Source organism: Microbacterium sp. LMI12-1-1.1, from assembly GCF_040676455.1.
Taxonomy (GTDB): domain Bacteria; phylum Actinomycetota; class Actinomycetes; order Actinomycetales; family Microbacteriaceae; genus Microbacterium.
This window is the reverse complement of sequence record NZ_JBEGIA010000012.1, coordinates 624,610-851,173: the sequence shown is the minus strand read 5'-3', so window position 1 is coordinate 851,173 and position 226,564 is coordinate 624,610. Positions and strand designations below refer to the sequence as shown.

The window sequence follows — 226,564 nt, the reverse complement described above, 5'->3', positions numbered from 1 at the left end:
GCCGAATGCCGCGCTGGCTTAAGCGTGGCATCCAGGCTTCACCGTGTCTGGCGATCGTGTAGCGCGACGCACCCGATCGTCAGGTGGCCGACTGGGTGCGGATGAGCTCCGTGATGTCGATCGGCTCCGTGGGAGGCAGTTGGAGGTCGGCGGGCCCGATGACCGCCGGGACGGGGATCGTGGGAGCAGAAGCGTTCATGATGATCCTTGGGCGAGGGTGACGAGATGCGGGAACACCCTCCACCGTGCACCGAGCGATGAAGCCGGACAGGGTCGAAAGTCCTGCCGCCGCGTCATTCACCGATACCTAAACCGGCGCCTTTGGTACGGCCGTTTCGGCCACGTTGGCGAGTAGTTGGAGGCGTTCCTGGGTGGCAGATCCGGGTTCGGCGGAGAAGACGATCATCTGGAGTCCGCGGTCGGACGCGAGATCCATCGCCTGAAAGGTGAGGTCGAGGTCGCCGACCACGGGATGGTGGACGAGTTTGAGGCCGGCCCGGTGTTCGCGGACGTCGTGGGCTCCCCAGAGCTTTCGGAACAGATCGCTGCGGGTGGAGAGCTCGCCGACAAGGTCGGTCAGCTGACGGTCGTACGGCGAGCGGCCGGCTTCGGCGCGAAGGACGGCCACGATCTGGCGGGTCTGCGCTTCCCATTCCCGGTAGAAGGTCTGGGCTCGCGGCTCGAGGAAGATGAATCGGGCGGCATTCGCTGGCGGCCGGGCGCCGTCGAGCATCTCGGAGAAGAGAGCTGCCCCGAGACGGTTGGTGGCGACCGCGTCAAGACGGCCGTTCTGTATGTAGACCGGCACCGTCGACATCGCGTCGATGGTCTGTCTCATGCCCGAAGTGAGCTGCGTCCTGCGTGGGGTCCGTGCTCGTTGCTGCGGGTGAGCGCCGGCATTGGCGGTGCGGACCAGGTCGTACAGATGGGCGTGTTCAGCTTCATCCAGTTGCAGGGCGCGGCTGACACCGTCGATGACTGCCTCGGAGACGCCTGTCGCGTTGCCCCGTTCGAGGCGTTTGTAGTACTCCGCGCTCATCCCCGCCACTAGCGCAACTTCCTCCCGGCGCAGCCCCGGGACCCGGCGGCGACCGCCGAAGTCCGGGAGCCCCACCTGCGACGGCGTGAGCTTCGCGCGCCGCGTGGTGAGGAACTCGCTGATCGCGTCCGAGGTGTCCATGCCATCGAAACTACGCCGACGTGGAGGCGCGTCGGGGGTCCCTGTCGGGGCACCTATAGGTAGGGCCACGCTCATCGCGGCGAAGAGGCGTTGACTCGAACCATCAGCCGCGGAACGAGCGGTGAAACTGGAGCGGAGAACACCTTTGAAGAACGCACACCTCGGGAGCCTCGAGGTCTCCCGCATCGGCCTGGGTGCCATGACCATGGCCGGTACGTATACGACCGGAGGCGGTCTCGACAACGACGAGTCCATCCGCACCATCCACCGTGCCCTCGACCTCGGTGTCACCCACATCGATACCGCCGAGATCTACGGCCCCTACCTCAGCGAGGAGATCGTCGGTCAAGCCATCCGCGGCCGCCGCGATCGGGTGAAGATCGCTACCAAGTTCGGACTCGTCTCCCACTCCGGCGGCGGGCCGGGCGTTATCGACAGCGCATCTGCGAACGTGAAAGCCGCCGTAGAGGGCAGCCTGCGCCGTCTCGGTACCGACCACATCGACCTGTACTACCAGCACCGCGTCGATCCGAACACGCCGATCGAGGAGACCGCGGGCGCGGTCGCCGACCTGATCGCCGAAGGCAAAGTGCTCCACTTCGGTCTCTCCGAAGCATCCGTACAGACCATTCGCCGGGCGCACGCCGTGCAGCCGGTTTCGGCCCTGCAGACCGAGTACTCGTTGTGGACACGCGACGTCGAAGCGGAGATCCTGCCCGTGCTCCGCGAGCTCGGCATCGGCTTCGTCCCCTACTCACCCCTCGGTCACGGCCTCCTCACCGGGCAGATCCGTTCCGCGGCCGACATCCCCGAAGATGACTGGCGCAAGACCAACCCGCGGTTCGTGGGCGAGAACTTCACCCGCAACCTCCGCCTCGTGGATGAGGTCCGTGCGATCGGTGCCGAGATCGGCGCAACCCCCGCGCAGACGGCGCTGGCGTGGATCCTCACCCGCGGCGACGACATCGCCCCGATCCCGGGCACCCGCCGAGTGGCGCGAGTGGAGGAGAACACCGCCGCCGACGCGGTCGAGCTCACCGCAGACCAGGCCGACCGCCTGACCGCGCTCGAACCAGCGGCGGGCGAACGACACGACGAAGCCAACATGGTCTCCATCGACCGGTGACGTCGGCTTCGGTGGCGCGGTCCTGACGCGCCACACCGCCGCATCGTCCTCCATGACACGGGCCCGCTCGATGATGAGCGGGCTTGGGCTCCGCCGATGCGAGGTTCTTCGAGCTTTCGTCTTGACCTTGACCTTGACCTTGGGTCAGGGTTCACACTCGCGACTGCGACGCCGGAACGGGCTCGCGGAACGAAGGATTCGAAGGAGCACAGACATGACCCTCCCCACCCAGCAGCACGCCACCGCCGCGGCTCAGGACCGCCCCGAGCTTCAAGCGATCCTCGACGACATCGTCGACTCGGGCATCACCGGCATTACCCTGCGGGTCCGCGACGAGCACGGCGAGTGGACCGGTGCGGCCGGCCGCAGCGAGATCGACGGCGACGCGAAGCCGCCGATCGACGGGCATGTCCGCATCGGCAGCAACACCAAGACGTTCACCGCCGCCCTCACGCTGCGGCTCGTCGCCGAGGGCCGGATCGCACTCGACACGCCGGCGTCCGAGTACCTTCCCGAGTTCGACCTGGACCCCCGCATCACGGTCCGAATGCTGCTGCAGCACACCAGCGGCGTCTTCAACTTCACCGGTGAGTACTACCCCGACGGCACCGTGGTCTCCGGCATCCCGGCGACCCCCGCCGGCAGGGAATGGGTCGACAACCGTTTCGTCACGTATGCCCCGGAGGACCTCGTCCGTCTTGCGCTGGCGAAGCCCGCTCGCTTCGAGCCGGGCACGGATTGGAGCTACTCCAACACCAACTACGTGATCGTGCGACTGATCGTCGAACGCGTCACCGGACGCTCAGTGGCCGAAGAGACGGACCGCCTGATCTTCCAGCCGCTGGGGCTCTCGGGCACAGCGCAGCCGAGCGCCGAGACCGACATCGCCGAGCCCCACGCCCACGCGTACTACCGATACGAGGAGGACGGCGAGGCGCACACGACCGACGTCACCGAGCACAACCCGTCCTGGATCTCCAGCGGCGGCGACATGATCTCCACGTCGCAGGACCTGCAGACGTTCATCTCGTCGATCGCGAGCGGGACGCTGCTTCCCGCTGAACTCCACGCCGAGATGTGTGCGACACGCGAGACGCCGATTCCTGGCATGGGCTACGGCCTGGGTGTGTTCGTCCAGGACCTCGGCGCGCACGGAAGGGTGATCACTCACAACGGCGGTGCGGCCGGGTTTGCGGCGCTGATGTACGCGACTCCCGACGGTCGCCGGACGATGACCGCGACCCTGAACTACGTCGACGACGCGGCGATGTCGCTGGCTATCCCGTTCCAGCAGGGTTCCCAGCGGCTGGTGGATGCCGTCTTCCGTACCGGCCAGGTCGCGACGCCGGCCGCATAGACAGATGACGCGTTCGACTGTTCCGGCGGCGTGGATCACGCCGCCGGAAGGTCGTACACAGGAGGCTGGCCGGATGAGCAGCGGAGTCACGATCGGCCAGGCGGCCGCGTTCGTCGGCGTCACTGTGAAGACAGTGCGGCACTACCACAAGCTCGGCCTCATCGCCGAGCCGGAGCGCGACGTCTCGGGGTACCGGCGCTACAGCGCGGACGACCTGCTGCGTCTGGTGCATGTGCGCACGCTGGCGGGAGCCGGCGTGCCCTTGGCCGAGATCGCTCCGCTGCTCGCCGCCGATGGCGAGGAGTTCGCCGCGAAGATAGGCGACGTTGAGAGAAAGCTCGCGCACCAGATCGAGGAACTCATCGCGCGCCGGGACACCCTGCGCCAGTTGACCGATGGCGACCGCGCGCTCCTTCCCGAGCGCGCAGTGGCACTGCTCGAGCGGATGCCGGACCTCGACTTCAGCCCGCAGGAGATCGAGTCCTCCCGTGAAGGTCTGATCCTCGCGAAGGCGCTCGTGCCCGACCGCTTCGATGATCACCTCGCCGCCGTCGAGCACGCCCTGCAGGACCCTGAGTTCATCGCCCTGAGCAGACTCAGCGCGGACTCCGCGAACTGGGGTGCGGATGACCCCCGCATCCCCGAACTGGCCGCCGCCATGGCGGACCACTATCTCGCCCATCCCGAGCACCTGCGCATCATCACCGGGATGCAAGCGCGGACCGACACCGCCGCGCGCTACCGAATGGTGCGCGACTTCGGCTCCGACGAGGGAACCGCCGCGGAGCGGCTCGTCGCGCGCGTCGAGGCCCGGCTCCGCGAAGCCGGCATCCGCATCCCGAGGCCCGAAGCGGGCTGACGCCGGACGAAATCGCGCGAGCGGCGCCGACCCGGATCGTGGTCGCGGTCGGTGAGGGGCGAGCAGGAGGTTGATGTGCCGGCGGGTCTCTGCGACGGTGCTTGCATGACGGATCTCACATCCTCCGCTCCCCCGACCGAGACCGGCTATGTCGAGCTCGGTCAGCTTCGCATGTACTACGAGGTCTATGGCGATGCCGCCGACCGCACACCGCTGGTGCTGCTGCACGGCGGTTTGTTCGACATCGAGCAGCAGTTCGGCGCGCTCATCCCGGACCTCGCCGCGGGACGGAGAGTTGTCGCGGTGGACTTCCAGGGGCACGGTCGTACGAACGACATCGACCGACCGTTCTCTGCTGCGGCGTTCGCCGATGATGTGCTGGAGGTGCTCGACCACCTCGGCATCGGGAGCGCTGACATCTTCGGTTTCAGCGTCGGCGGCGCCGTCGCACTCGACCTCGCCATTGACCACCCGGAACGGGTCAGGCGGGTCATCGTCTCGTCGACGTCGTTCGCCGCATCGGGGATGCGCGGGTCCGAGAACGCGGAGGCGGTCGGCGCGATGAACGTCGACATGATCGCCGGCACGCCGATGGAAGCCGCTTATCTCGCGAAGTCGCCGCACCCCGACCTGCAACATCTCCAAGTGCTTCTCGACAAGCTCGGTGCGACCTACGAAGGCGGGTTCCCTGATCGCACGGATGCCGAGATCCGCGCGATCGCGGCGCCGACGCTCATCACCGTGGGCGACGCCGACATGGTCTCTCTCGAGCATGCGGTTGAGTTTCTGCGCCTCCGCGGCGGCGACGTGAATGGCGATTTCGTCGGTGTCCCGGCATCCCAGCTCGCGGTCTTTCCGGGCACGACCCATTTCTTCGGGCTGGCGCGAACCGACCTGGTTCGTGACGTGGTCATCGGATTCCTGGACGACGCCTCGGCTTAGGAGTCAGGTCATCCCCAGTCAACCAAGCGAGATGACGGACTGCGTAGGCGGTATCAAGATTCGCCCAGATGCATCTTCCTTGTGAGGGGTGTACTCGAGCCGAGGGCTTTCTCAACGCGAACGGGAGTGGAACCATGACTAGCGGAGAACGGATCCGCAGCCGGGAGCCAGTCCATGGGCATCGCGTCGGCTTTGCATACAGACGGTCTGGTCGCCTCGAATGTCCGTAGTTGGGAGGAGCGATCATCGTGGATCCGATAACCATCGCAGCATTGCTTGGACTCGGTGGTAAGGCGCTGGAGGTCGGCGTCGGTGCATGGAAGGCCTGGCTGGAAAATGGGCGCGGCGGCGTCGCGGTTTCGGCAGATGGTTCGCAGTACGCACTGCCGTACGACGGGCGTCAGCTGACATACGTGCCTGGCGACGGACGTCGCGCGGCAATGCGGGGGCAGGTGCCGTTCGAGGTGAACCTCGTTGCCGGGGATCTATGGGCACATACGTACCTCAGCGCAGACCACCCGGCGCTCGTAGTTCTAGAGAATCGGAGCGCGCAATCACAGAATGATTCGATCGTCGCCATCGGCAAACTCGGCGAGGGCTTCGATGGCACGCTGCCGCCCGGGCACTATATGCTCGGCGTCTACGTGTTCTTGAACGCGAATCCTGAAACGTGGGACGACGTGGATGCCGGTGGCTTCCTCGAATTCTCGGTGAGCGGCCGGGAGAAGGCGCTTTCGCTCGAGGTTCCCGTCGGGGCGATCTCGGAGTCCGCGCCCATCCGCGGCGGCCATGAGACGATCGATTTTGAATCCGGCGTCCTCGAGGCTGGAACGCACCACGCCTACTCGATCTCATTGGTCGCGGCGGTCACCTACAGCATCTTCGTCCATTCCGCCGACTCATCGGCCGACTTCGACCTCGCTGTTTACGACGAGAACGGGGTCCTCGTCGGTCTGGACGATCATCCTGCGAGTGATGCTCTATGCCAGGTGACGCCGCGGTGGACGGGGCCCTTCATTCTGGCTGTCATGTGCCATCAGGGCAGTAGCGAGTACGAACTGCTCGTACTCGCCTAGGCTCCGCGGGCAGAATTGACTCGACCGATTGGATAGCCGGCGCGGAGGTCGCAGGCGCCGGCATTCCGGACGTCCGGCGTACGCTGTCAATGCGGCCGACGGAAGGATTCCCCGTGTCCCCCTACGACGAGCACGCCGCTCCGCATCACGTCCCTGCTCCTGGCGAGTCGAGCATCCCGGAACTCGAGGTCGACGAGACCGTCGCCCCGCGGCCAGAGGAGGAACTCGCAGACCTCATGCGTGCGCAACCTGACGTCGAAGACCACTCCCGCCCGGAATGACCGACTTCTCGGCCAAGCGACGATCGCCGGTCCCGTTCAGAGCGTTGCAGCGGCAGGCGGTATCCGCTGTCGCCCGCTTCCAGTAGCACCCCTGGGTGACCGCCCGACCAGCCCGGATCTGATCGCGCGCAATGGCTACTGGCGGCGAGCTGGTGCTGTGGGGATTCCGATCTCATCGAGCCAGTCGGAGAGGAGTGCCGCCACGAGACCGGGGCGCTCGTGGGGAAGTGCATGTCCGGCGTCGCCCGCGGTGACAACGGTGGCACGCGGGTACCGATCACCGAGGCGCTGTTGCCGCTCCCAGCCGACCCAGTGATCGTGTCGGCCAGAGATCACCAGCACCGGAGCGTCGACAGCCACCGTGTCGGGATCCGCGGTGTGTGGTCCCGCGGTGATCGCGCTCTCCAGCGTCTGCTCGTCGACCTCCCCGACGACCGGGACCACCGCGCGACGGAATCGCTCGAGGGTCTCAACCGTTCGAACGACGAAGTAACCCTCGTACTCGGCGCGCTGATCGGGATCGAGTGCGGTGGACACGTGATCGTCGCGAACCACTGCCGGCGCAGGGATGCGCTGTTCCCCGGCAAGGGCCGGGCAGATCAGTGCGATCCCGGCGATCCGGTCAGGATGCCGGGCTGCGATCGCGCGCGCGAAGTGTCCGCCGAACGAGTGCCCGAGTACCAGGAATCTGCCGGTCGGTGCCTCCTTGTCAAGGAGGAGGTCGACGAGGTCCAGCACGTCATCGGGTTGCCGAATTCCCGATGAGGGGCGCGAGTCGCCGTGGCCGGGCAAGTCGATGTACAGCCGACGCACCGGCCGCGCATCGATCATCGGATCGAGGAAGTCGCGCACCTCCCCCCTTGCGGAGTACGCGCCGTGCAGAGCGAGGAGCGGGATGCCGGCGCCGACGGCGTCGTAAGCCAGTAAAGCCGCATCGCTCAGCCCAACAGTCGTCGTCATGTCCCCATGATCGTTCAGGCGACGCAGCCGACCCAAGCCTCCAGTCCGGGCGAATTCGACGCTCCGGGCGCAGGAGGCCACGAGAGAGTCTCCGTCAGGAGCCTTGACCCTGACGCAGCGTCAACGCGGCACGCTGGACCACATGTTGCAGCACGGGCCGGAGACACCATGATCGACACGAGCTCGACCCCGACCTGGAAGGGCATGGTGCCCGTCGACGACACGGCTCTCGCTGTCGCCGACTTGGGTGGCTCGGGGACGCCGGTGATCTACCTCAATGGGCAGTTCGCGACGCAGGGTTACTGGCGGCGGGTCATCGCCGAGCTCGGGCCGCGCTGGCGGCACATCACCTACGACGAGCGGGCTCGGGGGCGCACGTCGGGACGTTCGGTGGATTACTCGTTCGAGGCCGCCGTCCGCGATGTCGATGCCGTGCTCGACGCGCGAGGTGTCGGCCGAGCGCTGGTGGTCGGCTGGTCGTACGGCGCGTTCGTCGCCGCACATTGGGCGAGCCGCAATCCTGACCGGACGATCGGCGCGGTACTGGTCGATGGGGCGCAGCCGCACGACTGGCTCACGGACGACATGGAGCGAGGCATCCGAACGGCCTTCCGTCGCCTGCGATGGCTGATGGTGCCGCTGCGCGTGACGGGGCTCACGCCGCGGATGACCGCTCTGGAGATGGCCGAATGCAACATCGAGGTCGGCAGGCTCGCGCGTGAACGGGAGCTCGGTCCGGTGATGGACAGGATCACCGTCCCGACCCGGTATGTCCTCGCGTCCGGAACGTCGTTCGGTAGTAAGGGGGATGGGCAGGAGAAGATCCGGGCCAGCGTGCCCGCGGTGGCCGAACGCAACTCGCACATCAAGATTCACGCCAAGGTCGCGAGCAATCACGCCGCGATCCTCCGCAAGGACTTCCGTGCGATCGCCGAGGCGGTCCGCGGCGTCGCCGGTTGAGGCAGTCTGGAGCCCATGCTCACGATCAGCCAACTGGCCTCCTACGCCGGGGTGACAGTGCGGACAGTTCGGCACTATCACCAGATCGGCCTGCTCGCCGAGCCCGAGCGCGACCACTCCGGCTACCGCAGCTACGACACCGCCGCCGTGGTGCGGCTGATCCGGATCCGCGTGCTTGCCGATGCCGGCGTCCCCCTCGCGCGCGTGCAGGAACTGCTCGTCGCCGCCCCCGACGAATTCGCCCAGGCCGTCGGAGAGATCGACAAGGCGTTGAGCGCCGACATCCGTCGCCTGCAGAGCAACCGCAAGCGGATCGCCAAGCTCGCCGCCGGCGATCACCTGGCCCTTCCCCAGATCGTCTTGGACTACCTGGACCGGCTGCGCGGGCTCGGCGTCGGCGAGGCCTACATCGAGCTCGAGCGCGACGCCTGGATCATGCTCGCCGCGCAGGATCCGCTCGGCATCGACGCCGTGATCGCCGAGAAGAACCGCCAACTTGACGACGACCCGGACATGACACGCCTCTATCGCCTCCTCGGCTCCGCGCCGCAATGGCCGCCGGACGATCCCCGAGTCGTCGAACTCGCCGACCTCGTCGAGCACCTCCGCATCCGCGCAATCCAGAGCGGTGAGGTGGAGATCGGCGGCGCTGATCAGACGGACCCTCTTCTGGCCCTACTGGACGCGGCCATGACCGAGTCGGCACCGGTCGCTCGACAGCTGCTGGCGATCCTCGAGCAACGCGGGTGGCGTGGCTGGAATCGACTCGAACGGATCCCCGAAGGGCGCATCCCCCGCGATCGCTGATGCCGAATCGCATGTCAAGTGAACTTGACACGCCGGCTTCCAATCACCTACTTTGTCAAGTGAACTTGACACGCCGCGCGGCGGCGCGCAACAGAAGGGACGACCGTGAAGGCAGACACTCCTACCGGCGGATACCGGCAAGAGATCAGGGCTACCGCCAACCTCTTCGGGTGGGGACTCGCCTGGATCGCGACGCTGGCCCTGGCCAGATTCGGCCCCGAGTTGCTGTGGGGACCCACCCAGCAGGTGGCGAGCTGGGCCGCCGTCATCCTCAATCTCGCCGCCGGCATCGGATGGATCGTCGCTTTCACGCGCTTCCTCCGAGCTGTCGACGAACTGCAGCGACAGATCATCCTGGGTGCCCTCGCGATCACACTCGGCGCTGGGTGGGTTGCCGGCCTCGGCTACGTGGTTGCCGATGCCGCAGGTCTCCTCAGCTTCGATGTCGACATCGCCGCCTTCTCCGTGTTCCTCGGCATCGTCTTCCTGATTACCTTCCTCGTCGGAAGGATCCGCTATCGATGAAGAATCGCATCTCGGACCTTCGCGCCGAGCGCTCCTGGACGCAGGCCGACCTGGCCGCACAGGCGAGCGTCTCGCGACAGACCATCAACGCGATCGAGACGGGCAAGTTCGACCCGAGCCTTCCCCTCGCGTTCCGCATCGCCAAGCTGTTCGACCTCCGGATCGAGGACATCTTCACGGACGATCAGGCCTAGGTGAACCGCGGCGCCCAGTGAAGGTTGAGACCCGTGAAGCGAAAACGTCACGCAGCTGGTGGGGCAGGCTCATCGCGATCGGCTCGGCCTGGTTGCTCGCGCGTCATATCGCCGTTTGGCGGTCTCTTGGGGAGTGAGGGCTCCATCCAGTGGGTGGCGTTGGCTGCCGTCTGGCTCTTCCTGCTGGACGGGGCCGCACTGCTAGCTCGCGGCAGCTTCGCCGTCCCGGCATGCCAGGACCAGAGCAGCCCCACGGATTCGTCCGCTTGACGGTCGGTGTCCGCGCCGAGTGGCGGGCGTCGACTATCTTGATCGCATGGCATGCGGGCGCGACGAGGCGGGTGGGTCGTTCTTCGGTGCCTGGGCAGCGGCTATCGCGATTCTCGCGTTTGGACTAGGCATGTGGTGGATCGCTACATTCCTGTACTCATCCGTGGGTGGTGACCTATTCGCCCCGGTCGAAGACGGCCGGTGGGTGGGAGCGCCGATGATGGTGCTTCTCGCGCTCTTCACGTTCGTCGGGCTCGCCGCGGTGGGCGTTGCCATCTTCCTGATTTGGCTGTTGGTGTCGACTGCGTGGGAAGCCAGACGCCCGCGCTAGTGAGGCGTGTCGGTGACGCCGTTCCGTCCTTCGAGTCGGCTCTCCGGTCTCCTTGTCGGCAATGCGCTCCAGCTCGGCCGCCACCGCTGCTCGCCGGAACGGAGCGCACGGACGCCGGCCCTTGTGCGGGCGCAGGCCCGCGTGACTCGGAAGTCAGGCTGGGATCAGGCGCTCGACGCGTGCGAGGTCGGCGTCATGCTCGTCGTGCTCGAGCTCGATGTCGTAGTCGTTCTGGATGTTGAGCCAGAAGCGCTCCGAGAGGCCGAACGCGCGAGAAAGCCGTAGGGCGGTGTCGGTGGTGATCCGCCGCTTGCCGCGGATGATCTCGCTGAGCCTGGTCTGCGGCAGGCCGGTCGCCTGCGCAAGGCGGTAGGCCGTGATCCCCAGCGGCTCGAGGAACTCGGTCTGGAGAATCTCACCCGGGGTGATCGGGTTGTGTGCCTTCGTCATCGGTGGTCCCTCCTCAGTGGTAGTCGACGATCTGGACGTCGGTTGGACCGGCGGATGTCCAGACGAAGCAGATGCGGTACTGGTCGTTGATGCGAATCGAGTGCTGTCCGTCGCGGTCGCCGGCCAGCTTCTCGAGCCGGTTGCCCGGCGGGATCCGCAGGTCGTTGATCGTCTCGGCTGCGTTGAGCAGGCGAAGCTTCTTCTGTGCGGCGCGTTGCAGTTCCGGCCCGAATTGCCGGACATGCTCGCGCGCCCAGACCTTGCGCGTCGGCTCGTCCGCGAAAGACTGGATCACCCCGCCATGCTAACGCTAGTCGATAGTATTGGCAAACGTGAGCAGATGAACGAGTGCGCGATCGCCGCTCCCTCAGCGCGCCGATCGTGAAGCCTCAGCCGTGAAGGTCAGTTCGTGTGTGGGCCTCGTGCGCGGTGTTAGCCTCTGACTGGATCGGGCGACGTCGTCTCGGATCGTGAGGTGCCTATGGCGCGGTGGACCATGAGTCGCCTCGTCCGCAGCAGTGCGCGGTCACCTGCTGGGCGATTCGCGTTGCGAGTCACCCGCGATCTGGCCGACCTGGGCCTTATCGATCGCGGCATGACCCTCGCGGCGCATACATTCACGTCAGTCCTGCCGATCTTGATCGTCGTGGGCGCGTTGCAGTCCAGGCTCGACAGTCGGACGGCCGCGATCTTCGCGGAGCACATGGGATTCGATGCGGCCACGGCCGAGACTCTGGAGAAGTCGCTGCCGGGAGGCGCTCAGGAGCTTCGCGCGACAGGTGTCATCGGCGTGGTCCTCCTCGTCATCGCCGCGACCTCTTTCGCGCGGGCTCTGGAACGGAGCCTTCGCAGGATCTGGCGTGCGCCCGCCGTCAGCCTGAAGTTCGCCTGGCGGTGGCTCGCGGCGATCGCAGCGGTCGTGGTCGGAATCGCGGTGGTCGTCGCGACGCGCATCATCATTAGCGATGATGGACCGCTGCGCGTGATCGAGTTCATCGCCGAGGTCGTGCTGTGGGGCGTGCTGTGGTGGGTCGCTTCGTGGATCGTCGTCAATCGCCGGGTCAGCCTTCGACAGCTGCTGCCGGGCTCCGTTCTCGCGGGGATCGGATTCGCCGTGGCCGGAAGGTTCGGCAGAGTTTTCCTGCCACCGCTGCTCGCAGACTCGGCACAGCGATTCGGCGTCTTGGGCATGGCGTTCACCTATATCGGATGGCTGCTCGTGCTGGCTTGCATTCTTCTCATCGCGGCGACGGTCGGTCGAGTCGTGTATCTCACCTACTCGGGGCGAGCATGGCGTCACTCCGCTTCGAGGTTCCGAGTCGATGTGCGAGCAGCTCGGTTGTAGGAGCTGGACCCGATGCGCTCCGCTGAAGCACGCCACCACGGATCCGGCGCAGCTTCAGAGAACCGCCGACCGTAGGACACTCCGCCGGCGCGCATTTTGGCGTTGCGCTACCTGCTGGCCGAGAGACGTCGGTTGTGGATCCGGATGCCGATGAGACCCGGCGCGAGTGCGATTGCTGCGACGGCGACCGACCAGAATCCGATCGTCGGAACGAGGAAACTCGCGGAGAGTGCGACAAGACTCCGACCACTGTCTACGCGGTGAGCGCAACCGAGTCCTCGAAGCGGACGATGTTCGTCGGCCGCGCCGTCGGCGTACGCCAGGCCTCCCGCCGACGGGTCCTTGAACGGGCTGCGGCAACAACTTGAGAGAATTTCCCGTCCCGATGTAGAGATGGGCGGTTCGGTTCCGTCTCCTATCCGAAGCGGCCAGAATGGGCCGCACCGAACGGAAGGTCGTCATGGCCAAGTACCTGATGCTGAAGCACTACCGGGGCGGGCGTCCCTCGACGAACGCGGTTCCGATGGACCAGCTCACGGCGGAAGAGTGGACGGCGCACGTGCAGTACATGCAGGACATGGAGCGGCGCCTCATCGACTCCGGCGAGCTGATCTCGTCGGAGGCGCTCTCGATGGGCGGCGCGTGGGTGCGCTTCGACGGCGAGGGGCGTCCGCCGGTCGTCGATGGTCCGTTCGCCGAGACGAAGGACCTCATCGCCGGCTGGATGCTCATCGAGGTCGACTCGTACGAGCGCGCGCTGGAGCTCGCGTCCGAGCTCTCGGCTGCGCCGTGGGCCGGCGGCGCGGCTCTTGGCGAGTGGCTCGAACTGCGTGAGGTGATGAGCGCGGTGCCCGCCGACGTCGGATGACGCCGGTGGATGCCACGGCACTGCGCCGAGCGATCCCTGAGGTCGTCGGCATCCTCGTCCGGCGCGGCGCGGACTTCGCGTCGGCCGAGGATGCCGTGCAGACCGCCCTCGTGCGCGCCCTCGAGCGACCAGTGCTCGAGGGCGTGCGCGACATCCGTGCGTGGCTCGTCACGGTCGCCTGGCGTGCGTTCCTCGATCAGGTGCGCAGCGATACGGCCCGCGCCGCGCGGGAGGAGCGGCTCGCACAGGAGCGCGAACCCGGCCCGGTACCGCAGCATGACGACACCCTCGGGCTCTACTTCCTTTGCACGCATCAGGTCCTCACCTCCACGTCGGCGATCGCACTCACGCTGCGTGCGGTCGCGGGCCTGACCACGCGGCAGATCGCGGAGGCCTTCCTCGTGCCGGAGGCGACGATGGCGCAGCGCATCAGTCGCGCGAAACAGCGGCTCGCCGGCATCCCGCTCGATCAGCCGGGTGATCTGTCCCGTGTGCTGCGCGTGCTCTATCTGCTGTTCAACGAGGGTTACTCGGGCGAGATCGACATCGCGGCCGAGGCGATCCGCGTGACGCGGCAGCTCGCCGCGCTCAACGACGAGCCCGAGGTCTCAGGGCTCCTCGCGCTCATGCTGCTGCACCATGCGAGGCGGCCGGCCCGGGTGGTGGGTGGGCGGCTCGTGCCGCTCGCCCAGCAGGATCGCTCGCTGTGGGACGTGGATGCGATCACCGAGGGCGTCGCGATCCTGCAGTCGGCGCTCGCACGGGACCGGCTGGGACAGTACCAGGCGCAAGCTGCGATCGCGGCGCTGCACGCGGATGCGCCGACGGCGGCCGAGACCGACTGGGTGCAGATCGTGGAATGGTACGACGAGCTTCTCGCCTTCGGGGAGTCGCCCGTCATAAGACTCGGCCGGGCGGTCGCTGTCGGCGAGGCTGACGGGCCGCGCGCGGGCCTCGCGGCCCTCGACCTCGTCGCCGATGATGTGCCGCGATACCACGCCGCCCTCGCCTACCTTCGTGAACGGGCCGGAGAGGTGGATGCCGCTGCCGACGAGTACGCGGAGGCCGCGCGCCGCGCGACCAGCACTCTCGAACAACAGCACCTTCTGCGTCAGGCGGAGCGCCTCGGCGCGAATCAGGATCCCTACTGAGCATGAGGATCCCTCAGTCGCACGTGGCCGGAGAGCGCCGATTCCAGCTCGGGCACGATGTAGCAGCCAAGCGCTTCCCTCGGTTTCCGAAACATCCAGATCAGGCGCCTCCCAGGTCGTGCGTACGTATCACTGCGGGCCCGCGGGATGCGCGAGATCGTAGGCGCGGGAGACCTTCGCCGGGACGACCATGCGCCAGGCATCAACGACGAGCTCACGGGCCTCGGCAGGCTCCAGCGCGGCAAGCTCGGCGTGGACCCAGTTGAAGCGCAGGTCTGAGTCCGAGGGCATCTGGAACTTGCGCGGATTCCCCCCGACGAGCGCTGCCCGCTCCTCCCTCGGGAAGGCGAACCCCATCACGCTCTCGTCGAGAGAGAACGCGACATAGACCATCTGACCGACGCGGAACTTCAATCGCCCGCGCACGTAGGCATGGTAGGAGCGCTCCAACTCTGCGCCCAGCGCCCGAACGTCGTCGATGACCGCCATGTCCACAGCCTCTCAGGCGTGTCTGACTCGGAGCTATCCCCTCTCCGCAGGCAGAGCATCGTGCGGTCAAGCTTCACGCCCGCCGCTCCTTACGTCTTCAGGTAACCGCGCGCCTCGACGATGCGGCCGTCACGGACGCGGATCAGGTTCATGCCCCTGACCCAGTCGTTTTCACCCGTTCCCCAGCGCAGGTTCCACGGTGCCATGACATGTACCGAGGAAGCAGAAGCGTCTGCGCGCACACGCTATGTTGAGCGCACGGATGTCTGGGTGGCTCCGTGAGACGAGGACGAGAATGACGGATACTCCTCCCATGCCTCCAGCAGGCTGGTACGACGTGCCTGCAGGCGGCAAGCGGTTCTGGAACGGACGCGAGTGGTCCACAGACGTCCTCGGTGCCCCCAACGCGCAGGCTGATTACGCGACGCTCGACCCCTACCTGCCAGCGCCGCGCACGGAAGTCATTCCGGCGGCGCCGCAGGCTCGCGCTCACTCCGCAGCCCAGCTTCAGCCCGCCGGCTGGTACCCCGGTCCGACCGGGGCACTTCAGTGGTGGGATGGTCGGCAATGGGGGCCGTTCGCGCCGCCGACCGCCGCCATCTCGCGCCCGGCGAAAGAGGTCGGGATCGCGTACTTGTTCTTGTTCCTTCTCGGCGGTTTCTCGGCACAGCGGTTCTACCTCGGGCTTGTCGGATCCGCGATCGTGTTCAACGTGCTGTGGTGGGGCGGCTGGATTCTCGCTGGTCTCGCGATCGGGATCCCGATGATGGTCGCTGCTGGCATTTGGTGGTTCGTAGACCTGTTCCTCTTGCCCTCGCTCGTGCGCAACGCCAACGCCCGAGCGCTGGCACCCACGCCGATGACACCCTTCCCGCCGATTCGCCGACTCTGAAGACAGCGAGTAGCACTTCGCGACGCGCGAGCCCGCGGTAGCCTGCCCGCATGGGCATCGGCGAGCGACGGTCATCCGCGAACGAAGCCGGACGCCAGGTGCGCAAGCGTCTGCCGCGACGAGGCTTGGCCGAGCTGGTCCTCCCCGTCGACCGGGATCCCATCGGCATCCTCGAGGAACAGCACGCGTCGAGATTGCAGGATCTCGTCCCGGTGCGGGTGGGACGGATGCTGCAATCGCCGTTCTCGTTCTATCGGGGCACGGCGGCGGTCATGGCGGCCGACCTGCGCGATGCACCCACCACCGACCTCGAGGTCGTCTCCTGCGGCGACGCCCACATCTCGAACTTCGGTTTCTTCGCCTCGCCCGAACGCGCGCTCGTCTTCGACCTCAACGACTTCGACGAGGGCGGCGTCGCGCCGTGGGAGTGGGACGTGCGCCGGCTCACCGCGAGCGTGCACATCAGCGGGCGCGACATCGGCTTGAGCGAGGACGCATGCCGCGACGCGGCATTCGTCGCGGCCGACGCATACCGCGAGACGTTGCGGGGCTATTGCCGCCTCTCCACGCGAGAGCGCTACTACACCCGGGTCGACACGTCCGCGGTCGCACGTCACCTCGGGGAGAAGGGTGAGCGGACGGTTCGCAAGGCGGCGAAGAAGGCCCGCGCACGCACGTCCGAGCGGCTCCTGCAGCGCCTGACGACGTTCTCGGTCGACGGCGGCATCCGCATCGTCGATCAACCTCCCATCCTGCGCCACGTCGACCACGCGACCTTGGGCGAGGTCACCGACCTCTTCACCCAGTACCGCGCGACTCTGCGCGAGGACATCGCGTTCCTGCTGGAGCAGTACCGCGTGGTCGACTTCGCCCTGCGGGTGGTCGGTGTCGGCAGCGTCGGTACCCGCTGCTATCTGCTTGCCGTCGAGGGGCCCACCGGCGACATGCTGTTCCTCCAGGCGAAGGAGGCTCCGCCGTCCGTCTTGACGACGTACGGAGGCCGGCGGTCGATCATCCCCGGTCGCCCCGGCGTGACGGACTTCATCGAAGGCCACCGCGTCGTCGCCGCCCAGCGGATCCTGCAGGCGAACTCCGACCTCTTCGTCGGATGGATCCGCGGCTGGGCCGGTGACTCCGCAGAACGTCACCGGGTGGACTACTACTGGCGGCAGTTCCGCGACATGAAGGGTTCGATCGAACCGGCCACGCTCGACGCCGACCAATTCCGCTCGTACGGGGCACTGTGCGCCGCGCTCCTGGCCCGGGCGCACGGACAGTCCCCCGCCTCGGCCGCGATCGTGGGCTACCTCGGCCGGTCCGAGCAATTCGCCGAGGCGACCGCGGCATGGTCCGCCGCCTACGCCGATGTGGCCGAAGCCGACTTCGAGCTGCTGAGCCGAGCCGTCGCATCCGGACGCCTCCCGGCCGAGACCGGCGTCTGAGCCGGGTCCGGGCGCCTCTCAGCCCCGAGGGCGGGCTCTGCCTCACATCCGCCCTCGGATGCCGCCATCGGTGCCCTCAGGCCGGTCCTCAAGCGGACGATTCGCCGCTTGATCACCGAGGTTGCGTGCGGGCGTGGTTCTTCTCACTCCGGGCCGACACGGACGAGAGGGTGTTCTTGACCGGTTGTTCAGGTGGCCTTAGAGGCGAGCTGGGTCGTCCGTATGCTGAGCCGATGAGGAAGTGGGTGGTGCTGGCGACCGCGGTGTTGGGGCTCGCCGTGCTTGTGGCCTGGCGCGGGCCGCGCTTGCCGCCCGGCACGGATCGAACGATCGCGCGCATCCGGTCTGGCCCCGTGACAGGCGTTGTCATCGGCGAGTCGGGGTACGCGCAGTCCGGCGAGGTCCGGATCTGGTTCGAGTCCATTGCCCCGGTGGATGTGGAGAAGGGTGTCGTGCTGCTCAACATCGCCCTCGGTGCGAGCTCGCTGTACTGGCCGCCCGCGTTCCTGCGCGCCTTGTCTGCGGCAGGATACCGAGTGGTCAGGTACGACCAGCGCGGCACCGGTGCGTCGAGCCGGATGCCGGACTGGATGCGACAGCATCCGTACTCGCTGATCGACATGGCAAGTGACGCGATCGCCGTCCTCGATGAGCTTCGCATCGCCCGCGCCCACATGCTCGGGCTGTCTCTCGGAGGTTTCATCGCCCAGGAGATCGCGATCGGCTACCCTGAGCGTGTTCAGTCGCTCACCCTGTTGTCGACATCCGCCGACCCCACCGACGCCTCCATGCCCGGCCCACGGGCCTGGCCGCTGATCAAATCCGCGATCGCCGGCCTTCCGCTGTTGCGGTACCGCCTGCTCGGCGGCGAGACGAATCTCGTGAGGGAGCTGCTCGCTGGCCTGGTCGCGCAAGGCGGAGATGATCCTGTCGACGTGGAGGAGTGGACCAGGATCGTGCTCTACGACCGCCGCGAACGAGGCGGGTTCAACCTCCGCGCGCTGCGGCAGCATCAGGTTGCGGTCGCTGTGACCCGATCCCGATATCCGCTGCTGGGCACGATCACCGCACCCACCCTCGTGATACACGGCGCGGAGGACACCTTCTTGCCGATCGAGCACGGCCGACGGCTCGCTGCGGCCATCCCGTCCGCCTCCGGAATGTGGCTGGAAGACGCTGGGCACACGTTCCCGTACCCCGACATGCGCGCGGTGACCAGCGCGATCACGGACCACCTCGACGCCTCCGATCCCGGTGTGCCCGACTCGGCACACGGACGACCCGACTAAGCGACCCACGCTGGCCGCAAGCCGGTCCCTTGGCGCGCGCGAGTGTGATCGGCTATTCACGTCTCACGGCAGCGGGCACTATGACCCCGGCGCAATAGCCTGGACGGATGAGTACCGGGAATTGGGAACGCCGCGTCGCCGCACTCTGGGCTGACGAGACCATTGGCGACCAGCGCCGAATCGAGCTCATGCGCAGCCTTGCCGGTGCCGCACCGCACCCGGCACTCGGTTGGTTCGAGCTCGGCGGCGCCTTCGACTCCGCCGGCTACGAGGCCGAGGCCGACGTGCACTACGCAGCCGCCACTGCCGCCGGCCTGGACACTGTAGACGCCGGCCGGGCGGCGCAGATGGTGGTTCAGCACGCCTCGACCCTGCGGAACCTCGGTCGGGTGGACGAGGCACTCGCAATGCTCCAAGACGCACCTGAGCACCCGGCCACCGGTGCCGCACCAAGAGTCTTCCTTGCACTAGCCCTTCACAGCGCCGGCCGACAGGATGAGGCACTCCGCGTCGCGATTGAGGCCGTCGAACCGACCCTGCCCCGTTACCGCCGCTCGGTGAGGGCCTATGCCAAGGCTCTCACCGAGCGCTAAGTGGTCCGCGACCCACGTCCCGAAAGCCGGTCAGCCTGCGGGCGGTGCGCTTCCGCTCCCCCGCTACGCGCGCAATACTGCCCACCGTGCGTGGTCGCAGGCCCGATTGCCGATCTCGCTGCACGGCGGCGTGTGGAGGGGCGGGACCAATGGTCACTCGCGTCGTTGGCAGAGGCTGTGGCCGACGGAGGCACCTAGCACTCGTCCGCGACGCTGGCAACCCCACCTTGATTTCATGCTCGCTCACGGCTGGCGCGCATACGATTGCGCGACCGCACGACGAAGGGAGACGAGAATGACCGACATCCAGGGAAACTCCGAAGCCACCCAGGCGGCGCGAGACGCCGCCGAGCGAGTGCGCAAATCGGCCGCCGACGGCGCAGAATCGTTCGGCGCGACGGCGGAGCAGATCGCTGACGAGGTCTCGGCCGGCGCGGAAGCCGCGAGGAGCGATGTCGCAGGAACCGTGAGCGACATCGCAGACAAGGTGAGCGAGAAGGTCGGCGACGTCGTCGATGGAGCCAAGAGCGCTGCATCCGAAGCGAGGGGCGCGGCCGGAAGAGCCGCGGATGCCGCCGTCGATGCCGCGAAGGCCGCAAGCACGAGTATCAAGGATGTCGCCGACAACGTAGATCTCGACAGCCTTGTCGCCCACACCAAGACGGTCGCGGGAGACTGGACTGACAAGCTGAAGCAGACCTATCGCGAGCGTCCCGGCGTCGTGATCGCCGCAGCCGTGGGCGCTGTAGTGGTGCTGGGCGCGATCGTGCGCTCGATCAGTCGTCGCTGACACTGACGCTTCCTGTATCAAAGCCCCGGAGGGGTGGAGGCAATGCACTGAGCGCATCACGCCGCTCAGCAATGACTGTCAGTGCTCGAGACCCATCCGCAACCGCGCTGCGCGCGGAGGTGGCGCCTTCATCGTGCGATCGACCGTTCTGGTGTTCCCGCAACCGTCAAGAACCGGCGGTTGCCCCGCCCTCGACCGCAACGATGCGATGGTCGTCGTTGTGCGTGAGTTCGGTGTTGAGAAAGCGACTGTCCGTCGGCAAGCGCAGATCGAAGCGCGAATACGATGCGATCTGCAAGCTGGCACTTTCGATCGTGACATCCAGAATGTGACCACCGACACTCCGATCGTCGGCGAGGAAATGCAGGTGCAGCCCTGCAACGGTGATGCCCTGATAGATCGCAGGCGCCCAGAATCCGATGAGCGTGCCTCGCACGTCGACGAGATCTGTCTCGATCTGTTGATTGACGACCTCGGCGAGCGGCCGGAACGGGTGTTCTTGGCGCTGCGTGACTCGAACGCGCGCTGACCGCAGCACGCCGTCGACGCGCACGGCGTGGAAGAGATTGCGGCTGACCAGCGCCCGTTCGATGTGCTCCGTCAAAGCCGCCAGCGCAAGCCCGGTGATGGGTTCGGGGGTCGCCGTGGGGAACCGGCAGACGACGACAAAGGGGAGAATCTCGCTATCAGCCATCCGCGCCGGCGGTTTCTCGACGGTGCATTCGAAGACCTCACCCTCGTTGATGATCACTTCGCCGCCAAGACTCTCGCAGCACCCGATGCCGAAGTCGCCGACCTCCTTCGCGGTCTTCACCGACATCCCCGAGTCGTAGGTACCCGCGAGGAGCGCGTCGAGCACCGCGAACTGGGTCACCGCAGCGTCTGCGAATTGTCGACCTGCCACGTCGCGAGGCTACCGCGACCGGCGCCAGATCCATCCGACCAAACTCCCCGCTGCTTCAATGGCGGGATCCTGAACCGGGCGCCTGCACGGTTAAGCTCCGCTGTCGCACTATCGACTCAGCCGCGGGGCTGAGCGGGGTGGCAGCCGTGGTCGGGTGTTGTCGGGTCGGATGTCAGCTGGTTCTTGTGGCCATGAGTTCGACAGCGCAGTCTCGCGTGCACTCGAAGAGTTCGTCCAGTCCGGTGGTGAGGTGGCCGAGGAAGCGCACCACCAGATGCGGTGTCCGCTTCGTCGTCCTCCCCTGCGCACCTCGTGTGTTCGGGTTTGTCAATGCAGATGCCTCAGCCGCATACGTTCCTGAGCGCCCCGTCACGGGTTGACACCTCCTGTCCATCTCGTTGCCGATCCTCAAGTGTGAGTTCGTCCGAGCCGCGACTGGTCGGCCCACCGGGGCGCATCCACCAAACCACCGTTGCGCACGTCTCAGGCTGCAACCACCGAGTCGCCGACCGTGATCAGAGCCTGCGCCGGTGACGCCGCGAGATCGGGAACAGGCCAGACGCCAAACCAGGTCTTCCCATCCCACTTGCGGTAGTTCGCCCGGGCAAGCGCGCCTTCCGCCGGGCCCAACGCGCAGCGAGTTCGTCGCCGTCCCACACCTGCACGACGCCCCAGGCTGCCGCAGTGAGCGGGACGGCGATCAGGGCGCCGACGATTCCGCCGACGGCCGTCCCACCGGCGATGACCACGAGCACGACGAGCGCGTGGAGACTGACCGTCTTGCCCATCAGGATCGGTTTCAGGACGTTCGACTCCACTTGATTGACGACGATGACGACGAGCACGACGAGTGCTGCGTTGAGCGGTCCATTGCTGACGAGTGCGACCAGTGCGGCGACTGCGCCGGCGGTCACGGCGCCGACGATCGGAATGAAGGCGAGCAGGAAGGTAAGGATCGCGAGCGGCACAGAGAGGGGCACCTGCAGGATGAGGAGGCCGATGAACACCCCCACCGCGTCGAAGAGTGCCGCTGCGGCGGTGCTTGAGATGTAGCCACCGAACACGTTGACGGTCTTGCGTCTGATGCGCTCCGCGCGGTCGTAGGCGGCTCCCTCCAATGGCCGGACCAGGAACTCCCACATCTGGGGGCCGTCCTTGAGGATGAAGAAGAGAATGATGGCCATCATCCCGACACAGGTGGCGATCTCGGTGATGGCGCCGATCCCGTCCAGCGCGCCCGATCCGAATTCGGCGCTCGTGACGAAGCTGCTGATCTGTTCGCCGAGGTCGTTGAGTTGTCGCATGTCCAGTGAGAACGGCAGGGTCTGCAGCCAGCCCAGGATCCGCTCGAGACCCTCGTGAGCCTTGATCGCGAGCTTGCTCCATTCCTGGCTGACCGAACCCACGACGAACAGGAGGGAGCCGACGATGACCGCGAGCAGGAACACGAGTGCCAGCGCCGCGCCGGCGGCGGGGCGCAGACGGCGGCGTGCTGACCACCGCATCCACGGTTCGAATGCCGCTGCGAAGATCAGTGCGAGCACGAGGGGGATTGTGACGATGGACAGGCGGCTGAGCAGCCAGACCAGCACCACGACGACCGCGGCGACGAGGAGCATCTGCGCACTGCGTGTAGCGGCGCGCCCGATTCCGCTGCTCCAGAGCCGCGTCAGGTTGCTGACTTGATTTCGCATGTTCGTTGTTCTTTCCCCAGAGGCATCTGGGCTAATGGACGAGCACCTTGAGCAGCACGACCCCGCCGACGGCAGCCAGCTGGAGCAGCAGGTAGCCCACTTTCTGCCACGTGGTGGTGGCGCTCCCGCGCAACCCCCAGAGAACGAGGACGAGTTGCGTGACAGCAAGAGCTGCGATCGCGAGCATCAGCCCGGTCCGAAGACTCCAGAGGCCGGTTTCGCTCAGGAGCAGAAGAACGATCGGGACCACGGTGATTTCGAGGGTGCGAAGAGAAGCGTGAAGGATGCTGCGCATGGTGTTGCGTCGTGCGGCTCCGCCGTGCTCGCCGGCGTGCGCGATCGTCTCGGCGACGAGGCTGGCGGCGAAGAGCCCGCCCATGGTGCCGAGAAGGCTGCCCGCGGCCGCTCGTCCGCTGAATGCCTCCGACGTGGGGACCATCACCAGCAGGGTGGCGATGCCGGTGATCGATGCGTACAGCGCCTCGCGGACGTGCTGCGTGATCCCCTGTTTTGTCTTCATGATTTCCGCACCGTGGCATGAGGGCCGAGCGGGGCACCGGCGCGCGGTATGCGCCGATGCCCCGACGTCCGAGACTTAGGCGAACTCGAGCTTCTCCTTGAGGTCTGCGAGGCGCTCCTGGGCGTTCTGGCGGCGCTCAGCCTTGCGCTGCTCGCGCACGATGCGGTCCGCTTCCTTCTGCGCCGTGCGGTAGGCGTCCTCTGCCGCCTCGATCTCGGCGAGCACCAGTTCGGTGGGGCGCCGGTACACGGTCCCGCCCAGCTCGAGCATCAGAGTGTCCACGACCTCGAACGCGTATTCCTCGACCTCCGCGACGACGGCGGTGCCGCCCAGCGGAATGGCGCGGCTGATCTCGCCGAGGACGCTGTCGGTGCGGTCCGCGCGGCGGATGTCGAAGGCGCCGCCGACCGCCAGGCCGCCGGTCCAGCCGAACAGCATCCCGATCGGGCCACCGATGACGCCGATCATGAGACCGATCAGGCTTCCGCCCACGGTGGCAGCGCCAGCGACGACGTCGCCGCCCTCGGGGCTGCTGAGGCGACCGTACTCGTCACGGGTGACGATCGTCGCCGAGAGCACATCCACGCGCCCCTCGAGCGCTGCGCCCTTGAGTTCGCTGAGCGCTTCGTAGGCCTTGCTGCGGTCCTCGAATGAGACTGCGATGACATTGTGTGCCGACATGTTGTGACCTCCAGATCACGTTGATTCCTTTGGGGTTGCGCGGATTTTCCGCGACATGTCAACGGTCCTCGGGATCGGTCACCAGGTCATCGTGCGCTGTGCCGCCTCCCGCGACGAGCACATGTGCACTGTGCACTTCCTCGGCTAGGCTGACCGCGTGTCGACCGCAGCCGTAATGGCGAAGGTCATCTCCTCGCTCGATTGGAAGGGTGACCTCGGACCGGCCCCGCTCCCGGCGGAGGAGGCCGAGCGGCTGCGGTTCCGCATCGGGGAGGGCGCCACCCAGTGGGTGGCCGGGGCGGTGGAACAGGCTCTCGCCGCTCTCAAGACGCACATTGACGATTCGCTCGCACCGTGGCACATCTTTCGCGCCTTCGGCAGGCACGTGCTCACTGCGGTCCTGCTCCGGCTCGCCGGCGAGGATGAGCTGCCGGCCGAAAAGGAGGCGATCGATCGCGTCCTCGCCGAAGACTCCGTCGCGCGGGACATCCCCTTGTCGGTGGTCACTCGAGCCCTGCGCACCGCGCAGCGCGAGTGGCTGTCGCTCCTGATCGATGCCGCCATCGCGCTCGGTCCGGACGGCATCAGGGTCATTCCGGCATTGGCCACCTCACTGACCGAGACGATGGATGCCTGGATCGGTGCGGCGACCGAGGCGGTCGCCGAAGAGCGCCGGCGTGTCTACCTCGTGGAGCAGGTGCGCGTGAGGAGTGCGATCGAGTCATTGGTCACGCCAGCGCCAGTGGATGTCGAGGCGGCCACGCGACTGCTGGGCGTGCCGCTGGCCGCCTGGCACCTGGGCTGCGCCATCGGAGCAGCGCCGGGCGTCGCCGTCGAGCGGCGAGTACTGGACGGCATCGTCTATGTGTTCGGCCGGGAGGTCGGCGAGCGGATGCTGCGTTACGAGACGAGCGCCGGAACGGTCCACCTCTGGGTGACGACCGATCGGCGGTCTCGGGTACCGCGGGTGGAGGATCTCCGCGTGCCGGCGCCGCTTCTCGTCGGCATCGGCGAACCACACCCCGGCGTGGAGGGATTCCGGCGGACGTTCCTCGAAGCATCCGATTCTCTGGGGCTGGCGGCGAGTCTGGGTGGCAGCGGCGGCGTCTCCTACATCGACGCGGCGTTGGCGATCCTCCTCAGCCGGGACGAGGAGCGCGCTCGCTGGTTCGTCGAGCACGAGCTGCGAGGCCTGGCCGCCGACAGCTCCGAGATGGCCGACATGCGCAACACCCTCCGGACGTTCTTCGACACGCGCATGCGCATCGCGCCGGCGGCCGAACGCCTCTTCCTGCACCGAAACACCCTTATCAACCGGCTCGAGCGGATTCAGTCGCTGCTCGGACACAGCGTCACCCAGCGGACCGCCGAGACCCAAGCAGCGCTCGTGCTCGCGGAGCTGTTCGCCGCGCGTGACTACGCCCGCCCGAGCACGTAACCAGACGCGGCTAGGGATCTGCATGCGGGGACCGGCGCGACTAAGGACGCTCGTCGCGCATGCGGGGCCTTCATGAGGTTTGACTCGATCTAGCCTGAGGCTGCCGCGCGACTGGAGCCGCCTGTGAGCAGCGGAGTCGGGCGCCTCGGGCTGACTAGTTGTAGTGCCGAGTAGTCAGTCCGGGGACCGTCTCCGGCTTGTGGCTGACTCAGCCGCACTCCGAGGGCCCGCGTGAGGCCCAGCCACTGCGCGCGATCGATGGTGAGTCGCACAGTCCCGGACCCAGGTAGGCCTGCTGGTAGAGGTCCTCGACAGAGTCTGGCTCGATGCCCATCGTGCGGATGGTGTGGGGAACGGCCACTGTCAGCTCTTCGCCTTCCTTCAGGAGGCGGAGAGAAAGGTGCACATCGCAGACACGCACCCTGTCCGGATCCTCCAGTCCGTCGAAGCTCGGCTCGAGATCGACGACCACGACGACCTCTTCATCCTTCGCAAGTTCGATTGTCCGATCGGGGAAGTACGGGCTTGCGTTCCCGGAAGCGTCGTAGACCAGCGGGCGCGCATCCGCGTCCTCGCTCTTGATCGTCATTCTCTCGGAGGCGACACCGGCGCCGCGGCCCGAGACCATCCGCACCAGTGTGCCGCGGTCCGGCTCCTTGCAATCACTCACGGTGTCGACGCCGGTGATTCGAATCGGATCGGCCTCACGGCCGGTCAGTGTAAGCGTCAACGTCCGGGTACTGGTGATGGTGCCATCCTTGTGCTCGGACAGCCATGTCGTTGCAGCCTGGGGTGTCATCTCGTACAGGTCGGCCAGTTCGTCGTCCGACAGCTCCTCGCTGCTCGGAATGCTGACGTCGTCTTGCGACGGCTCAGCGACCACATGGATGCCGACATACTCGCCGTCGGCCAACACGTCGTCGAGGAGATCGTTGGCCGGCTCGCTGAGCCGCGGAACGAGGACAGCTGTCACGACGCCGACGGTGACGGCTGTCACGACCGCGGTGACTATCGTTATCCACCAGACGGCGACGCCCCGACGTCGACCACTCTCACCGGCGGCAGGCTCATGAGATGACTGGTCCGCCATTGCGCGCCTCCTGCCGACACTTGCCGGCACTTGCCGTGCCCGGCTTTCTAGATCAGAGACAGCCAGAGACCACTCAGATACTGCTCATCGCAGACTTGTGACTGCCCCCGACTTGCGCATGTCTCGCGGGCGAATCAGGGATCCCTGTGGGAACGCTCTCTACCTGAGATGCACGTAGCGGCGGGTGAATCTAACGCCGGGAGACGAGCATCGAGGATGCCACTTGCAGCCGTAGCGCATGTGTCACGCCGAAGACCGAGGTTGCGAGGCGGTCGACACCCGACATTTGCGTCTGCTCGATGGGAACGAGCTGAGGCGTGGTCGCTTGGATCTCGTGGCCGTCGTGGAGCACTGTCGCACCGCCGGCGGCGCGGACGTTGCGAAGCCACTGGGTCCCGTCGCCGTAGGGGAGGGAGATGTACAGCTCGTTGCCCACGCGCTGTACCCCGACCGGCGTGTCGTAGACCTTGCCGCTGACCCGGCCGGGAGCACGGACGACGGCCCAGGGCGAGCCGGTGGTACCGGCATCCCGCAACGTCCCGGGGTTCACCAGGTCCCGCTGCACGGCACGCGCGAAGCTCAGCACCTGGGGGTTCCGAGTGCGGACCCCCACGACGAACACCATCGCAGCGACGATCGCGGCGCCGACCAGAAATGCGAGGAAGGAGGAGAGCATGCGCACAATGGCCATTCGACCACTCTCGCCAGACCGTGGGGCCGCCGCAAGGGGATCGTCACTCGATGGCCTCTCAGTCGCATCGGTGCTCGCTTCTCGTCATCGGGAGCTGGCTCGAAGGCGGGTCCTCCAGCGAGACGCTGGAGCCGGGCACGCTATCGATCGTCCCGTTCCATCAGGCGGTCAGTCGCGACGCGTGAGCTGCTCCCGTGCGTGATCGGCGAGCCAGGTCGGCGGATCCCGCTGCGGTGACCGGGCGTCGTTGACGGCCGGGAAGCTAGTCTCGTCGTGTGGACGCCTTGGATCGTGCGTCCCAGTTGCGTCGGGGCATCGATCGGATGATGGTGGCCCTCGCGGGGCGAGGGGTGGCTCCCGGCGGGGTCTGCAACCTCCGGGCCGCGCGCACCGCCACGATTCGCCGAGGTCGTCGGGTCGAGCGTATCGAGGCGGAGCAATTGGACGCGGTCGGTGCGGCGCCCATCCTCAAACAGTATCTCCGAGAGAATGCGCTGGTGCGCCCGCAGGTAGCCGCGGGGGTGGACGACCCGGTCTCGGCATTCGAGGCCACCGCTGACCGGTATCCCGTGTTCCTCATCCGCCCGGTGCTCGCATATCACCGTGTTGCTCGACGGACCGAGCCCGTAGTCTGCTTGCACATGGGGACTGGACTCGTCTGGGGCACGGTGAGGATGGCTGCCGTCACGGGCGTCCTCGCCCTGGTACTTGTCGGAGCAGGGTGCGCTGCAAGCGAGGTTCCCCGGGAATCGCCGGCGGCGGTCACACCCTCATCCACGGCTGCGGAAGCCGAGGTGAAGCTCGTGGATGTCGGCAACGGCCGATCTGTGAGCGCGACATGCTGGGGATCAGGATCCCCAGCAGTCATCTTTCTGCACGGCCTGATCATGCAAGGCGACTCCGACGGATGGGCTCACTCCCCTGAGCTGCAGCAGCGCATCGCACCTGAGACGACCTACTGCGAGTACGAGCGGGTGAACGTCGGTGCCAGCTCGAAGGTCGACGGGCCCTTTGCTGTGACGGACACGGTCGCCGACCTCAAGGGGCTGATCCAGGGGCTGGGTCTCGCATCTCCTGTGGTACTCGTCGGCGGCTCGTTCGGGGGACTTGTGGCATACACGTACGCGGGAACCCATCCGGCCGATGTGGCCGGGGCAGTCCTCCTCGATCCGACCCTCCAGTCCGAGGACGAGATCGAGAAGTCACTCCTCCCCGAGAGCATGTGGCTCCCCTACGAGGCGTGGGAGGACACGCGCGAGCAGATCGATGTGCTCGGCGCCTACCCCGTCGCCCGCGAGGCACTTGCCGGAATTCCATCGGTGCCGGGCACGATCTTCGTGACGGAATCCCTGGAGGCGCCCGACCCGGCGAGCGCTGAGGCGTTCCGGGCCGGCATCCGGCAGATGCAGGCAGACCTCATCGCACACTTCGATCCGTCGGCGACGATCACAGTCGACGCGCCGCATGCGATGCTGCCGATCGTGCCCGATGAGATCGCAGCTGCAGTGATCGGGATGGTAGATGCTGCCGGCTGATCGTCAAAGCCCCCGCAGACTCCCAAAAAGGGCGGCCCGTTCAACGGGTCGTTGAGCGCGCCGACCGTCACCGTGTAGCTGTCGGGATGCCACGCCGGTGCGGCAGGATGACGAGGTGGCCTCCTACTCGCGTCCGTCGATTGACGCGCCGGAGTTTCGCGACTCAATCGGTGAGGTAGTCGACTACGGACACCGATGGGACGGGTCGCCTCCGGAGAACACCTACTCGGTCGACACGCATCCCGAGCGGTTCGCTCCCCTTCACGCTGTCGCCGATGCCCTTATCGCGCACCTGCGTGACACCTACGACGTCGACATCGACGAGGGCGCGGAGCTGGCCGCGGATCTGCTGCACCCCAGCTATCACGACGTGGTGCGCGCCATAAGGATACGACCGAATGATCCGGCGTGCGCGTCGCTGACACTGGTCTTCACCGCCTACCCCGGCATCTACATGCACGCGGGGCTGCTCAATGACTTCCACTATCCGGTCTGTGGTTGCGACGCCTGCGACTCGAACTGGGAGGGCGAAGCCGACGACCTCGAGCGACAAGTACTCGCAGTCGTCGCTGGACGCTACCGAGAGACCGTTGAGCTCCGCGAACTCGACCCCTGGATCGGGTACGCATTCACGTACCCGGACGGCGCGCGCTCAGGCGGATCCCGCGAGCAAGGTATGTCACCCGAGCGTCTCAGAGCGGCGAAGTCGATCCTGGGGAGGCTCTCCGCAGAGTGGTCACCGTGGCCACGAGTCGATCCATCCTCTTGACCACCACGACGTAGGACGCGTCTGACGAAGAGCTGACCCTCCGCCACCGTCCGTAAGCCAGTCCCTCACAGGGCGCGACGACGTCCCGCCCCTGCCGCCACCAGCATGCCGCTCGAGACGAGCGTGGCGACGCCGATGCCAGGCTGAAGTGTCGTGCCTAGGAGCATCATGCTGACTCCGGCCCACAGCGCAAGCGGCGACCAGCGGCGCGACGTCAGGGCGCCCACCGCTCCGACCAGCAACCCGAGTGCGCTTAGGGCGAGACCGGGGAGGACGGTCGCGACCCACAGTCCTTGCCCACCCTCACCAACGGGTCGGGGACCGGTGTACGCGATCGCAGCGTAGAACGTCCAGCATCCGATCCATACCAGTGAGAGCGCCGCGAGCACGAGGTACACAGCGGAGCGGCCGGACCACGGCCGGGCGAGTGAGGTGCCGAGCCCGACGAGCAGTAACAGCCCCGACATTCCGCCAAGCACAACCGCCACTCCGACATATCCGATGCCGTCCGCGCATAGCCACGTCCCGTCCGGGCCCCACTCCCCGCCTATGCCCCACGAGCAATTGAAGTGGAGCGTCTCGCGTACGAGGCCGAGCGAAACCGGCGCCAGGAGAACGGCTAAGACTCCGCTGAGCACGACCGCTACCGCTGCCTCTGGGCTTCGTTGAGCCCCGTCCGACGTCGTGCTGGACATCGCGGCATCCATCGACGGGGAAGTCACAATGCCGACGCTACCGGGCCTGTCCACATCCTGTCCCTTGCTCTCCGGGCGTCCGTTGAGCGGTCCGCTTGCGGGCGAGGAACGAAGGCCGGACCATGTCCGCGCAACTCGGCTCGATCATGCCGATCGACGATTAACCGTGGTACCGGAAGCCAAAGGTCGATACTCGATCCTCAAGGCACGCAGGTGCACCCGTGCACGCCCACCGGCCCACGGCGCCCCACGCTCACGGGCGCGGCCGTCGGGCTCCGGGCCGTGATCGTGGAGCACCGGAGGTTCGGAGGGTGGCGGAGGGAAAGCAGGGTCGCACAATCGCGGCACGGAGCGTGGCGGAGTTGAGATGAGAACCGCAGCGACTCCGGCCGCGCGCCGCTATGGCGTCCACCACGGTCGCAGCGGAAGGTCGGCATCGTCGCTGTTCCCCCGGGAGTTGACGGCCAGAACGTGGTGCAGCTCGATCCCGCCCGATTCGAAGGCGAGCCTTGATCCGGCCATGTAGAGGCCCCACACCTTCGCAGCGGGCAGTCCGATCTCGGTGACCGCTTCGTCCCAGTGCTCGACGAGGTTCGCGCACCAGTCACGGAGCGTCAGTGCGTAGTGGGGGCGCAGGTTCTCCTCGTGCAGCACTTCGAGCCCGGCATCCTGTGCCTCGGTGACGATGCGACCGGAACCGGTCAGCTCGCCGTCCGGGAAGACGTAACGGTCGATGAACCCCCGCGCCGCGGGCTCGGTCTTGTTGTCACTGCGGGTGATGCAGTGGTTGAGCAGCAGGCCTCCTGGGCGTATCCGCGAGCACAGGAAGCGGAAGTACGCCGGGTAGTTGCGCACCCCGATGTGCTCGAGCAGCCCGATCGACGACACCGCGTCGAAACCGGTCTCGGCGATGTCGCGATAGTCGCCATACCGCACCTCAGCGTGCTCCAGCCCTTCGTCGGCGATGGCGCGCTGCGCCCACCCGGCCTGCTCCTGCGACAGCGTCACTCCGAGGGCGTGGACGCCCCGACGAGCGGCGTAGCGCACCATGCCGCCCCAGCCGCAGCCGACGTCGAGCAGCCGGTCGCCCGGCTTCAGCCGCAGCTTCTCGAACACGAGCCGGTACTTGTTCTCCTGTGCCTCCTCCAGCGAAGCGTCGAGGTGCAGGTAGCACGCGCACGTGTAGGTCATCGACGGGCCGAGCACCCACTCGTAGAAGATGTTCGAGACGTCGTAGTGGTGGTGGATCGCCTCGGCATCGCGCGACTTGCTGTGCCGCAGGCCACCGGCGATGCGCCTCCAGCGCGGGGGCACCTCCTGCGGCGGCGGTGCGACCGGGCGCAGATGCTCGACGCCGATCGAGCGGACGATCCGGGCCATGAGCCGCGGCGATGCTCGCGTGAACTCGAGGCTCTCGAGCGTCTTGAGCAGCTCGTATGGGTCGCCGGGGTGCACACCTCGGATGTCGAGATCGCCGGCGATGTAGGCGCGCGCGAGCCCGAGATCGCCGAACCCGGTGACAAGATACGTCGTGCCGCGGGGTGTCTTCAGGTCAAGGGCGAAGGGCGCGTCGGGAGGGCCGGCCGTGCTGCCGTCATACGCGGTGAAGCGGAGCGGCAGCCGGCCCGACGTGAATATCTCAAGCACCTCGGCGAGCGTGAGTTTTCCGGACTCCGCGTCGGCCGTGCCGGCAGCGTCGCCATCGGCCGAGGCATCCGTCCGATCCTTGGATGTGGTCATCGTCGTTGCACAGCCTTCTGATAGAGGTCGAGCAGTCGCCCGTCGGGGTCGTACCGCCTTTTCGCCGCTCGATAGTCCGCCCCGCCGTAGAGCGAGTCGAAGTCCTCCCGCGAATAGAACGCGTCGGAGTACAGCGATTTATGCCCGTCGAGCTCGCGCACCTTCCGCTCGATCAGCCGGTTCGTCTCGCCTTCAGTCGCCCCGACCGGAACGGTCGACCAGAAGCCGACGTTGACGTAGGTCTCGGCTGGATGCAGCGGGTAAAGCGACCACGCGTGATGGTCGCGCAATCGCAGCGGACAGAGCCAGATGGGCGTGATCGGCACGTTCCCGAGGAACCATTCGACGAATTCGGCGCACCGGGCGATCGGCACTTCGACGTCCTGGATCACGCGCTCGCGCGCGGGGCGCCTGTGCAGCTTCTCGAGGCGATCGCCGATGTCGAATCGGCGTTCCAGCCGCATGAGCCTGCTGTACGTGGCGCTGCTGAGGTAGCGTCGGGGCCACACGCGACGGACGAAGGGATGCTGCGCCCCGAACGCCGCCGAGCACCAGAACCAGTCGGTGTCCCACCGCCAGAGGTAGTCGTGGATGGTGAGCCGGTCGGCTTTCCCGGCGTCGTCGTGCCGGATGGACCGGTAGTAGATGTGTCGCCCCGTGTAGTCGCTGACCGGGCCGGGCGCGGAGCTCTGGGTCCCGACGCACAGATAGCTCTCGTCGGCGCTGAACACCACGCCGTCGAGATAGTCCACCGGCACGTCGTCCAGCCGACGCGTTGCGACGATGCGGTCCATCGCCGCCATCAGATCGGCGATCGTGTGAAAGCGCACCTGCCGGAGGGTCACGAACGGCTGGACCGTCTCGAGTTCGATGCGCAGACGCACCGCGTAGCCGAGAGTGCCGTAGGAATTGGGAAACGCCCGGTACAGGTCGGCGTGCTCGCTCGGGGATGCAGTGATCACCTCCCCCGCGCCGGTGAGGATATCCATCTCGAGCACTGATTCATGCGGCAGCCCGCTTCGGAACGACGTCGACTCGATGCCGAGGCCCGTGACCGCGCCGCCGAGCGTGATCGTCTTCAGTTGCGGCACGACGAGGGGTGCCAGCCCGTGCGGCAGTGTCGCGGCGACGAGATCCTCGTAGGTGCACATGCCCGCGACGTCCGCCGTGCGACCCTCAGGATCGACGCGGATGACTCCCGTCAACCCCGACGTGTCCAGGCCGGGGGCGGCAGTTACCGAACGCGAACGGAACAGGTTCGAGGTGCGCTTGGCGAGCCGGACCTGCGCGTCCGGCGGCAGCGCCCAGTAGCTCTCGAGCAGCCGCCGCACGCCGGCGGCGTGCGCAGTGCGGGCTTCGGTCGCGGGTGCGGACACGACCCCCACGCTAGTCCGCGGCGGGGTTCGGGTGAAGGATCCCGCTCCCTGCCGGTCTGGTCGTTTCACAGCCACCCCCGCGCTCGTGTCGAATTCGTTGCCGAGGTGGGCAAGTGTGGGCCCGAAGCACGACGTCGCGTGCACCAGGGGGTCGATCAGCGAGCGGGTTCCCGCGGCCGTATCAGGAGCACGGATCCGAGGAGGACAAGTCCTACGAGCGTGGACCACATCGAGATTGCCATGACCACAGCGTCGCCCGGCAGCATCGCGCACCCGGCGGAGGTGTCCTCGTAGGAACAACTGCGCCACGGCTGGAAGAAGTAGATGACCGTGATGATCCCTGCTACGACCGTGATGCCGGTGCTGACGAGGATGGCGATCTTCCGCGTCCGAGCGTCCATGGCCTCACGTACTGTCTTCCCGCTGGCCCGCCCGCTGGTCGGTCCTCGAGCGTGCGCAGACCGGTCGGTTCGTAGTCAGCCCTCGTCAGTGTGGTGCAAGACGAGAGTAGATCTCGTCGACAATCCATGTGGCCCGCTCAACGGGAGTTCCGCCAGGGCCCTCGCGATGTCGGCTTCCACGAAACCCCGACGCCGGTGAACTGACGTGATCAAACTGTTCGATCACAACATCCGACTCGCGGAGTCCGGGGATCCGCACTCTCATTTGCCAGATCACGTCGGCGACAACCTCCCGGTCGACCTGCGTCGACGGATTCCGACCGACTAGTAGCGCCACGACGGCGTCGGCAACCTCTGTGGTCTCTGCCAGCACCGAGCGGGCGCGGTCGGCCTCGGCATCTTCGTTCACAGAAGTAGCTTCACACGGCTCGGGCGCGCAAGGCGGTCCTCAACCGAGCGACTGCTGCTCTCACCGCGAGTCCGTAGTGGGTCTGTCGTCACGCAACCGGAGTCATTGCGGTCCGGCGGTGACCGACGAGCTTGCTGCTCGCTACCTCGGGTAGCTGACGTAGAACGAGCCCGGCGCGCATGAGTACGTCGCATTGCCGATGGTGTGAACGCCGTCGCCGAGGCGAGCACAGGTTTGGGCGGCGTCAACGAGCGCGCCGCCCGCGATAGCAACGATGATCAGGGTCACCAGCACGCCGAGGCCGGCGAGCACAACGCCCGCGAGCGCGAACCGATTCCGGAATCCAGCTCGCTCCGAGCGGACCAGGGCGATGATGCTGATGACCAAACCGGCGAGGTTGAGGATCGCGAAGAGCGACAGCACAAACCCGACGATGCCGAACACTCGGAACGGATCGACCCGATCAGCAACCGGGACGATGTCGTTGCTCGACGAAACACCCGTGTTGACAGTGTCATCTCCAGCAAGCGTCGACATAGCCAAGACCCTAGCGGGCACCCTCCTGGCCACAATTATTGTCCACAGGCTGGCGGTGATGGCCCTTCGAGGGTCCCTCCACGTGCCGCACGATACGGCGTGGGCAGGGTTCTCGCGACGACTCACCCACTGTCACTGTGGCCGCCGCCGCCGTCCTTGTCATCTCCACCTGTGGAAGCCTGGAGGGCGACCATGAGAAGCGCTCGGGTTCTTCGGGCTCATTGCCCGGGAATTCAGCGAGTCCATCAACCGGCGGGACACGGACCGTACCGGGGCCAGCGGCTCACGCGCCTCAAACGCTGACGTCGCCGGCGACGCGTGCGGTCTCAGCCAACCCCGAAAGCTCCGCTCCACTGATCGGGACCGGCTCGACCCTTTCGTACACGATTCGAAGCGCGACCGCGGGGTGCAACCAGATCGCAACCTTGGACCCGCCGTGCGCAGCTTGCCGGAAGTTTACGAAGAACGCTTCGCCGTTCGTGCGAGCCAGATCACGCAAGGCCGCGATGCGCACGAGTACGCGGTCGTCGACGATCGTCGGCGCCCCCATGCCGTACTGCATGAGACCCACCAGTCCAATGTGGCCTTGTCGGGCGGCAACGGGCACGGGGGTTGACATGCAACCCCGTCGGGCGTCCAGAGGACGCTGTGCGCTTATCCGGGTGGTAGTCGGGCATCGTGCGAATTTCCGCCGCTGCGAAGTGTGGGGGGCCTATTCCGTTGCCTGGGACCTTGACGCCGCCAACCCCGGACCTCATCCTGGCGCTATGACACGCGAGCTCATCAACGAAGACGAGGCCGCTCAGGACATCATCGACCGCCTCGCCACCAGGTTCCCGCACGTCCCGGCCCAGCGGATCGTCGACGCTGTGAGCGAGGCGCGCCGGCACTTCGAGCGCGCCCGGGTGCGCGACTTCGTTCCAGTGCTGGTCGAGCGCGAGGCCCGCGCGCGCCTCGAGCATCCGATCTAGAGTCGGGCATGCCACTGCCAGTCCGCTCGTGGCCTGGAGGGGTTATCCCCGGCGGGCCGCAGGCGCATCAAATAAGCCAGCGAGGGTGCGGTTCCTCCGTCACGGCCGCCGCGCTCGTGGCGTGACGGCCTCGGTGCTGGTGACCTCGCCCGTGGCGTCCTTGACGACGAGTTCACCGCCGCCGCTGGCGGCCAGCAGCGAACGGGCGGCGTCAACTGCTTCAGTGCGGGTCCCGTACGCGGTGATCGCCTGGCGAGCATCGGACTTCACCGTCCACAGTGCACCCATCGGGTTCACCCATGCTTGCTGAAAAGCCATCGCAGCTCCCTGATCGGACGAGGCGAACCTACGGGACAGCCTAGGAAGGATGATGGTCCGGCGCCATCGAATCGGGAGCCGAGAGTGGACGCGCGGCTATCACGCCCGCCGATGTTCACCGGCAGCCGGCGGGTATTGGTTTCACGCGCGGGCTCCTCCCGATCTGAAGCCGCGGAATCCACCCAGGCGGAGTCCTCCCCAGCAGGCGCGATCGCTTCGTTGTCACTGAATCTCGAGCCGTGAGTACATGCACACGTTGCGGCGGACCTTTGGCGCTCGCGTCCCGTTTGAGCCCGATCGACGGGTTGCACGGGCGACGAGACGCCGACTTCCCGTGGGCAGGAGTGATTGGAGGCAGGCACGAACTGCACCCGCAAGCGGGTCGGCCAGCGGGCGGGCTGCGAGTGCTCAGCAACATTCGCAGAGCGTGGTGTAGCTAGATCGCCGCGCGGTGGCGGTGCAGTTCGTCTAACCGGTGGTGAAGCTGTGTCGCGTTGCCTGGGCGGAGCTGGTGGAGCGTCGAGTTGTAGATGGCCTCAGCCGCCGCTTCGCCCAGGTTGAGCAGCTCGCCCAGTCGGGCAACGGCATCCTCATCCGTGTTCGATGCGGCGATTGCGGCAGTGACTTCAGTGAATGCCCCGGCGGCGGCGAGAACGCCCCGAACGCGAGCAACCTCCTCATCGACAGCCCGGCGGCGATCGTCGAGTGTGAGCTGTGACCCCTGCTGCTGTCGGTGAGAGCCAAGCACCTCCCGCGAGAGATGCACGTTGAGTGCCGTCTCGGTACGCACACCGAGGCTGACAAACACGGCGTGCAGATCGTGGGCGCCGGGCTCGAGGCGTTCCCAGACATTCGGCATGATCGCAACGCTCACGCGTGCGTACTCTCCCGGATCCAGCGGGACCGCCGTGCGCTGAGCGGAGTCCGCCCAGCCAAAGTGAAACGCCGTCTCGCCGGGTTCGGTGAACACGCCGACGACGTGAAACCCGTCACCGTTGGGGATCCAGCGGTGCGAGCCGGTGTTGACGATGTCGACGGCGAATCCGTCGGCGCCGGAAGCACCTTGCATGAACGTCGGCCAGCGCAACGCGAGGCCCTGTCTGCGTTGCGCCCGGCTCGGGCGCAGCGTCATGGTCTCCGGATGCACACGGACCGTGGCGTCGGATGAAACCGGCTGGACATGGGCGACGCGCCACACAGTCGCCTCGGCGTCAACAGGCGCGCCAATGAGGACTTGGCCGGACTGGTGTCGCTTGAGGACTCGCCAACCGTCGGGTGGTGCACCCTCAGCGGAGGCCTCGTCCACCCGCGCGCCGATCTCGGTTGCGAGCGTGTGCAAGACGACGCCCGGCTGTTGAAGCGCCGCGCGATCGACGTCAGCGGGACCGAGCTGGGGATCATCGTCAGACACGTCCATACCCAGATCCTCACACCTGAGGCGCGTTGCGCGCCCGCGGGCCGGTCGCTGATCGTGCACGGAGGGCACGCAGCGCCGCATTGTGCGCCTTCGCGTCTGAGCAGGTCACCGCCGGATTCGCGACCGAAGCTACCCCTCGAGCAGCGCCGCGAGCGCAGCTAGGTCGCGCTCGAGGCTGTGCTGAACTTCGGCAGACATGCGCGTCGCCGACTGCACTTCGCGTGGCCCATCCAGCCATGCGGACAGTTCCACCTCTGTACCATCGAGCCCTTCGACGGCCTGGTGGTGCACGGTTAACTCCACCCCATCCAGTTCGGTAGTGTCGGCATAGACGAAACCCGGACCGACCGTCGTGATGCGGAACGGCGACTCTTCACCACCGACCGCCTTGAGAATGCCGCGTGCCCCTACATCGAAGGGCTCGAGCAGCCGGAAGTACTCCATGCTCGGCGCCCATTCGGGATGCGTCTCAATGGCGCACCAGCGCTCGAAGAACAATGCGGCCGAGGCGGTAGACGTGCGATGGGTACGTGCGATCTCGATCACGCAATCGACGCTAGCGGCATCCTCCGACAGTGGAGCAACCCCAGTGTCTGAGCGCTCTTATACCGCTCGCGGCTCTCGGTTGACGGGCTAGCGCGCACGAAACCGTGCGACGCAGCCTCACGCCTTCCGAAGGGCCGAAAGACTGAGTCGTGCTTGATCGACCTGAGATTGTCTGTATCTGCGGTTCCGCCCGGTTCGCCGACGAGATGCGGGCGGCGAACCGGAATCTAACCTTCGCGGGTGTCATCGTGGTCGCGCCAGGCGAAGCGGATGGGGCTATCTCGGACGAGCAGAAGACCGTGCTGGACGCCCTCCATCTCCGGAAGATCGACCTGGCCGATCGGATTCTGGTTGTCAACCCGGCGGGTACATCGGCGAGTCCACGAGCAGGGAAATCGACTATGCCCACGCCACCGCCGTTCACAGATCCCGCCTGACCCGCCGACGCTTCGCGGTGCGGGCGGGCTGGGTGGGGTCCCGCAAGACGGTAGTTAAACGAACGCCAGCGGCGGCGACTTCGGATATCGTCACGCCAACCGGTGTTCGAGAAGGGAATCCGTAGTGGGTGAGCGCGCGCGACGTTCAGAACGCAGACCATGGGCCGATCTTGCGGCTTTGCTTCTCCTGGTGCTCGCGTCTTTGGCTGGGATAGGCATGCTTGCGACCCTGTGGATCGGAGCGCACGGCGACCTGAGCGCTCCGATCGACCTCGGCGGTCGATGGGGGGAAGGTTCGCTGGGGGCGGTGGCAGCAGCGTTTGCTGCGATGCTCGTCGTGTTCGCAGTGGCCGCCCTCTTGGCGGCTCGGTCTTTAGCGCGCAAGTGGTCAGGTCGTGAGCGTCGGCGCTGAGCCTTTCCACACTGCACGCATCCGGTCGGTCAGCGGGCACCCGCGCCGTGGTGGATCCGCGCCCCTGACACGGCACGGCCGGGGGGCGTCGGTCAGCTTTGGCGGGCTCGTATGCTCGGCGAGTGAGCTCCATTCGTCTCGATGCCGTCCTGAGGCGCAGTGACACTGATGCCGTTGTCTCGGCGGTGAAGGAACTCGAGAATCAGCGGCGGTTATCCGGGCAAGGTATTACCCAATCGCGAGATGGCATTCGTCAGTTCCAGTTCGCCGCAGACGAGCTGAACCAGTGGTGGGTCATCGTCTTCGACAACGGCGAGCGACAGGAATACCGCGACGGGAAATACACGTATCGCGGCCGGCGACCAGATGAATCGCAGCCGGCCGAGTTCTTCCGCCCGATGCCGCAGGCGCTGCAGCTGCTGTGGCCCACGCGATTGCTCACCTGGGCTAACCCGCATGGAAGCTTCTACCCGGTGCTGGCGCAGCACGTCGGTGAGCGGTCGATCCTGTTCACGTTCGAGCACGTCGACGATCCAGCCTTCCGCCAGACCCTTGTACTGGACGAGCGCTCGGGCATCGCAAAACGACTGATCGGATACGACTACGGATTGGTAATCACCGGCCTCGAGACGCTTGAGCACTGGAATCCCGAGGATCTACCCGCGTTCGAGCCGATCACCGGTCCGATCCCGACCGACTACTGATACTCGGCAGGAGGCCGCCCGAAGCGCGGTCAGTGAGCGAGTCGAGCGGGAGTGCTCGGGCGTCGGCTGGGGCTGGCGCCCGAGGACCGGTCGGGTCAGCGCTCTGATGCAACCCGACGGTGGATCTCGCGGTAGATCGTTGCGCGCGAGACATTGAACAGCTCTGCGATCTCGGTCTGCGAGTACGCGCCACTGTCGAGGACTTCGTAGAGGTGTGCTCGCTGGGTGCGCGTGAGTTTCGGCTGCTTCCCCTTCAGCTTGCCTTTCGCTGGGGCGATCGCCATTCCCTCGCGGGTGCGCATCCGGATGAGATCTCCTTCGCATTCGGCGACCATTCCGAGGATGTTGAAGAGCAAGCGACCGACGGGATCCGTCGGGTCACATGTGCTCCCGTCCAGGCTCAGGACGACCCTTTGAGGGTGAGCTCATCGGCGATGTCTCGCGCGTCCTTCAGCGACCGCGCGAGGCGATCGAGCTTTGTGACGACGAGCGTGTCGCCACGTCGCACCGCCGCAAGCGCCTCCCGCAGGCCGGCCGAGCCCGGTTCGCGCCTGTAATCCCGTGGTCCACAAAGATGCCGGCTTCATCTACTCCCAGTCGCACGAGCGCATCCCGTTGAGCAGACACATCCTGCTCGATCGTTGACACCCGCGCGTAGCCGACTTTGATTTCATTCATGGCGACAGCCTCTGCTCGTGATCCGGCGGCCGAGAGGCTCAGAAAACGCGGCCGTGCCACCACGCAGTCGATGAGCGATGGAGCCGCCCGCCGATCAGCTTGGAGTGCGCTAAAGGGTCCCTCTGCGCGCGTGGCCTGCCGACGGTTCAGGTCGGTCCTGGCAGCTGGGAGGGACCGGCACCATCACTGACGGCGTGCCTGATTGACGGCGGTGATGAGGAACGAACTCTTGATAGCGAGTGCGTACCTCTTGTCGAGTGGAACGGCATGCGGGTCATTCAGTGCCAGCTCGACATCCTCGACGCCGACACCTGCCAGTCGCGCAATGTTGCCGGGTGTGAGCCGGCACTCGATCGTCAATGACTCAAGGATTCCCTTGAGTCGCTCGTCGTTATCGATCTGCATCCCGTCCGCCAAGCAAGCGGCGAGTAGGGACACTCGGACACTGTCGTTTCCCGTGAGTACCGGCGGGTTCGTGGAGAGGCCCGGAGATTCCGCCGCTCCGGCGCTCAGGAAGTGTGCCAGGGTCTCGGACGCAATCCCGGTCATCGCGTGCAGAGCGTCTTCTGAGACGCCGCCGGCAGCGATGACACTACGAAGTTGATCGGCTGGGTCTGCGGTCGTCGTCATGGCTCTTGTTCCCTTCGGGGTAATGGCGGTGGGATGGGTAGGCGTAGTGAACACGAGGAAGCTCGGACAGCTTCTCACCCCAGAGTCTGACGGCGGGCACGCACGCCGTCGTTGAGGGGCCGCGCAGTGGACACTGACTTCCGAGCGCCTACCGCGTAGCGTCGGTCTCATGTGGGAACACGTAGGTGACCCAATTAGCGTGCCGAACGTCGTCGGAATGCCCTTCCATCTCGCTGACGCTCTTGCAGCCAGCCATGGCGTCAAGCTTGCCAACCCGGATCCTGATGGCCCACCCATTGGCGCCATCGCATGGCGGCGCTTGGCCTACATCACGAGCCAACATCCCTCGGCCGGCAGCATCGTGTGCCGACACTCCTCTGTCGCTGTCCAAATCGTTGAGCATGGCGACGCCGACGATATGGCCGTCCAGGGCCAGCCCGACGCTCCGCCAGCGGACGCCGCCCACGTCCGCCTCGAACGCGCGCAAGTCATGCAGCTCAGCCAAGAAGACGAGCGGAGCACGTAGGCCGGTCCCTGGCCGTGCACCTGCCCGCGCTGAATTAGCGATCTTCGACATCGACCAGCCAGCCAGCGAGCGAGCGCGACGCCCGCTCAATGGGTGGGTCGCCCTGGTGGCTGCCCGCCGGCGGCGCAGGAGTCTCGGATTCTTCCGCGGGTAGCCGGACGCCGCCGGCCGGCTGGAGCGTGGCGGTCCCGGGCACAAGCACCATCTCAATCACGTACCGTGACGGTCGCGTGCCCGCGAACATGCCGCCTCCGAGGTCACGGCGCACGATCGGCCACTCCTCCCCGTCAGCCGGCATGGTCGCGTCCGGCGGTGCACCATGACCAGGACGACGCAACGATTGACGTTCCACGACTTCATGCACGACCACCTGCACGGCCGTCACGCGACCGCGCACTCGATCGACGAATTCCTCTTCGTGGTGCGACTCGACCGCGTCCACCGTTGCGACCAGCGCCGGACCGAGCAGTTCAACGAGCGACCGATCCGGGCTGCGTGTCGCGATGCCAAAGTCGACCTCGTCGCCGACCGCGAACCCGTCACCGCAGCACGACCACTCCCATTGCGTCAGCCATACGCGCGTCACGCTGCCCACCGTAGCGAGTGCCGCGGAATCCCCATCCACTATCGGCCCGCAGACGGGTCCTCGAGCGGGCTGCCACGGAGAGGACTGGTGGGAGCGGGCCTTTGCCGCCTCAGGCTTGATGGCCGAGGCGATAGACCGATACGTGACTTCGGGACTCGGCGGTAAATGCACTGCGATCCCAGTCAGCCCATCTGGACTCGAGTTCGAACCCTGCGAGACGCGCCATGAGATCCAGTTCACTCGGCCAGATGTAGCGGTGCGGGGACCGCCCGATCCGGGCTTCGTGACTGCCAGTAATCTGCGGGTCGAAGGACACGTGATGGGAGATGACCAGCTGCTGGAGGGGGTCGTATGTGTCGACCAATAGGTAGCCCGGCTCGCTGACCTCGAGTGTTCCGCCGTGCCCGGGCGCCAGTGAGCGCAATTGCGGCACCCACAGCTCGATGACGAAACGACCCCCGTGTCGCAGGTGGCGCGCGGCGTTGCGGAAGCACTCGACTTGCTCGTCTTGGGTGAGAAGGTTCGAGATGGTGTTGAACACGAGGTAGGCGAGTGCGAATTCGTCGCCCGCGCTGGCTGTGGTCATGTCGCCCTCGACGACAGGCAGCGTATCCGGCCCGATCTTCTCCCGCAGCCGCGCGAGCATAGCGGTCGACAGCTCGATGCCGCTCACCCCGACACCCGCCTCGGAGAGCGGGATCGCCACACGGCCGGTACCGATGGCGAATTCCACAGCCCGGCCGCCATCGGCGAAATCGACCAGAACGTCGATCGTCGGCCCGAGGACGTCATCGGCGAACATGCCTTCGCCCGGTGTGTCGTAGTTCTGGGCGGCGACGTCGTCCCAGAGCTTCTGCTGATCAACCATCACGCCATCCTCTTCGGGTGCCGTCAACCGGTCAATGCCGTAGTGGACGGCCGGGCGCCCAAAGCATCCGAACGCCCGTGCAGACGGCAGACGACCCGCTGCGCTGACAAGTGCTGCGTCCCGAGCGCCCGAACCGCCCTCAGCGTTCGAATGCCGGTCCTTCATCGGACGGGTCGAATGCGGTCAGGACTCGGAAATGGCCGTCGCAGCCGTGCCCCCGACTTGAGCCCCATAGAGGACGAATCCGAGCGCGGCAACCGCGGCAAGAAGCACCCCGATAGTCACCACGGGCATCGGAACGGGAACGAGAGCGAACGCCCCGCCCAGGATGCTGATGACTCCGGCGCAGACCGTCGCTCCCCGCGCTCGAACATGTGCGGCCAGCCAGGCTTCTTCACTCGCCATCGTGCTGGGAATCCGAATGCCCGCGAGCTGATTCCGCTTCAGCCGCCCAGACGCTGCCGCATTCGCCATCCAGATGAGGAGGATGCCCGCGCCAACCATCACGACGAACAAGACGGCCCTCGCTATCCACTCGTTCTCCACAGCTCCGACGCTATCTCGCTCCCGATCAGCCGCGGCTCGCATAAGCCAGCTTGCGCGATTGGCTTGCGCCCCTAGCCGGTCCCTGATCGAGCGGCTGTGCTGGTCGGGGCCGGCGACCCCTGCAGTGCCGAAGGTCCCCGCCTCGTGGGCGCTCACCCCGTCAGCGCGGCTGGCGGGGACGCCGCCACGCTGGGTTCACCCACCGCGCTCCCACGTGCGGTAGGAGCGGACGGGCTGACAGACCCCCCTGCATGCCCGCTTACCCGGCCCGCTGATTTTGCCCGCGCGGGCCCGCTAACAGATGCACGCCGCCGCGCTCTCGGTGGGTGGCGGATCCGCAATCTCCGGTGCCCGGCTTTCGGCCCCGTACCGAGGATCGCATAACCACCGGGCTCAGCCGACGCGGAGTTCCTCGGGCTCGACCACCACATCGACGAGGGCGCCGTTGCGCCAGACCGTCATCTCCATCCGCCGCCCGATGGCTCCCGCGACCATGCGGCGCTGCAGCGCGGTGGGGTCGGCGATCGCGACGCCGTCCAATGAGAGCACGATGTCGCCGGTGCGGGCACCGGCTGCGGCGGCCGGGCTGTTCGCCACGACCGAGACCACCTGCATCCCGACCCGCGCCCCGGCCTTGACTGCCACGTCGGGGCCGAGCGGCACCGTCGCACCGGCGATCCCGAGCCAGGCGCGCCGCACCCGGCCGGTCGTGCGCAAGGCCTCGATGATCTCGCGCGTCGTGGCGTTGATGGGCACGGCGAGTCCCAGTCCGATGCCGGCGACGGCGGTGTTCACGCCGACCATCCGGCCGGCGCTGTCGGCCAGCACGCCGCCGCTGTTGCCGGGGTTGAGTGCGGCGTCGGTCTGGATGACCTCGTCGATCACCCGCCCTGAGCGGGTCGGCAGCGATCGTCCGAGTGCCGACACGATGCCGGCCGTCACGCTCCCCGAAAAGCCGCGCGGGTTGCCCAGCGCGACCACGAGCTGCCCGACTCCCAAGGCGGCGGCATCCCCCATCCGCACCGGCGGCGGCGTCGGTCCGTCGGCGTGCAGCACGGCCAGGTCTGAGAGCGGGTCGGCGCCGATGACGGATGCCGCCGCCACCGTGCCGTCGGGGAAGGCCAGCTCGACACCCACCGCCCCTTCGACGACGTGAGCGCTGGTGAGGAGGTGTCCCCCATCAGTGATGACCGAGGCGCTGCCCGCGCCCATCCCCTGACGGGTGCGCACGCTCACCGCGGCGACCGACGGCAGCACCGTCTGCGCGACGCGCATCACCGTCGACGAGTACGCGTCGAGCGCCTCCCTGTCGTCCATGCGACCAGTGTCGACCTCTCACGGCTCACACGGCGCGAGTTCGCGCACGGCGGAAGCCTGGGGCCGACGTCAGTCCTCGGAATCCGCCACCGGCGAGGAGCTCGCCGACGAGTCCCACCAGTCGAGCACGCGGGTGCCCATCAGGGTGAGCCAGGGCGAGGGCTCCCCCTCGCGCGCGTCGACGTCGAACCAGGTCCGCCCCGGCAGCGGCGTCGTCTGCAGCCAGGTGCCGTCGGGCTGCCGGGCCGCCCTCACGACGTCGATCGCCTCGGCGAGCCGCGGGTCGGGCGTCGTGCCTTCGAACAGCGCGACGTCGCGGAAGTGGTCGACCGCGGCGAGTGCGCTGTACCGGTGCCGGTTCGGGTAGACGAAGCGGGTCACGAAGTCGCCGACGACCTCGCCCGTGCTGGCGCGGAACATGAGCCGCCGCGAGAGCAGGTACTCCTCGCCACCGTGACGGGCTTCGCGCATGCTCGTGTCGCCGGTGATCCGCTCGTACGCGAGCATGCCCCGCACGGCATTCAACGTCGAGTGGAACGACGAGCGGACGGAATCGCCCTCCTCGGCCTCGCAGTTCCAGCCACCGTCGGCGAGGCGATGCTCGGGGAACCACGCGACGAGCTGCGACACGTGAGCGCCGAGCCAGGCACCGCTCGCGAGCGTGTAGGAGTTGATGCAGACGTCGACCTCGCCGCCCCAGTAGGGCAGGTCCTCGTACTCCCACCGGCTGTTCGCCGCGAGCTTCTCAGCGGTGCCTTCGAGCACGGCAGCGTCCACGCCCCACTCCCGCAGGTCTTTGAGCACCCATGTCGTCGCGACCCAGGGCTGACCCGGCGCCTCCGCCTCGGCGCTGCCGAAGAAGCCCGCCGGGAAGAAGGCGCCCCCGGCCCACTGACCGTCGGCGTCCTGCTCCGCGAGGAGCCGCGCGCCGAAACCTTCGGTCGCGACGCGCGCTCGTGTCGCCTCCCACACGGCGGGCGGAGCGCCGACGAGGTCCCGCTCGACCTGCCAGCGCAGCGACGGGTCGGAGTCGAGCAGCCAGTCGAGCACGGGTCGGGGCGTGGACATGAGGGCAGAGTACCCAGGGCCGCCGACGTGGCGCAGCGTCCGGCATCCGCTCGTCTGGATACTGTGAGGATCGTTGCCGGGTGCCCGGCGGCGAGGGAGGATTGCCCGATGCCCATCGTCGACAACGGCGTGTACGTCGCCGGACAGCGGATCAAGAATCCTACGAGCCTGGCCGAGACGTTCGAGTACACGCGCGCGCAGCATGGAATGGCCTGGATCGGGCTGTTCCGCCCCACCGCCGAGGAGATCGCGCAGGTCGCCGACGAGTTCTCACTGCATTCCCTCGCCGTCGAGGACGCCCTGACGGGGCACCAGCGGTCGAAGCTCGAGCGGTACGGCGACATCCTCTTCATCGTGCTGCGCCCCGCGCGGTACGTCGACGAGACCGAGACGGTCGAGTTCGGCGAGCTTCACGTGTTCGTCGGCCCGGACTTCATCGTGACGATCCGCCACGCCGAGTCTCCCGATCTGAGCCGCGTGCGCCACCGCATGGAGCGCGACCCGCAGCTGCTCGCCCTCGGTCCGGAGGCCGTGCTCTACGCGATCCTCGACGAGGTCGTGGACGAGTACACGCCCGTGATCGAGGGCGTCGAGAACGACATCGACGAGATCGAGGACGCTCTGTTCGAGAGTGGCGGGGTCACCCTCTCCAAGCGCATCTACGACCTGTCGCGCGAGGTGATCACCCTGCAGCGCGCGGTCGCGCCGCTCGCCGACATGCTCGAGGCCCTCCAGCGCGGGGCGCCCAAGTACGAGGTCGACCTCGAGCTGCAGCGGTCGCTGCGCGACGTGCATGACCACGCGCTGCGGATCATCGACAAGGCCGCCGCGTTCCGCTCGATCCTCGACAACGCGCTCACCGTGAACGCCACGATCGTGACGCAGCGCCAGACAGACACCGCGCTGCTGCAGAACGAGCAGGTGAAGAAGATCTCGGGCTGGGCCGCGATCCTGTTCGGTCCCACGCTCGTCGGCACGATCTACGGCATGAACTTCGTGTACATGCCCGAACTGGAATGGCCGCTCGGCTATCCGATGGCGCTCGCCCTCATGGCAGCGACGAGTCTCACGCTGTACTGGGTCTTCCGCAAGCGGCACTGGCTCTGAAAAGCTCCTCGAGCTTCTTGGTGAGCTCCTCGCTGGTGGGCCACTGTCGTCCGTCCGACGCTACGCGGGGCAGCGGATGGGGGCGGGCCGACCGAAGTCGACCCGCCCCGTTCCCCCCGTTCCCCCAGGAGTGCGAGCGTGCGCAGGTCAGCCGGCGGTCGCGTTCTCGTACGCCCGCATGGCCGCGGCCTGCGCGTCGGCGAGCGCCTCTTCCGGCGTCTTGTCTCCGAGAAGAGCGGCCGTGACGGCGTTGTTCAGTTCGTTCTGGATGTCTTGACCCGCGGGCGAAGATCCGAACGACCGGCCGTAGTCCAGCACGTCGTAGTACGTCGAGATGGTCTGGTCGAAGCCGGCATTGCCCGACTCCACGACGTATTCGTCGCGGATCGACCGGTCAGGACCCGGCGCGCCGGTGAACAGTCCGGTGTTGATGCCGCCGTCCTCTTCGCGCGTCGCGGCGCGAGCCGCGCCCGCCGCCGCCCAGGCCTCCTCGTTCGTCAGCGCGATCATCCAGGCGCAGGCCGCGGTGGGATTCTCCGCGCCGGCGGGAATCACGAACGCCTGTCCGCCCGCCACCGAGAACGGGTTGCCCTCGCTGTCTTTGAACGGCACCGCCTCGATCTGGATCTGGTCGACATACGGCGACAGCACGTTCGGGTACCACTGCGCGTTCACCTGCGCACCCACCTGGTCGGCGACGAACTGGTTGTTCTCTCCGAAGGTGTCGAACGAGTCGGTGAAGCTCTTGACGGAGGCGTAGCCGCCCTGCGCGTCGTTGATCTGCGTGAGCATGTCGATGCCGGCGATGTTGCTCGGGTCATCGAGCGTCGGGGTGCCGTCCTCGTCGGTGAGCTGGCCACCCATGCCGAGGATCCACAGGGGCGCCTGGCCGGTGGACACCGGGTCCAGGCCCAGGCGCGTCGGAACGCCGCCCGACTCCTGGTACATCTTGCCGATCGCGCCGAGGAGGGCGTCCGGGTTGGACGTGTCGATCTCCTCGGCGGTGACGCCCGCCTCGTCCATCACCCTCTTGTTCAGGATGATCGCCGGCGGCTGGTAGAACTGCGGCACCGCCCAGACCTCGTCGTCGTAGCGCACGTCGTCCACGACGAACGGGTACCAGTAGTCGTCGGGCGTGACGTCGTGCGCTTCGAAGCACGCATCCAACGGGATGATCAGGTCCTGCGCCGCGTACTGCGTCACGTAGCGCCGGTCCATCTGCACGACGTCGGGCACGTCGCCGCTCGCGATGCGGGTGGTGAACTTCTGGGCGTCGAAGGCGGTCGCGTCGAGCTCGACATCGACGTCGCTCAGCTGCTCCTCCGCGTAGTCCAGCCGCGCCTGGCCGACGTCGTCGGCGTTCTCGAAGCCCCATGCCGTGAGCGACCCGGTCGGTTCGGCATCGAAGTCGACGTCACCGCCCGTACCGCCGCCGCCGTTGCCGCCGCCTCCGCAGCCGGCGAGGAGGACAGCGGATGCCGCGAGTGCGGCGATTCCGATCATGCGCTTGCGCATCTGTTTCCCTTTCGATCCGGTGTTGTGTGTACGTCGTGGAATCGATGTCAGCCGCATCACGGCATCCGTCTCATCCCTTCCTGCCCTGAGTCGCCACGCCTTCGATGAAGTAGCGCTGCCCGAAGGCGAAGATGATCAGCATCGGCAGGGTGACGAGGAACGACGCCACCATGACGTACTGGTAGTCGCCCTGGCCGCCGGCCGTCGGGCTGTACTTGGTCATGGCGTACGCGATCCCCAGCGGCGCGGTGAACTCGTCGACCGAGCCGGCGTTGAGGTAGATGAGGGCGGCCTGCAGGTTGTTCCAGCTGGCCTGGAACTCGAAGAGGAACACGATGATGAAAGACGGGATCGACAGCGGCATCGCGATGCGCCAGAACAGGCCCCAGTAGCTGGCGCCGTCCAGGCGTGCCGCCTCGAACAGCTCCTTGGGAAGCCCCAGGTAGAACTGGCGCTGAAGGAAGATGTAGAAGGCCGAGCCGAAGAGGTTCATGCCCCACAGCGGCACCCACGTCCCGAGGAACCCGGTCTCCTTCCAGATCAGGTAGATCGGGATCATGGTGACGGCGCCGGGGAGCATCATCGTGGCGAGGACCAGGCCGAACAGAAGGCCGCGACCCGGGAACGTGAAGTACGCGAACCCGAATGCGACGATCGAGCTCGAGATCGCCACGGTCCCGGCCGCCAGTACCGCGATGGCGACGCTGTTCCACATCCAGCTCAGGAGGGGCAGCTGGGTCCACACTTCGACGTAGTTCTCGGGCATCCATGTCTTGGGGATGAGCGCGTTGTCGAACACTTCGCCGCGCGGCTTCAGGCTCGCCGAGAGCAGCCACACGAACGGGTAGAGGAACAGCAGTCCGAAGCCGATGAGGACGGTGGTCAGGACGATGCGGCCGACCAAGGTCTTGGGCCGCGCGATGTGCCGGCGCCAGCGCGAGCGCTTCGGGACGCTGACCGCGACGGTCGCCGCCTCGGGCACCGCTCGGGTGACGCCCGGGGTCTGCAGCGACGCCGACATCAGCGGTCTCCCTCGTAGTAGACGAAACGGTTCCCGAACTTCACCTGGACGACGGTGATGATCATGATGATCACGAACAGCAGCCAGGCCATCGCCGCGGCGAAGCCGAAGTTGAACTGACGGAACGCCTGCTGGAACAGATAGATCGCATAGAAGAGGGATGCCTCGGGGGAGGCGTTGCTCTGATCTCGCCAGAACAGCAGGAAGGCCTGGTCGAACACCTGGAACGCCGCGATCGAGAGCACGATGACGTTGAATAACATCGCGCCGGAGATCATCGGCAGCGTGATCGAGAAGAACTTGCGGACCGCGCCGGCGCCGTCCAGAGAAGCCACCTCGTAGAGTTCCACGGGCACGTTCTTGAGGGCCGCGAGGAAGATCACCATGGTGCCGGCGACCGTCCACAGCGTCATGATCACGATGCTCGGCTTCACCCATGCGGGGTCCACCAGCCATTGCGGGCCTTCGATGCCGAAGACTCGCAGGAACTGGTTGATCGCTCCGGTGTTGCCGTTGAGCATCAGGAAGAAGACGGCGGCCGTGGCGACGGCGGGAGTCATCTTCGGCAGGTAGTAGAGCGTGCGCCAGAAGCCGGCCGCGCGTGCGGCGCGGTTGAGGAGCATGGCGAGGGTGAGGGCGAAGATGATCTCCAGCGGCACCGCCATCACGACGTAGAAGAGCGTGTTCGCGAGGGACACCCCGACGCGGGGGTCCTCGAAGAGGTTGGCGTAGTTCTCGAAGCCCACCGGCTTCGCCGTGTTGGTGGCGAGGTTGTAGTTGCTGAACGAGATGTACAGGCTGTAGACCATCGCACCCGCCGTGAACACGAGGAAGCCGATGATCCAGGGCGAGATGAACAGGTAGCCGGCCAGCGCCTCGCGCTTGTTGTAGTGCACCTTGACCTTGCGGGCACGCTCCCTGCGGCGGGAACGGCCGGCGCGGCCGCGACCGTCCCTCTCGTCGGACGCCTCGTGCAGCGCCTCGACGACGGCGTCGTTCTGCGGCGTCGTGATGCTCATCGCGGGTCCTCCCCCAGCGGGGCCTCCGCGTCGGGCTCACCAGGAGCCCGACGCCCAGTGTCAGGGGCCGTCATGCGCGTGATGCTAGACACGCCGTGTCGCGCCGATCACGGGGCTTGCGCGAGAGCCGTCTCGTGTGCTTCTGATCGAGGACCTGCGACACCGGGGCTGACGTTATCCACAGCTCGGCATCGAGCGATGCGCCCTCGCGCCGCGCATGAGAGTGTGGCCTCATGTATGGTCTCGGCGACTCGCATCCGATGATCTCGCCGGCCCTCCTCCGCACCGGTCACGTCCCGGTGTTCCTGCGATGACGACCGACCAGCAGACGCCCGACGAGCTGTCGGAGTTCGCGGACCTCATGCGGCGCGAGGAGGAGTTCCCCGGTCGCGGCTACGGGGTCGACCCGAGGGTGCGACGGGCCCGTCGCCGCCGTGGCTGGATCATCACGGCCGTCGTGTTCGCCCTCCTGCTCGGCGGGTCGGGCGCCTACATCGGCTGGGCGTTGACCGCTCCCCTCGCCGCGCCCGACGCCGTGGTGTCGAGCACGCCCGTGGGGGCGGCGCCTGCTGCCGCCACCCTCGCCTTTCCGTCCCAGGGCGCGGCGGCCATCAGCGTCTCGGGAGGCGACGCCTACCTCGGTCCGACCGCGAGCGGGATCTGGGCGACGTCCGGTACCGATGAGGCGCGCGCCATGGCCAGCCTCACGAAACTGATCACCGCGATGGTCATCCTGGATGCGAAGCCGCTCGCCGACGCGAACGACCCCGGGCCGACGATCACCTTCGATAAGGCCGATCACGACCTCTATGACAAGTACTACGTGATGGGCGCGACGATCGCCCGCATGCCCACCGGCAGCACGATGTCGTTGCGCGACGCGCTGGCCACCATGCTGATCCCGTCGGCCAGCAACTACGCCGAGGCGGTGTCGACCTGGGCATTCGGCTCCCAGGGCGCCTTCCTCGATGCGGCGCGGAGGTGGCTCTCCGCCCACGGACTCACCGGCACCACGATCGTCGAACCGACCGGCATCAGCTCCCGCAACACCAGCACGCCCGCCGACCTCCTTATGATCGGCAAGCTCGCCATCGCCCATCCGGCGATCGCGAGCATCGCCGCGACGCCTTCACTGTCACTGCCCGGTCCCGGTGGGATGTCCAACACGAACACGCTTCTCGGGGTCAATGGGATCACTGGGCTGAAGACCGGCAACCTGGGCGAGGACAGCTACAACCTGCTGTACTCAGCGACCCTCGATGTGGGCGCGGCCGAGCCGCTCACCGTCGTCGGAGTCACCCTCGGCGGAGCGACGCGCGAGTCGGTGAACCGCGACGTCATCCGCACGCTCGACAGCATCCGGGCGGGCTTCCAGCACGTGCCGCTGGTGTCGGAGGGCCGGGAAGTCGGGTCCTTCTCGACGCCGTGGGGGTCGACCGCCCGGATGGTCGTCGCCGAAGACGCGTCGATCTTCACCTGGTCCGACACCCCGATCACGGCGACGATGACGACTACGACGCCGCAGACCTATGAGGACGGCGAGATCGTCGGCAGCATCACGTGGACGGCGGGTCCGAACACGACGACGGTCCCGCTCGAGATCGACGGAACCATCATCCCGCCGACCGAGTGGTGGCGCCTGACGCACCCGTCCGAGCTCGGCGAGGGGTAGGCCGCGATACGGGCCGTCATGCGACCCTAATGTGCTCGGCCGATAGCGCTCCTATGATGTCGGCGTGGAGACGCTGAAGGCGGACGTCGTGCAGGACATCCGCTTCGCGCGCTCCGCTGACGGCGTCGGGATCGCGTATGCGATGCATGGCTCTGGCCCGCCGTTGCTCATCGACGCGTGCTGGCTCAGTCATCTTCAATTCGATTGGGAGAGCCCGGTATGGCGCCATTACCTGGTCGAGCTTGGAAAGATCGCGACCGTCATCCGCTACGACGAGCGCGGCCACGGCCTCTCCGACCGAGGCGTGACCGACCACGGTCTGGAAGCCCGCGTGGGTGATCTGGAAGCGGTCGTGGCGGATGCCGGACTGGATCGGTTCGCACTCATGGCCATGGCGCAGGGCGGCCCGGTGGCGATCGAGTACGCGGCACGACATCCGGAGCGACTGACCCGCCTCATGTTCTACGGAAGCTACTCGGGCGCCCGGGCAGGGTCGAGTGCAGAGGAGCTGGAACTTCTCGCCGCGTTCGAGGCACTGATCAGAGTCGGCTGGGCACGTCCGACGTCCGAGTTTCGTCGCGTGTTCAGCAGCATGATGATCCCGGGTGGCACCGAGGAGCAGATGCGCTGGCTCGATGATCTGCAGAAGCAGGCGTGCGACAGCGAGACGGCGGTCATGTCGTGGTCCCAGCGACAGAGCACGGACTCCACCTGGCGTCTGCCGCAGCTGGATCTCCCGACGCTCGTCCTGCACAGCCGCAGCGATCAGATGAACGAGTTCCACCACGCGCGGGAACTGGCCGCCGGCATCCGGGGCGCACGCCTCGTGGCACTCGAGAGCAGCAATCACATCGTGCTTGCCGACGAGCCCGCCTGGCCGGCGCTCCTGCGCGAGATCACCGACTTCATGGAACCTGACCGGCGGCACGCACCCGACGTCATCGCCGACGACGTCGCTGCTCTCGTCTCGCGCCGGGAGCTCGAGATCCTGCGACTGGCAGCCGCAGGCCACGACAACGACGCGATCGCGGCGGAGCTGTTCCTCTCCGTGCGCACGGTCGAGCGCCACCTGCAGAACGCTTACGCGAAGCTCGGGCTGAGCGGCCGGACGGCGCGCACCGCCGCCGTCGCGCGGCTGCTCTCCCACGCATGACGCGTACGCGTCAGCCGCCAACAGCAGTACGCCCGTCGGCCCTTGCCTGCGCGTCAGCGCCGATGTGGCGGGCGGTGCGCGATTCTTACCGTGGTGACATCACCCCATCCACAGGAGGAAAACCAGATGTCATCCTTTACCCGCACCGCCGACACCGTGACCGCAACCGACGAAGACCGCGCGCTCAAGGCGAAGCACGCTGCGATGTGGGCCAGCGGTAGCTACCGCACGGTCGTCGAACACGTCGTGCACCCCCTCGGCGGAATCCTCGTCGAGACGATCGACGTGCAGCCCGGGCAGCGCGTCCTCGACGTGGCCGCCGGGACCGGCACCTCCGCGATCCCGTCCGCCCGGCGCGGCGCGGAGGTCGTCGCCACCGACCTGACGCCCGAGCTCCTCGCGGTCGGACGCGACGCCGCCGAAGCGGAAGGACTCGACCTGACGTGGCAGACCGCCGACGCCGAGGCCCTGCCGTTCGCCGACGCCGACTTCGACGTCGTCCTGTCGAGCATCGGCGTGATGTTCGCTCCGCACCACGAGCTGGCGGCGGACGAGCTCGTCCGCGTCTGCCGTCCCGGTGGGAGCATCGGCGTCCTCAGCTGGACGCCGAACGGCTTCATCGGGGAGCTCTTCGCGACGATGAAGCCTTTCGCACCGCCGCCTCCCGCCGGGGCGTCGCCGGCGCCGCTCTGGGGCGACGTCGACCACGTCCGCACGTTGTTCGGCGATCGTGTGGAGGGTTTCGTCGCGCACCAGCAGGGGCTGCGGGTCGACCGATTCGACGACGGAGCCCAGCTGCGCGACTTCTTCAAGGCGAACTACGGCCCGACGATCGCGGTCTACCGCTTCATCGCCGACGACCCGACGCGGGTCGCCGCCCTCGATGCGGACATCGCCGCGCTCGCCGACCGCTTCTGCCACGACGGCATCATGTCCTGGGAGTACGTCATCGTCACCGCGAAACGTCGTTAGGCGCGGCCATGTTGCATCCGCTGATGTACGAGGGCCTGCTCCCCGACAGTCGCGAGGTGAGCCGTGATGCCGCGGCACGCTACGCGTTCATCACCGCCCGCAAGGAAGCCGGACTGACGGGACGAGCTCGCCTCCGGGCGTGGCGTCTTCGCCTCGGGGCGTTGCGTCTTCGCCTGCGCGCGTGGCCCGTTCGTCTGGAGACTGGGCAGGTTCGCCCGGTCGCGAAGAGCTGAGGCTGGACATGGTTCTCGTCCTCGCGCTCGCCGCCCTCTGCCTCGCCGGCGCGATCAGCGCCATCGTCGCGTGGGCTCGGGACCCGCGACCGCCCCATCCGACCGCGTGGGACTACGACACCCGTCATCCGATGCTGTAACCCGCCGTGGAAGCCCGCGTCCTCTCACCGAGGACGCGGGCTTCTCGCACGGCGGCACGGCGGCACGGCGCACGCCCGACCTGCTCCCGGGGGTCGTCAGTCCTCTTCGACGGCGGCGAAGAAGTCGGCGCCGCCGAAGGTGCCGGACTCGCAGCACAGGTCAAGGGCGCGACCCGCAGCACTCGTGTTCCAGGCGCGCTGGGTGCGCGAGGTGAGCGATACGCACGCCGGCTTCCCCGCGACGCCATCGCCGTGCTCGGTTCGCTCGCCGCCGGAATCCCGCGTGGATCCCCTCACCGCGCTGTCGCGCTGAGCGTCTCCTCGCTGCTGACCTGCGGCGACCGCCTCGCCGGCTCTTCGCATCGGCAAGCGTGAGACGTCGCGCCGCGCCTACGATCGGTGCATGACCGACTCCTCACTCGTTCTCGTGGCCAACGCGGGCGACGGCAGCATCAGCACCTTCCGGCTCTCGGGCGACTCGATCGAGCGACTCGCTGTGAGCGGGGGCCTTCCTGGCTGCTCGTCCTTCGTCGCGGACTCGGCCCGGGACCTGGTCTACGCGGCGGTGAAGGGCGGGTCGGATGCCGAGCCGGCGGGCATCGTGACGCTGCGCCTCGACCGCGAGACCGGGCGGCTCGACCCCGTGTCGCGGCTCGATCTCCCGGACGGCGGCATGAACTATCTCGCGCTGTGCAGGGACGGCGCGGGTCTCCTGGGCGCCTCCTACGGCGGCGGCTACGGGATCAGCTGCGCGGTCGCCGATGGTGTCGTCGGCGCCCCCGTGTCACGTATCGAGTTCCCCAACCTGCACGCGGTGCTGCCGAGTGCGGACGGCCGGTTCGCATACTTCGTGTCGCTCGGTGCCGATCTGGTCGCGCAGTACGCGCTGACCGACGACCTGCGGCTCGTGGCGCTGGAGCCGGCGACGGTAGCCGCGCCCGAGGGCAGCGGTCCCCGGCATCTCGTGATCAATGACGCGCAGGACGCTGTCTACGTGCTCACCGAGTTCTCCGGGCAGGTGCTCCACTTCGCACGCGACGCCGAGGCGGGGACCCTCGAGCTGCGGGACGCCGCAGACGCCTTCGACCCGTCGAAGGGCCTTCACCACAGCCGCTTCGGGGCCGATCCGCGCGCAGAGCACCTCATCTGGGGCGCCGACCTGCACTTCGGGGCCGGCGGCCGCCGGCTGTGGTGCTCGGAGCGGACGGAGAGCACGCTCGGTGCCGTGTCGGTCGCGGACGATGGCTCGGTGTCGGCGCCCGAGCGCTTCGTGGAGACCGAGCCGCAGCCGCGCGGCTTCGCCCTCAGTCCGGACGGCGCACACCTGATCGCTGCGGGCGAGCGGTCGACGACGATCTCCCTCTACGCCGTAGACGGTGACCGCCTCGAGCTGCTCCGGCGAGCCGAGACCGGTCGCGGTGCGAACTGGGTGCGCTTCGTGTGACGTTGAGCGCCGCGGAGGTGGGCGGGAAGTCGACCCGCCTCGGGCGGCCCGCGGCTGAGACGCCGCCGGCCGTGCGCGACGGCCGGCCTGCGACGTGAGGCGCCGCCGGCCGTGCGCGACGGCCGGCAGCGCGGGATCACACCGTCAGGAGCACCTTCGTCGCGCGCCGTTCGTCCATCGCCCGATAGCCCTCGGCCGCGTCCTCGAGGGGCAGGGTGAGATCGAAGACCTTGCCCGGGTCGATCCGGCGGTCCCAGATCAGCTGGATGAGCTCGGGCAGGAAGCGCCGCACCGGTGCCGGCCCGCCGTGCAGGTGCACGCCCGAGAAGAACAGCTCGAGGCCGTCGAGCGACACGTCGTGCGAGACCCCGACGTAGCCGATGTGACCCCCGGGCCGTGTCGCGCGGATCGCCTGCATCATGGACTCCTGCGTGCCGACGGCCTCGATGACGCTGTGCGCGCCGTAGCCGCCGGTGAGCTCCTTGATCCTCGCGACGCCGGCGTCGCCGCGCTCCTCGACGATGTCGGTGGCGCCGAACTCACGGGCCAGGGCCTGGCGGTCGGCGTGACGGCTCATCGCGATGATCCGCTCGGCTCCGAGCTGCCGGGCGGCCAGGATGCCGAGCAGTCCGACGGCGCCGTCGCCCACGACGGCGACGGTCTTGCCGGGGCCCGCCTCTGCGGCGACGGCGGCGAACCAGCCGGTGCCGAGGACGTCGGATGCCGCGAGCAGCGACGGGACGAGGTCGGCGTCGGGCATGCCCGGCGTGGCGACCAGGGTGCCGTCGGCGAGCGGGACGCGCGCGTACTCGGCCTGCGTGCCGAGGGCACCCATCGGGTACGCGTGGATGCAGCGCGACTGGTATCCGGCCTGGCAGATCTCGCAGGTGTTGTCGGAGGCGAAGAACGACCCGACGACGAAGTCGCCCACCCGGAGCGTCTTCACCTCGTCGCCGATCTCGGTGACCACGCCGACGTACTCGTGCCCCATCGGGGTGTGATCGACGTCGTCGTCACCACGGTAGGGCCACAGGTCCGACCCGCAGATACAGGTGGCCGCGAGGCGGATGATCGCGTCGGTGGGCTCGACGATGGCCGGGTCCTCCCGCTCCTCGACGCGGATGTCACCGGGTGCGTACATGACGACGGCGCGCATGTGGTTCTCCTTCGTGTGGGTCGCACCCAGTGAACCCCGTCGGCAGCGCCTCAGCCAGGTGCGGCTCTGACCGGTACCAGGAGGACCCCCTTCGCGCCGCTGTCGGCCGTTCTTCTCCTCACGATTCAGGGGTTGCTTTGTTCGAAACTATGTTCTAAACTCGACTCATGCTTGAACCGCCCTCTCCCCCCGACATCGAGGGTGGGGCGTGGCCGATCGGGAGCGGCGATGAGTTCATCCCGCCGGTTCCGGATGCCGTGGACCTGGTCGTCGAGACCGCGGTGATGATGTCGGTGTTCGCGGCAGAGCGGCTGACTCGTATCGACTCCATGCGTCGCGAGCTGCTGCAGGAGGCGATCGATCGCGGCGAGGGCGTGCGCGACATCGTCGAACGGTCCATCCGGCTCGAGCTGACGGCGGCGATGCGGGTCACCGAGTATGCCGCCGGCCGCCTGCTCGCACGTGCCGAAGCGCTCGCACGACGCTACCCTTCCGCTCTCGATGCCCTGAGTGCGGCCCGCATCACCGAGACGCACGCCGAGATCATCGCGGATCTGCTCGACGAGGCGCCGGCCGAGCTGCGGGAACAGCTCCTGCGGCGCGCGGTGCCGCTGGCCGAGTCCGAGCCGGTGGGCACATTCCGGCGAGCGCTGCGCACCCTGATCGAGGCCGCACAGGCGACGACACTGGAAGAGCGACACCATCGAGCGGTCGCGCAGCGCCGGATCATGGTCGAGCGCGGGCCGGACGCCATGGCGGGCCTCTGGATCTTCGGCCCCGAAGTCGAGATCCATGCGATCCATAACCGCATGACCCAGATCGCGAAGGCGATCGGACGAGTCGACGGCGAGACCCGCACTCTCGATCAGCTGCGCGCCGACGTCGCCGCCGACCTCCTGATCGACGGCACCACCGACCACCTCCCGTCCGAGGCGTCGGGCATCCGCGCACAGGTCGTCGTCACCGTTCCGGTCCTCGCCCTTCTCGACGACGAGTACGCAGATGCCGGCGAATCGCCGGCCGTCGAGGGCATCGGCCCGATCCCGCTGTCGAAGGCACGCGAACTGTGCGGCGGCGACGCTCGGTGGATGCGGGTGCTCACTCACCCCGAGACCGGAATGGTGCTCTCCGTCGGTCGAGACAGCTATCGCCCACCCGCCGCCCTGCAACGGCTCGTCAGATGGCGCGCCGACCGGTGCATGGGCCCCGGCTGTGCGATGCCGGCATCTCGCTGCGAGATAGATCATCAGATCCGGTGGGCCGACGACGGCGAGACAGGCCTCGACAACAATCTGCCGTTCTGCAAGGGCCATCACCTCGTGAAGGACAACACCGACTGGAGCGTCCGCCAACTCGAAGGCTCGGGGGGAGCTGTGGCGTGGACCTCCCCCACCGGACGCCGGTATGTCGTGCGTCCGGAACGCAAGGTCCCCGTGTTCACCGCTTCAGACTCCGCCTCCTCCCGCCTCGCCGGCGATGGCGCGGACGCGCCCTTCTGAGGGCGAGCGACCCACGCCCGGAAGGTCATCGGTCGCTGAGGTCACCGGTCGCTGAGGTCGACGGCCCGCATCGCTTCCGCGAGTGCGGCGTTGTGCGCGTCGAGGTGGGCGGCGATGCCGTCGCGCACTTCGGCGGGCTTGTTCTGGCTCAGCTTCGCCCGGGCATCGAACCGCGTGACGCGCAGGCGCAGGCCGACGGTCCCCTTCGCGATGCGGCGGGTGCCGGTCTCGTCCTCGGCGAGGCTGCGACCGTGCGGATGCCCCTGCTCGAAGTGGTCGGTGAGCTGCGCGAGCATGGCGTAGTTCGCCTCGTCGGAGAGGATCTCCGGCGTGCCGTAGAGGTGGGCGGTCACGTGGTTCCACGTCGGAACGAGGTCGCCCGGCGCGTACCAGCTCGACGACACATAGTCGTGCGGCCCCTGGATGATGACGAGCATCTCGTGCTGTCCGAGCTCGTGGAGCTCGTCGTCGGGTCGCCCGAAGTGACTGAGCACGACGATGTCGTCGGCCTGCTCGTCGAGGAGCACGGGATAGTGCGAGGCCACCAGCCCGTCGGGGGTGTGCGAGACGAACGTGGCCCACGGGTGGTGGCGGATGAGCTCCTTCACCTGCTCGGGGTCGGTCATGAGGTAGCGCGGCGTGTGACGCATCAGGGGGTGTCCTTTCGGGTGAGTCGGGTGCGGACGGCGAGGCCCGCGCAGGCGATGACGGCGAGCCCCCCGAGCAGGGTGGGCATGCCGATCCGCTCGTGCAGGAGGACGGCGGACCAGAGGATGCCGAGCACGGGCTGAACGAGCTGCACCTGGCTCACCTGGGCGATCGGGCCGATCGCGAGACCGCGGTACCAGGCGAAGAATCCCAGGAACATGCTGACGACCGCGAGATAGGCGAACGCCGCCCACTCGACCGGTGCGGCAGCGGGCGGCTGCTGGACGACCGCCACGATCGTCGCGACGATCATCGGCGGCGCGGCCAGCACGAGCGCCCACGACACGGTCTGCCAGGCACCGAGCTCGCGCGCGAGCAGACCGCCTTCCGCGTAGCCCATCGCGCACAGCACCACCGCGAGGAACAGCAGCAGATCGGCTTCGTGCAGTTCTCCGAGCCCGCCGTTCTGCAGCGATGCGAAGGTCATGGCCGCCACCGCCCCGAGGCTCGCGAACACCCAGAACGACACGGCCGGTCGCTCCTTGCCGCGCAGCACCGCCAACACGGCCGTCGCCGCGGGAAGGAGACCGATCACGACGACCGCATGGCTGGCGGGCACCGACGTGAGCGCGAACGACGTCAGCAGCGGGAACCCGACGACGACGCCCGCGGCGACGATCGCCAGACGCGCCCGCTGCCTCGGGGACGGCACGGGAACGGTGGCCGGCCGCCGTCGGCGGGCGATCGAGAGAGCGATCACCGCGAGCGCCGCGGCGACCACGGCGCGACCGGATCCGATGAACAGCGGTGACAGCCCGCCGACCGCGACGCGCGTGAAGGGAAGCGTGAACGAGAAGGCGACGATGCCGAGCAGCCCCCACCCCAGGCCAGCAAGTCGGGGTAGCACTGTCGCTTCGCGGAGAGTAGCGCTACTCTGTTCTGTCATGGGTCAGGATAGCACCGCACGGATGACCGCGGAACTGCGCGCCTGGATCGCCGCGGCGCCGCCGGGAGCCCAGCTGCCCTCGAACCGCGCGCTGGTCGCCCGGTACGGCGCGAGCCCCGTCACCGTGCAGAAGGCCATGCGCCACCTGATCGGCGCCGGTCTCGTCGAGAGCCGCCCCGGGGTCGGGACGTTCGTGCGCGCGGTGCGGACCGCACGTCCGGCGGAATACGGGTGGCAGACCGCAGCCCTCGGCTCTCCCCCGGCGCGCGTGTCGATGCTGTCGTCGACGCAGCGCTCGGTGGCACCCGACGCCATCGGGCTGCACTCCGGGTATCCGGCATCCGATCTGCTTCCGGAGCGCGCGGTACGGGCTGCGATCGCCCGCGCGGCACGCACCCACGCCGCCATCGCCCGCTCACCGGTCGCCGGGATGCCGGAGCTTCAGGAGTGGTTCGCCCACGAGCTCGCCGGGGCCGCGCCGGCGGGCGTCACGCCACCCACCGCCCGGGACGTGCTCATCATCTCGGGCAGTCAGAGCGGGCTGTCGTCGATCTTCCGCGCCGTGGTGGGTCCCGGGCAGCCGCTCGTCATCGAGTCGCCCACGTACTGGGGCGCGATGCTCGCCGCCGAGCAGGCCGGCGTCACCCTGGTGCCCGTCCCGTCCGGCGCCTTCGGCCCCGACCCCGACGAGGTCGATCGCGCGCTGGAGCGCAGCGGTGCGCGTGCGTTCTACGCCCAGCCCACGTTCGCCAACCCGACGGGCGGGCAGTGGCCGGCCTCGACCTCCGAAGCCGTGCTCGAGATCTGCCGCCGGCGCGGCGCGTTCCTCATCGAGGACGACTGGGCGCACGATCTCGCGATCGACGCCGACCCGCGCCCGATCGCGGCGCACGACGACGACGGGCACGTGATCTACGTGCGCTCCCTCACCAAGAGCGTCTCTCCCGCACTGCGCGTGGCAGCCGGGATCGCCCGCGGACCGGCACGCGAGCGCGTCCTCACCGACCGCGCCGCAGAGTCCATGTACGTCAGCGGGCTGCTGCAGGCGGCAGCGCTCGACGTGGTGACCCAGCCGTCGTGGCGCAGTCACCTGCGCGCCCTGCGCCCGCAGCTGCGCAGCCGCCGCGACCTCCTGCTCGACGGCCTTCGCGAGCACGCGCCGACGGCTCACATCGACACCGTCCCCGCCGGCGGCCTCAACCTGTGGGCGCGCCTGCCCGACGGCGTGGACGCCGCGCGGGTCGTCCGCGAGTCCGAGGCGCGGGGGCTCATCATCGCGGCGGGCGACGAGTGGTTCCCCGCGGAGCCCTCAGGACCCTACGTGCGCCTCAACTACTCCAGCGAAGCCCCGGCCCGCTTCGGAGAGGCCGCGCAGATCCTCGGCGAGGTGCTCGACATCATCACCGGCTGACGCTGTCACGCGGTCGTCGAGCGCGTTTCGTCTCGCTTCGCTCGCTCAACGACCGACATGCGGGCATCACCCGGTCCGATGAGCGAGCGAGGAACGAGCGAGACGAAACGCGCCGAGGCTCCCGCAGGGCCCGACGCGTTTCGTCTCGCTTCGCTCGCTCAACGACCGGAGAGCGGCATCCGTCAGGGACTTGCTACTTCGACACGGTCACCTTGAGCGGTGCGCTCACCGTCGTCCCCGCCGCGTTGGTGAACTCGACGGTGTAGGTGTACGTGCCCTTCGCCTTGCCCGTGACCGGGAGCGTCGCGCGCTGCGCCTCCGGCGAGGCCGCGGTCAGCGGGCCCGAGGCGACCTCGGCGCCGTTCTCGAGGAACCGGTACGAGGTGGCGTTCGTGCCCCACCACAGGTCGGCCGTGACCGTGTACCTGCCGTCGCCGTCCTTGTTGTCGGCCGAGAGGACCGGCTTGCCCGGTGCGGCGTCGGTGACCTTCACGGTGAGCGGCTGGCTCGCGGTCGCGCCCTTCGAGTTCAGCAGCTCGCCGGTGAAGACGTAGGTGCCGTTCGGAAGGCCGGCGATGTCGACGACGGCGCGCTGCGCACCCGGCGTCATCATCGTGAGCGGCACCTTGGCGACGAGCTCGCCGTCGCGGTAGAGCTTGAACAGCGAGCCGTTCTCGCCCCACCACAGGTTCATCGTGACCTGGAACGTGCCGTCCTCGAGGCCGGTGTCCCAGCCGTCGTTCGACGAGAGCACGCCCTTGCCCGGAGCCGTCTTCGCGCCGTCGTCGGAAGCGACCTCGGGGAGGGTGACGGATGCCGTGGCCACCGACCGCGCGCCCTCGCCGAGGACGTTCACACCAGCCACCTCGTACGCGTGCGTCGTGCCGAGCTCCAGCGCCTTCGCGGTGCAGGTCGTGCCGCTCGTCTCGCACACGGCGTCGGTCCCACCGGCCTCGTAGACCCGATAGCCGGTGAATCCCGGTCCGGTGAGGGCCGAGGCATCCCACGAGACGGCGATCGAGGTGTCGCCCGCGAGAGCGGCCGTCGCGTTCTGCGGCGCCCCCGGAAGCGTCTGGTCGGCGACGGCGAGCCACGAGATGACCGGCTTCTCGCCGCCGGCGCCCTCGTTGGTGACGAGGTAGTCGACGACGGCCGGGGCGCTCAGCGTGAAGGTGAGCGGAGCGGCGATCGGCGTGCTCGAGCCCGACAGCGGCACGGTGCCCTTGGCGAGCTCGGTTCCCGCGACCGACACCGTCTGGTACATCGCGCGGTTCACGCCCCACCATTCGGTGAAACCGCCCGTCAGCGTGTACGTGCCTGCGTCGAGCGGCAGCCGGTAGACGAGCTTCGTCGTGTCCTGGTAGAGACCCGTCGAGTACTTGTCGTTGATGTCGGTGGTGCCCTTCGTCTTCATCCCGTCGGCGACGTAACCCCACTGGTCGGCGGCCGTCGAGACCTGGTCGACCTTGTCGTTGCGCAGAGCCACCGCGTCGGCGACCGCCGCGTACTGCGGGGACGGTGCGCCGTTCGTTCCCGCGTCGATGTAGTACACCAGCGCCGGAGGAACGATCTCGAAGCCCGCGATGACGGCCTGATCGGTATCGGTCAGGCGACCGGTCACGGTGAGCTTGGCGTACTCGGTGCGGGGCTGCGCGGCGGACGCGGCATCCCACTGGACGGCCCGCTCGGTGCCCGCGACGTCGACCGTCTCGGGCAGGTCGTCCTCGACGCCGAGAGCACCCTGCAGACCGAGGTCGCGCGGCAGGCTCTGCACGTAGACCAGCGCGAGGCGGGCGTTGTAGCCGCTCGTGCCGTTGGTGCCGAACTCCACGTCGACCACGGCGTCCTCGTCGATCGTCAGCGTCTGCACGACCGGCGTCGCCGATCCCGTCGACACCGCGGTCTTCGTGGTCTCGGCGCCGGCGACCTTCAGCTTGGAGTAGACGTTGGTCGTGAGGCCCGGACGCGGCGCCTGGACGCCCACGATGTTGTACGAGCCCGCAGGCAGCGTCAGGTGATAGGTGACGGGTTTGTTGTAGTCGGCGCCGACGTACGACGAGCCCCAGTCCTGCGGCGTGCCGGCCGCCAGGGTCGTCGCGGTCGTGGAGTAGCCCCACGTCTCGCCGGCCGTCGTGCCGTCCCACTTCTGGTCGCTCGTGTCGTTGCGCAGATCCGGGAAGGATGCCAGAGCGGCGGCGTACACCGATCCGTCCGGCGCACCGGAGGAGCCCGAGTCGATGAAGTACTCGAGGTCGGCCGGCACGACGAGGACCGTGGCGCTGAAGCGCTGGTACACACCCGACGACAGCTTCTCGGTCGAACGGCCCGTCGCGGCGAACGTGCCGAGCTCGGCCGTGGTCTTCGCGGCGGCGACGGAGCCGAGGCTCCAGGTCACCTTCGCCTCGGCACCCGCAAGGGTGAGCTCGGCCGGCAGCGTGCGATCGGCCGACGTGATCGACACCACGCCGAGGTTGATCACATCGGCGCTGACGTCCTTGGGCGTCAGGCCGTCGGCTGCCGCCGCGAGCCGGGCGGCGAGCGCCGCCGCGCCCTCGGCGTCGAGGCCGTACGCCCCCGCGTCGGCGACAGCGGAGGTCGCGTCGGCGAGCACGGCCGCGAACACGGCCCACGTCTCGGCGCTGTACTCGCCCTCGTCCAGGCCATCCACGGCGTCGATCGCGGCGGCGAGCGCCGTGGTGTCCACCGCGGCGGAGTCCGCGGTCGCCGTGATGACGCCCACGGCGTCGACGTTGATCGAGGCGTCGTTCGCGGTCTTGATGACGACCGTGTGCGCGGCATCCTTCAGACCGCGGAGGATGAACGTCGTCCGCTCGCTGCCGGCCGCGAAGGTCGGCGCGGCGGCCACGATCGGGACGCCGTCCACGCTCACATCGAGTGTCGTGGCCCCGCCGTTGGTGCCGATGATGTCGAGGCCCGTGCCGGTGAACGAGTACGTCATCGCGGCGCCCTTGGCCGTGCTCTTGGAGGCGGTCCGCTGCCACTCGAACATGCCCTGGCCGTTGACGTGGCTCCAGCTCGCATCGAAGGTCAGCACCGGGACGGAGCGGTCCTCCCAGCTGGTCTGGTGCATGCCGTCGATGATCGTCGCGTAGTACGGCGTGTAGCCCGGTACGGTCTCGATCTTCAGGTTGTCGAACTGCACGAAGGTGAAGCTCGAGCCCAGCTGGATCCGGCCGGCTGCCTGCGGAGCGGCATCCGTGTAGGTCGCCACCTGCACGCCGTTGACGTAGGCGGTGTACACGGATCCGGCGACCTTCACCGCGATGTTGTTCCAGACGCCCGCGCCGGTCTTGAAGGCGACGTCCGGCGTGCTCGCGACCGAGCCGGTCGACAGCGTGGCGCCGAAGCGCATGAAGGTCCAGGCGCCGGTCGGGTCGATCTTCAGCTCCGCGGCCGAGACGCTCTGGCCGTTGGCCGTGCCGCCCTGCTCGCGCGCGCCGATGGTCGCGTACTGCGATCCGGTCGCCTCGAACAGCACGTCCGACGAGACGGTGTAGTTGGTCCACCGGGCGTCGCCGATCGTGGTCTTGGGGTCACCGGCGTTCCATGCTCCGCCCGCCATGCCGGGACCCACCTGCTGGCGGAGCACCCGGTCGTGTGCGGCATCCGCGGTCGCGACCGACTCGAACGCGCCGTTCGTGTCGTTCGTGTAGCGGGGCGTCGCGCCGTAGTCCTCGCTCTGGACCGCCGGCGTTCCCGCGGGCTTCGCCTCGGCGCCGCGGCTGTCGAGGTACGACTGGCCCGAATCGATCAGCTGGCCGGTCGCCGGGTCGTAGCCCTTGATCGCGCCCTCTTCGCTGTAGTCGAAGTCGTCGGCGTAGATGACCGCGTCGTCGGTGACGCCGTTGACGTTTCCGCTCGCGTCGGTGTCGAGCACATCGCGGCCCCCGGTGTACTGACCATCGCCGTCGGCGTCGGTGTACTCCTCGGACGTGGGCAGCGCGCTGCCGTAGCCGTCCTTGGCGGTGAGAGCGCCGCCCGCTCCCGCCGTCGCGTGATCGAGCGTGGTGACGGTGAGCGCCGACCACGGCTTGACCGTGACGGTGTACGCGCCGTCGGCGGCGGGCGCGAGCTCGCCGACCGGCTTCAGGTAGTTCGCGTCGTACGCCTGTCCGGCGTCGGCGGCGCGGGTCTCCCAGAGTTCGGCCGTCTGGTCGGATCCGAGGTCGAGGTCGCTCGCGACGATGCGGTAGGTCTTCGTGAACTTCGAGTCGTTGATGATGACCGTCGAGAAGTCCGACGCGTCGGGGGCCGCGAGCGTCGTGTACGACGCGCCGCCCGCGCGTGCACCGCTCGGCGGGTTGCCGGTGCCGAGCTCGCTCTTCGAGGCCTGCGGGATGGCCCGCCAGATGCCGGCCGTGTTGTCGGCGTTCTCCCACCCGAGCTTCGCGAACTGGGTGAACTGCTCGATCACGGCGAGGCCGCCGTCGTAGTACATCCAGCCCGACCACGGGTCGCGGGCGTTGACGAGCTCCTTCGACGAGTACTGGAACCCGTCGTAGAACGAGCCGATGGCGGGCTGGAAGATGTTCAGCGTCCGGCGCGAGGCGGAGAAGCCGGTGGTGACCCAGTTGCCCATCTCGAGCGCGCTGTTGGTGCCGCCGAACTGGGTGCCGAAGCCCCCCTGCTCGTCACTGGCGTTGTTGTTGGGACGGTCGGCCGAACTCGAGAACGTCGACTGGCCCTCCGAGTTCCAGACCTCCTTGTCGAGCTGCTCGGCGATCTTCTTCATGTTGCCGGCGCTGTCATCGGCGCTGGAGTAGTGGAATCCGACGACGTCGACGGCGTCGCGCAGCGACGAGTCGGTGGCCGACGTCATGGCATTCCCGAACGACACCGGCGGCGTGCCGACCGTGTCGGCGGCGACGGTCTGGATCGCGTGGAAAAGGTTCTTCTCCTCGTCCGAGGCGAAGCCGTTGTTGGGGTCGGCGGCATCGGCGCCCTCGTATCCCGCGCTGTCGGCGGCGACCCAGGCGGAGAAGTTCTTGTACAGCTGGATGTTCGGGCTGCTGGTCTCGTTCGTGTCGGGGTTGATCGAGTCGACCATCACCCCGTACTCGCGGTACGCGGCCAGCACGGTGTTCTTGAACCAGATGTACTGGTCGGCGTCGTTCTGGACCCACGCCGGGCGGTTCCAGCGCAGCAGGCTGAGGTGCACGTCGCCGTGGGCGACCAGCTGCGCGTCCGCCGCGAGCTGGAAGCCGGGCTCGCGCTGCACGTTGGGGTATTCATCGCGGCTGCGCATCGTCGACGCGTTGGGGCCGGTCGAGGTGTTGCGGTCGTTGCCCATCTCGATCTTGACGGTGGTCATGATCGGGTGGTCGCCGCCGAAGAGCGTCTCGATCAGCTCCCAGTACTTGTCGGGATGCTGCGACTTGTAGTCGAGGAGGAGCGCGCTGGTCGAGTTGGCCGACAGCACCCCGAAGCCCTTGAAGGTGAGGCCGTTCTTGTTCAGCGCGGCCGCTGCGACGTCGGCGCCGGTGACGTTCACGACGACCGGGTCGGTCACCGCCGCCTGCGCCATGGCCGGCACGGCGAGCGGGGCTGCGATCACCGCAGCGGTCACCGCTGCCGCCAGTGCGATCCTCAGTCTCCGCGGTGGCTTCTGAGCGTCCTTCGGACGAGGCGTCCCTGCCTGCGACATCGCAGTCTCCGTTCCCTGGGCTTCTCACGTGCGCTCGCGAACCCGGGCCGGCTTCGACGCACGAAAGGGCACGACCGCGTGCCCGCAGCGAAATCCTGCAACGAGAGGGACGCACGCCGGAACCAAACCGAACACACTTGATCACTCTTGAACCGACTCGAACACACTTGTACGCTGAGGCGATCATGGAGCCACCCCTCGACCCGCCCGCCTTCGGCCTTTCGCGCCGCGAGCACATCCTCGACGAACTGCGCCGGACCGGGTCGGTCCGCGTCGCCGAGCTCGCGCGCGAGCTGCGCGTGTCGGAGCTCACCATCCGCCGCGACATCGGTCACCTGGCCGACCGCGGCCTCGTCACCCGCGTCCACGGCGGCGCGACGCTGCGCAGCCGGCTGGATACGAGTGTGCCGGCGTCGTCCGGCGGGGCACCCATCCGCTTCCGGGTCGGCATGGTGGTGCCGTCGCTCAGCTACTACTGGCCGCACATCATCATCGGGGCCCGCGCGGCCGCCACCGACCTCGGGGTCCAGCTCATCCTGCGCGGCGCGAGCTACTCGGTCGACGACCAGCGCCGACAGATCTCCTCGCTCGTCGAATCCGGCAGCCTCCACGGCCTGATCGTGGCGCCCGAGACGCTCGGAGCCGACGGGCGCGCGCTGCTGCACTGGCTCGAGGCGCTGCCGATCCCGGTCGTGCTCGCCGAGCGCCGCGTGCCGTCGACGCTCGCGCTCACCAGCCTCGAGTGGGTCACGACCGACCACGTCTTCGGCGGCTCGCTGGCCGCCGATCACCTCGCCGCGCTCGGCCACCGCCGCGTCGGCATCCTCACCTCCGCCGGCTCCCCCACCTCGTGGCAGCTCCGCCGCGGCTGGGACCGTGCCGTGGAAGACCTCGGCCTGGAATGCCTCGTCGACGTCGACGCGACGCTCGACGCGCTGGACGGCGTGACCCGCGAAGCCCTCATCGCCGAGCTGCTCGGACGCTGTCGGGAGACATCCACCACCGCCCTGCTGATCCACAACGACCCGCAGGCGGTGCTGCTGGAGCAGTACGCCCGCGACCACGGCTGGTCGATCCCCGACGACCTGGCGATCGTCGCCTATGACGACGAGGTCGCCGAGAGCGCCGAACCCCCGATCACCGCTCTGCGCCCGCCGAAGCAGCACATCGGGCGGCTCGCCGTCGAGACGATGGTCGATCGCCTGGTGGACGGTCCTCGGCGGCCGGTGCAGCGGACCTCCGTGCTGCCGGAGCTTCACCCTCGCGCATCCAGCGCCGTGGCTCGCTGACCGCCGTCAGGCGAGTTTTTTGCACTTCGCATCATGAAGTGCAAAAATGCATGATGTGACTGATAGTGCAGATGGACTTCGTGAGCGCCGGCGCGCTGAGACCACCCGCACTCTGATTCGCGCCGCGCGGCGCTTCACGGCCGAGCACGGCCTCGCCGGTTTCACGGTCGAGGACCTCTGCGCCGAGGCGGACGTGTCGCGCCGCACCTTCTTCAACTACTTCGCGTCGAAGGACGACGCGGTGCTGGGCGTGCCGCTGGAGCGTTCGGATGCCGCGGCCATCGCCCGCTTCGTCACCGGCGGCTGCGGCGGCCCGGGTCTCTCGCCGGACCTGCTGACCGAGCTGGCGCGGCTCGCCGAGGAGCGCTGGCGCGCCCTCGACATCGCCCCCGACACGGTGCAGGACCTCTTCCGCGCCGTGGAGAAGGAGCCCCGCCTGCTCGCGCGCATGCTCGAGCTCGGCGCCGAGGGCGAGCAGTTCGACGCGCGACTGATCGAGCAGCGCGAGAACCTGCCCTCCGGCGATCTGCGGGCGCAGGTCGCCTCCCAGGTCGTCGGCGCGCTGGTGCGATCCGCCGCCGGAGAGTTCCTCAAGCCCGGCAACGACGACACCTTCATCGAGATCTTCGAACGACGCATCGCCGCGGCGCGCGACCTCTTCGCCAGTCAGAACGCATTGATGGGAACCTCCGAATGACCACCGCCACCGTCCCGACCGTCAGACCCGACGGCGACGCGCCCTTCCTGCTCACGCAGCGGCGCATCTGGATCATCTTCTCCGCCCTGATCGCGGGCATGCTCCTGTCGAGCCTCGACCAGACGATCGTCTCCACCGCGATGCCGACGATCGTGGGCGAACTGGGCGGGGTCTCGCACCAGGTGTGGATCACGACCGCGTACATCCTCGCCACGACCATCGTCATGCCGATCTACGGCAAGTTCGGCGACGTGCTCGGCCGACGCCGGCTGTTCATGGTGGCCATCGCGATCTTCACGCTCGCCTCGGTGGGTTGCGCCTTCGCGACCGACTTCTGGATGTTCGTGATCTTCCGCGCCATCCAGGGCCTCGGCGGCGGCGGCCTGATGATCCTGTCGCAGGCGATCATCGCCGACATCGTGCCCGCCGACCAGCGCGGCAAGTACCTCGGCCCCATCGGCGGCATCTTCGGCCTCGCCGCTGTCGCCGGCCCCCTTCTCGGCGGCTTCTTCGTCGACCACATGACGTGGCAGTGGGCGTTCTACATCAACATCCCGATCGGCATCGCCGCCTTCTTCGTCGCCGTGTTCGCGCTGAAGCTGCCCGACAAGAAGGCCGAGAAGCCCATCGACTGGCTGGGCGTGCTGTTCCTGTCGGCGGCGACGACCTGCCTGATCTTCTTCACCGACTTCGGCGGCTCGGCCGACCACGGCTGGGACTCGACCGCGACCTGGGCGTGGGGCGCCGGTCTCGTCGCCGCTGCCGGGCTGTTCATCTTCACCGAATCGCGGGCGGCCGACCCCATCATGCCGCTGTCGATGTTCCGCAACCCGATCTTCGTCAACGCGACCGCGATCGGCATGGCGATCGGCATCGGGATGTTCGCCGCGCTCGGCTTCGTGCCGACGTTCCTCCAGATGTCGTCGGGCACCTCGGCTGCGGCATCCGGTCTCCTCATGCTGCCGATGATGGTCGGCGTCATGGGCACGTCGATCGCCGCGGGTCTGCTCATCACGAAGACGGGCAAGTACAAGGTGTTCCCCATCATCGGCACGATCGTCGTCGGCGTCGCGATGATCCTGATGACGACGCTGACGGCCTCGACCCCGATCTGGCTCATCTGCACCTACCTGTTCCTGTTCGGCGTCGGACTCGGCTGCATCATGCAGGTCGTCGTGCTCGTCGTGCAGAACGCCGTGCCCGCATCCGATCTCGGCACCGCCACGTCGACGAACAACTACTTCCGCGAGATGGGCGCCGCGCTCGGCATCGCCGTGTTCGGCACGCTGTTCACCACGCGTCTCACCGAGAACCTGACGACAGTGTTCACGGATGCCGGAGCCAGCCCCGAGCAGGCCGGCGAGGCGACGTCGACCATCGATCCGTCGGTGCTGAGCACGCTCCCCGACAGCGTCCGGACCGGGGTCGTCGACGCCTACGCCGACGCGCTGGCGCCGGTGTTCTGGTACCTCGTGCCGTTCATCGCCGTGGCGCTGATCCTGGCGCTGTTCCTCAAGGAGATCCCGCTGTCGGATGTCGCCGGGCTCGTCGCCCGCGGCGAGGCCATCGGCGGCGAGGAGGCCGAGCGCCTCGAAGCCGAGCAGAACCGGATGTCGGACCAGGACGGCGCAGCGGCGCCGACCCGCGGGGCTCGGCGGTCCCGGCAGCGGGACCGCGCCGGACAGTAGTCGCGCGCTCAGGCCCCGAAGCGGCGCTGCATCTCGGCATAGCCGAGCGCGCCGTCGAGGAAGCCCAGCGTGCCGGACTCCTTGAGCTCCCGTCCGGCGCGCTCGACGAGACTGAGCGCGGCACGGGCGAGGCTGCCGCCCACGCTGACCCGTGACACGCCGAGCCCGAACAGGGTGTGTGCCGGGATGACGTTCGCGGCGAGCCCGGCGACGATGTTGAGGGGTGCGGGGATGGCGTCCGCGAGGCGCCGGATGGTCTCCTCGTCGTTGACTCCCGGCACGAAGATGCAATCGGCACCGGCACTGACGTAGCGGCGGGCGCGCTCGACGGTCTCGTCGAACGGGTCGCCGGCGACACCGCCGAGGTAGGTGTCGGTGCGGGCGTTCAGCACGAAGGTGCCGGACGGCGCCGCGGCCCGCGCCGCGACCAGCCGTTCCACCGCCTCCTCGATGCCGAAGAGCCGGCCTTCCTGAGCATCCTCGATGTTCGCCCCCGCGATGCCCAGCCCCACGGCCCGCGCCACGGTGCGGCCGACCTCGGCCGGCGAGTCGCCGTATCCCGCTTCGAGATCGGCGCTGACCGGCACACCCACCGCCGCCACGATCTCGGCCAGGCGCTCGAACATGGTGTCGGGATCCAGCGCGTTCCCGTCGGGGACGCCGCACGCCCACGCGATCCCCGCGCTCGTGGTCGCGATCGCCGAGAACCCCACCTGCTCGAGGATGCGGGCGGATCCGGCGTCCCACGCGTTGGGGATGATGAACCCGGGGCCGGCGTGCAGCACGAGCAGCGCCCTCGCCCGGCTGGTGAACCTGAGGTCGTCGGCCATGGCATCCCCTGTCCTCGGGTCTGCGCCTCAGCCGGCGGCGGCCCGTCCGTGTCTACGCAACGTATCAGCGGGCCGGTGCGGCGGCGGGCCGGTTCGCGTCGAGGTGGCGGCGCGCGGCGGCGATCGCGAGGCGGGCGTGCTCCTTCCCGCCGACCTGCGCGACGAGCGTCGCTCGCGGAATCTCGAGCGCGAACGGGAGACCCGCAGGGAGGGCATCGAGGATGCCGAGCATGTCGATGCCCCCTTCGCCCGGGAAGAGCCGCTCGAAGCGTGCGGTGTGGATCAGGCCGGCGGTGGTCGCCGGGATCTCGGCGGGGGCGTCGCACACGTGCGCGTAGTGGAACCACTCGGGCGGAAGCTCTCGCAGATCCCCCACACTCGACCGTGAGCGGGCGAAGTGCAGCAGGTCGATGAGCAGACCCGCATTCGGCTTATCCGCCGCTCGGAGGACCCGCGTCGCTTCCCGGAGGTCGGGCGTCTCCGTCCATGAGGGGAACTCGAGGTCGATCGTGAGGCCGAGAGGAAGCGCCAGCTCGCAGAGCTCCGAGAAGCGGTCCGTCTTGCGGGCGAAGTCCGAGTCGGGCAGCTGCGCGATGACGTGGCGCGCTCCGAGTTCAGCACCCGCCTCGAGGAAGCGCAGGTAGTCGCTGGGGCTGTCGCCCGAGGTGATGCGCGCCAGTTCGATGTCGAGCACCTCGACCCCGGTCGCCGCGAGATGCGTCTTCGTCCTGCGCATCAGCGCTGGGTCGTACGCCAGCGGGTAGTGGGGTTCCTGCGGGGTCACCTTGGTCATGCGCAGGCCGACGTAGCGGTACCCGGCGGCGGCCGCGGCATCCACCAGTTCCGGCGGCGACAGACTCAGCGCCGTGAGATGGGCCAGCGAGTAGTCGTGACGGTGCCCGACGGCGGACTCGGCCGGGTCGCTCGCCAGTGTGCGCATACGCTGCCGGCGATGAGCGGCCATGCGCAGAGCGACACTGCGCGGGTCGCCGAAGCCGTCGTAGCCGTGGATCCGCTGCACCACCTGGAAGAAGACCCGCGAGCCGAGCATCTCTGTGAAGAAGTGCAGGAACTCCCCCTGCGCGTCTCGGTCGTAGAGGATCGAGTTCTCGCGCAGCGCCGCGACGAACTCGGCGGGCAGCGCCAGCCGCGCTTCGAGGTCGTCGTAGTAGTTCGCAGGCATCTCGAGGATGGGCGCCCGGCGCTCGCGGGCCGCCCTCGCGCAGGCGATGGCGTCATCGGTGGCGAAGGCCACCAGCTGCGGGCTCGTGACACCCGGCGACCAGTCGCCCCGCCGGAGCGGGTTGGTGCTGAGAGCCACGCGGACGCAGCCGTCGGGAGCGCTGGCGGACCACGTGCGGATGAGGCCGAAGGGTGCCGTGATCTCGGTCAGCTCCCGGGGAACGAGGCCGAGCACGGAGTGGAAGAAGAGTGCGGACTGGTCGAAGTCGTCGATCGACTCGGTGACCGATACGTGGTCGATGCGGGTCAGGAGCGGTGGGGCGTCGGCCCGGGCCGCATCGGCCGGGGCCGCGTCGGCAGGGGCGAAGTCGTCGATCCAGGGCGTGCCGCCGGTGGCATCGCAGAAGAACAGCGCGGTGCCGTCCGGCGTCGCCACCGACGCGAGGTCGGTCTCGTCCGGTGACCGGCGACGCGCGAGCTTCGGCGCCAGCAGGCTCTCGGCCCGCCGCATCGACGCGGCGGCATCGGCCGTCTGCACCGCCAGGGCGCAGATCGCCGCGGTGGCGGGGTCGATCGATCGCTCCGGGGCCGAGTTGAGGAGCACGCGGGCATCGCCCTGCTGCCACAGCTGCACCGGCTTGGAGCGGTGCTGCCCGACGTGCGCGAAGCCGAGGCCGGCGAGGGCCCGCGAGACGAGCGGCCCCGAGACCTGGTCGACCGCGAGCTCGGCGAACGCGAAGCCATCCAGTCTCGGAGCCGGGGGCAGCTCGCCACCGGCGAGCGGAGCGGGCGCATCGTCGAGGTCGCGCGCGGCCACCGCCTCGGCCAGCGCCCGCATCGAGCGCATGGCATCGATGGCGGCGTGCCGAGGATCCTCCTGCTGATAGATGTCGTTGAAGACCTCGATCGCGAGGGGCCCGGAGTAGCCCATCGACAGCAGACTGCCGAGGAAGCCGGCGACATCGAGGGCTCCCTGGCCGGGGAACATCCGGTAGTGGAGGCTCCACTCCCGCACGTCCATGTCGAGACGGGGGGCGTCCGCCAGCTGGACATGGAAGATCTTGTCGCCGGTCACGCGCGAGACGGCGTTCGCGTCGTTGGCGGCCGAGAGCACGTGGAAACTGTCGAGGCAGAGCCCGAGCGCGGAGTGGTCGACCTGCTCGATGAGACGCCACGCGTGCTCGTACGTGCGAACCCGGCCCCACGGCACGGCCTCATACGCCAGGCGCACGCCGCTCTGCGCGGCCCGCTCAGCCAGGGCGTGCAGCTGCTCCGCCGTCAGACCGTCGTCATCGACGCCGTCGTCCGTCCTCGACGAGCAGCACACCAGCACGCCGGCCCCGAGTTCGGAGAGCAGCTCGAACTTGCGCTCGGCGCGGCGGAGGGTGGCGCCGAAGCGGTCCGGCGGGACCGTTTCGATATGGAACGGCTGATAGACCTCGAGGGAGAGTCCGAGGTTCGCGGCCTCCCGGGCCACCCGCCCGGGAGACCACGTCGACATGATGAGGCCGTACTCCAGCAGCTCGATACCCGAGAACCCGGCCGCGGCCGCGGCACGGAGCTTGTCCTCGAGCGTGCCCGACAGGCATACGGTCGAGATCGACACGTCCAGCACGCGCTGTGCCCCGCTCATGATCGACGTGCGGTGCACATCATCGGACCGCCTCACGAATCGGTTCGTCGCCGAGGGCGACGGGTCAGGGGATGGCGACGTGCTCCACGGTCTCGCCGGGCGAGTAGATGTCGAGGATGTTCCAGTGACCCGTGGTCGGCGTCGGCACGTTGACCATCGACACGTCGATCACGACGGGTCGCTCGAGCGCGATCGCCCGCTCGAGCGCGGGCTTGAACTCCACCGCCGCCTCGACCTTGATGCCGGTGATGCCATAGGCCTCGGCGATCGCGGCGAAGTCGGTGTACAGGGGGTCGTCGGCGCTGCCGAACACGGTGCCGTAGGTCGTGTCGAAGGCCGCCTTCTCGAGGCCGGCGATCGTGCCGAAGGCGTTGTTGTTCATCACGACCCAGACCACCGCGACACCCTGCTCGCGGGCGGTCGAGAGCACCGCCGGATTCTGCCCGAAGCCGCCATCGCCCACGAGCGAGACCACGACGCGGTCGGGGCAGGCGATCTTGGCGCCGACCGCGGCCGGCCCGCCGAAGCCCATGGTCGCGAAGCCCCCGGGGGTGAGGAAGCTGCCGGGCGTGAGGATGTCGAACTGCTGACCGACCCCGTTCTTGTTCCAGCCGACGTCGGTGGTGATGATCGCGTCGGCCGGGAGCACCTCCCTCGTCTCGGAGAGGATCCGCTCGGGACGCATCGGCCACGCATCGGATGCCTGCGCCGGCGCGTTCTGGAGCTTCAGCGTCGCGCGGTTCGCCGCGATCTGCGAGAGCAGCTCGGTGCGCCGCACCCCGTCGGCGGCGAGGCGGCGGGCCACCCGCAGCAGCACGGTGAGAGCGGACTTGAGGTCGGCCAGGGCGCCGATCTCGAGCGGGTAGTTGCGGCCGAGCTCGGCCGGATCGACGTCGATCTGCATGAGCTTGGTGCCCGGGATGTCGAAGGTGTACTCGGCGTACCAGGAGCTCGAGTCGGCTTCCGCGAACCGCGTTCCGAGCGCGAGGATCCAGTCCGCCGTCCGGGTGGTCTCATTCGTGAACGCCGTTCCCCAGAACCCTGTCATGCCGAGGACCAGCGGGCTGTCGTCCGGCACCGCGCCCTTGCCCATCAGACTGTGGGCGACGGGGAGCGAGAGCAGCTCGGCGAATTCGGCGAGCTCGGCTGCCGCGTCCGCGGCGACGATGCCGCCGCCGACGTACAGCACCGGCCGCTCGGCATCCAGCAGATTCTGCACGATCCTCTCGGCGACGGCCTCGTCGAGGCCCGGCTTCACGAGCGCGCGGGTGTTGCCGATCACCCTGTCGAACAGCGCGACGTCGATCTCGGCCGAGAAGACGTCCATCGGCACGTCGACGAGGACGGGACCGGGACGCCCGCTCTCGGCCAGCATGAACGCCTTGTCGAGCACCTCGGCGATCAGGTGCGGCCGGTCCACCCGCCACGCGCGCTTGACGAAAGGCCGGTAGATCTCGTACTGCGCGGCATCGGCGTGGAGGTTGATCTCCTGGTGCGGATGCTTGCCGAAGTAGTGCGTGGGAATGTCGCCGGCGATGACGACCATCGGGATCGAGTCCAGGGCCGCGTTCGCGACACCGGTCGTGGCGTTGGTCAGACCGGGACCCAGATGGGTGAGGACGACTCCGGTCCGGTGGGCCGCCCGCGCATAGCCGTCCGCCGCATGCGCGGCGATCTGCTCGTGCCGCACGTTCACGAAGGAGATCCGTTCGCTCTTCTCGAGCGCTGCCAGCAGCGCGATGTTCGTGTGGCCGCAGAGGCCGAAGACATGCTCGACCTCACGTGCTTCCAGATAGCGAACGATCTGGTTCGAGACCAGGTCCCTCATGAGGTGCTCCTTCTTTCGTCGCCGTCGATCGGGACTGATCGGCGCGCCGGCCCCGTGTAGGTGTATCCGATGGATTTCGGCATCGGTCCCTTGATCCGGCCGCCCTGCGTCATCTGCTCGGCGGCGTGAGCGAGAATCCCCACCGAGCGCGCGAGGATGAACACCCCGCGGCCGAGCTCCGGCGTGAACCCCAGCTCGCAGTAGATGACGGCTGTCACGCCGTCGACGTTCATGGGGATCCGCTGGGGTCGCCCGGCGCTGATGGCGTCCTCGACGGCACGGCCGATCGCCGCGAAGCGACCGTCGATCACGCCGGCGGCGGCCGCGGCGTCGACCAGCGACAGCAGACGCGGCGTCCGGGGGTCGAGCGGATGGAACCGATGACCGAAGCCGGGGATGTAGACGACGCCGGCGTCGCGCTGACGCTGCAGCACGACGCGCGTCGCCTCCTCGAGGTCGCCCGTCCGCTGGAGCTCCTCGTCGATCGCGAGGTACACCTCCATGCACTGCTGGCCAGGACCGCCGTGCACGTCACCCAGCACGTTGATCGCGGAGGCCATCGCCCCGTTGATCGGCACGCCGCAGGTCGTCGCCATGCGGGCGATCGCGATCGACGGCGCCTGGGGCCCGTGGTCGACGGAGGCGACGAGCGCCGCCTCGAACAGAGCCGCCTCCTCGGACGAGGGAAGCTCCCCGCGCAGCATGAGCCAGATGGTGTCGACGAAGCCGACCCTGCCGAGGAGCTCCTGGATCGGATAGCCGCGCAGCGCGATCTCGCCGGGATGGACGTCGATGATGTCCGTCCGCCACCACTGCCGCGCCTCGTCGACGATGTCCTCGGCGGCGCTCACGATGCGGCCTTTACAGGATCCGCCGACTCGAGCGCGGCGTCGTAGAAGTCGCCGAACAGCTCCTCGTCGGAGGGCCGGTCCTCAGCGATCGTGCGCGAGACCCACGTCGTGTTCAGGTAGTGGCGCAGCGAGACGTTCTCGGATGTGATGTTGCCGCCCCACGTGCCGCATCCCATCGACGAGGTCATCGGCATCCCGTTCGTGAACGACCCGGCGTTCGCCTTCGAATTCGGCTGGCGCACCATGATGCGCGAGACCGGCATGTGCCGGGCGAAGTAGTCGATGTGCGCGTCGTCGGTCGACGCGATGCCGCAGGAGTGGCCCTTGCCGCCGATGTCGTAGAGCCGCTTGGCGAGCTCGACGCCGTCTTCGAAGCCGCCCTCGTAGGCGTGGACCGCCATCAGGGTGGTGAGCTTCTCTTTGCAGAACTGCCGGTCCTCGGCGATGCCGTCGCCTTCGACCACGATGAACCGGCTGTCCGGCGGGATGTCGAAGCCCGCGGCTCGCGCGAGCGCCTGCGGGGAGATGGCGACGGTGTCGGGCAGCCGATGCCCCTCGTCGTCCCACATCACCGCCTGCAGCGCGGCGCGCTGCTCCGGACTCGTGAGATGACCGCCTTCGGCCTGGAGCGCCTCGAGCATCTCGCGGTATCGCGCGGCCGGCACGAGCACGTTGCCGTCGGCCGAGCAGCCCGAGCCGAAGTCCGACGTCTTCGACAGCATGCAGTTGCGTGCCGTCTCGCGGAGGTCGGCGGTCTCGTCGACGAACTCCGTCGCATTTCCGGCGCCGACGCCGTACGCCGGTGTCCCCGAGCTGTACGCCGCGCGCACCAGTCCCTGGCCGCCGGTGGCGATGACAAGGTCGGCGCGCCGCATGATCTCCTGCGATGCCGCGAGGCTCGGAAGGGTGATGCACTGCAGGATGTCGGCGGGGGCGCCCTCCGCCTCGAGCGCATCGCGCATCCGCCGGACGGTCTCGAGGGTCGTGTGCCTCGAACGCGGGTGCGGCGAGAACACCACGACGTCGCGCGCCTTGATCGCGTAGATGGCGTTGCCGGCGGGCGTGAGGTCGGGGTTCGTCGTCGGCACGACGCAGCCGATCACCCCGACCGGCTTGCCGTACTTGACGAGGCCCTTCTCGGCATCCTCTTCGATGATCCCCACCGAGGGGCTGCGCAGGGCATCGCGGAGGACGCCGCGGATCTTCATCCGCTTGTTCATGCGGCTGTCGAAGTCGCCGAGGCCGGACTCCTCGATACCCATCTCAACCAGGCGATGGAACGACGAGCGGTTGGCCACCGCCCACGCGACCGCGCGGATCAGCCGGTCGACACGCGCCTGGTCGTACGTCTCGATGACGGCGAGTGCCGCCTGCGCCCGGGCGAAGACGTCGTCGAGCTCCTGCTGCTGCTCGGGCGACAGGGATTTTGATGCTGAACCAGCCATGACAACTCCGTCCATGGGGGTGGGTGCCGATCGCCGCATGCTACGCAGACGCTGCCGTCGACGACAACGCGTGTCCCACTGGGCGAACAGGACGGGAGCCACGGGTGCTCGGCCGTCCCGCAGCCGCACGCGCTGTACCACTCGATGGGTCGCGAGGTTGCCGCCTCCTCCGGCCGGGGTTAGCGTCCGAGCGCCGGCCGGTATGGCCGATCCCCAGGTCGGAGCCGGACGGCATTCCCCACAGCGGCGACGGGGAGGTGCGAGCCCATCCGTCGCCGGATCGAAGACGATCAAGGAGCAAGGGATGCGCAAAAGACTGACCACGAGGTTGGGAACTGCGGGAATCGGGGCGCTGGTGGCGGTGCTCGCCATCGCAGCCTCACCCGCGTACGGACTGACCACTCCGGCTGAGCCGGTTCCGCCCGCAGGATTGACGGGCCTCGAGCCGACCGGCGCCGACATGCCGACGGTCGGAGGCAATCTCGGCAACCAGCACTACTCCGCTCTCACGCAGATCACGCAGGAGAACCTCGACGAGCTGGCGCCCACCTGGCGCACTCACGTGTCCTCCGTCGCGCCGGCGACCGACGACACCGGGCAGCAGACGACGCCCATCGTCGTCGACGGCGTCATCTATCTCGACACCCCGAGCGGCGGCGTGATCGCGGTCGACGGCGTCTCGGGTGCCCCCGTCTGGAAATGGGAGAACACGGTCTACGGTCTCTCCGGCACGCGACGGGGAGTGTCGGCCGGCGACGGCAAGATCTTCACCCTGGCCGGCGGCAACCGCGTGGTCGCGCTCGACCAGGCGACCGGTGCCGAGGTCTGGGCCGCACAGCCGACCGGCGCGAACGGCGAGGACCTGGGGCGCGTCGGCAAAGTCGCCACCGTCTACTACAACGGGATCGTCTACGCGCACGCCGCCGACGGGGACCGCGGCGCGGTCGTCGCGCTGGATGCGAGCGATGGATCGTATCTGTGGCACTTCTTCGGCGGCCCGCGGCGCGGTGAGCAGTTCACCGGGGTCGACGGTGTCACCTTCGACGCGTCGGCCACGTGGGGTCCCGTGCTCCCGGACGGCACCGACTGCTCCGAAGAGGGCGGCGCGACGTCCTGGATGCAGGGCGCGGTGGATCCCGAGCAGGGCTCGTACTACATGACCTTCGGCAACGCCCGGAGCTGCACCTCGTCGCAGGATGGATCGCTCCGGCCCGGCGACAACCTGTTCTCGAGCACGATGGTCGCGGTGGATGCCATGACCGGCGCCTACAAGTGGCACTACCAGTCGATCCATCACGACGTCTGGGACATGGACAACGTCCACCCGCCGACACTGGCGGACATCGTCGTGGGCGGCGAGGAGAAGAAGGTCGTCTTCTACGGCAGCAAGTCGGGCCACCAGTTCGTACTCGATCGCACGAACGGCGAGCCGGTGCTTCCCGTCACCGAGAAGCCGATGATCACCGACTCCCGCCAGAGCCACGCCGAGACCCAGCCGTTCCCCGCCACCCGGCTGCTGCCGGAGTGCGTCGTCTGGGAGAAGCTCGACCCCGAGAACATCCCCGGGGACCCGTGGCGCGCCGTGCCCAACTACAACGGCTACCAGCCGGATGCCGAGGGCAACCTGGTCTTCAACCCCGACAGCTACGTCGCAGCCGACGAGCCCTACCTGACGTACCCGGACGGCTACCCGTCCGACCACCGCCAGGGCTGCATGTACGACCCGCAGTGGGACGTGCCGATCCTGTCGACCACCAGCCAGAACGGCGGCGCCGACTGGTCGAACCACTCGTACAGCCACAGCACGAACCTCGTGTACTACCCGTACGGCACGAACCCGGTCGCGCACTACAACGGCGCTTCGGCGAACGGCCTGCGGGCGATCGGGCAGTACCAGACGGGCGGCATCCTGGCGTACGACGCGTCGACCGGCGAGGTCGCGTGGCAGAACCACCTGGGCACCGACATGTCGCACGGTCAGGGACCGCTGACGACGGCATCCGATCTGCTGTTCGTCGGCCAGATCGACGGTCGGGTGCTGGCAATGGATGCCGTCACCGGCGACGTGCTCTGGGACTTCCAGACGGGCTCCGGCATCGCGGCGGCACCTGTCACCTACGAGGTCGACGGCGAGCAGTACGTCGCGGTGTTCGCCGCCGGGTCGACCAACCCCTACGGCGGATCGGTGACGCAGGGCGACTCGCTCTGGGCGTTCAAGCTCGGCGGCACCTACACGACGGAATCGGGGAGCCAGGAGGGGCCCGACACGGCGCCGCTGACCATCCGCCGGCCCGTGGGCGGCGCGGCCGTCGAGGGCTCGACGGTGGACGACACGGTGCTGCTGGCACGGTCCAGCCGCACCGCCGACACCGCTGCGGCACGTGACAGCGTGGCGACGAACGGCATGCAGCCGACCCACCTACGGGTCCCGGTCGGTACGACCGTGACCTTCCGCAACCCCGGGGCCGAGACGTTCCCGAACTTCCCCAACCAGAAGCCGCACTGCGCGACGCAGTTCTTCGAGGGCGAGTTCAACGCGAAGCTGCAGCCCGGAGAGACCTACCAGCACACGTTCGACCGTGCCGGTGAGTACTTCTTCAACGACTGCACCGACCCGCGCCCGACCGGCAAGATCGAGGTGTACCTCGTACCGCAGGATCAGCCCGGTGCGCTGAAGTTCACGCCGGGCACGCTGCAGCTCGGCTCGGAGACCGGGCTGTTCACCGGGGTCGAGGGACGGGTCTCGGCGCACTTCGAGCTGCCGGCCGGCTACCGCTATGACGGCGGTGCGGTGCTGATCGCCCCGCTGACGTCGTCGCCGATCGAGGCGTCCGACGTCACGGCGAACAAGAACCGGATCATCGTCCGGTTCGACGCCGACGCGGTCGACCACAACGTGCCCGCAGGGGAGGTGACACTGACCGTGAGGGCGAACGTCCTCAACGCCGCGGGGGTCCAGGAGCAGCTCTCCTCCACCGCGACGGTCACCGTCGTCAAATAGCGGCTGACCCGCCCTCGCCGACCCGGCACCCGATCCGCCCCCGTCGCCCACGACGGGGGCGGATCGGCGCGTGCGGCCGGTGTCCCATTCGGCGAAACTCTACTTTGCACGCCCCCGCCCGCAGACCAGAGTCACAGGGGCGGCGATGCGCGCGCTCGGTCCTGCATCAACAGAGAGGTTGGCAATGCACCCTGACACCCTGGCGGTGGCGCCATGACCGACAAGGACCCGGGGCCCGAACCCGAGGAAGGCGGCAGCACCGAGCCCGAGAAGGCTGCGGAAGCCGCGCACGAGCCGGGGGTGGGCGAGTCGATCTACCCGCACACCAACACCTACTACACGACGCCGAAGCTCAATCAGGGCGTTCCGCCCGACCCGGTGTTCATCAGGGTGCTCTCGGGCATCGAGATCACGATCGGCGTCACGCTGTTCGCCTTCATCATCTTCGGCGTCATGTACCAGGTGCTCGGCCGGTACTTCCCCGCCGTCAGCTGGGTGGGCGCCGGTGAGCTCGCTCTGCTGTCGATGATCGCGCTGACCTTCATCACCACCGGCTACCTCGTCGGACGCAACGGCCACATCGTGCTCGAGATGTTCGACGAGATGCTGGCCGGCTCCCGGCTGTTCGTGGCCCTGCGCGTCATCTCGGCGGTCATCATGGTCGTCACCAGCCTCGCCCTCGCCTACGAGGCCTGGGTGAAGATCGACATCGAATGGGGCCGGCTCAGTGCCGCGATGCACGTGCCGCTCGGCGTGCTGTACATCTTCGCGCTCGTCGGCTTCGTCTCCGCAGCGATCCACTCGTCGTTCAAGATCCCCTACGCGAACCGCCCCGAGCGCAAGCTCGACATCGGCGAGATGGAGGGCTGATCGTGGACCTCTGGCTCTACATCCTGCTGTTCGTCGTCTTCCTGCTGCTGCGGGTGCCGGTCGCCTTCGCGATGATCGCGTCGAGCATGCTCTACTTCTACAGCCAGGGGCTGTCTGCCGGGTACGCGATCTCGTCGATCGTCAACGGCATCAACAGCTTCCCGCTCCTCGCCGTGCCGCTGTTCATCTTCGTCGGCACGGTCGCCAACAACCTCGGCATCGCCACGCGCCTCTACGACCTCGCGCGCGCTCTCCTGCCCCGGCTTCCCGGCAACCTCGCCTACGTCAACCTCGGCACCGCGATCGGCTTCTCGTGGATCAGCGGCTCGGCCCTCGCCGACGCCGCCTCGACGAGCAAGGTGCAGATCCCCCAGATGCTCAAGGCCGGCTATCCATACGGATTCTCCGCCGGGCTCACGGCGTCGGGCTCGCTGATGAGCACCGTCATGCCGCCGAGCATCCCGGCCGTCCTCTTCGCGGCGACCGCGTCGATCTCCACGGGCGCGCTGTTCGCGGGCTCCATCATCCCCGCCATGCTCATGGCGGTCGGCCTGGCGGCGTACATCTTCTTCTGGGTGCGCAGGCATCCGGATGTCGCCGTGGGGCGCCCGTTCGACGGGGGGATGCTCGGCAAGGCCGCCGTGCGCGTCATCGGCCCGGCACTGCTCCCGGTGATCATCCTCGGCGGCATCTTCAGCGGACTGTTCACCGCGACCGAGAGCGCCGGCATCGCCGCGGTGTACATGCTGCTCCTCGGCGTGATCTACCGCACGCTGACGTGGCGGGTGTTCTGGAAGTCGGCCAAGGAGACGGTCGTCATCTCCGGCGGGATCCTGCTCATCCTGGGCGCGTCCAACCTCATGGGCCAGGTGCTGGCACGGGAGCAGGTGTCGCGGGCGCTCGGCGAGTGGCTCACCGGCCTCACGGACAACCCGATCGTGTTCCTGCTGATGCTGAATGTGCTGCTGATCCTGCTCGGCATCCCACTCGAGGCTCCGCCGGTGATCCTGGTCCTGGTGCCGATCCTGATGCCCATCGCGACCCAGTTCGGGATCGATCCGGTGCAGCTGGGCGTGCTGATGATCCTGAACCTGATGATCGGATCGCTGACCCCACCCGTCGGCGCGGTGCTGTTCGTCGTCGGCTCGATCACGCGCAGGCCCATGGGAGAGCTGTTCCGCGGCATCCTGCCGTTCCTGATCCCGCTGGGAGCGGTCCTGCTGCTGCTGACGCTCTTCCCTGTCATCGTCACGTTCCTGCCGACGCTGCTCGGCCTGTAGAACGGAGTCATCCATGACGAGAAAGCTCTTCGTGCTGAACGGCCCGAACCTCAACATGCTCGGCGTGCGCGAGCCGGAGCTCTACGGCACCACGAGCCTCGACGAGGTGCGCGCCGACTGCGAGCGGGTCGCCGGTGAGCTCGGGTTCGAGCTCTTCTTCGCGCAGTCGAACGCCGAGCACGAGCTCATCGAGTGGGTGCACGACGCCTTCCGGCAGCAGGCGACCGTCGTGATCAATCCGGCGGGCCTGAGCTTCGGCTCGGTGTCGCTGCTCGACGCCCTGCACATGCTCTCGACTCCCGTCGTCGAAGTGCACATCACGAACATCCACGCCCGCGACGCCGACCACCGTCACTCGATCACGTCGAAGGTCGCGCGCACGGTGATCGCCGGTGCGGGCGTGTACGGCTACGAGCTGGCGATCCGCGCCGCCGACCGGCTGACCGGCTGACCGCGTCGGGCGTCAGGCGCGCGCTCCGCCCGTGATCCGGTCGGCGGCCACGATGCCGAATACGAGCGCCTTCGTGAGCGCCGTCCCCGTCATGTACGACGCGCCGTGGAATCCGCCGACGATCTCGCCGGCGGCGTAGAGGCCCTCGATCCGGCTGCCGTCGATCCGTGTCACCGACGTATCGGGTGCGACGCTCAGGCCCCCGTAAGTCGAGGTCATGGCCGTCACCGCGGGATAGGCGTAGAACGGCCCGGTCGCAACCGGTGCGAGCGCGCCGACCCCGTTCACCAGACCGGCCCTGCCGAAGGGGTCGGCCGCGCGGCCGGCCACGCTGTCGTTGTACTGCCCCACGGTGCGTTCGAGCACGCCGGGAGGCATGCCGACACGGTGCCCGAGCTCGGACAGGGTCGGCGCGCTCGCCAGATGGCCGAGCTCTTCGATGCGCTCCATGTCCGACAGCGGCACGCCCGGCCTCGAACGTGCCCGCACGCCGGAGTCGAAGACCTGGAAGGCCATCCCGCCGGGCTGGCTCAGCACCGCCGTGCCGAGCACCTTGTACGACTCGGACTCGTCGGCGAACCGCTCGCCGCGGGCGTTCACGAGGATCGCGCCGAGGTAGTTGGCGGTCAGCAGCTCGTGCTCGTCGTCCGTCGCGTCGGCGTGCTGGCCGTAGGTGCCCGCCACGTGACCGATGTCGGCGAGGCCCGCGCCCAGCATCCATGCCATGCGGAGCCCATCGCCGGTGTTGCCGACGCCGCCGTACGGCATTGCCGCGGCCTGGTCCGGTACGAACAGGTCAAGGAGCTCGCGAGAGCGCGAGAAGCCGCCGGTGGTGAGCACGACGCCCGCGTCGGCGGCGATGACGGCACGTCCTGAGCGGATGCCGGCCACCCGTCGCCCCTCGGTGATCAGTTCGTCGGCGGGGTGATCCCGGAGGATGACGGCGCCGGCGGCGAGCGCCTCGTTCTCGAGGTGCGCCAGCAGACGTCGGATGCGCACCAGGTGAGCGCGCGCGATCGTCATGCCGGCACTGACCTTGAGCTCATCCGTCCACGCGTCCGCGCGATCGATCGCCGCGACCGCGTGGGCCTGACCGGCGACGAGGGCTTCGAGCAGCGACGGGTCGGCGAAGCCACCGCCGGCGTCGACCATGTCCGAGAGGAAGACGTCGTCGGCGTCCTCGACTCCCGCCCGGCGCTGGACGGCGGTGCCCGACAGCGCGAACCACCCGCCGCTCATCGCCGAGCTGCCGCCGAGCCGGTCGCGCTTCTCGACGAGGGCGACGCCCAGCCCCCTCGCGGCCAGGCGCTCGGTGGCCGCCAGACCCGCGAGGCCTCCTCCGACGACGATCGCGTCGAACCGCCGCGTACGCGCTGCCGTCATCGGCCTTCCTCCGCCTCCGCTTGCGCGCCGGAGCGGAAGCGCGCGACGTCCACGGTCCGGCCGGTGCGCGCAGCGAGCGACGCCGCTTCGACGAGGGCGAGGGTCCGCGACGCGTCGTCCGCCGACACCACGGGCTCCGCCGTGCCCCGCGCGACCTCGACGAAGTGGTCGAGCTGAGCGGGGAAGGATCCCCGTGGCGCGTAGGGCAGGTAGGTGCGCGAGAGCGGCGAGTGCCAGTCCGCCGGCACCGACGGCGCGTAGGCGTACATCGCGAGATTCGGCACGGACAGCGCGGCACGTGTGCCGACGACGCGGTAGGCGACCTCGTCGGGCAGGAACGGGAAGGCGAGGGTCTCCTCGGTCGCCTGATCCCAGCCCCACGGCGAGACGCCGGCGTCGGAGGCGATCAGGCTTCCCAGGGCACCGCTCTCGAACCTGAGGCTCATCGAGACGGTGTCCTCGACGTCGAGGCCGCGGACATGCGAACTCCGCATCGCCTGGATCTCGGCGACCTCCCCGCACAGGTGCCGGAGGAGGTCCAGATCGTGCACGGCGTTGATGAGCGTGACGCCCGCCCCCGGCTCGCTGTGCCACCGTGCCTCGGTGAAGTACTCGGGCTCTTTGCGCGCCGACCAGAGGGCGCTGACGGCGACGATCTGCCCGAGCTCGCCGGCGCGTATCGCGGCGCGCGCCCGTGCGACCGCCGGATGGTGACGCCGGTGGTGCCCGACGAGCAGCCGCCCGTTCAGCCGTTCGACGGCATCGACGAGGCGGCGCGACTGCGCATAGGAGACGGCGACCGGCTTCTCCAGGAGCACCGCGACCCCGGCTTCGAGGCATTCGACGGCGGTCTGCACGTGCAGGGTGTTCGGGTTGGCGATGATCACCGCATCGAGCTGCTCGGCATCCATCATCTGCGCCGTCGACGAATACGTGGGGCACTCGAGCTCCGCCGGCTTCGCAGCGGGGTCGGCGACCGCCGTCAACATGGCTCCCCGCGCCGCGCGGATGAAGTCGACGTGCTGGCGCCCCATGAACCCGGCGCCGACCACGCCCATGCGAACCGGTGGGGCTGCGGATGCCGTCACGGAGCCTCCCTGCATCGTCGTCGCGGCGAGAGTTCGGCCACGAGCGTATGGCACGATGGGCCGACGTGGGCGGATCGTTCCATTCAGCGGTGAGGCCCCCGCTCGGCGCTCCGACCTCATGTTCCATTCGCCGGGACATCGCTTTGCCGGCCGATCGAAGTCCGTAAGAGTCAGCACTGCCACCGGGCCGTACGTGACGGCGTGGTCGACGGGGAACTCGCAGCGCGATCAGAGTCGACGGCACGTCACGCACCGGCTATCGAATGACACGTCAGAACCCGCACGACGACGTGCGCACACCAGAGGAGAGTCCCATGAGCACAGCCCGCTCGAAGCGCCGCGGCATTTTCGCCGCGTCCGCGCTCGCAGCAACCGCTCTCGTCGCCGCCGGCTGCGCCGGTGGCGGCACCCCGGAGGGCACGAACACCGAGTCCGCGGCGGAGAACGAACCCGTCACGCTCACGGTCGCGACGAGCCAGAACGAGGAGACGCCGAACTACTACTGCGGCGTCGAACTCCTCAAGGAACGGCTCGAAGAGGCCGACATCGGCTTCACGGTCGACCTGTACCCCGCGAGCCAGCTCGGCCCCGACGCCGACCGCTTCCCGCTGGTCCAGGCCGGAGACATCGACATCGACCTGCAGGGTGCATCGGCGTTGAGCTCGACGTTCGAGCCGATCGGCGTCGTCGACGCGACCTACGCCTTCGACGACGTCGACCACGCGTTCCAGTGGATCGACGAAGGCTCGGAAGACCTGTTCACGTCGTTCCACGAGTCGACCGGCGTCAACATCGTCGACGGCTGGTTCTTCGGCTCCCGCACCTTCACCACGAAGGACGTCGAGGTGACCAGCCCCGACGACCTCGAGGGCGTGCCGATCCGGTTCCCGAACTCGCCGCAGTTCCTCGCCAACGCCGAGGCTCTCGGCGTGACGAGCCCGGTCTCCGTCGCCGTGGAGGAGGTCTACTCGGCGCTGCAGCAGGGCATCGCCGTCGGCCAGGAGAACCCCATCGTCGCGACGCGGTCGTCCAGCTACGACGAGATCCTCAACGTCGCGGTGCTGAACAACCACAACGTCGGCATCCACTGGATCCTCGTCAGCGACAAGACGTACGAGAAGATGAGCGACGAGCAGGCGGCGCTGCTCGAGGAGACCATCCATGAGATCCGCCCCGAGAACGCCGCCTGCGTCGACGAGGCGACCGAGGAGATCCTCGACGAGTACCGCGCGAACGACGCGATGACGGTGATCGAGACGGAGGACATCGACATGGATGCCTTCATCAGCAAGTCGGAGGACTTCTTCAGCGGGTACTTCACCGGCGAGAGCCTGGAGGCCTACGAGGCCATCCGCGAGATGGCGGGCTGACCACTGCAACAAGAAGGGGGTGGGTGTGCGGTGCGCACCCACCCCCTTCGCGTGCGCTCGTGTCCCTTCGCTTGCGCTGGGCGGTCGGTGCGGCCGCGGTCCGCCGTCAGTGCGTCAGTGCCCCGCTCCGCCGTGAGGCGGCGGCTGAGGGTGACGGCGGCGGCTCGTACCGCGGCCGCGACGCGGTCGGGCTGCAACGCGGCGGCGAGGCCGGCCACGCAGATCGCCGCGGTCGGCGCATCACCCGGAACGAGGATCGGACTGGCGACGGCGGCAGTGCCCGGCGCGCACTCCTCGTGCTCGGTCGCCACGCCGGTGCGACGGACATCGGCGAGCTCGCGCACGAGCGCGGCCTGCTCGACGATCGTGTGCGGTGTCCTTCTCTCCCACCCTCCGGCCGCGAAGCGCGTCACCGCCTCTGGAGGAGAGAACGCGAGGATGCTCTTTCCGAGCGCCGTCGCGTGCGCGGGCAGGCGTCCGCCGATCCGAGCCGGCGACGGCGCGGGAGAGGGCCCGGTGGACGGCGCCCGCAGCATCGCGATGAGGACGATGTCGGATCCGTCGAGCACCGCCAGCTGCACGGTCTGGGCCGTGACGTCCTGCAGCTCCCTCATCACCGGCAGCGCGAGCTGGCGGAGCATGCGCGGCTGCGGCACCGTCTGTCCGAGTTCGAAGAGTCGGACGCCGAGATGGAGCAGCTCACCGTCGCGGTCGAGGAACCGCTGGGCGACGAGGTCGGCGGCGATCCGTGACACCGTCGACTTGGGAAGATTCGCCCGCCGGGCGAGCTCCGAGACACCGAGCCCGTGATCGTCGTCGCCGAAGGCGTCGAAGACCGCGGTCACGCGATCCAGCACGCTGACCGAATCGGTCCAGTTCGCGGTGCGCATGCGCCTACGCGGCCGCCAGTCGGCGGGTGACCGTGCTGCCGGCGGCGCGCACCAGCGGCGAGGCCCGGTCCGGGTCCATCGCGCCGCTCGGGCCGGCGATGGAGATCGCTCCGATCACGACGCGGTCGACGGAGAGCACGGGGCTCGCGACGGCGAGTATGCCGGGGTACGACGCCTCGACATCGAGGGCCACCGCCGCATCGCGCACGTGTGCGAGTTCTTCCCGGAAGTGGTCGGCATCGTCGTCGACGAGCGGCGCACTGATCCTGTCGACCACCGTGGGATCGGCGCAGAACGCCAGGTAGGCCTTGCCGCTGGCGGTCGTCAGCGCCGGGGATCGCATCCCGGCGCGGGTCGGCAGCATGGGCAGGCGCCCGGCCACGGCGGCGATGGACACCATGTCGGTGCCCTGCTGCACCCAGAGCCCGACACGTTCGCCGGTGGCGTCGCGCAGATTCCGCAGGACGGGGGCGGCGGCCGCGACCAGCCGGCGAGGCAGGCTGGCGCGCGCACCGAGCTCGAAGAGGCGCAGTCCGAGTGCGACGCCCTCCTCGGTGCGCTCCAGGTACCGCTGCCCGGTCAGCTCGGTGACGAGCCGCGAGACGGTGGACTTGGGCAGGGCGGTCCGGGCGGCGATGTCGGTGATCGTGATCGATCCGTCCGACTCCTTGACGGCATCCAGGATCGCGAAGATGCGGTCGAGCACAGAGACCGGCGCTCGCCCTCGCGAGGGAGTCGTGTTCCATTCGGCGAGACTCATCATCGAGTGTCCTCTCCCAGCAGGTTGAATCGTCGTCGATCGCCCTTGGCTTTCGAACGTACTAGTTAGTACACATCCATGCAATGCTCAAGACAGAATCATGCGGGCACCAGCGCCGGTGGCCGCAGGGAGGTGCCATGCGCACGTCGATCGCCACGGTCTGCCTGAGCGGAACGCTCGACGAGAAACTCGTCGCCGCGAGCGCGGCCGGGTTCGACGGCGTCGAGATCTTCGAGCCCGACCTCATCGCGTCGCCCCGCTCGCCGGAAGCCATCCGCGATCGCGCCGCCGAGCTCGGCCTGACGCTCGATCTGTATCAGCCCTTCCGCGACTTCGAGGGCGTGGGGCCCGAACTCCTCGAACAGAACCTCCGCCGCGCGGCGGCGAAGTTCGCCCTCATGAACCGCCTGGGCATCAAGGCGATGCTGCTGTGCAGCAACGTCGCGACGGCGCGCAGCGGCGACGAGCAGCTCGCCGCAGCCCAGCTCCGCCAGCTGGGAGATGTCGCGGACCGGTTCGGGGTTCGCGTCGCGTACGAGGCCCTCGCCTGGGGCCGGTTCGTGGACGGCTACGAAGCGGCGGCGCGCATCGTGCGGCTCGCCGACCATCCCCGTATCGGCCTGTGCCTGGACAGCTTCCACATCCTGTCCCGGGGCCACAATCCCGAGGCGATCGAGACCATCCCGGCCGAGAAGATCTTCTTCGTCCAGATGGCCGACGCACCGCTGCTCTCCCTCGACGTGCTCTCGTGGAGCCGGCACCACCGGCTCTTCCCCGGTGAGGGCGGCTTCGACCTCGGGACGTTCATGGCGCACCTGGTGCGCACCGGCTACGACGGCCCCGTCTCGCTGGAGATCTTCAACGACACTTTCCGCCAGGCCGACCCGCTGGCGACCGCCATCGATGCGCGACGGTCGCTGCGCTGGCTGGAGCACGAGACGGCTGCGGCCCTGGGCGCCCCTGCCGGCGGTCGCGCCGCGCGCATGTCGACGGCGAGCCTGCCGGCGGTCGATCCTCCCACCGACGTCAATTACGTGGAGCTGCGCACCAGCGAGGTGCCGGAGCTCCGGCGGCTGCTGAGTCAGCTCGGCTTCCGACCGCACGGCCAGCACCGCACCAAGCCCGTGGAGCTGTGGACTCACGGCGCCGCACGGGTCGTCCTCGGCGCTCCGGACTCCGGCCGCCCGCAACCGACCGTCGCGGGCATCGGTCTCTCGGTCGGCGATCCGTCGCGCGCACTGCGCAGGGCGAGGGAGCTGTTCGCCCCCGAGGTGCCGCGCACCGAAGGAGAGGGCGACGAGCCGCTGGTCGGAGTGAGCGCTCCCGACGGCTCCGAGGTCTTCTTCGGCGCCGGACGAGGAGCGCAGCCGCGATGGGTGCGCGAGTTCGGCACGCCCGACGGGGACGACGCGGGCATGGTCGAGCGCGTCGACCACCTCAACCTCGCTCAGCCCTGGCAGCACTTCGATGCCGCGGTGCTGTTCTTCCACTCCGTCCTCGACCTGCGCACGGAGGCGTCGGTCGAGGTGGCCGCCCCCGTCGGCCTGGTGCGGAGCCAGGTGCTGCACAGCGCGAACGGCGTGCTGCGGATCGCTTTGAACCTGGTGCCCTCCGGAGCAGGAGAGGACGCGATCCTGCCGCAGCACGTCGCCTTCGCGACCGCCGACGTCCTCGAGCTCGCTCGCGCCGCCCGCGCGCGCGGCTTCAAGCCTCTCGACATCCCGTCGAACTACTACGACGACATCGAGGCGCGCTATCAGATCGACCCCGCGCTCCTGGACGACCTCCGGGAGTTGAACGTCATGTACGACCGCGACGAGGCCGGGGAGTTCCTGCACTTCTACACGCACCCGATCGGGACGGTGTTCCTCGAGGTCGTCGAACGACGGGGCGCGTACTCGGGATACGGGGCGCTCAACGCACCGGTCCGCCTGGCGGCGCAGTACCAGCACCGCCGTGCCGTCGAGGGAGTCCTCGCGTGACGGGGCGCGCCGTCGGATCGACTCCTCACCCGCCCCTCGACCGCTACCTCGTCGGGCTGATCGGCGAAGGCATCACCGCGTCGCTGACGCCCGCCATGCACGAAGCGGAGGCCCGCGCACTCGGCCTCGACTACGAGTACCGCATCTTCGATCTCCTGGAGCTGGGCCGTCCGGCCGAGGACGTCGGCGCACTCCTCGCCGACGCGCGGTCGGCCGGCTTCGCGGCCATGAACATCACGCACCCGTGCAAGCAGCTCGTGCTCGATCTGGTGGATGAGCTCGACACGGATGCCGCGCACCTGCGCGCCGTGAATCTCGTGGTGTTCGACGCCGGCCGCCTGCGCGGCTACAACACCGACTGGCTCGGCTACCGCGACGGTCTCATCGCGGGCCTGCCCGGGGCGTCGTTCCAGCGGGTGGTGCAGATCGGCTGTGGCGGCGCAGGCGCTGCCACCGCCTATGCGCTCCTGTCGGAGGGCGCCGAACGGCTCGACCTGTTCGACGCCGATCCGAGCCGCGCGGACGAACTCGCGGCCCGCATGCGCAGCCGGTTCCCGACGCAGATCATCACGACGCTCTCGCCCGACGATCTGGCGTCCGCCATCGCGGGCGCGAGCGGGATCGTCCACGCGACGCCGATGGGGATGCTGCACCACCCCGGGATCGCCTTCGACCTCGACCTCCTCCGGCGGGAGGCGTGGGTGTCGGACGTCGTCTACCGGCCCCTCGAGACCGACCTCGTCCGTGACGCCGCGCGGCGAGGACACCCGGTGCTGGACGGAGGGCGGATGGCGGTCGGACAGGCATGCGCTAGTCTCCAGATCATCACGGGCATCCAGCCTGATCGCGACAGAATGCAGCGGCACTTCCGCGGGCTCATCAGTGCCGAGGAGCGGTCAGAGACGGGGAAGGGCGGTCGATGAGCGATCAGCTGAGCGAGGTGCGCGAGACAGCGACCACGGAGCGTGCGGTTCGCACGCGGGACGACATCCTCCGGGTCGCCACCGCCGAGTTCGCCGCGAACGGCTACGCCGGCGCACGCGTCGACGAGATCGCCGCGCGCACGCGCACCACCAAGCGGATGATCTATTACTACTTCGGCTCCAAGGAGGGGCTCTACCTCGCCGTGCTGGAGCGGGTGTACGCGCAGATCCGCCAGGTCGAGCGCGGCATCCACATCGAGGAACTGTCGCCGGACGCGGCCCTGCGGACGATCGCGGAGGCCACCTACGATCACCACACGACCCACGAGGCGTTCATCCAGCTGGTCAGCATCGAGAACATCCACCGTGCCGAGCATCTGCGCCAGTCCGAGACCATCCTGCGCGAGAACGCCACAGCCATCACGCTCCTCGAGCAGGTCATCGAGCGGGGCGTGCGCGCGGGCATCTTCCGCGACGACGTGGACGCCGTGGACGTGCACATGATGATCAGCGCCTACGCCTGCTTCCACGTCGCCAACCGCCACACCTTCGCCGCCATCTTCGAACGGGACATGCTGGACCCTGACCTCCAGGACACCCACCGGCGCCTGATCGGCGACATGGTCGTCGCGACGATGACGGCTCGCCGCGGCGGCTGAGCGCCGAGGCGAAGGGTCGTCAGGCCGAGCCGGGTCGGAGCGACGCGAGCCGCCGGGTGAGGGTCGCGGCGGCCGTGCGCAGCGCCTGGGCGACCTGTTCCGCCTTCAGGTCGTCTGCGTCGCCCGAGACCGACACCGCCCCCGCGAGCGCGCCGCCCGGTGCCAGAACCGGGGTCGCCGTGCAGCACACACCGGTCGCGAACTCCCCCGCCTCCGCCGCGAGTCCGCCTCGCCGGATGGCGGTGAGCTGGCGCCGCAGCGCCGCTGGATCGGTGATCGTGTCCTCGGTCCACCACGGCAGTCCCGCGGCGAGGACGTCGTCGATGTCCGACGGGGACGCGTGCGCGAGCACCGCCTTGCCGAGCGCGGTCGCGTGAAGGGGCAGCCTCGCCCCGGTGCGGACGGTGGACGGCTCGGGCGCGCGGCCGCGCATGACGGCGATGCAGACCACCTCGCCGCCGTCGCGGATGCCCAGGTGCACGTTCCCACCCGTCTGGTTGCGGAGGTCGGCCATGACGGGGAGCGCGGCGATCCTGAGCTCCCGCGGCTGCTCCGCGAGCTGGCCCAGCTCGAAGAGCCGCAGGCCCAGATGGATCAGCTTGCCGTCCCGTTCGAGGTATCTCTGGCGGATCAGGGTCGCCACCAGCCTCGAGACGGTCGACTTCGGCAGACCGGAGCGAAGGGCGAGCTCGGAGATCCCCATCCCCCTGTCGTCGCCGTCGAACGCCTCGAGGATGCACGTCATCCGGTCGAGGACGCCGACCGCGTCACCGGCGACGTCGGACATGCCTCAGGCCACCTGCAGGGCCAGCCGATGAGTGAGGGCGAGCGCCGCATGGCGCACGAGGGGCGCCATGCGCTTCGGATCCATGTCCGCCACGGGGCCCGCGACCGAGATCGCGGCCAAGGGCAGTCGCTCCGGTGAGAGCACGGGGCTCGCGACCCCCACGACGCCGGGAAAGGTCTCGCAGCGGTCGATGGCCACCGACTCCGCCCGCACGGCGGCGAGCTCCTTCTCGAGAGTGTGCCGTCGGTCGGCATCGAGACCGGTGATCACACTGCCGAGGACCCGCTCGTCGATGGTGAACGCCAGCACGGCCTTGCCGAGGGCGGTCGTCGCAGACGGCACACGCACGCCGGCGCGAGAGGGGACGGGCCGCAATCGGCCGCGTACGGAGATCACCGAGAGCATGTCGCGCCCCTCCTGGACCGCGACGTTGATGTGCTCGCCCGTGGCGTTGAAGAGCTCGGCCAGCACGGGAAGTGCGGCGGCGCTGAGCCGGCGGGGCGTGCTGGCTCGTGCGCCCAGCTCGAACAGCCGCAGGCCGATGGCGACTCCTTCATCGGTGCGCATGAGGTAGCGCTGGCGGACGAGGTCGCCGACGAGACGTGAGACGGTCGATTTCGGGATGCCGGTGGCCAGCGCGAGCTGAGTGATCGTCGTCGAGCCGTGCGACTCGCGGACGGTGTCGAGGATGGCGAGGATCCGGTCGAGCACAGACACGGGCTCGTCTCTGAGGGCGGATCTCATGTGTGCAGTATCCGTCGGCGCGATGGGCGCGGCAAGCGCCGGCGGCGGGACCGCGCCGATGGTTCCACCCAGTGGGACACCGGCCACCGGACAGGTCGCCCGCGTGACGAAACGGGGGCCCGGACGCGTCGTGACGACGTGTCCGGACCCCCGGCCCGCAGCGGGTGGACTCCCGTCCCCGCGGTCAGGTGGTGCAGAACGGCTTGACGCCCATGGCGCTCTCGATGCCCTCCATCACGTGCTGCTGGAAGAACTCGTCGCCGACGAGGGGCGCGTCGGTCCACGCCGCCACGTCGTGACCGAGGGTGGTGAGCCACGATCTGCCGCCGTCGTAGTACTGGCACCAGCTCACCGGGTGGGATTCGCCGTGGCCGGCCACTGTGGCCTCGCTGGTGGCCTGGTCGACCTCGAGCAGGACGTTGACGAAGCTCGGGTACGGAATGAGGTTGTACCACTCGTCCTTGAACGTCCACGTCTCCGGCATGAAGGACGTCGAGACGTCGCGGTTGTTGATCGTCTCGACCGTGCCTTCGCGGTTCGGCCCGTGGTTGTAGAAGTTGGCCCCGCCGAGCAGACCCTCGTAGTACGGCCAGTGATACTCGGCGCCGAAGGCGTTGTGAATTCCGACGAATCCACCCCCACCGCGGATGTACTGCATCAGCGTGGTCTGCGCGGTGTCATCGAGGGTGTCGCGGTTCGAGCCGAGGAACACGACTGCCTGGTAGTTGTTCAGTCGGCTGAAGCTCGCCAGGTCCTCGGTGTAGTCCACCGTGATCCCCCGTTCGGCCGCCCACGCGATCATCGCCTTCTGGGCGACGTTGTTGTCGTTCAGCGGTGGGTTGAGCCCAGGACCGAGCGCCGTGCCGAGATGGGCGTGACGCGGACCGGCGGTGCGGCTCCACACGAAGATGCGCTTCTCCTCGCCCTCCGTCCAGCCGTTGCCCCACTCGTGGTAGCACTCCGGATCGGTTCCCCGGCACACGCCGTAGTCCTTGATCTCGTCGAGGTAGATCTGACTGGCGGTGGCCGGCTGGCCGCCGAGGCCGTTGCCGTTGCCCTTGTCGGCCCCGGCCGCCGTCCCGGCGAGGACGATGCCGGCGCCCAGCGCCGCCGCAGCGACGAGCGCGACGCCGGAGCGTAGTAGCGATCTCATGTGATCTCCTTCGATCATTCGAGGTGGTCCTCGGGGAGTCGAAGCGCGATCGCCGCACTCGGCCGATGACGGCCTCCTGGTCCCGCCTGGGGAGCGGGGAACCCCCGGATCGACCCTCGGGTTGCTGCGAATGTAGGCGGCGCGCCACGGCGTCGGCAACGCGCGTTCCACCCAGTAAGCCAGCCGCCGCTGACCTGCGGTGACGGGCGGCGACTGCACAGGCGGTCGATCGCCGCAACCCCCTCCGGCCGCCGGCGTGGCTCGGGCTAGATTCGCGCCGACGACATGCCATGGGAGGTGCCGCTATGTCGCAACCGTCGCAGCAACAGAACGAATCCGCCACGCAGGAGCCCGCGCCGGCGGACACCGACGACGACTCGCTCCGCATCTTCATCGTGGGCCGCGAGATCGAACCACTGACGGATGCCGCCCTCGAGGACGTGCCCCCGATCGTCCGCCGCGTGCGGCGCAAGGACGAGTTCATCTGGCTGCATCTGCTCGACCCCGAAGAAGACACCGTGCGACGCGCGCGCGACGTGCTCGGCATCCATCCCACCGCCGTCGCCGACGTCGTCTCACGCCGGCAGCAGCCGAAGGTGCAGAAGTTCGACGAGCACCTCTTCGTCATGCTCTGGAACGTGCTCCACACGCCCGACGAAGCGCTCGTGCTGGGCGAGACGTTCCTCTACATCGGCGAAGACTGGCTGCTCACGGTGCAGCGCGGCAACGGCGGCGAGCCGCCCGATCTGCCGGAGCTGCTCGCAGAGGCCCCCGAGCATGCCCGGGCCGACACGATGCCGGCGGCGTACACGATCATGGCTGAGATCGTCGACGGCTATGCCAGCGCTGCGGCAGCCGTCGAGTCCGCCCTCGAAGAGCTCGAGGAGCAGGTCTTCAGCGAGAGCGAGCGCGAGGACCACCACCGCATCTACCGGATCCGCAAGGACATCGGCCGCGTGGACCGGGCGGTGTCGAGCATCGCGGCCGCGCTGCACGAGAGCACCCGGCATCTCGAGACGCTCACCGTCGGCAGCGAGCGCATCCTGCCCTACCTCCATGACATCCTCGACGACGCGGCCGGCACCGCCGCCCTGATCAACAACCAGAGCAAGGGCCTGGATGCGATCCTCTCCAGCTACGAGAACAACGTGGCGGCACGGCAGAACCAGGACATGCGCACCATCTCGGCGTTCGCCGCCCTCCTCGCGGTGCCGACCCTCATCGCCGGGCTCTACGGCATGAACTTCAAGAACATCCCGCTCGTGCAGTGGCAGTACGGGTGGATCGTGATCGGACTGACCATCGTCGTCCTCGATCTGGTGATCTACGGGCTGTTCAAGCGCCGCCGCTGGCTCTGACGGCCGGCGCCGTCACAGCGCCACCGGGATGTTCGACGTCAGGAGCCCGGCATCCACCAGGAACCGCTCGAGCACGACCGTGGCGACCCCGGTGGCCACCGAGTTGCCGCGCACCGTCGAGATCTCCAGCTCGACATCGCGTGCCGAGGCTCCGGGCGACTGCTCGAGCAGGTGCCGGCGCGTGGCCGGCATGAGGTGCTCCCCCAGTGCCCACGTGGTCCAGCCGGTGAGCGTCACGCCTTCGGGGTTGATCACGGCCACCAGGTCGGCGAGCGCCGAGCCGAGGTAGTAGGCGGTCCGGGCGATCGTCTCGGTCACGGCGGGATCTGGCTCAGGCCCGTCGGCGACCGCCGCCAGGGCGAGGATGAAGTCGTTCTGCATGTCGAGGTCGACGAGCGGATGCCCGGGGGCGATCTCGCGCAGCGTCTCCTGGATGCCGGGCGCGCCGATGTAGGACTCCACGCAGCCGCGCCGGCCGCAACGGCAGCGCCGCCCGTCGAGCACCAGCAGCGTGTGGCCCCATTCCCCGGCCGTGTTCGTGGCGCCGCGCAGGATGCGCCCCTCCAGCACGATGCCGGCGCCGACGCCGGTGCCCAGGTTGACCGTGGCGAGGCTCGAGAACCTCCGGCCGCCGCCGAGCCACAGCTCGGCGATCGCGATCGACTTGAGCGGGTTCTCGATCACGAGGGGCAGGCCGACGCGCTCCCGCAGGCGTTCGAGCTCCACTTTCTGCCAGGTCCAGTTCGGCACGACGACGGAGACGCCTTCGGGACCCTGGATGAGCCCGGGCAGGGCGATCCCGACCCCGAGCACCTCGCTGCGCGAGACGCCCGCCGCGTCGAGCAGATGATCCAGCGTGCGACCGATGCCCTCCACGACGGAATCCGGGTCGAGCAGATGCTCGTCGCGAGCGCTCTCGACCGAGAGCACCTCGTTCAGCGCCGTGTCGAACATCACCGCGCGCACGTACGTCTCGGCGACATCGATGCCGACCACGAAGCCGCGGTCGGTGTTCATGCCGATGAGCGCGGTCGGCCGCCCGATCCGCCCGGCCGCCATCTCCTTCTTCTCCTCGATGATCCCCTCGGCGAGCAGCTCGTTCACGACGGTGACGACCGTCGCCGGGCTCAACCCGGTGGACTGTGCGAGGGCGTTGCGCGTCGTCTCGCCGGCGGACAGCACGGCGTGCAGCACGTCGAGACGGGAGTCGCTGCGGATGTCGCGCGAGGTGCGCCGCGGCACGACCATGCCCGACGCGGACGTCGGCATGCGCACCGCCGGGTCGGGACGACCCTGGACCGGACTCGTCGACCGTGTCATGTGGAGCACTCCATTCGCACGTCGGGCAGGCCCGGTGAGCTCAGCACGACGGTCACTGCCCCACCGGACCGGACGAACAGGATCAGTCTCCCGTCGAGCGTACGACGCCGAGGGACGCTGTAGGCGGTGTCGTCGGTGAGATCACCATTCTCCAGCCCGAGCAGCTCCCCGTCGCGCACCTCGGCCGTCACGATTCGTTCGCCGCGCGCCACCTCGCCGTGCTGGTCGCGCAGCGCGCATTCGATCTGGAAGACATCGTCCGCGGCGATGCCCGCGTCGGCGCACCGGTCGGCGAGGCTGCCGGGGGCCCGCCAGAGGGCGGCGTCGAGCCGGACGGCCTCCCCGGCCGGCCCGAGCACATCGCGGGCGACGACCTCGCCGCCGCGCCGCGACTCCAGCACGAGCGTCCCGAAGGGCAGGGCGGTCGCGGCCGTCCAGTAGCCGTTCTCCTCGTCGCGGACGAGCGGGATGCCGCGCCCGTCGCACGTGAGGGTCAGCTCGTCGCCGTTGGCGAAGGCCAGCACCTCGACCGACGCGCCGGCCGCGAGCTCCCGTCCTCGTGAGATCGGATGCGACCAGAAGCTCCTGTCCGCATCGTCGGTGCCGGGCCGGACGGCGAGTCGGGCCACGGGCTCGTCGGACCACCAGCTGCGCCGCAGATGCCAGGTGTCCTTCTCGAATCCCGCGAGCGTCAGCAGCCCCGCCGGCGAGCCGTGCGACGGCCAGCCGCGGGTCTCGCCGAGGTAGTCGATGCCTGTCCAGAGGAACTGGCCGGCCACGTAGTCGTTGCGCTCGACGTGCAGCCAGTCGGCGTAGCGGTGCGAGTTCTCGCTGCCGACGAACGGCTTGTCGGGGAATCGGCGGTGATCGTCCTCGTAGAGATGCTCCTTGTAGTTGTAGCCGACGAGATCGAGGTCGTCGAGGAAGCCCGTCCGGCTCGACAGCTCGGGCAGTGCGGCCGCCAGCGTCACGGGGCGCGTGGGGTCGTTCCCCCGCACGATGGCCGCCAGCCGCTTCGCGATGGTCGTCAGACGGCGGATGTCGGGACGGTCGGGGTCGTAGAGACGCTCGGCCCGCGGCTTGCCGGCGTCGTTGTTGCCGACGGCCTCCTGGAAGAGCGGATGCGCGTAGGGGTCGTTCGGGTAGTCGATCTCGTTGCCGATGCTCCACGCGACGATCGACGGGTGGTTGCGGTGCGCTTCGACCATCGCCGACAGGTCGGCCTCGTGCCAGGCGGGGAAGTCGTGGGCGTAGCCCTCGTGCCGGGGCGGGTAGACGTTGTGCCCCTGCCACCACTTGTTCTTCGGGTTCTCCCACTCGTCGAACGCCTCGTCGATGACATAGAGGCCGAGGACGTCGCAGAGCGCGTACAGCTCGGGGCCGTGGGGGTTGTGCGCCATCCGCACCGCATTGCATCCCATGCGCTGGAGGGCGAGCAGTCGCCGCAGCCACACGCTCGCGGGCACTGCGGTGCCGAAGCATCCGGCATCCTCGTGCAGGCACACCCCTTTGAGCACGCGGCGTTCGCCGTTGATCGAGAAGCCGGTGTCGGGGTCGAACCGGAAGGTGCGGATGCCGACGGTCTCGACCGAGACGGCGCGCCGCGACGTTGCGACGCCCGGCCACTCGAGCGTGGTGGTGAGGCGGTGCAGCCGCGGGTCGTTGTCGGACCACAGCTCGGGATCGGTGAGCACCGTCGTCACCGCGGCGTCGGCCGAGCCGCCGGCGGGCACGTCGACCTCGGTGTCGAAGGAATGGACCCGTCCCGTCGCCAGCGACCGCAGCTCGTGGCGCACCCGCACCGCCGCCGGGGACGTCGTGTCGTTGACGACCGTCTGGACGACGCGGACGGCGGCCTCGGCGGCGTCCGCCGACAGCGTCGTGAACACGGTGCCGTGCTCGCCGACCCGCACCGGCTCATTGACCTCGAGCTCCACGCGCCGCGTGATTCCCGACCCGGTGTACCAGCGGGAGTCCGAGATGTCGGTGTGGTCGACACGGACGCTGACGACCAGGTCGTCGTCGGGCGCGTACGAGAGGATCTCGGTCAGGTCGAAGGAGAACTCCGCGTAGCCCGACGGACGGCCGCCGAGGTGGTAGCCGTTGACCCAGACGTCGGCGTTCTTGTAGACGCCGTGGAACACCAGCCGCACATGCTGCCCATCGGCCGGGCCGAGCTCCGAGATCCGCACGTGAGCCCGGTACCACCCGACGCCGCCGGGGAGGTACCCCGTGCCGCTCGAGTGCGCGGGCGAGAACGCCTGCTCGACGCTCCAGTCGTGCGGCACGACGACACCGCGCCACGACGCGTCGTCGTATCCCTTCGCCGCGGCTCCCGGGTCGTCGGCGAGCGCGAAGAGCCACCGGCTGATCGGAACTGTCTGCATGTGAACCTATTCCTCGTCTGATTCCTCGACCGCGACCGGCTGAGGTGCGTAGGTGTCGAACACCCGGGTGAAAAGGACGCCGGTCAGGAAGGCGATCGCGGCGAAGCCGATCGCGAGCCACAGCAGTCCGTACGCCGTCACGGCGGGGGAGAAGACCGTGACGACGATGGCGAGCCCGATGATCGCCAGGCTCATGATCGCCACCAGCGGATGCCGCCACGACAGCAATCGCGCGTTGCGCAGCACCTCCCGGATGGTGCCCTCGAAGTTGGCGAGATAGGGGAAGACGAACAGCAGGTTCACCGCGAACGCGAACGCCACCAGGTACCAGACGACCAGCAGGACGAGTTGCAGCCCCGCATCCAGCGAGCCGCCGGTGAGGACGACGTACCAGGCGCCGAGGGCGACCGCCACCAGGAGGAGGAGAAGCCCGAGCAGCGTCGCCTGGCGGAAGTTCTGCCGGAACGAGCGGAAGTAGTCGCGCGTCACCGCATCGCACTGGCCACGCACGATCCGCATCGCGGTGAAGTTCAGCGCCGTCAGGGCAGCGCCGAGCGTGACGACCGGGATCGCCGTCGCGATGAACACCAGGTTCAGGATCATCAGGTCCGCGATGCGGGTCAGGAACCGCATCGCTGCGGAGTCCGGTGCGAAGATGCCGCTCATTCGTACTTCCTCTTCAGATCGGTCGGGCGGGCCCACGCAGTGCGGACCCGCCCGACCGTGTCGATCCGATCCTTCGGGCTACTCGGCCCAGGCGTCGATGTCGGCCTGGATCGAGGCACGGGCGTCCTCGTAGCCGGCGTCCAGCAGCGCCTGCCGCATCTCGGCGATCGCCGCGGCCGGATCGTCGAACTTCCCGTACTCCAGCTGCGGGAGGTACTGCGAGAGCACGCCGCCCATCGCCGCCAGCGTCGGGTCGATGGCGTCCTTGTTCAGCAGCAGGGTCGAGTACGGATAGTCCTCGGCCACGGCATCCAGCCCGGCGTAGATCTCCTTGGTCGTGGGCGCATCGGTGACCTTCGTCAGCTCGAGCTCGTCCATGCGGCCGGCCCAGAAGTTCGAGCCCAGCGCATCGGTCGACGAGTCGTAGCCGTCGGGGTAGCCGAGCTTGCCGTCGTCGGTGATGACGTAGTCGGTGCCCTCGATGCCGTAGTTGAGGAGGCGGTACGACTCCTCGTCGTTGCGGAGGAGGTCGTAGACCTCGAGCGCCTTCTCGGGGTTCTGCGAGTTCGCGCTCACGGCCATCGCGCCGTGGGTGAGGATGTCCTTGAAGACGTTCCCGTTCTCCTGACCCCAGTAGAAGAACTTCGGGTCGGAGCCCTCCTGCTTCTTCGACATGTTGTCGTAGATCTGCCCGATGAAGGTCTGCGTGTGGTGCTGGTCGGCTCCCGACAGGCCGGCGTAGAACTCCTCGCGCGTGTCGCCGTCGTAGTTCAGCGCATCTTCACGCCAGACGCCGATGTCGTTCCATTCCTTGGCGAGCTCGGCGGCTTCGAGCAGCTCGTCGCCCTCCATGAACCACGAGGTGACGGTCTCGGGGTCCGAAGCGCTCATCTGGAACGGGTAGTAGTTGCCCGAGCTGACCTGCTGGAGGTTCTGCAGGTCGGTGCGGCCCTGCATGTAGCCCTGCAGGGCGGCCTGGTTGTCGCCGGCGACATCCCACGGGTATGCCTCGGGCACGTTGTCCTTGACCCACTGGAAGTACGTCGTGAAGTCCTCGAACTTCGTGATGTCGCCGTTCTCGAAGCCGGCCTGGGTTGCCCAGTCGCCGCGGTAGAAGAAGCCGTGGTTCGTGTACTGGGTGAAGTTGTCCTCCGGGATGAAGTAGATCTGCCCGTCGTCCAGCTTCGTGAGGTCCCAGTGGCCGTCGGCGTCGACCTGTTCCCACGTCTTCGGAGCGTGCTCCTGGAGCATCTCCTCGGTGAGGGGCAGGAATGCGCCCTTCTCCGCGTTCTCCCACGCGAAGAGCCAGTCGGTCGCCGTCGTGATCAGGTCGACGTTGGAGTCGCCCGACAGCAGCTGGAGGTTGTACTGGGTCTGCCAGTCCGCCCACTCGACGTAGAAGAGATCGAGGGTCGCGTTCGCCTCCTCGGTGAGGCGCTCGTTGAGCTTGTCGAGCATCGCCTCGAGACGCCCGTTGGTGGGCTTGTCGCCGAGCACGAGCATCGTGATCTCGGTGGGCGTGCCGTCGTCGTCAGCCGGCCCGGTGCAGCCGGCGAGGGCGGTCGCGCCCAGGCCGAGAACGACCAGCGCCGCTCCTGCCTTGAAGAGTTTCCTTGCCATGTGAGGCTCCTTCGGCTCTCATTACTCGGTGATTGCAGTGGTGTGTGCGCGCCTCAGGGAGGCGTTCTGGGGGGAGCGACCGGGCTTCGGCGACCGGTCGCACGACGTCAGCTGCGCGTGTCAGCCCTTGACGGCACCGACCGTGATGCCGCTGACGAAGTATTTCTGGACGAACGGGTAGGCGAAGAGGATCGGGACCGTCGCCACGACGGCGCTCGCCATCTTCAGCGTGTTGCTCGGCAGGTCGGTGATGCTGACGTTCGAGCCGGCGACCGAGTTGCGCAGGGCGTTGGCCGTGTTGATCACGTTGTAGAGGTAGTACTGCAGCGGCTTGAACTCGACCGTGCTGCCCAGGTAGAGCGACGACAGGTACCACTCGTTCCAGTACCCGAGGGCGAGGAAGAGGCCGACGGTCGCGAGGGCCGGCTTCATCATCGGCAGCGCGAGCTGGACGAAGATCCGGAAGTCGCCGGCGCCGTCGATCTTGCCGGACTCGATGATCTCGTAGGGGATCGTGCGCATGAAGTTCTTCATCAGGATGATGAGCCACGGCGTCATGAGGAGGGGGAGGAACACCGCCAGGTAGTTGCCCCGCAGCCCCAGGTCGCGGCCGATCCAGAGGAACGTCGGGGCGAGGCCGGCCGAGAAGAGGGTCGTGAAGTAGATGAAGAACGCGATGTAGTTGCGCAGCCGGAAGTCCTGCCGGTAGAGCGCGAACCCGGTCATCGCGATGATGAACAGACCGATCGCGGTGCCGGCGACGGTCATCACGATGGTGACGACGTACGAGCCGATGATCTGCCGGGGCGCCCGGAAGATGTACTCGTAGGCGGTGAACGAGAACCCCTTCGGCAGCAGGCCGAAGCCGCTCTTCATGATCTCCGACTCGCTCGAGAACGAGGCCGAGACGATCATGATGAAGGGCAGCAGGCAGAAGAGCACGAACACCGAGATCGACACGTACGAGACGCCCCGGATGACGTAGTCGCTGCGGTCGAGTCTGATGCGACGCGTGCGTTCCGCGGCGACGGCCTTGCGCTTGCGGGCGGTCTTGCCGAGCGTCTCGGTCACGGCGACCGCGCCGATGTCAGAAGAGAGCATAATCGGGGTTCATCCTCCGGACGATCCAGTTCGCCGTCATCACGATCGCGAAGCCGAACAGCGATTGATACAGGCCCACCGCGGTGGACGTCGTGAAGTTGTTCTGCGCCATCACCATGCGGTACACCGAGGTCTCGATGATGTCCGTCGTGGGGAAGAGCGCGGCGTTGTTGCCGACCAGGTTCCAGAAGAGCCCGAAATTGCCGTGCATGATGCCGCCCAGCGAGAACAGCAGCAGGATCACGAAGATCGGCTTGAGGCTCGGCAGGATGACGTAGCGGATGCGCTGCCACGCCGATGCGCCGTCGATCGCGGCCGCCTCGAACAGCACCCTGTCGATGCCCATGATCGCCGCGAAGTAGACGATCGTGCCGTAGCCGGTGCTCTGCCAGAGATGGACCAGCGTGATGATGAACGGCCACGCGCCGGGGCTGCTGTAGACCTTGACCGGATCGCCGCCGGTCTGCTCGAGGAAGCCGTTGAGCGCGCCGTTGTCGTAGTTGAGCAGGTTGAACGCGATGACGCCGACGAGCACGACCGAGATGAAGTACGGCAGGAACATGACGCTCTGGCTGATCTTCTTGAAGTACTTCAGCCGCACCTCGTTGAGCATCACCGCGAATGAGATCGCCAGGATGTTCCCCAGCACGATGAAGGCGAGGTTGTAGAGGATCGTGTTCCGCGTGAGCAGCCACAGCTGGCCGGACTTGATCAGGAACTCGAAGTTCTTGAAGCCGACGAAGGGGCTGCCGAAGATGCCGTCGCGGTAGTTGAAGTTCGTGAAGGCGATCCAGATGCCGGGCAGCGGCGCGTAATTGAAGACCAGGAAGAACGCGATGGCAGGAACGCACATCAGCAGGAGCATCCTGCTCCCGGTGAGCTTCCGCCACCGCGACCGCGGTCGCTGGGGCACCACTTTCACAGACATCCGTCCGCCTCTTCGCGTTCGTGAAGTCGCCTCGTCGCGACTCGTCTGCCAGTTAACCTAACCATCGATATAACTCGGCGCGCCTCACGGTACAGCCCGCGTCGGGCCGACGCAAGCATGAGTTCGCGGGCTGTGGAGAACCCCTCGTGGACCTCGCGGAGGCGTCAGACGGTGCGGAGAAGCCCGCTGCTGCCCATCAGCCGCACGGGCACGAGGTGGATCGCGACGCGGGACGGATTGACGCGCGGTTGGCGGTAGCGCTGTGCATAGAGCTCGACGGCGAGGGCGACCTCGTCCGGGTCGTCGTGCACGGTCGCGCTGGCGGGGAACGCGAGCCAGCGGGCGCCGTCGACCTGGCTGACGGTGGCGGTGGGGTCGCGCAGGACGTTGCGCACCTTCTGGGAGTGGCGCGACGTGATGATGCGCAGCACGCCCTCGTGCAGGGTGAAGCCCACGGGCACCGAGTGGATGCCGCCCCACGGCGCCATCGTGGAGAGCGTGGCGATGTGCCGTTCACGGACGAACTCCTCGCCCGCCTCCGACAGTTCCCGCACGCTCTCACGTTAGCCGCGTGCGGCGGGCCCGCGCGATCAGTGCGGTGCGATCGGCGCCCAGCCTTCGCCGCATGCGCCCCCGTCGGTCACCTCCGCGATCACGACCTCGCTGCCGTCGAGGCTGAGCAGGGGGTTGTAGAACCGCGAGATCTCCACGCTGTCGACCGGCACGTAGTGGAAGATGAGCGACCGTCGGAAGCGGTCGGCCGACCGGTTCGGTCCTGAGCCATGGACCATGCTGCCGTGGAAGAAGAGCACGTCGCCGGCGGTGAGCTCCGTCTGCACCGCCTCGAAGCCCTCGGGCAGCGTGATCTCGGTGCTTGTGAACGACTCCTCGGGGTCGGCCTCGTCGGGGCAGACGATCTCATATCGGTGCGAACCGGGCACCATCTTCAGCCCGCCGTTCTCGCCGTCGCAGTCGTCGATCGCGACCCAGGCGGCGATGCAGGTCTCGGGGTGCGCCTGCAGGAAGATGTTGTCCTGGTGCAGCGCCTGCCCGCGCGCGGTCGGCGGCTTGAAGTAGAACATGGACTGCGCGGCGTGCACCGGCCCCACCATGTCGGTCACGGGCCCGGCGATGCGCGGGTCCAGCATCCACCGCCGTGCCAGGCGACCGATCTCGAGGTCCGTGCGCCGGTGCGGATGGATGAGCCGGGGAAAGCGCGCGAGAACGTCATCGGCCGAGATGTTGTCGTCGTGCCCGATCGTGCGATCGCGCTCGACCTGCTCCATGAAGACGTCGCGGATCTCGGCGACCTCCGTCGGGCTGAGGAGCCCGCGGACGTGCACGACTCCGTGCTCTGCGTAATCGAGGGCGAGATCGGGGGTCGGAGTGCTCGTGAGGGACATGGCTGCAACTCTTGTCTGCAGCCACCGCCGACGCCATGGGATGATCGGGCGATGACATGGATGATCCTGCTATGACAGCGCTGGCGTCTCGGCGTCGCGAGACGCCGCACCCGCACGTCGTACGCGTCGTGGCGGGGGTCTTCTCCGAGGGCGGCGAGTATGCGACGTGGCGCGAGCGCGGCACCTCGGACTGGCTTCTCATCCACACCGTCGCGGGGTCCGGCCGCGTGGCCGGCCCCACGGGCACGGTCCTCACCGGAGCGGGCGACACCGTGCTGCTGCGACCACATCAGCGGCACGACTACGGCACTGCGGCGACGTCGTGGTCGCTCGCGTACGCGCATTTCCATCCGCGCGCCGAGTGGTCGCCGCTCCTCGAATGGCCGGCGCAGGCGGGAGGCGTCGGCGTCGTGCACACCCAGGGCGAGGTGCGGCCACGGATCCTGGCGTCCCTTCGCGCGTGTGCGCGGTCGTCGGCGGGGTCGCTCCCCCAGTCGGAGCTGTTCGCGATGAACGCCCTCGAGACGGCGCTGTTGTGGCTCGACACCCAGAACCCGCTGCGCGGCCGTATGGACGAACGGCTCATGCGCGTTGTCGAGCACATCGGTGCCGACCTCGCCGGCGATCTGGGCGTCGCCACGCTCGCGCGGATCGCGACGCTCTCGCCGTCGAGGCTCACGCACCTGTTCACCGCGACGCTCGGCATGCCGCCCCAGCAGTACGTGGAGCGCGAGAGGCTGACCCGCGCCGCGCACCTGCTGGCATCGACCGATCGCGCGGTCGGCGAGATCGCGCGTGACGTCGGCTGGGACGATCCGCTGTACTTCTCGCGGCGCTTCTCGGGGCTGCACGGCCTCAGCCCGACGGCCTACCGCCGGGAGCGGTCGGCGTCGGCCGGCCGCGGAGATCGGCGTGCCGTGTGAGGCGCGGGAGGTGCCCGCGAATGCCGGTCTGACGGGAACGGATGCCGCGGGTCTATCGTTCTCGCATGACGACGACTCCCCCCGGGTGGTACGACGACGGCCACGGTGCGATGCGGTGGTGGGACGGCACCCGGTGGACGGAGCACGTCGCCGCGCAGGATGCTCCCCCGGCGCCTGCGCCTGACCCGGCGCCGGCGAAGTCGAAGCTGTGGATCGTGTGGGTGATCCTCGGCGTCGTCGTGCTCGGCATCCTGATCCTCGGGGCCGTTCTCCTCTCCCGGATCCTGAGCGCCGGTGTCGGGCAGGTCGGACTGTCCGGCGACGGCGGGCCGGCCGACGCCGACGAGCAGGCCGCCGTCGCGGCGGTCGAACTGTACGACGACGCGTGGCAGGACGCCGATTGCGAGGCCTACGTGGCGTCGACGACGGAGGGCTTCCGCGCGGAGTCGGGGCTCACGGACTGCTCGGCCTTCGAGAGCGAGGCCGAGGCGTTCGGGTCCGCGGTCGAGGACTACGAGGTCGAGGTCACCGACGTCCGGCAGGAGGAGGACGCGATCGTCGTGACCACCACCGAGACCTATACGGCCCTGGTCGACGACAACGGCGAGCCGCTCGAGGAGCCGGCCGACGACTCGATCGACTGGGTGTACACCGTCGTCGCCGACGGCGACGACTGGGTCATCGACGACATGCAGTAGCTCCGGCGCCCGGGCGACGGTGGGCGGCCCGACCCAGCCGCAGGCATCGGTTCCGGATCCGTTGATGCCCTCGCCGCCGTGAAGGGCTAGGCTCCGGCCATGGGGAGCTCTGGGGGCTCGTCCGGCAGCGGCGGTGGCCGCGCCCGACGGCCAGCCGAAACGGTCGGTGCGGCGGTGCTGACGGTGATCTTCGGCGCAGCCGCCATCACCTCGCTCCCCGCCACAGCGACCGCCGCGCCGTCTCCGTCGCCCTCGAACGCCGGCGGGAATGAGGCCGACGCCATGAGCGTCGTCGCCGCGTACGAAGAGGCCTTCGCCGAAGCGGACTGCGACCTGTTCGTGACGGCGACGACCGCCGCGTACCGCGAGCGCATCGGCCTGACGGACTGCGAGGTCTTCGCCCAATCCGCCGCCGGCCGCGGCCAGGTCCTGGAATCGCTCGAGGTGACGCCGATCTCGGCCAGCGGCACCGGCCGGGGAACGATCGCCGCACGGGTGCACACCGAGGCTCGGAGCTACATCGACGAGAACGGTCAGCCGGTCGCCACCCCGGTGTCGCTGGAGGCCGACTATCGGTATCACCTTGTCCGCGCCGACGGCGCGTGGAAGCTCGATGCCGTCCACGACGTCACGGGCGGCCGCACCGAGGGCCAGCTGACCGCCGACGAGAAGCAGGCGGTCGCCCGGACGATGGCCGACTGGAGGGCGGCGTACTCGTCCGGTGACTGCGCTGCTCTCGAGGCGTCGACGACAGCGGGCTATCGCGAGCTCATGGCCTGGACGGACTGCCCCGCGTTCGAGCAGTACATCAGCGACCAGAACGCCTACTGCCCGATGGACGTCCATCCCGAAGACATCCGGTTCCGCACCAACGTCGATCCGCACGTGGGCGAGATCATCGTCGACGTCGTCGAGGTGTGCACGCTCGAGGTCGACGAGTTCGGCGCGCCGCTCGATCCGCCGTACGAGGCGGGTGCGCCCTACCGGTACCACCTCGTCGACGAGGACGGCACGTGGAGGATCGCCGAGGGCGAGAACGGGGCGGCGGCAGAGGACGAGCCCTCGAACGCGAACGAACGAGCGGCGATCGAGACCATGCGCGCGTACAACGACGCCTGGCTCGGGGTCGACTGCGACGCGTACCTGGCGGCGACCACCGCTTCGTTCCGCACGGCGCTGAACACCAGCGGCTGTGCGGCCTTCGGCCCCGCGTCGCGCTCGTACAGCGAGTCCGTCGCCAACTTCGCCCTGACCCCCACCGACATCGAGCGGCCGTCCGCGAAGACGTTCGAGATCAAGTCCCACGAGACATACGACTCGCTGACGGATGCCGACGGCCAGGTGATGGACGCACCCATCCCGGTCGACGAGTACTGGGTCTACACCCTCGTGCTGGTGGACGGCACCTGGGTGATCACCGACGTCGTCATGCTGCTGTGATCCCGCGCCGGCGGCGTCACAGCATGTCTTCGTACCCCTGCGTGTGACCGACCTCGTCGCGTGACATGGGCGTGTCGCCGTGAGGGACGAGGCGATGCGCCTGAGCGACGATGGCCTGCACGGCACGGTGATCGACGAGTTCGTCGCCCGCGGTCGACTGCGTCTCGGCGTTCACGCGCGTCTGCCAGCCGATCGTGAGCATCGCCTGCTCGACTCCTCCGTGAGGCGCGCGATAGGGGATCTCGACGACGTCGACACGCTGCTCGTTCGAGAGTGCGATCCCGAGCCGCACCACCGCGTCGGCGATCCGGTCGCCGGTCAGGTAGGTCCCTGTCCCGTTGGTCAAGAGCTTCATGAGTGCACCCGGCCTTCTGTGAGAACGCCGGGGTCCGGGGCGCGCGGTCAGTATACGCTTCGCGCTTCGGGGTGTCAGCGCGGTGTGCCGTCGCCGGTCGCGTCGATGATGTGGAGCTCGCGATTGACCAGGCGGGCCGCGACGCTGCTCAGCGGCAGCTGATTGCGGCGGGCGTAGGAGCGGATGATCTGGAAGGCGTCGTCGATCGGCACGCCGTTCGTGAACGACACGACGCCCTTGGCCTGTTCGATGACGATCCGCGACTGCAGAGCCTGCTGCAGCTGCCGTGCGAGCAGCTCCGACTCCCGCAGCGAGCGCTCGTGGAGGATGCCGATCGTCGCGACGTCGGCGAAGGCCCGTGCCGCGACCACGTCGAAGTCGTCGGGCGGCCCCTCCTCCTCACGCAGCAGGTTGAGCGCGCCGATGGTGGTGTCTCGAAGGCGCAGCGGCACGGCATCCGTCGCGCCGAAGCCGTGCGCGGTCGCGCTGTCGCGGAACGCACCCCACTTCTCCGGGACGGACGGGATCGAGGCGACCGACACGGCCGCCCCCGTGCGATAGCACTCGATGCAGGGGCCCGCCTGGGCGCCCAGCTGCATGAGCTCCACCAGGCGGCTCGCCTCGCTCGTCGAGGCGACCACCTGCAGGTCGCCCTCATCGTCGGCCAGCAGGATGCCGGCGGCTGAGATCCCGAGCACGTCATGGCAGGCATCGACCAGAAGCTGAAGCAGATCGACCACGTCGTAGTCGTCGACCATCGTGTCGGCCAGCATGGCGAAGGTCTGGAGAATCCGGCTGTCGCGCGATGTCTTCGTCATGACTCGACCTCGATCCTGTCGTCGCGCCGCGTGAACCGCAGGCGTCCTGCGACGACGTCTTCCGCGACGTCGGCCATCGACCTGCCGGTGGCGAACGCCTGCCCTTGGATCACGAGGCGCGCGTCGTCGGGCGACAGGTCGAGCTGTGCCAGGACGACGCCGGTCGCCTGGTGCACCACGCGGCGGGAGAGCGGCTGCTGCAGGCTCTCCTCGCGGGCCTGCTCGTCGAGCGCGAGCCGCAGCACGTGCCGGCTGATCACGTACGCCAGCGCGGCGGCTCGATGCTCGTGGTCGGGATTGAGGGCCATCGGCTCGCGCGAGTACAAGTCGATCGCACCGATGCGCAGCGCGCCGACGAGCAGCGGAAACGCGAACAGGGAGCTGACCTCCTCCCCCTCGAGAGCGCCGACGAAGGCCGGCCACCGCTTGCGGCCCTCGACACGAAGGAATGTCGTGCCCACAGGACGCGCACTGCGCAGGGCATCCCAGCAGGGGCCTTCGCCGAGATCGAACTGAAGCTCATCGAGGCGGGCGGCGCGGTCGTCGGTCGCCGACAGGGTCTCGTTTCCGAAGACGTCCCCGAGCGTCGACACGGCCGCGCCCGTGATGGGGAGGAACTCCACGAAGGGGACGCTGAACTCCTCCGGCCGACCGCCGGACTGCTCGAGGTGCGCCAGCGCTGCGGCGAAGTTGCTGTTCATCATCTCTCCTTCCTTCACGCTACCCGCACGAGGGGAGGCTGCCCAGCGCCCAGCGTCGAGGGGGCGCGAAGAAGCACTGATCGGGTGCATCCTGGCTTCAGGCGCATCGTGGGCCCGGTGGGGACTCGCTTCCGGCCCGTCGCCCTGACCCCAGCACCCGGAGGCGTCATGGGCAAGTTCATCTACGAGGGGACGGTCAAGGCCGACTTCGACGACCGCGTCCTGGCACATCTGATGGTGGTCATCAGCGCGAAGCTGCGCCGCGGCGAGTCCTTCTCGTTCAGCTGGAAGGACGATCCCAGCATCGGCAACGGTCGCATGACCGTCTGGATCCACCCCCACGCCGCGCTCGTCTACAAGTTCTACGGCAGCAGACAGCCGCCGATCAACAGGGCGTGGGTGGAGGCTCTCATCTACACCGCCAACTCGACGACCGGTCTGCACATCGTGCCCGAACCGCCCGACCACCATGAGGACGCGCCCGCCTGGCACCACGAGCACTAGAGCAGGAACCGTCGTTAGCACGTGCCCCCACGGGGTGCAACGGCGTGGCCAGGACCGCGTTCCCCCGGCACGCTGGAGAACATGGTGTTCCTCGGATATCACGCCTCCCACGAGCAACTGCCCCCGTCGACCCTGCTCGCCGCCGTCCAGGAGGCGGAGCGGGCCGGCTTCGACGGCGCGATGTGCTCGGACCACCTCGCACCGTGGGGACTCGCGCAGGGCGAGTCCGGCTTCGCCTGGAGCTGGCTCGGCGCGGCTCTCGCCACGACGTCGTTCCCGATGGGCATGGTGTCCGCCCCCGGACAGCGGTACCACCCGGTCATCGCCGCCCAGGCGCTGGCGACGCTCGCGGAGATGTTCGAGGGGCGCTTCTGGTGCGCGCTCGGCTCGGGCGAGGCCCTCAACGAGCACGTCACCGGCGATGCCTGGCCCGCCAAGCCCGAGCGGCAGGACCGCCTGTTGCAGGCCGCGGACGTCATGCGCCGGCTCATCGCCGGTGAGCGGGTGACGCACGACGGGGCGTTCCAGGTGCACGACGCCCGCGTCTGGTCTCGGCCGCAGACCCCGGCGCCGCTGCGCGCCGCCGCCGCCTCGGCGGAGACGGCGGCATGGGCCGCCTCATGGGCCGACGGCGTCGTGACGGTCGGTCACGAGGTCGAGACGGTGGGGAAGATCCTGTCGGCATACCGGGATGCGGGGGGCACAGGTCCCTGCGCCGTGCAGGTGCATGTGAGCCTCGCAGACTCCCGCCCCGAAGCGCTGCGGACGGCGGCCGACCAGTGGCGCCAGGCGACCGTCGACCCCGCCCTGATGTGGGACCTCATGCAGCCGGAGGACTTCGACCGGCTCGCCGACCCCGGCGACACCGCGGCGCTCGAGCGCGGCATCCTCATCTCCGCCGATGAGCGGGATGTCGCCGAACGCCTCGGCGCGCTGGTCGACGCCGGCGCCGACGAGCTCTTCCTCCACCCCGTCGGCAAGGACCAGAGCTCCTTCTTGGAGCGTGCGCGAGAGGGGCTCCTCGACGCGATCAGGGAGCGCGCGTAGAGCGAGCTCCGGCTCGAGCGGAGCATCGGGAATCAGGAAGGAGTGCGCGATGGATGACTTCATCCCGGAGGAGGCCGGCCCCCGCCGCGGCGAAGCCGTGGTGTTCTGGTCGTGGATCACGGTCCTCGCCGTCGGCCTCGCCTACATGATCACCATTCCCCTGGTCGGACGGTGAGCTATGCGACAGCTTCGCGACAACGCCCTCAGCCTCGTGTTCGGCGCCCTGTTCGTACTCGCGCTCGCGGGGCAATCCATCGCCGGCTGGTTCGAGAACAACGAGCGGCTGGCGCAGCATGGAATGCCACCCGACGCGTTCGGAGCCTTCGTGACCTCGTCGGAGTTCGTCGTCGACGTCGCCGAGAACTGGCAATCCGAGTTCCTGCAGTTCTTCCTCTTCATCGCGGCGACGATCTGGTTCGTGCAGCGCGGTTCGCCCGAGTCGAAGAAGCCCGGTGATGAGGGCCCCGGCACCGACGAAGAGCAGATGGTCGGTGAGCACGCGCAACCCGACTCCCCCTCGTGGGCCCGCTCTCGCGGCATCCGTCAGACGATCTTCTCCAACTCGCTGCTGCTCGTGATGGGTGCGGTCTTCGTGCTGTCATGGCTGGCCCAGTCCCTGGCGGGCACCGTCGTGCTGAACGCGGAGAACGCCGAGCACGGACAGCCGCCCATACCGTGGGTGGAGTACCTGGGTTCGCCCGATTTCTGGAACCGGACGCTGCAGAACTGGCAGTCCGAGTTCCTGGCCGTCGGCGCCATGATCGCGCTGTCGATCTTCCTGCGTCAGCGCGGCTCGAGCGAGTCCAAGCCGGTCGGCCTTGCGCACCACGCCACCGCGACGGAGAGCGAGTAGACCGGCATGGCGGTGGACGAACTATGGCTCGTGCGGCACGGCGAGAGCGTCGGCAATGTCGCCGCCACGCAGGCCGAGATCGACGGCGTGGACCGGATCCCGCTCGACATCCGCGACGCCGACGTGCCGCTCTCCCCTACCGGTGAAGAGCAGGCGCGGGCGCTCGGCCGATGGCTCGACGGGCATCGCGACGACGTCGACCTCTTCTGGGTCTCGCCGTATGCGCGAGCACGGCAGACCCTCGCGATCGCGCTCGGCGATGCCGAGCCCGCCGTTCCCGTGACGGCCGACGAACGGCTGCGCGACCGCGAGCTCGGAGTGCTCGACCTGCTGACGCGCAGCGGCGTCGCGCGCATGCATCCCGAGGAGACGGAGCGCAGGCTCCACCTCGGCAAGTTCTACCACCGCCCGCCCGGCGGCGAGTCGTGGGCGGACGTGGCACTGCGCCTGCGGTCGTTCCTGCGCGACGGCCTCGAGCAGCCGGGGCGGCGCGCGCTGCTCGTCGCGCACGACGCGGTCGTGATGCTGCTGCTCTATATCCTGCTGCCGATGCGCGAGGAGGAGCTCCTCGACTTCGCGGCCGGGCACACGGTGCTCAACGCGTCGGTCACGCACCTCGTGCGAACCTCGGACGGATGGCGCCTGGAGACCTTCGCCGATGTGACGCACCTGCAGCGCGAGGGCGCCGAGGTCACCGTCCACCCCGGGAACCCCGATGTCGAACCCGAGTGAGCTCGTCACCGCGGCCGTGCTGCGGGAGTGGGGCCTCCCGGCGCCCGGCGACTCGAAGAAGAGCCGCGGCGAGATCGTGATCGTCGGAGGCGCGCGCAGCTCCCCCGGTGCCGTGATCCTGGCAGGCGAGGCCGCGCTCCGCGTCGGCGCCGGCCGCGTCGCCCTCGCGGTGCCGGGATCGATCGACGCCCACGTGGGCATCGCGCTGCCCGAGGCAGGCATCTACGCGCTCCCCGACGACGCCGACGCACCGCTGGAGGGACGCCTGGGGGAGCACCTCGGCTCGGCGGACGCGGTTCTCATCGGTCCGGGCTTCGACGATCCCGCGGAGACGCGGGCGACGGTGCTTGCCGTCGCCGGAACGGCACCCGCCTGCCTCGTGCTGGACGCGTTCGCGGTGGGAGTGCTCCCCGACGTCGAGCGGAGCACATTGCCCGACACGCTGATCCTCACTGCGAACAAGGAGGAGGCGGGGATCCTCCTCGGCCGTCCCCTTGCCGACGCCGACGACCCCGCAGACCTCCTCGAGATCGCACGGCGATTCGACGCCGTCGTCAGCTGCTACGGGCTCACCGCCCACCCCGACGGCCGCTCCTGGCGGATCGATGAGGGTGGTCCAGGGCTCGGAACCTCCGGAAGCGGCGATGTGCGCGCCGGTGCGATCGCCGGCTTCGCCGCTCGCGGCGTCGAGCCCGAACGGGCCGCGGTCTGGGGCGCGTGGACCCACGCCCGCGCGGGCACGCGGCTCACCGAGCGCATCGGCCTCGGCTTCCTCGCGCGGGAGCTCGCGGCGGAGCTCACTCCGACGATGAAGGACGTCCTGGCCGCGGGCGATTGAGCCGGCCTGCAGGCATCAGCGCCCGTCCGCGATCGACGTCGGCTGCCCGAGCGTCACGCCGTTCTCATTGAAGGAGTCGACGGCGAACCAGGTCGCCTGGTCGGCGTTGAGGGACGGCACGTCGAGGTGCGTCCTGTCGTAGACCAGCCAACTGCGGTAGAGCTTGTCCGGGCTCACGCCATAGCGGATGTTGTACCCGTAGGCGCCGGGAGCGGCGTTCCAGGTGAGGCGTGCGGTCAGAGCATCCAGACGCACCGCATCGGCCGCCACCGGGGGCGGTGCGCTGCCCGCCCCGCGTCCGAAGACGCGGAGTCCGCTCACGGCGAACGCGCCGCCGAAGGGAAGTGCCCGCGCGGTGACACGGATGAAGCGCAGCGGACGCGGCTCGTCCAGGACGATGAGCGCATGCGGACGGTCTTCGCCTGTGCCCGAACCGTCGAACAGCACGGTCCAGTCAGCACCGTCGCGTGATCCTTCGATCAGGACCTCGGCCGCGTCATGGGTCGGGTAGATCCCCCGCCAGGTGTGACCGCTGTCGGCCCCCTCATGCAACCGCGGTGCCGACTCGGCGAGCGCGTGATCAGCCAGGTTGACCTGGATGGCGCTCACCATCCGCTCCCCCTCGAGTTCGACCGAGAGCCATTCGCCGACGCCCGGCCCGTCCGATGCCCACCAGTTCCGCACGTCCTCGTTCACACTGAGGTCGGGCTCGTGCCCCGCCGCCGCTGAGGATGCGAGAGTACGCGCCCGGTAGGAGAGCAGCATCCACTCCGGCTGCCGCTGCAGCCACGGATCGAACCGACCATCGGGGACGCGGAAGGGATAGTCGGCGAAGCTCTGGTTGCAGAACAGCACGCCGTCGTCGTCGAAGCCTGCCGGAAAGATCCCGATGCGGCGCTCGAAGATGTCGTTCGTGCTGATGCGCATCGTGGCAGCGTGCCACCAGTTGCCCCACTCGTCCTGGAACGTGCTGCCGTGGCCGGCTCCGGTGATGAAACCTCCCGGCTTGGACGAGAACGGGCTGTGCGGAGAGTACGTGAACGGCCCGAGCGGGGACTCCGCCGTGAAGTACCCGTCGGCGTAGGTGTTCCACTGTGTACCGGGTGCGGCGTATTGCAGGTAGTAGCGGGCACCGACGCGGGTCATCCACGCACCTTCGAGGTACGGCGAAGTCCCCATGAACTGCGCAGTCAGCCGTTCCCGCTCGGTGGTCGGCTCCGGGGTGACGTAGTCCTCGCCCGTCTGCTCCCAGCCACGTCGGGACACATCGGAGGCGACCAGCGCTGTCGGCTCGCCGATGGGCGTCAGGTCTCGGTCGAGTTCCACGCCGTAGAGAGGCTGCACGTTGTCGCATCCCCAGTAGAGGTAGATCCGGCCGTCGTCGTCCTGGAAGATGCTCGGATCCCAGAACGGGAAGGTGCCGGGCGACACCTGGGTGAAGTCGTCGCCGAGCGGATCGCGACTTCGGAAGAAGGGCGAGTTCCCGTTCTTCCGCGAAGCGCTGATGACCAGAGCACCGTCGATCTCGCGTACATCCGGCGCGTAGTCGAAAGGGGGGAGCCTGTCGGTGGGCCGGTAGGTCCAGTCGATCAGATTCTCCGAGTACCAGAACCCGCGCGACATCGACGCGAAGAGCAGGTACCGGCCGCCGTAACGGACGATCGACGGATCGGCAGCCTCCCGATGCACGCTCCGACGCGCGCCGCCGAGATCGATACCGCCGACGACGCCCGAGAACCTCACGTCCTGATAGCGGTACTCGATGTCCAGGGGGTTGCAGATCGCTCGGCTCGTCGCCGTCATTCCACTCTCTCGTCTCGTCATCGCTCAGGTGAGCAGGCCGCTCATCTGCTTGGCGATCATCGTGGTCGCCATCTTCGGGTTGAGCCGCGACAGCTTGTCCATCGCCGCTGCGTCCGCGCCGATGGTGGCTCGGAACCTGCCTCTGCGGATGGCGTCCACGATGACTTCCGCCGCCTTCTGAGGACTCGTGGTCTTGTACGCCGACGTCTCGCCTGCTGCGCCTTCCGTGCCGAGCGAGACGCCCGAGTTCGCGGCGATCGCCGTCGCGATGGCCCCCGGGAACACGACCGTGACGGCGACGTTCGTATCGCGGAGCTCGGCGAAGAGGGCTTCGGTCAGCAGCTTGACCGCCGCCTTGGATGCGCCGTACACGGCCTGTCCCGGCACCGGAGCGTACGAGCCCATGCTCGCGACATTGACGATCGCTGCGGCAGGCCGTGTCACCAGGATCGGCAGGAAGGCCTTGCACATGTTCATGACCCCCCAGAAGTTCACGTTCATGACCTTCTCGATCTCACTGAACGGCAGGTCGATCACCTTGACGAACTTCTGGATCACGCCGGCGATGTTGACGATCCCGTCGACCTGCCCGTGGATGTCGGCGACCGCAGCGGGCAGCGCCTCGACTGCCGCCCTGTCGGTGATGTCGACGACATGCAGCGAGAACCGCTCCCCTGCGCCGGCGATCGTGGCCGTCTCGAGCAGTCCCTGTTCGCTGAGATCGACACCCGCCACCGACGCGCCTGCGGCGAGAAGGCGCAGCGCGACCTCGCGCGCGATGCCGTTGCCGGCTCCGGTGACGACGAAGACCTTGTTCTGGATGTCCATGAGTGCGCGTCCTTTCGGGGATGTCAAAGCGCTGCCGAAGCCGACGACATGCGTGTGAAGACCGCGTCCATCGTGCGCATGGTCCGGAGCGTCTGGTCGTGTGCGTGCCACGGGTGCTCGATCAGCCCGTCGTCGAGGGCACGGGCGACCGCGTCGAGCATCGGCCGGTAGCCGTTGCCCTGGCGAGGGTGCTCGACGACCTCGGGGCTGCTGAAGATCCGCTCGACAGACCCGGCATGCACGCGAGCCATCGATCCCGCCCAGAACATCGGGGCGAAGGTGACCCAGCCGCGGTCGCCGCTGACTGTCGCCGAAAGATCGAGGAACTCGACTCCCGACCACGCGAGCTGCGCGAATCCGCGATCGAACTCCAGAGTCGCGTGTCCGTCGACGTCCGTGCCGTCCATGAACCGTCCGGCGGCATCGACACGCGTCGGGTCGCCGAGGAACCACTGGGCGAGAGTGATCGGATAGATGCCTCTGTCGAGGAGGATGCTGCCGCCCTGCGCGGGCGTCAGGGTGCGTCCGCGCGCCTGGAAGGGCGTACCGAAGCTTGCGCGCACACTGTTGACGTCGCCGAGCAGACCGTCGCCGATGCGGTCGATCATCTCGACGTAGAGCGGATTGAACCGCATCCACATGGCCTCCATCGCGAAGAGGCCGGCTGCGCGTGCGGTGGTGAAGATGCGCTCGGCGTCTGCGGCGCCGGTGGCGATCGGCTTCTCGATCAGCACATGCTTCCCTGCCGCCAGCGCCTCGAGCGCGATAGCCGCGTGGGTGTGCGCCGGAGTCGCGATGTAGACGACATCCACGTCGTCGCGCGCCAGCAGCTGGTCGCGTGAACTCGTGGCCGACGGGACTCCGTGGGCGTCGGCGAACGCCTGCGCACGCTCGGCGGTCCGTCCCCACACGGCCGTGACGGCACCGGGCGCGACGGCCTCAAGGTCGGCGACGAGGCGATCTGAGATGTCGCCTGTTCCGATGATCGCCCACCTGTGCATCGTCGCCTCCATGTTCGCGCCCCGGCTTCGTTGCGCCTTGGTTGGCAACCGGTTGTCAAAATCGAGGATACGTGATGTACTTGTCGCGCGACAACCCGTCGTCGCACGCACGACAAAGGAGTTCTGCCCATGGCCGCCCCCACCAGCACCGCAACGGTGCCCACCGAACGCCTGCCCTTCGGCAAGCTCGTCGCCTGGGCCGGCGCCGGCCTCTCCGCCGCGGCGAACTTCATCATCCTGGGCTACGTCGCCATCTACTGCACCGATACTCTGGGCCTGTCCCCCGCGGTGGTGGGCGTGCTCCTGCTGGTGAGCAACCTGTGCAACGCCGCCCTGGCCCTCGTCGCGGCGTACATCGTGGACCGCAGTCCCGAGACGCGCTGGGGCAAGGCCCGCCCTTACGAATTCGCGATCATCGGCATCTGGGCGACGACGTGGCTGATGTTCTCCACGCCGTCGGCGCTCGGCGAGACCGGCCGCATCATCTGGGTCTTCGTGACGTTCATCATGATCCAGGCCGTCTTCCGCACGCTGCTCGATGCGAACGACAACCTCTATCTCGCCCGCGCGTTCCACGGCCGCCGCGTCTACGCCAAGGTCACCACCCGTTCCGGCATCGTGACCTCGCTCGGCGCCATCGCCGTCACCGTCACCCTGCCGATGGTGCTGAACGCCGCGGGCAAGTCGCCGGAAGGGTGGTCGTCGGCGATCGCGTGGTTCGCGATCCCGCTCGCCATCATCGGGATGTCCCGGTTCGTCTTCGTCAAGGAGACGCATCTGACCGCCGACGCCGGCTCTCCCCCCGTGAAGGTGCGCGACATCCTGGTCGCCCTCAAGGGCAACACATGGATCTTCGCCATCGCGGCGCTGCAGCTCTTCGCGTCGGCCATCAACGGCGCCGGCGCCGGCGCGTACTACTTCCGCTACGTGGTCGGCGATCTGGGAATGCAGTCGATCGTCCTGGGCGCCGGCATCCTGATCCTGCCCAGCATCATCTTCCTGCCCGTGATCATGAAGCGGTTCGCGATCTCCCGCATCATCATGGCCGGCGCCGTCGCCGGCATGATCGGCTCGACCATCAACGCGTTCGCGGGCGCCAGCATCCCGGTGCTGATCGTCGGCGGGCTGTTCACGGGTCTCGCTCTGCTGCCGGTGAGCTATCTCGCCGCGGTGCTGATCCTCGACCTCTGCTCGTACAACGAGTGGAAGGGCAACCGCCGCCTGGAAAGCACCATCGGCGCGATCGTCGGCATCTTCACCAAGATCGGTGCGGGGCTCGCCGGCGCGTTCGTGGGGCTCGTCCTCACCGTCGCCGGCTACGACGGAGCCGCAGAGACGCAGGCCCCCGCCGCGAACTCCGCCATCGTCGCGCTGTACTCGTGGTTCCCGCTCGCGCTGTTCGCCGGCGTCTTCGTCGTCATGATGGTCTACGGCCGGTTCGACCGGCTGATCCTGCCCCAGGCCCAGGCCGAACTCGAGGCGCGAGGCGAGACCGCCCACCACGCCACCGAGCTCAGCCCCACCCCGCCGGTCATCGTCGGCGGCTCGGTCGGCGTCGATACGCACGCCGAGCTCGAGCTCCTCGCCGCCGAGCGTCTGGACGCCCAGGCCGAGGCTGAAGTCTCGGCCGACGAGAAGAAGGCCTGAACGGATGCCGCGTCCGGCGATCTCCGTCCAGCTCTACACCGTCCGCGATCACCTCGCCGACCTCGACGGCACGCTGGAGCGTCTGGCCGGGCTCGGCATCCGCTCTGTCGAGCCCTTCTCGCTGTACGACCGTGTGCCCGAGACGGCGACCGCGCTCGCTCGCCACGGACTCTCCGCGCCTACCGCGCACGCGCCGTTCCTCTCCGACGACATCGAGTACGAGGGGCGGCGCGTGGCGCTGCCGCCGCTCGGCATGACGCTGCAGGCGGCTCGGGCGCTGGGCGTGCACACGCTGATCGATCCGATGGTGCCCGCGGATCGCTGGCAGAGCGGCGCCGACGTCGAGCGGACCGCGGAGCGCCTGAATACGGCCGCCGCCGAGGCCGCCGCTGCGGGCGTGCGCGTCGGGTACCACAACCACTCGTTCGAGTTCCATCACCGCATCGGCGGCACGACGGCGTACGAGTACTTCGTGTCGAGGCTGGATCCGGCCGTGGTCCTCGAGGTGGACGTGTACTGGGCGGCGATGGCAGGACAGGATGTGCCGGCGCTGCTCGGGCGGCTGGGCAGTCGCGTCGCCGCGCTGCATCTCAAGGACGGCAGCAGCATCCGCGATCCCTTCGGCGCCGGGGGCTATGCAGCGGAACAGCTCGACCAGAAGCCGCTCGGGCAGGGCATCCTCGACATCGCCGGCATCCTTCGGTCCGCTCGCTCCGTCGAGTACGACGTCATCGAGTTCGACAATGTCGAGGGCGACGTCTTCGCGGCCATCGACACCTCTCTGGACTATCTGCGCGCCGCACGCGCCGGCATGCCCGTGACCGACTGACGAGTCGCTCTGGGGCCGCGAGGCCGTCGCCGCGGGCAGGACGTTTCGTCTCGCTCGTTCCTCGCTCGCTCAACGACCGGAGGCGCGGGGGCCGGTGCTTCCGCGGACCACGAGGGTCGTCGCAAGCAGACCGTCGTCGATCGCGTCGCGGCTCTCTTCGAGTCGCGCGAGCACCTTCTCGACCGCACGCTCGCCCGCGAGCTCGAGCTGCGCCTGCACCGTCGTCAGCGGCGGGACGATCAGCTCGCTCCCGAAGATGTCGTCGAAGCCCGCGACACTCAGCACGCCGGGGACGTCGATGCCGGCGGTCGCGGCGGCCTGCATCAGGCCGATGGCCATGAGGTCGTTGAAGGCGATCACGGCGGTCGCCCGGGCGGCGAGCACCCGACGGAGGACTTCGCGTCCGCCTTCGATCGTCGGGCTGTTCGGGCCGATCTCGACCACGCCGACGTCGAGGCGTTCGGCCGCGTCGAGCAGCGACTCCCAGCGACGTCGGCTGATCCACGAGGTCTCCGGGCCGGCGAGGTACACGATCGAGGTGTGGCCGAGCTCCGCGAGATGGTCCATCATCGCGTTCACGCCGCTCTCGACGTCGGGAAGCACCCCGGCGACGTCGCCGACCTGGCGGTTGATGAGAACCATCGGCTTGCGTTCGGCGAGCGCAGAGATCTTCTCGTCGGCGAGGCGCGTGGTGGCGAGCACGAGGCCGTCGACGCTGGGCAGCAGACGCGAGATCGCCTGGGCCTCGGCTTCACCCGACTCCTGCGACTCGGCGATGACGAGGGTGTAGCCCGCCTTGGCGGCCGCATGCTCGGCGCCGCGGACGATGCCGAACACCACCGGGTTCGTGATGTCGGCGACGAGGAGGCCGATGGTCTGACTGCGACCCGTCGGCAGCGCGCGCGCCATGGGGTTGAACTGGAAGTCGAGGCGCTCGGCCGCGGCGCGGATCTTCGCCTCGGTCTTCTCGCTGATGCGGCCCGGCTTGCTGAGCGCGCGCGAGACCGTGGAGGGATTGACTCCCGCGAGCTCGGCGATGTCGTAGATCGTCGCCGCACCGCCCCGGCGTTTGATCCGGGCCGCGAGCTCCGGGGGCAGTTCCTCCACCGCGACTCCTGTCGTCGATTCGTCAGCGCGCACGCGCGTCCATCCATTCAAGTGCAGTCTGCGCGATCTCGCCGACCGGCGCGTCGATGGCGATCTCGATGCCCGCTTCGTCCGGCTCGAGCGGCTGGAGAATGTCGAGCTGCGAGCGCAGCAGGGCGGGGGGCATGAAATGCCCCTCCCGGCCCGTGGCTCGAGCCGTCAGAAGCTGCGGCGAGCCGGTGAGGTGCACGAACACGACCTCGGGCGCTGCGGTGCGGAGCCGGTCACGGTACGACCGCTTCAACGCCGAGCACGCGACGACCGGTGCGTCGTCCCCGGCGAGCGTCACGGCGACGGCGTCGAGCCACGGCCACCTGTCGTCGTCGTCGAGCGGTGTGCCGGCCGCCATCTTGGCGACATTGGGCGCGGGGTGCAGGTCGTCGGCATCGACGAAGCGCGCACCGATCGCCTCGGCGATCCGGGCCGCCACCGACGTCTTGCCCGACGCCGAGACACCCATGACGACGACGCGCGGGCGGGAGGAGGCATCCTCCCGCCCGCCGCGGCCGGTCATCGCGCTCCGCTCACCAGTCGTGGACGGTGCCATCGAGCAGACGGTTGTAGGGCAGATAGGCCTGCTCGTACGGGTACTTGCCCGCCTCATCGGCGTTCAGCTCGACGCCGAGCCCGGGGTTGTCGCCGGGGTGCAGGTACCCGTCGGTCCATGTGAACGACTGCTCGAAGACCTGGTCGGTCTTGGCGCCGTGCTTCATGTATTCCTGGATGCCGAAGTTGTGGATCGCCAGGCCCAGGTGCATCGCCGCCGCCATGCCGACCGGCGAGATGTCGGTGGGCCCGTGCATGCCCGACTTGATCTGGTACATCGCCGCGTAGTCCAGCGTCTTCTTGAGGGCCGTGATACCGCCCATGTGGGTGACGGCGCCGCGCACGTAGTCGATGAGCTGGTCGCGGATGATGTCCTTGAAATCCCACACCGTGTTGAAGATCTCGCCGATCGCGAGCGGCGTGGTGGTGTGCTGACGCACCAGGCGGAGTGCCTCCTGGTTCTCCGCCGGCGTGCAGTCCTCCAGCCAGAACAGGTCGTACGGCTCCAGGTCCTTGCCCAGGCGAGCGGCCTGGATGGGCGTCATCCGGTGATGCCCGTCGTGCAGCAGCGGCACATCGGGACCGAACTCGTTCCGCACCGCTTCGAACACGCCGGGCAGGTGGTTCAGGTACGCCCGGGTGTCCCAGTCCTCTTCCACCGGCTTCGCCCCGCGCCGGGCAGGCTCGTGGTCGTACCGGACCGTGGCGTCGCCGACGTCGGCGCCCTGCGCGGCGATCCCGTAGATCGCCTTGAGCGTCGGCACGCCGGTCTGCACGCGGATGGCCTTGTAGCCCTGCTCCTGGTGCGCCCGGATGGAGTCGAACAGCTCGGGCAGCTCCTTGCCCGACGCGTGCCCGTAGGCCATGAGCCCGTTGCGCGATGCGCCGCCGAGCAGCTGGTACACCGGCATCCCGGCCGCCTTGCCCTTGATGTCCCACAACGCCATGTCGACCGACGCGATCGCGGCCATCGTCACGGGACCCCGCCGCCAGTACGCCGACCGGTACAGGAACTGCCAGGTGTCTTCGATGCGCGAGGCATCCGCGCCGATGAGCAGAGGCACCACATGCTCGGTCAGGTAGGTGACGACCGCGAGCTCGCGACCGTTCAGCGTCGCGTCGCCCAGCCCCGTGATGCCGTCCGCCGTCGTGAGCTTGAGCGTCACGAAGTTGCGGTCGGGGCTGGTGACGATGACTTCGGCTCTGTCGATGATCATGATGTTCCTCCGGAGGGGTCAGGCGTCGGGGCCGGGCTTGCGGCCGTCGAGACCGCGCCAGCGACGGCGCAGCGCGAAGGCGGCTGACTTGGGCTTGCGATCGCGGGTGAAGACGCCCTTCTTGTTGCCGTCGACGCGGTGGATGCCGTTCGAGGTGGCGAAGTCGGCGAAGTTCCACACCTGCTCCCCCACGAACTGGGGGAAGCGATCGAACACGCGGTGGTACATCTCGAGCAGGTCCGACTGGTACTCCTCGGTCCACGCCTGATCCCACACCGAGTGCAGGCCGGGCTGCGTGTCGGCACCGTATTCGGTCATCATGATCGGCTTGCCGGTGCGCTCGACCCAGCCCTGGATGTCGCCCTGCAGGTACATCTCGGCGGTCTTCAGATCGCCCGTCGCGATGTACCAGCCGTAGTAGCGGTTCATGCTGACGACGTCGAAGAGGTCGACGATCTGGTCGTTCTTGAAGGTCGCGAACATCACCAGCGAATAGGTGATCGGGCGCGTCGGGTCGAGCTCGCGGGCGAGGGTCACGAGCGGCTCGAAGTACTCGCGGGCACCGTCCTCGTTCGAGGCCGGCTCGTTCGCGATGCACCACATCACGACGGAGGGGTGGTTCTTGTCGCGCCCGATGAGCTCGCGCAGGTGCTGGGCGTGCGCGGCGTGCGTGGCGGCGCCCGCGTACCGCTCCGAGAACGTGGGGAACGGCGGCGTGCCCGTCATCCCTCCAACGACGCCCATGTTGAGGCCGACCGCGGCCGTCTCGTCGATGACCACCACGCCGTGGCGGTCGGCGAAGTCGAGCACCTCTTCGGCGTAGGGATAGTGCGAGGTGCGGAACGAGTTCGCGCCCGACCACTCCATGAGCTGGAAGTCGTGCACCATGTAGGCGTCGTCGTGGCCCTTGCCGCGGATGGCCGCGTCCTCGTGCTTGCCGAAGCCGGTGAAGTAGAACGGCTCGCCGTTGATGAGGAACTCGTGTCCGCGCACCTCGACGGTGCGGATGCCGACGGCGACCGGGTACGAGTCGAGCACCTCGTCGCCGCGCACGGCCTCGACCGTGAGCTGGTACAGGTACGCCGCGCCCGGCTTCCACAGCACGACGTCGGCCACCGACAGCGTGCCCGCGGCACCGGTGCCCTCGGCGACGACCGCCCCCGCGGCATCCGCCAGCCGCACGCGGACGTCGGCGTCGCCGACGACGTCGACGCGGTAGTCCACCTGGCCCGTCGCGCCTTCGAAGCCGGTCACCACGGTGACGTCGTCGATGCGTGTGGCCGGCACCGAGTAGAGCCAGACGGAGCGTGCCAGGCCGGCGTAGTTGTAGAAGTCGTGGAAGTACGTCTGCGTCCGCTTGCCCGTCATGCCGACCTCGATCTTGCCGGGCGGGATGGTCTCGTTCGTGAGCTCGCCGCTGACGGCGACGGTCAGGCGGAAGGCGCCACCGGCCTGCACGCGGTCGGTGATGTCGACGTCGAACGGCGTGTAGCCGCCGACGTGCTCGCCGACCAGCTCGTCGTCCACGTAGACGCGCGCCGCATGGGTGGCGGCGTCGAAGCGGAGCAGGATGCGCTCGCCGGCCCAGCCGCGAGGAACGCGAACCTCGCGCTGGTAGTACACCCAGCCGACGTGATCGCGGATCTCGGCGTCGGTGAACAGGTCGTTGTAGCTGGCCGGCACGGCAGCCTCGAGCGGGCTCGTCAGCGGCGATGTCCACGGCTGCTCGCCGAGCCGCGTGTCGATCCCGAACCGCCAGACGCCGTCGAGGTTGACGAGTTCGCGGGTGGGGGTGGGCGTGGGCTTCAGCATCGATGGGCCTTCCTGCGCTGCGCTGCGGTGTACGGGTCTAGTAGATCAGGTTTGAGAAAGTAAGGCAACCGGTTGCCATCAGATGGTCTCGCCGGCGTCTGCCAGGAGCGTGCTTCCCGTCATCACCATCGAGAGGTCGCTCGCGCAGAACAGCACCACGCGCGCGATGTCGTCGGGCGTTCCGGTGCGGCCGATGAGGCTCTGCGACATCGCCGACGGCATGTTCGAGGGGTCGACGCCGGCTGCGGCCATCTGCTCCACCGCGGCGGCCGCCATCGCGATGTTGCCCTCGGTCGGCACGTAGCTCGGGGCGACTCCCAGAACGCGGATGCCGCGGGGCGCCAGCTCCAGCGCCAGCTGCTTGGTGAGCCCGCGCGCGGCGTGCTTCGACGCGACGTACGCCGACAGCCCCGGGGCGATGCCGCGGAAGCCCGCCGTGGAGACGACGTTGACGATGACGCCGCCCTCCGGCATGCGGTTCACCGCCTCACGCGCCCCGTTGCGCACGCCGCGGGTGTTGACGGCGAAGACCTTCTCCCAGGTCTCGTCCGGCATCTCGACGAGGGGCTGGCTCGGGAAGATCCCGGCGTTGTTGACCCAGACGTCCAGGCCACCGAGGGCCTCGACGGCGGATCGAGCGCCGGAGGCGACGGATGCCGCATCCGCGACGTCCATGCGGACGCCGACCGCTGCGCCGCCGAAGCGATCGGCGATGTCGCGGGCGGCCACGGCCGCATGTCCTTCGTCGAGGTCGGCGATCGCGACGGAAGCGCCCGCCTCGGCGAGGCGCAGCGCGATCGCCTTGCCGAGACCCTGCGCGCCGCCCGTGACGAGGGCGCGGCGTCCCGCGAGCGAGAGGAGGTCGGAGAGCGGTGCGGACGAGACGTCGGCGAAGGGATAGGCCATGCGGTTTCCTGTCGGTTGGCGGGTCAGCGGATGCCGCGGACCCTGAGGGTGATGATGGATCCGCCGACGACGGCGAGCGCGGCGGCGGTGAGGTACAGCGCGGTGAAGTTCTGCCCGCCCGACCCGATCGCCAGCACAGCGGGCGCGGCGAGCGGCGCCACGACTCCGGGGATCTTCTGGGCGAACATCGTGATCGCCATGTAGCGGCCGGCCTGCGTCTCGCGCTCGGGCAGCACGTCGAGGACGAGTGCCTGGCCGACGGCCGAGAACGTGGCGATGCCCAGGGACGAGAGCAGCGTGCCGGCGATGACCAGCGGCAGCCCGTAGGCGAAGGCCGAGACGGCGCACCCGGCCGCGAACAGGAGTGCGCCGATGAGGATCAGCGGCTTGCGTCGCCTCAGCCGGTCGCTCAGCCATCCGCCGCCGATCGCACCGAGCGTGGCCGACACGATGCTGAGGCTGGAGGTCAGCGCCAGCACGCCGGCGACATCGGCCACCGGCAGTGCGAGGCGCTGCGCGACGAAGAACACCGAGAAGCTCGTGGTGAGGGTGAGCCCGAGGAAGAAGACGAAGCGCCCGAGCCAGTTCCAGGCGAAATCGGGCACCTCCCGCGGGCGGAACCCATAGCTGCGCAGGACTCCGCCCAGCGTGAGGCGGCTCTCCGGCAGCATCCCACGGCTGTCGGGCTCTCGGGCGAACACCACGAACAAGCCGATGAAGAGCGTGGCGATCGCGGCGGGAACCGCGAAGACCAGCAGGATGTCGTCGCGCAGCGGGCCGACGAGGACGATGCCGACGACCGGTGAGATCTGCATCATGAGACCGGTCAGCCCCGAGACGCTGCCGCGCTGGTCTGCCGGCAGGCGGTCGGCCTGCCAGTTGCCCACGGAGCCGGCCGCGGTCCCCCAGCCGACTGTCGACAGCACCCAGCCGGCGCCGAGCCAGACGAGGTCGGGTGCGAGAGCCATGACGGGGATCGAGGCGATGCCGAAGACGAGTCCGAGGATGGTGAAGGGCCGTCGGCGACCCCAGCGCGTGCGCGTCCGATCGCTCAGGATGCCGGTCAGCGGGGCGACGACCAGGGTCGCTGCCGACCCGATCCCCAGGATGTAGCCCAGGATGTCGGTGCGTCCGGGCGCAAGCTGATCGAGGCGGACGGCGAGCGAGTACGCCATGGGCACGACCATGGCCATCCCGCCGCCGAAGGTGGCCGCGACCAGCAGCACGAGCTGCCATCGCGGGACGCGCGGCAGGTCCGCGGCATCCGCTTCCGACCGCTCGCCGGGCCCCGCCGGGGGCTGCGGAAGAGCGACGTTCCCGGTGGGAACGCGCTCCTCCGCCGCCTCCAGCGCGTCGTGCGCGGAGACCGGCCGGACGCCGTCTGCGGGCGGGGGCCCGCTGCCGGCGGCATCGACAGCCACACTGGCTCCTTTCGTCCCCGAAGTCGGCTCAGGCCAGACCGTTGCGGCGCGCGACCTCGCCCAGCCAGCCGAGGCTCGGCTTCGGCGTCCGGACGAAGGTCTCGCGGTCGACGGCGATGAGTCCGAACGTCGGGCCCCAGTGACCCCACTCGTAGTTGTCGAGCAGGCTCCAGTGCAGGTAGCCGCGCACGTCGATGCCGTCGGCCATCGCCGCCTGCAGGCCTCGGAGCGCCGCATCCGTGTAGCGGATGCGCTGGGTGTCGTCGGCGGTCGCGATGCCGTTCTCGGTGATCACGATGGGCACGCCCTCCGAGACGGTCCACGCGTGACGGACGGCCATGGCGAGTGAGTCCGGGCGGTACGCGGTGCCGACCAGGGTGTTGTCGGGGTTCTGCGGGTGCGGCACGAGGCCGTTCGCGTCGACCTCCTGGCTCGAGTACGCCTGCACGCCGACGAAGTCGTCGCCGCGAGCACCCTCCCAGTAGAGGTCCTCCTTGCCGTAGCGGATCTCCTCGAGCTTCTTCTCGCCGCCCGGAGCCGCCGTGAGTGCGCCGGCCGCGATGGTCCAGCCCACCTTGGCGCCGGTCCTGGCGCGGACGATCTCGCGAGCCGCATGGTGGATGTCGACGAAGCTCCGGCCGATCTCGGGGTCGGCGTAGGTCAGGAACTCGCTGTGCGAGGTCTCCTTGCGTTCGGGGTCGCCCGCACCGTCGCTCTCGATCGTGGGGCTCTGCCACTGGCCGTCACCGGCCTGCTGCATGCGGCGCATCGCGGTCATGATCGCCGCCTGCATGTTCGGCTCGTTCATGGTCACGACCCACTCGACGCCGTCGAGGATCGTCGTCGCCTCGGTCGTGAACCGCTGGAAGCGCTCGGAGGCATCGGGTGCCGCCCACCCGCCGGCGGCGGCGAACCACTGCGGCGTGGTGAAGTGCTGCAGCGTCACGACGGGTGTGACGCCGCGATCGAAGCACGCCTCGATCACGCGGCGGTAGTGCGCGAGCTCTGCGCGGGAGAAGCGCCCCGGCAACGGCTCGATGCGGGACCACTCCAGGCTGAATCGATACGAGGTGAGGCCCGCGTCGGCCAGCAGGTCGATGTCTTCGCGGTAGCGGTGGTAGCTGTCGCAGGCGTCGCCCGAGGGCTCCATGCCTGGCATCTGCTGCTCGCGCGCCCACCAGTCGCTGTTGACGTTGTTGCCCTCGATCTGGTGTCCCGCGGTCGCCGCGCCCCAGAGAAAGCCGTCCGGGAAGTTCGTCATCGCACATCCTTGTCTCGCTCGAATGAACCGTCAACCGGTTGCCAGACCCCAGGCTAACATAGAATTCGAAAGGTCTCACTAAATTGAGGGGGCGCCGATGGCGCAGTACGCGAAGACCGCCGAAGTCCGCCGCGGCATCATCGCCGCGTGCCTGTCGGCATTCGGCGACTCCGGATTCCACGGCGCGTCGATGGCCGAGATCGCCCGTCGGGCGGGCATCAGCCACACCGGTCTGCTGCATCACTTCCCCCGCAAGGAGGACCTGCTGACGGCGGTGCTCGACCTGCAGGACGAGCGCAGCGCGGCGTACCTGCGCACCCACTCCGCGCTCGCACCGGATGCCGATCCCCTCGACATGCTGCGAGGGATGGCCGAGACGCTGGTCGATCGCGACCGCCACGTCGGCCTCGTCGAACTCGGCGCCGTGCTCACCGGCGAGGCCACGGCACCCGGGCATCCCGCGCACGGGTATTTCGCCCAGCGCTACCGGAACGTCCGCGGGTTCATGACCCGGCTGTTCGACAGGCTGCACGAGGAAGGGCGGCTGTCCTCGCCCCTGCCCCCGGCATCCCTTGCCGCCATCACCATCGCGGTGATGGACGGCCTCCACACCCAGTGGCTGTTCGATCGCGAGGCGGTCGACGTCGAAGAGACGGTGCAGTCCTTCCTCGCGACGCTGGCGCCGGAACTCGCGAAGGACCTGCCGCCGTCAGGCTCGTGAAGAGAGCCCCCGGTACGCGAACCTGGTCACAACGACGTCATCGCGGGTCGCCTCGACGCCCACGACGCGACCGGTGAAACCGCCCGCCACCTCGGTGGCGAGATAGCGTCCGTCCACGCGCGCGAGTTCGACGAACTCGTCGATCGCGTAGCCGAGCCTGACGAGATCCGGGCCCCGCCGCGCCCCGCGCTCGGCTTCGAACTCCTCTGCGCGGATCTCGAGCGAGTAGGTGGAGCGGGGCGCATCGGCGCGGGCGAGGACTCCGTCGAGCGGGCCGATCACGCCGCGCACGACCAGCTCGTCCCCGATGCGCTCGATGCTCACACGATGCGCATCATCGATCCGGACGGACAGCGCGAAGTCGCCGAGCGCATCGGCTTGGGCCGACCATGTCTGATCGCGGACGCGCGTGACCAGCGGACGGGCTTCTCCCGACGCGCCGCGGCTCAGCGTCACCCCGCCCTCACCAGGCACGGCGAACGACGCGGGCATGACCCCGGGTGCGACCCACCGCGCGTCCAGCTCGGCGCCCCCGAAGCCGTCCTCGAAGGCCGTGTCGGGCGCGGCGACGTCGAAGCGGCTCTCCTCGACGACGGGCCAGTCATCCACCCAGTCGATGCCCGCGAGGAAGGTCTCTCGGCCGTTCGTGTGCCAACGGGGGAACGTGCCTCTGGGCCTGGTCCCCAGGAACACCATCGCCCAGGTGCCGTCGGCGAGCTCCACCAGGTCCGCGTGCCCCGTCGACTGGACGTCGGCGCTCGTGCTGCGATGCGTCAGGACCGGGTTCGTGGGCGAGGACTCGAACGGACCCTCGGGCTGTCGCGAGCGCGCGACGGTCACCATGTGACCGGGGCCCGTGCCGCCTTCCGCCACGATCAGGTACCACCAGTCTCCGCGGCGCACCAGGTGCGGCCCTTCCGCGTGGGCCCCTCCCGTGCCGGCCCACACCGTCTGGGGCTCCGACAGCACGGCGCCGCTGGCGGGATCGACTATCGCCTGGGAGATGCCGGGACGGATGACGTCGCTCCAGGTGATCCGGCACACTCCGTCGTCATCCCACGAGAGGTCGGGATCGATCCCGAGGAGGCCCCCGGTGTAGACGGGCTCGCTCCACGGACCCGCGGGGTCGTCGGCGTGGACGATGAGCTGTCCTCGGCCGATGTCATGGATGTTCGTCGTCGTCAACCAGAAACGTCCGCCGTGGTGACGCAATGTCGGTGCATAGATCCCGCCGCTCGCCCCGGCGAGCCCGGTGCGCACGTTCAGCTGCGACGGACGATCGAGGACGTTCCCCAGCTGCGTCCACTCGACGAGGTCGCGCGAGCGGAAGATCGGCACACCGGGGAAGTACTCGAAAGAAGATGTGGCGAGGTAGTACTCGTCGCCGACACGGCAGATCGAGGGGTCGGGGTGGAATCCGTGAAGGATGGGGAGCTGCGTCATGTCAGGCTGTCACTACTCTCTCTGCCGTCACCAGTTTGCGACGTTCCTCACGCCGCTGCTGCTGAACCACCGGATCGGCGACGGGTGATGCCAGAAGCAGCCGTCGCGTGTAGTCGTGCTCGGGGTCCGACGTCACGAGGGCCGCCGGCCCGGTCTCGACGAGGTCTCCGCGGTACAGCACCGCCACGCGGTGGCTGATGTGGCGGACGACCGTCAGGTCGTGCGAGATGAAGAGGTAGGCGACGCCGGTCGCGCGCTGGATGTCGATGAACAGCTCGAGCACCCGCTCCTGCGTCGACAGATCCAGGGCGCTGACGGGCTCGTCGCAGACGATGAGCTTCGGCTTCGGCGCGAGGGCGCGCGCGATCGCGACACGCTGGCGCTGACCACCGGAGAACTCGCGCGGGAGTCGCTCTGCGGCGTCCGCCGGAAGTCCCACCTGGTCCAGGAGCGTCCGCACCCGTGCCCGCGCATCTTTCGGCGTCGCGCCCTGCACGACGAGCGGCTCGGCGAGGATGTCGCCGACGGTGAGCGAGGGATTGAGGGAGGTGTACGGATCCTGGAACACCACCTGGATGTCTCTGGCCAGGCGCCGCCGCTCCCGTGTCCCCACTGTGGTGATGTCCTCGCCGTCGAAGACGATCCTGCCGCCCGAGGGCTTGACGAGCCCCAGCACCGCGCGACCGATCGTGGTCTTGCCCGAGCCGGACTCCCCCACCAGGCCGAGAGTCTCCCCCTCGTTCACGTCGAGCGAGACGCCGTGCAGGATCTCCACGGGCTTCGCCCTCCAGCCGCGGCCGGGGAAGCCGACGCGCAGGTCATCGATCTCGAGGAGGCTCACCGCAGGATCCCTTCCGCCGGCGCAGCTGCGGGCTCATCGGCGCGGACCGATCCGTCATCGAGGATCGCGCCGAGCAGCATCCTCGTGTAGTCGTCCTGCGGATTCTGGAAGATCTCGAGCGCGGATCCCGCCTCGACGACAGCCCCCTTCTGCATGACGACGATGCGGTCGCAGAGGTCCGCCACGACGCCGAAGTTGTGGGTGACGAGAAGTATCGCCATGTCGAGCTCGGACTGCAGATCGCGCAGCAGGTCGAGGATCTCGGCCTGCACGGTGACGTCCAGCGCCGTGGTCGGCTCATCCGCGATCAGGAGCTGCGGGCGACTGGCGACGGCGCCTGCGATCAGCACGCGCTGGGCCATGCCACCGGAGATCTGGTGCGGATACGAGTCGAACGTGCGCTCGGGATCCGCGATGCCGCACCGCTCGAGCAGAGCGAGAACGCGCGACTTCGCCTCGCGCTTCGAGACCCCGAGCGCGGAGCGCACACCCTCGACCAGCTGCGATCCCACGCGATACGAGGGGTCCAGGTTCGACATCGGCTCCTGGGGGATGTACGCGATCGCCTTGCCGCGCAGTGGCCGCATCTGGGCGTCGGTCAGGCCCACCAGCTCCTGGCCGTCGAACAGGATCGAGCCGCGGGTGATCACCGCCTCCGCCGGGAGCACGCCGAGCGTGGCGAAGGCGGTCTGCGTCTTGCCCGATCCGGACTCACCGACGACGCCGACGACCTGGCCGCGCGCGACCGACAGGGACACCCCGCGGACCACCTCGCGCGGCCGGCCGCTCGGACCGCGGTAGGCGATGCCGAGATCGGTGATCTCGAGCAGCGCACCGGACCGCCGCGGCCGGACGTCGTCGCCGGAGGCCACGCGCTGGCCGGAGCCCACCTTGACCGGTGTCGGCTTGGAGCCCTCGAGGGTGTCGCGCAGCGCGTTGCCGAGGAGCACCAGGGACGCGGTGATGACGCCGAGCAGCAGGCTGGGCCAGAGGAACTGCGTCGGAGCGATGTAGAGGTTGCGGAAGCCGGAGGAGATCATCGAGCCGAAGCTCGGGATCTGCAGCGAGCCGACGCCGAGGAAGGCGAGGCCGGACTGCACGGCGATGGCGGAACCGGCCATGAACGCGGCGGCGATGATGATCGGACCGCGGACGACGAAGAGCACATGGCGGCTCAGGATGCGCAGGTTGCCGAGGCCCGAGACCCGCGCGGCATCCACATACAGCTCGTTCTTGACGCCGACGACGAGGTTGCGGACGATGCGGTAGATGCCCGGCGAGAGCAGCACGCCGAAGATCAGCATGGTGAACCGGTAGTCGCCTCCGGTCACCGGCATGAGGATGATCAGCAGTAGGATGCCGGGGAAGGTCATGATGAGGCTGAACAGCCACTCCGTCGACGCCCGGGTGACCGCGCCGAAGTACCCGCCGACGAGGCCCGCGATCACACCGACCGTGAGCGCCACGCCCGCACCGATGAGGGCCGAGATCGCGGCCGTGTTGATGGAGTGCAGGAGTCGCGTCCAGATGTCGCGGCCGGATTCGTCGGCGCCCAGCGGATAGCCGGGCGTGCCGACCGGCGCATTGACCATCGAGAGATCGGCGTCGTTCGGCCCCTGCTGCGTCAGCACCGGGGTGAGGACCCCCATCAAGAAGATGAGCAGCAGGATGCTGGCCGTGATCACGAACTGCGGATCTTTCAGCAGGCGCTTCCACATCGGCGTCCGCGAGGCGGTCACCGCATCCTCGATGGCGACGATGAGCTCTGTGCTCGGCGTCGTCATCGCCTCCATCATGGGTCCACGGTCGTCGCTCAATGGACTCTCGCTTTCGGGTTCAGCCAGCCGTTGGCCAGGTCGGTGAGGAGATTGACCACCGTGACGAGCAGCACGCCGAAGGCGGTGATGCCCAGGATCACGGGGATGTCGCCCTGCAGGGACGCGTTGAACGCGAAGCTTCCGTAGCCGGGCAGCGCGAAGACGTTCTCGATGATGAGCGCACCGCCGAACATGGCGATGAACTCGAGCGACATGACCGTCAGCGCCGGGCTCGCGGCGTTCCGCAGGGCATGGCGCAGCACGATCGAGGTCGTCGAGGCTCCCCGGGTGCGGAGCGTGCGGACGTAGTCGCGGCGGAGCTCGTCGATCATGCGGCCGCGCACCTGGGCCGCCATGTTGGCGACGCCGCCGATCACGAGCACGATCACCGGGATCGTGATGCTCCGCGCCCACGCCGCCGGATCCTCGCCGGGAGGCGTGTAGCCGGTGGCCGGCAGCCACTTCAGCTGGACGGCGAAGATGACGACGAGCCCGATCGCGAGGAGGAGACCCGGCACGATGTAGCCCACCAGGGAGATCCCCTGCGACAGGCGGTCGGCGACGCCACCGCGGGAGGCCGCCCAGACGCCGAGGACCGTCGAGATGATGACCGTCAGGATCAGCGCCGGGATGATCACCGATAGGGTGACCGCCAGTCGCTGCAGCACGGTGGGTCCGACGGGGAGGGAGGTGTACACCGACGTCCCCAAGTCACCGCGGACCGCGGCGCCGAGCCAGTCGAAGTACTGCACCAGCACCGGCCGGTCCCAGCCCTTTGCCTCCATCAGCGCCGCCGTCGCCTCCGGCGTGGCCGATTGGCCGAGGATCGTCTTCGCGACGTCCTCGAACGAGGTGCTGAGCAGCAGGAAGGTGATGAAGGTCACCAGCAGGATCAGGATCAGCCCCGCGCCGAGCCGGCGCAGTGTGTAGGAGATCATCGTCGTTCCCTGGGGTTGGCTCCGGGGATGCGAGCACGGCCCGCATCCCCGGATGGTCTTACTCGCTGACGCCGAACAGTCGCACCGTCGGTACCGAGCTGCGGCCGTCGTCGACCATCACGATCCCGTCGCGGCTCGCCCACGTGCCGCCGACGAAGACGATCGGCACTTCGAACGCCTGCTCGACGGCGTAGGTGTTGAGTTCCTGGTACGCCGGCAGCGCCGATTCGAAGTCGACGGTCGAGTTGATCGTGCCGAAGAGCTCGTCGATGGTCTCGTCCGTGTACCCGCGGGGATTGGCGTAGCCGCTGGTGCTGTAGTGCGAGGCGGCATCGGCCTGATCCGAGTTGAAGCCCGTGATCTGGAAGCTGAGCGGGTAGTCGCCCGAGAGGTGCGCCGACTGCGCCTGCTGCGGCGGCACGGGCACCCACTCCAGAGTGAGCCCGACGTCCGCGAACGCCTGCGTGAGGGTCGGCTCGAGGGATGTCGACAGGAAGGTGCTCGGGATCTGGAAGGTCTCGCCGGCATAGCCCGCCTCCTCGACGAGCTCCTTGCCCTTATCGGGGTCGTAGTCGTACGTCTCGTTGAGGGACTCGTCGTAGACCTGGCCGTAAGGGCTGAAGATCTGCTCCGTCACCATGCCCACGCCGCTGAAGATGCCCTTCAGGACGCCCTCGCGATCGATCGCGTAGTTCAGCGCCTGGCGCACACGCTCATCGCCGAGGGCCGGCCACTTCTCGCCGCCGCGGTCCAGGATGTCGAGGTACGCGACGGCCTGCGCGTCGATCGGCTGCACGGCGTACTCGTCGCCGAGCTGACCGAGCAGCTGCGTCTGCACGGTGGCGGCGTTGATCTCGCCGGCCTGGAGTGCGTTGAACGACGCCGTCGGGTCCTGGAGCACACGGACGGTGAAGGTCTTGAACGGGATCGCGTCGGCGTTCCAGTAGTCGTCGCGCTTGGTGAGCACGTACGTGCTGCCGGGCACGGTCTTCGCGACGTCGAGCGTGAACGGGCCCGAGCCGACCGGGTCGGTGGCGGTGCGCTCGTCGTCGAGGGTCGCGGGGTCGCCGATGGCGCCGGCGCCTCCGGTCAGGTTGGAGAGGAACTGCGGATCGAACGAGTCGAACGTCACCTTCACCGTCAGTTCGTCCTCCGCGGTCACATCGGAGACCGAGCCGTACTTCACCTGCACGACTCCGGGGGTCTCCTTGTTCCGCAGCATGGTGGCGACGACGGCGTCGGCGTCCACCGGGTCACCGGTGCTGAACGTCATGCCCTCGCGGAGCGTGAGCGTGAGCTCGGTGCCGTCCTCGTTGTACTCCCAGCTCTCGGCGGCGTTGGGGATGAGCTCGCCCGTCTTGTTCTCCTTGGCGAGGAGGGTGTCGAGGATGGACGACCACACGAACTGCTGCTGTCCGTCCACGAGCTGCGCCGGGTCGAGTGAGTTCGGCCCCGACACGGCCGCGATGGCGAGATCCTTCTCGGCGACGGGGCCCGCAGAGCCGGACGGCGCCGCTTCCGGCGAACCGCTGCAGGCGGAGAGCGCGAGTGCGGCGGCGAGCGCTGCGGCGCCCAACGCTGCGAACCTGATCGGCCGGCGGCCGGTACGGGGTATCGACATGATTCAGACTCCTTCGAATGAATTCTTCATGCAACCGCTTGTCACGAACGTCGTGACGGGACGCATACTTGGGGCTGTGGGCCAGTAAAGCAGCATCGGTCGATTCTGACAACCGATTGCCAGAATGTGACAAAGCCGTTATCTCAGTGGATCCCGCGCGTTCAGAGGAAGGCGGCCTGGATACCCGGCACCGACAGCGCCACCGACGTGGCGAAATCCTCGTCCGCGGCCAGGGACGCACTCACGCCCGCGATGAGGTCAGGTAGGCAGGCGACCCCGTCCGGCTGATCCAGCGAGACGAGCCACGCGGCGAGCGCGCCGGCGCATCCCTCCGCGGACCGCCCGGCGGCGCGTTCGAGTTCGGCGACGGGAACGATGCGCAGCCGGATCTTCGTCGCGGTGTCCGACGCGATCTGCGACAGCAGATGGGCGATGCGCGGGTTGGCGAAGCGCTCGAGGAGGGCATGACGATACAGCCCGATGTCGAGCTGCACGGGGAGGTTGCGCTCCGCATCGTCCCAGAACCGCTCGACGGCGGTCCGGCACACCGGATCGCCGATCGCCTCCGACACCAGGCTGTGGCCGCGAAGCGGGCCGAGGCATGCCAGGATCGTGTGCGCCCCGTTGAGCAGCCACAGCTTGCGCGCCTCCCACGGCTCGAGCTCGTCCGTGAAGCGCGCCCCGGCTGTCTCCCACGCCGGCCTGCCGGCGGGGAACGCGCCCGAGAGCACCCAGTCGCTGAACGGCTCCGCCACGACGGGTACGGCATCCCCGTACCGCTCGGACAGGCGCGACAGCTCGTCCGCCTCGATCCGCGGCGTGATCCGGTCGACCGAGCCGGAGACGAACGACACGTTCAGCCGGCACCATTCCGCCGTGCGGGGGACGGATGCCGCGAGCGCGAGAAGCGCCCGCGCCACATGCCCGCCGTTGTCGGGGATGTTGTCGCACGAGACCACGGCCAGCGGTCCCGCGCCGGCGCGCCGCCGCGCATCCAGCCCCGCGACGAGTCGGCCGAGCACCGTCTGGAGCCCGAACGCGGCTTCGGAGTCGCCGCCGGCCAGCTGCGCGAGAAGCCGGCGATCCGAACGGACCAGCGGGTCGCCTCCGTCGGGAAGCCCGTCCGCGCCGGTGCGATAGCCGGCCTCGGTGATCGAGAGCGTCACGACGGCGGTCGCCGGAGCCGCGATGTCGGCGAGGAGCGAGGCGACGTCGTCGCCCGGATGCGCCCGCACGATGCTCTCGACGACCTCGTGGCGATCGCCGTCGGCAGAGCGCTCGACGAGCGTGTAGACCCCGTCCTGCGCGGTCAGCGCCGCGGCGAGTCCGGCGCTGCGCCCGGTGTAGGCGGCGATGCCCCAGTCCTCGGCATCGGCGGCCCGGCCGGTGTACCAGGCGGTGTGCGACCGGCTGAAGGCGCCGAGGCCAAGATGCACGATGCGGACGGGTGGCGCCGGCCGCGACCTGCGGAGGACGGCGGCCGTCTCGAGGTCGGTCGATGGACCCGTCACAGCTTGAACACCCGCTTCGGCTGGGGCCCGACGATGTCGTCGATGACCGTGCCCGCTGTCGCTTCGGTGATGCGACCCTCGCGCACGAGACGCGCCAGGAACGCGGCATCCGCTCGTCGTGCGGTGTCATGACGGGCCGGGATCGACAGGAAGGCGCGGGTGTCGTCGATGAAGCCCGAGCCCCGTGAGAAGCCGGCGGACTCGGTGACCGCGGAGCGGAAGCGAGCCATGGCGTCGGGTGCATCCAGGAACCACCACGGAGCGCCGATGTAGACGCTCGGGTAGAAGCTGGCCATCGGGGCGATCTCTCGCGAGTACACGGTCTCGTCGACGGTGAACAGCACCAGGTGGAACGACTTCTCGAGCCCGAAGCGCTCGAGCAGCGGGCGCAGGCCACGCACGAAGTCGGTACGGCGAGGGAAGTCGTGGCCGGTGTCGGCGCCGAAACGCTCGAATGTGGGAGTGCTGTGGTTGCGGATCACGCCCGCGTGCACGGTCATGACGAGGCCGTCGTCGACGCTCATCCGCGCCATCTGGAGCAGCATGTGGCCGCGGAACGCCTGGCGCTCGCGCGCATCGGCACGACCCGACACGGCCAGCTGGAAGAGCTGCGCTGCCTCGTCGTCGGCCATGTCTACCGTGGCCGGGTCCTCGATGCCGTGGTCGGCCGACGTCGCGCCGTGGCGGATGAAGTGGGCCCGGCGTGCCTCGAGTGCGGCGAGGTAGCCGCGGAAGTCCGTCGCCTGCCCCTCGCTCGCGAGGAGACGGTCGACGTCGGCCGCGAAGGTGGCAGAGTCCGGGTCGAGATAGCGATCGGGCCGGAAGGTGGGCAGCACCCGGCCGGGAAGCCCGCTCGCCGCGATCTCGTCGTGGAACCGCAGGTCGTCGAGCGGGTCGTCGGTCGTCGCGAGCACCTCGATGCCGAAGCGCTCGAACAGGGCGCGCGGCCGGAACCCGGGCGCGTCGAGCTTCTCCTGGATGCGGTCGTACACGGCGTCGGCGGTCTCGGCGGAGAGCACGAGGTCGATGCCGAGGACGTTCCGCAGCTCTTCGTCGATCCAGTAGCCGGTCGCCGTGCCGGCGAACACGGCCTGGCGCGCGGCGAAGAGCCGCCATGCCGTGCGCGGGTCGATGCGGTGGCCGCCGACGCCGAGCTCGGCGAGATCGATGCCCGACGCGTGCAGCAGCCGCGTCACATAGTGGTCGTGGGTGACGAGCAGGGCCGTCGGATCGGAGAACGGGATGTCGCGGGCGATCCACTCGGCGGGCACATGGCCATGCGGCGAGACGATCGAGGCGGAGGCCACCCGCTCGTAGAGCGCCTGCGCGATGTCGCGGGTGCGCCGGTCGCCGGGCAGCAGCCGGCAGGGATCGCGAGGCTCGGGCGGGTTCCCGTCCAGGGCCGCGTCCAGAGGCGTGAGGGTGCTCATGCGAGGACGCCCGTCGTCGTGGTCGCCGTGATCCGGCCGGGAGTGAGCTCCCGCTCCGATCCGTCCGGCAGCACCAGCGTGCCGCGCGTACCGGCGGGCAGGTCGACGTCGACCTCGAACCGGCCGTCGTCATTGCGCCACGACACACTGATGAGGCCCTGCGGCGACTCGTGCGTGGTCTTCGCCCACGTGAGCGTGGGGTGCGGGGTCGGCTGCACGATCACGGACTCCCAGGCGATCGAGCCGGGAGCCTGACGAAGTCCCGCTACATGGGTGTGGAGGAATCGCACCACCGCGCCCTTGCTGTAGTGGTTGAGCGATTCATGGGCTCTGCCCTCGTCGTCGATGCCGTCCCAGTCCTCCCAGATCGTCGTCGCGCCCTTGTCGATCATGTTGAGCCAGGACGGCGAGGAGCGCTGCCGCAGCACGTCGTATGCGACATCCGCGTGCCCGCTCTCGACCAGCACCGGAAGCAGATCTCCGGTCGAGAGGAACCCCGTGCCGAGATGATCGCCCGCCTCGCGGATCAGCTCGACCAGGCGCGACGCCGCGGCGTCCCGCAGGTCATCGGGGATGAGCCCGAAGGACAGCGCCCGCACGTACGCGGCCTGGGTGTCGGCGACGGTGCGGCCGTCGCCGACGAGGAACTCGGTGCGCCACGCGTCGCGGACGCGCCCGGCGAGCTCGCCGTACGTGGCCGCGTCGGCGGAGCGCCCGAGGATCGCCGCCGTGCGCGTCAGCGTGTCCAGCGAACGGTAGAGGAACGCCGTGCCGACCTCGCCCTTGTCTGCCATGAACCACGCCTGCGGGTTGTCCTGCACGGGGTCGATGAGCGTGCCGTCGGCGCGCTTGCGCTTGGGCTCGATCCATTCGCCCCAGTGGAACGAGCCGTCCCAGAGGTAGCGCTCGTGCGGCTGCGGCTCGCTGGACCGCTGAACGCGGGACGGATGCCGTGAGCCCTCGGCGGTGGCGAGGGCCCAGTGCACCCACCGCACCATGGCGTCCCAGTTCTCCGACAGCACGCCTCGGTCGCCGTAGGCGGTGTACATCTCCCACGGCACGGCGGTGATGGCGTCGCCCCAGCCTGCGGAGCCCGTCATCATCGCGAACTGAGCGTCGGTGTGCAGCCTGACCCGCCTGCCGTCGGGCGAGAAGTTGGCGATCCGCCCGTCATCGAGCTGGTCGTCCCGGACCGAGCGGAGCCATTTGCGCGTGAAGCCGCTGACGTCGTACAGACGTGTCGCTGTGGGAGCGAAGATCTGGTAGTCGCCGGTCCAGCCGAGGCGCTCGCGGGTCGGGCAGTCGGTCGGGATGTCGACCGCGTTGCCCCGGAAGCTCCAGTCCGCGAGCGCATGGAGCCGCGTGAGGTCGGGATCGCTGCAGTCGAAGGATCCGGTGCGGGCGAGGTCGGTATGCACGATCTGCATCTCGATGCTCGCCGCATCGAATGCCGCATCCCGCGAGATCCGGACGTACTGGAAGCCGTGGATCGTGTGTCGCGGCTCGAACACCGAGCCGTCGCCCGCCGACACGGCCTCGTCGCGCTGGACGAACACCATCGTGGCGTCGGGACGGTGCGAGTCGAGGTGCGACGTCGAGAGGTCACCGGTGGCGTCGCGGAACTCGCCGTACTCGAGCACGGTCATCGTGCCGGCGGGACCGAGGTCGCGCAGGGTGATCCACCCCGACGCGTTCTGACCGAAGTCGGCCAGCCATACGCCGTCGCGCACCGGTGTCACCGATACCGCCGGACGGGACTCGATCACGCGGATCGGCGGGGCGGGCGACCACTCGATCGGCGGCGCGTCGACCTGGTCCACGAGCACCGGCAGCGCGGGTCCCGTCGCCGAGGTGAAGTCGGTCGTCTGGCCGTCCATGAGGTCCGCCCGCGTGATGACGGTGGGCGCGCTGGTCCACCCGCCGTCGGTGCGGATGACACGGCGGGAGCCGTCCTCGAGGTCGATGTGCAGCTCGGCGCGCGCGCCGAGCACGCTCCCCCACTCGGCGGGAGTCCGGAACGCGCCGACCTGCCCGCGGTACCAGCCGTCCGAGAGGACGATCTCGAGCCGGTTGGCTCCTGGCTCCAGGCCGGCCGTGACATCGGATGCCTGCGCGTAGAGCGTGCGGTCGTACGAGGTGGCACCCGGCGCGAGTTCGGCGGTCCCCGCACGCCGGCCGTTCACGAGCGCCTCGTACAGGCCGAGAGCCGTGGCATAGAGGCGGGCGGACACCACCCGTGCAGGAAGCTCGAACGCGACCGCGAGGGTGTGCGCCGGCCGACGGCCGTACCCGGGGTCGTCGCCCTCGACCGGACTGATCCACCGCGCCTGCCAGTCCTGGTCGAGCAGGCCCACCTCGAACTTTTGCCACGGGGACCAGTCCGACACGGTGCCGGACGACACCCCGCGCACGCGCCACGCGACCCGTTCGCGGCTTTTCGGGGCGCGCCAGGGCCACTCGACGTACCGGCTGCCGGCGACGCGGGCGACCGGCAGGCTCACGTCGTCGACCATCGCCTCCACTTCGAAGCCGTCTTCGTCACAAGCGCCGACGGGGTCTTTCCACGAGAGGCGCGGCGCGACGCCGGCGACCGGGAACTGGTCCCCGCCGCTGTCGATCGCAAGGTCGTAGGGCGCTGAAGTCATCGTCGTCTTTCGTGGGATGGCACGGTCGGCGCGCTGCGGGTATTGCATGGCAACCGATTGCACAGTACCTCGCGCCGCTCGCCGTCGCAAGCCGCCGGCCTCTCGGCAGCGCGAGGAGCCTGTCGAACGAAGCCCCGCCGCTAGCTCACACGCCGTCCCGCAGCACGCGACCCACCGCGCCGAGGCCGATCTCGAGCGCATGCAGCTCTTCGAGCGACAGGTGACCGAGGACGTCGGCGCCGAGCTCGGGTCGCGCGCCCATCACCCGCTGCACGGCGGCACGGCCGAGGTCCGTGCTGTGGACGCGGCGGACACGCAGGTCGCGAGCGTCGGCCGCGCGTTCGGCGAACCCGCCGGCGACGAGCCGGTCGACGAGGTTGGACATCGATGCCATGGTCACGCCGAAACTCCCGGCGAGCTGGGCGACGCTCGCCCCCTCCTCGGTCGTGACGACGACCGACAGGACCTTCAGCTGCTGCAGCGAGAGGCTGCCCGAACGCAGCGGCTCGAGCATCCTCGGGATGGAGCGGACGGCGATCGAGATCGACAGCGCCTCGATCCGCTGGAGCACCGCTCGACGATCGTCGTCCTCCCCCATGCGCTCACGCTATCCCAGTGGACTCTCAGCCAAAACTACTTAGCCAGAAGCTAACCTTCTCGAGCAATCCGATCCACGGCTGTGTCGGCGCGAAGAGTGCGGCTGATGTGCCGCCACCGTGCCCTGCCCGGTGTTCCTCGAGGCGCCGTCGCTGCGCCGACGAGCGAGAACGAGGATGATGACGAACACGCACGAGCCCACCGCCGAGATCGATCTGGTCGCCCTGCGCGCCAAATACGCGCACGAGCGCGACCGGCGGCTCCGCCCTGACGGCGCGACGCAGTACCGTCGGGCCGCAGGCGCCTTCGGCTACTACGCCGAAGATCCCTACACCGAGCGCCAGGAGCGCGCGGCCGTCACGACGCCGGCGGAGGCCCTGGTCATCGGCGCAGGATTCGGCGGACTGCTCACCGCGACCCGCCTCCAGCAGGCCGGCATCCGATCCGTCCGCCTCATGGACGAAGCCGGCGACGTCGGCGGCACCTGGTACTGGAACCGCTACCCCGGCATCCACTGCGACATCGAGTCGTACGTGTACATGCCGCTGCTCGAGGAGCTGGGATATGTACCCGCCTGGCGCTATGCGCCCGGTGAGGAGATCCGCCGTCACGCCGTTGCGATCGCGGAACGATTCGACCTGTACCGCGACGCCCTCTTCCAGACCCGTGCGACCTCGCTCACCTGGGACGAGGATCTCGCGCAGTGGAGTGTCGAGACGAATCGCGGGGACCGGTTCCACGCCCGCCACGTCGTCGTGTCGTCCGGCACGCTCACGCACCCCAAGCTGCCCGGCATCCCGGGGATCGAGGACTTCCGCGGCCACACCTTCCACACGAGCCGCTGGGACTACGACTACACCGGCGGCAGCGCCGACGGCGGTCTGACGAAGCTCGGCGACAAGCGCGTGGCCGTGGTGGGCACCGGCGCGACCGGACTCCAGGCGGTCCCGCACCTCGCCGAGGCCTCCGGCCACCTCCTGGTGTTCCAGCGCACGCCCTCCACCGTGGACGTCCGAGACAACCGCCCCACCGACCCGGAGTGGGCGGCGTCCCTCGAGCCGGGCTGGCAGCAGGAGCGGATGGACAACTTCCTCGCGGTCCTCGCAGGCGAGCCGGTCGAGCACAGCCTCGTGGACGACGGGTGGACACGGACGCCGCACCTGCAGCGGCAGATCCTCTCCGGCGCCGTGGACGAGTCGCTCCCCCTCGAAGAGCGCCGGCTGCAGGACGAGCTGGCGGACGCGGCGACGATGGAGCGCATCCGCGCGCGGGTGGACGAGATCGTGGACGACCCCGAGACGGCCGAGCTGCTCAAGCCCTGGTACCGCTACATGTGCAAGCGGCCGGGATTCAGCGACACCTACCTGTCGTCCTTCAACCGCGAGAACGTCACGCTCGTCGACACCGCCGATCACGGCGGCATCACCCGCATGACCGAGACCGGCATCGTCGTCGGCGACACTGAGTACGAGGTCGACGCCGTCATCTTCGCGACGGGCTTCGAGGCCGGCGTCTCCGGCGTGCTGTCGGGCACCCTGCCCGTGTTCGGGCGCGGCGGTCGTCCGCTGCTGCAGCACTGGCAGTACGGTCCGCGCACACTGCACGGGTTCTACAGCCACGGCTTTCCGAACCTCTTCCACCTCGGGGCGCTGCAGAACGCCAACTCGGTGAACTTCGTGCACATCCTGCAGGACCAGGCGGAGCACATCGCCGCCGTCATCGCACGCGGCCGCGGCAAAGGCGTCGACGTCATCGAGCCGACGGCGGAGGCGGAAGAGCTCTGGTGCCGCGAGGTCGTCGCGACCGCCAACGACACCAGTGCGTTCCAGGCCGAGTGCACGCCGGGCTACTACAACGGCGAAGGCACGCGCGCGATCACGGGCATGACCTACAGCCCCGGCCCGGTGGTGTTCCGCCGCCTCCTGCGCGAGTGGCGCGCAGGGTCGATGGCCGACGTCCTCGTTCGCGACGCTCTGGACGACGAGCTCGACGACCTCGACCGCGAGGCTGCGACAGGAGTCGCGCGATGAGGCGGCTCAGCGTCGCAGCGCTCGCCGCGCTCACGCTCATGGGAGCCACCGGCTGCGCCGCGGCAGCGGACGCAAGCACCCCAGCGCGCCCGGGCGACCCGGGCGAGGCGCAGCTCGAGCGGCTGGTGCAGGTGTCCTCCGTCCATGAAGCGACCGGGATGACGCTCGTCGAGGGCCCCGTCATCGGACCCGACGGCGACCTCTACGTCGTCGACGTGACGGCGCCGCCGGGCGCCGCCAAGGTGATGCGCGTGGATCTGGAGAGCACCGAGGTCAGCACCGTGTACACGGACGACACCAGCGCCATCACCTCCGCCCAGTTCAGCCCGCACGACGGCCGCCTCTACCTCACCGACTTCCTCGGAACGATCATCAGCACCACCGCGGACGGAGAGGATGCGCGGACGTTCTTCGACGCGGAGGTCGAGGGTGCGCGCATCGCCCCCGACGACATCGCGTTCGACGAGGAGGGTCACCTCTACGTGACGGACTCCCAGGGCGCGCAGGACCCGTACTGGCAGGCGAGCGGTCGCCTGCTCCGCATCGACCGCGACGGCGCGACGGCCACGGTGCTGGCCTCCGAGCTGCCCGCGCCGAATGGGCTCGCATTCACGCCCGGGGCCGACGGGCTGTGGGTGAGCCAGAACACCGGCAACCGGATCGACTTCCTCCGCCTCGATGCGGAGGGGACGGCCGTTGCCACGGCGCATCCGGCCGTGTTCGCGAGCGTCGGCGAGGCGCAGATCGACTCGCTCGCCACCGACGCGGACGGCAATCTCTACGTCGGCCTGCACCATCGGGCCGCCGTCCTCGTGTACGACGCGCACGGCGAGCTCCTGAGGACGATCGAGGCGCCCGCCGGCGACGACGTGACGTCGGCGACCAACGTCGCGATCGTGCCGGGCGAGACCACCGGGTACGCGACGGTGAGCGGTCCGGGAGGCGGCTTCGTCTACACGTTCGAGGCCCTCGCCGACGGCATCCGGTCGTCCAACGGCGGCTGACAGCGGCTTGGCGGGAGGGTGCGCCGTCGCAGATCACGGCGGCGCACCCCCCTGAAGGCGATTCGACGATGCCCTGACATCGGGCGTCCGCGGCAAGGTTTGACAACCGATTGCCGCACTGTCAGCATCGGAACGACAGGGAGCGCTGTGCGCCCGACGACGAGGAGTGATGCCGCTGTGACCGACACGACGACGGAGCCGACAGGCGGACGCGTGCTGCCCACGGTGCGGCGCAACGGGGCGGCGACGCATCTCTTCGTCGACGGCAAGCCGTATCTCGCCCTCGGCGGCGAGCTGCACAACTCCAGCGCCTCGAGCCCCGAGTACATGGCGCCGGTGTGGGACCACCTCGCGTCGAACGGCGTCGGCACCGTCATCGGGACGGCGAGCTGGCAGCTCGTCGAGCCCGAGGAGGGGCGCTTCGACTTCACCGCCGTCGACGATCAGATCCGGCAGGCCGAACGGCACGGCATCCGTCTCGTCCTCATCTGGTTCGGCGCGTACAAGAACGCCGAGTCGACGTACGCCCCGTCGTGGGTGCGACGCGACGAGGATCGCTTCACCCGCGCCGAGCGCGACCAGACCCAGCTGCTCACCGGGCGCTTCGCTCTCGACGCGCCCATCCTCAGCGTCTTCGACGAGCGGCTGCGGGATGCCGACGCCCGCGCGTTCGCGGAGCTGATGGCCCACATCGCCGAGGTCGACTCGTCGGGCACGATCATCGCCGTGCAGGTAGAGAACGAGGTCGGCCTGCTCGGGGACAGCCGCGATCGCTCCCCGCTCGCGCTGGCCGCCTGGAACGCGGCGGTTCCCGCCGAACTCCTCGGAGGACTCTCCGCGCTGGGCGACCGCCTGCATCCCCACGTCAGGGCGGCGTGGGACCGCAACGGCGCCCGCACCTCCGGGACCTGGGCCGAAGTCTTCGGCACCGACGGCGAAGCGGCCGAGATCTTCATGAGCTGGGGCTTCAGCCGGTACGTCGACGCGGTCGCCCGTGCCGGCGTCTCGCGGCATGGCCTGCCGGTGTTCGCCAACGCATGGCTCGGCCCGCAGCCCAACGCCCTCGAGCCCGGCCGCTATCCGAGCGGAGGCCCGGTCGCACGGATGCTGGACATCTGGCGGATCGGCGCCCCGTCGCTCGCCTTCCTCTCGCCCGACATCTACGTGGACGACTTCGACGGCACGCTCGCGCAGTATGCGATCGAGGGCAACCCGATCTACGTGCCGGAAGCGAGACCCGACGCCGCACTCGCGTTCATCGCTGTCGGCGCCTACAAGGCGATCGGCTTCAACCCGTTCGGGATCGAGGACCTGCCGACGGGGCACGAGGTCTTCCGCGCGTACGAGGTGCTGAACGCCCTGTCGAGCGAGATCGTGCAGGCACAGGCGGACGATCGCATCCACGGCTTCCGGGTGAGCACCGGCGAACAGCAGCAGGTCGAGATCGGCGGGTTCCAGATCACGATCAGCGGGCCGTTCGACACGCGCGGCATCTTCGGCACCGGCACCGGCTCCAACGCCGAGGACAAGGTCGGCTACGGGCTGATCCTGCTCACCGGCGAGGATGAGTTCCTCGTGACGGCGACGTCGGCGTCGCTGTCGTTCACGCGTGAGGACGCGATCGTCGAGATCGACGAGCTCCGGGAGGAGGTGCTGCGGGACGGCGTGTGGGTACCCCGACGCACGCTCAACGGCGACGAGCGGCACTTCATGTTCTACGGCGACGGGCTCCGCACGGTGCGGATCTCGCTGCTGCGGCGCGCACGCTCCTGAGCTCGAGCGGGGCTCCGGGACCGGAGCGGGACTCCTCAGCACGCGGCGCCCCGGGCTGCTCTACTCCGCGCCTGAGCCGGACGGCCGCCGCACGGCGGGTGTCCGCGCACCCCGGCGCGCGAGGAGTGCCGTCGTCGCGTCCCACAGTTCGCGCTGCACGGCCGGATCGTCGCCGGGCGCGCTGGGCGTGATCCGCCGGCGGCCGCGCGCGGTGACATAAACCCCGGTGTCCCGGCTGAACGCAGGATCAGTGGCGACGTCCACGATGAGCTCCGCGCCGCGGCGGGGATCGCCGATGCGCAGCGCCCGCAGCACACGCTCCAACGGTTGCGCGAAGTTCAGCTCTCGCCCGAGGCCGGTCACGTTGAATCCCGGGTCCAGGGCGTTGACGGTGATGCCCGTGCCGGCGAGCCGCCGGGCGAGCTCCATCGTGAACATGATGTTCATCAGCTTCGTCTTGCCGTACACCGCCGAAGATCCCCGCACAGTGAACGGGGTGGTGTCGGTGAGGTCGGCGGGGAGTACGAGCGTGCCGTGGCGACGGGATGCCTCCGACGCGACGTTGACGATCCGCGGGGAGATCCCGCGGCCGAGGGCGGGGAGGAGGGTTTCGGTCAGCAGGAACGGCGCGAGATGGTTCACGGCCACCATCTGCGGATAGCCGTCCACGGTGACCCGCTGCTCGAACGCATGCAGCCCGGCGTTGTTGACGAGCACGTCTACGCGCTCGTATCGCTCGCGGATCTCAGCGCCCACACGCCTCACGTCGTCCATCTGCGACAGATCTCCGAGGTGGATGCCGACCTGAGCGCCCGGCGCCGCGACCTCGATCTCGCTTCGCGTCTCGGCCGCCTTCGGCTCGTCCCGCGCGGTGAGCGCCAGCCGGAATCCTCGTCGGGCGAGTGCGATCGCGGCGAGGCGGCCCAGGCCGCTCGTGGCACCGGTCAGGACGATGGTCTGCGGATCGGACATGAGCCGGTTCCTCTCTTCGAGCCGACGTCGGCACGACGGCGGCAATCTAGTTTGTAAATCTCCATCACTGTAGGAGCTATAGTTTGGATATGCAAACGAGTTCTTCGATGCCTTTGGACGATCGGGATCGCCTGGAACTCGCGCTCGGAGAGCAGGTGAATGCTCTGCTCAGCGCGACGCGAGCCCTCACCGAACGAAGCGCCGCCCGCTTCCACGAGGGACTCCAGCCGGCCGCATTCCACATCGCCCGATGGCTCTACGCATTCGGTCCTGCCAAGCCGAGCGTGATCGCGGATGCGGTCGGCATGGACCGGAGCTCGACCAGCACCCTGATCGGCAGGATGCGGAGCCTGGGTCTCGTCGCCGGCTCTCCCGACCCGGACGACAGGCGCGGCGTGATCATGCGGCTCACCGAGGCGGGGAATGTGGGCGTGGCGGCCGCGCTCGCCGACAGAGGCGCTGAGCTCCGCGACCGCACACGGGACTGGACGACGGACGATCTGTCGCAGCTCGTCACCCTGCTCGGGCGACTCAGCGGCGGACACGCCTCCGCGCGAGAGTGATCGCGCCTGGCGACGGCGCGGCGCCCGCGGCCGGCCGGATCGATCAGCGTGGAGCCCGCACGCGCAGCGCCCGGAAGTAGCGCCGCCGCGCCACGCGCTGCGCCATCAGCAGCGCCGGGTAGGCCGCCCGCCATGCCCCGCGCGGACTGGGGCGTGTGAGGGAGCGGACCGTCAGGATCACCGCGTCCCCGTGCCGGTGCACGATGAAGGCCTCCTCGCCGCTCACGGGATGACCGGGCAGTGTGCGGTAGGCGAAACCGACCCGATCGCTCTCCTGCACCACCTCGACCACCTCGACGGGTTCACGCACCGCGAAGCCGAAAGGATGCGCAGTGATGACCGGCCGGTCCCCCGCGGTCACAGAGTCGCCCGGCGCCACGGTGAATCCGCTCCGGGTCTTGATCCCCCACCGCAGCACCTCGCGGCTCGCCCAGCGCCAGACCTCGTCGCCGCGGCCCAGCTCGGCCGACCTCTCCCACCGGCGGAACCCGCCAGCCGGCCCCCGCCACTGCGGATCCGCGGGCCGGGTCAGCGACATCCCCTCGTCCCCGTCCTACGTCGACGGGCCGAGGACGAGGCGGGGCTCGACGAAGCGCTCCCCGCCCGTGGCAGCGGGTTCGATGACGTTGTCGGCTGCCACGCGCCCGACGCCGGTCAGGTCGAGGTCGACGGTGGTGAGGCGCCGGAGCTTCTGGTCGAGGATGACTTCCTCCCAGTTGTCGATGCCCACGACCGCCACGTCGCCGGGCACGTCGACCCCGGCGGCCTCCAGCGCGTCGAGGACGCCGAAGCCGATGTGGTCGTTGCCGCAGAAGACGGCGTCGAACTCGGTACCCGACTCCCGCAGCGCGCCGACCGCCTGCTCGCCCCACTCGCGGCGCCAGCTGCCGTAGAGCGTCGGCAGCGGCGGCACGCCCGCCTCGGCGAGCGCGCGGCGGAAGCCGGCCTCGCGACGTCGGACGGCGAGGTCGTCGGCATCCGACGTGACGTGGGCGATCCGGGTGCGGCCGAGGGAGATCAGGTGGCGTGCGGCGAGGTAGCCGGCCTGCTCGTTGTCGGGAACGAAGACCGAATCGTCGGGGTTGTCGGATGCCGCGAACGCGTACGTCACCGGAACCTCGAACTGGTGGGTGATGGACGGCGTGACCCGCCCGAAGCCCGCGCCGACCACGAGGAGCCCGTCGATGCGACGGTCGCGGAGGGTGCGGATGCTCTCGGTCATCTCGTGGTGGGCGTTGATGCGCCCGTCGAAGACCAGCACCGCGCGCTCACGACGACCGAGTTCGAGGATCGCCCCCATGACGACGGCGCGGGAGAACGTCGCGGTCGCCCGATGCGTCAGAAGGCCGACAGTGCGGCTGCGGCCCGAGGCGAACGACAATGCCAGCGCGTTCGGCCGGAAGTCGAGTCGTTCGGCCGCCTCGCGCACGCGGGCCTTGGTCGCCGCGGAGACGACGGGACTGTCGTTGAGGGCCTTGGACGCCGTCGCCTTCGACACGCCCGCCACCGCAGCGACGTCGCTCAATCGCACAGCGCGTTGCGTGACCATCTCGTGATCCTACTGACCCGAGGCCGCGAACACCGGGAGGTCTCGCGTGCGGTCGGCGCCGCCGGCGAAGGCCGGCTGCTCTTCGAGGAACGCCACCTGGCGCGGCCAGTGCTCCGCGCCGCCGCCCTCGTGCTCGTTGAACTCGAAGGTCACCATCTCCTTCACGGATGCCGCGTACGCGTTGTACGCCGCGAACACCGTCGACGGCGGGCACACCGGGTCCTGCAGACCCACCGAGAACAGTGCCGGTGCGCTCGCGCGTGCGGCGAAGGTCACGCCGTCGAAGTACGACAGCGTGCGGAACACCGCGTCGGTGCGACCGCGGTGGATCGCCAGGTAGCGCACGACCTCCTGATAGGGCTCGCGGCCGGTCATCCCGACGGCGCGGCGGAAATGGCACAGGAACGGGTAGTCCACGATCGCGGCGGCGACCTCGTCGTGAAGCCCTGCGACGGCGAGAGCGATGCCGCCACCCTGGCTGCCGCCCGCGATCGCGACGGCGGCAGGATCGATGCCGTCCAGGCCCCGCACGGCATCCACGCACCGCACGCCGTCGGTGAACACCCTGCGGTAGTAGTAGGTCGCCGGGTCCCCGACGCCGCGCGTCAGCAACCCCGGAACGCTGGGCTCCGACCCGTGCGGGTCGGCGGTGTCGGCGGCCGCCTGTCCGCGCGTGTCCATCACGATGTACGCGAACCCCGCAGCCGCCCACGTGAGTCGCTGCTGCGGCATCCCTCGCCCGCCGCCGTATCCGAGGAACTCGACGACCGCCGGGAGGTCGGCGCTCACCCCGGCAGGCCGCAGGTACCAGGCCCGCACGGGATCGCCGGCGAACCCGGGGAAGATCAGCTCGCGCGCTTCGAGGGCCCGCAGCGGCACGTCGGCGTCCGCGACGGTGACGCGACCGCCCGCCGCTCGCGCCTCTCCGAGGGTCTCAGCCCAGAAGCGGTCGAAGTCATCGGGTTCGGCGACGTCCGGCGCGAACCGGCGGAGCTCCTCGATCGGGAGGTCGAATCGCGTCATCGGGATGCCGCCGCCGGGGAGCCGACGACGTCGCGCGGTTCTGCATCCAGGGCGGTCGCCGCGGCGCCGAAGGAGAGGTCGCGGATGAGCACCGCTGCCCCGTCGGCGAGCGAGTCGTTGCCCGCCACTCCGACGGCCATCGCGCGGACGCCGTCCAGCCAGGTCGCGGCCTGGCCGAGAGGATCGGCATCCGTCCCGACGAGCAGGTCGCGCAGCAGGGCGTCGTCCGCACCGCCGTGCCCGCCGGCCGCGTGGGGGATCCGGACCTCGCGCGCCGCATCGAAGTGCCGCTGGACCATGAGTCGCTCGCCGACCGGACGACCGGTCTCGTCGGTGACGGCCTCAGGGCGCGCGCTCGGGTCGACGACGTGCTGCCGCCCGGTTGCGTCGAGCAGGATGGCGCCGCGCTCGACGACGGACAGCTCCGCGCGTCCCGCCGTGCCGTTGACGGCGACGGTGTACCCCTCCCACGGGGAGTGGGCGTTGAGCGCGTACGTCATGCTGGCGCCGCGAGCGTAGTCGACGATCAGCGAGAGGTTGTCTTCGATGCTGATGCCCTCGTCGAACACGTCCCGGTCACGCAGGTACCCGTCGTGCTGCTCCTGCTCGTAGTAGAGCCCCCGCAGCACGTTGTGCTCGCGCAGGTCGAGCGCGAACGGATCGCGTCGGGCGGCGTCGACCGTGCCGCGCTCGGGCCTCTCGCCCAGTCCGCGCCGCGCGGCGTTCTGCGCCCCGTAGAAGCGGAGCCCGCCGCTCGCGAAGACGCGGACGGGGAGGTCGGCGAGCCACCAGTTGACCAGGTCGAAGTGGTGCGACGACTTGTGGACGAGCAGGCCGCCGGAGTTCTGCTTCTGCCGGTGCCAGCGGCGGAAGTAGTCGGCGCCGTGCGAGGTGTCGAGCAGCCATTCGAAGTGCACCGAGGTGACCTCGCCGATCTCGCCGCTCGCGATGATGCGCTTGAGAACGGCGTTGCGGGGCGAGTACCGGTAGTTGAAGGTGACGATCACCGCACGTCCGGTGGCCTCGACCGCCTCCGCGATGCGGCGGACGCCCTCCGCGTCGGTGGTCAGCGGCTTCTCGACCACCACGTCGGCACCGCCGTGGAGCGCGGCGACGACGAGGTCGGCGTGGGCGAAGTCCGGCGCGGTGACGATGACCCGCTCGATGCGCAGTCTCTCGACGGCCGCCGTCAGCTCCGTCAGATCGATCCGTCTCGGTGCGGGGCGACCGGCGGCGCGGACGCGCTGTTCGTTCCAGTCCAGTCGTCCCGGGTTCGGATCCGCCCACGCGATGAGCTCGGCGGCGTCGGCGTAGCGTCCGGTCAGCGCGTCGATGTACATCTGCGCGCGGCCTCCGGTGCCGATGATCGCGTAGCGGGTCGGTGCGGTCATTCAAGGTCTCCCTGTTCGTCTGGCTGGGCACTCGGGCGCGAGCAGTCGCGCGCGGGGACGGGCACCTCGACGGTCGTGTACGACGCGGCGCGATCGGGCGCGAGGTACGGCACGTAGGCCGCGACCCGGACGCGTCCGGCATCCGTCATCGCCTCCGTGGATCGCAGGTCGATCACTCTCGTCGCGCCCGCGGGCACGCCGGACCGCTTCTCGTCGCCGAACGACGAGGTTGCACGGACATCCGACGCGAACTCGGCCGTGTTGCGCACCGACACGAGGTACTGCACGCGATCGCCGACGCACGCGGTGCGGACGGCTGCGTCGATCGAGGCGTCGTCGCCGGTGACCCGCTCGACCGCGACCGTGTAGGTCGTGCTCGGCCGCCCGTCGGCCGAGGTGACCACCGTGGCGGTGCCGGGGGCGTCCGTCGGCTGTGCGACCTCGACACGGATGCCGTCGTCCGCCGTCGCCGTGAGCACGGGCAGGGGTCCTCCGGCGAGCGCGGGCACGCTGTACTCGGTGCGCTCAGGAGCGAAGCCGTCAAGCGGCCGGCCGTCGACCTGGATGCCGGTGGCCTGGGCTGCGGGAACCGGCGCGACGGGCACGACCGGCACGAACAGCGCCGCGTTCTTGCCCGCGCCGATGCCGCTGCCCCATTCGTAGAACCCCTCGCGGATGCCGCCGTCGTTGTCGTTGACGAGGATCGAGAACGAGAAGGCGCCGGCGGCGGGGTCGACCCCGAGCACGTCCCACGGCACCGTGACGTCGTACGCGGTCGTCGTGCCGTCACGTGTGATCGCGGCGGGAGCATCGAGGACACCGACGGGCGCGGTGTAGCGGTAGACCCCCGGGCCATCCGCCCCGAGATACGCACCCAGCTCCACACGCGATGCGGGGTCGGCGCCGGGCAGCCCCCTGGCCACGGCGAACTGCAGGGAGTCCCCCGCCCAGAGCCTGTCGACCGTCGCTGCGGCGGTGTGGTCCTCGTCCTGCACATCGGCGCGCACACGCAGTCCGTCGGCGCTCCACGAGACCGCGAAGGTTCCGCCGAGGTCGTCGGCCGTCGCGACGGATCCGCTGAGCGGCACGTAGGTGCCGCGTGCCCGCCAGTCCACGGCGGTGCCGTCCGACGGCGCCGCCGCGATCGGCGCGAGCGCCGTCGTTCCCGCCAGCCGGCGCTCCTCGGACCCGGCCGTGGCGCGCACCGTGAACGGGTAGGGCTGCCACGTGTCGATGTCTCCGAGGTCCAGATCCAACGCGGCCGTCTCGCCGCCCGCGACCTGCACCGCCGCCTGCGTGCCCGATGCCGGGCCGACGGTCCACGCGATGTCGTCGACGTCCGCCGTCGGCGCTCCGGCCAGGTTCTGCACGGTCAGCGCGAGACCGACGTCGTCCGCGCCGGCCACCGGTCCGAGCGAGAGCACGGGGTTCTCGACGACGGTCGCGCTGTCGTCGACGAACGCGATGACCGCGTCGCCGCTGCGCACGGTGTACGCGACCGGGTGGGCGCCGAGCTCGCGCATCGGGGCGAGCGTCACCGCACCGGCCACCTCGCCGGAGGTGCCGGCGAGCGTCGTGCCCCCGCCGACCGGCCCGAAGACCGAGACGTCGCCCGCGATCCCGAGCGCTGCGCGATCGACCGTGACGGGCACGCCGGGGGTGCCGTCGAGCGGGATCTGGTCCGGCGTGCCGATGTGCACGGCCGGGTCGGCGACGATGGTGGGCGTCGCGAGGCCCCCGGTCACGTAGACGGGATTCCCGCCGACGGTGACCTCGACGCGCCCGTTCGGCTGGGCGCGCCACGATCGGCCGTCGCCCTTGACGAGACGCGCGTCGCTCCCGGTGCTCACCGCCAGCGTCACCGGGTCGCCTGTCGCCCACATCATCCGCAGCACGTCGCCCGCGGCATCCGTGTACTCGGCCACGATGGCGCCGTCGACGCGCTGCAGGCCCGAGAGCTCCCGACCGGCGGTCAGGCGGTTGAACACCGCGAGCGCAGGATAGGCGGGCTTCGGGGTGAGCGCGGTGCCGCCGTCGGTGGGCAGCCGCGAGATGCCGAAGTTGTGCTCCTGCTCGGCAGGATTGGCACCCGAGTTGATCAGCTCGTAGTAGACGACGCGGTCGACGCCCGCGGCTTCGAGGAGCGCCGCCGACCGCACGATGTACGCGGCCTGCTGCTGTTCGGTGGTGCCGCCGGAGGTCGTCGTCCAGCCGTGCTCGCTGAGCCAGATCGGGATGCCGGAGCCCGGCGCGTACTGCTCGATCAGTGCCCGCAGCGTCGCCACGCCGGCTTCGGTACGCCCCTCCGGCGCCACCGGGAAGTCGTACGTGTGATAGCTGACGACGTCGAGGTGCTCGAGCGCGCCGAGCGCGAAGAGGTCCTCCATGAAGTCCCACTTGGCGCCGGCGCTGACGGGACCGACGACGCGCGCACCCGGTGCCGCCGCGTGGATCGCCGCGGCAGCCGGCACGAGAAGGTCCATGTAGCAGGCGGCGGTCATGCCGCACGCGCCGTTGTTGAAGGTGTGGTTGAACTCGTTGTAGATCTCGTAGTCCACGTCGGAGCCGTAGTGGGCGGCGGCCGCCGCGGCGTAGTTCGCGAACGCCGCGATCCCCTCGGGTGAGCTCGGCGTCTTGCCGCCGTCGTACCAGCGGCTGAAGTAGGCGAGGATGACCAGCGGCCGTTCGCCGCGGGCCTTCGCGGCGGCGAGCTGCGCATCGAAGTGCGCGGGGAACTGGTACACCCCGGGCGACGTCTCGATGGTGTCCCACGACGGGCCCTCGCGGAGCATGCCCGCACCGAGCGGACCCATCAGGCTGTCGACCTGGTCGACCGAGTACCGGTTCACGTGGACCGCCAGCCCCACCGGATGATCGGAGGATGCGGGTTCGTCGGCATCCTCGACGATCGCCAGCGTCGCAGTGCGCGTCGCGGCGACCGGTGCGGTCACCGACATCGTGACCGAGTAGTAGCCGGCCGGCAGCGCGGCCAGATCGATGGATGCCCCGCCGCCGGCGACGGTCTCGACGCCCGAGTCGACGCGCTGCCCGGATGACGCACGGACGTCCCAGGTCACGCTGCTCGCCAGGGTGGTCACGCCGATGTGCGCATCGCCGACGTCGTAGACGAGGGCGGTGTCCGTGAAGGCCAGCGTGCCGGGGGGCGGGTCGTGCTCCTCGAACGACGGGTTGATCACGAGGTTGGCCTGGCTCGCCGGCGCGGTCATCCGCACGTCGTCGACCCATACGGTCCCTGCCCCGCGCACCAGCAGACGCATGACGAAGGTCATGCTGCCCAGTGGCTGGGTGTACGTCCACTCCAGCTTGGTCCACTCGTTCGTGCCGGCGGGCAGCTCGACGCGCTGCGAGTGGTCGCCGCTCAGCACGAAGTACGCGGCGCCCGATGACGAGAGGTTCTCCGTCTTCACCCAGGCGCTCATCGCGTAGGTGGTGCCGCCGGCCGCCCGGATGTTCTGGCGGAGGTCGACGTAGCTGTTCGAGTAGGCCGTGGCGTACTCGACCCGTGCCGCGGTCGTGGCGTCGTGGGCGATCGCGGTGTCAGCCGAGATCACGAAGTCGGGCGTGCCCGACACGGTCGTCGTCCAGCCTTCGAACGAGTCGGACTCGGTGAGACTCGCCTGCGCGGGCGAGGAGGTGGCGAGAAGGATGCCGACGACCATGGCGAAAGCCGTCAGCATGGCCGCAGCGGGCGCGACGATGCGCCGGTGCACGTGAGACATGGACTGATCCGATCCGGGTGACCGCCGTGGTCACCCCTTGATCGCGCCGGCCTGGCCGGCGCTGCGGAGGAACTGACGCTGGAACATCAGGAACAGCGCGATGGGGATGATCACCGAGATGAACATGCCCGCCATGAGCAGACTCGTCGGAGCGGTGTCGCTGACGCGGTAGAGCCCGACCGAGAGGGGCTGCAGATCCGGCGAGGGCAGGACCAGCAACGGCCAGAGGAATTCCTTCCACGAGCCGACGATCGTGAGGAGCGACACGACGCCGATCACGGGCCGCGACATCGGCAGGACGATCGACCAGAACACCCGGAAGACGCCCGCGCCGTCGATCTTCGCCGCCTCGAACACGTCCCGTGGCAGGCGGTCGAAGAAGCGGGCCACCAGCAGCACGTTGAAGGCGCTGGCCGCGGTCGGCAGCCACACCGCCCAGTACGTGTTGACGAGGTTCACGCCGATCAGCGGCACATCGAGGATCGTCACGTAGAGCGAGATCAGCGACACGACGCCCGGGATGAAGAGCGTCGCGAGGACGCCGGCGTTGACCACCTTCGCGTAGCGGGGCTTCAGGATCGAGATCCCGTAGCCGCCGGTGAGGGCGACGAGCAGCCCGAAGAACCAGCATCCTGCCGCCATCCAGACCGTGTTGAGCAGGTATTGGCCGATGCGGATCTGCGACCACGCGTCGGGCAGGTTCTGCCACTGGATGCCGCTCGGCCACCACTCGAACGGATACTTGAGGATGTCCTGGCTGGTCGACAGCGCCGCCTTGAACAGCCACAGCAGCGGCCCGAACGAGACGACGATCAGGCAGGCGATGAGGACGACCGCGAGGATCCGCGTCGTGAGGCGGACCGAGCGGCGCGACCTGTCGAGCGCCGAGACGTTGGTGCGGTCGTCGGTGTCCTCCTTCGCCGCCTTCCCCTTGCCGATCGCGCGGACCGTGGTGGTCACGAAGGTCACGATTCGCTCCACTTCCGCGTCAGCCGCAGGTAGATCGCCGAGATCACGCTCAGGACGACGGCGAGGAGCAGGCTCAGGGCCGTCGCCTTGCCGAAGTCGCCCGACAGGAAGGCGTAGTTGTAGATGAGCATCAGGAGTGTCACCGTCCGGTTCTCGGGTCCGCCGCCGGTCATGACGAAGGGATCGGTGAAGACCTGCATGGTGCCGATGATCTGCAGCAGCAGCATGAGCAGGATCACGCTGCGCAGCTGGGGCAGCGTCACGTGCCAGGTGCGCTGCAGGATCGACGCCCCATCGACCTCGGCCGCGTCGTAGAGCTCGGCCTGGATCGACATGAGCGCCGCGAGGTAGATGATCGTGGCCGTGCCCGCCGTCGCCCACGTCGCCTGGATCACGATGCTGGGCATCGCGAGCGCCGGGTCCTGCAGCCAGCCGATCGGCCCCAGTCCGAACCAGCCGAGCACGGTGTTGAAGAGGCCGGACGACGAGGGGTCGTAGAACTGCTTCCAGAGCAGGACGCTGACCACGGGCGGGATGATGACGGGCAGGTAGACGAGGACGCTCGAGATCTGGCGGCTGCGCCGCAGCTCCGCCATCACCATCGCCATCAGGATCGGCAGGGGGAAGCCGATGAACAGCGCCAGGACCGCGAACCAGACGGTGTTGCCGGCGGCGGTCCACAGCAGCGGGTCGGCCAGCACGCGCTCGAAGTTGCGCAGGCCCACCCATGTCGGGTCGTTGATGAGGTCCGTCTGCTGGAAGGCGAGGATGAGGCTCTTGAGGATCGGCCACCACGCGAAGTAGCCGAACGTCAGCAGCAGCGGCACGAACATGACGAGCGTCGGCACGCCGCCGTTGCGCACCCACGCCACCAATCGCGCGCGCGGTCCCTTGCGCCGCCGGGGCGCAGCGGAGGGCGTAGCGGTGTCGGCGGCCGCGTCGGCCGGCAGACCGACGAAGGGCGGAGCGGTTGCGGTCACGGTGTGTCTCCCGTCGGTGTTCTCGGGCCGGATGCATCCGGTGGCCGCGGCTGTCCGCGGCCACCGGGAGCGGATCATCCGGCGTCGACCAGGTCCTGGACCTGCGTCTCGGCCGACGTCAGCAGCTCGTCGAAGTCCGCGTCCTCACGCGTGAGGACAGCCTGCACGACAGGGTCGAGCGCGGCGTACAGCTCCTGCGCCTTCTTCGCCGGCTCCGGGACGATCGTCGCCGTCGCGAGGCTGTCGAGGTAGGCGGTGTAGTTCTCGCGCGGAACGTTGATGTACGGCTCGATCCAGCCGAGGTACGTCTCGTACTGCTCGTCCGAGACGACCGGCACCTCCGGCAGGCCGACCGGCAGGTCGTCGGCGACCTGGGCCTCGGCCCACGTGACCGCCGCCTCTTCATCGACGTAGCGGTTCAGGAAGTAGAACTTCGTCCACTCCAGCGCCGCGCAGAGCTGGTCGGGCGTGGCCTTCGGGTTGAACCACTGGATGTTGCCGCCCCCGAGCACGCCCAGGGGGTCGTCGCCCGTCGGGAACGGGGCGAGTCCGAAATCCTCCTTCGGCATGCCGCGGCCGATCACGAGGCTGTTGTACAGGTTCGCCCCGTTGAGGCTCTGACCGATGGAGCCGGCGGCGATGTCGTCGCGGATGGCGTTGTTGTCATAGAGGAAGTTGGCACCGGCGGCCTCCTCCTCCCATCGCACATCGTGCAGGAACTGCAGGCTCGCCTCCATCCCGGGCGTGTCCAGGGTGACGGTCGTGGTGTCGCCGTCGACCTCCTCGACGAGGTCGCCGTTCGAGTACGACATCGATGTCAGCAGCCAGCCTCCGGTGTTGGCGGTGGTGGGGATGATGAAGCCGGTCTGCCCGGTCTCGTCCGAGATCGTGGCGGCGGCATCCAGCACCTCGTCCCACGTCGTGGGGGGTGCGTCGGGGTCGAGACCGGCCTCGGTGAACAGCGCGCGGTCGTAGATGAGACCCATCGTGTAGGCGGCTCGCACCACGCCGTAGGTGTGGCCGTCGGCGTCCTCGGTGACGGCCTTGAGCTGCGGGTTCAGCTGGCTCAGCACGTCGTCGCTCTCGACGTACGCCGTGATGTCGGCCGCCTGGCCGCGCTCGATCAGCGACTGGATGTCGGTGAACGGCACCTGCAGGGTGGTCGGCAGCGTTCCGCCGACGAGCAGCGCGGGGAAGGTGGAGACGTCGTACTTCGTCTCTTCGTCGTCGATGGTGATGTTGGGGTGGTCCTCTTCGAACTGCGCGACCGCGTTCTCCCACGCCTCGAGGTTGGCCGTCTGGTCCGACGTCGGTCGCTCGCCCACCGTGATGGTCACATCAGCATCGGGGTCGCACGTCACCGCCTCGGCCGACGGCGTCGACGAGGGCGAACCGCCGCCCGCGCATCCGCTCACGAGCAGTCCCGTGACGGCGATGCCCGTGACGAGTCCGCCCGCGCGAACCCAGCGCTGCTGTGTCATTTGTCTCTACTCCTTCGTAGTTCGGCGTGCACTCTGATCTCGATGCGAATCTCAACCGGTTTCATCACTCTGGCGTGAAACATATCCGATGTCAAGCCGGGATCGAGCCGTCGCGCAGCCAGCCCTCCCGTGCGAGCCATGCGGCGCACGCATTCGTCCACGGCACGAGGTCGCCTCCGAGGCCGCAGCCGTGCCCGCCGAGAGGGTACAGGTGAAGCTCGTGCGGGATCCCCGCGTGGTGCATCGCCGACGACAGCAGGAGCGAATGCTCGACGGGGACCTTCTGATCGTCGAACGAGTGGAAGAGGAAGGATGCTGGCGCAGCGGCGGTGACGAGCGACTCCAGCGATAGTGCCGCCCGACGAGCGGGAGTATCTTCGTCACCGAGGAGGACCTCGCTGGATCCCTGATGAGAGTGCTTTTCCAACGAGACGACCGGATACCCGAGCACCAGCCCGTCGACGCGGCGGGTCGCGTCGGCGGGCCGGAGTGCAGCGAGCCCGGCGGCGTGTCCCCCGGCGGAGAAGCCCACGAGCAGCACGCGGTCGGCGCCCGCGCCGCGCAGCTCGGCGATACGGGCGCCGATCGCGTCGTGCGCGGCGGGGTGCGCCATCCCGACGGGATACCGGAAGATGTCAGCCTCGACTCCCAGCGCGCGCAGCCACGCGACGACGGGCTCCGCCTCGTGCGGTGCATGGTGGCGGTAGCTCCCACCCGGGAGAACAAGTGCTCTGATCGTCATGTCACACCTTTGAAACCGGTTGTTGCCTCACAGCGTTGCATGTACGCTCGTCGGCGGGCAACTCCGATGCGAAGACGCGGACGCCCCGGCAAGTGAGGAGCAAAGGTGCACGACGACCGGTCGCATGTGCAGGCACGCCTGCGGAGGTTCACCAGGGAGCGGCTCGAGCCGGCCGTGCACCCCGAGTTCCACCCGCTGCGGGTCGAGCACTGGTCCGTGCCCGACGAGCCGGTGCCGTTCGCGGAGGCGGTCGTTCGCGGGTACGAGCCGACTCCGGCCGGCTGGACGTGGGGCCGTGCGTGGAGCTCGACGTGGTTCCGGCTCTCGGGGCGGCTCCCTGAAGGGTGGAGCCCGCAGCACACCGAGATCGTGTGCGACCTCGGCTTCACGGCCGACCGCCCGGGCTTCCAGGTCGAGGGTCTGGCGTACCGCCCGGACGGCAGCATCCTCAAGGCAGTCTCACCCCGCGGCCACCACCTGCCGCTCGACGCGGACGCCGGCGACGACCTCACGCTCTACGTCGAAGCTGCCGCGAACCCCGACGTCGCGGGCGAGTGGACCTTCGCGGCGACGCCGCTGGGCGACAAGCTGACGTCGGGTGAAGGGCCGCTGTACAGCCTCGGCGCCATCGGCTTCGTCAGGCGCGACGAGACGGCGTGGGAGCTGCTGCAGGACATCCAGGTGCTCAGCGGCCTGTTGGGCGAGCTGGCGCAGGACTCCCCGCGGCACCACACCATCGTGCGAGGCCTCGAGCGGATGCTCGACGTCGTCGATCCCGACGACGTCGCGGCCACTGCGGCGCTCGCCCGCGAGGCCATCGCACCCCTGCTCGCCTCCCCCGCGCACGCGTCCAGCCACCGCATCGTCGCGGTCGGCCACGCGCACATCGACTCCGCATGGCTCTGGCCCACCCGCGAGACGATCCGCAAGGTCGCGCGGACGTTCGCGAACGCGCTGGAGCTCATGGAGCGGCATCCGGAGTTCGTCTTCGCCGCCTCGTCGGCGCAGCAGTACGCGTGGCTCGAGGAGCACCACCCCGCATTGTTCGCGCGGGTGCGCGAGCAGGTGCAGGCCGGCAGGTTCGTGCCCGTCGGCGGCATGTGGGTCGAGTCCGACACGAACATGCCCGCCGGCGAGTCGATGATCCGCCAGTTCCTCCACGGCAAGCGGTTCTTCCGCGAGCGTCTCGGGGTCGAGACCGAGGAGGTCTGGCTTCCGGACTCGTTCGGCTACTCGGCGGCGCTGCCGCAGATCGTCCGGGGCACGGGCAATCGCTGGTTCCTGACGCAGAAGCTGTCGTGGAGCCAGGTGAACCGGCTGCCGCACCACACGTTCTGGTGGGAGGGGATCGACGGCACGCGCGTGTTCACCCATCTGCCGCCGGCCGACACCTACAACTCCGAGCTGACGCCGGCCGAGCTGCTGCACACCGAGCGCAACTTCAAGGACGCCGGTGCCGCCACGACCTCGCTCGTGCCGTTCGGGTACGGCGACGGAGGCGGCGGCCCGACCCGCGAGATGCTGGCCGCCGCCCAGAGGTCACGCGACCTCGAGGGCCTTCCCCGCGTCGAGATCGCCGCGCCCCGCCGGTTCTTCACGGATGCCGAGGCCGAGTACGCGGACGCGCCGGTGTGGGCGGGCGAGATGTACCTCGAGCTGCACCGGGGCACCTACACGTCGCAGCTGCGCACGAAGCAGGGCAACCGGCGCAGCGAGCAGCTCCTGCACGAGGCGGAGCTCTGGTCGGCGACGGCCGCGATCCGCACCGGCGAGCCGTACCCCTACGACGAGCTGCGGCGGGCCTGGGAGACCGTGCTGCTGCTCCAGTTCCACGACATCCTCCCCGGCAGCTCGATCGCCTGGGTCCATCGCGAGGCCGAGCGCGACCACGCGCGGATCCGCGACGAGCTCACCACGATCATCGACCGCAGTGTGGCCGCCCTCGTCGGCACCGGATCGACGCCGTTCGTCGCCAACCCGATGCCCCTGCCCGGCCTCGGCGTCGGGGCGTTCGCCATCGGCGCCCGCGCCGAGACGGCGGCCGACGCGACGTGGGAGCGCCGACCCGACGGTGGCCTGGCGGTCGACAACGGTGTGCTCCGAGCGGTCATCGACGCGCGCGGGCTCGTCGTCTCACTCGTCGACGAGGTCTCGGGTCGCGAGGCGGTGGCCCCGGGCGGCGCGGCGAACCGGCTGGTGCTGCACCGCGACACCCCGAACGAGTGGGATGCCTGGGACATCGACGACCACTACCGCCGCAACGCCACGCCCCTCGACGTCGGCGCGCCCGAGTCGCTGGACGCGGTGACGGACGACGACGGATCGGTGACGGTGACGGTGGTCCGCTCCTTCGGCGCGTCGCACGTGACGCAGCGGCTCACCCTCGCGCCCGGCGCGCCTGTGTTGGACCTCGAGCTGGTCATCGATTGGCACGAGAGCCAGAAGCTGCTGAAGCTGTACGTCGACATCGATGTGCACGCCGACGTCACCGCCGCCGAGACCCAGTTCGGCCACGTGCACCGCGTCACGCACGAGAACACCTCCTGGGAGGCCGCGCGCTTCGAGTTCTGCACGCATCGGTGGGTGCACGTCGGCGAGCCCGGCTACGGCGTCGCGGTCGCCAACGACTCCACCCACGGGCACGACGCCCGCCGCACCCCGCGCACCGGGGGCGGGCGCTCCACCACGCTGGGCATGTCGCTCATCCGCGCACCCCGCTTCCCCGACCCCGTGGCCGATCAGGGCACGCACACCCTGAGGGTCGCGTTGCGGCCGAATGCCGGCATCCGGGATGCCGTCGCCGAGGGGTACCGGCTCAACCGGCCCGTGCGGCGCGTCACCGGCGACCACGCCGCGGCCGCCCTCTTCGCCGTGCGCAGCGAGACCGTGGTGGCCGAGACGGTCAAGCTGGCCGACGACGAGTCCGGCGACGTCATCCTCCGGCTGTACGAATCGGCCGGCGGTCGGGGATCCGTCTCGGTGACGGCGCTCTTCGACGCCGCGAGCTGCGAGCGCACCGACCTGCTCGAGCGCGCGACCGGCGATCCGTGGGATGCGCCGTCCACGACGCTCGAGCTGCGGCCGTTCGAGATCGTCACCCTCCGCTATCGGCGCCGGGCCGGGCACGAGCGAGACGAACTACGATGACGCGATGCGTTCGTAACGGTTCACCGTTCCATTAATTCACGAGCCGCTGTATCGTGGCGTCATGCTCGCTCCCACGGCTACCGTCACGCATACCGCAGCGCTCGCCCGGTTCGGCCACGCTTTGTCGGATCCGACACGAGTGGGCATCCTGCTGGCGTTGCGGGAGGCGCCGGCCTATCCGTCGGACCTCGCGGAGACGTTGGGCGTCTCCCGGCAGGTGATGTCCAACCAGCTGGCGTGTCTCCGCGGCTGCGGCCTCGTGGAGGCCACCCCTGACGGCCGGCGCAGTCAGTATCGGCTCGCTGACTCTCACCTCGCACCGGCGCTCGATGAACTGCTGCAGGTCGTTCTCGTTGTCGAACCGGACTGCTGTGACGGGGAGGGCTGCAGCTGCGCATGAGCATCAGCCTCACGGCCGATCGCCGCGCCGTCCTGCAGCGACGGATCCGCTGGATCGTCACCGCCACGATCGCCTACAACCTGATCGAAGCGATCGTCGCGATCACCGCCGGCAGCATCGCCTCCTCCGGCGCGCTGATCGCCTTCGGCCTGGACTCCACCATCGAGGTCCTCTCCGCTGCCGCGGTGGCCTGGCAATTCACCCGCCAGGACCCGGAACGCTGGGAGAAGCCCACTCTGCGTGTCATCGCCGTCGCGTTCTTCTCCCTCGCGATCTACGTCGTCATCACATCGCTGCTGACGCTGCTGGGACGAGTCGAGGCGCAGCACACCACGCTCGGCATCATCATCACCGCGCTCAGCGTGATCATCATGCCGTTCCTCTCCCTGGCCGAACGACGCACCGGCCGCGAACTCGGTTCCGCCACCGCCGTCGCCGACTCCAAGCAGACGCTCATCTGCACCTACCTGTCCGCCGCGGTCCTCGCGGGTCTCCTCCTCAACAGCCTCCTCGGCTGGTGGTGGGCTGACGCCATCGCCGGCCTCGTCATTGCCGGCTTCGCCATCCGAGAAGGCGTCGAAGCCTGGCGCGGCGACGCCTGCGCCACCTCCGTCGGCATGCTCCTCGAGGACGAACACAACGACGACGACCACGACCACGGCTGATGTCGCCGATCTCCTGATGGCAACCCAGAGAAGGGTCGCCGGCGAGCGCGCGGGTCAGCGCTGGTCGTCGGCGGTGGCGTCCCGTTCGTAGACATCCGGGATGCCGTCCCCGTCGGCGTCGACGGCGTCCTCGGCGGCGATGCGCTTGTAGCGACGGTTGCGCGCGAGGAGGATCACCGATGCCGCGAGCGAGGCGACCACGGACGCGACCATGATGGCGATCTTTGCGTCGTCGTTGTGCGGACTGTCCGCGCCGAAACTGAGCTCGGCGACCAGCAGTGAGACCGTGAAGCCGATCCCCGCAAGGATGCCGACGCCGATGAGGTCGATCCAGCGCAGCGCGGGGTCGAGGCGTGCCCGCGTCGCAGCGGTGAGCACACGGGTCGTGAGCACGATCCCGATCGGCTTGCCCAGCACCAGCCCCGCCACGACGCCGATCGTGACGGGGTCCGTGATCGCCCGCGTGATGCCTTCGACGCCGCCGAGTGCGACGCCCGCCGCGAAGAAGGCGAAGACCGGCACGGCGAAGCCCGTCGAGAGCGGCCGGAACCGATGCTCGAACTCCTCGGCGAGTCCGCCGTCGCGTGACGTCACCGCGCCGCCCTTCGGCGGCCTGACCGGGATCGTGAACGCGAGGGCGACGCCCGCGATCGTGGCGTGAACACCCGACGCATGCATGAAGGCCCATGCGGCGAAGCCGATCGGGAGCAGGATCACCCATGCGGCGGCGGGCTTGAGGTGGAACACCGCCTGGTACCGCTGGGCGAGGAAGCCGTAGACGGCGATCACGGCCAGCGAGATGACGAGCGCAACCACGTCGATCTCGCTGGTGTAGAAGATGGCGATGATGAGGATCGCGATGAGGTCGTCGACGACCGCGAGCGTGAGCAGGAAGATCCGGAGCGGGCTCGGCAGATGGGAGCCGACCAGCGCCAGAACCGCCACCGCGAACGCGATGTCGGTGGCCGTCGGGATCGCCCAGCCGACCGCCAGGCTGGGGTGGTTCCACACGACGGCCGTGTAGATCACGGCCGGGACGACCACTCCGCCGACCGCCGCGGCGACGGGGACGATCGCGGTGCGGAAGTCGCGAAGGTCGCCGACGACGACCTCGCGCTTGAGTTCGAGTCCGACGAGGAAGAAGAAGATCGCGAGGAGTCCGTCCGCCGCCCAGGTGCCCAGCGAGAGGTCCAGGTGCCACGGAGCGTAGCCGACGGTGACGTCCCGCAGCGCGAAGTACGAATCCGCCGCGGGGCTGTTCGCCCAGATGAGGGCGACGACCGCAGCGGCCACGAGGAGCGCGCCGCCGACGGCTTCCTTCCGCAGCAGCGCGCCGATCCGGCTCGCCTCGGCGTAGCTTCCCCGGCGGGGGAACGAGGAGGAAGTGGGGCGTGGGTTCTGATGAGTCACGGGGATGCCATCCGGCTGATCGATCGACAGAGACAGTGTCGACCAGACTTCCCGACGCGCCTCCGCCAGCTTACAGAGCCCCGCGGGCATGCCCTCCCGATGTGACGCGGTCAGCCGACCGGCCGCCGCCGTTCCTTTGCTCTTCGGTACTCGTTCGCCATACTGACGTCCATGGATGACGTGAACGAGTGGCTGTTGACGTGGGGCGACCATCTCTGGACCTGGGTGGTGCTTCCCGTCGTCGTCTTCCTCGGGCTGTACTTCACGATCCGTTCGGGGGTGGTGCAGTTCCGACTCATCCCGGAGATGTTCCGCACGCTCACCGACAAGACTCCGCGCACGGCATCCGGAGAGCCGCAGTCGGTGTCGGCGTTCCAGGCGTTCACGATCTCCGCGGCGTCGCGCGTGGGTGTCGGCAACATCGCGGGCGTCGGAACAGCGATCGCGGTGGGCGGTCCCGGAGCCGTGTTCTGGATGTGGGTCATGGCGTTCATCGGCGGCGCCTCCAGCTTCATCGAGTCCTCCCTCGCGCAGCTGTTCAAGGTGCGCGACAGTGACAGCTTCCGCGGCGGCCCGGCGTACTACATGCAGCGCGGGCTCAAGGCGCGCTGGCTGGGCGTGTGGTTCGCGATCATCCTCATCGTCTGCTTCCCCTTCGCCTTCAGCTCGTTGCAGGCGAACACGATCTCGGCGACCGTGACCTCCAGCATCGGCGGCGGCCCGGCATGGCTCCCGTGGGGCATCGGGATCGGGATCGCGGCGCTGACCGGCCTGGTCGTCTTCGGCGGCGTGCGTCGCATCGCGTCGGTCACGCAGCTGCTGGTGCCGATCATGGCGCTCGCCTACCTCCTGCTGGGCCTCATCGTGGTCGGGCTTCACGTCGACCGGATCGGCCCGGTCTTCGCGGAGATCTTCACCCAGGCGTGGGGGTTCAACGAAGTCGTCGGCGCGACGTTCGGCTACATCGTCCTCACCGGCGTGAAGCGCGGCATGTTCTCGAACGAGGCCGGCCTCGGCTCGGCACCCAACGCGGGGGCGAGCGCCGCCGTGACGCACCCGGTCAAGCAGGGACTCGTCCAGACTCTCGGGGTCTACTTCGACACCTTCCTGGTGTGCTCGATCACCGCATTCATCATCCTCGTCTCGGTGCCCGATCTCGCCGGGGCGGAGCGAGGGATCGGACTGACGCAGGGCGCCCTCGTCGGCACGCTCGGCGAGTGGTCCAACATCGCGTTGAGCGTCATCATCTTCCTGCTCGCGTTCTCATCCATTCTCGGCAACTACTACTACGGCGAGTCGAACATCGAGTTCATCACGACCCGTCGCTCGGTGCTGACCGGCTACCGCATCCTCGTCATCGTCGCCGTGCTCGCCGGATCGGTCGTGGGAGCGGACCTCGTCTGGAACTTCGCCGACGGCGTGATGGGGCTCATGGCGCTCACCAACCTCATCGCCATCGGCCTGCTGTCAGGCATCTCCTTCCGATTGCTGAAGGACTACACCGCGCAGCGCCGGGCCGGCCGGGACCCGGTCTTCACCCGTGCACTCCTTCCCGACATCACCGGCATCGAGTGCTGGGAGGACGAGCTCAGCGTCACCGGTCCGATCGACGTCCAGACCAAGCGCCACCAGGCCGAGAAGCACCGCGACCACCTGCACCAACAGGACTGAGCCTCGCCGCACGGCACGGGGACGACGCGGTCCGGCGGCGTCTGCTCACTCGTGGACCGCGGAGGAGACGAGCGCCGGCTGCCGGTTCGCCGCGCGGGCGTCGACCGTGAGTCGCCGGGCGATGAGCAGAGACGCCGCAGCCGCGAGCAGCACCGCGACGGTCGTCACCACGCCGAGCGGGAGGATGCTGAGGGCACCGGCGACGCCGACCAACGGGGCTGCGACGCCGCCGAAGCCGAACCGGACCATCCCCAGGAGCGACGACGCCGTCCCGGCGATCTGCGGGTACTCGACCAGGGCGAGCGTGGTCGCCGGCGGTGACGAGATCGCGACGCCGGCGGCCAGGAGGAAGAGCGCCACGATGACCACCCAGAGCGGCACCGCCGTGAGGCCGGCCACGAGCAGTCCGGCTGCCCCGAGCGCGGAGACGAGGATGCCGATCGCGAGCGTTCCCACGATGCTCCATCGCTCTGCCGCGCGGCCGGCGAGGTAGCCGAAGGTCATGAAGCCTGCGGAGTTGAGCCCGAAGGCCAGGGCGTACCCCATCGGGGAGAGGCCGTAGATGTCCTGCAGCACGAAGGTCGCGCCCGACAGGTACGCGAACAGCGCCGCGTACAGGAACCCCTGATTGAGGACCGCTCCGAGGAAGACGCGGTCCGACAGGAGCGTCCGGAAGTCACTCATGGTCTGGGCGAACCCTCCACGTGAGCGCAGCGCAACGGGGAGCGTCTCGCGGAACACCAGCAGCGTGGCGATCAGGATGAGCGCGCCGATCGCGGCGAGGAAGACGAACAGTCCGCGCCAGTCGGTCACGGCGTTGAGCATTCCGCCCAGCAGCGGCCCGACGATGGCGGCGAGACCGCCGATGACGGTGAGCCGGCCGTAGAAGCGGATCAGGGCGCCGCCCGCGTAGATGTCGCGGCCGGCTGCCTGGGCGATCACGATGCCGACCCCACCGGAGAGGCCATGCACGAACCGGGCGACGATGAGCAGCTCCACGGTGGGGCTGATCGCGCAGAGCACCGAGGTGACGATGTACGCGACGATGCCGACGAGCAGGATGCCACGTCGCCCGAAGCGGTCTGACAGCGGACCGGCGATCAGCTGCCCTGCGGCGAGCCCGATCAGGCAGGCGGTGACGGTCAGCTGCGCGACGGAGGTCGCGGCATCCAACTCCGCAGTCAGCGCCGGGAGGGCGGGCAGGTAGAGGTCCATCGAGATCGGCCCGAACACGGTCAGCAGCAGCAGGAGCGTCGGCAGGAGCCGACGCAGCGGGGTCGAAGGCGAAGCGGTCTGGTCGAGCATGCCACCAGCCTTCCGGCCGCGCGCCGGCGGGAGGAGTCCCTGACGAGGGGTGTACCGCCAGGGCATCCCCCGGGCAGCGACGCCCGACCTACGATGTCGACATGGACAACCGAGCCGAGGTGCGTGAGTTCCTCATGTCGCGGCGGGCGAAGGTCACGCCGGACGCCGCGGGACTCACCGCCGGCTCGAACCGGCGCGTGGCGGGTCTGCGACGCACTGAGGTGGCGATGCTGGCGGGAGTCAGCGTGGAGTACTACGCCAAGCTCGAGCGCGGGGCGATCGCCGGCGCCTCCGCGTCCGTGCTCGAGGCCGTCTCGCGCGCACTGCAGCTGGACGACACCGAGCGCGCGCACCTTCTCGACCTCGCGCGTGCGGCCGACGGCATCCCGTCTTCCGGGCGTCCCCGCCGCCGCGCGGCGAAGGCGGCGGCGCCGCGGCCGAGCCTGCTGTGGGCGATGTCGGCGATCACCGACGCGGTGGCCTTCGTGCGCGATCAGCACCAGGACATGCTCGCGACCAACGCCCTCGCCCGCGCCTTCTACTCCCCGCTCATCGGAGACGGCGGCCGGACGCCGAACCTGGCTCGATTCCAGTTCCTCGACCCGGCGTCGCGGGAGTTCTACCCGGAGTGGGATCGCATGGCCGAGATGTGCGTCGCGATCATGCGCAGCGAGGCGGGCCGCGATCCGCACGACAAGGGATTGCAGGACCTGGTCGGCGAGCTGTCGACCCGCAGCGACACGTTCCGCCGGCTGTGGGGTGCGCACGATGTGCGGACACACGGGGCGGGCACGAAGCACTTCCACCATCCCGTCGTGGGCGACGTCACCCTCGCCTTCGAAGAACTCGCGATCACCGCCGAGCCGGGCCAGGTGCTGCTGATCTACACCGCCGAACCAGGGTCGCCGTCGGCCGAGCGGCTGCGGCTGCTCGCCTCCTGGAGTGCCGACCACCCCGTGGACGTCTCCTCGTAGGGACCAGGGTATGCGTGATCGCCACGGCGCGGGACGCGACGAACGTGACAGCTGGGGTGCGGTTCATTCCGACGGTCGGGTCGAGTCCCGCTGTCGCGTGAGGTACGCGACCTCCGCCGTGTTGCTCGCCAGGGCAAGCGCCGCGTCGTAGGCTGCGGCCGCCTCCGCGGGTCGCCCCAGTCGCCGCAGCAGCTCCGCACGGGCAGCGTGATACGGGTGGTAGGACTCCAGCTCCGGCCTGAGAGCGTCGACGAGGGCGAGCCCCACCTCCGGTCCGTCGCGCTCGCTCACCGCGATCGCGCGGTTCAACCGCACGATCGGCGAGCGGTCGAGCCGCAGAAGGTGATCGTAGAGCGCGACCACCTGCGTCCAATCGGTCGCGTCGCCGTCGGTGTGGACGGCGTTGATCGCGGCGAGCAGCTGGTAGCGGCCCGGCGGCATGCCGGATGCCAGTCGCGCACGGACCAGCGCGTGCCCCTCCGCAATCGACTCGGCATCCCACTGCCCGCGGTCCTGCTCGCCGAGAGGCACGAGCTCGCCTGCCGACGACACGCGCGCCGGGCGGCGCGCGTCGGTCAGCAGCATCAGCGCCAGCATCCCGGTCGCCTCGCCGTCGTCGGGCAGCAGCTGGTGCAGGAGCCGGGCGAGACGGATCGCCTCGCCGGTCAGCTCCTCGCGCACTGGTGCGCTGTCGGGGCCGCTGGCGAGATATCCCTCATTGAAGATCAGGAACAGCACGGTCAGCACACCCGCCACCCGGCCCGGCAGGTCCTCGGCCCCCGGCACTCGGTACGGGATGCCGGCGGCGGCGATCTTCGCCTTCGCCCGCGTGATGCGCGCCCCCATCGTGGTCTCCTGCACCAGGAACGCGCGGGCGATCTCGGGCACGCTCAGTCCGCCGACCATCCGCAGTGTCAGCGCGACACGCGCCTCCATAGCGAGGGCAGGGTGACAGCAGATGAAGATCAGCCGCAACCGGTCGTCGCCGATCGCGCCGAGCGGCTCGGGCTCTGCGTCGTACACGAGCTGCGCCTCCCTGTGTCTCGCGTCACGGCTGCTCTCGCGCCGGATGCGGTCGATCGCCTTACGGGTGGCGGTGGTCGTGAGCCACGCGCCGGGGTTGGGCGGGATGCCCTCCGCCGGCCAGTGCTCGGCGGCGGAGGCGAACGCGTCCGCGGCGGCATCCTCGGCGATGTCGAGGTTGCCGAACCGCTTCGCGAGGGTCGCCACCACCCGCGCCCACTCGTCGCGGTGAGCGCGGGTCAGGGCATCATGCGCGTCGGTCACCCGGCGAGCAGCGGCCGCACCTCGAGCCGACGATTGCAGGCTTTGGAGCCCTCGACCATCAGCTTCAGGGCGACGTCCAGGTCGTCGGCTTCGATGATCCAGAACCCCGCGGCCCACTCCTTCGCCTCGACGAACGGACCGTCGGTGAACACCGGCTCGTCGCCACGGCCGTCGATGAAGGTGGAGACGGTCGGATCGGCGAGCCCGGCGGCGAAGACCCAGTGGCCGCCGGCGCGGAGCCTGTCGTTGAACGCATCGATCGCGACGCCCTCCTCGGCCGTCCCCGAGTTGCTTCGGCTGTCGATGACGTTGACCAGGTACTGCATGCTCATATCCTCTCTCTCGCGTGACGCATCAGACCAGGGCCGGCCTGATGGTGGGCGGGATCGCGATCATCGCGAGCAGTGAAGCGCTCGTGGTCGCGGATCCTCGCCTTCACTACCGCTACGAATGGGACCGACGGGATTCGACAGGGCGTCGGAAATCAGCGCGGTGCAGGACGCGTGCGGCGGAGCACGATCACGTCGGCCGGATGCAGGACGATGATGTCGCCGGCGCTCAAGTCACGACCCGTGAGCAGGTCCGTGCCACTCGCATGGAGGCGGATCGTCGCATCCCGCGGACCGTGGTGGAGCAGGAAGTCGACGGTCTGTCCGGATGCCGCGATCCGCGTCGCGAACTCGAGGCCGGGGACGTCGGCGTACGGGCCGACGAGGTCGTGCCGCTCGAGCGCATCGGTCACGATGTGCGAGAGCCCGGTCGCGTCGAGCTGAGTGCCCACGTACCACACGTGTCCCTCGCGGCCGCCGTCGACGGCAACCGCACGACGCGTGATCGCGGGCTCGCCCGCGTAGAAGTCCGCCCCATAGCGGGCCAGCACCTCGGCCCCATCCGGGACGAGCACCTCGAAGACCATCTCCCCGGCTGCGGGAGAGGCACCCCCCTCCCCGTCGAACACGACGGGGTTCATGACGCCCGGTTCGGCGGCATCCGTCTCGGCGACGCGCACGCCGGCGAGCCCGGCGAGCGGTCCGGGTGCATCCGCGAGGAATCGGCGGTCGTCCTCATCCGCTCGGCCCGACAGGCACCCGGTGATGACCGTGCCGCCGCGCTCGGCGACGGTGCGCAGGCGGGCAGCGGTGTCCCCCTTCACGAGGTGGAGCAGCGGCGCAGCCACGACGTCGTAGCCGCTCAGATCGGCAGTCACCGGCACGACATCGAGCTGCGCGCCGGCCTCCCAGAACGGGCGCGCCCAATCGGTGATGGTCGACAGGTACCGGAGGTTGCGGTTCGGGCCATCGGCCATCTCCACCGCCCACCACGAGTCCCAGTCGACCACCAGCGCGCAGCGTGAGGGAGTCCGGGCACCGAGGAGGATGTCACCGACGGCCTCCACCTCCTTGCCGAGGCCGGCAACCTCGCGGAAGGTGCGGGTGTCGAGTCGCCCCGAGTGGTCGAGAACGGCTCCGTGGGTCATCTCGCACGCGCCACGCGACGCCCGCATCTGGAAGTACAGAACGGAGTCCGCGCCGTGGGCGACCGCCTGCCACGACCAGAGCCGCACGATGCCCGGCCGCCTCACCGGATTGACGTCGCGCGACGCGGTGACCGACGGTGTCTGCTCCATGAGCCAGAACGGGGCGCCGTCCTTCAGCCCGCGCATGAGGTCGTGAGCGAGCGCCGTCGCCCACGGCTCGTCGTATCGGCGCGGATAGTTGTCCCAGGACGCGAAGTCGAGGTCGGCTGACCAGCGGTGATAGTCCAGGGGCTGGAAGAAGCCCATGAAGTTCGTGGTGACCGGCAGCTCGGAGTGCTCGCGGATGGCGGCCTTCTCGTCGCGGAACTGGCGGAGCGCGTTGTCGGTGGAGAATCGATGGAAGTCGAGCGTGATGCCCTGGAAGGCCGTCTTGCCAGGCCCTCCCCAGTGCTCGGTGAGCGCACTCGGGGGCTCGATCTCGTCCCAGTCCGTGAAGCGGTGCGACCAGAACACGGTGTTCCACGCCTCGTTCAGCTCATCCAGCGTTTCGTAGCGGGCCCTGAGCCAGCGGCGGAACTCCGCGGCGCACAGATCGCAGTAGCAGCGACCCCCGTACTCGTTGCCGACGTGCCAGGCGACGACAGCAGGGTGCGACCCGTAGCGCTCTGCGAGGCGCAGGGCGATCTGCGCGGCGAGGCGCCGATAGTCCGGTGAGCTCCAGCATGCATTGTGACGTTGTCCGTACCGGTGCCGTCGCCCCTCGAAATCGACCCGTGTGATGTCGGGATACTTCCGGGCCATCCAGGGAGGAAGCGCCCCCGTGCCCGTGCCGAGGCAGATCGACCGCCCTTCGTCCGCTGCCCGTTGGACGATCTTGTCGAGCATCGAGAAGTCGAGCACATCCTCGTCGGGCTGCGTCAGCGCCCAGGTGAAGACCCCGACGGTCACCGTCGTGATGCGCGCGGCGTCGAAAGCCTCGTAATCGCGGTCCCAGATCTCATCCGGCCACTGCTCGGGTGAGTAGTCCCCGCCGTAGGCGAGGTGATCGAGCTCGGGCAGGCGTGCGGCAACCGGCTGGCCGGCCGGGTGGCCCAGGATTGTGACTTCGGGCAGCGGCCGCGGTCGCAGGTCAGGCATCGTCGGTGAACCTCTTCGTGACGTGGTGGAAGACAGGGCGCGCCATCAGCGTGAGAAGACCGACGAACGCCCACAGGAAGAGCATCAGGACCACTTCGGATGCGACGAGCACGACGAAGGCGGCGACGAGGACGAGCGACAGGACACCCAGCGAGTAACCCCACCGCGGAACGATCTGCGTGAGCGCGACGCGCGCGGCATCGCGGGTTCGAAAGCGGAAGCCGGCCGTGAGGACGAGCATGTGGCCGCTCCACACGATGACGAGCGCGGCGAGACACAGCAGGAGCGGGCGCACTGCCGCTCCGCTGTCGACCGCATCGAGGTGGATGAGGTTGAAGGTCAGCAGCGCGAGGACGAGGCTCACGGGAGCCGCCCAGGCGAGTGTCGCACCGATGTCTCGACGATAGGCGCGGAAGAAGTACCTCCCCGGCGCCAGGTCGTTGGAGCGGGTCGCCGCGCGGACAGCCGAGACACCGGCGACGAGTGCGGGCGCCAACGGCAGCAGAGCGAAGACGAACAGGGGAAGGTTGGACGGGTCGCGATCGAGCAGCAGCACGGCGCCGATCGTAGGAAGCGTCGCGAGCAGGAGCTGCGCCTCGAGGACCAGCATCCGATAGACCACGGCGGCGGCGCGGGAGAGCGGTCCGCGCCCGATCTCATCCGCCGTGCCTGCCCGGCGCGGGCGGTGGTCGATGCTCATGTCTCTTCTCCTTCGGGCGGGCGGAACGGCGGGACGGCGGACCGGCCGGGGACGGCGGGGACGCCGGGACGGCGGGCCGGCGGCGTGAGGCAGCCGGCCCGCCGGGCCTCACTCGGTGGATTCGCTCCGGCCGCGCTCGAGCGCGGTGTTGATCGTGTCGATGAGCTGGCTCGCGCCGAGGCTCTCCATCTCGCTGACGTACGCGTCCCAGTCGTCGATGGATCGCTGACCCGTGATGAACGACGCGGTCGCCGACTGCACCGCGTCAGTCAGCTGCGTCTGGAGGAGCGAGGTCTGCTCGAGTTCGATCTCGTTCAGAAGCGGAGCGGGTGCGGTCGGCAGCTGTTCCTTCGCGTCGAGCTGATCCTCGGTCCAGGCCGCGATCTCGTCGGTCATCATCGAGATCACGAGGTCGCGGGAAGACCCGTTGGCGAGCAGGAAGACGCCGTTGCTGTAGCCGAAGTCGGCATTGAGCAGCTTCGGTGCGCCCGCGTTGATCGAGCTCCAGGCGATGTCCTCGTTGAGCGTGCGTGTGCCATCCGCCTCACGGGTGAATGTCTCGCCCTCGACGCCCCACTGGGCGAACTCGAGGCCCTCGTCGGAGTAGTAGAGCCAATCGATGAACTGCAGCAGCGCCTTGAAGTACGGCTTCTCGGCCGCGTCGCTGCCGATGAGGAGACCCGAGGTGAAGCGCCCGCTCGCCATGTTGGAACCAGCGGGTCCCCCGGGAATCGAGATCAGGCGGATCGGCACATCACCATTGCCCGCGTCCGCGAGCTTCGTCCGGTATTCGGCGAGGGCCTGCGTGTTCCCCGAGATGGCGGCCGACCGTCCGGAGACGAACTTCTGAACCGCCTGGTCGTCGCTCTGCGTGATCTCCGGGTCGAGCACCCCGGCCGCCACCAGATCCGCGGCGTAGGAGACGACCTCCTTGTACTCGTCGGTCGCGCCCGTGAAGACGTACTCCCCTGCCTCCTCGTCGTACCAGGTGTTCGCATACCCCCATCCGGCCGCGGTGCCGTAGTTCGGGGCCATGACGTTGAGCAGTGAGCCCAGGGGCTGCGAGTCGGTCCAGCGGTCCGACATCGCGTAGTCGATCTCGGGATTGGCCTCCTTGACCTGCTCGAGCTGCTCGAGATAGTCGTCCCACGTCGCCGGGTCCTCGGTGATCCCCGCCTTCTCCCACAGGTCCTCGCGGATCACGACGGAGTACTGCACGTCCGGCGCCTCGCGCAGGCCCGGGAGGTGGTAGATCTTCCCGTCCGCCTGTCGGCGGTTGTCGAGATCTTCCTCGAGCCCCCAGTCCTCGATCTTCTGCGAGAAGTTCGGGAGGTAGTCGAAGTAGTCCGAGATGGGCAGAAGCGCGCCGCCCGACACGAACTGGGTCTCGCTGCCCGCATAGCTCGACGAGATGATGTCGGTCGCCTCGCCGCTGCCGATGAGCAGGGCCTTCTTCTGGTCGTAGTCGGCCATCGGGATGTCGGTGCGCGAGAAGGTGACGTTCTGGTCCTCCGCGAGGTGCTGGAAGACCGACCAGTCGTCCTTGACCGGATAGTTCGGATGGTCGCGGTACATGAGCGAGAAATCGACGGGCTCGGTCGCCTGGAAGGTGACGTCGACGCCGAAGTCCTCCATGGCCCCCACAGAGTGGGCCTCGTCGATGGTTGCTCCGCCGTCATTCGCGACGGCCTCGTCGGTCGGGCTGTTCGAGCACGCGGCGAGCGCGACCGCGCAGACGGCGAGGCCTGCGAAGCCCGCGAGTGCCTTGCGGGTGATGGTCATGATTGTCTCCTGTTCTTGAACGTCTTCGTTCGGCGGGGATGGGATACGAGAGCGGCGCATCATCAGCCCTTGACGGACCCGAGCATCACGCCCGAGACGAAGTAGCGCTGGATGAAGGGGTAGAGGCAGATGATCGGAAGCACCGTGAGCAGCATCGTCACGGCCTGGATGTTGGACGCGATCTGGACGGCTTCGCCGCCGGTCGCCTCCTGCGTTCCCGTCGCCGCGGCGATGAGGTTGCGCAGGTAGACCGTCACGGGGAACTGCGTCTTGTCGTCCATGAAGAGGAACGCGCTGAACCACGAGTTCCAGAGGCTCACCGCATAGAAGAGGGTCATCGTCGCGATGACCGCCTTGGACAGCGGCAGCACGATGCGGAAGAAGATGCCGTACGTCGACAGCCCGTCGATCGCTGCCGCCTCTTCGAGATCCGTCGGAAAGTTCTCGAAGAACGACTTCATGACGAGCAGGTTGAAGACGCTCAGGGCACCCGGCACGACGATGGCCCAGATGCTGTTGCGCCAGCCGAGGTAGTTGGCGATGAGGATGTAGTTCGGGATCAGCCCGCCGCCGAAGAACATCGTGAAGACGGCGATGCCGATGAAGAATGCGCGCCCCTTGAGATACGGCTTGCTGAGCGCGTACGCATACGTCGTCGTCATCGCCATGGCGATGATCGTCCCGACGATCGTGTAGAGGAACGTGTTCGCGTAGTTCGTCCAGAACAGCTGATCGCTCAGCACGACGCGGAAGGTGTCGAGGTTGAACCCGCGCGGGATGAGGTTGACCTCACCGGCGGCGATGTAGCCCTCGGAAGAGAACGCCTTCGCGATCAGGTTGACGAACGGGTACAGCGTGACGGCGCAGACCAGCAGCAGGCAGATCACGTTGACGGCACGGAACACCTGGGTCCCGCGCGAGTCCCGGATGACTCCGGTCTCCTTTCGGACATGGGCGATGTCCGGCTTCTGGGGCAGGGATTCGGTCACCATAGCGAGGTTCCAACCATTCGACGGGAGAGGGCGTTCGCGCCGAGCACGAGCACCAGGCCGATGAGAGCCTCGAAGAGCCCGATGGCGGTGCCGTAGGAGAACTGGGCCGACTGGATGCCGACGCGGTACAGGTAGGTCGCGATGACGTCTGCCGTGGAGTAGATGAGCGGGTTCTGCAGCAACAGCACCTTCTCGAATCCGACGGACATGAACGTGCCGATGTTCAGGATGAGGAGCACCATCATCGTCGGCTGGATGCCGGGCAGCGTGATGTGCCAGGTCTGCTGCCACCGGTTGGCGCCGTCGATCCGCGCCGCCTCGTAGAGCTGGTCGTCGATCGTCGTGAGCGCCGCGAGGTAGAGGATCGTGCCCCAGCCGACGGTCTGCCAGACCTCGGAGGACACGTAGATCGCACGGAACCACTCGGGCCTCTGCATGAACGGCACGGGGTCGGCGCCGAGGGCCTCGACCACTTGGTTCACGGTTCCGTTGAGTGCCGTCAGCTGGAGCACGAGCCCCGCGACGATGACGACCGACATGAAGTGCGGCAGGTAGGAGATCGTCTGCGCGATGCGCTTGAAGCGCCGCGACCGCAGCTCGTTGAGCATGAGAGCCAGGATGATCGGCAGCGGGAACGTGATCAGCAGCGTGAGCGCTCCGAGGATCACGGTGTTCCAGAACACCGTCCAGAACTGCTGGTTCGAGATGAACGTCTCGAAGTAATAGAACCCCACCCATTCGTCTCCGAAGATCGACCCTCCGGGCCGGAATCGACGGAAGGCGATGATGTTGCCCAGCATCGGGACGTATTTGAAGACCAGCAGGAAGATCAGCGGTGCGATGAGGAAGGTGTAGAGCCGCCAGTCGCGGGCGAGAGCACGACGCCAGGACTGCTTCGCGCGAGGCGTGGGGTCCCCTCGGAAGCGCCGTCGCTTCGCCGGTGCGGTCGTGATCACCCGTGTCTCGTTGGCCGGCGGCGGATCGCCCACCAGCGACAGGGGTCGGTCAAGGGACTGTGTCATGAGAACTCCACATCGTCGTGGTTCAAATGGACTGTTACGGGGCGAGCACGAGCGCTTCGCCCTGCGCCTGGAGGCTGAGCTCTGCGGCCTTGAGTGCGTGGGCCTGGGTCATGGCGGTCTCGGTCCGGTCGATGCAGTCGCGGATGAGCTGCCCGAAGTAGGGGAATCCGGTCATGCCGTTCGCATTGAAGCGGTACTGGCCTTCCTGGTTGACGAGGATGACCTGGCCGCCGCCGTTGTCGGTCGTGATGTCGATGTACTTGCGCAGCTCGATGTAGCCGTCGGTCCCCAGCAGCAGCGTGCGCCCGTCGCCGAACACGCCCAGACCGTCGGGGGTGAACCAGTCGACGCGGACGTAGCCGGTCGTGCCGTTGTCGAGCACGACGTGCGCATCGCCGAAGTCCTGCAGCCCCGGGGTGTCGGAGTGGGCGTAGTTCGCGACCGTCGAGGTCGACACGCGTCCGTCGGTCGCGCCGGTGTAGAAGAGCATCTGCTCGAAGTTGTGGCTGCCGATGTCGCAGAGGATGCCGCCGTACTGCTCGGGATCGTAGAACCAGTCCGGCCGACCACCGCCGATGCGGTGCGGGCCGAAGCACACGACCTGCAGGACCGTGCCGATCGCGCCCCGCTCGACGAGCTGGCCGGCGAGGATCGCAGCCTCGGAGTGCACGCGCTCGCCGTAGTAGACCGCGTACTTGCGACCGGTGCGCGCCGTGGCCTCACGGACGGCCTCGAGCTGAGCGAACGTGGTCAGCGGCGCCTTGTCGACGAAGGCGTCCTTGCCCGCCTCGATCGCGCGAAGTCCGATCGGCGCACGCTCCGAGGCGATGGCCGCTGTCGCGATGAGGCGAACCTCGGGATCATCGAGCACCTCCTGCTCCGACGATGCGACGCGGGCAGTCGGGTACCGCTCGGTGAACCTCGCGACCCGGTCTGCGTCTTCATCGAACACCCACTTCACCACCGCCCCGGCGGCGATGAGGCCGTCGGTCATGCCGAAGATGTGCCCATGGTCGAGGCCGACGGCCGCGAAGACGAACTCACCGGGCGCGACGACCGGCTGCGGGAGGGGATCGAACGTGTACGGGTGGTTCATCGGGGACTCTCCTGAAGATCGGTGACGTCGTAGGCGCGGATACGGCCGCACATGCCGTAGCCGCGGTCGGCGGCGGGGGCAGGCGCCTCGTGAACCCGCGCATCGCGCAGGTGTGCGACATCGCCGCGCGCGATCGCCTCCGTGAGCGCGAACGACCGCTCGGCCTGGGCGAGCGGACGCTCGCGCACGAGCCGCCCCCACGCGGAGGCGCGGCGCGCGACGAGTGCGCCGGCCGCCGCGTAGAAGTCCTCGAGTGGCCCGCGATCACCGGCGGTGACAGCGTCGCGCAGGGCCCCGAACCCCGCCACCGCGAGATCGCGACGTCGTGGTGCGCGCTCCGCACGACTCTCCGCCTCCCCGAGCGACGCGGCCGCCGCGTACGCGTCGGGGTCGGCCACGACGTCGGCGGGGAAGGTCATCACCGCGTCGCCGGCCTCGGGCAGGCCCGCGTTGCTCATCAGCACGATGACCTTGAGCCCTCCGCGGTTCACGGCTCGGTGGATCGTGCCGGGCGTGAACCACACGACCGATCCCGCTTCGAGCTCGGTCTCGTGGAAGCCCTCGCCGTCGATCGTCTGCAGTGCGCCGCGCCCCTCGACGACGACGTAGGCCTCGGTCGAGACCAGGTGCATGTGCGGACTTCCACCGCACACGCCGTCGGCGGCGGCATCCGCGTAGATGTCGAGGTGTGACAGCGATGTGCCGCCCGGAAACGACGAGGCGCTCATGACGCGCCCGCCTCGACAAGGGAGGTCTGCTTCTCGGAGAAGTGCGGCGCATGCGCGACGAGCTGACCCGCTCGGTAGTAGGGGTCGTCCGCCTTGAGAGGCAGCGACACGAACGTGCGCTCGATGCCCGCCTTGTAGATCGCCGTGACGACCTCGATCGCGTTGCGGCCATCCCTCCCGTCCGCGATCGGCGCACGGCCGGAACGGATGGCGGCGAGCATGTCGCCGATCTGGCCCTCGTGTCCGCGGTGGCGCAGCGGCTCGCGCTCCGCGACGACGGCCTCGATGGCCGCGACGAGCTCGGGATCGCCGCCCTTCGCCGGGAATCCTCCGCCGTCGGCTCGCTCGGCGACGACCTTCCACGGCTGCGAGACGCGGGCGTTCTCACCCTGGATGACGATCTCCTGCTCTTCGCCGTGATGCACCACCGAGCTCGTCAGCTGCGCCAGGCCCCGCCCGTATTGGAACACCGCCACCGAGAGATCCTCGACCTCGCTGTTGTCGTGCTGCGCGTTCGCGAGCATCGCCGTGATCTCAGTCGGGCTGCCCAGGAGCCAGAGGAGCAGGTCGATGTGGTGAATGGCGTGGTTGAGGGTGCTGCCTCCGCCTTCCTTCTCCCACGTGCCGCGCCACCACAGGTCGTAGTACGGCAGGCCGCGCCACCAGGCGGAGTCCACGCGCACGTGAGAGATCGAGCCGAGGAGCCCCGAATCGACGACGCTCTTGAGGGTCGCGAGGTCGTCGCGGAAGCGATTCTGCGCGACGACGGACAGCACCTTTCCCGAACGCTCCTGCGCGGCGAGCATCGCATCGCACTCCTCGAGGGAGGGGGCCATCGGCTTCTCCACGAGGACGTTCACGCCCCCGTCCAGCGCGGCGATCGAGAGCTGCGCATGCGACGAGGGCGGCGTCGCAATGCTCACGAGGTCGAGGCGTGCCTCCGCGATCATCCGCAGCGGGTCGTCATAGCCGACCGCGCCCGTCAGGCCGAACACCTCCGCTTTCGCGGCCGCCTTGCCCGGCATGACATCGGCGAGCGCGACGATCTCGCACTGCCCGGGGAACGCCAGATACCCACTGATGTGGGCGCTCGCGATACTGCCGGTGCCGATGATTCCGATTCTGAGCATTGCTTCCTCGCAAGTTTTTACTACGTATTACTAAGACGTAGTAGATAGTATGGAGGACACGTCCGCACGGTCAAGTACTTTTTCCGGGCAGGATGTCGGAGATGGGGTATGAAGGCATGGGCAGACGCCCGACCAGTCACGATGTCGCCCGTCACGCGGGCGTCTCGCAGTCGACGGTGTCCTTCGTCTTCACGGGACGCAGCGGCATCTCGGCCGCCACGCGGGAGCGCGTGCTCGCGGCGGCCGCGGAGCTCAACTACCGCCCGAACCTGGCCGCGCGTTCCATGCGGACCCAGCGGACAGGACGGCTGGCGGTCGTCATCCCCGTCTCGGGCCTGAACCTGTTCCCGGTCCTCGAGGGGGCTGCGTCGACGGCCCGCGACGCCGGCTACGTCGTCGAGGTGATCAGCCTGTCGTCCTCACCCGAGGAGCGCGCGGACGACCTCGCCTCTGTCGTCGAGTCAGGCGAATACGAGGGCATCCTCTCGTTCACTCCGATGCGAGCGCCGCGCCAGACCTCGACGGAATCGGCGCCGGTTCTTCTCTCGCTCTCCGAGTTCGATGAGAACATGCACGCCACCGGCGCGTTCAGCGATGCCCGCCCCGTCGCCGAGATGATGGAGAGACTCGCGGAGATGGGGCACCGCAGGTTCCTGCACATCGCAGGACCGCCCGACTACCCGGCCGCGGTGGCACGCCGAGACGCGTACCTCGCGACGGTCGATCGACTCGGCGTCGAATCTCTCGGGGTCGTCGGCGGGAACTGGAGCGGCGCGACGGCGAACGAATGTGTTCAGGCGCTTCCCGACGACACACCTCCGCTGGCGGTCATCGCAGCCAACGACGTCCTCGCCGCCGGAGCAATCCGCGGCGCGATCACACGCGGGTGGACGGTTCCCGGGGATGTGAGCGTGACCGGCTGGGACGATCTCACCATGAGCGCCCACTTCATCCCCTCGCTCACGACCGTGTTCCAGGATCGCCAGCGCCTCGGCGCCCACTCGATGCAGCGCCTTCTCGCCGCCATCCGTGGAACTGAGCCGCCCACGCAGGACGACGCCCTGCAGAAGGTCGTGTGGCGCGAGTCCGTCGCGCCGCCTGGGGCTCGGTGAGCTGAGAGCCTGCTGCTGGCAGGAGGTCACCTCGACGCAGCTTGGAACCGCAATGCGATGAAGGGTCGTCCGGGCAGCTCGATGGTGAAGCGCCCGCTGAACGTACCCGGCAAGCGGTCGACGGTCATGTTCCAGGTGTCGATGATGTCCACGGTGTAGGCGACCGCAGGGTCCCACAGGAAGCGGCGGAACCTGGGCTGATGAGACCCGAAGTATGTGAGGACGTACCGACCAGGAATACCCGCGCTGGGACAGTCCCACTCGAGATCGATCGGCTCCATCGCCGTCGGCGCGCTCTCGATGACCTCACGCAGCAGACTGATTCGCGCAGGGCTGGATCCGATCAGCTCGCCACCCTTGGACCACCACAGCTCGTCATTCTCCCTGAGGTACGTTTCGCCGTGGCCGACATAACCGCCGCGGACCGCGCCCTCCCAGAATCGACGTACCATCTCTTGGCCGGTGATGTTGCCCCAGCCCTGGTCGATGTCGCCCTCGTACGCACACTCGTCGATGACGACGGCTTTTCCCCATCGCGTGCGCCACTCGTCGGTCATCTCCGCCGTCTTGTAGATGTCCTGCCGCTGGATGCTGGCGTGCGTCACCCACTCGCGTGCGTAGTCGTAGAACTCGAAGCAATTGTGGATGGACAGCAGGTGACCTGTGGGATCGTTCTCGTTCACGATCGAGGCGAACCTCTCCCAGTCGGCCTCGGCCTTGGAGGGCATCAGGTCGTACTCGTTCGCCAATGACCACCAGACGTTCTCGAACGCGGCGAGACGAGCCACGGCGTATCGCACGTAGCGATCGTCGGCGAGCGCCCCCATGTCCGCAAAGCCCCACCGGTCGTAGGGATGGAAGAGGATCAGGTCTGCCTGGATGCCCCGCTCGCTCAGATCACGGACGCGCTGCTCGAGATGCTGCCAGTAGCGAACGTCGAAGCGCTCGAGATCGAACCCGTCGTCGGGATTGCCGCAGAAAGGATAGAACGACGGTTCGTTCTCGTTGAAGACATAGGATTTCGGAAAGATGCACATTCGGATCTTGTTGAACGGCGACGCGGCGAGCGTTCGGAGCGTCTGCTCTTCGAGCCCCACCTCTTGGTGGGTCCACGCATAGGCGGTCGTGCCCACCGGAACGAACCGCTCTCCATTCGCGTACGCGAAGTGGAAGCGGTCCTGAATGCGTACCGGGCCGCGGGCATCCGCATCGGCGAGAGCTTCGAACTCCCCCTCGACTCCGTGCATGCTCGGCGCATTGCTGACGCTCACGAATCGATGAGCGCCCTCCGACTCGACCAGATAGCGCACGCGATAGGTTCCGTCGCCGTCATAGAAGCCGGGCACCTCGACGGGTCCTTCCGGACGCTCGAGCCGAAGTGCGAGCTGGACGTCGATGAAAGGATTCCCGTGCCGCGGACCGTCGAACACGATCTCGAACACTCCGAATCGAGACACTGACTGCGGATACCGGACACGCGCCGTGGCGACCGTCCCCTCTGCCTCGTATGACCTGGAGACGGGTGCGGAACCCATGTCATCCTCGGCACTGTCAGTGGTCGGCTCCCCGAGTGCGGACAAGTCCTCGAACAGCGCCTCGACGGCCTGGGGACTGGCCAACGCCGGGGATGTGCGCGCAACGAGGCCGAGCGGATGCCCGCCGAGGACCAATGCGTCGGAGATGTTCTTCAACTCCGGCATATGGCGTTCAAGAACCGCGCGCGCACGCTTGTCCCGAAGGACGGCACCGAGCTTCTCCTCCCCCGAGTAACCGGAGTTCGTAGCAGTGGTGTTCATTGAGGTCATCCCTTCACGGATCCGGCGAAGGCGCCGGACACGAAGTAGCGCTGGAACAGCAGGTAGACGATCACGACGGGTATCACCGACATGATCGTGAAGGCGTTGATCGGCCCGTAGGAGCTGGTGTACTGCGATTGGAACCCTTGGATCGCCAGCGGCACGGTCCAGGATTCCGAGCTCTGAAGGAGCACCAGCGCCATCCCGTACTCGTTCCACGTGGCGACGAAGTCGAGGATGAACAGCGCGGCCAGCGCTGGACCCGATAGCGGCAGGATGATCTGCCAGAACAGTCGGAAGTACGATGCTCCGTCCATTCGGGCGCTCTCGTCCAGCTCCTCGGGAATCTGACGGAAGAACCCGTACAGGATGAAGATCTCGTAGGGGATGCCGAATCCGATGTACGGCAGGATGACGCCGATGTGGGTGTTGAGCAGCCCCATCGAGTTGATGATCTGGAACAGAGGGGCGATGGCCACCTGAATGGGCACCATCGCACCCATGGCCATCGCGGCCAAGAGCAACCGACGCCGCTTGAAGCGGATCCGCGCGATCGCGAAGGCCGCGGCCGCAGCGATCAGCAACCCGAGCGGTACCTTGACCAGGGCGATGATGAGGCTGTTCGTCCCCGCGTTCAGCAGGTTGCCCGCGGTGTATGCCTCGGCGTAGTTAGCGAAGTCCGGATTGGCCGGCCAGGAGAACACGGGTGTGCCGATCGCGTCCGCCTCCGTCTTCAGCGACGTGAACAGGATGAAGATGAGCGGCAGCATCCAGATGAGCAAGGAGATCACCAGCGCGATCCACAGCCCGATGCGGATGTAGTTCGGCTGCTGCCTGCGGCGTGGTTCGAGTTCACGAAGCGACGCCCGCTGCTGTGTGGTCGGTGTCAGGACGGCGTTCATTTCTCCTCCTGGCGGCCGGTCCATGCCAGGTAGGGAAGCACCACCGCCAAAGTGACGATGAGCAGGACGGTCGCTACCGCGCTTCCGGGGCCGTATTCGTGGTTGGTGAGCGATTGCTGATATGACCAGAGCGCGAGCACCTGAGTCTTCTGCGCCGGGCCTCCGCCGGTCATTCCGACGATCAGGTCGAATACCTTGATCGCACCGATGAAGGTGAGCACGTAGACGATCACGATCGTGGGGCGTAGCGCTGGCAGGGTGACGTTGCGGAACACCTGCCAGCTGTTGGCGCCGTCGATGCGTGCGGCTTCGATCTGCTCCTTCTGCACGGATTGGAGTCCGGCCAGGAACAGCACCATGTTCGTGCCGACCCCCTGCCACACGGAGGCGAGGAAGACGGAATAGAGGGCCAGGTTCTGATCGCCGAGCCACTGGATGTCGGCCAGCCACGGCAACCCGAGGGCGTTGCCGATGCTGGCCCCGATGCCGTAATTGGGGTTGTAGATCCAGCGCCACATGTTCGCGACGGCGATGGACGCCAGGACTCCCGGGATGTAGAAGACGGATCGGAACACGTTCCGTCCGAACAGCGGCCGGTTCAATGCGAGTGCCAGCAGCAGACTGATCGTGATCGGAACGATCAGCGACAGCACGATCCAGATGACTGTGTTTCGGAAGGCCGTCCAGAACACCGGGTCCTGCGTGAAGATCCTGATGTAGTTGCGCAGGCCGACGAACTCCTGAGGATCGCCGACGAAGCCGGACCAGTCGAAGAAGGACAGGCGGACGGACTCGATCATCGGCGCGATGACGAAGACGACGTAGGCGATCAGCGCCGGCGCCAGAAACGGCAGTGCGATCAGGAAGTGTGAACGACGCCGTGAACGAGCCACGCGAGTCGAGGATGATGCGGACATGAGATCCCTCGCGAGACGAGGCCGCGCCGGCGGGAGGTTCGCCCCCGCCGGCGGTGGCATCACTGGTTGTCGATGAACTTCTGCAGCTCGGCGCCCGCCTGCGATGGCTCCAGCTCGTCCGTGGCGACGAGATTCTGAATGCGCCAGTACTCGGTTGTCATCGCCAGGGTCATTCCCTGATCGTTGAAGTAGTAGAGGCCGGTCGCATCGTCGAACAGCGGGTTCCACTGCGTGTCGAGGCTGTCCTGCGTCGACTCGTCGACAGCGACGTTGACGTTGATGGGCCGCGCTCCGACCAGGCGCTGGTTGATCTGCTGCGGCTCCTCGCTCGTGAGGTAGTCGAGGAACAGCGCAGCCTCGTCGGGGTGCTCGCTGGTCGCCGAGATGTAGACGTTCGAGGTGTCGCCGTACAGCTCGCCAGTGCCGGTGGGGAAGAGGAATACACCGATCGTGCTCGTGTCGACGTCGTTCGAGCGCAGCACGTTGTCGAACCAGTTGCCCTCGATCACCATCGCCGCTTCCCCCTGGAAGAACAGCGCATTCGCCTCGGAGTCGCTGAGGCTCGCCCATCCCGGAGTGAGATAGTCCTGGGTCCAGGTGTGGAATTCCTCGAAGGTGTCGTCCACGCAGGGCTCCTCCGCCCAGTCCGCCTCGGCGGTGATGAGCGCGCGGAAGGTCTCCGGACCGCACTGGGTCATCAGAATGTTGTCGAGCAGGCGCATCAGGTGCCAGTTCACCGTGCCGCCGAACTCGATCGGGGTGATCCCGGCGGCCACGAGCTTCTCGGCATCCTCGACGAGTTCTTCGTATGTCGTCGGGGTCTCGGAGATGCCCGCCTGGGCGAACAGATCCTTGTTGTAGAAGACAGCAGCACCGGCCTGGCCGTTCGGCACTCCGTCGTATCCCCCGTACTGCGTGACACTGGCCATCCCGACATCACTGAATCGCTCTGCCCAGTCGTACTCGTCGTAGTACTCCTCCAGGTCGAGGCTTGCACCGCCCTGGACGTACTCCCCCCCGATACCAGGGCCAGCCCAAGACCAGTACACGTCAGGCGCGGCGGAGGTGCCGAGCGATGTCCGAAGCGCTTCCTTGTGCGCATCGGTGGCGCGTTCCTGAACATCGATCTTGATCTCGGGATGCTGCTTCTCGAAGCCGTCGATGATCTCCTGCGATGCCTGCTTCGAGGCATCGTTCGTGTCCGCAAGCTTCCAATAGGTGAGGGTGACCTGACCGTCCGCGCTCTCACCCCCAGCCGAGCAGGCGGCGAGGCTCAGGGAGATCACCGCGACCCCCGCGAGGGCCGACATCCGTGTCGTTCGCATCATTGCGCTTCCTTTGCTGTCGTTTATGCGCGCCCGCGTGTGTCTTGACAGGGCGGAGCGGTCGCTGGATCACCGCTATGTTAGCGATTGCATATCGCCTGTCAAGAGGCAGCTTCGCAATGCGCTCGGGCATCGCGATCTCAGTCAGGTAGCACGCATTCGCCAAGAAAGGCGAGAAGTGGAGTTTGTGGAATCGCTAACTTCTCGACAACCGCTAGGATCGAGACACTCGACGCCGATGGAAGATGACATGCCTATTGACGGAGCGAACGGGGCTGGGCCCGCGAGTCGTCCGACCCTCACCGACGTCGGCCACCTTGCGGGCGTATCAGCACAAACGGTGTCGCGCTATCTCACTGGCGCTTCATACGTCGGTAAGGAGACGGGCGCTCGGATCCAGAAGGCCATCGATGCCCTCGGCTACCGGCCGAACCGCCTCGCTCGGAGCCTGCAGATCGGTCGAGCCGACACCGTCGGAGTTCTCACGTCCGCTCCTCTGAATTACGGCGCAGCCCAGACGCTGTCGGGACTCAGCTTCGCCGCCCACGATGCCGACATCACACTCATCACCGCACACCTGACCGCCTCCAACCCGCAGCCTCCGGAGGCGACCCGCGCGTTGGAGCGATTCCTGTCGATGCGTGTCGACGGCATCGTGGTGTCGGCGAGAGTGGAAGGGCTGGAGCGTGTGCTCGAGCGGAGTGTTCGCAACGAAGTACCCGTCGTCGCGATAACCGGCCGGCCGCTGCCGAGCACGGGCACTGTTGGAGCCGACTCCTACGCCGCGGGCCGCGCGGTGATGGGCCACCTGCTTCAACTCGGCCACCGCAGCATCGCTTTCCTCTCGGGCCCCCGGGACAGTGTCGAATCACAGGAGCGGGAACGTGCGTACTACGACATGGTCGCGGAAGCGGGAGCGAACCTCCTGCCCGTGATGACCGGCGGCGATTGGACGGGCGCCGCGGGCTTCGAGGCTGGGCGACGCGTGGACTTCACCACATTCACTGCAGTCTTCGCCGCAGACGATGAGCTCGCGCTGGGGTTCGCCGCGGCGGCTCGCGAGCGCGGCTTCTCCGCGCCCCACGACTACTCGCTCGCCGGCATCGACGACATGCCCGAGGCGCGCTACTTCGCGCCTCCGCTGACCACCGCACGCTTGGACTTCGTGTCACTAGGGCGTCGCGCGTTCGAGGTTCTGCAACATGCCATTCGTACGGGCGAGCAGCATCCCCACGTCGTGGAATCACCGGAACTGATCATTCGCGACTCGACCGGACCCGTCTCAGGCTGAACGCCGGGCCGGCAGCCGTTGTGAATCCCGCGCGCCCGCGCTCAGACGCCGAGCCGGTCCAGCGTCGCCGCGGCGATCGCGAGCGGGGCGGCCGAGGACGCGTCCTCGCTGCCGGTCGTGGTGCGCCATGACTCCTCGATCTGGACGATCTGCCGCTGCAGCACCGTGTCGTCGGGCGGAGTTCCGCCCTCGACGGCGTCGGCGAGCCAGTCGGTCCACGCCGCCCAGCGCGGCAGATACAGGTATCGCACGAGACCTGACCAGTGGCGGCCGGAGTAGTCGTGCAGGCCGCTCGTCTGGTGCCCCCACACCGACACCAGGCTGCGTGCGTCGCGCTCCATGATGTCGGCTTCGCTGGAGCTGTCGCCCCACGAGCGCGCCGCGGCGATCCAGGTCGACACGCGGGACTCCGGGCGCGTGGCGACGAGGTCGTCGAGGGCGATCAGATCCCCGTGCAGCCGGTCGGCGTGCGCGCGCAGGGCCTGAGCGTCACGGGCCGCGTACCCGGCGAGCACGCCCCGGATGTGCTGTCTCAGCTGCTGCGCCAGGATGTGCCCGGTCAGCTCGACGACATCGCGTTCGAGTGCGTCGCGGTGGACCGCGCGGTCATCCAGCCTGATGAGCAGCCTCACGGCATGCGCGATGTCGGGCAGGTCTCCGAGCACGGCAGGGTCGTTCTCGGCATCGATGTTGGCCGACATGCGCGTCGGCTCGACGGGAAGCGCCTCACCGGCCAGGCGCTGCGTCGCGAACGGCGCGGATTCCGTCCACGGGCGCGCGATCACCGGCGAGGGTATCGAGCGGGTCCGGCCAGGAGCGTACAGCGTCGCGGCGAGGAGCCGCCAGGCCTCTCGGGCCGCGGGGTCGTCGACGCCGTACCGCTGCGTCGCGAACGCCGGGATCCACTCGTCGACGTCGATCGGACGCCAGACCGCATCGGCTGCCGCCTCGTAGAACACCGTGTTGTTCTCGATCGCCTCGGGAGCCAGACCCACGCCTTCCAGTCCGTCGGGCCGCAGCGCGGCCAGCTCCGCGACGTCGCCGACCAGGCCCCGCACATCCCCGAAGAGCGCGAAGCGCCCGCCGAAGTTGTGGACGGCTGTCCAGATCCAACGTCGTCCGTGCATGCCGTCGCGCCACATCGGGGCATGCTCGCCCCAGAGATCGATGAGCACGAGCCGGTCCCGGGGGACGCCGGACAAATACGCCGCGATCCGCTCCGGCGACCAGAATCCGCGGTGGTAGTGGAACGGCCACCCCTGCAGCAGCCACGTCGCCTGAGGATGGACCGACGCCAGCGCCCCGTGCACCCCTGCGCCGCTCCGGGCCAGCTCGTCCAGCTCGCCGGAGGGCGGCAGAGATTCGATGTACGGATCGACGGCGAACCACGGCTGCGCGCCCGGGTCGCCGAGCAGGTCGCGCTGCGCCTCGAGGAACGTGCGCACGAACCGCGCGTAGGCCGCGGAGCCGGGCTCGAGCACCGGCGTCCGCCACCCCTGCCACTGGATCTCGGCGGCATCCGCTCCGGCGAGCGACGACGGCACATGCCCACCCGTGACCGGCAGCACGGGCGTCATCCCCAGCTCACCGATGCGGACGAGAATGCGCCGGGCGAGTTCCACACGGCGCTCCGCCCACGTCGCCGGCAGGGGGCCTCCGAAATGGTGCATGCCCCCCATCGACATCCACGGGATGGATGCGGCACCGCCGACCCACGCGCGCGCCTCGTCGGCGTCCACCCCCGACCGCCGCAGCGCCTCGAAGAGGACGGCCTCGTACGCCGTGAGCACGAGCGGGTGGGTGACGCCGTGCAGCGCCATCCAGTCCAGCTCGCGCTCCCAGCGGGGCCAGTCCCAGAACGCGGTGGAGTAGCCGTGCGTCACGACGTTCAAGTGATAGCGGATGCCGAACCCCGTCGTCTGCGCCGTCTCGGGCGAGTCTGGCCACACCGTCCACGCGGGCGCGATCGCGGGAGACTCCCACGTGATGCGCTGACCGTGCGATTGCAGATAGCGGGCGAACGCGCTCGCCGTCGCGACGAGGTCGGTTCCGCGCAGGGTGAGGACGCCGTCGTGCGCCTCGAAGGAGGCGGCGGCCGCGGCATCCGTCTCCCCCACCGGCAGCAGCGCGACCTGCACGCGCGACGCGTCGCCGCCCACTCGCTCGATCAGCCTCCGCAGGGACGCTGCGAAGTGCGGCTCGGTCATGACGAAGGGTCTCCTTCTGCGTTCTGAAGGATTCTGAGGCTCGACGACCATGCGGCGAAATCGATCGGACGCCCCGTGAGGCGGGACTCCTCGGCGGCGAAAGCCATGAGGTGGCTGTCGAGCGCGGTCGCGAACGAGAGCTCGCCCTCGCCGACGGTTCCGGCGCCGAGGGCGTCGACGAACTCCGCCATGAGCCCCGCGTCACCACCGGCGTGACCCGCGTGGTCGCCGAGATCGGCATTGGGCATGACGACGCGCAGCGTGTGTCGTTCGTGGCCCATCGGCGGCTTGAGCTGCAGTTCGTGCACGGCCGGAGGAAGATCGTCCGGAAGTGTGGCGGTCGGCGAGAACAGGTCGACGACGACTTCTCCGCTCTCCATGTGGCCCGTCAGCTGGCCCGCGGAGCCGGTGATCGCGACGTTGCGTGTGTTCTCCGCGGTGAACGCGGACGCGGTGAGCGTCGCGGTCAGCCCTCCGGGGAACATCATCGTCGTCTGCTGGTGATCGGCCACGTCGTTGTCGCTGCGGTACACGCAGCGACCGTAGTCGCCGGTGCGCAGAGCCGCCAGGCGACCGGACGGTGACGTGTCGGCGCCGAGCAGATGGACGGGGTGCCCCGAGACCTCGGCGAGCGCGTCGACGTAGTACCGCGGTGCGAAGAACGGGCAGCTGTCGGCGACAGGGCATCCGTCGAGGCAGAAGCGCGGGGCACCGGGCGGAGCGTTCTCTTCGCGGAACCACGACAGCTCGCCGATGCTGTACACGCTCTCGGGCGGAGCGCCCGCGATCCAGCGGATGAGGTCGAGGTCGTGAGAGGTCTTGGTCAGCACCATCGCGCCGGCGTGCTCGGCACTGCGCCAGTTGCCGCGCACGTACGAGTGCGCGAAGTGCCAGAAGCCGATGTTCTCGCGCACCTCCAGCGTCATCGGCCGGCCGATCGCGCCGGAGTCCACGATGCGTTTGACGGTGCGCCAGAACGGTGTGAACCGCAGCACGTGACCGACAGCCAGCCGCGATGACGCCGCGGCGGCGTGCCGGGCCAGCCGCTCGAGCTCGGGCAGGCTCGGTGCCGCCGGCTTCTCGAGCAGGAACGGCACGCCCGCATCCGCCACCGCGATGGCGACGTCGACGTGCAGGGCATCCGGGACGGCGATGACCACGCCGTCGGCACGGAGCGCGTGCAGGTCGGCCACGACGTCCCGCCAGTCGCCGTACTGGGCCGCGCCGCCGGCCTCCGCAGCGAGCGCCTCCCTGCGGGGGGCGGACACGTCGGACACGGCGATCAGGTGCGCCCGCTCCGGGTGCTCGACGATCCACCGCCCGTAGGCGTCACGACCTCGCCCTCCCGCGCCGATCACCACGATGCGCTGGGCCCGCGTCATTTCTCCGCTCCCGCCGTCAGGCCCTCGACCAGATAGCGCTGGGCGACGAAGAACAGCACGATGACCGGGGCGGTGACGGCGAGGGAGCCGGCCAGCAGCACCGTCACCGGCACGTTGAAATCGGCCAGCTGCGAGATGCCCAGGGGCGCCGTCCAGAGGTCACGGTCCTGGACCAGGAACAGCAGCGCGTAGAAGTACTCGTTCCACGCGATCATGAACACGTAGATGGCGGTCGCCACCACGCCCGGCAGCGCGATCGGGAGCACGACGCTGCGGAGCATCTGCGGCAGCGAGGCGCCGTCGACGATCGCCGCTTCCTCGACGCTCTCGGGCAGGGCCTGGAAGTAGTTGCGCAGCATGTAGATCGCCACCGGGACGGTGGCGGCGACGTAGACGAGGAACAGCCCGATGAGCGAACCGGTCAGTCCCGCCTTCGCGAGGAGGACGAACAGCGGCACCGACAGGACGATCCCCGGGAAGAGGTAGACGCCGAGGATGATCCCGTTCACGGCGCCGCGACCGCGATAGCGCAGCCGCGCTGCGGCGTATGCGCCGAGGATCGACACCAGGATCGCCAGCACGACGGTGCCCGCGGCGACCAGGAGCGAGTTGATCACGAATCGCCCGAGCCCGAAGCCGCCCTGGGCCGGATCGAGCATCGCGGTCGTGTACCCCGAGAAGTCGAGCTCGTCCAGCGTCGGGATCAGGTCCAGCGGCGCCTGGACGATCGACGAGAAGGGGCGCACCGACAGCACGACGCCGTACAGGACGGGACCGAGCGCGAAGATCAGAGCGAGCGCGATGATCGCGACGCGACCTGCATTGGCCAGGGGATGCGGCGCCATCGGGGATCGGCGGCGGGTCATTCGAGGTCGACCTTTCTGCGCGAGAGCGCCACGTAGACGGCCAGCAACGAGATGAGCACGACCGACATCAGCAGGCCGTACGCGGCTGCGCTGCCGATGTCGGCTCGGGTGACGAGCTCGGTGTAGACCTTGAGCGCCATGACCTGCGTGCCGCCCGCACCTTCGGTGAGGAGGTAGATCTCGCTGAAGCTCTGAAAGGTCCAGATGAACCGGAGCAGGCAGAGCAGCAGGATGACCCCCTTCAGCTGCGGCAACACGATGCGACCGGTGATCTGGAATCCGTTCGCCCCGTCCAGCGCCGCGGCCTCCTCGATACTGGGCGAGACGCCCTGCAGCCGTGCCGTGATGAACAGGAAGGACAGCGGGGCGGAGGTCCAGATCTCGAACGCCACGACCACCAGGAGCGACAACGGGATCGGGATGCCCCATATCTCGGTCGTGGAGGTGTTCAGGAACCCGATGGAACTCTCCCACCCGAGGACCTCGCGGCCGAATGCGTTGACCACGCCGTACTGCGGGTTGAGCATCGTCTGCCAGATCGTGACCGCGGCGATCACGGGCAGGACGTAGGGCACGAGCACGAGCGCCCGCACCAGCCCGCGACCGCGGAACGGCCGCCGCAGCGCCAGTGCCAGCACGAGGCCCAGCCCCACCGACCCGATCATGGTGAGCGAGGCGTAGAGCACCGTCGTTCCCAGCGCCCGCCAGAAGGCCGGATTGCCCAGCGCACGCTGGAAGTTCTCGAGAGACCATTCGATCGGCTCCGTGCCCAGCTTCGGGATGTCGACGAGGCGGATCTCGCTGAAGGCGAAGACCACGACCAGCGCCAGCGGCAGGATCGAAGCGAGGAGGATGACGACGAAGGTCGGAGCGGTCAGGAGCAGGCCGTTGCGGTTGTCCCGCTGGGAGCGGCTGCGTGGCCGCCCCCAGCGGTGGCGGATGGCTCCGGTACTCACAAGCCCGCCTGTACCTCCTCGACGGCCGCCTTCATGGCTGCTGTCACCTCGGCGGCGGGCACCCCGTTGTAGAGCTGCTCGATCTGTCCGGACAGCACGCCCTGGCTGGACACCAGGCCGGCGAGGGTCGCGTCAGGCGTTCCCATGCCCCACAGGTAGACGGAATTGATGCCGTCGCGGATCTCGCCCACGAACTCCTCACCGTACAGCTCGACGGATGTCATCTCCTGCCCCGGGCCGATGCCCAGTCCGCCCCACGCCTCGATGAACTCCGTCGGGTCGTCTGCGGAGCCGTTGCGCAGCGGGATGCGGCCTTCCGTCGCGACGGCGAGCGTGTCGACGTAGCCGGTGCTCATCACGTACTCGATGTACTGCTGCGCGGCGTCGGTATCGGCACCCGCGGGGATCCCGTAGCCAAGGATGGCACCGTACTGCGCCGGGTCGTCCTCACCGAGCACGGTCACGAACTCGGTGTTGTCGGCGAGGAACGTCGGCTGATCCGCGCACTCCGGGCACGTCGCCGGCGTCGCCTCGTCGAGGCCCGCCAGCTCGTCCAGGATGTGCGTGGAGAACAGCAGCATCGCGGCATCGCCGTTCATGTACGCGGCGCGAGCGCTGGTGACATCGAAATCGCCGGCCACCGAGGAGTCACGCAGCCTCAGGAACTGCTCGGCCGCGTCGGTGCACGCATCCGAGTCGATCGTCACCTCGCCGTCGACGACCAGCTCGCACCCGGCGCTCTGGAAGATCGACTGGATGCCCTCGGTCGCCGAGGCGGTGCCGGCCTGCGTGCCGAACGCGAGGCCGGTGATCCCGAGATTCTCCTTGACGGCGGTCGCGGCATCCGCGAGCTCCTCGACATTCGTCGGGACATCGACGCCCGCCTGCTCCAGCAGGTCGCTGCGGTAGGCGATGAGGTGCGTCCAGCCGTCGCTGGGGACGGCGGCGATCTGATCGTCGATCGTCACGGCCTCGATCGCGTGCTCGTTGAAAGTCTCCACGCCGAGCGCGTCGACCGTGGCGGCGGCCGCCTCCGCATCCAGCAGACCCTGCGACGTCCACGCGCCGGTCTGGCTCGACGAATGCAGGATGACGTCGGGGACGTCACCGGTCGCCGATCCGGTGACGAGCGCCTGGTCCTGATCGGCGGCGGCCATGGGCACGACCTCGACCTCGATTCCGGTCTCCTCCGTGAATGCGGCGGCGACCGCCTCCTGAGCGGCGAGGCGCTCGGGGGTCGCCTGGGGCGTCCAGAAGACCACGCTGCCGCCGTCCCCCTCGGAGCCGGTGTCATCTGTGCCGGCGGAGCAGCCGGCCAGGAGGCCGAACGCTGCCACCACCGCGAGCGGAGCTGCGAGCCGTTGTGCTCGGATCCGGGTCATGTGCATCACTCCTCTTGTCTTGGCGACGAGCGCCGGAATGGGGCGAGGCGCCGTGTCCATGCTGCGCCGATGGTGCGATCTTTCCGCCGAACGAGCAATGTCGATGAGATGCAGTGACAGAATGCAAGAAAGCACCCCTACAGACGCTACCTCTGAAACGTAAGGTGCACATCGTGGACGATCTCGACCGACGCATCACCGGCGCGCTCCTCGCCTGCCCTCGCGCGAGCAATGCGCAGATCAGCGAGGCCGTCTTCACCTCCGAGGCCACGGTGTCCCGACGCGTAGCCCGTCTCGTGCGGGATGGCACCGTGCGCGTCACCGGTGTGCTCGACGGCGAGGCGACGGGGCGGTCGCGCTCATTGTTCGTGCGGCTGCGCTGCCGCCCGGGGTCGGCGCACCGCTCCGCGCAGCGCCTCGCGACGTGGCCGGAGTGCGGGTCCGTGAAGCTCGTCACCGGCAGCGTGGACTGCATCGCCGAGATCAGCTACACCTCCAACGATCACCTCCTGGCGCTCACCCTCGAGCAGCTCCCGGCGCTCGACGGCGTGATGGCCGTGTGGAGCAATCAGGTCATCCGGCGGTTCGCGACCCCGCACAGCTGGCTGCCGGAGCTGCTGCCCGCCGACATCGTTCAGCAGCTGCGATCTCAGCGCCTCGACCCGTGGACCGATCCCCTTCCGGATCGACGCGTCAAGACGGACGCCCTCGACGAACGCATCGCGGCCGCGTTGTCGGAGGACGGCCGGGTGGGATGGCAGCGGCTCGGTGAGGTGTGCGAGGCGAGCCCGGTGACGGTGCGACGGCGGGCCGAGTCGATGATGGCCTCGGGCGCGCTGCGGATGCGGGCCGTCGTCGAGCCCGAGCGCATCGGGCTGCCGGTGAACGCGTTCGTCGCCCTGAGCGTGAACCCGACGCAGCTGAGCCGAGCGGGCGAGCTGCTGGCGGAGCATCCTGCCACGCTCATGATCGCCGCGACCACCGGTGATCGGAACCTGTGCGGCGAGGTCGCCATCGCGTCGGACGCGGCCCTGTACGGCTTCATCTCCGACACGATCGGCGGCCTGCCCGGGCTCCAGCACGCCGATGTCGCGGTGGCACTGCACTCGCTGAAGCGGGCCGGGCGCGCGCGGGAGCTCGCATCCGCCCGGTGACCGCCGCGTGACAGCGTCCAGCGGTGGCCGGCCGGGACGACCTCAGATCGTCAGCCCGCGCAGCACCCCATCCTGCGCCGCGACCACGAGCTGTCCGCCGACGATGACCGGGGTCGAGAAGGTGTTCGCAGTGAACAGCTGCCGATCTACCACCGAGGCGTTCTTCACGGGGTCGATCGCAGCCAGCAGCCCGCCGACCGAGACGAGCCACACCGTGCCGGTGCGGGGATCGATGACCGGCCCGGCGTTGACCACCCTCGGCACCGCCTGAGCGCTCCACCGCGTGCCGCCCGACGCGGGATCGACGACCGACACCACACCCCACTCGGTGGTGAGCAGGAGGCTGCCGTCGCCGAGCGTCAGGGCCGGCGCGAACATGTGGCTACCCGGCACCCGCCACAACTCCGCCCCGGTCGCGGGGTCGACCGCGATGGCGTCGGTGACCGTGCTGAAGAGCACCGCACCTCCCGGCAGCACCTCCACCCAGTCGTCCCACGGCCCGTAGATGAGCTGACGATAGGCGTCGGGCCGTTCATTGGTGAGGAACGACCACAGCTGCGCTCCCGTCGCGAGGTCGTACGCGTACCCGCGCCCGTCGCCCGCGCCGACGAACACCCGCACTCCATCCGACGCGGCCCGCCCCGCCGTGCGCACCGGCACGTCCGCTTCCCACAGCGTCGCCCCTGTCACATCGAGGCACCGCAGCCGGTCCTCGGCTGCGACGAGGACGCGATCGGCACTGGAAGCGGTGGACCGCACCACGGCCGGCGTGGACATCACGGGCTTGTCGAAGGTGCTCGCCCACTGGACGGCGCCGGTCCGTGCATCCAGGGCCGTGAGTCGGTGGTCGGCGCCGGGCAGGCAGACGAGGCTGCCGTCGGTCGTGAACGCCGCACCCCGATGCATCGGTCCGAGGTCGCGCGTCCAGCGTCGTCGGTGCGCAGAAGCTCCGGCCACGTCCACAGCCACGACCCGTCCGGAGGTCGACCCGGCGACGACCGTTCCGCCGAAGGCCGCAAGCGCACCCTGGAGCTGTCCGCCGACGGCGAGCTCCCAGGCCGCTCGGGCACCGCTGGGCCGATCGATGGCGACCTGGACGGTGTCGTGGCGGCGCACCCCTGCGCCGTCTGTGGCGCGCAGCTGCACGCGATGTGCGCCCGGAGCCAGCATGCTCGCATCCAGCGACCCGTGCCACGACGAGCCTCGCGCCGCGAGCGCGGTCCACACCCCGTCGTCGACGGTGCCGAAGACGGACTGAGGGTGCACGCGCACGTCGACGGCGACCGCGTCACGCCCGGCGACGGCCGTGAGGTCGATCGCGCCCTCGCGCACACGCACTCCGGAGCGGATCGGCTCCGCACCGCCGGGCGGCGCCTCGAGCGGGATCTCGGTGAGCGGGGCGACCGTCGGGGCGTCGGCATCCGTCGCGCCCAGCGACACCTGCTCGACGGCCAGCACCCGGCCCTGCGGCGAATCGCGCGCCGTTACGCGCAGGTAGAAGGGTCCGCTGCGCGTGGCCACCGAGGCGACCTGCGTGAGCCCGTTGAATCGGTCGATCTCGCTGCGATGGATGTGCCCCGCGAAGATGCCGCGCACATCGAACGGCGCGATGGTGCGCAGCAGCTCGTCGGTGTCGTTCACGAAGTAGTTGCGGCCGGCGATCGGGTAGTGCAGGAACATCACGGAAGGGATGCCGCGAGCGGCGCTCAGATCATCCCGCAAGGCAGCGAGATCATCGCCGAACAGTCCGGGCTCCTGCAGCGCCTGCGTCGGATCCAGGGCGACGAAGTGCACACCGCCGGCATCGAAACTGTAGCTGGTCGGACCGAACCACCGCTGGAAGCGCTCGCGGGCGCTCGTATCCCAGCGGATCTCATGGTTGCCCGGCGCGTGACGCAGCCGGTCCCACAGACCCGGCGGAATGGCGTCGCGATAGGCGGCGAACTCGGCGTCGCTGCCGTAGTCCGTGATGTCGCCGCAGTGCAGCACGAACTGGGGCTGCTCGGCCTCGACGGCGGCGAAGACCCGCCGCAGGTTGTCCAGCCGCACGATCTCCTCGTCGTTCGCATGGGTGTCGGTGAGCACGACGAAGCGGAGCTCGCCCGCATCCGCCGCGCGTGGCGCCCCCACCGCGGCACCCGGCCACGGCCCCCAGGCCGCGCCGCCCAGCCCGACCCCGAGCCCGATCGCCGAGAGCCCGAGGAATCCGCGCCGGCTGAGAGCCGTCTCGCCGTGCCCGCTGCTGTTCGTCTGGTCCGTCATCCTCGCTCCTCCGGTCGTCGGGCGTCCTGACCAGTACCCAACCGGCCGGCGGCCGACGGCACCGAGCGCCGTCGCGCGAAATGCGAGGGATCGACATCCGCGGGCACGGTGGCGCAAGAAACCGGCGATGCGGACCGTGCGACGGCGCCGCGTCGCGTCGGCCTCTGCCGCCACCACCTTGCGGAATCACGCACGTGCGCTGACCCGATGGCCGATTCCTTGCACGACATCGCCGAAGTGTTGCTCGCATCCGACAGCGCGGCCAGCGTCGGGAGGGCCGGGGCAAGGCCCCCGGTGCACCCGTGTGAACCGTGAGAGAGAGTTGACGATGCGACCTTCGAAGCAGATCCGCCGCCTGTCCGCCCTTGCCGCCGCCGGCCTCGTCGCCGTGACGCTCGGCGTCGCCGCGCCCGCCGCCGCGGCCGGGCACCCGGCTCCGGGAGCCGAGGCGGGTGACAGACCCGGCGCCTCCGTCCCGGCCGAGCACGTCGTGTTCATCGCCCTGGACGGCTTCGACATCGACTATCTCGACGACGCCGAGCTTCCGAACCTGAGCGCACTGGCAGGGCGGGGAAGCCTGAGCGTCTCAACGGGCGTCATGAGCTCCATCACGAATCCGTCGTGGTCGTCGGTGGCGACAGGCGCGTGGCCCGAGACGCACCGCAACACCGCCTACTGGTTCGACGCGTCGACAGGGACAGCGCGCGGTCAGCAGCGCGATCTCGCCGTCCCCACCATCGCCCAGGCGATCCGTGACCAGGGCGGCACCGTGATGTCGGCCCAGTGGTTCATCGTGCAGAACTACGGGGTCACCTTCGGCGACCCCGAGGGCCTCTACACGCAGCCGGGCGGGGACTGCGCCCGTCGCACCGACGACGCGGTCGCCGTCATCAGCGGTCAGCCGGTGATGAGCGGCGGCACGGCGGTGCAGACGCCGGGCGTGCCCGACCTGATCGCGGTCTACTGCGATCGGCTGGACGCGCTCGGGCATGCCGAGGGCGATCAGGCCGAGGGGATGGCGGCCGCCCTGGCCGACATCGACGTGCAGATCGGGCGGCTGGTGCAGGCGACGAAGGACGCCGGCATCTACGGTCGCAGCGCGTTCGTGGTGACCGGAGACCACGGTATGGAGACGTTCACCGATGGCATGCGCGACGAGCTGCTCGCGGCGATCTCCGCGGCGGGATACGACGCCGAGATGCTCTCTGCCGGGCAGTCACCGCAGCCCGGAACGGACGCGGTCATCGTCGTCGGCGGCGTCGGCTCGCTGCACCTCGTGGGCGACGCCGCGGACGACCCCGCGGCTGCCGGGGCGATCGAGGCCGCGGTCACCGCGCTTCCCCACGTCGCTGCCGTCTACGACAAGCAGGAGCAGCAGGCCATGCACATGTCCCCGAACTACGGCGAGCTCATCATCGAGCCGGCGGAGGGATGGAGCCTCGGCGCGGCGCCCGCTGATCCCGCCGGCGTCCACGGCATGACGCGCGTCATGGAGGTGCCGCTGGTGCTGGCGGGAGCGGGTGTGCGTCCTCACGCCGCGCCCCACGACCCGCGTCACATCGACATCGCTCCGACGATCGCCGCGCTGCTCGGGTTCGATGGACCGTCCGGCGCCGATGGACGCGTGCTGACGGAGTCGATCCGGATGCCGTGAGCCGCCGTCCGCCAGGCGCGGCGCAGCCGCCCGAAGGTGCGGATCTTCTCTCGCCGTCAGCGCGTCATCCGGAGATCTGCAGGATGGAGATGGCCGCCTGCAGGTCGAGGAGGAAGTGCACGACGATCAGGTACGGCATCAGGCGGGGTCGTTTCCAGAGCGACCACGCCAGCACCAACGCGAACCCGAGGAACATCGATGCCCGCCATCCGATGAACGACAGGTCGAAGATCAGCGGCAGCGTGGCGTGCTGGAGGGAGAGGAACACCGCCGGGATGAGGACGGCTGCCGCGGCCGAGCCCGTCCGCGCACCGAGCCTGCGCTGGACATATCCGAAGTAGAGCGGGAGTTCGGTGAGGGCGACCGACACCGGGAACAAGGCGACCGCCAGCACCGCCGCCCACGTGGGCAACGGCTGGATCAGGAGCGCATTCGCGGTGGTCGGCTCGGTGAAGAAGATCGGTGCCAGAAGGATGCTGGCACCGACGGCGATGCCTCCTCCGACGAACGCGACGGCGAGGGCGAGCAGGACGTCTCTCGCAACCCCTGGGCGCACCGGTCGATAGAACGCGGTCAGCGAGAAGCCCTCCACCCTGGCCCGCCACCGCAGGAAGACGAACGTCACCACACTCGTCGCCGTTGCGGTGAGCGGCCACCAAGCCGCCGACGCCGACCACGGCTCGGGAACACCACCGGCGAACAGAACCACGGCGACGATCGCTTGAAAGACCGCGAACAGGACCAGCCGCATCGTGAGCGCGACGGTGAGCAGCCGCCCGCTGGGGCTCATCGAGCTCTCGGCTGCCACACCCGCCACTGACATGCCGGCGGGCGGCACCATCGGATCGTGGGGAGAGACCATGTCACGGTACGGTCGGGGCGGCCCGCAACGGCTGACGGGGCAGCCACGCGACGACGCCGAGCAGGGCCAGGACGAGGATGATCTGGACCCCTCCCGTCGCGAAGTAGAGGACCTGCAGGAACGAGCCCCCGCCGATCATGATGGTCTCCACGAAGATCCAGATGAGCATGACGAATCCGGCGACCGCAGTCCACAGCAGGGACGCTTCTCGGCGAGCGAGCAGCAGCCCGCCAGCGAGAACCTGGCTGCCGCCGACGACCACCGCGAGGATCACCGCCGGCCATGTGAATGACGTGAACGGCCCGGACGCGAGGAACGACATGGGCATTCCCAGCCCGTCCGTGACGAAGACCGCGATCCCCCCGGCGAGCGCCGAGAGCGCGTTGAACCCGGTGACGACGACCAGCGCCCAGAACACGAGCGACCGCAGCAACCCGATGCGCAGATGGACGCGGCCACGATGTTCGACGTTCGTGCGGTCAACCGTATGAGTCATGTTCCGTTCCCCCCCGCTATCCGCCGTCTGCCCGAGATCGCCGCAGATCGTCGGTCCGTCTCGATCCAGTCGACAACGTGACACGTGACGGGGGCGGGCCGAACGTCCTATGGACTTGCGTGTGTCATTCGCTCCGCCGTCGAGGTTCGCCGGACGGCGACGGTCGTCTGATACCCGGAACGGGCCCCGGGAACACTGCGATAATCGACCCGCCCGAGTGCACCTGCGCCCGTGGCGGGCGAGGACGCCTGGAGTCGTGATGATCAGAGAGCCGCGAAGCGCGTTCGTCGGTCGCCATCGCGAGCTGGAGGCTCTCGAATCTCTCCTCGATGAGTCTTCTCTGGTCACGCTGACGGGCGTCGGCGGTACCGGCAAGACTCGGCTCGCGATGCGCGTGGCGAACAGCTATGCGGAGCGCGAGGGCATCGACTGCTGGTTCGTCCCACTCGAGTCCGTGCAGGACCCGCTGCGTCTTCCCCTCGCGGTGGTGCGCGCCCTTCCACTCGCCGACCAGTCGGCGCGCGATCCGCTCGAAGTCATCGTCGACGCGCTCCGCAGCACGCCCGCGATCCTCGTCGTCGACAACTGCGAGCAGATCATCGATGCCGCCGCGTCGTTCATCGACGAACTGCTGCTCGCTCTCCCCCGGCTCACGGTGCTCGCTACGAGCCGTCGCCCACTCGAGCTCGACGGCGAACTGGTCTACCCGGTGCCTCCGCTGTCGATGGTGGCCCCCTCGGACGGGCGGTCCGAGGCGGTGTCGCTCCTCGTCGCCCGAGCGCGTGCCGCCGACGCCGCCTTCGAACTCGGGGTGGCGGACGCGGAAGCCGCGGCCGACCTGTGCCGATCCCTCGACGGGCTGCCGCTCGCGATCGAGCTCGCGGCGACACGGCTGCGGACGCTCTCGATCGCGGAGCTCGCGAGCGGGCTGTCCTCCCGGTTCACCCTCCTGCGCGGCGGCTCCCGCAGCACCGTCGGGCGCCAGCGCACCCTCCGTGCGGTGGTCGACTGGAGCTACGAGCTGTGCTCGCCCGAACAGCGCGAGCTCTGGTGCGGGCTCGCGGTGTTCTCCGGCACGTTCGATCTCGGGGCCGCTGCCGCAGTCGGCGGTTACACCGTCGACGCCATCGTCGATCCCCTCGACGACCTCGTCGCGCAGTCCGTCGTCGAGGCGGATCACGAGACCGGTCGGTTCCGGATGCTCGAGACGATCCGCGGCTACGGGAGGGAGCGCGCCGAGGAGGAGGGGCGGTCGCCCTCGCTGACCCGCCGTCACCTCGACCACTTCGCCGCCCTCGCCGCGAGTTCCCGCGTCGATTGGTACGGGCCACGCCAGACCGCCGTCCTCGCGCAACTGCGCGCGGACCGGGCCGAGCTGCAGTCGGCTCTCACCATGGCCGCCGCGATCGACACCGACGCCGCCCTCGCCCTGTTCTCCGACCTGCGCTACCACTGGGCGGTCGGCAGGTTCCTCCCCGAGGGACGCGGCTGGGCGACGCGCGTACTCACCCTGCCGGGAGGCTCGGCGGCGCACCGCGTTCCCGCTCTCATCAACGCGGCCTGGCTGTGCCTGCTGCAGGGCGATCTCGACGAAGCGGCGGCGCGACTCGACGAGGCGGACGGCCAGTTGCCGGGCGCCTCGTTCACGGCGGACCGAGCCGCCACGATGCGCGTCGAGATCCACCGCTGGCGCGGGACGCATGCGATGTTCTCCGGTCGGCCGCAGGATGCCGTGGGCGAGTTCGAGGCATCCATCCGTGCCGCTCGGGAGTGCGATCATCCCGAAGAGGCGCTCCTCGCCCAGTTCCAGCTGACCACGGCGCTCAGCCATCTCCGCGAGCCCGGGGCGGACCGTGCCGCCAGGGACGCGCTCTCGTATGCCGAGTCCGTGGGCGAGAGCTGGATGCGCGCGCACGCGCTGTGGTCGCTCGGGCTCGCCGCGTTCGTCGAGCGTGATCTGGATGCCGCCGAGCGGTTCGCGCGGGAAGCCCTCGTGACGGATCGCGGCTTCGATGACCCCGTAGGCGAGTGCCTCATGCTCGAAGTGCTCAGCTGGGTCGCCGCAGAGCGCGGCCTGGCGGATCGCGCGGCGATCCTCCTGGGAGCGACCGATGCCCGCTGGCGGCTCATCGGGTCGGCGATCACCGTCCACGGACCGCAGCTCGCAGCGCATCACGATCGGTGCGTCGCCGAGCTCCGGCAGCGGCTCGGTCGCCAGCGCCACGACAAGCTCGCCGATGCGGGCGGACACCTCGACCCCGACGAGGTGTCCGCGTTCGCGCTCGAACCGAAGACGACGGTCGCGGGCGGCCTCAGCGCGCGGGAGCGCGAAGTGGCGATGCGCATCCACCGCGGGATGAGCAACCGGGACATCGCCGCAGAACTCGTGCTCTCGGTGCGGACCGTCGACACCCACGTGCAGCGCATCCTCGGCAAGCTCGGCTTCTCGTCGCGCGCCCAGATCGCGGCCTGGTACGAGGCCATGTTCGCCTCTGCGCCGCCGATTACGTAGTCCTACGGATACCGGAGCCGGGCGTGCGCGCGCACCCTGGGGGAACGACACCGACGTCGGTCCAGCAGATGCGCACCGTCGGGCATCGCGACAGCGAACTCGTGCGCAGCTCCTCCGAAAGGCAGAGAACTTCCGATGACCGCGAACAATCGCCCCCGAATCATCCTCGTCCACGGCGCGTGGGTGGGCTCGTGGGAATTCGACCCGCTCGTGCAGATCCTTCGTGAGCGCGGGTGGCAGGTCGATGCGCTCGATCTGCCCTCGACGGGGAGCACCGAGAGCATGCTCCAGGATGCCGCGGCGATCACCGCGCGATCGATCGCGCCGGCGGGCCGGTCGTGCTCGTCGGGCACTCCTACGGCGGCGTGCCCGTCACCGAGGCGGGCGATCATCCCGCGGTCGAGCGCATCGTCTACGTCGCGGCATTCGCCCTCGACGCCGGTGAGAGCGTCATCACCTCGATGGGCGGCGCCCTCCCCGGAGTGTGGGGCATCTCCGACGACCAGCTGACGATGGGCCGCAGCCGGGAGGAGCGCGTGGACATGATCGCCGCGGACATGCCCCCGGGAGTTCCCCGCGATGCATCCGAGCAGCTCGCCGACCTGTTCCGGCCGCAGTCGCTCGCCTCCTTCAGTGACCAGGTCTCTCACGTCGCGTGGCGGGTGAAGCACGCGACCTACGTCCTCACCGAGAACGACGGCGTCGTCCCGCCTGCCTTCCAGGAGTCGCTCGCCGTGCGCAGCAGTGCCGAGATCGTCCGCATCCCGCACGGTCACGCACCGTTCCAGGAGGACCCCGCCGGCTTCGCGGACCTGCTCGAGCGCGTCGCGACCCTGTCGTCGGTCGCGAGCTGAGCACACATCCACGCGACCGAAACCCCAGAGACGACCGATTCCACCACTCAGAGAAGAGCAGAACGATGACCCTCACCCAAGCCCCGCCAGCGGCATCCGCATCCGCATCCACACCCGCCGCGACCTTCCCGCCCGGACGACTGTTCATCGGCGGGCAGTGGAGGGATGCCTCGGACGGAGGTCGCATGGACGTCGTCGCACCCGCGACCGGCAGGAAGCTCACCGAGGTCGCGAAGGCGACGACCGCCGACGTCGATGCCGCGGTCGCGGCCGCCCGAGCCGCATTCGACTCGGGAGTGTGGTCGGGGCTGTCCGGTCGCGAGCGCGCGCGCATCCTGCAGCGCGCCTACACGCTCATGCGCGAGCGCACCGAGCAGCTCGCCCACGTCGAGAGCACCAACGTCGGCAAGCCGATCACGTTCGCCCGGGTCGTCGACGTCAACAACGCCGCCGAGCTGTACGAGTATTACGCGAGCCTCGGGCACCACCTCGACGGCGCGGTGCGCGAGACGTCCGGCAGCACGCACGTCTACGTCAAGAAGGAGCCGATCGGCGTCGTCGCGGCGATCACGCCGTTCAACTTCCCACTCATCCTGTCGAGCACGAAGATCGCCCCCGCGCTGATCGCCGGCAACACGATCGTGCACAAGCCGGCGAGCGACACCCCGCTGAGCGCACTCCTGATGGCGGAGATCCTCCAGGAGGCCGGTGTGCCGGACGGCGTCTTCAACGTCGTGACGGGCTCGGGCGCCGCGATCGGCGATCACCTCGTCGCGCATCCGGACGTCGACAAGGTCGCTTTCACCGGCTCGACCGAGATCGGCGCCCACGCGGCGCAGCTCGCCGGCCGCACCCTCAAGCCGTTCACCGCCGAACTGGGCGGCAACGCCGCCAACATCCTCTTCGCGGATGCGGACCTGAGCACGGCGATGCACACCGTCGTCGCCGCGTTCGTGTTCAATTCCGGCCAGTTCTGCATGGCAGGACCCCGGCTCCTCGTCGAGCGCCCGATCTACGACCTCGTGCTCGGCATCCTCGCCGACGCCGTGCCGAACGTGCCGTTCGGCGACATCACGGATCCCGAGACCGTGATCGGCCCGCTCGCGAGCGCTACCCAGCTCGAGAAGGTCGCGGCGATCGTCGACCGTGCGAAGGCGGCCGGCGCCCGGGTGGTCACCGGAGGTGAGCGAGCCGACCGCGACGGCTTCTTCTACCGCCCGACAGTGCTCGCCGATCTCGGCTCCGACGCCGAGGCCGTGTCGGAAGAGATCTTCGGCCCGGTGCTCACCGTGCAGCCCTTCGACACCGAAGAGGAGGCGATCCAGCTCGCCAACTCCACGCGCTACGGGCTTGCGAGCGGCATCCAGACCTCCGATCTGGCGAAGGCGCACCGCGTCGCCGCGCGGCTGGAGGCAGGGATCACCTGGGTGAACGGCTGGGCGCTCCTCGACCCCGCCATCCCCTTCGGCGGGGTCAAGGCGTCGGGCTGGGGTCGCGAGGGAGGACCGGAGGCGATGGCCTCGTACCAGCGCTCACACGCGATGGTGTTCAACCTCGAGCAGGGGACCGCCCAGTGACGGCGGGACGCGCCGCCGTTCTCGAGGCGGGCGAGCTGCTCGTCAGCGACGTCGAGTTCGCGGATCCCGGCCCCGGGGAGGTGCTCGTCAAGATCGTCGCCTCGGGCGTGTGCCACACCGACCTCGGCGTGATCGCCGGCGGGATCCCCTTCCCCTCGCCCGGGATCATCGGCCACGAGGGCGCCGGGGTCGTCGAACGTGTCGGCGAGGGCGTGACGGGCCTCGCCGCCGGCGACAAGGTGCTGCTGAGCTTCACCTCGTGCGGATCGTGCGCGGTGTGCGAGTCAGGACATCCCGCCTACTGCGAGACCTGGCTGCCGCGGAATCTCCTCGGGATGCTGCGACCGGAGGGTTCCGGTGATGTCACGCGCGGCGGCACCGCCGTCGCGAGCCACTTCTTCGGCCAGTCGTCGTTCGCCCAGTACGCGATCGCCGACGAGCGCGCGGCGGTCAAGGTCGGCGCGGACGCGGATCTCGCCGTGCTCGCACCGCTCGGCTGCGGCGTGCTCACCGGCTTCGGGTCGATGTGGAACGTGCTCGATCCCGGCGAGGGCGACATCGTCGCGGTCTACGGGACCGGCGCGGTCGGGCTCTCGGCGGTCATCGCGGCTTCGCTGCGCCATCCGTCCCAGCTGATCGCGATCGATCTCGTCGACGAGCGGCTGCAGCTCGCAGAGGAGTTCGGCGCGACGGCGACGATCAACGCCGGCACCGAGGACGTCGCCGCACGCCTCGCCGAGCTGACCGGCGGTCGCGGCGTCAACCTGAGCTTCGACACGACGGGCAGCCCTCGGGTCGCGCGCGGGGCCATCGACGCAGCTTCGGTACGCGGCACGGTGCTCGTGTGCGGCGCCCCGCCTCCGGGGACCGAGATTCCCGTCGACATCCAGGGGATCCTCTCCGGCAAGGTGCTGCGCGGAGTCACGATGGGAGACACCGATCCGGCGACGCTCCTTCCGCGACTGATCGCGCTCCACGCGGAGGGGAAGCTGCCGCTCGAGAGAATCGAGAAGCGCTACACCCTCGATGAGATCGCGCGCGCGGCCGACGACATGCACCACGGCGTCAGCGTGAAACCCGTCATCGTGTTCTGAGCTCGGCGCGAAGGAGTCGGCCCGCGCCGCCTACGTCCGCCCGACCATCGCGTCGGCGTGGTCGGCGACCCACGCGACGAGCGGGAGCATCCGCTCCATGAGGTCGCGGCCGAGCGGGGTGAGGCTGTACTCCACGTGGGGAGGAACGGCCGGCAACGAGTCCCGATGCACGAGGCCGTCGGAGGCGAGGGTGCGAAGCGTCGATGCCAGCATCTTCTCGCTGATGCCGTCGACCTGTCGGCGCAGCTCGCCCCACCGCAGCGTTCCGTCGGAGAGCGCAGAGAGCACGAGCACGCCCCACTTGCTCATGATGTGGTCGAGGACGACGCGCGTGCTGCAACCCTCGTCGAAGATCTGATCCTGTGACGCGCGGATCTGCGCGAAACTAACCACCATGTGGGTACCTTACCCGAAAGTGGGTACCCTTGGTCGGGAAGGTGATGCGAAGATGCCGCGTTGTCATGGGCGATCCCTCTGAGAAAGGACTCCTCATGACCATCCTCGTCACCGGTGCCACGGGCCAGCTCGGCCGCCTCGTCGTCGACAACCTCCTCGCTCGCGGCATCGAGCCGTCGGCCGTCCGCGCGGGCGCACGCGACGTCGCCAGGGCCGCCGACCTCGCCGAGCTCGGCGTGCAGGTCGTGCCCCTCGATTACGACGCTCCCGAGACTGTCGCGGCCGCCGTCGACGGCGTCGACGCCCTGCTGCTCGTCTCGAGCAGTGAGGTCGGCAAGCGCGCGGCGCAGCACCAGGCCGTCATCGATGCGGCGGACGCCGCAGGCGTCGCGAAGCTCGTCTACACGAGCGCATCGAAGGCGACGACGAGCGACCTCGTTCTGGCACCCGAGCACAAGGCGACCGAGGAGGCCATCGCGGCGTCCGGCATCCCCGCGGTGATCCTCCGCAACAACTGGTACACCGAGAACTACGTCCCCGACGTGGCGCGCGCCAAGGACACCGGCGTCATCGCCGCGAGCGTCGGCGAGGGACGCGTCGCCTCTGCGAGCCGCATCGACTACGCCGAGGCCGCGGCGGTCGCGCTCACAGAGGACGGGCACATCGGTGAGGTCTACGAGCTCGGCGGTGACGTCGCGTGGAGCTTCGACGAGCTTGCCGCGGCGGCGTCCGAGCTGACGGGCCGAGAGGTGCGCTACACGCCGCTGACGACCGCGGAGCACGCCGCCGCGCTCGAGGCCGCCGGCCTCGATGCCGGCACGGTCGGCTTCGTGACCGCGCTCGACGCGAATATCCGCGACGGCGCACTCGCCGAGGCCGATGGCACGCTCTCGCGCCTGATCGGTCGCCCGACGACCCCGCTCGACGAAGGCTTGCGCGCGGCGCTCTGAGCGCCCGCGGTGCGTCCGGTCCACTCCAGGAGTCTCGAGCGGGCCGGACGCGCCGCTGAACGCGTCGGCGGGTGACGGCGGCGAGCAGCGAGGTCTCGTCAGCGGGAGTGCCGACCGCGCCGACTAATCTTGAAACGATGTCGAATACGCGCGCCGAGGCGGCTTACCAGCGTTCGGTGCTGGCGTTCAAGGATCCGACTCTCGATCTTCTCCACGGCCGCTATGCGCCCTTCGTCGTGGCGATGCTGTCGATCGTGTTCACCGCTGAGCGCCGCTCGGTCGCGGTCCCCGACGCCCATGCCGAGATCGGCGAGGCTCTCGAAGAACTGCGCGCGGCAGGATACGACGAGGACGAGCGCCGGCTTCCTGCCGGGACCGCCCGCGAGATCTGCCGCAGCTGGGTGCGCGTCGGATGGCTGGCGCCGCAGCTCGAGGATGATGTCGAGGTCTACCGGCTGACGGCGCACGCCGTCGGGGCGCTCGAGATCGCGGGCCGGACCGGCGGCGGGCGCGCGCGGGTCTCACGGTCGCGGGTGCGGACGCTGCTGGATGCCGTCGAGCGGTTGGCGCGTGACGCGGAATCCGACCCGGAGGCGCGCATCGCCCTGCTGCGGGAAGAGCGTGACGCGCTCGATGCAGAGATCGCCCGGCTGCGCAACGACGAAGCGGAGCCGGTCGACGACGAGCAGCTGCTCGAGGAGGCCGAGAACATCCTCCACCTCGCTCGCGAGCTGCCCGCCGACTTCTCCCGCGTCGCGGAATCGATCAAGGCGATGCAGCGGGATGTCGTCGCGGACCTGCGCCGCGACATCCGTCCCACCGGTGAGATCCTTCGCGAGTACCTGCAGCGGGGCCGGCATGTGATGCAGTCGACGCCGGAGGGTCGAGCGTTCGAAGGCGCGCTGCGCCTCATCGGCGACCCCGAGCACATCGACCGTCTGGCGACGCAGCTGCGCACACTGCTCGCCCAGCCGTTCTCCCGGCTGATGGGAACCGCGCAGCGCAGCGATCTCGACTCGATCGGACGCCAGGTCGAGAAGGGTGTGCAGGACGTTCTCACCGCGCAGCGCCGGGCGTCGCAGGTCATCACCGCACAGGTGCGCACCCATGACCCGATCCGCGACCGTCAGGTCGACGAGCTCCTCCGAGGCGTGATGTCGGGACTGCACGTGTGGATGCAGAGCTCCAGGCCCACCGATCGCGTCGAACCGCTGCACACCTTCCCGGTAGCCGACATCGGGCACCTGCGGCAGTCCCTCAGCGACCTCCGCCCGCAGGGCGCACCGGCGCCGCTGCCTGCGCCGGACGACGTCGAGTTCGTGGATGCCGACACCCGCGCCTGGGGCGGACCACGGTACGCGGAGCTCGAGGAGTACGTCGCGACGCTCGGCGATCGCTTCGACCTCGCCACCGCCTTCGAGGGCGCCGCGGACGACACGCGCCGCCCCGTCGACCTCCTCGGACTCCTGGAGATCGCCCACCGCAACGGCATGACCGAGAGCGACGACGTCTCCGTCGCCGAAGCGCGACGGCCCGACGGGTCGAGTCGCAGGTTCGCTTTCGGCGCTGTGACCGCCCGCACTGTGAAAGAGCCTGAGAATGACTGACCTCGCGACCGCGCCCGACACCGCGACGGACGACCCGTTCATCGATCCGGTCGCGATGGAGCACGATCCGGAGGAGCTCTTCCCCGGCGATCGCGGCGTCCTCGACCCCGAGGTGCGGCGCGTGCTCGTGCGCCTGCTGCAGCGCCGCTTTCTACTCGCCGACCGCAACCGCGGCGAGTGGACCGTGCTGATGGATCACCAGCACACGATCGAGTCACGCCTGAACGACCTCTTCGTCCGGCTCGTGGTCGACCACGATCGCGGCGTCGCGTACAAGGAGCAGATCCGGTCGGACGAGCTCGAGATCCCGATCCTGCTGCGTGATGAGGCGTACTCACGCGCCGAGACGCTCGTGCTGGTGCACCTGCGCACGGTCTACCAGCGCGAGACGACCGCCGGTGAGTCATCCGCGCGCGTCGACATCGAGGAGATCGAGCAGACGGTCCTGACCTACTTCGCCGAGGCGGATGGCAGCACCGCCCGCCGGCAGAAGGCGATCCGCGGCGCGGTCGCCCGGCTGCGCCAGGACGGCGTCATCGAGGAGGAGTCGGAGGGCCGGTACCGGATCAACGCGCTGGTCGAGATCCTGCTCAGCTCCGAGCGCCTGCAGGCGCTGCGGGACTGGCTCGAGACGCGGTCGGCACAGTCCGCACCGATCGACGACCTCGATGAGGACGAGGAGGCTGACGCCGCTGACGGCGTCGATGACGCCGACCCCGACGCCGATGTCGACGACATGGAGGCCGCACTGTGACAATGCTCGACACGCTCTTCGGACTCATCCCGGCGGCTTCTCGCGGGCAGCAATGGGTCGCCGATGAGCTCCAGCTCGTCAACTGGGGCGGCTACGACGGCGCACACCGTGTGCGCTTCTCGCCGGCGGCCACGCTGCTGTGCGGCGGCTCGGGCTCCGGCAAGTCGACGTTGATGGACGCCTACGTGGCCCTCATGATGCCGCACACGACGCCGTTCAACGGCGCCTCCAACGGCGCCGTCGTCGGGCGGCCGCGGGGTCAGGAGCAGCGCAACATCCTCTCGTACGGGCGGGGCAAGACGGACGAGACCCGCACCGAGGACGGCACGAAGCTGACGGTGCTCCGCGGCGACGGCACCGACACCTGGTCGGCGATCTCGATGACCTGGCTCGATCACGACGGCTCCCGCTTCACGGCGGTGCGCGCCTGGTACATCCCGGCGGCCGCGCGCGTCCTGGAAGACACGGTGCGTGTGCGTGCGACGGTCAACGGTCCGTTCGATCTGAGCTCGCTCGAAGCCGCGGCAGCGCTGCGATTGACGGATGCCGCGGTGAAGAGTGTCGGACTCGACACCGTCGCGACCGACCGCGAGTTCTCCGCTCGTCTTCATACCGTGCTCGGCATCGGCGCGGCCGGCGCGGGCGCCAAGGCGATGAGCCTGCTCGCCCGCATCCAGGCCGGTCAGCAGATCACCACCGTCGACGACCTCTACAAGCGCATGGTGCTCGAGGAGCCCGAGACGCTGGCGACCGCCGACGCGGTGGTCGCGCATTTCGACGGCCTGGAGGGCACCCGCAACCGCATGCTGACCGCGCAGCAGCAGGTGCGCGCACTGGAGCCGCTCAGATCGGCGCGGGCGCGGATCGAAGAGGCAGCCGAGCGGCTGCGTCTGCTCGACGACATCGGCCGCTTCACCGAGCCGGACTCGCTCACGACGCTGTGGCGGGCATCCCGCCGCCTCGACCTGCTGCGCGACGTCGAAGCCGAATTGCAGGCCGGGACCCGCACCGCCGATGCCGCGGTGCGTGAGAAGCAGACGCTGGCCGAGGCAGCGGACCTGGCGCGGGAAGGGCTCGGAGAGGTGCTGCGCGCGGCGGGCGGCGACCGGCTCGAGACCGCCCACCGGGAGCTGCGCGGACTTGAGAACCGGCTCACGAGCGTGGGACGGGAGCGCGAGAAGCTCGACGTCGCGCTCGAGATGCTGCAGGTCGAGGTCGGCTCCGCGCAGGAGTTCGAGGCATTGTCGCTTCGCGCCCGTGAGGCGGCCACCGACGCCCAAGGGAAGGAGACACTCCGCGAGGCGTACGCGGCGGCGGTCGGCGCCAGGAACGCCCTCGCGGCCCGCGTGACCCACCTCGAGGCCGAGCGGCGCGAAGCCGAAGGCCGCGACGACAACATCCCCGACCGGCTCCGCCGATCCCGCGAGCTGCTGGCACGCGCCGCCGGCCTGACCACCGGCGACCTGCCCTTCGTCGGCGAGCTCATCGAGGTCCGCACGGAGTTCGAGCCCTGGCGGGAGGCCTTCAACCTCGCACTCGGCGGCTTCGCCACGACGCTGCTCATCGACGTCGCGCTGCTGCCGGCGTTCCGCGCCGCCATCGACTCCGTCCGCACTGCCGATCGCCTCCGCTACGAGGGCGTGCACACCGGCCTCCCCGAGGCCGGCGCACGGGACCCTCACACCCTTGCCGGCCGGCTCGACTACAAGAGCACGCCCTTCACGGGCTGGCTGCAGGAGGAGCTGGACCGACGGTTCGGCTACGTGTGCGTCGACGCGGCCACTCAGCCGGCAGGCCACCGGATGACGCTGACGATCACCGGGCAGACCTCGCACGGATCGCGGGGGGCGCACGGCGGGCACGGTCGCGGCAACGTCCTCGGATTCTCCACCCACCGTCGCCTCGGCGAACTCGATGCGCAGCTGGGGGCCGTCCGCGCCGAGCTCGCAGCCGCCCGGACGGCGGCCGCCGAGGCCGGCGTCGAGCTCGACGCCTTCGACGCGCGGCTCGCCGTGTACGCGAAGATCCAGGGCCTCACGTGGGAAGAGGTCGACATCGCCTCCCTCGAACGGGAGCGCGAACGCTGGCAGGCGATTATCGCAGACGTCACCGCCGCGAACCCCGCGATCGCCGGCATCCAGTCCCAGATCGAGCAGAAGAGAAGGGAGGCCGCCGAACTGCGCGAGGACATCGGCGGCGCCAAGGCGGAGCGCAAGCGCCTCGCCGACGCGTGGGCGGCCACGACCGACGAGGTCGACGCCGCCCAGTCCGTGATCGACGCGGCGGAGGCTGCAGGGCGTGCGCTGACCGACGACCAGGCGTCTTACCTCGACACGCAGTTCCTTGCGCCCGACCAGACCGGATCCTCGACACGCACGCAGGATCTCGCGCGGTTCGATGCGGCGCTCGATTCCGCAGCGCGCCGGTTCGGCGACGATCAGCGCGCCGCGCAGGACGCCGTCACGGAGCAGCGGGAGAGCCTGCGGCGGACCCTGAGCGGATTCCTCGATCGCTGGCCCAACCCGAACCTTCTCGCCGACCCGGACCATTCGCTCGGCGACTTCGAGCGCATCCTGGCCGACCTCGAGACCAGTGGCCTGCACGAACTGGAGACGGAGTGGCGCGACAGCCTGCTCAAGCTCTCGGGGAACGACCTCACCAACCTCGATTCGACGCTCGGCCGTTCGCTGCGGGAGATCCGCGATCGCATCGAGCCCATCAACGTGATCATGCAGGATCTCCCCTTCTACGACGACGACCATCGGCTGCAGATCACGCCGCGCGAGAACCAGTCCGAGGTGCGCCGGCGCTTCCGCAAAGAGCTCCGCGAGGTGCGCGCGCTGATCGAATCCGTCGCCACCGACGAGGAGCGCGAACGCGCCTACCACCGGATGTCGCGGCTGATCGGCCGCCTGCGCCGCAATGCTCCGGACTTCGCCGAACTCGTCGACGTACGCAACCACGTGCGAGTGAGCGCGGAGCGCATCCACGCGACCACAGGGCAGCATGTCGCGCTCTACGATCACATCGGCGAGAAGTCCGGCGGCGAGTCCCAGGAACTCATCGCGTTCATCGTCGGAGCGGCGCTGCGATACCAGCTGGGTGACGCCGGCGCCGAGCGCCCACGGTATGCGCCGGTCTTCCTCGATGAGGCCCTCATCAAGGCCGACGCGCACTTCACCAAGCGCGCGATCGGCGCCTGGCGCGGGCTCGGATTCCAGCTCATCATCGGCGCTCCGAACGACAAGTACAGCGCGATCGAGCCGCACGTCGATGTCGAGTACGACATCCTCAAGGACACGCACGGCCGCTCGTGGGCCAAGCCGAAAGTCGCCCTGTCGGGGCCTCGCGGGTGAGCGGACGGCTCCTCGAGCCTGCCGACGCAGCCCGATATCAGCCGTCTTGACGGATATCGGAACCGGGCGCACAGTGGCCCCATGGAGGTTCGCGTTCTTGGAGCGCTGACTCTCGACGACGGCCGGATTCCACTGGCTCCGCGGGATCGTGCGGTGCTGGGTGCGCTCACGGTCCGGCTCGGCGCCTCCCTGTCCGTCGACTCCCTCGCGGCCGCGGTCTGGGGCGATGATCCACCCGCCTCACGGTCCCATGTCATTCGGGGCTGCATCATGCGGCTGCGCCGTCTCATCGCGCCCGACCGGATCGAGACGACCCCGCTCGGGTACCGATTGATCCCGGATCACATCGACGTCGACGCCGAGCGGTTCGAACGACTTATCGCGAGGGGTTCGCAACAGCTGGAGCTCGGTGAGCCCGATCGGGCCGCGCACACATTCTCGGAGGCGCTCGCGCTGTGGCGGGGTGAGCCCTACGTCGAGCTCATGGACTGGGGGCCGGCGCGGATCGCGTCGGGACGTCTGGCGGAGCTGCGGCTCGATGTGGAGGAGCTGCTTCTGGACGCGCGGCTGCAGGCAGGTGATGTGCAGGAGGTGACCGCATCGGCGCGCGCCCGCGTCGCCGAGGCACCATTGCGCGAGCGACGCTGGGTGGTGCTGAGCGTGGCGCAATACCGCCAGGGTCGGCAAGCGGATGCGCTCGCCACGGTACGCCGGGCGCGCGTGCTGCTCGCCGCCGAGCTCGGTCTGGAGCCGTGCACCGAACTCGCCGAGCTCGAGCAGGCGATCCTCCGGCAGGATCCCGCACTGATGTCCGACCGGGTGTTCCGAGCCGCGAGCCCGGAGTGCCCGTACTTCGGCCTGCCTCCCGCGGGAGTGGCGGATGCCGAGCGCTACTTCGGTCGCGAGCAGGAGCTGATCGGCGCTGTTCGGGTGCTCGAGGAGCGCGGCGTGCTGCTCGTCGCCGGCCCATCGGGCGTCGGCAAGTCCTCCTTCGTAAGGGCAGGGATCGGTGCCGAGTTTCTCGCGCGAGGTGTCGACGTCGCCATCGTGACGCCCGGCGAGCATCCGATCGATGTCCTTCGCGATGTCGATCTGCCCGTGGGAGAGTCGCTGCTGATCGTCGATCAATGCGAGCAGGCCTTCACCGCCGATGACCCCGCCGAGATCCGCGAGTTCTTCGACGCCCTGTCGCAGATGGTGTATTGCGGCATGCTCGTCGTCGCCATCCGCGCCGACCGTCTCGGAGACCTGGCCGATCACCAAGGATTCGCCCGGATCATCCAGTCGCACCTGCTCCTGCTCACCGCGCTCGGGCCCGACGGCCTCCGAACCGTGATCGAGAGGCCTGCAGATCAGGCGGGTCTCATCCTGGAGCCGGGCCTCGTGGAGATCCTGATCCGCGATGCGGATGGGCGCACTCTTCCGCTGCTGTCCCACGCTCTGCGTCAGGTGTGGTTCCGTCGTGAGGGCCGCGTTCTGACGGTCGAGGCTTATCGGGCATCCGGTGAGATCGATGGTGCGGTCGCGAAGACCGCGGAGGAGGTCTTCGCGACGCTCTCGGAGGAGGGCGTGCGGCTGCTGCGCGACATCCTGCTCCGTCTCGTCGAAGCCTCCGCGGACGGTGCGGTCGGCTCTCGTCGCGTCGAACGCACGAGCATCGCGATCGACGACGCGCACGCCCAGATCGTCGACCGGCTGGTCGATGCACGCCTCATCACGACAGACGAGGAGTCGGTGCAGGTATCCCACGAAGCGCTCGCACGGGAATGGCCACGGTTGAGGCAGTGGCTCGCGGACGATGTGGAGGGCCAACGGATCATGCGACACCTCGGCTCCTCCGCCGCCGCCTGGGACGCGATGGGACGACCCGACAGCGAGCTCTACCGCGGCGGCCGGCTGTCCACGGCCCAGCACTGGCGGGATGCGGTCGACCCCGCCCTCACGGCGGTAGAGCGAGGGTTCCTCGACGCCGCTGCAGCACATGAGACCGCAGCACTCGCCGCCGCGCAAGGACAGCTCCGCAAAGAGCGCCGGATGGTGCGCAGACTGTCCTGGGTGTCGGCAGGGGCCGTCGTCCTCGCGATCGTCGCTGTCGCGGCCGGCATCTTCGCGGGGCTCCAGGCGAATCTCGCCGCGACGACGCCGAGGCACGGCGCATCACGGCGCGCGCGCTCGAGGAGCCCGAGACAGGTCTCCTCACGCACCCGGGCGGTCGATACAGGACTGATACACCGCTTTGGTTGAGTTGCACCCACTCGCACTGCGTCCAGACCGACCAGTCATCTGACGAGTCGCGACGTAGCCGCCCAGCCGCGGTCAGGTGAGTCCTAGGAGGGGACGGTCATGCGATCAGGACTACGCAAGCGCACACTCGGCACGGTCATGCTCACAGCTCTCGTCGCGCTGGTGGCAACAGCGCTCGGCGCCGCGCCCGCGGTGGCACAACCGCAGCATTCCGACGCGGTGCGAGTCTGGAATCTCCATGCTTCGGACGCGCTGATCAACGCCACAGGGGCGGATATCCCCGGTGCCGCTCAGGCGCCGCCGGTCTCGCAATTGCACCTCGCGATGGTGCAGGGAGCCGTCTACGACGCGGTCAACGCGATCGTCGGCGGATACCAGCCCTACCTGCCTGATCTTCCACCGGTGTCCCGGTCGGCGTCGCAGGACGCCGCCGTCGCCACCGCCGCGCACCACGTGCTGGTCGGCTTGGGGATCGGACTGGTACCGGCGTTGCCGCAGGCGGTCCGGGACCGGCTTGATGGCCTCTATGCCGCCGCGCTCGCAAGCATCCCCGCCGGCGATGCCAAGACCGAGGGGGTGGCAGCAGGCGCAGCCGCCGCAGCGGCCATGCTCGAAGCACGAACCGATGATGGCCGCTACGCGCTGTCTCCCACCGGCGGGCCCATATTGTGGCAGGTCGGCACCGGGCCCGGCGAATGGCGTCCCATTTCGCCGCCGGAGCCCAGCAACGCCCTTGCCTGGGTGAGCGCGGTCGATCCGTTCACGCTTGAGAGCACATCCCAGTTGCGGACGGCAGGGCCGAACGCACTGACCAGCCGAGACTACGCAAAGGACTACAGAGAGGTGAAGGACCTCGGAGCGATCGACAGCCGCCGCACCGCCAAGCAGAACCTCGTCGCCGACCTGTACACGGCGCACCCGCCGGAGTTGTTCAACCGCACATTCAGGGCGATATCCGAAGCGGAGGGACTCACGCTCGCCGAGGAAGCCCGTCTCTTCGCCATGTTGAACCTGGCCACTGCAGACAGTGTCATCAGCTGCTTCGACGACAAGGCGTTCTGGAACTTCTGGCGTCCGGTGACCGCCATCCACGAAGGCGACAATGACGGCAACCGCAAGACCGTGGGCGATACAGAATGGGCGCCGCTCCTCGCAGTTCCGCCGTATTCCGAGCATCCATCTGGCTACAACTGTGTCTCGGCGGCATACATGCACGCTGGCATGGCCTTCTTCGGCACCGACAGGATGAACTTCAGTGTGGTGAGGATCGCGACCGGTGCGACGCGCGAGTACAAGCACTTCAGTGCCGTGGTCGACGACACCATCGACGCGCGCGTGTACCAAGGTCTCCACTTCCGGGAGGCCGAGGTCCAGGGCGCAGGGATCGGTGAAGGCGCCGCCCGCTGGCTTGATCGGCACTTCCTTCAGCCAGTGAAGTGACCCGACCCGGCCGTTACGGCAGGAACGGAACGGATCCAAGAGGAATGAGCCGGATCAGGCACCGGCCCCGGGAGGTCCGTCCAGGACGGTGGGAATGTACTCCAGCAGTTGGAGCTGGCCGTCGAAGGTACGGCTCTGCACGAGTTCGAGGGACAGGTCCGGATAGCCGTCGAAGATGCGCTCCTTCCCGGTCTTCCCGGTGATCACGGGGAACACGACCACGCGGAAGCGGTCTACGAGCCCGGCAGCGATCAGCGACCGGCTCAGGCTGAGACTGCCGAGCGTATGCAGCTCGGCAGACTCGACGTCCTTCATCTCTCTGACGGCGGCGATCGCGTCGCCACGAACCAGTTCGGAGTTGGGCCACGACAGTGGCTCGGTGAGGGTGGAGGAGAACACCACCTTGCGCGCAGTGTTCAGCGCCACGGAACCGGGATCGTCGTTCTGACCCGCGAACTCCGCCATCAGCCGGTAGGTCGTCGCGCCCATGAGGTGAATGACCTCCTGCTGACCGTCCTCCCCCAGCCAGTCAAGGTACTCGGGGCCTTCCATACCCCAGAAGCCGGGCCAGCCCTCGGCGGCACCATAGCCGTCGAGCGAAATGATGTAGTCCACCATCAACGTTGACATCGCACTGTCCTCACTTTCGGAACCGACTCATCGCTCGTCTCACGTCGATACTAACCCGAACATAGGTGTTCGGGATAGTGCACATGTGACGCTGTCCTGGGCGACGTAGCGCGGGCTCGCTGTGTTCCGCGGCCACTCCCGGGTCCCTTATTCTTGGATGCAGTCCATCAATCGCGTCGAATGGGACGGACGTCAGTGCTTCGAACGATGCTCAAGTCCAAGCTGCACCGGGCGACCGTGACCGGCAGCGACCTCAACTACGTCGGTTCCATCACCATCGACGCCGACCTCCTCGCACTCGCCGACATCCTCGAGAACGAACAGGTCCACGTGGTGGACGTGAACAACGGCGCCCGCTTCGAGACCTACACGATCGCGGGCGAGCGAGGCTCGGGAGTGGTGCAGATCAACGGCGCGGCGGCACGGCTCGTGCACACCGGGGACGTCGTCATCGTGATGTCGTACGGCCAGTACGAGCGTGAAGAGCTGACGCGCCATCGACCGATCGTCGTCGACCTCGGCGAGGAGCGGGATGGCGTCGCCGCCAATACGGCCGTCCGGGTGCTGGCGACCGCGGGGTAGCGAACCGGACGATGACGTCCGAGTTGACACCCTCACCAGGATCGTAGAAGTTAGGTAAGCCAAACCTAACTGAAGGAGTGCTGGTGCACGAGTTGCTGACACGCCCCACTGCCGACCTCTATCGTTCGCTCGTCGCTCAGACCTCGTCCCGAGTGGCGACGCGCTTCGAGACGGTGACCCAGCCGTTCTCCGGCGCGGCGCGCTCGGATCTGCAGGAACTCGTCGACGGCGTCGCGCTCGACGCCGACGGCGTCGGGACTGCCCGCGCCATCCGCGAGATCGATCAGCTGTTCCTCGAGCACGCCGTCTGGTTCCACCACCCGTCCTACGCGGCGCACCTCAACTGCCCGGTCGCGCTGCCTGCAGTCGCTGCCGAGACCGTCCTCGCGGCTGTGAACACCTCGGTCGACACCTACGACCAGTCCACGGTCGGCACCCTCATGGAACGCCGTCTGCTGACGTGGACCTCGGACCGCATCGGGTTCGCGCACGGCAGTGGGGTGTTCACGTCGGGTGGCACGCAGTCGAACCTCCATGCCCTCCTCCTCGCTCGCGAAGCCGCGCTCGCGCGGACGGAGCTCGCGCGTCCGCGGGCGCTTGCGCGTCTGGTCGTTTTCGCGACGGCGTCGAGCCACTTCAGCGTGGGCAAGTCGGCCATGCTTCTCGGCTTGAGCGAAGACGCGGTGATCGCCGTGGCCGACGATGGCGAGGGACGCATGGATGCCGCGGCCCTGGCTGTCGCGCTGCGCGAGGCCGAGGCATCCGGTCGCCTTCCGATGGCGGTCGTCGCGACCGCCGGCACCACCGACCGCGGTGTCATCGACCCGCTCGCACCGATCGCGGACGTGTGCGACGCCGGCGGCGCATGGCTGCACGTCGATGCGGCGTACGGGTGCGGGCTCCTCGTCTCACCCCGCCGCCGGCACCTCCTCGCCGGGATCGAGCGGGCCCGATCGGTCACCGTCGACTTCCACAAGAGCTTCTTCCAGCCGGTCTCGTCGAGCGCGCTGCTGGTGCGCGAACCGCGAGACCTCTCGGCGGGCGCGTGGCATGCCGACTATCTCAATCCGCTCGAGAACGAGGAGCCGAACCAGGTCGATGTGTCGCTGCAGACGACGCGCCGCTTCGACGCGCTGAAACTGTGGGTGACGCTGCGGGCCGTCGGCGCGGAGCGTCTGGGCGAGATGTTCGACACCGTCATCGACCTCGCGCGGCAGGTGAGCGACGAGGTCGCCGCCGATCCCGAGCTGGAGCTCGTCGGCCGGACGCAGCTGAGCACGGTGCTGTTCCGTGTCCGGCCGGACGGAGCGGATGCCGCGACGCAGGACGCCCTGGTGGCGGGGGTCCGGCGGGTCCTGTTCGAGTCGGGGCGCGCGCTCGTCGCCAAGACGGTGATCGACGACCGCCCCTGCCTGAAGCTCACCCTGCTGAACCCCGAGACCACGGTCGACGACATCCGCGGGGTCCTGGCGATGGTGAAGGATGCCGCGACCACGCTGGCGGGGATCGCCCCGGAGTTCGACGAGCTTCTCGCCGATGCGGAGGCGAACGCATGACCGGGCACGTGCACGACGTCGTCGGGGTCGGGATCGGGCCATTCAACCTGGGCCTGGCGTGCCTCGCCCAGCCCACGGAGCTCGACGCGGTGTTCCTCGACCGCAGCGATGGGTTCCGGTGGCATCACGGCATGATGATCGAGGGCGCGACAATCCAGGTGCCGTTCCTCGCGGACCTCGTCACGATGGCCGACCCGACGTCGGAGTTCTCCTTCGTCAACTGGCTCAAGCACACCGGCCGGCTGTACCCGTTCTACATCCGTGAGAGCTTCTATGCGCTGCGCGCCGAGTACGACGCATACTGCCGGTGGGCCGCGGATCGGCTGCCGAACCTGCTCTGGAATCACGAGGTCGTCGCCATCGAGCATGACCTCGACGACGACGTCTACGTCGTCCGCGCCATGCGCACCGACACCGGCGAGCAGAGCGAGCTGCGGGCGCGCCACGTGGTGCTCGGCGTCGGCACCCGGCCGACCATTCCACCGCCGCTGCGCGGCATCGACGGCCCCGCGATCCACAGTTCGGACTACGTCGACCGCCGCGACGAGCTGCGCGCGTCGGACTCGATCACGGTGGTCGGCAGCGGGCAGTCGGCCGCGGAGATCTACCGCGACCTGCTGGACGGCGTGCGCGAGGGCGGGTACCGACTGGACTGGATCACCCGTTCGCCGCGGTTCTTCCCGATGGAGTACACCAAGCTGACGCTGGAGATGACCTCGCCGGAGTACACCGATCTTTTCCACGCCCTCCCGCTCGGCATCCGACAGCACCTCGGCCGTGAGCAGCGCAGCCTCTACAAGGGGATCTCGGGCGAGCTCATCGACGACATCTACGACACCCTCTACCGCCTCAGCGCCGACGGCCCGGTGCCGACCACGCTCCTGACCGACACGGAGGTGACGTCGGCCGAGTGGGAGGGCGATCGCTACCGCCTGCGCCTGCGCCACGGGCAGCTCGACCGCGAGCACGAACGCGAGACGGCCTCCCTCGTGCTCGCCACCGGCTATGCCGCAGAGACGCCGCCGTTCCTCTCCCCCGTGGCCGAGCGCCTCGACCACGACGCTCTCGGGCGTCTCGCGGTCGCCCGCGACTACAGCGTCGACGGCGGCCGCGGCCGGGTGTTCGTGCAGAACGGCGAGGAGCACACCCACGGCCTCACGGCACCCGACCTCGGTTTCGGGGCGTGGCGCAATTCGTCGATCCTCGCGTCGATCATCGGCCGCGAGGTCTATCCGATCGAACGCCGCATCGCCTTCCAGGACTTCGGTGTCCCCGCCGACGCGTTCGAGACGGCGAGCGCGGGATCCGGGGTGACACGATGATGGCGTCCGTGTCGCTCGTCGCCGCCGACCCGCGCCGGGACGCACCCGTGCTGCAGCGGTGGCTCGCCGACCCGCACGCCTCGTTCTGGGAGATGGGCGGTCACGACGTCGACGCCGTCTGCGACTATCTCGCGAGCGTGGTCACCGACCCGTACCAGGATGCCTGGCTCGGGCTGGTGGACGGCGTGCCGACCTTCTTCGCCGAGACGTACGACCCGGCGCACGTGCTGCTGAGCGGCATCCATGACACAGTCCCCGGCGATCTGGGGATGCATGTGCTCATCGCGCCGCCCGGCGACCACCCCCGGCACGGCTTGACCGACGCGGTGTTCGCCGCCGTCATGGCGTGGTGCTTCGACGAACTCGGCGCAGAGCGCGTCGTCGTCGAACCGGACGCCCGCAACCACCTGATCCGCCGTAAGAACGTGCGTGCCGGATTCACCGAACTGCGCCACGTGACGATCGAGGACGGCGCCCACAGCAAGGCGGCCGTGCTGTCGGTGTGCACGCGCGACGACTATCGACGTTCTGAACTGGCCGCCACCGGAAAGGCACTCGCATGATCTCTCCCGCCTCGCACCTCTCCCCCGTGGCGCTCGCCCGGGCCCAGCGCCACCTCGTCGCGAAGGCGATCGCCGAGTTCAGCCACGAACGCCTGCTCAGCCCCGAACCGATGGTCGGGGGCTGGCGACTCGTCGTGCCGCACGCCGACGTCGAGTACCGGTTCCAGGCCGCCCGCACCGAGCTCGAGCATTGGATCGTCGACGAGGCGAGCCTGCGCCGTCTCGTCGACGGCGAACCGGCCGAACTCGACGCCCAGGCGCTCATCCTCGAGCTGCAGCCGCTGCTCGGCCTCTCCGACCAGCTGCTGCCGATCTACCTCGAGGAGATCGCATCGACGCTCGCCGGCGCCGCGTTCAAGATCGCGCGGGGCGGGCCGTCCGCCGACGAGCTCACCACGGCGGACTTCCAGACCATCGAGGCCGCCATGACCGAGGGCCACCCCGGCTTCGTCGCCAACAACGGGCGCATCGGATTCGGCGTGTCCGACCACGCCGCGTACGCCCCCGAGTCCGGCCGCCCGTTCCGGCTGGTGTGGCTCGCCGCCCGCCGGTCGCTCTCGCACCTCGCGCTCGGCGCCGGCCTCGACGAGACATCTCTCCTCTGCCAGGAGCTCTCGCCCGCAGAGCGCGCCCGGTTCGCAGCACGCCTCGCGGAGATCGGCGAAGATCCCGACGGGTACCACCTGCTCCCCGTGCACCCGTGGCAGTGGGAGAACCGGATCTCGATCACGTTCGCTCCCGACATCGCCCGCCGCGATCTCGTCCTCATCGGGGAGAGTGCCGACGAGTACCGCGCCCAGCAGTCGGTGCGCACCATGTTCAACACCACCCACCCCGACCGCCACTACGTCAAGACGGCCCTCGCAGTGCAGAACATGGGCTTCCTCCGGGGCCTGTCGCCGGCTTACATGCGCGTCACACCCGCCATCAACGACTGGGTCGCCGACCTCGTCGCCGGCGACGCCACGCTCCGGGAGTCCGGCTTCCGCGTGCTGCGGGAGCGCGCGTCGATCGGCTACACCGGCGACGCGTACCACCGCACCCCGACGCCGTCGGCGCACCGCAAGATGCTCGCGGCGCTCTGGCGCGAGAGCCCGATTCCCCTCATCGCTCCCGGCGAGCGTCTCGCCACCATGGCATCGCTGCTGCACCGCGACGCCTCCGGTCGCTCCTTCGCCACTTCCCTCGTGCGCGCGTCGGGCATCCCGGCGACGCAGTGGGTGCGGGCGTACCTGCGCGTGTACCTGCGCCCGCTCGTGCACTCCCTGCTCGCCCACGACCTCGCGTTCATGCCGCACGGTGAGAACCTCATCCTGATCCTCGAGGGTCACGTGCCCACCGGGGTGTTCATGAAGGACATCGGCGAGGAGGTCGCGCTGCTCGCCGATCGCGCCGTACCCGACGACGTCCGCCGCATCGTGTCACCCGTCGACGACGAGGAGAAGGCGCTCGCGATCTTCACGGACATCTTCGACGGGGTGCTGCGCCACCTCGCCGGCATCCTGCATGTCGACGGCACGCTGCCGGAGGCCGAGTTCTGGCGGATCGCCGCCGACATCATCGACGAGCACGCGGGGCAGCATCCCGATCTCGAGTCCCGCGTCGATCTGCGCGCCGACGTGTTCGCGCACTCCTGTCTGAACCGCCTGCAGCTGCGCAACACGCTGCAGATGGTTGACCTCGC

At 68.9% G+C, this 226,564-nt stretch carries 197 protein-coding genes and 2 pseudogenes (1 of these 199 cut by a window edge); 85 read left to right on the top strand and 114 right to left on the bottom strand.

Annotation, left to right across the window (positions count from 1 at the left end; all coding sequences use genetic code 11):
• Positions 1-307 precede the first annotated feature (307 nt).
• Entirely contained in the window at positions 308-1,180 is an 873-nt protein-coding gene (locus tag MRBLMI12_RS12375) for a helix-turn-helix transcriptional regulator (protein WP_363356775.1), read from the bottom strand.
• A 145-nt stretch (positions 1,181-1,325) separates the two neighbouring features.
• On the opposite strand from MRBLMI12_RS12375, the gene MRBLMI12_RS12370 reads away from it, so the two are divergent.
• The 6 genes from MRBLMI12_RS12370 to MRBLMI12_RS12345 all read left to right on the top strand — a co-directional run bounded on the left by MRBLMI12_RS12370 (position 1,326) and on the right by MRBLMI12_RS12345 (position 6,821).
• Positions 1,326-2,306 carry an aldo/keto reductase gene (locus tag MRBLMI12_RS12370; protein ID WP_363356774.1) on the top strand — a complete coding sequence of 327 codons (981 nt, stop codon included), beginning with the start codon at positions 1,326-1,328 and terminating at the stop codon, positions 2,304-2,306.
• 214 nt (positions 2,307-2,520) lie between these two features.
• On the top strand, positions 2,521-3,663 hold the full coding sequence (locus tag MRBLMI12_RS12365; protein ID WP_363356773.1) for a serine hydrolase domain-containing protein: 1,143 nt from the start codon (positions 2,521-2,523) through the stop codon (positions 3,661-3,663).
• 73 nt (positions 3,664-3,736) lie between these two features.
• Positions 3,737-4,522 carry a MerR family transcriptional regulator gene (locus tag MRBLMI12_RS12360; RefSeq protein ID WP_363356772.1) on the top strand — a complete coding sequence of 262 codons (786 nt, stop codon included), beginning with the start codon at positions 3,737-3,739 and terminating at the stop codon, positions 4,520-4,522.
• Positions 4,523-4,627: 105 nt separating this feature from the next.
• Complete coding sequence (locus MRBLMI12_RS12355; protein ID WP_363356771.1) at positions 4,628-5,464, top strand: alpha/beta fold hydrolase; 837 nt, start codon at positions 4,628-4,630, stop codon at positions 5,462-5,464.
• A gap of 248 nt (positions 5,465-5,712) precedes the next feature.
• Positions 5,713-6,540, top strand: coding sequence for a hypothetical protein (locus MRBLMI12_RS12350; RefSeq protein ID WP_301115117.1), 828 nt, complete (start codon positions 5,713-5,715; stop codon positions 6,538-6,540).
• 113 nt (positions 6,541-6,653) lie between these two features.
• Positions 6,654-6,821 (top strand): hypothetical protein, encoded by a 168-nt coding sequence (locus tag MRBLMI12_RS12345; protein ID WP_363356770.1) that lies wholly within the window; start codon positions 6,654-6,656, stop codon positions 6,819-6,821.
• Between the two features lie 135 nt (positions 6,822-6,956).
• On the opposite strand, the gene MRBLMI12_RS12340 is transcribed toward MRBLMI12_RS12345, so the two are convergent.
• Positions 6,957-7,862, bottom strand: coding sequence for an alpha/beta fold hydrolase (locus MRBLMI12_RS12340; RefSeq protein WP_363356769.1), 906 nt, complete (start codon positions 7,860-7,862; stop codon positions 6,957-6,959).
• A gap of 87 nt (positions 7,863-7,949) precedes the next feature.
• Here MRBLMI12_RS12340 and MRBLMI12_RS12335 point away from each other — a divergent pair, with 87 nt between their 5' ends.
• The 4 genes from MRBLMI12_RS12335 to MRBLMI12_RS12320 all read left to right on the top strand — a co-directional run bounded on the left by MRBLMI12_RS12335 (position 7,950) and on the right by MRBLMI12_RS12320 (position 10,267).
• Positions 7,950-8,741 (top strand): alpha/beta fold hydrolase, encoded by a 792-nt coding sequence (locus MRBLMI12_RS12335; RefSeq protein WP_363356768.1) that lies wholly within the window; start codon positions 7,950-7,952, stop codon positions 8,739-8,741.
• A gap of 15 nt (positions 8,742-8,756) precedes the next feature.
• On the top strand, positions 8,757-9,548 hold the full coding sequence (locus tag MRBLMI12_RS12330; protein ID WP_363356767.1) for a MerR family transcriptional regulator: 792 nt from the start codon (positions 8,757-8,759) through the stop codon (positions 9,546-9,548).
• Between the two features lie 105 nt (positions 9,549-9,653).
• Positions 9,654-10,073 carry a hypothetical protein gene (locus tag MRBLMI12_RS12325; protein WP_349426187.1) on the top strand — a complete coding sequence of 140 codons (420 nt, stop codon included), beginning with the start codon at positions 9,654-9,656 and terminating at the stop codon, positions 10,071-10,073.
• The gene (locus MRBLMI12_RS12320) at positions 10,070-10,267 is read left to right on the top strand and encodes a helix-turn-helix transcriptional regulator (protein ID WP_363356766.1); all 198 of its coding nucleotides are present in this window, start codon (positions 10,070-10,072) and stop codon (positions 10,265-10,267) included. Before MRBLMI12_RS12325 ends, MRBLMI12_RS12320 begins: the two co-directional genes overlap by 4 nt.
• A 754-nt stretch (positions 10,268-11,021) precedes the next feature.
• On the opposite strand, the gene MRBLMI12_RS12315 is transcribed toward MRBLMI12_RS12320, so the two are convergent.
• Positions 11,022-11,318: a HigA family addiction module antitoxin gene (locus MRBLMI12_RS12315; protein ID WP_349426184.1), complete on the bottom strand. Its 297-nt coding sequence runs from the start codon at positions 11,316-11,318 to the stop codon at positions 11,022-11,024.
• Between the two features lie 13 nt (positions 11,319-11,331).
• Positions 11,332-11,613 (bottom strand): type II toxin-antitoxin system RelE/ParE family toxin, encoded by a 282-nt coding sequence (locus tag MRBLMI12_RS12310; protein ID WP_363356765.1) that lies wholly within the window; start codon positions 11,611-11,613, stop codon positions 11,332-11,334.
• Between the two features lie 300 nt (positions 11,614-11,913).
• Here MRBLMI12_RS12310 and MRBLMI12_RS12305 point away from each other — a divergent pair, with 300 nt between their 5' ends.
• The 3 genes from MRBLMI12_RS12305 (at position 11,914) to MRBLMI12_RS12295 (ending at position 14,682) form a co-directional block, all read left to right on the top strand.
• Complete coding sequence (locus MRBLMI12_RS12305) at positions 11,914-12,663, top strand: YhjD/YihY/BrkB family envelope integrity protein (RefSeq protein ID WP_363356764.1); 750 nt, start codon at positions 11,914-11,916, stop codon at positions 12,661-12,663.
• 460 nt (positions 12,664-13,123) lie between these two features.
• Positions 13,124-13,531 (top strand): YciI family protein, encoded by a 408-nt coding sequence (locus tag MRBLMI12_RS12300; protein WP_363357050.1) that lies wholly within the window; start codon positions 13,124-13,126, stop codon positions 13,529-13,531.
• Between the two features lie 5 nt (positions 13,532-13,536).
• Complete coding sequence (locus MRBLMI12_RS12295; RefSeq protein WP_363356763.1) at positions 13,537-14,682, top strand: RNA polymerase sigma factor; 1,146 nt, start codon at positions 13,537-13,539, stop codon at positions 14,680-14,682.
• 129 nt (positions 14,683-14,811) lie between these two features.
• On the opposite strand, the gene MRBLMI12_RS12290 is transcribed toward MRBLMI12_RS12295, so the two are convergent.
• Entirely contained in the window at positions 14,812-15,171 is a 360-nt protein-coding gene (locus MRBLMI12_RS12290) for a hypothetical protein (RefSeq protein ID WP_363356762.1), read from the bottom strand.
• A gap of 337 nt (positions 15,172-15,508) precedes the next feature.
• On the opposite strand from MRBLMI12_RS12290, the gene MRBLMI12_RS12285 reads away from it, so the two are divergent.
• From MRBLMI12_RS12285 to MRBLMI12_RS12265, 5 genes are all read left to right on the top strand, one after another.
• Complete coding sequence (locus MRBLMI12_RS12285) at positions 15,509-16,063, top strand: TM2 domain-containing protein (protein ID WP_363356761.1); 555 nt, start codon at positions 15,509-15,511, stop codon at positions 16,061-16,063.
• A gap of 50 nt (positions 16,064-16,113) precedes the next feature.
• A complete protein-coding gene (locus MRBLMI12_RS12280) occupies positions 16,114-17,505 on the top strand; it encodes a DUF2252 domain-containing protein (RefSeq protein ID WP_363356760.1) in 1,392 nt (463 codons plus the stop codon).
• A gap of 233 nt (positions 17,506-17,738) precedes the next feature.
• The gene (locus MRBLMI12_RS12275; RefSeq protein ID WP_363356759.1) at positions 17,739-18,794 is read left to right on the top strand and encodes an alpha/beta fold hydrolase; all 1,056 of its coding nucleotides are present in this window, start codon (positions 17,739-17,741) and stop codon (positions 18,792-18,794) included.
• A 107-nt stretch (positions 18,795-18,901) separates the two neighbouring features.
• Entirely contained in the window at positions 18,902-19,387 is a 486-nt protein-coding gene (locus MRBLMI12_RS12270) for a tetratricopeptide repeat protein (protein WP_363356758.1), read from the top strand.
• A gap of 295 nt (positions 19,388-19,682) precedes the next feature.
• Entirely contained in the window at positions 19,683-20,177 is a 495-nt protein-coding gene (locus MRBLMI12_RS12265; protein WP_363356757.1) for a hypothetical protein, read from the top strand.
• Positions 20,178-20,343: 166 nt separating this feature from the next.
• Here MRBLMI12_RS12265 and budA read toward each other — a convergent pair whose 3' ends face one another.
• From budA to MRBLMI12_RS12245, 4 genes are all read right to left on the bottom strand, one after another.
• On the bottom strand, positions 20,344-21,081 hold the full coding sequence (budA, locus tag MRBLMI12_RS12260) for an acetolactate decarboxylase (RefSeq protein ID WP_363356756.1): 738 nt from the start codon (positions 21,079-21,081) through the stop codon (positions 20,344-20,346).
• 515 nt (positions 21,082-21,596) lie between these two features.
• Positions 21,597-22,700: an AI-2E family transporter gene (locus MRBLMI12_RS12255; RefSeq protein ID WP_363356755.1), complete on the bottom strand. Its 1,104-nt coding sequence runs from the start codon at positions 22,698-22,700 to the stop codon at positions 21,597-21,599.
• Positions 22,701-22,806: 106 nt separating this feature from the next.
• Positions 22,807-23,295 (bottom strand): hypothetical protein, encoded by a 489-nt coding sequence (locus MRBLMI12_RS12250; RefSeq protein ID WP_363356754.1) that lies wholly within the window; start codon positions 23,293-23,295, stop codon positions 22,807-22,809.
• A gap of 75 nt (positions 23,296-23,370) precedes the next feature.
• Positions 23,371-23,976, bottom strand: a complete 606-nt coding sequence (locus tag MRBLMI12_RS12245) for a hypothetical protein (RefSeq protein ID WP_363356753.1) — start codon at positions 23,974-23,976, stop codon at positions 23,371-23,373.
• A 157-nt stretch (positions 23,977-24,133) separates the two neighbouring features.
• On the opposite strand from MRBLMI12_RS12245, the gene MRBLMI12_RS12240 reads away from it, so the two are divergent.
• On the top strand, positions 24,134-25,414 hold the full coding sequence (locus MRBLMI12_RS12240) for a PucR family transcriptional regulator (protein ID WP_363356752.1): 1,281 nt from the start codon (positions 24,134-24,136) through the stop codon (positions 25,412-25,414).
• A gap of 208 nt (positions 25,415-25,622) precedes the next feature.
• Here MRBLMI12_RS12240 and MRBLMI12_RS12235 read toward each other — a convergent pair whose 3' ends face one another.
• Together MRBLMI12_RS12235 and MRBLMI12_RS12230 are read right to left on the bottom strand one after the other, a co-directional pair.
• On the bottom strand, positions 25,623-26,504 hold the full coding sequence (locus MRBLMI12_RS12235) for a hypothetical protein (RefSeq protein WP_363356751.1): 882 nt from the start codon (positions 26,502-26,504) through the stop codon (positions 25,623-25,625).
• Between the two features lie 190 nt (positions 26,505-26,694).
• Complete coding sequence (locus MRBLMI12_RS12230; protein WP_363356750.1) at positions 26,695-27,195, bottom strand: hypothetical protein; 501 nt, start codon at positions 27,193-27,195, stop codon at positions 26,695-26,697.
• A gap of 275 nt (positions 27,196-27,470) precedes the next feature.
• Between MRBLMI12_RS12230 and MRBLMI12_RS12225 the strand changes: the two genes are divergently transcribed.
• Together MRBLMI12_RS12225 and MRBLMI12_RS12220 are read left to right on the top strand one after the other, a co-directional pair.
• Complete coding sequence (locus tag MRBLMI12_RS12225) at positions 27,471-28,730, top strand: alpha/beta fold hydrolase (protein ID WP_363356749.1); 1,260 nt, start codon at positions 27,471-27,473, stop codon at positions 28,728-28,730.
• Positions 28,731-28,845: 115 nt separating this feature from the next.
• Entirely contained in the window at positions 28,846-29,499 is a 654-nt protein-coding gene (locus tag MRBLMI12_RS12220) for a DUF6226 family protein (RefSeq protein ID WP_363356748.1), read from the top strand.
• Between the two features lie 65 nt (positions 29,500-29,564).
• Here MRBLMI12_RS12220 and MRBLMI12_RS12215 read toward each other — a convergent pair whose 3' ends face one another.
• The 7 genes from MRBLMI12_RS12215 to MRBLMI12_RS12185 all read right to left on the bottom strand — a co-directional run bounded on the left by MRBLMI12_RS12215 (position 29,565) and on the right by MRBLMI12_RS12185 (position 35,228).
• Positions 29,565-29,966, bottom strand: coding sequence for a hypothetical protein (locus tag MRBLMI12_RS12215; protein WP_363356747.1), 402 nt, complete (start codon positions 29,964-29,966; stop codon positions 29,565-29,567).
• A gap of 627 nt (positions 29,967-30,593) precedes the next feature.
• The gene (locus tag MRBLMI12_RS12210; RefSeq protein ID WP_363356746.1) at positions 30,594-31,934 is read right to left on the bottom strand and encodes a class I SAM-dependent methyltransferase; all 1,341 of its coding nucleotides are present in this window, start codon (positions 31,932-31,934) and stop codon (positions 30,594-30,596) included.
• Positions 31,931-33,310, bottom strand: coding sequence for an FAD-binding oxidoreductase (locus tag MRBLMI12_RS12205; RefSeq protein ID WP_363356744.1), 1,380 nt, complete (start codon positions 33,308-33,310; stop codon positions 31,931-31,933). Before MRBLMI12_RS12205 ends, MRBLMI12_RS12210 begins: the two co-directional genes overlap by 4 nt.
• Positions 33,311-33,465: 155 nt before the next feature.
• Positions 33,466-33,711, bottom strand: a complete 246-nt coding sequence (locus MRBLMI12_RS12200) for a hypothetical protein (RefSeq protein ID WP_363356743.1) — start codon at positions 33,709-33,711, stop codon at positions 33,466-33,468.
• An 85-nt stretch (positions 33,712-33,796) separates the two neighbouring features.
• Positions 33,797-34,120, bottom strand: coding sequence for a hypothetical protein (locus MRBLMI12_RS12195; RefSeq protein WP_363356742.1), 324 nt, complete (start codon positions 34,118-34,120; stop codon positions 33,797-33,799).
• A gap of 141 nt (positions 34,121-34,261) precedes the next feature.
• Complete coding sequence (locus MRBLMI12_RS12190) at positions 34,262-34,657, bottom strand: hypothetical protein (protein WP_363356741.1); 396 nt, start codon at positions 34,655-34,657, stop codon at positions 34,262-34,264.
• A 292-nt stretch (positions 34,658-34,949) separates the two neighbouring features.
• On the bottom strand, positions 34,950-35,228 hold the full coding sequence (locus tag MRBLMI12_RS12185) for a hypothetical protein (protein WP_363356739.1): 279 nt from the start codon (positions 35,226-35,228) through the stop codon (positions 34,950-34,952).
• Between the two features lie 196 nt (positions 35,229-35,424).
• Here MRBLMI12_RS12185 and MRBLMI12_RS12180 point away from each other — a divergent pair, with 196 nt between their 5' ends.
• Positions 35,425-35,628, top strand: coding sequence for a three-helix bundle dimerization domain-containing protein (locus MRBLMI12_RS12180; RefSeq protein ID WP_363356738.1), 204 nt, complete (start codon positions 35,425-35,427; stop codon positions 35,626-35,628).
• A 99-nt stretch (positions 35,629-35,727) separates the two neighbouring features.
• Here MRBLMI12_RS12180 and MRBLMI12_RS12175 read toward each other — a convergent pair whose 3' ends face one another.
• From MRBLMI12_RS12175 to MRBLMI12_RS12165, 3 genes are all read right to left on the bottom strand, one after another.
• Positions 35,728-35,946 carry a DUF2188 domain-containing protein gene (locus MRBLMI12_RS12175; protein WP_363356737.1) on the bottom strand — a complete coding sequence of 73 codons (219 nt, stop codon included), beginning with the start codon at positions 35,944-35,946 and terminating at the stop codon, positions 35,728-35,730.
• Between the two features lie 436 nt (positions 35,947-36,382).
• Complete coding sequence (locus MRBLMI12_RS12170; RefSeq protein WP_363356736.1) at positions 36,383-37,363, bottom strand: hypothetical protein; 981 nt, start codon at positions 37,361-37,363, stop codon at positions 36,383-36,385.
• A gap of 129 nt (positions 37,364-37,492) precedes the next feature.
• Positions 37,493-37,909 (bottom strand): hypothetical protein, encoded by a 417-nt coding sequence (locus MRBLMI12_RS12165; protein ID WP_363356735.1) that lies wholly within the window; start codon positions 37,907-37,909, stop codon positions 37,493-37,495.
• A 206-nt stretch (positions 37,910-38,115) separates the two neighbouring features.
• Between MRBLMI12_RS12165 and MRBLMI12_RS22250 the strand changes: the two are divergent.
• A pseudogene (locus tag MRBLMI12_RS22250) lies at positions 38,116-38,321 on the top strand (hypothetical protein); the annotation flags it as partial.
• Between the two features lie 559 nt (positions 38,322-38,880).
• Entirely contained in the window at positions 38,881-39,462 is a 582-nt protein-coding gene (locus MRBLMI12_RS12160; RefSeq protein ID WP_363356734.1) for a hypothetical protein, read from the top strand.
• Positions 39,463-39,557: 95 nt separating this feature from the next.
• Here the strand turns inward: MRBLMI12_RS12160 and MRBLMI12_RS12155 are convergent.
• Both MRBLMI12_RS12155 and MRBLMI12_RS12150 read right to left on the bottom strand, forming a co-directional pair.
• Positions 39,558-40,140 (bottom strand): annotated as a pseudogene (locus MRBLMI12_RS12155) (recombinase family protein).
• Positions 40,141-40,323: 183 nt separating this feature from the next.
• Complete coding sequence (locus MRBLMI12_RS12150; RefSeq protein ID WP_363356733.1) at positions 40,324-40,770, bottom strand: HTH domain-containing protein; 447 nt, start codon at positions 40,768-40,770, stop codon at positions 40,324-40,326.
• Between the two features lie 199 nt (positions 40,771-40,969).
• On the opposite strand from MRBLMI12_RS12150, the gene MRBLMI12_RS12145 reads away from it, so the two are divergent.
• Positions 40,970-41,296 (top strand): PASTA domain-containing protein, encoded by a 327-nt coding sequence (locus tag MRBLMI12_RS12145; protein ID WP_363356732.1) that lies wholly within the window; start codon positions 40,970-40,972, stop codon positions 41,294-41,296.
• A 34-nt stretch (positions 41,297-41,330) separates the two neighbouring features.
• Here MRBLMI12_RS12145 and MRBLMI12_RS12140 read toward each other — a convergent pair whose 3' ends face one another.
• From MRBLMI12_RS12140 to MRBLMI12_RS12120, 5 genes are all read right to left on the bottom strand, one after another.
• A complete protein-coding gene (locus tag MRBLMI12_RS12140; RefSeq protein ID WP_363356731.1) occupies positions 41,331-41,882 on the bottom strand; it encodes a DUF6578 domain-containing protein in 552 nt (183 codons plus the stop codon).
• A gap of 109 nt (positions 41,883-41,991) precedes the next feature.
• Positions 41,992-42,750, bottom strand: coding sequence for a class I SAM-dependent methyltransferase (locus MRBLMI12_RS12135; RefSeq protein ID WP_363356730.1), 759 nt, complete (start codon positions 42,748-42,750; stop codon positions 41,992-41,994).
• Positions 42,751-42,933: 183 nt separating this feature from the next.
• Complete coding sequence (locus MRBLMI12_RS12130) at positions 42,934-43,296, bottom strand: SdpI family protein (protein ID WP_363356729.1); 363 nt, start codon at positions 43,294-43,296, stop codon at positions 42,934-42,936.
• 393 nt (positions 43,297-43,689) lie between these two features.
• Positions 43,690-44,613: a S1C family serine protease gene (locus MRBLMI12_RS12125; protein ID WP_363356727.1), complete on the bottom strand. Its 924-nt coding sequence runs from the start codon at positions 44,611-44,613 to the stop codon at positions 43,690-43,692.
• Positions 44,614-44,682: 69 nt separating this feature from the next.
• Positions 44,683-45,681, bottom strand: a complete 999-nt coding sequence (locus tag MRBLMI12_RS12120; RefSeq protein ID WP_363356726.1) for a squalene cyclase — start codon at positions 45,679-45,681, stop codon at positions 44,683-44,685.
• 108 nt (positions 45,682-45,789) lie between these two features.
• Between MRBLMI12_RS12120 and corA the strand changes: the two genes are divergently transcribed.
• Positions 45,790-46,788 (top strand): magnesium/cobalt transporter CorA, encoded by a 999-nt coding sequence (gene corA, locus MRBLMI12_RS12115; protein WP_349426165.1) that lies wholly within the window; start codon positions 45,790-45,792, stop codon positions 46,786-46,788.
• A 147-nt stretch (positions 46,789-46,935) separates the two neighbouring features.
• On the opposite strand, the gene MRBLMI12_RS12110 is transcribed toward corA, so the two are convergent.
• The 3 genes from MRBLMI12_RS12110 to MRBLMI12_RS12100 form a co-directional block, all read right to left on the bottom strand.
• Entirely contained in the window at positions 46,936-48,303 is a 1,368-nt protein-coding gene (locus tag MRBLMI12_RS12110) for an ABC transporter substrate-binding protein (protein WP_363356725.1), read from the bottom strand.
• A 70-nt stretch (positions 48,304-48,373) separates the two neighbouring features.
• Positions 48,374-49,324 carry a carbohydrate ABC transporter permease gene (locus MRBLMI12_RS12105; protein ID WP_363356724.1) on the bottom strand — a complete coding sequence of 317 codons (951 nt, stop codon included), beginning with the start codon at positions 49,322-49,324 and terminating at the stop codon, positions 48,374-48,376.
• On the bottom strand, positions 49,324-50,343 hold the full coding sequence (locus MRBLMI12_RS12100) for a carbohydrate ABC transporter permease (protein WP_363356723.1): 1,020 nt from the start codon (positions 50,341-50,343) through the stop codon (positions 49,324-49,326). The genes MRBLMI12_RS12105 and MRBLMI12_RS12100 overlap by 1 nt, the downstream gene beginning before the upstream one ends.
• Positions 50,344-50,653: 310 nt before the next feature.
• On the opposite strand from MRBLMI12_RS12100, the gene MRBLMI12_RS12095 reads away from it, so the two are divergent.
• From MRBLMI12_RS12095 to MRBLMI12_RS12080, 4 genes are all read left to right on the top strand, one after another.
• A complete protein-coding gene (locus MRBLMI12_RS12095) occupies positions 50,654-52,015 on the top strand; it encodes a D-alanyl-D-alanine carboxypeptidase family protein (protein ID WP_363356722.1) in 1,362 nt (453 codons plus the stop codon).
• A gap of 64 nt (positions 52,016-52,079) precedes the next feature.
• Complete coding sequence (locus tag MRBLMI12_RS12090; RefSeq protein ID WP_363356721.1) at positions 52,080-53,168, top strand: alpha/beta fold hydrolase; 1,089 nt, start codon at positions 52,080-52,082, stop codon at positions 53,166-53,168.
• Between the two features lie 126 nt (positions 53,169-53,294).
• Positions 53,295-54,140, top strand: a complete 846-nt coding sequence (locus MRBLMI12_RS12085) for a class I SAM-dependent methyltransferase (RefSeq protein WP_363356720.1) — start codon at positions 53,295-53,297, stop codon at positions 54,138-54,140.
• A 241-nt stretch (positions 54,141-54,381) separates the two neighbouring features.
• A complete protein-coding gene (locus tag MRBLMI12_RS12080; RefSeq protein WP_363356719.1) occupies positions 54,382-54,513 on the top strand; it encodes a hypothetical protein in 132 nt (43 codons plus the stop codon).
• A gap of 96 nt (positions 54,514-54,609) precedes the next feature.
• On the opposite strand, the gene MRBLMI12_RS12075 is transcribed toward MRBLMI12_RS12080, so the two are convergent.
• Positions 54,610-54,876 carry a hypothetical protein gene (locus tag MRBLMI12_RS12075; protein WP_363356718.1) on the bottom strand — a complete coding sequence of 89 codons (267 nt, stop codon included), beginning with the start codon at positions 54,874-54,876 and terminating at the stop codon, positions 54,610-54,612.
• A 40-nt stretch (positions 54,877-54,916) separates the two neighbouring features.
• On the opposite strand from MRBLMI12_RS12075, the gene MRBLMI12_RS12070 reads away from it, so the two are divergent.
• Positions 54,917-55,957: a lactonase family protein gene (locus MRBLMI12_RS12070; RefSeq protein WP_363356717.1), complete on the top strand. Its 1,041-nt coding sequence runs from the start codon at positions 54,917-54,919 to the stop codon at positions 55,955-55,957.
• A 136-nt stretch (positions 55,958-56,093) separates the two neighbouring features.
• Here the strand turns inward: MRBLMI12_RS12070 and MRBLMI12_RS12065 are convergent, their stop codons facing one another.
• Positions 56,094-57,113 carry a zinc-dependent alcohol dehydrogenase family protein gene (locus tag MRBLMI12_RS12065; protein ID WP_363356716.1) on the bottom strand — a complete coding sequence of 340 codons (1,020 nt, stop codon included), beginning with the start codon at positions 57,111-57,113 and terminating at the stop codon, positions 56,094-56,096.
• 167 nt (positions 57,114-57,280) lie between these two features.
• Here MRBLMI12_RS12065 and MRBLMI12_RS12060 point away from each other — a divergent pair, with 167 nt between their 5' ends.
• Complete coding sequence (locus MRBLMI12_RS12060; RefSeq protein WP_363356714.1) at positions 57,281-58,612, top strand: HNH endonuclease signature motif containing protein; 1,332 nt, start codon at positions 57,281-57,283, stop codon at positions 58,610-58,612.
• A 41-nt stretch (positions 58,613-58,653) separates the two neighbouring features.
• Here the strand turns inward: MRBLMI12_RS12060 and MRBLMI12_RS12055 are convergent, their stop codons facing one another.
• Together MRBLMI12_RS12055 and MRBLMI12_RS12050 are read right to left on the bottom strand one after the other, a co-directional pair.
• Positions 58,654-59,262: an FMN-binding negative transcriptional regulator gene (locus MRBLMI12_RS12055; protein WP_363356713.1), complete on the bottom strand. Its 609-nt coding sequence runs from the start codon at positions 59,260-59,262 to the stop codon at positions 58,654-58,656.
• Entirely contained in the window at positions 59,262-60,206 is a 945-nt protein-coding gene (locus tag MRBLMI12_RS12050) for a DMT family transporter (RefSeq protein ID WP_363356712.1), read from the bottom strand. The genes MRBLMI12_RS12055 and MRBLMI12_RS12050 overlap by 1 nt, the downstream gene beginning before the upstream one ends.
• On the opposite strand from MRBLMI12_RS12050, the gene MRBLMI12_RS12045 reads away from it, so the two are divergent.
• Entirely contained in the window at positions 60,205-61,617 is a 1,413-nt protein-coding gene (locus MRBLMI12_RS12045; protein WP_363356711.1) for a PLP-dependent aminotransferase family protein, read from the top strand. The two genes, MRBLMI12_RS12050 and MRBLMI12_RS12045, sit on opposite strands and share 2 nt — an antisense overlap.
• A gap of 193 nt (positions 61,618-61,810) precedes the next feature.
• Here the strand turns inward: MRBLMI12_RS12045 and MRBLMI12_RS12040 are convergent, their stop codons facing one another.
• The gene (locus MRBLMI12_RS12040; protein ID WP_363356710.1) at positions 61,811-67,204 is read right to left on the bottom strand and encodes a chitinase N-terminal domain-containing protein; all 5,394 of its coding nucleotides are present in this window, start codon (positions 67,202-67,204) and stop codon (positions 61,811-61,813) included.
• 263 nt (positions 67,205-67,467) lie between these two features.
• Here MRBLMI12_RS12040 and MRBLMI12_RS12035 point away from each other — a divergent pair, with 263 nt between their 5' ends.
• From MRBLMI12_RS12035 to MRBLMI12_RS12025, 3 genes are read left to right on the top strand one after another with little or no spacing between them, the layout of a single operon-like run.
• Positions 67,468-68,571, top strand: coding sequence for a substrate-binding domain-containing protein (locus MRBLMI12_RS12035; RefSeq protein WP_363356709.1), 1,104 nt, complete (start codon positions 67,468-67,470; stop codon positions 68,569-68,571).
• 46 nt (positions 68,572-68,617) lie between these two features.
• Positions 68,618-69,268: a TetR/AcrR family transcriptional regulator gene (locus tag MRBLMI12_RS12030; RefSeq protein WP_363356708.1), complete on the top strand. Its 651-nt coding sequence runs from the start codon at positions 68,618-68,620 to the stop codon at positions 69,266-69,268.
• Positions 69,265-70,956, top strand: a complete 1,692-nt coding sequence (locus tag MRBLMI12_RS12025) for an MDR family MFS transporter (protein WP_363356707.1) — start codon at positions 69,265-69,267, stop codon at positions 70,954-70,956. Before MRBLMI12_RS12030 ends, MRBLMI12_RS12025 begins: the two co-directional genes overlap by 4 nt.
• An 8-nt stretch (positions 70,957-70,964) precedes the next feature.
• Here MRBLMI12_RS12025 and MRBLMI12_RS12020 read toward each other — a convergent pair whose 3' ends face one another.
• The 5 genes from MRBLMI12_RS12020 to MRBLMI12_RS12000 all read right to left on the bottom strand — a co-directional run bounded on the left by MRBLMI12_RS12020 (position 70,965) and on the right by MRBLMI12_RS12000 (position 78,725).
• On the bottom strand, positions 70,965-71,786 hold the full coding sequence (locus MRBLMI12_RS12020) for an isocitrate lyase/PEP mutase family protein (RefSeq protein ID WP_363356706.1): 822 nt from the start codon (positions 71,784-71,786) through the stop codon (positions 70,965-70,967).
• A 64-nt stretch (positions 71,787-71,850) separates the two neighbouring features.
• On the bottom strand, positions 71,851-74,637 hold the full coding sequence (locus MRBLMI12_RS12015) for a TIM barrel protein (RefSeq protein WP_363356705.1): 2,787 nt from the start codon (positions 74,635-74,637) through the stop codon (positions 71,851-71,853).
• Between the two features lie 28 nt (positions 74,638-74,665).
• Positions 74,666-76,429, bottom strand: a complete 1,764-nt coding sequence (locus MRBLMI12_RS12010; RefSeq protein ID WP_363356704.1) for a thiamine pyrophosphate-binding protein — start codon at positions 76,427-76,429, stop codon at positions 74,666-74,668.
• Positions 76,426-77,280: a citryl-CoA lyase gene (locus tag MRBLMI12_RS12005; protein ID WP_363356703.1), complete on the bottom strand. Its 855-nt coding sequence runs from the start codon at positions 77,278-77,280 to the stop codon at positions 76,426-76,428. Before MRBLMI12_RS12005 ends, MRBLMI12_RS12010 begins: the two co-directional genes overlap by 4 nt.
• Entirely contained in the window at positions 77,277-78,725 is a 1,449-nt protein-coding gene (locus MRBLMI12_RS12000; RefSeq protein ID WP_363356702.1) for an aldehyde dehydrogenase family protein, read from the bottom strand. The genes MRBLMI12_RS12005 and MRBLMI12_RS12000 overlap by 4 nt, the downstream gene beginning before the upstream one ends.
• 304 nt (positions 78,726-79,029) lie before the next feature.
• Here MRBLMI12_RS12000 and MRBLMI12_RS11995 point away from each other — a divergent pair, with 304 nt between their 5' ends.
• From MRBLMI12_RS11995 to MRBLMI12_RS11980, 4 genes are all read left to right on the top strand, one after another.
• The gene (locus tag MRBLMI12_RS11995; protein WP_363356701.1) at positions 79,030-81,726 is read left to right on the top strand and encodes a PQQ-binding-like beta-propeller repeat protein; all 2,697 of its coding nucleotides are present in this window, start codon (positions 79,030-79,032) and stop codon (positions 81,724-81,726) included.
• Positions 81,727-81,939: 213 nt separating this feature from the next.
• Complete coding sequence (locus MRBLMI12_RS11990; RefSeq protein WP_363356700.1) at positions 81,940-82,596, top strand: TRAP transporter small permease; 657 nt, start codon at positions 81,940-81,942, stop codon at positions 82,594-82,596.
• Positions 82,597-82,598: 2 nt separating this feature from the next.
• The gene (locus MRBLMI12_RS11985) at positions 82,599-83,876 is read left to right on the top strand and encodes a TRAP transporter large permease (RefSeq protein ID WP_363356699.1); all 1,278 of its coding nucleotides are present in this window, start codon (positions 82,599-82,601) and stop codon (positions 83,874-83,876) included.
• Between the two features lie 13 nt (positions 83,877-83,889).
• Positions 83,890-84,327, top strand: a complete 438-nt coding sequence (locus tag MRBLMI12_RS11980) for a type II 3-dehydroquinate dehydratase (protein WP_363356698.1) — start codon at positions 83,890-83,892, stop codon at positions 84,325-84,327.
• A gap of 12 nt (positions 84,328-84,339) precedes the next feature.
• On the opposite strand, the gene MRBLMI12_RS11975 is transcribed toward MRBLMI12_RS11980, so the two are convergent.
• Together MRBLMI12_RS11975 and MRBLMI12_RS11970 are read right to left on the bottom strand one after the other, a co-directional pair.
• Complete coding sequence (locus MRBLMI12_RS11975; protein ID WP_363356697.1) at positions 84,340-85,710, bottom strand: FAD-dependent oxidoreductase; 1,371 nt, start codon at positions 85,708-85,710, stop codon at positions 84,340-84,342.
• Positions 85,707-86,798, bottom strand: a complete 1,092-nt coding sequence (locus MRBLMI12_RS11970) for a Gfo/Idh/MocA family protein (RefSeq protein WP_363356696.1) — start codon at positions 86,796-86,798, stop codon at positions 85,707-85,709. The genes MRBLMI12_RS11975 and MRBLMI12_RS11970 overlap by 4 nt, the downstream gene beginning before the upstream one ends.
• A gap of 314 nt (positions 86,799-87,112) precedes the next feature.
• On the opposite strand from MRBLMI12_RS11970, the gene dctP reads away from it, so the two are divergent.
• Positions 87,113-88,168 (top strand): TRAP transporter substrate-binding protein DctP, encoded by a 1,056-nt coding sequence (dctP, locus tag MRBLMI12_RS11965; protein ID WP_363356695.1) that lies wholly within the window; start codon positions 87,113-87,115, stop codon positions 88,166-88,168.
• Here dctP and MRBLMI12_RS11960 read toward each other — a convergent pair.
• Both MRBLMI12_RS11960 and MRBLMI12_RS11955 read right to left on the bottom strand, forming a co-directional pair.
• Positions 88,138-89,058, bottom strand: a complete 921-nt coding sequence (locus tag MRBLMI12_RS11960) for an IclR family transcriptional regulator (RefSeq protein ID WP_363356694.1) — start codon at positions 89,056-89,058, stop codon at positions 88,138-88,140. The two genes, dctP and MRBLMI12_RS11960, sit on opposite strands and share 31 nt — an antisense overlap.
• Positions 89,059-89,062: 4 nt before the next feature.
• A complete protein-coding gene (locus tag MRBLMI12_RS11955) occupies positions 89,063-89,821 on the bottom strand; it encodes an IclR family transcriptional regulator (RefSeq protein WP_363356693.1) in 759 nt (252 codons plus the stop codon).
• 134 nt (positions 89,822-89,955) lie between these two features.
• Between MRBLMI12_RS11955 and MRBLMI12_RS11950 the strand changes: the two genes are divergently transcribed.
• The 3 genes from MRBLMI12_RS11950 to MRBLMI12_RS11940 are packed head-to-tail and all read left to right on the top strand — an operon-like array spanning position 89,956 to position 93,382.
• Positions 89,956-91,800 (top strand): bifunctional sugar phosphate isomerase/epimerase/4-hydroxyphenylpyruvate dioxygenase family protein, encoded by a 1,845-nt coding sequence (locus tag MRBLMI12_RS11950; protein ID WP_363356692.1) that lies wholly within the window; start codon positions 89,956-89,958, stop codon positions 91,798-91,800.
• The gene (locus tag MRBLMI12_RS11945) at positions 91,797-92,723 is read left to right on the top strand and encodes a shikimate dehydrogenase (protein WP_363356691.1); all 927 of its coding nucleotides are present in this window, start codon (positions 91,797-91,799) and stop codon (positions 92,721-92,723) included. The genes MRBLMI12_RS11950 and MRBLMI12_RS11945 overlap by 4 nt, the downstream gene beginning before the upstream one ends.
• On the top strand, positions 92,720-93,382 hold the full coding sequence (locus MRBLMI12_RS11940) for a TetR/AcrR family transcriptional regulator (protein ID WP_363356690.1): 663 nt from the start codon (positions 92,720-92,722) through the stop codon (positions 93,380-93,382). The genes MRBLMI12_RS11945 and MRBLMI12_RS11940 overlap by 4 nt, the downstream gene beginning before the upstream one ends.
• Positions 93,383-93,401: 19 nt before the next feature.
• On the opposite strand, the gene MRBLMI12_RS11935 is transcribed toward MRBLMI12_RS11940, so the two are convergent.
• From MRBLMI12_RS11935 to MRBLMI12_RS11925, 3 genes are all read right to left on the bottom strand, one after another.
• Positions 93,402-94,169 carry an IclR family transcriptional regulator gene (locus MRBLMI12_RS11935; RefSeq protein ID WP_363356689.1) on the bottom strand — a complete coding sequence of 256 codons (768 nt, stop codon included), beginning with the start codon at positions 94,167-94,169 and terminating at the stop codon, positions 93,402-93,404.
• A 3-nt stretch (positions 94,170-94,172) separates the two neighbouring features.
• Complete coding sequence (locus MRBLMI12_RS11930; protein ID WP_363356688.1) at positions 94,173-94,913, bottom strand: IclR family transcriptional regulator; 741 nt, start codon at positions 94,911-94,913, stop codon at positions 94,173-94,175.
• A 184-nt stretch (positions 94,914-95,097) separates the two neighbouring features.
• The gene (locus tag MRBLMI12_RS11925) at positions 95,098-96,066 is read right to left on the bottom strand and encodes a ThuA domain-containing protein (RefSeq protein WP_363356687.1); all 969 of its coding nucleotides are present in this window, start codon (positions 96,064-96,066) and stop codon (positions 95,098-95,100) included.
• A 305-nt stretch (positions 96,067-96,371) separates the two neighbouring features.
• Here MRBLMI12_RS11925 and MRBLMI12_RS11920 point away from each other — a divergent pair, with 305 nt between their 5' ends.
• Complete coding sequence (locus MRBLMI12_RS11920; RefSeq protein ID WP_363356686.1) at positions 96,372-97,424, top strand: CorA family divalent cation transporter; 1,053 nt, start codon at positions 96,372-96,374, stop codon at positions 97,422-97,424.
• Between the two features lie 12 nt (positions 97,425-97,436).
• On the opposite strand, the gene MRBLMI12_RS11915 is transcribed toward MRBLMI12_RS11920, so the two are convergent.
• The 8 genes from MRBLMI12_RS11915 to MRBLMI12_RS11880 form a co-directional block, all read right to left on the bottom strand.
• Positions 97,437-98,744, bottom strand: a complete 1,308-nt coding sequence (locus tag MRBLMI12_RS11915) for an ROK family transcriptional regulator (RefSeq protein ID WP_363356685.1) — start codon at positions 98,742-98,744, stop codon at positions 97,437-97,439.
• Entirely contained in the window at positions 98,741-101,131 is a 2,391-nt protein-coding gene (locus MRBLMI12_RS11910; protein ID WP_363356684.1) for a glycoside hydrolase family 2 TIM barrel-domain containing protein, read from the bottom strand. The genes MRBLMI12_RS11915 and MRBLMI12_RS11910 overlap by 4 nt, the downstream gene beginning before the upstream one ends.
• Before the next feature lie 6 nt (positions 101,132-101,137).
• Complete coding sequence (locus tag MRBLMI12_RS11905; RefSeq protein ID WP_363356683.1) at positions 101,138-101,797, bottom strand: YesL family protein; 660 nt, start codon at positions 101,795-101,797, stop codon at positions 101,138-101,140.
• Between the two features lie 78 nt (positions 101,798-101,875).
• Positions 101,876-103,417: an extracellular solute-binding protein gene (locus tag MRBLMI12_RS11900; protein WP_363356682.1), complete on the bottom strand. Its 1,542-nt coding sequence runs from the start codon at positions 103,415-103,417 to the stop codon at positions 101,876-101,878.
• A gap of 120 nt (positions 103,418-103,537) precedes the next feature.
• A complete protein-coding gene (locus MRBLMI12_RS11895) occupies positions 103,538-104,518 on the bottom strand; it encodes a carbohydrate ABC transporter permease (RefSeq protein ID WP_331909213.1) in 981 nt (326 codons plus the stop codon).
• The gene (locus tag MRBLMI12_RS11890; protein ID WP_363356681.1) at positions 104,505-105,371 is read right to left on the bottom strand and encodes an ABC transporter permease; all 867 of its coding nucleotides are present in this window, start codon (positions 105,369-105,371) and stop codon (positions 104,505-104,507) included. The genes MRBLMI12_RS11895 and MRBLMI12_RS11890 overlap by 14 nt, the downstream gene beginning before the upstream one ends.
• A 239-nt stretch (positions 105,372-105,610) precedes the next feature.
• Positions 105,611-106,000: a pyridoxamine 5'-phosphate oxidase family protein gene (locus MRBLMI12_RS11885; RefSeq protein ID WP_363356680.1), complete on the bottom strand. Its 390-nt coding sequence runs from the start codon at positions 105,998-106,000 to the stop codon at positions 105,611-105,613.
• A 36-nt stretch (positions 106,001-106,036) separates the two neighbouring features.
• Positions 106,037-106,849 (bottom strand): phytanoyl-CoA dioxygenase family protein, encoded by an 813-nt coding sequence (locus tag MRBLMI12_RS11880; RefSeq protein WP_363356679.1) that lies wholly within the window; start codon positions 106,847-106,849, stop codon positions 106,037-106,039.
• Positions 106,850-106,920: 71 nt separating this feature from the next.
• Here MRBLMI12_RS11880 and MRBLMI12_RS11875 point away from each other — a divergent pair, with 71 nt between their 5' ends.
• The 3 genes from MRBLMI12_RS11875 to MRBLMI12_RS11865 all read left to right on the top strand — a co-directional run bounded on the left by MRBLMI12_RS11875 (position 106,921) and on the right by MRBLMI12_RS11865 (position 109,910).
• Positions 106,921-107,772 (top strand): helix-turn-helix domain-containing protein, encoded by an 852-nt coding sequence (locus tag MRBLMI12_RS11875; RefSeq protein ID WP_363356678.1) that lies wholly within the window; start codon positions 106,921-106,923, stop codon positions 107,770-107,772.
• Between the two features lie 65 nt (positions 107,773-107,837).
• The gene (locus MRBLMI12_RS11870; RefSeq protein WP_363356677.1) at positions 107,838-108,470 is read left to right on the top strand and encodes a DUF2510 domain-containing protein; all 633 of its coding nucleotides are present in this window, start codon (positions 107,838-107,840) and stop codon (positions 108,468-108,470) included.
• Positions 108,471-108,569: 99 nt separating this feature from the next.
• On the top strand, positions 108,570-109,910 hold the full coding sequence (locus MRBLMI12_RS11865) for a hypothetical protein (RefSeq protein ID WP_363356676.1): 1,341 nt from the start codon (positions 108,570-108,572) through the stop codon (positions 109,908-109,910).
• Positions 109,911-109,926: 16 nt separating this feature from the next.
• Here the strand turns inward: MRBLMI12_RS11865 and MRBLMI12_RS11860 are convergent, their stop codons facing one another.
• From MRBLMI12_RS11860 to MRBLMI12_RS11850, 3 genes are all read right to left on the bottom strand, one after another.
• Complete coding sequence (locus MRBLMI12_RS11860) at positions 109,927-110,265, bottom strand: hypothetical protein (RefSeq protein ID WP_363356675.1); 339 nt, start codon at positions 110,263-110,265, stop codon at positions 109,927-109,929.
• Positions 110,266-110,339: 74 nt separating this feature from the next.
• Positions 110,340-111,083 carry a GAF and ANTAR domain-containing protein gene (locus MRBLMI12_RS11855; RefSeq protein ID WP_363356674.1) on the bottom strand — a complete coding sequence of 248 codons (744 nt, stop codon included), beginning with the start codon at positions 111,081-111,083 and terminating at the stop codon, positions 110,340-110,342.
• Positions 111,080-111,787 carry a GAF and ANTAR domain-containing protein gene (locus MRBLMI12_RS11850; RefSeq protein ID WP_349426146.1) on the bottom strand — a complete coding sequence of 236 codons (708 nt, stop codon included), beginning with the start codon at positions 111,785-111,787 and terminating at the stop codon, positions 111,080-111,082. The genes MRBLMI12_RS11855 and MRBLMI12_RS11850 overlap by 4 nt, the downstream gene beginning before the upstream one ends.
• A 165-nt stretch (positions 111,788-111,952) precedes the next feature.
• Between MRBLMI12_RS11850 and MRBLMI12_RS11845 the strand changes: the two genes are divergently transcribed.
• The 6 genes from MRBLMI12_RS11845 to MRBLMI12_RS11820 all read left to right on the top strand — a co-directional run bounded on the left by MRBLMI12_RS11845 (position 111,953) and on the right by MRBLMI12_RS11820 (position 115,758).
• Entirely contained in the window at positions 111,953-112,288 is a 336-nt protein-coding gene (locus MRBLMI12_RS11845) for an ATP-dependent DNA ligase (RefSeq protein ID WP_363356673.1), read from the top strand.
• 81 nt (positions 112,289-112,369) lie between these two features.
• Positions 112,370-113,335, top strand: coding sequence for a TIGR03885 family FMN-dependent LLM class oxidoreductase (locus MRBLMI12_RS11840; RefSeq protein WP_363356672.1), 966 nt, complete (start codon positions 112,370-112,372; stop codon positions 113,333-113,335).
• Between the two features lie 49 nt (positions 113,336-113,384).
• On the top strand, positions 113,385-113,510 hold the full coding sequence (locus MRBLMI12_RS11835; protein WP_349426143.1) for a hypothetical protein: 126 nt from the start codon (positions 113,385-113,387) through the stop codon (positions 113,508-113,510).
• A 3-nt stretch (positions 113,511-113,513) separates the two neighbouring features.
• The gene (locus MRBLMI12_RS11830; RefSeq protein ID WP_363356671.1) at positions 113,514-114,188 is read left to right on the top strand and encodes a DUF6766 family protein; all 675 of its coding nucleotides are present in this window, start codon (positions 113,514-113,516) and stop codon (positions 114,186-114,188) included.
• A gap of 6 nt (positions 114,189-114,194) precedes the next feature.
• Positions 114,195-114,920 (top strand): histidine phosphatase family protein, encoded by a 726-nt coding sequence (locus MRBLMI12_RS11825; RefSeq protein ID WP_363356670.1) that lies wholly within the window; start codon positions 114,195-114,197, stop codon positions 114,918-114,920.
• The gene (locus tag MRBLMI12_RS11820; protein WP_363356669.1) at positions 114,904-115,758 is read left to right on the top strand and encodes an ADP-dependent NAD(P)H-hydrate dehydratase; all 855 of its coding nucleotides are present in this window, start codon (positions 114,904-114,906) and stop codon (positions 115,756-115,758) included. Before MRBLMI12_RS11825 ends, MRBLMI12_RS11820 begins: the two co-directional genes overlap by 17 nt.
• 15 nt (positions 115,759-115,773) lie before the next feature.
• Here MRBLMI12_RS11820 and MRBLMI12_RS11815 read toward each other — a convergent pair whose 3' ends face one another.
• From MRBLMI12_RS11815 to MRBLMI12_RS11805, 3 genes are read right to left on the bottom strand one after another with little or no spacing between them, the layout of a single operon-like run.
• Positions 115,774-117,561 carry a family 43 glycosylhydrolase gene (locus MRBLMI12_RS11815; RefSeq protein ID WP_363356668.1) on the bottom strand — a complete coding sequence of 596 codons (1,788 nt, stop codon included), beginning with the start codon at positions 117,559-117,561 and terminating at the stop codon, positions 115,774-115,776.
• Positions 117,562-117,585: 24 nt separating this feature from the next.
• Positions 117,586-118,389 (bottom strand): SDR family NAD(P)-dependent oxidoreductase, encoded by an 804-nt coding sequence (locus MRBLMI12_RS11810; protein WP_363356667.1) that lies wholly within the window; start codon positions 118,387-118,389, stop codon positions 117,586-117,588.
• A 23-nt stretch (positions 118,390-118,412) separates the two neighbouring features.
• Positions 118,413-119,390: a Gfo/Idh/MocA family protein gene (locus MRBLMI12_RS11805; protein WP_363356666.1), complete on the bottom strand. Its 978-nt coding sequence runs from the start codon at positions 119,388-119,390 to the stop codon at positions 118,413-118,415.
• A 129-nt stretch (positions 119,391-119,519) separates the two neighbouring features.
• Between MRBLMI12_RS11805 and MRBLMI12_RS11800 the strand changes: the two genes are divergently transcribed.
• Together MRBLMI12_RS11800 and MRBLMI12_RS11795 are read left to right on the top strand one after the other, a co-directional pair.
• Entirely contained in the window at positions 119,520-121,037 is a 1,518-nt protein-coding gene (locus tag MRBLMI12_RS11800) for an MFS transporter (protein WP_363356665.1), read from the top strand.
• 4 nt (positions 121,038-121,041) lie between these two features.
• Positions 121,042-121,866, top strand: a complete 825-nt coding sequence (locus MRBLMI12_RS11795; protein ID WP_363356664.1) for a sugar phosphate isomerase/epimerase family protein — start codon at positions 121,042-121,044, stop codon at positions 121,864-121,866.
• Between the two features lie 69 nt (positions 121,867-121,935).
• Here MRBLMI12_RS11795 and MRBLMI12_RS11790 read toward each other — a convergent pair whose 3' ends face one another.
• The 7 genes from MRBLMI12_RS11790 to MRBLMI12_RS11760 all read right to left on the bottom strand — a co-directional run bounded on the left by MRBLMI12_RS11790 (position 121,936) and on the right by MRBLMI12_RS11760 (position 130,175).
• Positions 121,936-122,973, bottom strand: a complete 1,038-nt coding sequence (locus tag MRBLMI12_RS11790) for a LacI family DNA-binding transcriptional regulator (protein WP_363356663.1) — start codon at positions 122,971-122,973, stop codon at positions 121,936-121,938.
• A 22-nt stretch (positions 122,974-122,995) separates the two neighbouring features.
• Positions 122,996-123,559: a gluconokinase gene (locus tag MRBLMI12_RS11785; protein ID WP_363356662.1), complete on the bottom strand. Its 564-nt coding sequence runs from the start codon at positions 123,557-123,559 to the stop codon at positions 122,996-122,998.
• The gene (gene manD, locus MRBLMI12_RS11780) at positions 123,537-124,775 is read right to left on the bottom strand and encodes a D-mannonate dehydratase ManD (RefSeq protein WP_363356661.1); all 1,239 of its coding nucleotides are present in this window, start codon (positions 124,773-124,775) and stop codon (positions 123,537-123,539) included. Before manD ends, MRBLMI12_RS11785 begins: the two co-directional genes overlap by 23 nt.
• Positions 124,776-124,793: 18 nt before the next feature.
• Positions 124,794-126,587 (bottom strand): beta-glucuronidase, encoded by a 1,794-nt coding sequence (gene uidA / locus MRBLMI12_RS11775; protein ID WP_363356660.1) that lies wholly within the window; start codon positions 126,585-126,587, stop codon positions 124,794-124,796.
• A 78-nt stretch (positions 126,588-126,665) separates the two neighbouring features.
• A complete protein-coding gene (locus MRBLMI12_RS11770; protein ID WP_363356659.1) occupies positions 126,666-127,493 on the bottom strand; it encodes an SDR family NAD(P)-dependent oxidoreductase in 828 nt (275 codons plus the stop codon).
• Positions 127,494-127,516: 23 nt separating this feature from the next.
• Positions 127,517-128,914, bottom strand: coding sequence for an MFS transporter (locus MRBLMI12_RS11765; RefSeq protein WP_363356658.1), 1,398 nt, complete (start codon positions 128,912-128,914; stop codon positions 127,517-127,519).
• A 28-nt stretch (positions 128,915-128,942) separates the two neighbouring features.
• The gene (locus MRBLMI12_RS11760; protein ID WP_363356657.1) at positions 128,943-130,175 is read right to left on the bottom strand and encodes a family 1 glycosylhydrolase; all 1,233 of its coding nucleotides are present in this window, start codon (positions 130,173-130,175) and stop codon (positions 128,943-128,945) included.
• A 97-nt stretch (positions 130,176-130,272) separates the two neighbouring features.
• Between MRBLMI12_RS11760 and MRBLMI12_RS11755 the strand changes: the two genes are divergently transcribed.
• Complete coding sequence (locus tag MRBLMI12_RS11755) at positions 130,273-130,896, top strand: TetR/AcrR family transcriptional regulator (RefSeq protein ID WP_363356656.1); 624 nt, start codon at positions 130,273-130,275, stop codon at positions 130,894-130,896.
• Here the strand turns inward: MRBLMI12_RS11755 and MRBLMI12_RS11750 are convergent.
• The 9 genes from MRBLMI12_RS11750 to MRBLMI12_RS11710 all read right to left on the bottom strand — a co-directional run bounded on the left by MRBLMI12_RS11750 (position 130,885) and on the right by MRBLMI12_RS11710 (position 143,740).
• The gene (locus tag MRBLMI12_RS11750) at positions 130,885-132,339 is read right to left on the bottom strand and encodes a glycoside hydrolase family 43 protein (protein ID WP_363356655.1); all 1,455 of its coding nucleotides are present in this window, start codon (positions 132,337-132,339) and stop codon (positions 130,885-130,887) included. The genes MRBLMI12_RS11755 and MRBLMI12_RS11750 overlap by 12 nt on opposite strands.
• Before the next feature lies 1 nt (position 132,340).
• The gene (locus MRBLMI12_RS11745; RefSeq protein ID WP_363356654.1) at positions 132,341-133,180 is read right to left on the bottom strand and encodes an ATP-binding cassette domain-containing protein; all 840 of its coding nucleotides are present in this window, start codon (positions 133,178-133,180) and stop codon (positions 132,341-132,343) included.
• Positions 133,177-134,964 carry a dipeptide/oligopeptide/nickel ABC transporter permease/ATP-binding protein gene (locus MRBLMI12_RS11740; protein ID WP_363356653.1) on the bottom strand — a complete coding sequence of 596 codons (1,788 nt, stop codon included), beginning with the start codon at positions 134,962-134,964 and terminating at the stop codon, positions 133,177-133,179. The genes MRBLMI12_RS11745 and MRBLMI12_RS11740 overlap by 4 nt, the downstream gene beginning before the upstream one ends.
• A gap of 29 nt (positions 134,965-134,993) precedes the next feature.
• Positions 134,994-135,935, bottom strand: a complete 942-nt coding sequence (locus MRBLMI12_RS11735; protein WP_363356652.1) for an ABC transporter permease — start codon at positions 135,933-135,935, stop codon at positions 134,994-134,996.
• Between the two features lie 58 nt (positions 135,936-135,993).
• The gene (locus MRBLMI12_RS11730) at positions 135,994-137,556 is read right to left on the bottom strand and encodes an ABC transporter substrate-binding protein (RefSeq protein ID WP_363356651.1); all 1,563 of its coding nucleotides are present in this window, start codon (positions 137,554-137,556) and stop codon (positions 135,994-135,996) included.
• Positions 137,557-137,717: 161 nt separating this feature from the next.
• Positions 137,718-139,067 (bottom strand): mannitol dehydrogenase family protein, encoded by a 1,350-nt coding sequence (locus MRBLMI12_RS11725; protein WP_363356650.1) that lies wholly within the window; start codon positions 139,065-139,067, stop codon positions 137,718-137,720.
• Positions 139,064-140,497 carry a glucuronate isomerase gene (uxaC, locus tag MRBLMI12_RS11720; RefSeq protein ID WP_363356649.1) on the bottom strand — a complete coding sequence of 478 codons (1,434 nt, stop codon included), beginning with the start codon at positions 140,495-140,497 and terminating at the stop codon, positions 139,064-139,066. The genes MRBLMI12_RS11725 and uxaC overlap by 4 nt, the downstream gene beginning before the upstream one ends.
• Positions 140,494-143,142 (bottom strand): family 78 glycoside hydrolase catalytic domain, encoded by a 2,649-nt coding sequence (locus tag MRBLMI12_RS11715; RefSeq protein ID WP_363356648.1) that lies wholly within the window; start codon positions 143,140-143,142, stop codon positions 140,494-140,496. The genes uxaC and MRBLMI12_RS11715 overlap by 4 nt, the downstream gene beginning before the upstream one ends.
• 145 nt (positions 143,143-143,287) lie before the next feature.
• Positions 143,288-143,740 carry a MarR family winged helix-turn-helix transcriptional regulator gene (locus MRBLMI12_RS11710; RefSeq protein WP_363356647.1) on the bottom strand — a complete coding sequence of 151 codons (453 nt, stop codon included), beginning with the start codon at positions 143,738-143,740 and terminating at the stop codon, positions 143,288-143,290.
• Positions 143,741-143,918: 178 nt separating this feature from the next.
• Between MRBLMI12_RS11710 and MRBLMI12_RS11705 the strand changes: the two genes are divergently transcribed.
• The 3 genes from MRBLMI12_RS11705 (at position 143,919) to MRBLMI12_RS11695 (ending at position 148,546) form a co-directional block, all read left to right on the top strand.
• Positions 143,919-145,769 (top strand): flavin-containing monooxygenase, encoded by a 1,851-nt coding sequence (locus tag MRBLMI12_RS11705; RefSeq protein WP_363356646.1) that lies wholly within the window; start codon positions 143,919-143,921, stop codon positions 145,767-145,769.
• On the top strand, positions 145,766-146,773 hold the full coding sequence (locus MRBLMI12_RS11700) for an SMP-30/gluconolactonase/LRE family protein (RefSeq protein WP_363356645.1): 1,008 nt from the start codon (positions 145,766-145,768) through the stop codon (positions 146,771-146,773). Before MRBLMI12_RS11705 ends, MRBLMI12_RS11700 begins: the two co-directional genes overlap by 4 nt.
• 177 nt (positions 146,774-146,950) lie before the next feature.
• Positions 146,951-148,546, top strand: coding sequence for a DUF5597 domain-containing protein (locus MRBLMI12_RS11695; RefSeq protein ID WP_363356644.1), 1,596 nt, complete (start codon positions 146,951-146,953; stop codon positions 148,544-148,546).
• A 60-nt stretch (positions 148,547-148,606) separates the two neighbouring features.
• On the opposite strand, the gene MRBLMI12_RS11690 is transcribed toward MRBLMI12_RS11695, so the two are convergent.
• On the bottom strand, positions 148,607-149,518 hold the full coding sequence (locus MRBLMI12_RS11690) for an SDR family NAD(P)-dependent oxidoreductase (RefSeq protein WP_363356643.1): 912 nt from the start codon (positions 149,516-149,518) through the stop codon (positions 148,607-148,609).
• Positions 149,519-149,625: 107 nt separating this feature from the next.
• Between MRBLMI12_RS11690 and MRBLMI12_RS11685 the strand changes: the two genes are divergently transcribed.
• Complete coding sequence (locus tag MRBLMI12_RS11685) at positions 149,626-150,081, top strand: MarR family winged helix-turn-helix transcriptional regulator (protein ID WP_363356642.1); 456 nt, start codon at positions 149,626-149,628, stop codon at positions 150,079-150,081.
• Positions 150,082-150,124: 43 nt separating this feature from the next.
• Here the strand turns inward: MRBLMI12_RS11685 and MRBLMI12_RS11680 are convergent, their stop codons facing one another.
• The 9 genes from MRBLMI12_RS11680 to MRBLMI12_RS11640 all read right to left on the bottom strand — a co-directional run bounded on the left by MRBLMI12_RS11680 (position 150,125) and on the right by MRBLMI12_RS11640 (position 161,956).
• Positions 150,125-150,619 carry a DUF1990 family protein gene (locus tag MRBLMI12_RS11680; protein ID WP_363356641.1) on the bottom strand — a complete coding sequence of 165 codons (495 nt, stop codon included), beginning with the start codon at positions 150,617-150,619 and terminating at the stop codon, positions 150,125-150,127.
• Positions 150,620-150,634: 15 nt separating this feature from the next.
• Positions 150,635-151,630, bottom strand: a complete 996-nt coding sequence (locus MRBLMI12_RS11675) for a LacI family DNA-binding transcriptional regulator (RefSeq protein WP_363356640.1) — start codon at positions 151,628-151,630, stop codon at positions 150,635-150,637.
• 9 nt (positions 151,631-151,639) lie between these two features.
• Positions 151,640-152,653 carry an acetylxylan esterase gene (locus MRBLMI12_RS11670; RefSeq protein ID WP_363356639.1) on the bottom strand — a complete coding sequence of 338 codons (1,014 nt, stop codon included), beginning with the start codon at positions 152,651-152,653 and terminating at the stop codon, positions 151,640-151,642.
• Complete coding sequence (locus tag MRBLMI12_RS11665) at positions 152,650-154,044, bottom strand: Gfo/Idh/MocA family protein (protein WP_363356638.1); 1,395 nt, start codon at positions 154,042-154,044, stop codon at positions 152,650-152,652. Before MRBLMI12_RS11665 ends, MRBLMI12_RS11670 begins: the two co-directional genes overlap by 4 nt.
• On the bottom strand, positions 154,041-157,784 hold the full coding sequence (locus MRBLMI12_RS11660; protein WP_363356637.1) for a hypothetical protein: 3,744 nt from the start codon (positions 157,782-157,784) through the stop codon (positions 154,041-154,043). The genes MRBLMI12_RS11665 and MRBLMI12_RS11660 overlap by 4 nt, the downstream gene beginning before the upstream one ends.
• A 30-nt stretch (positions 157,785-157,814) precedes the next feature.
• A complete protein-coding gene (locus MRBLMI12_RS11655; protein ID WP_363356636.1) occupies positions 157,815-158,753 on the bottom strand; it encodes a carbohydrate ABC transporter permease in 939 nt (312 codons plus the stop codon).
• A complete protein-coding gene (locus MRBLMI12_RS11650) occupies positions 158,750-159,733 on the bottom strand; it encodes a carbohydrate ABC transporter permease (RefSeq protein ID WP_404908194.1) in 984 nt (327 codons plus the stop codon). Before MRBLMI12_RS11650 ends, MRBLMI12_RS11655 begins: the two co-directional genes overlap by 4 nt.
• Positions 159,734-159,807: 74 nt before the next feature.
• Complete coding sequence (locus MRBLMI12_RS11645; RefSeq protein WP_363356635.1) at positions 159,808-161,214, bottom strand: ABC transporter substrate-binding protein; 1,407 nt, start codon at positions 161,212-161,214, stop codon at positions 159,808-159,810.
• A gap of 91 nt (positions 161,215-161,305) precedes the next feature.
• On the bottom strand, positions 161,306-161,956 hold the full coding sequence (locus MRBLMI12_RS11640) for a prolyl oligopeptidase family serine peptidase (protein ID WP_363356634.1): 651 nt from the start codon (positions 161,954-161,956) through the stop codon (positions 161,306-161,308).
• Positions 161,957-162,061: 105 nt separating this feature from the next.
• Here MRBLMI12_RS11640 and MRBLMI12_RS11635 point away from each other — a divergent pair, with 105 nt between their 5' ends.
• From MRBLMI12_RS11635 to MRBLMI12_RS11625, 3 genes are all read left to right on the top strand, one after another.
• A complete protein-coding gene (locus tag MRBLMI12_RS11635; RefSeq protein ID WP_363356633.1) occupies positions 162,062-165,103 on the top strand; it encodes an alpha-mannosidase in 3,042 nt (1,013 codons plus the stop codon).
• Between the two features lie 61 nt (positions 165,104-165,164).
• Positions 165,165-165,503 carry an ArsR/SmtB family transcription factor gene (locus MRBLMI12_RS11630; protein WP_363356632.1) on the top strand — a complete coding sequence of 113 codons (339 nt, stop codon included), beginning with the start codon at positions 165,165-165,167 and terminating at the stop codon, positions 165,501-165,503.
• Positions 165,500-166,168, top strand: a complete 669-nt coding sequence (locus tag MRBLMI12_RS11625; RefSeq protein ID WP_363356631.1) for a cation transporter — start codon at positions 165,500-165,502, stop codon at positions 166,166-166,168. The genes MRBLMI12_RS11630 and MRBLMI12_RS11625 overlap by 4 nt, the downstream gene beginning before the upstream one ends.
• A gap of 54 nt (positions 166,169-166,222) precedes the next feature.
• Here the strand turns inward: MRBLMI12_RS11625 and nhaA are convergent, their stop codons facing one another.
• Positions 166,223-167,584 carry a Na+/H+ antiporter NhaA gene (gene nhaA, locus MRBLMI12_RS11620; protein WP_414686220.1) on the bottom strand — a complete coding sequence of 454 codons (1,362 nt, stop codon included), beginning with the start codon at positions 167,582-167,584 and terminating at the stop codon, positions 166,223-166,225.
• Between the two features lie 165 nt (positions 167,585-167,749).
• Here nhaA and MRBLMI12_RS11615 point away from each other — a divergent pair, with 165 nt between their 5' ends.
• Positions 167,750-169,249, top strand: a complete 1,500-nt coding sequence (locus MRBLMI12_RS11615) for an alanine/glycine:cation symporter family protein (protein ID WP_363356629.1) — start codon at positions 167,750-167,752, stop codon at positions 169,247-169,249.
• Positions 169,250-169,294: 45 nt separating this feature from the next.
• Here the strand turns inward: MRBLMI12_RS11615 and MRBLMI12_RS11610 are convergent, their stop codons facing one another.
• The gene (locus MRBLMI12_RS11610) at positions 169,295-170,554 is read right to left on the bottom strand and encodes a multidrug effflux MFS transporter (protein WP_363356628.1); all 1,260 of its coding nucleotides are present in this window, start codon (positions 170,552-170,554) and stop codon (positions 169,295-169,297) included.
• Between the two features lie 101 nt (positions 170,555-170,655).
• Here MRBLMI12_RS11610 and MRBLMI12_RS11605 point away from each other — a divergent pair, with 101 nt between their 5' ends.
• Positions 170,656-171,528 (top strand): helix-turn-helix transcriptional regulator, encoded by an 873-nt coding sequence (locus MRBLMI12_RS11605; RefSeq protein ID WP_363356627.1) that lies wholly within the window; start codon positions 170,656-170,658, stop codon positions 171,526-171,528.
• A gap of 63 nt (positions 171,529-171,591) precedes the next feature.
• On the opposite strand, the gene MRBLMI12_RS11600 is transcribed toward MRBLMI12_RS11605, so the two are convergent.
• From MRBLMI12_RS11600 to MRBLMI12_RS11555, 10 genes are all read right to left on the bottom strand, one after another.
• Positions 171,592-172,815, bottom strand: coding sequence for an RNA polymerase sigma factor (locus MRBLMI12_RS11600; protein ID WP_363356626.1), 1,224 nt, complete (start codon positions 172,813-172,815; stop codon positions 171,592-171,594).
• Positions 172,812-173,141, bottom strand: coding sequence for a YciI family protein (locus MRBLMI12_RS11595; protein WP_363356625.1), 330 nt, complete (start codon positions 173,139-173,141; stop codon positions 172,812-172,814). Before MRBLMI12_RS11595 ends, MRBLMI12_RS11600 begins: the two co-directional genes overlap by 4 nt.
• 158 nt (positions 173,142-173,299) lie before the next feature.
• The gene (locus MRBLMI12_RS11590) at positions 173,300-175,429 is read right to left on the bottom strand and encodes a beta-galactosidase (RefSeq protein ID WP_363356624.1); all 2,130 of its coding nucleotides are present in this window, start codon (positions 175,427-175,429) and stop codon (positions 173,300-173,302) included.
• Positions 175,422-176,129 carry a hypothetical protein gene (locus MRBLMI12_RS11585; RefSeq protein WP_363356623.1) on the bottom strand — a complete coding sequence of 236 codons (708 nt, stop codon included), beginning with the start codon at positions 176,127-176,129 and terminating at the stop codon, positions 175,422-175,424. The genes MRBLMI12_RS11590 and MRBLMI12_RS11585 overlap by 8 nt, the downstream gene beginning before the upstream one ends.
• Before the next feature lie 108 nt (positions 176,130-176,237).
• Positions 176,238-177,911: an extracellular solute-binding protein gene (locus tag MRBLMI12_RS11580; RefSeq protein ID WP_363356622.1), complete on the bottom strand. Its 1,674-nt coding sequence runs from the start codon at positions 177,909-177,911 to the stop codon at positions 176,238-176,240.
• 62 nt (positions 177,912-177,973) lie between these two features.
• Positions 177,974-178,903, bottom strand: a complete 930-nt coding sequence (locus tag MRBLMI12_RS11575; RefSeq protein WP_363356621.1) for a carbohydrate ABC transporter permease — start codon at positions 178,901-178,903, stop codon at positions 177,974-177,976.
• Positions 178,897-179,925, bottom strand: coding sequence for an ABC transporter permease (locus MRBLMI12_RS11570; RefSeq protein WP_349426125.1), 1,029 nt, complete (start codon positions 179,923-179,925; stop codon positions 178,897-178,899). The genes MRBLMI12_RS11575 and MRBLMI12_RS11570 overlap by 7 nt, the downstream gene beginning before the upstream one ends.
• 34 nt (positions 179,926-179,959) lie before the next feature.
• A complete protein-coding gene (locus MRBLMI12_RS11565; RefSeq protein ID WP_363356620.1) occupies positions 179,960-181,021 on the bottom strand; it encodes a Gfo/Idh/MocA family protein in 1,062 nt (353 codons plus the stop codon).
• Positions 181,018-181,749 carry a cupin domain-containing protein gene (locus MRBLMI12_RS11560; RefSeq protein WP_363356619.1) on the bottom strand — a complete coding sequence of 244 codons (732 nt, stop codon included), beginning with the start codon at positions 181,747-181,749 and terminating at the stop codon, positions 181,018-181,020. Before MRBLMI12_RS11560 ends, MRBLMI12_RS11565 begins: the two co-directional genes overlap by 4 nt.
• Positions 181,746-182,879: a Gfo/Idh/MocA family protein gene (locus MRBLMI12_RS11555; RefSeq protein ID WP_363356618.1), complete on the bottom strand. Its 1,134-nt coding sequence runs from the start codon at positions 182,877-182,879 to the stop codon at positions 181,746-181,748. The genes MRBLMI12_RS11560 and MRBLMI12_RS11555 overlap by 4 nt, the downstream gene beginning before the upstream one ends.
• A gap of 101 nt (positions 182,880-182,980) precedes the next feature.
• Between MRBLMI12_RS11555 and MRBLMI12_RS11550 the strand changes: the two genes are divergently transcribed.
• Positions 182,981-183,991 carry a LacI family DNA-binding transcriptional regulator gene (locus MRBLMI12_RS11550; RefSeq protein ID WP_363356617.1) on the top strand — a complete coding sequence of 337 codons (1,011 nt, stop codon included), beginning with the start codon at positions 182,981-182,983 and terminating at the stop codon, positions 183,989-183,991.
• A gap of 26 nt (positions 183,992-184,017) precedes the next feature.
• On the opposite strand, the gene MRBLMI12_RS11545 is transcribed toward MRBLMI12_RS11550, so the two are convergent.
• The 4 genes from MRBLMI12_RS11545 to MRBLMI12_RS11530 all read right to left on the bottom strand — a co-directional run bounded on the left by MRBLMI12_RS11545 (position 184,018) and on the right by MRBLMI12_RS11530 (position 188,934).
• Complete coding sequence (locus MRBLMI12_RS11545; RefSeq protein ID WP_363356616.1) at positions 184,018-185,787, bottom strand: DUF5605 domain-containing protein; 1,770 nt, start codon at positions 185,785-185,787, stop codon at positions 184,018-184,020.
• 5 nt (positions 185,788-185,792) lie between these two features.
• Entirely contained in the window at positions 185,793-186,689 is an 897-nt protein-coding gene (locus MRBLMI12_RS11540) for a carbohydrate ABC transporter permease (RefSeq protein WP_363356615.1), read from the bottom strand.
• Positions 186,686-187,582: a carbohydrate ABC transporter permease gene (locus MRBLMI12_RS11535; protein WP_363356614.1), complete on the bottom strand. Its 897-nt coding sequence runs from the start codon at positions 187,580-187,582 to the stop codon at positions 186,686-186,688. Before MRBLMI12_RS11535 ends, MRBLMI12_RS11540 begins: the two co-directional genes overlap by 4 nt.
• A gap of 83 nt (positions 187,583-187,665) precedes the next feature.
• On the bottom strand, positions 187,666-188,934 hold the full coding sequence (locus MRBLMI12_RS11530) for an ABC transporter substrate-binding protein (protein ID WP_363356613.1): 1,269 nt from the start codon (positions 188,932-188,934) through the stop codon (positions 187,666-187,668).
• Between the two features lie 235 nt (positions 188,935-189,169).
• Between MRBLMI12_RS11530 and MRBLMI12_RS11525 the strand changes: the two genes are divergently transcribed.
• Positions 189,170-190,222 carry a LacI family DNA-binding transcriptional regulator gene (locus tag MRBLMI12_RS11525; protein WP_363356612.1) on the top strand — a complete coding sequence of 351 codons (1,053 nt, stop codon included), beginning with the start codon at positions 189,170-189,172 and terminating at the stop codon, positions 190,220-190,222.
• Positions 190,223-190,263: 41 nt separating this feature from the next.
• Here MRBLMI12_RS11525 and MRBLMI12_RS11520 read toward each other — a convergent pair whose 3' ends face one another.
• The 5 genes from MRBLMI12_RS11520 to MRBLMI12_RS11500 are packed head-to-tail and all read right to left on the bottom strand — an operon-like array spanning position 190,264 to position 197,015.
• A complete protein-coding gene (locus MRBLMI12_RS11520; RefSeq protein ID WP_363356611.1) occupies positions 190,264-192,429 on the bottom strand; it encodes an alpha-N-acetylglucosaminidase in 2,166 nt (721 codons plus the stop codon).
• On the bottom strand, positions 192,426-193,811 hold the full coding sequence (locus MRBLMI12_RS11515; RefSeq protein ID WP_363356610.1) for a Gfo/Idh/MocA family protein: 1,386 nt from the start codon (positions 193,809-193,811) through the stop codon (positions 192,426-192,428). The genes MRBLMI12_RS11520 and MRBLMI12_RS11515 overlap by 4 nt, the downstream gene beginning before the upstream one ends.
• The gene (locus MRBLMI12_RS11510; RefSeq protein WP_363356609.1) at positions 193,808-194,656 is read right to left on the bottom strand and encodes a carbohydrate ABC transporter permease; all 849 of its coding nucleotides are present in this window, start codon (positions 194,654-194,656) and stop codon (positions 193,808-193,810) included. The genes MRBLMI12_RS11515 and MRBLMI12_RS11510 overlap by 4 nt, the downstream gene beginning before the upstream one ends.
• A 17-nt stretch (positions 194,657-194,673) precedes the next feature.
• Positions 194,674-195,633, bottom strand: coding sequence for a carbohydrate ABC transporter permease (locus MRBLMI12_RS11505; protein ID WP_363356608.1), 960 nt, complete (start codon positions 195,631-195,633; stop codon positions 194,674-194,676).
• Positions 195,630-197,015, bottom strand: coding sequence for an ABC transporter substrate-binding protein (locus tag MRBLMI12_RS11500; protein ID WP_363356607.1), 1,386 nt, complete (start codon positions 197,013-197,015; stop codon positions 195,630-195,632). Before MRBLMI12_RS11500 ends, MRBLMI12_RS11505 begins: the two co-directional genes overlap by 4 nt.
• 173 nt (positions 197,016-197,188) lie before the next feature.
• On the opposite strand from MRBLMI12_RS11500, the gene MRBLMI12_RS11495 reads away from it, so the two are divergent.
• Complete coding sequence (locus tag MRBLMI12_RS11495) at positions 197,189-198,169, top strand: Lrp/AsnC family transcriptional regulator (RefSeq protein ID WP_363356606.1); 981 nt, start codon at positions 197,189-197,191, stop codon at positions 198,167-198,169.
• Between the two features lie 42 nt (positions 198,170-198,211).
• Here the strand turns inward: MRBLMI12_RS11495 and MRBLMI12_RS11490 are convergent, their stop codons facing one another.
• Positions 198,212-200,431, bottom strand: a complete 2,220-nt coding sequence (locus MRBLMI12_RS11490) for a PQQ-binding-like beta-propeller repeat protein (RefSeq protein ID WP_363356605.1) — start codon at positions 200,429-200,431, stop codon at positions 198,212-198,214.
• Between the two features lie 328 nt (positions 200,432-200,759).
• Here MRBLMI12_RS11490 and MRBLMI12_RS11485 point away from each other — a divergent pair, with 328 nt between their 5' ends.
• The gene (locus MRBLMI12_RS11485; protein ID WP_363356604.1) at positions 200,760-202,085 is read left to right on the top strand and encodes an alkaline phosphatase family protein; all 1,326 of its coding nucleotides are present in this window, start codon (positions 200,760-200,762) and stop codon (positions 202,083-202,085) included.
• Positions 202,086-202,149: 64 nt separating this feature from the next.
• On the opposite strand, the gene MRBLMI12_RS11480 is transcribed toward MRBLMI12_RS11485, so the two are convergent.
• Positions 202,150-202,947 (bottom strand): type II CAAX prenyl endopeptidase Rce1 family protein, encoded by a 798-nt coding sequence (locus MRBLMI12_RS11480; RefSeq protein WP_363356603.1) that lies wholly within the window; start codon positions 202,945-202,947, stop codon positions 202,150-202,152.
• Position 202,948: 1 nt separating this feature from the next.
• Positions 202,949-203,443: a hypothetical protein gene (locus MRBLMI12_RS11475; protein ID WP_363356602.1), complete on the bottom strand. Its 495-nt coding sequence runs from the start codon at positions 203,441-203,443 to the stop codon at positions 202,949-202,951.
• Between the two features lie 259 nt (positions 203,444-203,702).
• On the opposite strand from MRBLMI12_RS11475, the gene MRBLMI12_RS11470 reads away from it, so the two are divergent.
• The 4 genes from MRBLMI12_RS11470 to MRBLMI12_RS11455 all read left to right on the top strand — a co-directional run bounded on the left by MRBLMI12_RS11470 (position 203,703) and on the right by MRBLMI12_RS11455 (position 209,480).
• The gene (locus MRBLMI12_RS11470; RefSeq protein ID WP_363356601.1) at positions 203,703-205,955 is read left to right on the top strand and encodes an ATP-binding protein; all 2,253 of its coding nucleotides are present in this window, start codon (positions 203,703-203,705) and stop codon (positions 205,953-205,955) included.
• A gap of 233 nt (positions 205,956-206,188) precedes the next feature.
• Entirely contained in the window at positions 206,189-206,809 is a 621-nt protein-coding gene (locus MRBLMI12_RS11465; protein WP_363356600.1) for an alpha/beta hydrolase, read from the top strand.
• 65 nt (positions 206,810-206,874) lie between these two features.
• Positions 206,875-208,386, top strand: a complete 1,512-nt coding sequence (locus tag MRBLMI12_RS11460) for an aldehyde dehydrogenase family protein (protein ID WP_363356599.1) — start codon at positions 206,875-206,877, stop codon at positions 208,384-208,386.
• Positions 208,383-209,480, top strand: a complete 1,098-nt coding sequence (locus tag MRBLMI12_RS11455; RefSeq protein WP_363356598.1) for an NAD(P)-dependent alcohol dehydrogenase — start codon at positions 208,383-208,385, stop codon at positions 209,478-209,480. Before MRBLMI12_RS11460 ends, MRBLMI12_RS11455 begins: the two co-directional genes overlap by 4 nt.
• Positions 209,481-209,510: 30 nt before the next feature.
• Here MRBLMI12_RS11455 and MRBLMI12_RS11450 read toward each other — a convergent pair whose 3' ends face one another.
• Positions 209,511-209,876 (bottom strand): winged helix-turn-helix transcriptional regulator, encoded by a 366-nt coding sequence (locus MRBLMI12_RS11450; RefSeq protein WP_363356597.1) that lies wholly within the window; start codon positions 209,874-209,876, stop codon positions 209,511-209,513.
• 95 nt (positions 209,877-209,971) lie between these two features.
• On the opposite strand from MRBLMI12_RS11450, the gene MRBLMI12_RS11445 reads away from it, so the two are divergent.
• The 6 genes from MRBLMI12_RS11445 to MRBLMI12_RS11420 all read left to right on the top strand — a co-directional run bounded on the left by MRBLMI12_RS11445 (position 209,972) and on the right by MRBLMI12_RS11420 (position 220,227).
• The gene (locus MRBLMI12_RS11445; RefSeq protein ID WP_363356596.1) at positions 209,972-210,826 is read left to right on the top strand and encodes an SDR family oxidoreductase; all 855 of its coding nucleotides are present in this window, start codon (positions 209,972-209,974) and stop codon (positions 210,824-210,826) included.
• 137 nt (positions 210,827-210,963) lie between these two features.
• Positions 210,964-212,433 carry a DUF3375 domain-containing protein gene (locus MRBLMI12_RS11440; protein WP_363356595.1) on the top strand — a complete coding sequence of 490 codons (1,470 nt, stop codon included), beginning with the start codon at positions 210,964-210,966 and terminating at the stop codon, positions 212,431-212,433.
• Positions 212,426-213,187 carry a DUF4194 domain-containing protein gene (locus tag MRBLMI12_RS11435; protein WP_363356594.1) on the top strand — a complete coding sequence of 254 codons (762 nt, stop codon included), beginning with the start codon at positions 212,426-212,428 and terminating at the stop codon, positions 213,185-213,187. The genes MRBLMI12_RS11440 and MRBLMI12_RS11435 overlap by 8 nt, the downstream gene beginning before the upstream one ends.
• Entirely contained in the window at positions 213,184-216,543 is a 3,360-nt protein-coding gene (locus MRBLMI12_RS11430; RefSeq protein ID WP_363356593.1) for an ATP-binding protein, read from the top strand. The genes MRBLMI12_RS11435 and MRBLMI12_RS11430 overlap by 4 nt, the downstream gene beginning before the upstream one ends.
• 81 nt (positions 216,544-216,624) lie before the next feature.
• On the top strand, positions 216,625-218,787 hold the full coding sequence (locus MRBLMI12_RS11425; RefSeq protein ID WP_363356592.1) for a BTAD domain-containing putative transcriptional regulator: 2,163 nt from the start codon (positions 216,625-216,627) through the stop codon (positions 218,785-218,787).
• A 138-nt stretch (positions 218,788-218,925) separates the two neighbouring features.
• Positions 218,926-220,227: a vanadium-dependent haloperoxidase gene (locus MRBLMI12_RS11420; RefSeq protein WP_363356591.1), complete on the top strand. Its 1,302-nt coding sequence runs from the start codon at positions 218,926-218,928 to the stop codon at positions 220,225-220,227.
• Positions 220,228-220,281: 54 nt separating this feature from the next.
• Here the strand turns inward: MRBLMI12_RS11420 and MRBLMI12_RS11415 are convergent, their stop codons facing one another.
• Positions 220,282-220,857, bottom strand: coding sequence for a dihydrofolate reductase family protein (locus MRBLMI12_RS11415; protein ID WP_363356590.1), 576 nt, complete (start codon positions 220,855-220,857; stop codon positions 220,282-220,284).
• Between the two features lie 195 nt (positions 220,858-221,052).
• Here MRBLMI12_RS11415 and panD point away from each other — a divergent pair, with 195 nt between their 5' ends.
• From panD to MRBLMI12_RS11390, 5 genes are all read left to right on the top strand, one after another.
• On the top strand, positions 221,053-221,439 hold the full coding sequence (gene panD, locus MRBLMI12_RS11410) for an aspartate 1-decarboxylase (RefSeq protein ID WP_363356589.1): 387 nt from the start codon (positions 221,053-221,055) through the stop codon (positions 221,437-221,439).
• A gap of 83 nt (positions 221,440-221,522) precedes the next feature.
• Positions 221,523-222,995 carry a pyridoxal phosphate-dependent decarboxylase family protein gene (locus tag MRBLMI12_RS11405; protein ID WP_363356588.1) on the top strand — a complete coding sequence of 491 codons (1,473 nt, stop codon included), beginning with the start codon at positions 221,523-221,525 and terminating at the stop codon, positions 222,993-222,995.
• Complete coding sequence (locus MRBLMI12_RS11400; protein WP_363356587.1) at positions 222,992-224,317, top strand: lysine N(6)-hydroxylase/L-ornithine N(5)-oxygenase family protein; 1,326 nt, start codon at positions 222,992-222,994, stop codon at positions 224,315-224,317. Before MRBLMI12_RS11405 ends, MRBLMI12_RS11400 begins: the two co-directional genes overlap by 4 nt.
• Complete coding sequence (locus MRBLMI12_RS11395) at positions 224,317-224,880, top strand: GNAT family N-acetyltransferase (protein WP_414686219.1); 564 nt, start codon at positions 224,317-224,319, stop codon at positions 224,878-224,880. The genes MRBLMI12_RS11400 and MRBLMI12_RS11395 overlap by 1 nt, the downstream gene beginning before the upstream one ends.
• Positions 224,877-226,564, top strand: the 5' portion of a protein-coding gene (locus tag MRBLMI12_RS11390; protein ID WP_363356585.1) for an IucA/IucC family protein. Its footprint extends 100 nt past the window's final position; 1,688 of the gene's 1,788 nt are visible here — the first part of the coding sequence; the start codon lies at positions 224,877-224,879; the stop codon falls past the right edge of the window. Before MRBLMI12_RS11395 ends, MRBLMI12_RS11390 begins: the two co-directional genes overlap by 4 nt.

Bases quoted from the DNA above. Each gene is read 5' to 3' on its own strand.
- MRBLMI12_RS12375 (WP_363356775.1), bottom strand. From the start codon at position 1,180: ATGGACACCTCGGACGCGATCAGCGAGTTCCTCACCACGCGGCGCGCG.
- MRBLMI12_RS12365 (WP_363356773.1), top strand. From the start codon at position 2,521: ATGACCCTCCCCACCCAGCAGCACGCCACCGCCGCGGCTCAGGACCGC.
- MRBLMI12_RS12360 (WP_363356772.1), top strand. From the start codon at position 3,737: ATGAGCAGCGGAGTCACGATCGGCCAGGCGGCCGCGTTCGTCGGCGTC.
- MRBLMI12_RS12355 (WP_363356771.1), top strand. From the start codon at position 4,628: ATGACGGATCTCACATCCTCCGCTCCCCCGACCGAGACCGGCTATGTC.
- MRBLMI12_RS12335 (WP_363356768.1), top strand. From the start codon at position 7,950: ATGATCGACACGAGCTCGACCCCGACCTGGAAGGGCATGGTGCCCGTC.
- MRBLMI12_RS12330 (WP_363356767.1), top strand. From the start codon at position 8,757: ATGCTCACGATCAGCCAACTGGCCTCCTACGCCGGGGTGACAGTGCGG.
- MRBLMI12_RS12320 (WP_363356766.1), top strand. From the start codon at position 10,070: ATGAAGAATCGCATCTCGGACCTTCGCGCCGAGCGCTCCTGGACGCAG.
- MRBLMI12_RS12315 (WP_349426184.1), bottom strand. From the start codon at position 11,318: ATGACGAAGGCACACAACCCGATCACCCCGGGTGAGATTCTCCAGACC.
- MRBLMI12_RS12305 (WP_363356764.1), top strand. From the start codon at position 11,914: ATGACCCTCGCGGCGCATACATTCACGTCAGTCCTGCCGATCTTGATC.
- MRBLMI12_RS12300 (WP_363357050.1), top strand. From the start codon at position 13,124: ATGGCCAAGTACCTGATGCTGAAGCACTACCGGGGCGGGCGTCCCTCG.
- MRBLMI12_RS12290 (WP_363356762.1), bottom strand. From the start codon at position 15,171: ATGGCGGTCATCGACGACGTTCGGGCGCTGGGCGCAGAGTTGGAGCGC.
- MRBLMI12_RS12280 (WP_363356760.1), top strand. From the start codon at position 16,114: ATGGGCATCGGCGAGCGACGGTCATCCGCGAACGAAGCCGGACGCCAG.
- MRBLMI12_RS12275 (WP_363356759.1), top strand. From the start codon at position 17,739: ATGAGGAAGTGGGTGGTGCTGGCGACCGCGGTGTTGGGGCTCGCCGTG.
- MRBLMI12_RS12270 (WP_363356758.1), top strand. From the start codon at position 18,902: ATGAGTACCGGGAATTGGGAACGCCGCGTCGCCGCACTCTGGGCTGAC.
- MRBLMI12_RS12265 (WP_363356757.1), top strand. From the start codon at position 19,683: ATGACCGACATCCAGGGAAACTCCGAAGCCACCCAGGCGGCGCGAGAC.
- MRBLMI12_RS12255 (WP_363356755.1), bottom strand. From the start codon at position 22,700: ATGCTCCTCGTCGCCGCGGTCGTCGTGGTGCTGGTCTGGCTGCTCAGC.
- MRBLMI12_RS12250 (WP_363356754.1), bottom strand. From the start codon at position 23,295: ATGAAGACAAAACAGGGGATCACGCAGCACGTCCGCGAGGCGCTGTAC.
- MRBLMI12_RS12245 (WP_363356753.1), bottom strand. From the start codon at position 23,976: ATGTCGGCACACAATGTCATCGCAGTCTCATTCGAGGACCGCAGCAAG.
- MRBLMI12_RS12235 (WP_363356751.1), bottom strand. From the start codon at position 26,504: ATGGCGGACCAGTCATCTCATGAGCCTGCCGCCGGTGAGAGTGGTCGA.
- MRBLMI12_RS12230 (WP_363356750.1), bottom strand. From the start codon at position 27,195: ATGGCCATTGTGCGCATGCTCTCCTCCTTCCTCGCATTTCTGGTCGGC.
- MRBLMI12_RS12215 (WP_363356747.1), bottom strand. From the start codon at position 29,966: ATGTCGGGGCTGTTACTGCTCGTCGGGCTCGGCACCTCACTCGCCCGG.
- MRBLMI12_RS12210 (WP_363356746.1), bottom strand. From the start codon at position 31,934: ATGACCACATCCAAGGATCGGACGGATGCCTCGGCCGATGGCGACGCT.
- MRBLMI12_RS12200 (WP_363356743.1), bottom strand. From the start codon at position 33,711: ATGGACGCTCGGACGCGGAAGATCGCCATCCTCGTCAGCACCGGCATC.
- MRBLMI12_RS12190 (WP_363356741.1), bottom strand. From the start codon at position 34,657: ATGTCGACGCTTGCTGGAGATGACACTGTCAACACGGGTGTTTCGTCG.
- MRBLMI12_RS12180 (WP_363356738.1), top strand. From the start codon at position 35,425: ATGACACGCGAGCTCATCAACGAAGACGAGGCCGCTCAGGACATCATC.
- MRBLMI12_RS12175 (WP_363356737.1), bottom strand. From the start codon at position 35,946: ATGGCTTTTCAGCAAGCATGGGTGAACCCGATGGGTGCACTGTGGACG.
- MRBLMI12_RS12170 (WP_363356736.1), bottom strand. From the start codon at position 37,363: ATGGACGTGTCTGACGATGATCCCCAGCTCGGTCCCGCTGACGTCGAT.
- MRBLMI12_RS12150 (WP_363356733.1), bottom strand. From the start codon at position 40,770: ATGACGACGACCGCAGACCCAGCCGATCAACTTCGTAGTGTCATCGCT.
- MRBLMI12_RS12135 (WP_363356730.1), bottom strand. From the start codon at position 42,750: ATGGTTGATCAGCAGAAGCTCTGGGACGACGTCGCCGCCCAGAACTAC.
- MRBLMI12_RS12125 (WP_363356727.1), bottom strand. From the start codon at position 44,613: ATGGACGACAGGGAGGCGCTCGACGCGTACTCGTCGACGGTGATGCGC.
- MRBLMI12_RS12120 (WP_363356726.1), bottom strand. From the start codon at position 45,681: ATGTCCACGCCCCGACCCGTGCTCGACTGGCTGCTCGACTCCGACCCG.
- corA (WP_349426165.1), top strand. From the start codon at position 45,790: ATGCCCATCGTCGACAACGGCGTGTACGTCGCCGGACAGCGGATCAAG.
- MRBLMI12_RS12110 (WP_363356725.1), bottom strand. From the start codon at position 48,303: ATGCGCAAGCGCATGATCGGAATCGCCGCACTCGCGGCATCCGCTGTC.
- MRBLMI12_RS12105 (WP_363356724.1), bottom strand. From the start codon at position 49,324: ATGTCGGCGTCGCTGCAGACCCCGGGCGTCACCCGAGCGGTGCCCGAG.
- MRBLMI12_RS12100 (WP_363356723.1), bottom strand. From the start codon at position 50,343: ATGAGCATCACGACGCCGCAGAACGACGCCGTCGTCGAGGCGCTGCAC.
- MRBLMI12_RS12095 (WP_363356722.1), top strand. From the start codon at position 50,654: ATGACGACCGACCAGCAGACGCCCGACGAGCTGTCGGAGTTCGCGGAC.
- MRBLMI12_RS12085 (WP_363356720.1), top strand. From the start codon at position 53,295: ATGTCATCCTTTACCCGCACCGCCGACACCGTGACCGCAACCGACGAA.
- MRBLMI12_RS12080 (WP_363356719.1), top strand. From the start codon at position 54,382: ATGGTTCTCGTCCTCGCGCTCGCCGCCCTCTGCCTCGCCGGCGCGATC.
- MRBLMI12_RS12075 (WP_363356718.1), bottom strand. From the start codon at position 54,876: ATGCGAAGAGCCGGCGAGGCGGTCGCCGCAGGTCAGCAGCGAGGAGAC.
- MRBLMI12_RS12070 (WP_363356717.1), top strand. From the start codon at position 54,917: ATGACCGACTCCTCACTCGTTCTCGTGGCCAACGCGGGCGACGGCAGC.
- MRBLMI12_RS12065 (WP_363356716.1), bottom strand. From the start codon at position 57,113: ATGCGCGCCGTCGTCATGTACGCACCCGGTGACATCCGCGTCGAGGAG.
- MRBLMI12_RS12060 (WP_363356714.1), top strand. From the start codon at position 57,281: ATGCTTGAACCGCCCTCTCCCCCCGACATCGAGGGTGGGGCGTGGCCG.
- MRBLMI12_RS12055 (WP_363356713.1), bottom strand. From the start codon at position 59,262: ATGCGTCACACGCCGCGCTACCTCATGACCGACCCCGAGCAGGTGAAG.
- MRBLMI12_RS12045 (WP_363356711.1), top strand. From the start codon at position 60,205: ATGGGTCAGGATAGCACCGCACGGATGACCGCGGAACTGCGCGCCTGG.
- MRBLMI12_RS12050 (WP_363356712.1), bottom strand. From the start codon at position 60,206: ATGACAGAACAGAGTAGCGCTACTCTCCGCGAAGCGACAGTGCTACCC.
- MRBLMI12_RS12035 (WP_363356709.1), top strand. From the start codon at position 67,468: ATGGAGCCACCCCTCGACCCGCCCGCCTTCGGCCTTTCGCGCCGCGAG.
- MRBLMI12_RS12030 (WP_363356708.1), top strand. From the start codon at position 68,618: ATGCATGATGTGACTGATAGTGCAGATGGACTTCGTGAGCGCCGGCGC.
- MRBLMI12_RS12025 (WP_363356707.1), top strand. From the start codon at position 69,265: ATGACCACCGCCACCGTCCCGACCGTCAGACCCGACGGCGACGCGCCC.
- MRBLMI12_RS12020 (WP_363356706.1), bottom strand. From the start codon at position 71,786: ATGGCCGACGACCTCAGGTTCACCAGCCGGGCGAGGGCGCTGCTCGTG.
- MRBLMI12_RS12010 (WP_363356704.1), bottom strand. From the start codon at position 76,429: ATGAGGGACCTGGTCTCGAACCAGATCGTTCGCTATCTGGAAGCACGT.
- MRBLMI12_RS12000 (WP_363356702.1), bottom strand. From the start codon at position 78,725: ATGGCTGGTTCAGCATCAAAATCCCTGTCGCCCGAGCAGCAGCAGGAG.
- MRBLMI12_RS11995 (WP_363356701.1), top strand. From the start codon at position 79,030: ATGCGCAAAAGACTGACCACGAGGTTGGGAACTGCGGGAATCGGGGCG.
- MRBLMI12_RS11990 (WP_363356700.1), top strand. From the start codon at position 81,940: ATGACCGACAAGGACCCGGGGCCCGAACCCGAGGAAGGCGGCAGCACC.
- MRBLMI12_RS11980 (WP_363356698.1), top strand. From the start codon at position 83,890: ATGACGAGAAAGCTCTTCGTGCTGAACGGCCCGAACCTCAACATGCTC.
- MRBLMI12_RS11975 (WP_363356697.1), bottom strand. From the start codon at position 85,710: ATGACGGCAGCGCGTACGCGGCGGTTCGACGCGATCGTCGTCGGAGGA.
- dctP (WP_363356695.1), top strand. From the start codon at position 87,113: ATGAGCACAGCCCGCTCGAAGCGCCGCGGCATTTTCGCCGCGTCCGCG.
- MRBLMI12_RS11960 (WP_363356694.1), bottom strand. From the start codon at position 89,058: ATGCGCACCGCGAACTGGACCGATTCGGTCAGCGTGCTGGATCGCGTG.
- MRBLMI12_RS11955 (WP_363356693.1), bottom strand. From the start codon at position 89,821: ATGATGAGTCTCGCCGAATGGAACACGACTCCCTCGCGAGGGCGAGCG.
- MRBLMI12_RS11950 (WP_363356692.1), top strand. From the start codon at position 89,956: ATGCGCACGTCGATCGCCACGGTCTGCCTGAGCGGAACGCTCGACGAG.
- MRBLMI12_RS11940 (WP_363356690.1), top strand. From the start codon at position 92,720: ATGAGCGATCAGCTGAGCGAGGTGCGCGAGACAGCGACCACGGAGCGT.
- MRBLMI12_RS11935 (WP_363356689.1), bottom strand. From the start codon at position 94,169: ATGTCCGACGTCGCCGGTGACGCGGTCGGCGTCCTCGACCGGATGACG.
- MRBLMI12_RS11930 (WP_363356688.1), bottom strand. From the start codon at position 94,913: ATGAGATCCGCCCTCAGAGACGAGCCCGTGTCTGTGCTCGACCGGATC.
- MRBLMI12_RS11925 (WP_363356687.1), bottom strand. From the start codon at position 96,066: ATGAGATCGCTACTACGCTCCGGCGTCGCGCTCGTCGCTGCGGCGGCG.
- MRBLMI12_RS11920 (WP_363356686.1), top strand. From the start codon at position 96,372: ATGTCGCAACCGTCGCAGCAACAGAACGAATCCGCCACGCAGGAGCCC.
- MRBLMI12_RS11915 (WP_363356685.1), bottom strand. From the start codon at position 98,744: ATGACACGGTCGACGAGTCCGGTCCAGGGTCGTCCCGACCCGGCGGTG.
- MRBLMI12_RS11910 (WP_363356684.1), bottom strand. From the start codon at position 101,131: ATGCAGACAGTTCCGATCAGCCGGTGGCTCTTCGCGCTCGCCGACGAC.
- MRBLMI12_RS11905 (WP_363356683.1), bottom strand. From the start codon at position 101,797: ATGAGCGGCATCTTCGCACCGGACTCCGCAGCGATGCGGTTCCTGACC.
- MRBLMI12_RS11900 (WP_363356682.1), bottom strand. From the start codon at position 103,417: ATGGCAAGGAAACTCTTCAAGGCAGGAGCGGCGCTGGTCGTTCTCGGC.
- MRBLMI12_RS11895 (WP_331909213.1), bottom strand. From the start codon at position 104,518: ATGCTCTCTTCTGACATCGGCGCGGTCGCCGTGACCGAGACGCTCGGC.
- MRBLMI12_RS11890 (WP_363356681.1), bottom strand. From the start codon at position 105,371: ATGTGCGTTCCTGCCATCGCGTTCTTCCTGGTCTTCAATTACGCGCCG.
- MRBLMI12_RS11880 (WP_363356679.1), bottom strand. From the start codon at position 106,849: ATGTCCCTCACGAGCACTCCGACCCCCGATCTCGCCCTCGATTACGCA.
- MRBLMI12_RS11875 (WP_363356678.1), top strand. From the start codon at position 106,921: ATGACAGCGCTGGCGTCTCGGCGTCGCGAGACGCCGCACCCGCACGTC.
- MRBLMI12_RS11870 (WP_363356677.1), top strand. From the start codon at position 107,838: ATGACGACGACTCCCCCCGGGTGGTACGACGACGGCCACGGTGCGATG.
- MRBLMI12_RS11865 (WP_363356676.1), top strand. From the start codon at position 108,570: ATGGGGAGCTCTGGGGGCTCGTCCGGCAGCGGCGGTGGCCGCGCCCGA.
- MRBLMI12_RS11860 (WP_363356675.1), bottom strand. From the start codon at position 110,265: ATGAAGCTCTTGACCAACGGGACAGGGACCTACCTGACCGGCGACCGG.
- MRBLMI12_RS11855 (WP_363356674.1), bottom strand. From the start codon at position 111,083: ATGACGAAGACATCGCGCGACAGCCGGATTCTCCAGACCTTCGCCATG.
- MRBLMI12_RS11850 (WP_349426146.1), bottom strand. From the start codon at position 111,787: ATGATGAACAGCAACTTCGCCGCAGCGCTGGCGCACCTCGAGCAGTCC.
- MRBLMI12_RS11845 (WP_363356673.1), top strand. From the start codon at position 111,953: ATGGGCAAGTTCATCTACGAGGGGACGGTCAAGGCCGACTTCGACGAC.
- MRBLMI12_RS11840 (WP_363356672.1), top strand. From the start codon at position 112,370: ATGGTGTTCCTCGGATATCACGCCTCCCACGAGCAACTGCCCCCGTCG.
- MRBLMI12_RS11835 (WP_349426143.1), top strand. From the start codon at position 113,385: ATGGATGACTTCATCCCGGAGGAGGCCGGCCCCCGCCGCGGCGAAGCC.
- MRBLMI12_RS11830 (WP_363356671.1), top strand. From the start codon at position 113,514: ATGCGACAGCTTCGCGACAACGCCCTCAGCCTCGTGTTCGGCGCCCTG.
- MRBLMI12_RS11825 (WP_363356670.1), top strand. From the start codon at position 114,195: ATGGCGGTGGACGAACTATGGCTCGTGCGGCACGGCGAGAGCGTCGGC.
- MRBLMI12_RS11820 (WP_363356669.1), top strand. From the start codon at position 114,904: ATGTCGAACCCGAGTGAGCTCGTCACCGCGGCCGTGCTGCGGGAGTGG.
- MRBLMI12_RS11815 (WP_363356668.1), bottom strand. From the start codon at position 117,561: ATGACGGCGACGAGCCGAGCGATCTGCAACCCCCTGGACATCGAGTAC.
- MRBLMI12_RS11810 (WP_363356667.1), bottom strand. From the start codon at position 118,389: ATGGACATCCAGAACAAGGTCTTCGTCGTCACCGGAGCCGGCAACGGC.
- MRBLMI12_RS11805 (WP_363356666.1), bottom strand. From the start codon at position 119,390: ATGCACAGGTGGGCGATCATCGGAACAGGCGACATCTCAGATCGCCTC.
- MRBLMI12_RS11800 (WP_363356665.1), top strand. From the start codon at position 119,520: ATGGCCGCCCCCACCAGCACCGCAACGGTGCCCACCGAACGCCTGCCC.
- MRBLMI12_RS11795 (WP_363356664.1), top strand. From the start codon at position 121,042: ATGCCGCGTCCGGCGATCTCCGTCCAGCTCTACACCGTCCGCGATCAC.
- MRBLMI12_RS11785 (WP_363356662.1), bottom strand. From the start codon at position 123,559: ATGGCACCGTCCACGACTGGTGAGCGGAGCGCGATGACCGGCCGCGGC.
- manD (WP_363356661.1), bottom strand. From the start codon at position 124,775: ATGATCATCGACAGAGCCGAAGTCATCGTCACCAGCCCCGACCGCAAC.
- uidA (WP_363356660.1), bottom strand. From the start codon at position 126,587: ATGCTGAAGCCCACGCCCACCCCCACCCGCGAACTCGTCAACCTCGAC.
- MRBLMI12_RS11770 (WP_363356659.1), bottom strand. From the start codon at position 127,493: ATGGCCTATCCCTTCGCCGACGTCTCGTCCGCACCGCTCTCCGACCTC.
- MRBLMI12_RS11760 (WP_363356657.1), bottom strand. From the start codon at position 130,175: ATGACGAACTTCCCGGACGGCTTTCTCTGGGGCGCGGCGACCGCGGGA.
- MRBLMI12_RS11755 (WP_363356656.1), top strand. From the start codon at position 130,273: ATGGCGCAGTACGCGAAGACCGCCGAAGTCCGCCGCGGCATCATCGCC.
- MRBLMI12_RS11750 (WP_363356655.1), bottom strand. From the start codon at position 132,339: ATGACGCAGCTCCCCATCCTTCACGGATTCCACCCCGACCCCTCGATC.
- MRBLMI12_RS11740 (WP_363356653.1), bottom strand. From the start codon at position 134,964: ATGACGACGCCGAGCACAGAGCTCATCGTCGCCATCGAGGATGCGGTG.
- MRBLMI12_RS11735 (WP_363356652.1), bottom strand. From the start codon at position 135,935: ATGATCTCCTACACACTGCGCCGGCTCGGCGCGGGGCTGATCCTGATC.
- MRBLMI12_RS11730 (WP_363356651.1), bottom strand. From the start codon at position 137,556: ATGTCGATACCCCGTACCGGCCGCCGGCCGATCAGGTTCGCAGCGTTG.
- uxaC (WP_363356649.1), bottom strand. From the start codon at position 140,497: ATGAGCACCCTCACGCCTCTGGACGCGGCCCTGGACGGGAACCCGCCC.
- MRBLMI12_RS11715 (WP_363356648.1), bottom strand. From the start codon at position 143,142: ATGACTTCAGCGCCCTACGACCTTGCGATCGACAGCGGCGGGGACCAG.
- MRBLMI12_RS11710 (WP_363356647.1), bottom strand. From the start codon at position 143,740: ATGGGGGAGGACGACGATCGTCGAGCGGTGCTCCAGCGGATCGAGGCG.
- MRBLMI12_RS11705 (WP_363356646.1), top strand. From the start codon at position 143,919: ATGACGAACACGCACGAGCCCACCGCCGAGATCGATCTGGTCGCCCTG.
- MRBLMI12_RS11700 (WP_363356645.1), top strand. From the start codon at position 145,766: ATGAGGCGGCTCAGCGTCGCAGCGCTCGCCGCGCTCACGCTCATGGGA.
- MRBLMI12_RS11690 (WP_363356643.1), bottom strand. From the start codon at position 149,518: ATGTCCGATCCGCAGACCATCGTCCTGACCGGTGCCACGAGCGGCCTG.
- MRBLMI12_RS11685 (WP_363356642.1), top strand. From the start codon at position 149,626: ATGCCTTTGGACGATCGGGATCGCCTGGAACTCGCGCTCGGAGAGCAG.
- MRBLMI12_RS11680 (WP_363356641.1), bottom strand. From the start codon at position 150,619: ATGTCGCTGACCCGGCCCGCGGATCCGCAGTGGCGGGGGCCGGCTGGC.
- MRBLMI12_RS11675 (WP_363356640.1), bottom strand. From the start codon at position 151,630: ATGGTCACGCAACGCGCTGTGCGATTGAGCGACGTCGCTGCGGTGGCG.
- MRBLMI12_RS11670 (WP_363356639.1), bottom strand. From the start codon at position 152,653: ATGACGCGATTCGACCTCCCGATCGAGGAGCTCCGCCGGTTCGCGCCG.
- MRBLMI12_RS11665 (WP_363356638.1), bottom strand. From the start codon at position 154,044: ATGACCGCACCGACCCGCTACGCGATCATCGGCACCGGAGGCCGCGCG.
- MRBLMI12_RS11660 (WP_363356637.1), bottom strand. From the start codon at position 157,784: ATGTCTCACGTGCACCGGCGCATCGTCGCGCCCGCTGCGGCCATGCTG.
- MRBLMI12_RS11645 (WP_363356635.1), bottom strand. From the start codon at position 161,214: ATGACACAGCAGCGCTGGGTTCGCGCGGGCGGACTCGTCACGGGCATC.
- MRBLMI12_RS11640 (WP_363356634.1), bottom strand. From the start codon at position 161,956: ATGACGATCAGAGCACTTGTTCTCCCGGGTGGGAGCTACCGCCACCAT.
- MRBLMI12_RS11630 (WP_363356632.1), top strand. From the start codon at position 165,165: ATGCTCGCTCCCACGGCTACCGTCACGCATACCGCAGCGCTCGCCCGG.
- MRBLMI12_RS11625 (WP_363356631.1), top strand. From the start codon at position 165,500: ATGAGCATCAGCCTCACGGCCGATCGCCGCGCCGTCCTGCAGCGACGG.
- MRBLMI12_RS11615 (WP_363356629.1), top strand. From the start codon at position 167,750: ATGGATGACGTGAACGAGTGGCTGTTGACGTGGGGCGACCATCTCTGG.
- MRBLMI12_RS11610 (WP_363356628.1), bottom strand. From the start codon at position 170,554: ATGCTCGACCAGACCGCTTCGCCTTCGACCCCGCTGCGTCGGCTCCTG.
- MRBLMI12_RS11605 (WP_363356627.1), top strand. From the start codon at position 170,656: ATGGACAACCGAGCCGAGGTGCGTGAGTTCCTCATGTCGCGGCGGGCG.
- MRBLMI12_RS11595 (WP_363356625.1), bottom strand. From the start codon at position 173,141: ATGCAGTACCTGGTCAACGTCATCGACAGCCGAAGCAACTCGGGGACG.
- MRBLMI12_RS11590 (WP_363356624.1), bottom strand. From the start codon at position 175,429: ATGCCTGACCTGCGACCGCGGCCGCTGCCCGAAGTCACAATCCTGGGC.
- MRBLMI12_RS11585 (WP_363356623.1), bottom strand. From the start codon at position 176,129: ATGAGCATCGACCACCGCCCGCGCCGGGCAGGCACGGCGGATGAGATC.
- MRBLMI12_RS11580 (WP_363356622.1), bottom strand. From the start codon at position 177,911: ATGACCATCACCCGCAAGGCACTCGCGGGCTTCGCAGGCCTCGCCGTC.
- MRBLMI12_RS11575 (WP_363356621.1), bottom strand. From the start codon at position 178,903: ATGGTGACCGAATCCCTGCCCCAGAAGCCGGACATCGCCCATGTCCGA.
- MRBLMI12_RS11570 (WP_349426125.1), bottom strand. From the start codon at position 179,925: ATGACACAGTCCCTTGACCGACCCCTGTCGCTGGTGGGCGATCCGCCG.
- MRBLMI12_RS11565 (WP_363356620.1), bottom strand. From the start codon at position 181,021: ATGAACCACCCGTACACGTTCGATCCCCTCCCGCAGCCGGTCGTCGCG.
- MRBLMI12_RS11560 (WP_363356619.1), bottom strand. From the start codon at position 181,749: ATGAGCGCCTCGTCGTTTCCGGGCGGCACATCGCTGTCACACCTCGAC.
- MRBLMI12_RS11555 (WP_363356618.1), bottom strand. From the start codon at position 182,879: ATGCTCAGAATCGGAATCATCGGCACCGGCAGTATCGCGAGCGCCCAC.
- MRBLMI12_RS11550 (WP_363356617.1), top strand. From the start codon at position 182,981: ATGGGGTATGAAGGCATGGGCAGACGCCCGACCAGTCACGATGTCGCC.
- MRBLMI12_RS11545 (WP_363356616.1), bottom strand. From the start codon at position 185,787: ATGAACACCACTGCTACGAACTCCGGTTACTCGGGGGAGGAGAAGCTC.
- MRBLMI12_RS11540 (WP_363356615.1), bottom strand. From the start codon at position 186,689: ATGAACGCCGTCCTGACACCGACCACACAGCAGCGGGCGTCGCTTCGT.
- MRBLMI12_RS11530 (WP_363356613.1), bottom strand. From the start codon at position 188,934: ATGATGCGAACGACACGGATGTCGGCCCTCGCGGGGGTCGCGGTGATC.
- MRBLMI12_RS11525 (WP_363356612.1), top strand. From the start codon at position 189,170: ATGGAAGATGACATGCCTATTGACGGAGCGAACGGGGCTGGGCCCGCG.
- MRBLMI12_RS11520 (WP_363356611.1), bottom strand. From the start codon at position 192,429: ATGACCGAGCCGCACTTCGCAGCGTCCCTGCGGAGGCTGATCGAGCGA.
- MRBLMI12_RS11515 (WP_363356610.1), bottom strand. From the start codon at position 193,811: ATGACGCGGGCCCAGCGCATCGTGGTGATCGGCGCGGGAGGGCGAGGT.
- MRBLMI12_RS11510 (WP_363356609.1), bottom strand. From the start codon at position 194,656: ATGGCGCCGCATCCCCTGGCCAATGCAGGTCGCGTCGCGATCATCGCG.
- MRBLMI12_RS11500 (WP_363356607.1), bottom strand. From the start codon at position 197,015: ATGACCCGGATCCGAGCACAACGGCTCGCAGCTCCGCTCGCGGTGGTG.
- MRBLMI12_RS11490 (WP_363356605.1), bottom strand. From the start codon at position 200,431: ATGACGGACCAGACGAACAGCAGCGGGCACGGCGAGACGGCTCTCAGC.
- MRBLMI12_RS11485 (WP_363356604.1), top strand. From the start codon at position 200,760: ATGCGACCTTCGAAGCAGATCCGCCGCCTGTCCGCCCTTGCCGCCGCC.
- MRBLMI12_RS11480 (WP_363356603.1), bottom strand. From the start codon at position 202,947: ATGGTCTCTCCCCACGATCCGATGGTGCCGCCCGCCGGCATGTCAGTG.
- MRBLMI12_RS11475 (WP_363356602.1), bottom strand. From the start codon at position 203,443: ATGACTCATACGGTTGACCGCACGAACGTCGAACATCGTGGCCGCGTC.
- MRBLMI12_RS11470 (WP_363356601.1), top strand. From the start codon at position 203,703: ATGATCAGAGAGCCGCGAAGCGCGTTCGTCGGTCGCCATCGCGAGCTG.
- MRBLMI12_RS11460 (WP_363356599.1), top strand. From the start codon at position 206,875: ATGACCCTCACCCAAGCCCCGCCAGCGGCATCCGCATCCGCATCCACA.
- MRBLMI12_RS11450 (WP_363356597.1), bottom strand. From the start codon at position 209,876: ATGGTGGTTAGTTTCGCGCAGATCCGCGCGTCACAGGATCAGATCTTC.
- MRBLMI12_RS11445 (WP_363356596.1), top strand. From the start codon at position 209,972: ATGACCATCCTCGTCACCGGTGCCACGGGCCAGCTCGGCCGCCTCGTC.
- MRBLMI12_RS11440 (WP_363356595.1), top strand. From the start codon at position 210,964: ATGTCGAATACGCGCGCCGAGGCGGCTTACCAGCGTTCGGTGCTGGCG.
- MRBLMI12_RS11435 (WP_363356594.1), top strand. From the start codon at position 212,426: ATGACTGACCTCGCGACCGCGCCCGACACCGCGACGGACGACCCGTTC.
- MRBLMI12_RS11425 (WP_363356592.1), top strand. From the start codon at position 216,625: ATGGAGGTTCGCGTTCTTGGAGCGCTGACTCTCGACGACGGCCGGATT.
- MRBLMI12_RS11420 (WP_363356591.1), top strand. From the start codon at position 218,926: ATGCTCACAGCTCTCGTCGCGCTGGTGGCAACAGCGCTCGGCGCCGCG.
- MRBLMI12_RS11415 (WP_363356590.1), bottom strand. From the start codon at position 220,857: ATGTCAACGTTGATGGTGGACTACATCATTTCGCTCGACGGCTATGGT.
- MRBLMI12_RS11400 (WP_363356587.1), top strand. From the start codon at position 222,992: ATGACCGGGCACGTGCACGACGTCGTCGGGGTCGGGATCGGGCCATTC.
- MRBLMI12_RS11395 (WP_414686219.1), top strand. From the start codon at position 224,317: ATGGCGTCCGTGTCGCTCGTCGCCGCCGACCCGCGCCGGGACGCACCC.